The sequence below is a fragment of the Paenibacillus sp. FSL M8-0212 genome (genome assembly GCF_038004645.1).
GTDB lineage: Bacteria > Bacillota > Bacilli > Paenibacillales > Paenibacillaceae > Paenibacillus.
This window is the reverse complement of sequence record NZ_JBBORP010000001.1, coordinates 4,151,960-4,382,645: the sequence shown is the minus strand read 5'-3', so window position 1 is coordinate 4,382,645 and position 230,686 is coordinate 4,151,960. Positions and strand designations below refer to the sequence as shown.

Below are 230,686 nucleotides of genomic sequence, written 5' to 3'. Positions count from 1 at the left end.
TTTATTCGCTCATACTGCTGCCCGACCGTATCGCTACCCTCAACAGATACGCGTTGAATAATCTCTGTCAATAAGGTATAGAGAATGGCGGAGCAGGCGTAATTGCTTAATGTCTGCTCTTGTGGTGTTAAGGCAGCTTGCAGCAGCTCCCGCATTCGGGATAGAAGGTATTCAGGTTGTGCAAGCTTGTATACGCATGTGTCGACAATGCCCACGGTTTCAAACAAGTTTGCTGACCCGTTGCCATCGAAAATGATCCAGTCGACTTCCCAACTGTCGGATAGCGCATAGTATTCGTGCTTCTGTCCAGGGAATAACAGCATGCCCATACCTGGCTTGACGATATGTTCCGTTTCACTTAGCTCGAGCTTACCCACACCGCTGCGGCATTGTATCCACTGATAATCCTCAATGCCTTGGTCTCGGCGGATATGCTCCTGTTCATGATGCAGGCCGATGCCAAGTAAATAAAAAGGGAGCAGCTTGTCTCGGGCAGATAACACTGGAAAATTACGATTGGGATGAGGCATACGACTAACTCTCCTGATCTTAATATTGTTATATCATATTAATTATTTAAGATATTCACTCGAATGAATATAACATATAATCGCAATATATTGATAAATAAAGGAGATCACAGGATGACAATTAAGATCGGAATTGATTATTATCCAGAGCAATGGACCCCGGAGTTATGGGAGAAAGATGCCATACTTATGCAAGAGACGGGGGTTGCTGTTGTGCGAATGGCGGAGTTCGCCTGGAGCCGAATGGAACCGACTGAGGGTAATTATCAGTTTGAATGGCTGGATGCGGCTATAGAAGTATTCGCTTCGCGCGGCATGGAAATTGTGTTGTGCACCCCAACCAATACCCCGCCAAACTGGATGACAACACGTTATCCGGATGTGCTGCCCATAGATGAACAACGCCACATCATTCGGCCAGGTGTGCGTGGACATCGTTGCAACAACAGCCCTTCCTTGAGAATGCTGGGCTCCAAATTTGTGGAAGCGATATCACAGCGCTATGGTAAGCATCCCGCCGTCATTGGCTGGCAAATCGATAACGAGATGCACTACCAGGAGTGCCATTGTGATACATGTAATCGTGCATTTGTCGCTTGGCTGCAAAAGCGTTATTCCAATCTGGAGGAATTGAACCGGGAGTGGGGTACGGTCGTCTGGAGTGGTGAGTACAGCAGCTGGGCTGAGGTAACAACACCACTCGGACCCAGCAAACCAATGAATCCTTCCTATCTTCTGGAGTACAAACGATTTTGTTCTGACAGCGTAGGCTATCTGCTGGGATGGCAGCTTGAGATTTTACGCCGTAACTGTCCAGGCCAATTTGTGACGCATAACATGTGGCAGTATCCGAATAGTCTGGACTATTATGATATGCACAACGAATTGGACTTCGTCTCTGTTGATTATTATCCGAATGAGCTGTATCGCGATTATGGCGATCGGTTTCCGAGGAACGGAGCGCTTACGCTGGACTTGGTTCGCGGCATCAAACGCCGCAATTTCTGGGTAATGGAACAGCTCAGCGGAGCACAGGGTGCCTGGATGCCGATTCAGCGCACCCCGTATCCTGGACTGATCCGAGCTCGCTCTTGGCAGACAATCGCCCGCGGTGCGGATATGGTCGTCCATTTCCGCTGGCGGAGTGCTACCGTCGGAGCGGAACAGTTTTGGCATGGACTGATCGACCACAGCAATGTTCCTGGACGCAGGTTCAGGGAGTTTGCCGAGCTTACTCGCGAGGTGAACCAGTTAGGAGAACTGCTGGCCGACTCGACCATTGTTACCCAGGTTGCCATTCTGCATTCGCATGATCAGCACACAGCGCTTTCCCTTCAGCCGCAGGCGGAAGGGGGAATGCACTATATAGACAACCTGTCCTCTATGCATAATGCATTTCTGAAAATGGGCGTCGGTACAGACGTTATCAATTGGACCGAGGAGCTCAATGGGTACAAGCTGGTCGTTGTCCCTTCCCTCTTCCTGTTAAGTGAAGAAGTAGCACAAAGACTGGAGCGGTTCGCAGCTAAAGGGGGGACGGTTGTCCTCACCAATCGGACTGGTGTGAAGAACATGAGGAATGTATGTGAGATGCTGCCTCTGCCGGGGCTACTGGCCGAAGCGGCGGGTGTTGTCGTAAGTGAATATGATGCCATCGGCAACAGTGAGCATCGGATACGGAACGCGGAGGGCAAGACATTCGCTACAAAGCAATGGTGTGATCTACTGGAACTGCGAGGGACAGAGCCGATCGCATGGTATGACAACGACTTTTATGAGGGTGTACCGGCGGTTACTGTCAATAAGCTTGGTGAAGGTGAAGTGTATTATGTCGGCACTTGGCCCGAGCCATCGTATTTCTATCAGCTGTTTGAAGGCATATTGAAGGAAAAGGATTTGGCGCCCAAAATCCAGTTGCCGGAAGGTATCGAGCTGTCGATTCGAACGAAGGGGGAGCAAAATTTCCTCTTCCTGATCAATTTGATGAATGAGCAACGAGAGATTACGCTGGACGTTCCTTATCGCAGCTTGTTGAACAGCGCGAGGTTGGATCAGAAGTTGACCCTTCCAGCTCTGGGAGTAGATATTTTAACTGTATAAGATCAGCCGTTTTCATATTTAAAAAGGGATGTCTCACAAGGCTTACGACCTTCAGGGACATCCCTTCTCTGCTTTCACTAACATCCACCTAATCTGAATAAGAGTATTTCCAGTTAGTTCATCTTATTTGATTTTGATTTCCAGTTCATCATTCTTGGCTTCCTGCAAATCATCATAGACCTTATCTGGTTTACCACGAAGTTTTAATACCATGGACTCCGGATGGTCCAACAGATTGCTACTGAAAGAATACATCATTCCATCTTCCGATCCGCTCCCGCCTACCCCGGATAACTTGGTCTTCTTCCCGTTTTTAGTGGTAGTTACAATCTCGAGAGGCTGAACGACCTCACTGATCAACAACTTCATTTTGTAATCGATCTCTTGCTCCGGCTCAAAAACAAATCTAACCCGAGTAACAAGCGGTGATAATTCCACTTCTGACAACATAACTTCATAACCCCCAACGGTAAACGTACGATTAACGTTGAGGATTTCCGTTTTGGGGATAGAGAATTTAGGATCCAGCGCAAAAGAAAGATTCATTTTTTTGGAATATTGATACTTCCGTTCCTTTTCCCCGTTTTCTGAATATTCCACCACATCTGGAACAACGGAAGAAAGCTGGAACTGAAGATTCACTTGCTCAGGCAGCGGTTTATTTTGATTACGCTCAATTGTATTCCGGCCATAAATGGTATGCTTATCCTTCGAAAAATGTATACCTCCTATATTTCCGTTATCAAGGACATAACCTGTTCTTGCATCCGTCATCTTGGTATTGACTATCGAATAAATCTCTTGCGATGCATCCGTTCTGGCGGTATACAGTACGGTTATCCTGTTCTCATCCGCCATAACCGCGTTCACGGTAAACTGATATATCCCCGATGTAACCGTCTGGTCTACAAGTTGCACATAACCATTATTGAGCGTTGAAGTAATCGTGGCACTATCCATATCCGAAGTTAGCAGGCCACGAAAGGGCTCTAGTACTCCCCAATGGGTCACAGGCTCAGTATATGTTGCCTGCTCTTGACCATAACTCCCAAGCGGACCTAAGAGAAACCAACCCGCAGCCAGAGCCGTGACCAGCATTGCCGTGATCCATTTGACACGAAAGGTCCTACCTGATCGTTTTGTTCTGCCCTTTGCGAGACCACGTTGAATTGCAGCAGTCGTGTCCGCCGGATTCCAGTGCTGCTTCTCTCTTTTCACCTGATATGCATCTGCAAGAAGTGCTTTCTCCTCCGGGTTAGTGGTCATGCCAATCCCTCCTGTTCTTCATCAACTTGCGCAACTGCTGGAGTCCCTTGTGCTGCCAGGTCTTGATCGTCCCTTCTGGTTTGCCGAGGATCGAGGCAATATCCGTCAGTGTCATGTCGTTATAATATTTCAGCAATAATACATGGCGATATTTCGGTTTCACCTTTTGCAAAAGAGATTCCATAGCAATTCGGTTATCATCTACACTGATCATCCAAGACGCCGGAATGCTGTCCTCCAGATCTTCCTTCGCCAGAGGTGTCGCCCGCTTGCGCCGCCTCTGCTCATCGATACAGATATAGATCAGAATCCGAATGATCCACGACTTGAACGCCTTCTCATTGTTCAGCGTCCGACGCTTGATCCAAGCCCGGCACGTCATCTCCTGTACCGCTTCCAGCGCATCTTGCCGGTTACGCAGGTAGCTATAGGCAATAGAAATGAGCGTATCTTGATGTTCCATAATGGATTGCACAAATTCCGTCTCATCTTCGGTCTGTACATAGATCCTCTGGTTCATCTCTGCTTTTGTTTCCACCCCGCATCCCTCCTTCTCTCTCTTTCTGTAGTATAAGACGGGTGAGTGAAGCAAACGGTTTTTAATATTTGTTCATCAAAAAAAGCTCCGCCATCATCATGAGGGAGCTTGATTACATAGCACTTCGGCCGCCGGTATACAGAATTACGTACACGAATGAACAATCCAAGATTAACTAACTTACAAATTGCCGGTGACTTCGATCCCGTCGGCCAATTGCAGATGATTTCTCACCCAAGTGGTAAACTGATTCAAAAACATCTGTAATTCTGGCTCTGCAACCACCTGTTGATCCAACTCTGATAAAATCTCTATCCACACTTCCTTCATAATCGGATTCTCCCAACAGGGATCTAGAGCCTTCATCTCTTCTCCAGTTCGCGGGTTAATTAAGGGAAATGCGCGATCCAATGCAGGACGAATGTAGTCAAAGTCTTCATTATATATGAACAGCATGTCTTCCATCTCTACTTCAACCGATTCTTCTATGTATAAAGGGGATAAAACAAAACCCACGTTCCGCTGCGGACCTTGATACTGATACATGAGCGCAGGAATAGTCCTTTTTGATTTTTTAGCCATATATGCTCCTCCTGTTTCAGGCAAATCTCTTACCGATCAGAGTTCAAACCAGATTAAACTACCATCTAGCTGCCTGCTTTCTTGCTCCATTTGTTGCATCCAGCTCCGACCTTCTTCACCCCAGATATGGAACAAACAGTAGATATACAACTCCCCATCCACAATCTCTTCTAACCCGGAAGCCTCTTCTATCCACACTTCAAGGGCTCTAGGCCAGGAAGAATCTTCACGTTTCAGTACAAAACCGTTGGCTTGGTGTTCTAAGCTGTACATGTTGGTAAACGTTAATGCACTTGCCAAACGCTTCACAACTGCAGGTAAAATTGCAGGCTCCGTTGCTCTAATCCCATATTCCCAGCCCATATGTACAACCTCCTTCAGACTTCGTTCGCTCCAGATAGTTGTTTTTGTTCATGTATTTGATGGATTGAACGATCCAACCACAACTCATACCAGTCCAGAAAATGCAATCGATTCGTATTGCCCCAATACTGATCAGGATAGATTCCATTGCGGTTAGCCCGGTCATCAACCCAGATCTCTCCGTAGGAGGCTCCCTTAACAATCAGATTCATGGAGATGCCACAGCCAAAATCACTGATGCGCAGCATGCCTGCCGACCATTTCGGATCAAAATATTCGTGTTCCAGCGCTTCCCATTCCTCTTCTTCCTTGCTGTCATCGAACCAGTCATAGTTCCAGTTCCATGCTTCCGTGAATTGGAAAGGGTCCGAGATTGCATTCAGCTCATCATCATAGCCAAGCACAGCGTATACCCCGTCATCCGGGTTTTCCAGACCATAATAAGGTCCTACACCACCCGTTCCCATATGAAGAAGCCATACCTTATACTCCTCCGGCAACTTAATTCGCCATTTCTGTTCAAATTGCGTGATATCCTCCCGCGTCCACACAGGTTCCATTTCATATTCATGGTTTTCTGCACCGAACAGGTCCAGATCCGGGTCCATACTTCGGAGAGCGATCAACTTTTCATGCATACGTTTCAGTTGCATCTTGTACATGGCTTCCCCATCTCCCTTAGCTACTCTATTACGTTTGTTCCACGGCATACCCGCGTTGCTGCAACTCATCCAGTGCTGCTGCCACATCTCGCTCAGGACACAACTGCTTAATCAGGCTGGCGGTCACCGGTTTTTCTTCATATACTTCAGCTACGGCTTTCAACGACAGATCCAGCAAGTCGTAGTACCCTTTTGCCCAATCAACGTAATCTACCGGGTTCTTCTCCAAATATCCCAGTAAAAATTCTACACCACCTCTGGCGTCCGCTTTGTCTTCCTCGTTCATCGCCAGCTGAATCCAGTTACCAACCTTCCACTGCAAGTCGTTCCCTTCCTGCCACAGGCAAAAGGTCACATCCTCCATATCCAACGTTTCCTCATGACTTCGCAGTACAGCCATCAAGGCCTCTGGCACTTCATCGTACATGCCTGGGTAGATCTCACCATCCTCACGAGCATGCGGACTTAAAGATGACTCATGATCAAATCCCTTGATCAACGTGCCTGAGTTCGTAAACAAGACATGCAGATGATCACCTGCGCCGTTATTGATGCTTCCCAATGCCACACCTGGCTGAAGTTCAGCTTCATAATGATGAACGCGTAACCATTCTTCCTCCGAAAAGATGATATCCAAAGCAGCGAGTATTCTCATCCGTTTACGCAGGGCATCTGCATTCATCATCGTTATCTCGTTCCATTCCTGCATATGAATCCCTCCTGTTCGTATATGTACACTAAATCCGGATTAAATCATCCAGCGTGTTATTTCCCTGAATACTTGGTGTCATGACAATGGTGATCCGACTGGCTTCTCTGGAGACGATACACGCATAATTTCCGGGCTTTAACTGAAACAGAACCCCTTCACACGTCTCATCCGGCTCCAATTCACCGCCAGTGACATCATCCGCCGCTCCCAGATAGATGTGCCCAGACGGAACTTGCAGATGATACACCTTTTCCCGTTCCGCTGCGTGATCTGAACCTGAATCCTCCCCTACATCCTCCAGGCTCCATTCCACCTCATACACTCCATCCGCACCCAGATTCAGGAACAGACAATGACCTGCATTCACCTCAGCCAGCTCATCCACTGGAATGGACCACCAGTCCGAAGTATCCTCGGCACGATGTTTTAACGCTGCCAGATCATACAGGCACAATGTTGCCGTATCTGTAACCATTTGAAATGTTCCTCTCATATTCACACGTCCCTTCTATCTGATCCAGGTCTGACCTCAGAAATATATTCCATCATTATATCAAGCCTGATACACGTGTAAAAGGAACCCATGGACCATCTCTGCTTTCGCAACTCTTCATTTCTCGCTCCAAATGGTCGATATAAGCATAACTGACTTTTTTTGAACCTGATGGAGGAAGCCAAGCCATGTCAATTAACAATAGAAAAGAACCCTTTCGCTACACATTGAAGGAACCGATTCACTTTGAGATCTATATTCTCAGCATCAACGGGGTTAACGCACCAGCCAAACCCATTCAGGCCGAACTCTGCGATATCAGTCGATCCGGCTGTCAGCTGTCATTTCCGCTATCCCTTCCTGTAGAGAATAACGATATTCGGATTGGAATGAATATGCTGCTCTTTGAAGACCCTCTATATATGGAAGGCACTCTCCGCTGGGGTCATGAAAAAAATACCTCATGGCACTATGGAGTTCAACTGGAAATGCAGGATGGAAACCAGGACCGCCTCTCCAGAGAGATGCGAATGCTTGCAGGCCAAGGCAAAATTATCGTGAAATAGCCATATAGCCTGATAACAAAAACAAAAAAACAGCCCAATCAAATTGGACTGTCGCAAGATGAAACTCTTTATGCCGCTTTACTAACTGTCGCTGGTTGTTCCATTTTGGACCAGTTCACGGTTTTTTCAAGAACGAGTGAGACCAATACCCCAATGACGAGACCATTGCTTATGATCGGAACAAGATACATGGGCAAGGTTTGAAAGGCTTCAGCAGGAATATTCATTACAGCAACTCCCGTGAGGACCGGCAACGCTACACGATAGATCGTTTTAGAATTAAACGTTGTACCTTCAAGCGTTCTTAGTGCCGTGCCGAACATCTGAAGGTAAGCCACAAACAAAACAGCACAGCCAACGCTTGGTGGTATTTGTGCAAAGAATGCTGTCACAGAAGGTGTAAGACCCATCATACATAACAACCCCGCTCCAATCATAAAGGCAGCACGACGCAGAATACGAGTACTCTCCAGGAACCCGATCGATGATGCAAATAAACCAAAGGGCAGCACACCTACACAGGCTGACAACATCGTGAACAGACCCGTTAGCGCATAGGAATGCCTATACTGACGGCTTGTTGTTTCTGTCCGGTATAGTTTCTCAACTGTGCTTAATGTGGTGATCGAATTCGTCATATTCACCAACCCCACGAAAAATGCAGTAATGACAATACCGGGTTCCCATCTGGGTGCTCCCCACGGAAACAGTTCGAGACCAGCCGGGGCTTGATTAGGCTGTCCGCTATGTTGTCCAGGAAACAATAGACTATAAGCGATCCAGCCTGCCACAATCCCAATCAGGATCGCGTAGTTCCCCAGTTTCCCCCTACCCTTTAATTGAATCCATGCCACCAAAAATGCAATGACAACGGACAATGCGGCAACAGGCAGATTGAAGCGGCCAAACTCCGTATATCCTATCATACCTTTGAAAAAATTCATGGTTAATTGAATCGTCATTAGAAACAACATGGCACTCTTCACCATAGGTGTGAACAGCTTTTGCAGCACTTGCGCTGCTCCCAGCCAACCCAGAATCACCATCGTTAGTCCCGCTAACAGAAAACCTGCAGCCAGTCCACCGCCAATACGCTCCAGACTCATACCGGCCGATGAAGCAGATACCGTCAAACTTAGCGTCAATCCCCACCATAATCCTGACGGACCATCCATAATCGCATATCGATGACCGAATACAGCTTGCAGAATACACACTGCTCCGGTAAGGATAAATGCTTGCTGCATCGAGGCAGCTATCGCATCCGGAGACAGATGAAAATTATGTCCAATGGATAGCGGCACAACAACGGTATTGGTAAACAGGAAGAAAAACCACTGTATACCTGCCAAAATCAGTGAAGATACGTCCTTCATATTCTTTTGTGTAAAATGCTCTTGATGTCTGTTCATTCGTTCGGAATATCCTTTCACTGTTCTATATCATAAATGTGTAACTCTCTTCAGACTTGGGTTAATAGTCGTTCCATCTCGGCATACCGATGCCGGCTCGCATGTGCAAGCGGTGTAATCCCGTCCCGATCCGCGATCTTTGGATCTGCACCATATTGCAAAAGCAAGGCAACAATCTGCTGATGACGCGGCCCACCATCTCCCAAAATGACTGCTTCCAGCAAGGCTGTCCATCCCAGGTTGTTGATATGGTTCACATCCACATCACTGCGTGTCAGCAGAAGCTCCACAATGTCCACATGGCCCCGATCCGCTGCTGGAATAAGGGCTGTACCGCCAAAACGATTCGTTAACCTTGTATCTGCACCTGCTTCAACGGCCAGTTCGACCATGTCATACATACCCTCAGCACTCGCGTATAACAACAGGTTGTCCAATCGTGCATCCCGAAGATTAATGTCGGCTCCGGCGTCCACTAGCATCCTTGCCGTGTCTATCTTGTTACCGTGCACCGCTGCCATCAGAGGTGTTCGCCCCAATGCATCCCGTTCATTCAACCGGCTGCCCTGTTGTGTGATAAATCGAATGACCTCATCAGTATGGCCCGCTAGAGCGGCATCATGTATTGTTCTAACCACGTTGTTTCATCCTCCAATTCAAGGTCTTTCTCGTGCAGCAATATTTATATGGAAACCAAGTCCCGTTAGTCAGGTATGCAAATCTAATGTATGGTAACATAAGATCGTAGTATATTAAAAATACATGTTTTGTTGGCTTTCCATACGAATTACATATACATCGCAGGCGAAGGAGAACAACCACTTGGATATCAAACAATGTCGCTATTTCATTGCCATTGCTGAGGAGAAACAGATTACAGCAGCAGCCCGGAGACTTCACATGGCTCAGCCGCCCTTAAGCCAGCAGCTTAAGTTAATGGAAGAAGAGCTTGGTGTGATTCTATTTGAACGCAAAGGGCGCATGATGGAGCTAACGCAGGCGGGTCGCAGCTTCTATGATTATGCGGTCACCTTGACCAAATATATGGAGGAAGCTCTAATGGAGATGCAAAGTTTCCGTCACGGCATACGGGGCAAACTCTCCATTGGCATTAATACCATATCTGATCGTCTGATCCCCCAAGCACTTCAGCAGTTCCGCACCACACATCCACAGGTTACTTATAAAATTCAGCAAAATGAGTCCGCACAATTATGCCGCCTTCTGGATGATGGCAAAGTCGAGCTCGCTTGTGTACGCATGCCTGTCCAGACCGAACGTTATGAGGTGCTGCACCTGCCACAGGAGCCCCTCTTCTATATTTCTTCAACACCGCTGGATAGCCCACCGGAGATGACCCCTGGAGCGGAGATGCGGACCTATTTCAAGCAGCTTACAGGTATCCCTCTACTGCTTCCAAGTACAGAAGGACTTGGTATGTTCGAGTTGATTCTGGACAAATTCCGGGAGCATCAGGTTACCCCCTCCATCATGGGTGAGTGCTCAGACATTAATATGTTGCTGGAGCTGGTCCGACTCGGCTTCGCCAGTTCTATCGTGCCTCACACGGTACTACAGCTATATCACGAGCACCCATTTCACGTATATCGCATTCAGGATCAGCATTCCACGGTTGGTTCGGCACTGGTCTGGCTGCAGAACCGCTATCTGTCCAAGCCTGCACAACACTTTGTGCAATTGGTCCAGGGTATGCTTCCCGTGGTGTAAAAGGCTATAAGCAAAAAACAGCAGCTTTACCGGATTACATCCATTCCGGTAAAGCTGCTGTTTCATTTTTATGGTTAAGCTTTAGCTGTAAACAACAAGTCTTTTTCTTTGATCGTCGTGCGACCAGCAGATTCAATGGACTCATACTGGTGCATGTTTGTAATAATGACTGGTGTAATCGTTGTATAACCGGCTTTTTCGATCTGTTCCCGGTCAAACTCCATCAGTACATCACCTACGGCAACCTTCGCACCTGCTTGAACTTTAGGAGAGAAGAATTGACCTTTCAGTTTCACGGTATCAATCCCGATATGAATCAACATCTCTGCGCCTGTATCACTTACCAGACCAATGGCATGTCCACTCTTCGATAACGAGAACACGGTTCCGTTGATCGGAGAAACCACGCGGCCTTCAGATGGTTGAATCGCGAATCCTTTACCCATAATCTCTTCAGAGAACGCAGGGTCTGGCACTTCGCTCAGCGGTTTAACTTCACCTGTGATCGGGCTGAATACTTGCTCATCTTGCGCTTTTGCTTCTTCAGTTACAGCAGCAGAAGTTGTTGCTGCTGGTGCAGCTACTGGCTCCGATGCATTTTCTTCTTGGAAGCCCAAGATATACGTAATGATTGCTGCCGCTACGATGGCAATCAAACCACCAACCAAAGCATAAATCAATGTGCTAATTGCTGGACTGACAAATGCCGCAATACTCGGCAGACCCGCAAGTCCTGTAATAACATACGATTTAACATTGAAGATCCCCATAAATGCACCTGCGATAGCTCCACCGATAAGTGCTGCAATAAATGGTTTTTTGAACTTCATGTTGATACCATACATCGCTGGTTCCGTAATCCCCATAATAGCCGTAAGACCTGTGGAATAGGCCAGGGATTTGGTTTTGCTATTTCTCGATCTGAGACCTACACCAAATGCTGCACCACCTTGTGCCAAGTTAGCTGCAAACATCAGTGGAATAATAAAGTCGTAACCCAGTGTTGTCATTGAACCTACAACGATTGGCAGCAACGCATAGTGCATACCTGTAATGATCAGCAGTGACATCGTACCACCAATCAGAATACTTGCGAAGATGGACATATTGTCGAACAACCATGAAATACCACCAGACAAACCATTACCAAGAACCGTACCCAGTGGTCCAACAGTCATCAACGTCAGTGGAACCATAATTAACAGGGTAACTGTTGGAACAATGAGTAACTTAAGTGAAGCATGTACTACACGATCAACGGCTTTTTCTACATATGAAGCAATCCAAACTGCCAGAACAATCGGAATAACTGTAGAAGAATACGTTGCCGCTATGACTGTAATCCCCATAAAGGATGAGTTGTGACCATCGGCCAGCAATGCTGTAATGGTCGGGTGCATAATACCCGCAGCAAGCGCCGCAGCAATATACATATTACTACCCAGCTTACGTGCAGCACTAATCGCCAGAATGATTGGCAGGAAGTAGAATGCACCGTCACCGATTGCAGACAAAATGATGTAGGTCGAACTGGTATCGGACAACCATCCAACTGCGACAAGGATGGCCACGATCCCTTTGATCATACCTGCACCCGTAATCGCAGGCAGAATTGGTGTAAACATACCTGAGATGAAGTCGAACAGCGCACTTATTGGATTTCTCTTTTTCTTTTCTCCAGTTGAAGCACCGGATGAGGCATTATCTGCGGTTGGTGATTTGGACATGTTGCCAACGAGTGCGTTATACACGATAGGCACATCGTTACCAATGATAACCTGGAACTGTCCACCGTTCTCCATCACGCCCATGACGCCTGGTGTATTTTTTAGCGTCGCTTTGTCCGCTTTTTGGTTGTCATTCAGGTTAAATCTGAGTCTTGTCATACAGTGTGTGACTTGATCGATATTCTCTTCGCCACCAACAAGCTTCAAAATATCCTTGGACAATTGTTGTTTATCCATTGTGTTTTGCTCCTTTTATGTGTAATGAAGGTTAAAAAAAAACCTAAACACTGAATAATGACAAAGCAGAAAAGCTTATCATTATTCAACGTTTAGGTTTTGCCTTTTTAGCAGTAACAATCCCAACTTTATTCAATTGTTTGTTCATTTCTGACAACTCGTTCAATATGAATGGTCAGATACAGTATTTCTTCCTTGGACAACACCCGATTATAAATCTTACGCGTATAGTCACTGATCCTTACTGCACATGCATGTGCTTCCGGATACTGCTTGCTCACCAAGTCATGAAGCGGATTATCTTCTTCTTTATCTTCAATCGCCGTTCCTTGCAACACACGTTGGGCAAAGAACTTCAGATGAGTTAAAAATCGATAATAACTCAATGAATCTTCATCAAGTTCAATCACAAAGCTACGTCTTACGATGTTAAGTATGTCCTTAACAATGTTTGTAATACTGATCGTTTCCCTCATCTCACCGTTCATCTGGGCATTAACCAGATGCATTGCAATGAATGCGCATTCGTCTTCGGGTAGCAGGACCCCTAACGTTTCCTCAATAATCTGTAGCGCCTTGAGTCCAATGGCATATTCCTTCCGGTACATGCGCTTGATCTCCCAGAACAATGCGTTACGGATCTGCAATCCTTGACGATGTCGATCAATGGCAAAATGAATATGATCCGTCAGTGAAATGTAGATGCTCTCATGCAGCTTCTCACCTAACACCGTCTCGGCATAACGGATAATCTCATCCGAGCACTCGACATATTCAACCGGGATATCAGACAGAAGTGTTTTAAGTTTCTGTGATACTTCCTTACTTTCAAGCGAGAATATTTTTTCGACGAGACTCTCGTCAATCGATTCACCAGTATGCTTTTTGAAGGCAATTCCACGTCCCATAACGACCAGTTCGTTTCCTCCCGGATCAATTACGGTAACTACGTTGTTGTTCAGCACCTTCTCAATTTTCATTTCTTCACATCACCTTGCACCGTCAAAGTAGTAAAAGGCAAAACCAAAGCAGGTCACGAAATATGCCCCGCTTCTGGTTTTGCCTGATTGAACAGTAACAATCCAGTATTCATTAGCCTTAGGCCCATCTTACCATATAATTATCCATATGACAATGTTTTTGTGAAAGCGGTTAATGTGCGTTAATGTGACATAAGAAGGTACTTGTACAACTATGCTTGAAGAACTAGTATTTACTCGTTGTTGTTCTTAAGACTTGCGCCATTTGTACTAATAACTTCCTTGTACCAATGGAATGATTTTTTCTTATAACGATCCAATGTTCCTGAACCGTCATTGTTGCGGTCTACATAGATGAAACCATAACGTTTCTTCATCTCTGCTGTTGAAGCACTTACCAGGTCAATACAGCCCCATGACGTATAACCCATCACTTCTACGCCATCCTCAAGAGCTTCGCCCACCTGTACCAGATGGTCATTCAAGTATTGAATACGGTAATCATCGTTCACCGTTTTATTGCCATTTTCGTCGGTAATCAGCTCATCGACTGCACCCAGACCATTTTCGACAATAAACAATGGTTTTTGATAACGGTCCCAGTATTTGTTCAGGGTTACGCGCAGTCCTTGCGGATCGATCTGCCAGCCCCACTCACTCGCTTTGAGGTAAGGGTTTTGTACACCCGCGAACAAGTTTCCTTTTCCTTCGATACGTTTCTCGGGATCACCTGTCTCACAGATACTTACATAATAACTGAACGAGATAAAGTCTACGGTATGCTTCAGAATTTCAGCATCGCCGTCTTCAAACTTGATATTGATATTATTCGCTTTGAAATAACGATCAATGTATTTCGGATAATAACCACGTGCATGGATATCAGCAAAGATATCATTGCGCTGTTCCGCATGCATCGCTGCAACCACATCATCCGGGTTCGGAGTCAACGGATACGTAGGCATGCTCAGTACCATACAACCGATTTTGGCTTCAGGCATAATTTCATGACCCAGTTTCACAGCTAACGCACTGGCTACCAATTCATGATGGATCGCTTGGTACAGATCCTGTTTGGACAGTTCTGCTTTTGGCGTATAGATGCCGCCGCTCATGAATGGCTCCTCCAGGATGGAGTTGATCTCATTGAATGTCAGCCAGTATTTTACTTTGCCTTTGAAACGGTTAAACAGCACTGTTACATAACGCTCGTAGAAATCGATCATTTTGCGGTTAACCCAGCCATCATACGTTTTGGACAAATGCAGCGGTGTCTCATAGTGAGAGATCGTTACGAGTGGTTCAATGCCGTATTTGTGGCACTCATCGAACAGGTCATCATAGAATTGCAGACCTTTCTCGTTTGGCTCCAGTTCATCGCCTTTAGGGAAGATACGGGACCAAGCGATGGATGTACGGAATACTTTGAAGCCCATTTCAGCAAACAATTTAACATCCTCTTTGTAACGGTTGTAGAAATCGATACCGATCAGTTTCAGGTTATCTTCTGTAGGTGCTTCCGTTCTAGGCGTTGTAATCCCGTGTGGCATTACATCTTGAACAGACAGACCTTTGCCATCTGTATTATAAGCTCCTTCAAGTTGGTTGGCTGCTACAGCGCCGCCCCATAGGAAGTCTTTCGGAAATGGTGTAGTCATATCAATCATTCCTCTCTAATCAACGATATTTTCATTCTTTGTCTAAATGCACTACTCTATCCTTTGCCGACATGAAAAAGCGGACAATCTCCAACTAAAAGGGACATCAGGAATATTAGATTCCTTCCATGCCAACTTTCACGTTAGGTTTTGCCCGCTTTTTTATGCGGTAACAATCCTGGAAACGAGAATTCTACAGTTGCTCACCATTGCTGGAGATTACATTTTTGTACCAGTCGAATGAATCCTTTTTGGTACGTTTGAGAGTTCCGTTACCTTCGTCATCCAGATCCACGTAGATGAAACCATAACGTTTGGACATTTCGGAAGTGGACATGCTCACAAGGTCAATCGGGCCCCATGCTGTAAATCCAATCAGATCCACACCATCTTTGATGGCTTCTTTCATTTGTTCGATGTGTTTTTTCAGGTAATCCACTCGATAGGAGTCATGGATAGAACCGTCTTCTTCAACACGGTCATATGCACCCAGACCATTTTCTACGATGAACAATGGTTTCTGGTAACGATCCCAGAAGTTGTTCAGGGTTACACGCAGACCGATCGGATCGATCTCCCAGCCCCAGTCGGATGCTTCCAGATAAGGGTTTTTCACGCCGCCAGTCAGGTTACCCGATGTTTCTTCCTTGTCTGCGGATGCAGATTTGGTTACGGACATGTAGTAACTGAAGGAGATGAAATCAACGGTATTGTTCAGCAAGATCTCATCATCGCCTGCTTCTTTTTGGATCACGATGTCGTTTTCTTCAAAATAACGAGCCATGTAGTTCGGGTATTTACCACGAGCATGCATGTCCGTGAAGAAGAGGTTGATCTGATTCTCGTGTTGAGCCAGACGAACATCTACCGGATTACATGTTGCTGCGTAAGTTTCCATACGAGCAAGCATACAGCCGACTTGGGAACCAGGGATAATTTCGTGTGCAAGCTTCGTTACCAATGCACTTGCTACAAATTGATGATGCAGCGCTTGATATGTTGTTTGCAGCTTGTTGTCCACTTTATCGATCAGAATACCGCCGCCAGTGTACGGGCTGAACAGCATGACGTTAATTTCATTAAACGTCAGCCAGTATTTCACTTTATTTTTATAACGGTTGAATACCGTTTCTGCATATCGAACATAGTGCTGGATTACTTCACGGCCAGCCCAGCCGTTATATTTTTGCGTCAAACCAAGCGGTGTCTCATAGTGAGACAATGTAACGAGCGGCTCGATGCCATATTTCAACAATTCGTCGAATACTTCATCGTAGAATTTCAAGCCTGCTTCATTTGGCTCTTGATCATAACCGTTCGGGAAAATACGTGCCCAGTGAATGGACAAACGGAATACTTTGAAGCCCATTTCAGCGAATAATGCAATATCTTCTCTAAAGTGATGATAGAAATCGATACCAAAACGTTTAGGGAACCGTTCTTCGATTTTGCCGGAGAGGATCTCTTCAATTCGGGAAGAGGAAATTTCCATGGCATGTCCGCCTGTACGCTTCTCTTTAGGAACATGAGCGATCATGTCCGCTGTGGAGAGGCCTTTGCCGTCCTTATCGAATGCACCCTCCAATTGATTGGCAGCTGTAGCGCCGCCCCATAGGAAGTTTTCGGGGAATCCTTTTTTTGCCGTGGTCATGAACAACAACCTCTTTTCGAAATTTATTTTGGTTTTTCCAGGTAAAAAACTATATTCAGAGCAGAAAACAAGAAAAACCTAAACTCAAGGTAAAATAGCACCAAAAAAAGGGGCCTTCATTTCACCATCAGTTTAGGTTTTGCCTGTCTTCACAGTTACAATCCATCAAAAGATGTTATTGCATATTCTGTTGTGTTTGCTCTTGTAATGTAAGCGTAACATATCTATTTTGCAAAATCAACTTCACTAGATCATATGATCGTTCGCACATTCTCACCATCGAAAAATTAACGCGGCATACGCATAATGGCTGCCCTTAATGCCTGCGCTCCTTCCTCCGTCTTCAGGTAAGCAGCGGGACTTTTGTCCCCTAAAGCCGGGATATCTTTCGCCATCCATTCAAAAGCGTACTCCCCCATTTCACACAAAAGCACCCGACTTATATCCGCCGGAATTCCTTGTAATCGCGCACGTTCTACCCACGCGGGGTCCAACTTTTGTCCAAGTTCTTCAAACAGTTTGGAAAATGAGTCCCAGCTTGCCTGATCAAACTCGCTTGAATAAATACCTTTCATACTCATGTAATTTCACTCCCCATATCGCCATTTGTAACCCTGTGGTCCTATTTAACACAATTCATCCTTAAGCCGCTTGAAACCACTTCTGTAACAGGTAGACTTAATTTTAAATGTTTTTCGGGGGAAAGAACAGTCAAGGAGGATTCAATAATGACTCAGAAAGAAAACACATCCGGTTGGGATGCGATTGATCAATCCATGCGTGAATTGTATGGGGAACAAGAGCCAAAACACTACGGCACTGCCCTTCCGTATATGCTCGGAGGTCCCGATCCACTCGATGGCATTAGCGTTTATGAGGTGAACACACCTATGCCTCACTGGCATTTTGTTACCTACGGTTTCTCTGAATTATATGAAAAAGAGATGCAGGATGCATCCAAAAGCGGGTATGGATTCGAACTCACATTTCGTCTTACACGTACTGAAGCAGAGACTGAACCGCCAGCCTGGGCGCTGAATCTGTTACAGAATGTAGGACGTTACGTGTTCACTAGCGGAAATATCTTTCAGCCAGGAGATTACATGGACGCTAATGGTCCCATCTGCCTGGAGTCCGATACTTTGCTGACTGCGCTCTCCTTTATAGAAGACCCGGATCTACCCGCAATCTCTACGCCTAATGGTTCAGTGCAATTTATTCAGATGGTAGGCATTACAGGTCGGGAACTGGAAATGATTCAAAGCTGGAATGCTCGTGGATTCCTGTCTGCCTCCTCCATGTTCATGCCCAAATATGTGACGGATCTGATGAGAAATTCGTACGCAGATATTCCTTCGGTTATACAAGCGGTTGAGGATGGAATTGAACAGGACGGGTCCAGCACAGCGTTTTTATTCATACAACAACTGGGCTGGGAGTCTCCTCGCAAAAAATTGCTGCAAAAAGCGATTCCGGCCAAACTCCAGCTCGGAGCCAAACAAGCTGTATTAGTTGGCACCATCCTTCGTAGCCGAATTTCGAAAGGTGCCTCTCTATCCTTGATCGGACCTGATACTAATATTCTGTTTGAAGCAGGAGAACAACCAGCCGTATTGGAATCGGACAGACAAGTTACCCTGACGGTGAACAAACAAATTGTTGAGGAGCTGGCAAAGAACCTTCGCCCGGTTGAAGGAACATTCGAGATAACTTCATTGGATCATATTATCATTCAGATTGTTAGAACAGAAATCAAGGACCAAGAAGGACACGTCATTCAAACGATTGGATGAGAACTGTGCAGCAAGGAGGAAACAACATGCCTGCCATTACATTTGCCTCACGACACGAAGAGTCCCCGACTTGTTCGCATGCAGCAGGAGCGGCTCCGTTCGACTATTTACCAAAAGCCAGTCTGGACAGGCTACGCAAAATCAATCATTTCCTGATTCATGCATTCCAGAACAGCATCTCGGTTATCCAAGAGAATTTAACGGGCACTTATCTTTTTTTACTAACAGATACCAACGGTGTGCTCCTCTCTATGAATTACAGTTCAGATCTTAAAGATGCAGTAGAACATTCCCCCATTCGTCCGGGCATGTTCTTCACTGCACAGAGCTGTGGTGTAAACGCCATATCTGTAACGATGGAAAGCAACAAGCCTGTACTTCTGCTGCCCGAGCAGCATGAAAGTCCCTATTTTCAAAGCTGGCATTGTTACGCCGCACCTCTGTTCATGGGATCGCAACATGTAGGTTATCTGGATGTGTCCACCATTAATGCCGATATGCAGGGTGAACTGATCGCAATTGCCAAGCTAATTCCAGCGTACATGCAGAACTGTTATCAGAGTCAACAGACTGCTGAACTGTGCGACAAACCGGCGGTGGAGTTCACCGAGCGTCAGTTAACCATCCTGGAGATGATCGCCGGAGGCCTCACGGTAAAAGCCATTGCTTTGAAATTAAAGATCAAGGAATGCACCGTGAATCATCACAAAAAAGTGATTTTCAACAAATTAGGTGTGCAATCCAGCACAGAAGCTGTTTCAATTGCCAGCCGAATGTCTTATGTATAGAAGACCCCTATAGATTCCTATAGGTAGTATATGAGAACGTTTGTGCTACAATTTAGGAAGCAGGCAACATGTAGAGAGAGAAAAACAAACACACACACACATTTCAGGAGGGTAATATGACAATTCCAAAAAAAGCTTCTTTATTCGCCATGCTCATTATGATTATGCTGGTTGCCGCCGCTTGTGGTGACAAGGCAGATAACACAACTGCAACAGAAGAACCTGCCGCGACAGAAACAACGACTGGCACTGATTCCGAAACAGCAAATACGGAAGAGACAGATAACACAGAACCAGCAAGCGAAGAGTCCAAGGAAACGGGTAATTCCCAAGACGTTGAACTGGGCACTACGGAAAAAGGTTCTTACACCAATGACTATTTCGGCGTATCTCTGAAATTCCCGGAAGCTTGGGAGTTCCAGGATGCTGCAGGTATGAATGAGCTGACAAGTGCTTCATCCGAAGCGATTGCTGGTGATGATGAAACAAAGAAAAAACAAATTGAACTGTCTCAGACCAAAACATTGAATCTGCTTATGGCTTCAAAGTACCCATTGGACGGAGGTCAAGTTGGCCCTTCCGCTATGGCCATTGCTGAGAAAGTAAGCTTGTTGCAAGGCATCCGTACAGGTAAAGACTACCTGGAAGCAACCAAAAAATTCATGGTGGATAGCCAGTTCCCTTACGATTATAAGGAAATGACAACGGAAACCATCGGTGGTAAAGAGATGGATCTGATGCAAATCACGATGGATCCAGGTGACGGTTCAACCGTTACTCAAGATTACTATAGTACAATTATTGAAGGATATGCTTTCAACTTCATCTTCACTTACATGGATGATAAGACCAAAGCCGAGATTGATACCATCAAAAAATCGGTTCAATTCAAATAATCGCTTTTGATTACTGCCATTATACGAAGATATAACTCAACCCCGATAACGATCTGTGGAGATCATCGTCGGGGTTCTTTTGTATTTGAAAAAGACTATATCTTGCACTAACTAACTAGATATTGCGACCCAATGTCCATCCGTGACTTCTACCCACTTGGAATGTTCCAGATTATAACGGTCCTCTACTTCAACATTTTCTCTTGTTGTTTCTTTGACAACATGTCTCTTTTTCTTCGCTTCTACCGCTGGGTCAGGCACAGGAATAGCAGACAGCAATGCCTTGGTGTAAGCATGTTGCGGGTTGGAGTAGAGTTCTTCACTCTCAGCCAGCTCCACAATTTTCCCATTATACATGACAGCCACTCGATCACTGATATGTTTAACCATGGACAAGTCATGCGCGATGAAGAGATACGTCAATCCGAGTCGCTGCTGTAACTCTTCAAGCAATTGTACGATCTGAGCCTGTATCGACACATCCAGTGCAGACAACGGCTCATCACATACGATGAATTCAGGTTCCACAGCCAGAGCTCGTGCAATACCGATCCGCTGTCTCTGTCCACCCGAGAATTCATGTGGATAACGCTGCGCATGGGTAGGATCAAGACCCACCATCTCCAGTAGTTCCTCCACCCGCTTCTCCCGCTGAGATGCTGTACCTGCAAGTTGATGAATATCAAGCGCTTCTCCAATGATATCCATAATCCTCATTTTGGGATTCAGAGATGCATAGGGGTCTTGGAAAATAATCTGCATATGTCTGCGCATCGTTTTCATCTCTGAAGCTGACAGACGATTGAGCGGGACTCCTTTAAACAGTACATCTCCACCTGTTGGCTCATGCAACCGCAGAATCGCACGCCCCGTGGTTGATTTTCCGCTGCCGGATTCCCCTACAACGCCGAGTGTCTCTCCTTGACGAATATGGAAACTGATATCATTCACAGCCTTTAAGGTATTGCCTTTCCCCAGATTAAAATGTTGTCTGAGTGATTTCACCTCAAGCAACGGCTGATCATCCTCAAGATCTCTCGGAACCAATGATGCCGGTTTCGGCTTTTTCTTCTGATCCAGACGTGGTAATGCATTCAGAAGTCTAATCGTATACGGATGTTTGGGATTAGCAAAAATCTCTGTCGTAGTCCCGGTTTCCACAATCTGTCCTTCTTTCATAACAACAACCCGATCACACATGCCTGCCACTACGCCCAGATCATGCGTGATCAGAATAATCGATGTACCCAGTTGGTCCTGCATATCTTTCATCAAATTCAGAATCTGAGCTTGAATTGTAACATCCAGTGCGGTTGTCGGCTCATCGGCAATGAGCAATTCAGGACGACAAGCAAGTGCAATACCAATCATGACCCGCTGGCGCATGCCTCCGGAGAATTCGTGCGGATACTGGTTGTAGCGTATTTCGCTGCGAGTTATCCCCACCCGCTCCATCATGGCAATCGCCTGTTTCTTGGCTTCCTTTTTGGACACCTTCTGGTGTTTGATGAGACTCTCGGAGATCTGTTTCCCCACTTTAATGGTCGGATTAAGAGAACTCATCGGGTCTTGAAAGATCATGCCAATATCACGCCCACGGATGCTTTCCATCTCTTTCTGCGTTTTATTGGCCAAGTCGACCCCTTTAAAAAGAATCTCTCCATTTTTCATCTGCGAAGGCGGCGATGCAAGCAGCCTCATAATGGAACGTGCGGTTACACTTTTTCCGCTGCCCGATTCTCCTACAATGCCCAATGTCTCGCCTTTGCGCACTTCAAAACTTACTTCTCGCACTGCCTGAAACTCACTCTCTCCTGAGTGAAAAGAGACAGATAAATCATTAACTTTCAATAAAGGTTCCATGTTATCACCAGCTCTCATCCGTTTTTCACATTCACTCATCTCATATGTATACCATTTAATTCCTTGACAATTGTTTAGACCCTAAATAATATATACTATATCAATCGGAATAATGCAATTTAAACCTGAATGAAAGGAGGCACGCTTGGTTTGAATCTTGCAGAAGGCAGCAGACTCTCGCGGTTGGTGCACAATTTAAGTTTTATTTATGGCAAAATGCTGCTTCATCCTTCCTACCGATATGTTCTGTTCATTCTTGGATTACCGATCAATCTGGTCGTGTTTCTAATATGGCGTTCGAATCGAAAAAATGACGGCTGGGTAGCTGCCAGGCAGACGGCTGAGCAAGAACTGCTTGCTTCTTCCTACCGGAACAAGCTGAAGTTGGAAGTGGAAGAACAGCTGCGTCGCAAACACCGTTTTTTCCAGGAACAGGTCAGTGAGGAAGAATTCAGACGTCAGACCGAGGAATGGTTGGAAGAAACGGTTCAGAAAGAGTTGAAGGAGCGGACTTCTCGTATACTTCAGGAACAGGGAAGTCAACGTCTTACGATGGCCGATACATTCCACACCCTTATAGACAAACCATGGTTTTTCGCGATATCCATTATTCCTGGCTGTCTGATGTATGGCATCCTCTTTTTGTATGGAAATCCTTATCTAAAGTACATATTTGAAAGAATACTGATGACGGTATTTGTCATTCTGGGCGTAGCCACACTCGTATTTACGATTTTGTATATGTCTCCGTTCAACCCGGCAGCTAACATTCTCGGAGAGACAGCAACGCAGGAACAGATTGCAGCATTCAATCAGGTGTATGGCTTGGATCAGCCTTATCTTACACAGCTCTGGAACAATATCAAGGGCGTTGCCTTCTTCGATCTTGGCAAGTCTTTTGCAGGAAATGAAGACGTAACAGCAACGATTGCAAGAAAGTTTCCAATTACATTGACGCTGGCGGTCATCTCCCTGCTGTTAGCACTTATCATTGCATTACCCATCGGTATTATCTCAGCGATTAAGCCTAATTCATGGTTCGATTATACGTTTATGTTTATCGCTCTGATTGGATTATCAATCCCGAATTTCTGGCAAGGACTTATTTTCATTCTGAACTTTTCGATTAAATTACAGTGGCTTCCCGCCACCTTCAACCCGCAGAACTGGCTGTCGATCATTATGCCAACCATTGTGCTGGGCACAGGACTTACGGCTGCGGTGGCACGGATGACCCGGTCTTCTACACTGGAAGTCATTCATGAGGATTATGTGATGACCGCCCGCGCCAAGGGGTTAAGCGAACGTCAGGTCATGCTGAAACACGCTGTACGTAATGCATTGATTCCAATTGTAACTGTGGTTGGACTTCAATTCGGAGCCATGCTTGGCGGGGCAGCAGTGACGGAGAAAGTGTTTAATATCAGCGGTCTCGGCAGCTACATTGTGGATAAACAATTTATCCCCGATATTCCGAGTATCATGGGCGGAGTAATCTACACAGCCATTACAATCTCCATTATCAATGTAGCGGTTGATCTGCTGTACGCTTTTATTGATCCAAGAGTACGCTCCAAGATGAAACAATATTAAAGTGTGTGTTGAACTACCTCTTAAAGCAGGTGTATTATGACAAACTCGTCCTTAACACAAGAAATGCGTTTCCGACTTAAGTCTTCTCGAGAATACAGTCAGGCAAGCTTCGCCTGGATCACGTCCCTACTCTTGACTGCCTTGTTGCTGTTCAACAGTTATGACTGGAGCGGGCAGACGTTCAAACCATTTCTGCTAACGATACTTGGGATCTATGTATTCTTCACACTGGTCCAAAGTGTCATCACCCTTCGGATTCGAAAAGACTTGATCCGTACCGGTACGGTCTCTGTTCTAACTCGCAGGTTAGCTTGGGTTCAGCTACTTGCCATCATTTCAGGCAATATATTTATCGTAACGGCAGCCTTTCATCTGATTCGAAAAGCGAGGAATGTGGAGTATACCTTTGCGGTGTATATGCTGTTAACTCAGCTGTTCGTCATCGGTGTATCCGCGTTAAATGTTTTCAAACCCTATGTGGCTGACAACTTTCTGCCAGCCATGGCGGTGCTCATATTTATGCTGGTCATCGACCTGATCGTACTGATTATCGTATCCCGATATAACGCGACCTCTATCCTCCCTCGCTGGATGATCGGTGTCAGTGGAGTACTGATTCTGACCTCGATCACTGGTAATGTATTTGCACTATTGCTCGGCATTTCCATCATTGGACGCATTCGCAGACAGGGGAAACAAAAATCAAACTTTTGGAACGATCTGTGGGAGCGCCTTGCTCCGAATATGACTGCCATGTCCGGTTTGTTTTTTATCATTTTTCTGTTCTCGATATCGATCTGCAGCTTTTTTACCTTTGACTACAGCATGGCTGTGGAAAATAACTACTCGGCTCTGCTTCAACCCCCTTCCCTCGCGTATCCCTTGGGAACGGATGACTTCGGACGATGTCTATTTTCCCGGATTGTATTTGGTGCCCGGATCTCCTTAATCGTAGGTTGCATGTCGACCATCATTCCTGTATTGATCGGCGGAGTCCTCGGAGCATTCTCCGGTTTCTACGGAAGGCATACGGATAACATCATCATGCGGCTGCTGGATATTCTCTATGCCATTCCGGGAATTCTGCTCGCCATTGCCATTATTGCGGCGTTTGGAGCCAATACGGTCAATCTCATTCTGGCGCTGAGTCTGGGTTCAATTCCAACTTACGCCCGTACGATGAGAGCCAGTGTGCTCTATGTATCCACTTTTGAATTTGTGGAAGCTGCACGTGCACTGGGGTACAACAATCGTACGATTATTTTCAAACACATTATTCCCAACTCCCTTGCGCCCATGATTATCAAGTCCACACTCACGATTGGTGGAGCTGTTATCGCTACCAGCAGCTTGAGTTATCTGGGACTCGGCGTGGAGCCGCATATTCCGGAATGGGGTAACATTCTGAAGCTCGGCAGTACATACCTGGAGACCCACTCTTATCTGGCGATTTATCCAGGGTTGGCTATTATTCTGCTGGTTCTTTCGTTTAACTTCCTCGGTGATGGTCTGCGTGATGCGCTTGATCCCAAGCTGGAGAAGGCCTAAATGATTTGTTGAAATGAATGATATAGAAAAAAAGAATTCACACATCACACATTCAAGATATGGAGGGTAATCCCATGAAAAAACGTACACTGATCTCATTGCTATTAATTCTCGTCATTGTGATTTCCGGCTGCAGTGTAAAAACAAAAACCGAATCCCAGGCGGAGACCGCACCAGCGGATACAACAGAAACTGCACAAAAACCGGCTGACATTGAACTGCTCGCCATGAGTTCTTCCGAAAATGATGTAAACATTGTCCGCGACCAGCTGACCAAAAACGGCTTCAATGTGAAGCTGAACCTGCAGCCGGATTACGGCAGCTTCAAATCTCAGCAGGATGCAGGGAATTATGACATTGCCTTGTCCAGCTGGACAACGGTAACGGGAAATCCCGATTATGCGGTACGTTCCCTTTTCAAAACAGGTGGAGATTACAGTATCCTTGCAGATGCGGAACTCGATAAACTCATCGATCAGGCAGCTACTCAAACTCCAGATGAGTACAAAGACACGTACAAACAATTGGAAGATCGCTTGGTAACGGATCAGGCGTATATCGCACCTTTGTACATTTCCCTGAAAAGTCAGGCTGTGAACAAAGACATTCTGAATGTCGACACCGTTCGTCTCTCCAAATCCCGAGCCATGGCTTGGGAACCGATTGAGTTCAAGGACAGCTCCAAAAATGCCAAAGATCCGTTGATTCTGACGCAAAGTGCATCCGTACTGACTTCCCTTGATCCCATCAAAGGAAACGACGGTTCCATTAACCAGTTGAACACCAATATGTATGTACGTCTCGTTAACTTGACAGATGACGATCAGCTGACAGCAGAAGGATCACTGTCCCATAATTTCAGTATTGCTGAAGGTAATTCGGACTACTACTTCATTCTCAGAGACGATATCAACTTTGCGAAGATTGATAACAAAAAAGCTGTAGATACAGGAGAACGTGTCGGTGCAGATGATGTGATCTTCTCCCTGGATCGCGCTAAAAACAAAGATTCCGTTCCGGATCACCGGACATACAGTCTGCATGAACACATCAAAGAAGCTGAGGTTGTAACGGATCTGAGTGCATTGCAAAACGTTAAACAATCCAGTGGCAACGGCACAATCCTCGAAGCATTGGAACAAGGACTGGGCAGCAAAATTACCGAACTTGTGACTGACAAAACCAAAGCAGATAATAGTGCAGGTAAATATCAGGTCGTTAAACTGACAACAACTGAACCTTTCCCGCAAGTACTAAACTATCTGGCTCACCAATCTGCGGGTATCGTGTCCAAAAAACAGGTGGAGAGCATCAACACATATGATGTTGCTTCATTTGACGTCAACAAAGATATTCCTTACGGTGATCAGAACACGGTGACTGAAGGCGCAGCATACAATAACACCCTTTATACTAGCGGACCTTATATTTTGTCATATAAAAATGACTATGAAGGTGTATTCTTAAAAAATCCGGGATACCGCAAAGGCACTGAATATGCACCAAAAATTGCTCAGGTCAATGTCCGGTTCATCGCGGATGCAGACAGCGCCCTCTCTGCTCTTCGCAGCAGTGAAATTCACTTATACTACGGTGTACCTGAAACCAAGTATGACATCATCGAAAATGACAATAAGCTGAAACTGCAAAGCATTCCAAGTAACGCCGTTTCTTATCTCTTGTTTAACACAGCCAATCGTGATGTTGCCAAGAGCAGCGACTTGAGAAAAGCCGTACTGTACTCCATTAATCAGGATGAGATTTTGAGTTTCTACAAAAACAACAAACTCAAAGCATACTCTACAGTAAGCCCGCTCGTTCAGACCGGGAATGAATTAAAAGCTGATCCTGCAAAAGTAAAAGAATTCTTGAGTAACTACAACGCCTCCAAGTAAACGAATACCAAAAAGGCTGTCACTGGATCATCTACCGATCCTGGTGACAGCCTTTTGTTATTCTTCCAGCACACGGCAATCTGCCAGAACATCGGGATAATTTCGCATGCTGTCCGCATCAGTAATTTTGCGAATAACTTTGCACGGTACGCCTGCTGCAAATGAATGTGGTGGAATATCACGAGTCACGACACTCCCTGCTCCAATGACACATCCGTCTCCAATGGTTACGCCCCCGCACACTGTGACGTTTGCCGAGATCCATACATCGCTACCAATCGTGACAGGTTTGGCATAACATAGTGATTTCACATCACCGTTCTGGTCCACCATCTGTCTCCGCTCGCTGGCAATCATGGGGTGAACGGGGGTAACAATCGTAACGTTGGGTCCAAAACTGGTATAATCCCCGATTGTCACTTGTGCATCATCTTGTATCGTCAGATTGTAATTACCGAAGAAGTGATCGCCTATCCGGGTATGCACACCATAATGAAAGAAGATGGGGCCTTGCATAAATCCACCTTCACCGATCTGCCCCAGTAGCTCTTGCAATATCTGATTCCTTTCCTCAGTCTGTTCTTCAAAGGTCTGACTGTAACGCTGACTGAGATTATGGGCCTGTTTTTTGATGCTCTTTAATTCCGGATCACTTGGACTGAACAATACGCCCTTCATGATTCTCTCTTCTTCACGCATCATGAAACCTCCTCTACAAGAGTTAGCTTATCAAATAAAAGCCACAGACATGGCCTGTGGGTTATAAGGCTTCTGATAGAATGCCTGACTTCAACGCCTGAAGCACCATTCCTCGTAACCCAGCATCAAAATCATGTTGAAACGAGTCCTGATGTACGATCTCGGGCAACGATGGCATGGGATGATCCCCCCCGTACTTTTGCCACGCCAAATCCAGTTCTTCTCTCTCCACACGTTCCTGATAAATGACAATCTGGTGCGGGGCAACGACGGCATTAATCGTTTGCAGAATATGACATACCTGCACTACAAAATCATCTTTGCTCATGTCACGGTGCCAATCAGGTGAATAAGGAAGATACTTGATCTCACCAAACATCCCGTTTTTCCCACGGATCATCTGTCCATTCAACATCATGCCCATACCCGGCGGGTATCGGTTCGGAAAATAAATTCCTGCTACACTCTGTTCCTTCATATCCGCATGCTGTGTACAGTATCCGCTAATCGCTGCATTAACATCATTCTCCACGAGAACGTTCAGTTGGAACTCGCTCTCGATCTCCCGTATCAGATGTGAATGGATAAGCTCTTCATGACTGCTCACCGTGATATCCCCATCCACGGCTTGCCCCGGAATACCGATGCCGATCATATCAATGGAGGGATACTCCGTAATGAAACGCGCGATAAGTTGCAGCATATGCTGTTTATCAAAAGCAGGCAAGATGCTCTCTTCCTTCAGCACAACCTTATTCTCCAGATTCATGACCGTTGCCGAAATCAATTCCTGGCCTTTCATCTCTTTGATGTAAAGCACCAAAGCAAGCTTAAAGTTATAATTATATCGATATGCCTGAGCAGGACGACCGCCGTTAGAGGGAACCACTTTATCTTGGAACAACTCTCCGCCATCACATAATTCCTGAATCAGCGCATTAATGGTAACAACACTAAGATTGGTTAGTGAAGCTAATTGCGGTTTGGTCGCCGTCTCAATCTGCTGCATGACTTCACGCACATTATTCAAATTGATGTATTTCATCATTGTAGCGTTGGCTTTTTTCATAACCCTCTCGTTTCTACTCTGGTTCAATTGAGCCAAAGCAATGGTATGTATGTCATTTCACCCCATATCATAACATAATGCCTTACTCGAACACATGAGTTCCATCGTGCTGGCAATGGATCGAAATCGGCAGAGCTTCTTTGTTCACTCAAACAAATCATCCATTGACTTCACAGGTTTCACTTCAATTGGTTGCTTTGACAAGACCATACTGGCATAGGTACCTGCCCAAATTATAACTGCCATAATAACGTATACCATCCATATTTACCTCCCTGTTTCATACGGATTATGATTTTGCGATACTCATCACCTGTGATTAATTAATTAATTAATAAATACACTTTATAAAGTGTATTACGTAAGTATGCGAGGATAATAGTTCTTTGTCAATATGATTTAGATTTATCCGAGCCCTTTTCAGTCCAAGGAACATGTGGACAACATGACTACAACAACACGTATCATCTCGATGCCCATAAAAAATAGCTGCCAAAAGAATCATTTAACGAATCTTTCGGCAGCCGTTTGTTCAATATACAAGCAGTTTATTTTGAATAGACTCGCTGTACAGCAGGCAATAAGGTCACAACTTGAATACCCACTCCCCATGCAAAATAGACCAAGTGAATAATAGAGACATCCTGAATCCAGTACACTTGTGCCATAATCCAGATGATGAGTGCAAACCCCGTGTACAAGGAAAAAGTCCAAGCCCAGTAGCGGTCAGGATAGAGATTCAGTCTCTCACCCATCCCCCAATGAACGTAGCGGATGAGCGAAATAGCAATCATTGTAGGCATAACGCCAAGAACCAGCAATAGGATGATCCCCGGGAACAAAAAACTGGAAAACGGGGAATTCCCCAACAAAGATGCGGGCAAATTCACCATACTTCCGGATGGGTCTATGATTAAAATGACGCCTCCAACAATCGCCCCAATTCCCAGCATTCCATGCATCAAAATGAGTAACCACGATCTGCCTATACGCTGCTTCATCATGAATTGCTCCTTCCGTTCCCTCGTTTCTCAACTTCATATATGGAGGATTATGCTTAAACCCTCTAATACCATTCTCACACATGCCGCGCATTGTTCCTGTGCTTCTTTTCACTAAATTGATCTCGAAAATCATACGTAATGGAAAAACTTGATAAAAGAACGTACGTTCGGTATAATGAAATTATCCTGAATAAGCGAGAGGCAGATATGGACGACAAATTTATTAAGGAATTACGCGAGATTAGTCGGGATGACAGACGAAGATCGGAATTTATGATTCAAGGTTTGAAGGAAACACTGCAAGAACGCAAAGAAGAAGGCTTACTCAAACGCTGGATACGGCGTAAGAAAACAGAGAAAAAAATCTCTCAAAGATTTAATCAAGATCCTCACTCGGATCAAAAGTAACATCATAAAAAGGAGGCGGAATACGCCTCCCTTGCTATTTACATAAGTGAATTATTTAGACTTTGTTAGTTGTGACTCAACCCATAAGTTTGCCATAATACACATTTATCTTTCCAATAGGTCACATACTAGCAGGACTTGGTTCCTGATAAGCTAACTTACCTGACTTTCTTATAAAGGGGTGAAAATATGACAAATACTTCGGGCTCAATATCAAAAAAGAAGGCGATAATTCTGGTGACAGGAATGTCGGGTACAGGTAAATCAACGGTTCTGGGCGAACTTGCTCATAGAGGTCATAGAGTTATCGACACCGATTATGATGGTTGGAGCGAGAATGTGGATGGTTCTGGGTGGTTATGGAACGAGAATCGAATTGATGAGCTGCTCACTGAACATAGCGAAGGTACTTTATTCATTTCGGGTTGTGTATCAAATCAGGGGAAGTTTTACCCGATGTTCGATGCAGTAGTGTTGTTAAGTACCCCCCTCGAAGTAATCCTTGAACGTATAGCTTCCCGTAAGACGAACGATTATGGAAAAACTGTCGATCAACGTGAAGAAATTAAACAAAACGTCGCTAGTGTTGAGCCTCTCTTACGTGCTGGAGCTACTGTTGAGATCGACACCAGGAAGCCGCTGGATGAAGTTATAACCGAGCTTGAGCTCATTGCCAACTCCACTAGCTGATCACTTCTTCACACTGTACAAAACCGCCCAGTTCGACCAATTTAAGTACCTTGTTAAACTAAGCATCCAATCACAATGATCGGCTGCTTTCTTTGTTTTATTGAGCTAACGTTCCCCGTTAGCCCAATGAGTATCCTCCATTTAGTCGTTCAAAACTCATCGATCAACGAGATACCTTTAGTAATCCTCATTATACTATCTTGCAAGAAATCGCGGGTCCAGTCATCTGGTTTGATTAAATCCCAGCTCCGATGCATACCGACAACCACGATGAGTTTTTGATCTACCCCGATTTAAGGCAAAATGGCAAAAGACCGGACTGGAAAACCGGATGCTTTCTCCGCCTTCGGTACAATATTGAAAATAACAGCGCCTTTAGCCGGCACTTGATCCAGGTTTGTTAACAGCTCGACCTGGTATGTATCCTGGGCAAGTACATAATATTCTGCCAGAAGTGCTCCATTCTTCTGATAATCCACCGCTGAATCCGTGTCAAAAGTTTCATGACCGATCGCTTGTATTTTTCTTTCCTCGAATAAAAACATGAGCGCGCTAACCGACCAGCCGGGTGCATGACTGTTGCCCTCCGCATCCTTGTTATCAAATGTTTCATGGTTAGGCCAGCGTTTGCTCCAATCGGTACGTAAGGCTACAAAGCTTCCAGCTTCAATCACGCCATGCTCTCTTTCAAATGTAAGAATATGCTCCACATCCAGTGTAAAGTCCGGATTATTCTGCACTTCAGCGGACTGGTCAATGACCACAAGCGGGAGCACAAGCTCCTTCAAACCTAGTTCATCCAGATACCGGGTATCCCGAACGAAGTGGATCGGCGCATCAAGATGTGTCCCGTATTGACCCGGGAAATTGAAGCTCTGGGCAAAGAAACCTTGATCGTGATCAAACAGGGTATCGAATTGTGCTGCCTCAAAAGCTGAAAAATGCGGAGAGTCCGGTCCAAACGTATGGGTCAGATCTACCCATTTCTTTTCTTTTAACAATTGAATGGCTTGAATGAGTTCGTTGGACATCCTTATCACCTCATGCACAAAATGGAATAAATTTCTCCTATTATATCTTATTCCACTGCAATTGGGGAGCAGTCCCTATATTAGTTCTTAGGGCTATAAATTTCAAATTTTAAAACTTCACTGACCGTAGTTGTCAGTGAAGTTTATTTATAATACAAGAGTAATCCATTCAATCATGAAAACAAAAGGAGCATGTATGATGCAAACGAAGAACGTATATCTATATGTATTTGATACGATGTCAGACTGGGAGGTAGGATATCTAACTGCTGAATTGAACTCGGGAAGGTATTTCAGGAAAGAGATCAAGCCTTTACAGGTCGTAACCGTAGGCGTGGATAAACATCCGGTAACTACCATGGGAGGATTGAACATCCTTCCTCATATTTCTATTGATGAATGTACATTGAACGGTGACGATGTCATCATTCTTCCGGGAGGAAACACCTGGATGGACACCATCCATGATCCTTTATTAAAAAAAGTTACTGACGCTATAGAAAAAGGTACGGTTATTGCGGCAATTTGTGGTGCCACGGTTGGACTTGCAAAGACGGGATTACTGCACTCCATACAGCATACAAGCAATGATTTAGATTACTTGAAGATGATATGCCCAGATTATACGGGAGAAACATATTATCAAACGGAGCCAGCAGTAACCGATGGAAATGTAGTTACTGCAACTGGAATAGCTCCGTTAGAATTTACTATGCATGTACTGAAAAAGCTGGATGTCTTTGCACCAGAAACCTTACAGACCTGGTACAATCTATATCAGACTCATGAGTCCACATACTTCTACGAGTTAATGAATTCTATTGCACCTGAATAACCAGTTTCCCGCGGGTATGATGGGTTTCACTCTTCTCATGTGCTTCCCTTACTCCCTGTTGAGTTAGCGGGTACGTTCCATCAATAACCGATTTGAGCTTGCCTTCCGCAGCCAGTTCAGCCAACTGATCCAGTTGATCCCCTTTGGGCTCCATCATGAAGACATTGGCCGTTACTCCAGCTTCCTTGGCAAGTTTCTCATCCGGTTGTTCCACCAAGGATACCAGATGCCCGCCGGACTTCAACACCTTGAAGCTGTCGCGCTGAATATCACCGCCCATGGTGTCCAGTACAACATCATAACCGGAGAGAATCTCCGAGAAATCTTCTTTTTTATAGTTGATAAAATGATCCACTCCCAACGAGCGAAGTAACCCTTCGTTTGAATCACTCGCCGTAGAAGCCACTTCAGCGCCGAGGGACTTGGCAATCTGAATCGCATACGTTCCCACACCACCTGCACCAGCATGGATGAGTACCTTCTGCCCTTTGGCTAAACGTCCATGATCCACTAGGGCCTGCCAAGCCGTCATCGCAGCCAGCGGGATAGCTGCTGCTTCCTCAAAGCTTAATTTCTCCGGTATACGGGCAATAATGTCTGCATCGACGGCAACATATTCTGCATAGGTTCCGAATTGACGCGGACGTGCAAATACCCGATCTCCTTCTCTGAACCGCGTGACATTCGAGCCTGCTTCAGCCACAGTACCTGCAACATCGCCGCCCAGAATCAAGGGAAAATTCTCCGCTGCTTCTTTCATATAACCTTGTCTGATTTTGAAATCCACCGGATTAACCGACGTGGCATGTGTTCGGATCAGCACCTGATTGACTCCACACGCTGGCTTGGCTACTTCTTGTTCCTTCAATTGTTCCGCTCCACCAAATTCCTCAATCACAATTGCTTTCATTAGAGATCCCAGCCTTTCCATTGGATTAACGTTATGCTCTCTCTCCTTTCATTACCCTTTTCCCGCGGTCACTTGACCTATTCATTCCAAAAATCATAGCAATCTGGGATTCACGATCCAGTTCAACAATCGTGATATAATGTCGATTATCGATTATGTTAAATCTTAATCCAATACTGAATCCAATACTTGAACAAGCGAGGTAACGATATGGAAGTTGAAGTAAGTACATTACATGCATTTTCGGACAAGGCTCTTGGCGGAAACCCCGCAGGTGTTGTTTTACAAGCTACGCATTTGTCTGATTCCCAGATGCAGGAGGTTGCCCGACAAGTCGGGTTTTCAGAGACTGCATTTGTAATGCCATCGGATCAGGCTGATTTCAAAGTGCGTTTCTTCACTCCAAGTGATGAAGTCGATCTCTGTGGGCATGCCACGATTGCTTTATTTTATCTAATGAAGACACAGCAGCTCGTTGATGTTGGTACATACACATTGGAGACACTGGCGGGAATTCTTAAAGTCGTTATCGAAGTCAATGGAGAAGTCTATCTGTCACAGACATTGCCAGAGTTTGGGGAGATCGTGGACCGTCAGCAGATTGCTGACTCATTACGCATTACTATGGAGGATTTACATTCCGAACTACCTGTACAGATTGTGTCTACCGGGTTACCCGATATCATGATAGCTGTTAAAAATGTTGATGTTCTAACCAAAATCGATCCTGACTTCCAGCGTATCGCTGAAATAAGCAAGACTCATCATGCCATAGGTTATCACGTGTTTACACTCGAATCAGATGCTGAGGACGTCCTGGCAGAATGCCGTAATTTTGCACCGCTTTATGATATACCGGAAGAGAGCGCGACGGGCACATCCAATGGTGCCATGCTCTGTTATTTATCCCAGTACAACCAGCTTACAGATCCTCATCTTCACACGTACATGATCAGACAAGGGTATATCATGAACCGCCCCTCTGAGATCCGAGCCAGATTAACTTTGGACAGCTCTAATGAAATCACACAGATTCAGGTTGGTGGTAGCGCAATTCATATCAAAAACATTCAAATTCACCTCCCTTAATGGGAGGTGTTTTCCGTACTAAGGATATGTAAACTATCTTATGCGAAGCAGTGTAGTAGCCTGTGGTCATCATTGAATTTGTTGTAAAAATAATAGTACCGCTACCTCCAACTGGTTCAGTCCTGGCTGCTCTATAGGAAAATGGCCTGCCCCTTCCAAGATCACACATTCCTTGTCCACCACCAGACGATCAAAAAAAGATTGGCTGAACCTGATTGGTGTCATGGGGTCCAGTTCAGGGTGAACCAACAGGACCGGACACTGGTTGAACTGTTCCGGGCTTACCTCCGGCTCCTTATTAAGGAACGTTCTTAACAGTTCCAACGGAATACGTGTGGCTGCCGCTTGTGGATCATTCATAATAAGCCGGGTTAATTCCTTGTTATTGGTAATCAGTTGCATCCGGGATACCTGCTTGACCGAAATACGTACATGATCCAGCAGACCTGGGAACAGATCCATCATCCGTTTTCCCGCCCGGCTTACTAGACGATTCGGCGCAAGCTGGTCACGCATTTCCGGATTACTCGTGTCTACAAATGTAGTTACGATCAAACCCTTAACACGCTTGCTGCGTGCACTGGTATGATAGGCAAGCATACCTCCGATGCTACTTCCCAATACAACGATTGGCTTGCCATCTTTTTTGTGTTCCCGTTCGATGAGTGACACAAGTAGCTCTATCCAAAGTTCGTAGTTAATACGTGTACCAGACATTGCGTAACTTAACCCATACGGCGGAAGATCTGGCGATACCACCTCGTATCCATGTCGCTGCAACATGCGGGCATACGGAGCGAGCAACCTGCCATTGCCCCCCGCACCATGAATGAACAGAATTTTGATTGAAGACTCCGACGCAGGCAAGCGATCGATATGCAGATGAACCCCATTTGACTCCCACCATTCTTCCTCAGGAGCTGTATGCTCTCCTAACCTCACTTCTTCCGGGAAAAAGGCCTGATACTGTTTCCAATAGGGATGTGTTGTCTGATATGAAGGCAAACTTTTTTTCATACGGTACATTCTCCTCTTTTCGTATACAAAAAAAAGCCGTACAGTGTACGACTTTTCGTTAAGAATACGTCTATGACCATACTTCTTTTTATAACACCTTCCGTATATCTGTCAATCGGGAAACTGTACATTGCCCGGTACGATATATGCACCGCCTGACCCATCATTAGGCAGAGCCGGGATCGTGTCATTTAATACCTGACCGCGAATATCGGTAATACGAACGTTTAGTTTTTCTTTGCCCAGTCCGGTTCCGAGGAAATGATTATAGTCTTGCTTTTCAAGATTGAGCCACGTACCATCCTTCTGTTTCACTTCGAACTTCAGCACCGGGTATTTGTGATTACGAACCTGAATGGCTGCCCACCACTGACTGCTGCCTTCCTTGATCCGATAGGAGACGTTGCCTTGAATTGGAGCTTTGACCACTTTCCAACTGATATTGATTTTGCCTGCCTTTGGGTCACCAATCAGGTTAAAGGCATTCGGTGAGAGATCTAGTGCTCCGCTGGCTCCTTCTGGGTAAAGGTCTGTTACATAGACGGTTGTTTTGCCTTTAGGACCCTGCACCTCGAGATAGGCTCCTGCTAAAGCGGCTTTGACACCGTTATAATTGAGTTGGAACGGATTAAGTGCAGTAATTTTCATGTCCGCCGGGATGGGATCAAGCAACACCGCACCTCCCGAGTAGCCTGAGCCTGTATACGTCGCGTAACCCTGATATGTATCGTTCCATGCAGCAGATGCAGGTAGAGCAAATAATACGAGACTGAGCAACATCCCTGTACCGGCCCATTTTAACCGTTGAAATCTACTTTTCTTGTTCATGAGCTATTCCTCCTCGTCCGTTCTCGTGTAAAATATCCATTCAACTGCTAGATTTGAATATAACATTATTTTACATAATAACTGTTTATTTTCAATCCCTCTATACCAAATCACAACTATAGTCCTGCCCGTGGACTTGAACATTCACGACCACGCACAAGATATGGATACATACCATAATTTGGTGAAATTGATATAATAACAAGCCTGTATTGGATGGGTTCCCAGTAATAAAAAAACGCCACACCCCGGAGTAATTTCGCTCTCCGAATGGTGTGACGCCTATTAAACACTACGGTCAGAATACCCGGTCTGTCCAAGGACAGTCAGCATTTGACTCAACCCGTTTCCCTTCGTTTCATCCGCTTCCTTAGCCGCGCATACTGAGCATAGATCCGCGGAGATTCTTTTGTCAGGATAGGCCCCAGCACAGCCAGAATTAACACATACAACACGGCAAACGATTGGATGGATGCCATGAGCCCTCCCGCCTTGCCGATGTTCGCCATGATAATGGAGAATTCGCCCCGCGAGACCAGGGTAAAGCCCACATTCAACGAGGCCTTAGGGCTCATTCCAGCCAGTCTGCCAGCGATCATACCTGCACCATAGTTACTGGCGATCGTCAGAATAACAGCAATAATCGTCATGCCAACAGCTCCGCCAAGTGAAGACGGCTCGATGGTCAGGCCAAAACTGAAGAAGAAAATTGCACCAAAAAAATCTTTGAAAGGCATGATCTGATGTTCAATCCGACTGACATGTCTTGATTCGCCCAGCACAAGTCCCATCATCAACGCTCCAATAGCTTCCGCTACGTGCAGTGTCTCCGAGAAACCAGCCACCAGGAAGAGCAGTGTCATGACGGTAAGCAGAAACAACTCTGATGACTTGATATTCAGTGCTTTATCAATATATTTGATGCTTTTCCTGCCAATAATCAGGAACAGCACAATAAACAGCAGGGCAGACAGCGATACCAACAGAACACTTAAGAATGAAGTTGCCCCGCTGAGCACAAGCCCGGTCAGGATGGAGATATGAATCGCGATGAATAAGTCATCAAACATGATCATGCCCATAATAATCTCTGTTTCAGGGTTTGCCGTACGTTTCAGATCAACGAGCACTTTAGCTACAATGGCTGTAGAAGAGCTGGTCATGATCCCGCAGACAACAAGTGTCTCCTGAAGGGGCAGATCCATGAACCACCCCAACAGCAATCCAGAGACAAAATTCAGGCCTACATAGAACATTCCCCCGGTCAGAATGGCTTTACCAGACTTTAATAAACGGGAGACTGAGAACTCCAAACCCAGATAAAATAGCAAAAACAAAATGCCAAGCCTGCCCATAAATTCAATAAAGGTTGAACTTTCGATAAAACGTAAATCCACTATGCCGATCTGTGGTGCATGTGGTCCAACAGCCATACCAATCAGGATATAGAAAGGAATGACCGAAAATCGTAATCGTGAAGATATCAGCCCAGTAAGTGTAATCAGCGCAACGGCAATTCCCACTTCGAATATGAGCATATCCATAGGCTAAGTCCGTCCATCAGTCAACAATTGTTTGAGATGTTTGATCTGATTCCGTTCACCGGCAACTACAATTGTAGCTCCAGCGGTAAAAGCATAATCCGGGCCTGGATTAAAATGCTTCTCCTTATCCTTGGTCACAACAGCGAGAATTACGGCGCCCGTAGCCTGACGGATATCTAGTTCACCAATCGTCATGCCTACGCTTGCGGCGTGAGGCTCAATCCGCAGCCATTCGATTAACAGCCCTTCAAGCATCACTTCACGCTCATCCTGAAACTTCGGTTTATAGGTCATACCACCAACGATAGCGGCTACCGCCCGGGCTTCATCATCGTCCAGGGTGACAAGGGAGACCATATCACCCACCTCTTCAGGCGTATCCCCTGACTCCATATGGAACAGGTCACGTCGCTCGTCGTTATGGATCACAATGACCAAGTGCTCACCACTACGGGTATGCAGCCAGTATTTACGTCCAATCCCTGGTAAGTCCGTCTCTTTAAAGTGCATGATCTGCACCCCCTAGGGCCGGCTCGTTCAAGGTTTCGCTCCTCAGCTCGATCCCCGTAATGCGGATTCTCATGGAACCTGAAGGTGTATGAACAGATCTAACTTCCCCTACACTGCCAAGCAGTAATTGACTCCCTACTGGAGAGAGGAAGGAAATACGCCCCTCATCAGGATTGGTATCCTCTGGCATGACAATCATGAACGAATCTGATGTATGAAAATCGATATATTCAAAATCAATATGACTACCGATCAATACAGCTGAGTCCAGATCTTCATCAGGGCCCAGAAGCAGTTTTTCCACATACTCCGTATATGCCGACAATTGTTTTTCCAATTGTATCCGCTCTGGATCGCGCACGTCGAAATAGGCGTCGAGAAATGTTCTTTTCTCTTCACCGAATGTAAATAGCTGGCTCACCAGCTTCTCTCTGCAATTATGGCGGGAAGTCCTATGGTTCATAATAGATTTCACCCCCTATACAAGCCTTGTTCTCCATGTTGATTGGCATGTTTCTCTTCATCATCTTGTTTTCCTCCTTTTTATTATAAAAAGACCTCGGGATACGAGACCTTCTTACCATCTTACCAAAACTAATATTTTAATCCAGTATATTCGTCTAACTTGCTTTTTTATTATCATTTGTGGTCATATCTTCCATTTAATAACTTAATTCTTCACATCATGTGGTAGATCCATAGAACATTTTAATTACTGCATAAAAAACATTTTATGGTTTTTCATCTCGTATTTTTATTTGCTTTACTGTATATTTAACTACAAACTTTTATTCAATTTATGCAAATAAGCATCCGAAGACTTTAACACAATAAAGGAGTGCATTGAAAAAGTGTCCACGATAACAAAAGAAACTACAGAGTCCGTTCAAGTTACTGCCGCAGAATATGTTCATGCCGTTTATGAGTCGGTTGTCGCCAGAAATCCGCATGAAGACGAGTTCCATCAGGCTGTCAAAGAAATTCTGGATTCCCTTATTCCTGTAATTGAAGCACATCCCAAATACAGGGACCATAGTCTGCTGGAACAGCTTGTTGAGCCCGAACGTGTAATCACATTCCGTGTCCCATGGGTAGATGATCAGGGCAAAGTTCAGGTTAACCGTGGATTCCGGGTGCAATTCAACAGTGCCATTGGTCCTTACAAAGGCGGACTTCGCTTCCACCCTTCTGTATACTCTGGCATCATCAAGTTCCTTGGCTTTGAACAGATCTTCAAAAATGCGTTGACCGGTCTGCCCATTGGCGGTGGTAAAGGCGGTTCTGACTTCGATCCCAAAGGAAAATCGGATCTGGAAGTTATGCGTTTCACGCAAAGCTTCATGACAGAACTGTACAAATATATCGGTTCCGATACGGATGTACCGGCAGGTGACATTGGTGTAGGCGCAAGGGAAATCGGTTACATGTTCGGCCAATACAAACGTATCCATGGCGGGCATGAAGCAGGCGTTTTGACAGGTAAAGGACTGCTGTACGGAGGAAGCTTGGCACGTAAGGAAGCGACTGGCTTCGGCTGTGTGTACTTCGTGAAGGAGATGCTGCAATCCAAGGGGCTTAGCTTCCAAGACAGCACAGTCGTTGTCTCTGGCTCTGGTAATGTGTCCATCTATGCCATTCAGAAGGCACAGGAGCTTGGAGCTACAGTCGTGGCGTGTAGTGACTCAGGTGGCTACATACACGATCCACAAGGCATTAACCTGGATACCGTGAAACGTCTGAAAGAGGTTGACCGTCTTCGCATCAGCGAATACATCAAAGAACATCCGCATGCTACATATACCGAAGGCTGTGAAGGCATCTGGTCTATTCCTTGTGATATTGCTCTTCCATGTGCAACGCAAAACGAGATCGATGAAGAAGCTGCGGCCCTGCTGGTTAAAGGTGGCGTGAAGGCCATTGGCGAAGGCGCAAATATGCCTTCCACCCTGGCTGCCATTGACGTCTTCCACGGCGCGGGCATACTGTTTGGTCCAGCCAAAGCGGCTAATGCTGGTGGTGTAGCCGTGTCTGCTCTTGAAATGTCACAGAACAGCATGCGGTTGTCCTGGTCATTTGAAGAAGTAGACGCCAAGTTGCATGACATTATGAAGAACATCTACACCAGCTGTGTAGAAGCTGCTGAAGAGTATGACTGCGAAGGTAACCTCGTAGCCGGAGCGAATATCGCCGGTTTCCTCAAGGTAGCCGATTCGATGATTGCTCAAGGTGTAGTTTAATTTAAATACGTGATTTTCCATGATCAAAGGGCGTTCCCATCTATTTGGGTAACTGCCCTTTTTTCCTTAGCTTCAATTGCTCTAATCGTAAGGCAATGGTAAAGTGGTACTGACGTAATTCCATCTATTTGTACTATTATAAGGAAGTGTTTACATTGTCTAACCAACCATATGCCAGCACTGCGAGTCCTCATCTTAGCGCAGACTGTGAGCAATGTTTTGGCCTGTGCTGTGTTGCCTTGCCCTATGGCAAGTCATCTGACTTTGCTTTTGATAAAGCCAGCGGCACACCCTGTCCCAATCTGCGCACGGACAATCGCTGCGGTATCCATACCCAGCTTCGGCAGAAAGGGTTCAAAGGTTGCACGGTATACGACTGTTTCGGAGCTGGACAGAAGCTGTCCCAAGTGACCTACGCGGGCAAAGATTGGCGTGATCATCCAGAGTCTGCAAACGAGATGTTCGATTGTCTGCCTGCCTTGCGACAACTTCACGAGTTGCTCAGTTATATGAAGGAAATGATGATGAGACCGGAGACGTCATCCCTTCACTCGGCATTTGGTGAGTTATATGAGGAGATTGAGCGCTTGAGCAATCTGGAGCCTGCGGCCCTCCTCCGTCTGGACATCGCCGATTATCGGTCCAGTGTGAATCAACTCTTGGTTCAGGCAAGTGAGATGGTACGCGCGCATGTGCCATCTACCTCTCAAGGACAAGGGAAGTCGAAGAAGAGCAAAAAACGTACCGGAAGTGACTTTTTTGGTGCCAACTTAAAAGGGGCTGACCTGCGGGGCGCAAGCTTCCGAGGGGCTTTAATGATCGCAGCCGATCTCCGAAATGCAGATACACGAAATGCCGATTGGATTGGCGCGGACTTGCGGGATACGGATCTGGGCGATGCAGACCTGAGAGGTGGCATCTTCCTCACGCAATCCCAGATTAATGCGGCCAAAGGTAATGTGAATACCAAGTTGCCGGATCATCTTAACATTCCCTCACACTGGGTGTAGGGTGCCATTTCCACAAGAGCACGAGCAGGGATACAAGCAAGATAGCACCTGCCAATTCATATGAATGTATGAATCGTATACAGCAACAGCAAAAAAACAGCTCGTCCTATATATCCAAGGACGAGCTGTTTGTTATACAAATCACTGGAACAAATCAGAATTATAACAAGTCGCGGCGAAGATCTTCAGCCGATTTCGGAGACAAGTGACCGAGCGGAATATCAAATACCGTTTTCGCTCCCTTATGTCCTTCCACGCTCAAGCGTTGTGCGGCTCTTGCATATGCCACAAGTACGCTTGCTGTAAATTCAGGATTGCTGTCGAGTTTCAGACCAAATTCAATAATTTGCTTTTGACCTGCACCCGTAACCCCACTGCGAATAACAAATCCACCATGCGGCATACCTTCATGCTCGGATTTCAATTCTTCTTCGCTAATAAATGTTACAGTTGTATCGTAATCTGCAAAATAGTTAGGCATCGACACAATCGTTTCACGGATCTCATCCTGATTAGCACCATCTTCTGCTACCACATAACATTGACGCAGATGTTTCTCGCGTGTAGACAGCTCTGGTGTCTCCCCTGCACGAATACGGTTGATTACCTCTTCAACAGGTACAGTATACTGTACACCCGCCTTAACGCCTGGAACACGACGAATAGCATCCGAGTGGCCTTGGCTCACACCTTTGCCCCAGAACGTGTACTCTTTTCCTTCTGGCAGGATGGACTGTGCAAGCAGACGGTTCATGGAGAACAAGCCTGGGTCCCAACCTGTGGAAATGACACTTACGTGACCGCCTTGCTCTGCCGCAGCATTAACTTCTTTGTAGAATTCAGGAATCTTCGCATGTGTATCGAAGCTATCTACCGTATTGAACAACTTGGCGATGGCTGGTGTTTGCTCTGGAAGGTCGGTTGCAGAACCACCACAGAGGATCATAACATCAATCTTGCCTATGTATTGCTCCGCTGCAGAGATATGCTCAAAACGTACTTCTGTGCTTTCAGCAACCATCTGCTCCGGATTACGACGTGTAAACACAGCAATCAGTTCCAGATCCTCGTTCTGGGAAATGGCTTTCTCTACACCTTTACCCAAGTTACCGTAACCAACAATACCCACTCTAATCATGTTCAATCCTCTCCTGTCTTCTTCTATAGTTGTCTATTACTCTATTATAATGATATAACATACCATGTAACCTGTCAGGTTTCCAGTTCGAAATAAAAATACCTTGCAGCGGTGCAGCAATAATGCGGCTCCGTATGCAAGGTATTATGGCGTTCATTCGTTATTTCAGGAAGAAAGAAAGCAGAAAAGAACAATAGCCAATATCTTATGCTTCTGCTTCTGTCCAGGTCAACGTCAGTTCAATGACGCCTTCCTGCCCTGCCAATGTTCCTCCAATCAAGGACCAGACATCCTGCGTTTCCGGGTCAGTTCCCTGAATAATAATATTTTTGTCATCGATCGTCTGACCTGCATCCGTCAACTTTTTGGCTTTGAAGTAATCTTTATACAGCTGGGATACGGTTTTCATATCTTGTTCAGTGGAGAAAATCACCATGGCCGATTGCTTGCCTTCGTTCTCACCCGAATTGGCTAAACGAATCGTTGCATCTTCCGGCAATGGGAAATCACTTGGCAAGTTCTCTGGCAACTCATTGGTTCCAGCAGCGGCTTCCTCACTACTAACCGAGTCCGAGTCGGTTGGTGCAGTCGTACCCTCCGTTTCGGTCACTGCACTTGTTGTTGCTTCACTTGCACCTTCATCAGTCGCTTGTTCACCAGTTCCGGAGGAAACCTCAGTGTCCACCTTCTCAGTATCACTCGGTTCGTCTGCCGCGCTGCTGCAAGCACTCAAGGCCACCATCATCGCCAGTGCCGCACAGGCCAATACATATTTCCTTCTCTTCACCATCCGTTACCACTCCTTCTTCTTCATTTTATGTGCTAATCACGTTCAAACGACTGGATTACAGGCACCGCATGAACATTATTCTTAACCCATATCACAGATACAGATAATACACTTAAAGACAATAAACAACTGGCTACGAGAATGGATAGGAAGCGGGTGATCACTCTAAACTTTTTCATCCACCCCTCCTCCTCATCCTGTTCATCATGTGTTTGTGGAATCATGTTACTCATAGGTCACTGGACGGTGTCACTAATTTCATGATCTCAGCAGCGACAATATCCGGTTGACTGTTGTGGATACTGTGTGTCGCTTGTGGAACCGTCAGCTGTGTTCCGTGTGTTGACCATGAAGCAAAACCCGCTTGATCGGCCTGCCATGCCTGGCTGTCCTCATCCGACTCCTCCGAACCCGCTGTCAGGATCGTCAGGGGAAAATCAAACTTTGTTTTGTTCTCAAGCACACACGCAGCATTTGTTCTGGAATTCCGAACCTCTTCCATGACATTGTCATTGTACGCATGTCTCAGCGTGGATATCGTGACGGCTTTTTTCATCGGTTCCGTTACTAGATTTGGGTCAATGACCAGAGATGCCATCATGCGATCCGATTGCAGCAATGTTCGTGCGATGCCTGTTTTCACAAGAAAACGGGACCAATCCATCATCCATTCCGGTATATTCAGGTCCGTACGACTGTAATACTCTGGGCTTCCGCCATCAATCATGACCATGCCAGCCACCTCATCAGGATACCTTTGCGCAAACCGCAGTGTCTCCAGCGAACCTAGGGAGTGACCGACCATAATGTAAGGTGGACGTTGACCGGATGTTCGCAGCAATTGGTGGATCTCTTCCGAGATGGTATCAACATCACGAGGTTCATCCGTATAGTCGCTGTATCCGTACCCGAACCGATCATATACCGCAATTTTTACCTGTGATTTCAACTTGTCATATAGCGGACTGAAATCCACATACGGATTAGGTGTACCCCAGCCTGAGGCAAACACCACGGTTACCTCTCCTTTGCCAGCGGTGTAGAGGTGCATGTTGCGACCACTCACTTCATAATACTTGCCTGGCGGGGGATAGGACTTCATATCCTGCGTGGATTGATACGCTTCATACGCTGTACCTGCCAGCAGCAAAAGTCCTGTGGCAAGCATGATGCCTCCCAGCACTTTTAACCCTCTCCGTAACCCCTTCTTCATCTTCTCTACCCCTTATCCAAAGGTTCATCTATATATGTATGCTTCAATCGTACCCAAGAAATAGCGGGATTGAAACAATCCCGAGTCCAGTTCTTTCCCCAACCAAAGTCCAGTGTCCCTCCCCTACCTGTGACGCAAAAAAACTGCAAATCTCCCATTCAGGAAACTTGCAGTTCATCTATACTTGTATTCTAAAACTCTTACCTCAATCTATCTCACGATGATCCTTTTACCTATAGTTGCAAAGTAAGACCCACCGGGCAATGATCACTGCCCATCACATGGCAGTCGATATGCGCATCTGCCACCTTAGGTGCCAATTGATTGGATACCAGAAAATAATCAATGCGCCAGCCCACATTCCGTTCTCTGACTTTCGGCATATAAGACCACCAGCTGTACACATCCGTACGATCCGGGTAAAGATGGCGGAAGCTGTCCACATAACCAGAAGCAAGCAAATCGGTCATCTTGCCACGCTCTTCAAGGGTAAATCCCGAGTTACCCAGATTGGGCTTCGGATTCTTCAGATCAATCTCCTGATGAGCCACATTCAGGTCACCACAGACGATAACCGGCTTAGTCTGCTCCAATTGCAGAATGTACCCCCGGAATCGATCCTCCCATTCCAGACGATAAGGCAGCCGGGTCAGATCCCGCTTCGCGTTAGGGGTATAGACGTTCACCAGATAAAACTCATCATACTCCAGTGTAATCATCCGTCCTTCCGGCTCGCTGTCCTCCTCCATCCCGTAACGAACGGATATAGGCTTGATTCGGCTAAATACAGCCGTACCGGAATATCCTTTTTTGATCGCATAATTCCAATATTGATAAACATCTTCCCCCAGGTCCATCTCAATCTGTCCGGCTTGCAATTTGGTCTCCTGAAGGCAGAAAATGTCCGCCTGACTCTCTTGATAATAATCCATAAATCCTTTGGTCACACATGCCCTTAAGCCATTCACATTCCAGGACACCAGCTTCATATCCTCATCTCCTCACATCTCTCCAATATAGCATGGGCTCATTCAGAGGGACAAGCCTTACGGCTCGGAGTCATTGGAATCCTTATAGGGTTAGCATGCCTATATATCGCTTCGTAACTTGGAGAACACCGCAAGGTCAATATATCTGCCTTTCTCGAACTCATGCTGCCGCAGTACACCTTCCTGTTGAAAATCAAGCTTGTTTAATAGGCGAATTGACGCCTCGTTCTCCGGTTCAACCTTCGCTTCGATCTTGTTAAGCTGCATGCTTGTGAATCCAAAATGTAACACAGCATGTGCCACTTCCGTCATCACACCGCGGCCCCAGAAAGAGGAACGCAAATCGTATCCAATCTCTGCACGGTTATGTACATCTTCATAGTTCAGGAACCCGCAGGTTCCGATCACTTTACGAGTTTCACGGTCTTCAATCATCCAGCGTAAACCCGTGTGTTCCTTGAAAATCTTCGTATACCAGTTCATCTCACCCTGTGCATCCTCCACGGATTCAAAGGGAGTGAATGGCATATATTGAACCACAGCTTCGTCGGAATATAACTCCAACAGATCATGGCTGTCTCCAGCCTCTGCCGACCGGAGGATGAATCGTTCTGTCTGAATTAATGGAAATAGATCAAACCTAAATTGCTCACTCATGCTTGGTCTCCTTTGCCAACATTTATTGTAGAAGTCCATTTTACTACACTTGCCTTCATCAAGCTTTTACTATTAATATGTTCTATTAAGGCATTACTGTAGAAAAGGATTGATAAGGAGAGGACGTGCTATTATCACACAATCATATGACGTTATTATCGTTGGAGCCGGCTCCATGGGTATGAGTGCTGGGTATTATCTATCGCGCAGTGGATGCAAAACTTTATTAATTGATGCCTTTGATCCTCCGCATACGGAAGGAAGTCATCACGGGGATAGCAGACTGATGCGCCATGTGTACAGTGGTGGGCCTGACTATATTGCCATGGCATTACTTGCACAGAAGTTATGGCACGAGCTGGAGGAAACGACCGGAGACCAACTGTTTGTTCCTTCCGGTGTAATAAATGTGGTTGATCCAGAGATTCATTCCTTCCACAACCGATTGAGCCATGCAGATGATGCAGGTATTCGGTATGAAACGTTGCACGCAGCCGAGGTGATGAAACGCTGGCCAGGTATTACAATACCTGAACATTACGAGGGCATGTATGAGCCTGATGCGGGTTATCTGTATAGTGAACCCTGTATTCGTGCCTTCCGCAAAGCAGCCGAGACTCACGGTGCCACCTTGTTAACGCACACGCTTGTGGAGCATATCGAATACGGACCCCATTCCGTTGCAGTTCAGACTTCAGGTGGTGAGACATACCATGCAAATCAAATCATCCTGAGCGCTGGCGCCTGGTTTCAGACATTAAAACCTTTTGTGGATCTCCCAATTCAGGCAGTGCGTAAAACGGTTGGATGGTTTGATGCACCAGAAGCCTTGTATGGCGAGGCACACTTCCCCGGTTTTACACTGGCAGGAAAAGAAGGTACATATTATGGATTTCCAAGCATTGGCGGATCAGGTCTGAAGATGGGTCGTCATGATACGGGCCAAATGTGGACACCAGGAAGTACAATGGCTCCTTTTGGTACGGAAGAAACGGACGAGGGGGATCTGCGCAGGCTGCTCGAACTTCATATGCCTCAGGCAGCCGGGGAATTGAAACGTGGTAGTGTGTGCAAGTATGAATTCACTTCGGATGAAGATTTTATTATCGACCGACACCCTGCCCATGAACGTGTGTGGCTCGCAGGCGGTTTCTCCGGTCACGGCTTCAAGTTTGCAAGTGCCATTGGGCAGATTCTATCCGACTTGGTGCAAACAGGGCACACGGATCAGGATATTAGCAGGTTCACCCTATCCCGTTTTCGTTAAGTACCAGCTGGGTGGATGAATATATGTATGTCTAAAATAGCTACTTTCCTTGAGGGTGCAGTGTCGCTTAGAGCACTGCACCTCCAAGAAAGAAGGACACGTAACAACGTTTATTTCATGCGTACTCACATTAATTAACTTTGACTAGGCTCCATTGCTGATTGGCCCCGCCATTGTCGGCCCACTGAATCGTGGAGGCACCTGCGGTTAGAGACCCTTGATTGATGTCAACCGTAAGGCCACTGTTTCGATTCGCAAGTACCACATATCCTCCCACATCAATTGGCAGCCATTGCTGATTGTTGCCTCCGTTATCCTGCCATTGAATCAGAGCGGCTCCGCCTTGTGTGGAACTCGAATTCACGTCTAATAAAAGGCCACTGCCTACATTGCGGATGTTGTAATATCCGTTACCTGCCGACTCCAGCTTCCATTGCTGGTTGGCTGCTCCATTATCATTCCACTGAATGATCGTTGCCCCACCTGTAGAAGAAGCACCGTTAACATCAAGTGCAAGTCCACTATTGCGGTTGATTAATTTGTAGATTGCCCCGGATTCATATCCTGTACCCCCATTGTAAGTTGCACCGGAAATGACGTAAGTTGTGACCGAGTTAGCCTTGGCTGTAGCGGTAAAGGTTTTGTTTTGCACCGAAATATTGGTCAGTTGCTGCAACTTCTCTGTTGAAGAGGTCCGATATACTTGAGCAGACGTGCCTGTATTCGTAAAACGACTGAGATCATAGGTTACCGTTGTATCCGTCGATTCCGAATTGGTTGTAACCAGCACTACTTTGCCGGAAGCTGCATCATAGGCTGCAAGGGTATTGGCATCACTCATGCCGATAATCTTGTACCCCGGACGAATAAATTTGCTGTAGTTGCCCATGACATAATATTTTTGGTTCACGGTGTAACTGGTCGTTTGCGTATTGTTCAACACGTTCTTGAAGAATCCCCATCCTTCTGCACTATCCACGGCTTGCCAATACACCCATCCACTTGCGCCCATATTACGAATATCCTTGAGGATGGTCCGTGACATCGTAAGTCCACTTGCATCTCCATCTCCATATTCCGAGGTCCACAGATGTTTGCCCGCAGACGTTGCTGTGTTGCGCAAAGCCGTACGATTGCTTCCGCCATACGTATGGGTGTTGATCTGAGTGATCGCTGATTTAACTGCATTGCCGTAGCTGTTGAACGACACATTGGTATCATCGATACTGTATTCTTCCGGTGCGCTCAGCTTCGTGGACAGGCCCTTCGCATTCAACGAAGCTTGTAGCTGACTCAGAATGGTGTTCTGATCCGCCCGGTCAAAGTGCATGCCCTCCTGATCATTGCCCTGCTTCCACCACGTCGAGATCGGTTCATTCAGTGGAGTTACACTATCAAATGTGATCCCCCAGTTATCCCGAAAATGCTTCACAACCTCGGTTAAGTAATCAGCAAAATCATCGTAGTAATCCGGCTTGAGGTTGTTCCCACCATTGGCCGAACCGGACACATTACCACTGATCGTCATCCAGTATGGTGCGGAATTCGCAAAAGCTTCGATAACATTCACACCTTGCGCTTTGGCAGCTTGCAGCATATATCGTTGGTTTGCATCTGCATTCCAGTCATACACGCCTGGAGAAGGCTGGTAACCAGGAACGGCTTTGCGATATTCGAGGATATTGGATGATGGATTATCACCGCCTCCAATGTTGTACCGCAGGATGTTCAGTCCCAGTCCGGTATTTGCATTGAACATTTTCTCCACATACTCATCCCGATTGGAATATTCTCCGACCACTTTGCCCCACCACGCGAGGGATGTTCCCCATCCTTCCATCGTCTGATATTGCTTCGATGGATCGGCAACAGCCGTGTATGCTCCTGCAGCAGATACCTCTGTCCCCAGACCTAAACTGCTTGTTAGCAGACTTCCTGCCAGCAGCAGCGAGCTCATTCGTTTTAACCACTTCATCCGCTTCACTCCTTATGAATTTTACACTTGCACTCCGATGTCAGAACAACTTTCCGATCGCTGTTATCCCCAGATTTTTTTAATTATTCTCTAAAAGGGGAAAATCCGGGGATAGCGTATGCTTCCGATGCAGCTTTCTTTCAGAAAGCTTGTAGGCGCACGCTTCGCTTCTTCAAGTTATTTCTGACCTCTCCGTTATCGTGTAAATGTATAGTTTAACTTAGAAAATAAATACCTATTATTGTGCAACCTCTCTGAAGGTCGCGTCTGACTTATCTAGTGCGGTAACGACAGCTTCCAATTTCAGCACATTATTGTAATGTCTCAGATACAGGTTCGGGTTACTAAATGACGCGTACGATGTCCAACTAGCATTAGCAAGTCCATTTACACGTTTGAACGTGGCGTCATTTCGGAATGTAGCGCTGCCGTCATTTTTCACAAGTGTGATGCTGCCATTATTATTGCGCAGGAAATAACTCGGATAATTCATGGACTCAAACGAAATGCCTGTTGCATTTGACAGACCTGGAACGATACGGAATTGTGCATCCTCCGCCGGACTGACATTGGCATCAATCCGTGCCTGATAGTTGTAGTGACGAATGAAGCTGCCAGGTACATTGAAGGACTCCAGCTTGCGGATATCACCCGGTTGTCCGGACTCTTTCAATACGGTCATATGCCGGACCAGTCCGGTAAGACCTGCAATCTCTTGCTTGGCACCCCAAGTCTGGAAGTTGTCAGCAGAGTCGCTGTAGTAATATTTTTGTGTCGCATAGCCGTCAAAGTAGATTCGCCATGAACCATTATCCAGCTGAACAAGCGCCGGACCTTCCACCCAAGATCCCCAACCTGCCCAATCCCCTGTGCCTTTGAAGGTATAAGGACCCGTTAGCGAGGTGGATGTCGCATATTCAATGTATTTGGTGGTCTCGTTTTTGGTAAAAGCATGATAGGTTGAGCCTGTCTTCACGATAAACGTATCGATATAATTGGGAGCAATGCCCGCCAGTTCAGTAGGGGCAGACCATGAGGTAGATGTTAGATTGCTACCTGAAGCTGTGAGGACATATGGTTTGAAATTCTCATAGTTGCCTGGTGAAAGGGACACGATAATGTTCAGACTGCCGTTGCTGTCTTTGAACCATTCTGGTGCCCAGGTGTGTGCGATTGTGGTCGGTGTGGATAATGTAATGTTACGGACAAATGTCCAGTTTACCTTATCCGGGCTGGAGGCGATGCCGATGGTGTTACCCGACCAGTTCGTGGTGTAAACGACGTAATATAGACCATCTGTGTGCTTCATGATGCTGGGATCGCGAATCAGATTGGCCGGAGGTGTATAGGCTGGCCCTTTCAGCAAACCATAGTGGGTCGCATTATACGATTCATAGATATACATATTGGACTCACTTGTGTTCGTAAAGGCGGATATCGTATAAACACTTGTCGCTGCTCTGGCTGTATTGGGGAATAACATCGTTAATAGAAGCAATGTTCCGATCAGCAGGATCATTCCGGCCTTGAAACCGCTGGACTTTTCAACTCCTATTCCTATCCCCTCTTCCTTCTTCGTCAACATTGGGTCATCTCCTTATCCATGATTAAATGGAATAATTAATTAGACTTAACATACCCTATGGCAGAATACACGTTATCTTGGAGTCAACCTCTATAACACACCTTACGACTACCTGTTCAAATTCCAATTACATGAAGCATCACTCCCTTCACAGATCATGGATGAACACTCTTTATATATGTAAACGTTTACAAATAATCGTGCCACAAATGTTCCCTCTGCTTATTGCACAAACCTGATTACCACAGTTCCCCATCCCCTTAGCCGAACTCACTCCCAAGACCGAATCCCAAGATTCACAAACCCAGGTCAATCTGGCTAAGAAAATGAGGGGGTATGACTGCGGTAAAAATAAACTTTTGCGTCATGTGTTGCTATTTTCTAATCCTGGTCCATTACAATAAAAGGCTGCTTCAAACTCGAACGATCTCGTTCCAGTCATCGCTCCCTTACATCTCTAAATCAATCAATAAGACAGCCAACGATCAATACATGAGCTACTTCAAAACAACCCATGGATAACGGGATGGCCCATCTAAAAGAAAACGTACACGTTCTGGTGTTTTACCTTCTTCATCGAACAAAAGTAATTCATTCTCTTCCTGCAGCCAGGCTACCGGGATCTTGTAATCCTCTTGCGGACCAATCTGCCAGTAACGACCCAGATGATGTCCGTTCAAGTGGATGGTTCCTTTGCTCATCCCAGTCAGGCGAAGCATCAAGTTCACCTTATGGTGCTCGGAAAGGGTAGGCTTGGTGAAACGCCAGCGGTACCAAACGGGCTGACCGTACGAGTCTTGTGCTCGGAGGGTACCAGATGTAGAGTGAGACTTCTCGCTCACCATAACACTTGAGATCCCATCGTCCGAGGTAACGGTCACCAGATTGGCAGTACAATTGCCACCTGAGGCGATACCAGGCTGTCCTGCACGCTGGATTGATCCCTGTCCAGGATGGAACGCTTCCTGTTCTACCTCGTATCTCTCCCATTGTTGGGGAAGCAATGCATCCGTCCCTGCCATACGCCAATCCTTCAGTTCGCCCTGACTTGGATACGTGATCAGTTCCAGTCGATTCAGTAATGAACGGCTATACGGCATTTCCAGTGTATTCGTCTCTCCGGGCTTGATATACAGAGATATGTCTAACGTCTGGAAGGCAAACCAATCCTGATATCCCTCCATTGGAACTTCGATGCCATTGATACAAAGACCTTTGCTCAAGGCACCCACAAGAATCGCGCGATCCATGCCATCCAGCTTAAAGCTCCTGCTGATACGTGGCGCCCCATGTATAGCGTTAACCTCATCGAGATGCACAAGTCCACTCTCCATATGCCAATCCCGACGAATATCCTGAACTTGGCCATTCAGATACACAGCACCAGCCAAACCTTTGCTCTCACCCAGATACGGGGAGAAGTTCAATCTGCCCATATGCTGCACCAGAATCTGAAGTGTATTCTTTCCTTTGGCCATGTGCAACTCCACACCTGCTGCCCCTACCTGACGCACTAATGCCTGCTGAACACCATTAACGATGATTCTGGCGGTATCCTGGATATCCGGCAAAATGAGACTCGTAATTCCTTCGGTTGGACTTTCGAAATCGCATTCGTACAATAGATAACCAAAATCTTGTCCATACCGGGAGAAGTCTTCCGGTTGTCCACTCGCCGAGCGTTGCTTTGCAGTTAACGTAATAAGTGACAGCTCAGGAGAATCAGATAACGTCGGTGCAATTGGCGATGTCCATGGAAGCTGCTGCTGTATTCCAGGGATGGACTCCTGACTGACGAGAAACTCGTGACCTGTGAACGCCCGTTCTCCATCGGCCCAGTCACCAAGCTGCGTAATTGTCCGATCCGGGTCAGAGATCATGCCTTTGACCTGGCCGGATGGCAATACGTCTACATCATCGAAGCCGATCACATAACGAAGTCCCTTCTGTTCTGTTGCTTCCAATCGCCATGTTCGATTCATCGTTTCTTGATCTAGAATCATGAAACGGATCGGTGTGCCGTTTGCTTCCAGTTGGATTGTTCCCGGTTCTTGGAAATGAAACAGATCGAAGCGGTATACGTTCCTTGCTGAATCATGCTCGACCAGCACTTGCACCGTACTGCCCGTGACATTCAATGCCCCGGCTTCCAGTTCAACAACAGAACGCTGTCCCGCAGCGGCCACGATGAACAGGGTTAATTCTCCGTTTATCATTTCATTGCCCGTAATCATCGTACCCGCAGTCAGGTATACGTGTTCAGCAATCTGTACTCGATCCAGCAACGGAACAATCTGACCTGGATTCACCGATACGGGAAGAGTCCGGCCTTCCTCCAGCGTAATGTGCATTGTCTCGCGTTCATCCTTGTGACTCTCCAGAAACCAAATCTTCTGGTTGTCAGCCTGTCTGCCTCGTACAGATATGCCTTCAGGATGACGTACAACGATCTGTTCTTCTGGAATTTCTTCTGTTTCCATCAGAAGGGCCCCGAAAGCATGGACGAAATAGGATAAATTCTTGGTTACTGCATATTTCGGTGTCACCCGTCCATATTCGTTCAGCGGTGCATCATAGTCATAGGACGTAATCATGAAAATATCACTGCTACCCATCGTTCTGCCGCCATATCCACCAAAGTTCGTGCCACCATAGAACATGTAGTGACTGATTCCGGTATACCCGGCACGCAGGATTTCCATGATGCGTCTCTCCAGCAAAGGCGCTGTCTTCTGAATGGCTGAAGGTCCTCCCCAATTCTCAAACCATCCGGTCCAGAATTCCGTGACCATCTTCGGGGTGTCCGGCTGTTTGGCTCGGAGTTTCTCATAATGCCCGTCAGCACCTGACCAGAAATTAGCCCCTTCAATTGTGCCTTCCGCCCCGCCAACGCAAGTGATCAGCGTAGCGTCAATGCCACGTTGCAACAATCCATCTCTCAGCGTATTCATATGGTCACTTGCAGCAGCGTCATCCATCAAATACCCGTACTCATTCTCCACCTGCACGAGAATGACCGGACCCCCGGCAGACAGCTGGCGTTTCCGAATGATCGGCACAAGTCGGTCAAAATACAAATTCACATAGTGCAGATACGTCTCATTATTTTCCCGGAATTTCACGCCGTCCTTCGTACCAAGCCAGTATGGAAAACCGCCAAAATCCCATTCTGCACAGATAAACGGACCCGGACGCGCGATGACCCACATGCCCAGTTCCGCGCACAAATCCAGAAATGCTCCGCAATCGTTGTCCCCTTCAAAGGACCACTGTCCTTCTTCCGGTTCATGCACATTCCACGCAAAGTAGGTGTCGATGCAGTTCATACCTGCCAGCTTCGCCTTCAGCAGAACCTCACGCCATTCCTCCTTTGGCATACGGAAATAATGGATCGTTGCACTGTTCAGAAATACACGCTCTCCGTTTAGGAAAAAGCTGCGTGCATCGTATGTTAATTCAGATTGAACACCGTTCTCAGCCCTCGCGATGTTCTGCTCCTGTTCCTGCAGCAAAAGGGATGCTTTCTCTGTCAAAGTTATCCCCTCCTTCTCTTTATTTATATAAATTGAACTAAAGATTATTTACACTGCACACTTCGATGACAGAACAACCTTCCGATCGCTGTTATCCCCAGATTTTTTGATTTCCTTTTCTCAAAGGGGAAAATCCGGGGATAGCGTATGCTTCCGATGTAGCTTTCTTGCAGAAAGCTTGTAGGCGACCGCTCCGCTTCTTCAGCTTTTTTCTGTCCTCTCCGTTTGGTGTAAATGTTTAGTTCAATTTATATAGGTTCATATGTCCTGTTGTTCATTTAAGGGAACCATATCCGTTAAACTAAAAGCGATTTGCACGGGTACTACGATTACAGAACAACTTTCCGATCGCTGTTATCCCCAGATTTTATGAATTCCTTTTCAATGGGAAAATCCAGGGATAAAGGCGCACGCTCCGCTTCTTCAAGTTATTTCTGTCCTCTTCGTTTCTGTGTAAATGATTAGTTCAAAATGATATTGTTCATATTTACACCAGCACTCAGATGACCTAATAACCTTCCGAGTGTTATTATCAGTTCGCCTGCAACGTCACGCCTTCCAGTACAACCGTTGTGATGGAATTGTCGGCCGTAGGCACTTCAAGTCCGTTGGCATACACCGGAATGTCTTCAAGCTGTTCCATGTTCCGATCCGGTGAAGTCTGATACACCTGCGCAGTGGCTGATTTTCCATACGTGTACCCTTCCAGTTCAAACGCCGTTGTTCCCTCTGACAATTCATTACGAATCACCAGCACCAGTCTCTGACGTTCCGCGTCATAAGCCGCCAGTGTGCGTCCATCATCCGTTGGAATAATCGTCGCGCCGGGACGAATGAACTTTGTGAACTGGGCCATGCCATAATACTGTTTAGTCATTTCATACTGCTCTTCTCCGTTAAAGTTGGCATGAATGAAGCCCCAGTTATTATTGGCGCCTTCATCTTCAACGGCCTGCCAGTATACCCAGGCGGATGGCTGCATGATTTTCAGATCAAACATGATTCGCTCCGCCAACTCTTGCACCGAGGTCATATCCTCATGACTGTGCGGCTCGCTGCCGCCTGTTCCGTACTCGGACATCCACAGCTTCTTGCCGTGGCGTTCTGCCAATGTGCGTAGCTCTTCCATTTTGCTACCATTATAGGAGTGGGTATTGATCTGCTGGATTACGTCCAGCGTGTCCTGATCATAGAGGTTGAAATTAAACACCGTCTCATCAATGCTATTATCGTCTGCGGCACTAATGACGGTTCCGTCCAGTCCTTTGCTCTTCAACGATGCAGCAACTTTTTTGATAATCTCGGCCTGTTTCTCATTCGTAAAATGACTACCTTCCTGCATATTGCCCTTCTTCCACCAATCAGAGGAAGGTTCATTGAGCGGATTCAGTGTGCGGAAAGTGATCCCCCACTCGTCCCGATAATGCTTCACAACTTCGGTCAGATAGTCGGCAAATGCATCATACTGATCATCACGCAGATTATTGCTGCCATCCACGGCTCCGGTCACCGATCCACTGATCGTCATCCAGTAAGGTGGTGAATTGGAGAATGCTTCAGCAATATTCACACCTCGCTCCATCGAGCCTTGTAATACAGCCCGCTGACCTGCATCAGCCTCCCAATCCCACTCTCCAGGTTCAGGCTGGAAGCCAGGTACATCCCCGCCGGGACGAAGGGCTTTCATCTCCGGATTTTCCTCACCGCCAATATTGTAACGAACGATGTTCAGACCTAATCCTTTCTCCGGATCAAAGACCAGATCCATCACTTCACTCACCTTCGCCTGATCCTTCCATCCGCCCAGATCGTTGGCCCACCAGGCAAGTGACGTGCCCCAGCCTTCAAAATGATCATAGGACTGATCCAGCTTCAGACGTACCGGTTCCTCTTGAAATTCAAGCGTTTTGGATGATTCATTGGCAAAATGATTGATAACAATTCCTCCTCCTGCCAGCAGGGCAATCAGGGCTACACCCATGAGGATATAGTTCCGTTTGCTCCTGCTGCGTTGTTCTTTATGCGCCATGGGCTATACAATCCCTTCTCCATGTACGGTAATTACTTCGTTGACCTTCAACGTCAGGTTCAGTACATACACAAACTACAGATACCTTCTGTTACTTGATTCCGCTGCTTCCGCCGCTAATGTTGGCTTCATAGACATAACGTTGTCCGAACAGATATACCAACACCATTGGAATCGTGAGGAACAGGGAAGCGATCATCACAAGGTTCCATGGTGGCATCTGCCCACCACCTACCGTAGTCAACAGCTGCACTCCAAGTGCCAGCGGCATTTTCTCCGGATCATTGATATAGATGAGCGGCCCCATGAAGTTGCCCCAGTTATAGGAGAATGAGAAGATCGCAATGGCCGCAAGTATCGGATAAGTCAGTGGCATGATGATCTTCCAGTAGATTCCCGGGTGTCCCATACCATCGATCATGGCGGCTTCATCCAGTGATTTTGGAATACTCATGACAAACTGCCGAATCAGGAATACGTTGAACGCTCCAGCGAAGAAGCTTGGTACGATCAGCGGGTAAAATGTATTAATCCAGTCCAGATGACGGAAGATGATGAACTGCGGTACCATCGTAACCTCACCCGGAATCATCATCGTACTGAGCAACACAATAAACAGGAAACGGCTGCCTTTTGCCTTGATTCGGGCAAAGCCGTAGGATACGATCGAAGCTGATAATACCGATCCGACAATCGTAAAGACGGTAATGATGACCGAGTTTTTGAGATACGTGCCAAGATTGTTATTCGTGAAGATGGTATAAAAGTTCGACCATTGGAACTCCATTGGTACGAAGGTAAAAGCTGATTTGACGGTTGTTGCGTCACTTGCCAGTGCAATGGAGATCATGTACAGGAAAGGTGAAGCAAGCAGCACCCCGACCAGAATCAGAAAAATATAGGATATCGTCTTCTCCACAGTCGATGGATTACTCATTGGCTTTTCCCTCCTCGTAGTGCACCCATAGCGCCGATGAACGGAATACAACGAGTGTCAACGCCATGATGATGATGAATAGTACCCAGGCAATCGCCGATGCATATCCCATTTTGTAGAATTGGAACGCATTCTGGAACAAATAGGGAACAACCATCTGACTTGAATTGTCAGGTCCGCCGGCAGTGACGATGAATACCTGCGCGAAGGTCTGGAGCGCTCCAATCATACCAGTCACGAGATTGAAGAAAATGACGGGAGTCAACATCGGGAATGTAATATGGAAGAACGATTGCGTACTCTTCGCTCCATCAATGGCAGCGGCCTCGTACAGCTCCTGTGGAATCCCTTTCATCCCTGCAAGCAGCAATACCACGCCACCACCTACACCCCATAATGACATGAGAATCAATGCAGGCTTAACCCAGTTCGGATCAAGAAGCCAGGCGGGACCCTGAATACCGAAGATCGCAAGTGCCTGGTTGATCAATCCTTCCGTCGGCGCAAGCAAGTGGATGAAGAGCAATGAACTCGCAACCACCGGAACAACGGAAGGCAGATAGAACAGAATACGGAAGAAGGTAATCCCTTTGATTTTCTTGTTCAGGTAATATGCAATCCAGAGCGAGATCGACATGCCCAGCGGAATGGATATTAGTGCATAGAAGAATGTATTGCCGACGGATTTCCAGAAGATCGGATCATCGGTCAGTAACGTTTTGTAATTGTCGATACCAATGAATTCAGGGGACTGGAACAGATCCCAATTCGTGAAGCTCATATAGATGGAAAACAGGATCGGACCCAGGGTCAGCCCCAGAAACCCGATCAGCCAAGGCGAGATGAAGATGTAGAACCATTTCCCGTCCTTTTTTCTCACGTTAAGCCCTCCCATGACGCAGAGAGCAGATGGAACCCGCATTCACGCCGATTCCACCTGTCCTGCTGTCGCTGCTATTTGTGCATGTTCAGAAAAATCCTCTATTTGTAGAGTCTTTCCAGTCCACTCTGAATTTCGGTTACCGTATCATCAAGCGAGGCTTTGTTGTTGAAGTACACACCCAGCTTATCGTTAATGAGCTTCATCATTTCGTTCCATTGTGGATTGAACGGTTCTGCATAGATCGTCGATTCACTGAACGCAGCCATGTTGATTTTTTTGCCGCCGTATTCAGCATTGAGGAATTCATCACTGGACAAACCTGCTTTGGTTGCAGGAGCATCCTGACCGGCTTTGACCATCGGCATCTGTGCTTCCGGTGTGGTCAGTGCTTCGATGACTTTGAAAGCTTCTTCCTTGTGTTTGGAAGCGTTGGTAATGGTTAACCCGTTAAAGAATGCATTTGTTTCGCCCCATACCGGAGAGATATCCCAATTAATGCCTTCCACCTTGGCAAGTGAACCGATGTTCCAGAACCCTGTTGTTTCCATGGCGATCTTGCCCTGAGCGAACAACGGATCGGCTCCGATATTCCCCATGTCGGCAATCTCGGTTGGTGTTGGTCCCGCACCGTGTGTGAAGGTCAGGTCATTCATGAATTGTAATGCTTTCCGCACAGGCTCTGTATTGAAGGTTGGTTTACCACTCTCATCGAACAATGAGCCACCGTTCTGGTAGATCAGCTGCATCCATTGCGGCCACCAGCTACCTGGGTAGTAACCCCATTGAACCGTTTTGCCATTCTCCTTCACCGTCAGCTTCTGAGCTGCCGCCATCAGATCATCCTGCGTCCAATCTTTGGTTGGGTATTCCACCCCAGCCTTGTCGAACAGATCTTTGTTATAAAAGAGGACCATCGCACCTGCCCGATCCGGCAAACCAAATTGTTTGCCATCATACTTCATCAGGTTGGCAATATCATCGGAATAACGCTCGGACATGTTCACATTGTTCGCCTGAATCATGTCATCCAACGGTATAATCTGATTCTTGGAGGCGTAAGCCTGATAGTTCTCGGCAATCATCATGATGTCCGGCGCCGTTCCCCCGGCGATCATGGTCTGTACCTTCTGGTCATAATCCCCTGCAACCACGTTCAGCTTCACGTTAATATCGGGATACGTCTGTTTCACAATGTCGAGTCGTTCCTGATAAATCTTCTTCTCATCCTCCGAGCCCCAGATCGTCATGCTCAAATCAACCTTGCCACCGGACTCGCCGGAAGAACCGTTTTTACTCCCGCTGCTACAGGCTGTCAGACCCATTACCATGACCAGCATCAATAACGAAATGACCTTTAAACTTCTTCTCATACGTTACGCCCCCTTGATATAATGAATGGATGACTACACTGAAACCCGTTTCATGAAATGGGTTTCATTAAGCTGAAACATAAAACCCGTTCCACTTTATGAAAGGGGTTTCATTCACGCACTCATTATATTTCACCCTTCGAGGAAATGTCAACGCTTTCTTTTCCAATTACAGGCCCTTTATCTTGCAGCAGGTCCTGTACTTTGACGCACAATCAGCTCCGGTTGCAGAATGATCTGCTTCTTCGGTTTGCCTTGGTTAATCAGCTCATGCAGCACATCCACAGCCTGTTTGCCAAGCTGATACGTATTCTGGGATACGGTTGTCAGTTCCGGTATAACGGCACTGGCGAGCGGTGTATCATCATAACCCACAATGGATATATCCTTCGGAATCGAGAGCCCATGCTCAATCGTTGACTTGATCGCACCAATCGCTGTGTTGTCATTAACGCAGATGACTGCGGTTGGCGGATTGTCACGATCCAGTAGTTTGGACATCTCCCGTTTGCCGTCGTCGATGGAGAAGCTGCCGAGCAGTTGCCGTTCTTTTGGTATTTCGAGTCCATGCTCCCGAAGTTTCTTCTGCACAGCTCTGACCTTGACCATGGTTGTGGACAACTCTTTCAGACCGCCAACAAAGGCGATATCGCGATGCCCCAGTTCAAGCAAATGCTCAGCTGCAAGGGCTGCCCCTGCCCCCTCATCCGTGTATACCCGGTGAAACCCGCCTTTCGCAATATTGCCATTGACCAGTACAATTGGCATACGCTTGCCCATATCAATCAATTCCTGAGCCATGTCATCCGGACAGACCTGCATGTTAATTCGCCCGCCGAGGAAAATAATCCCGTCTACCCGCTTCTCTCGCAGGATGGACAAATATTCAGATTCCCTGTTGTAGTCGCCTGCGGTATTGCACAGAAAGAAGGTGTACCCCAATCCGCGAGCCTCATTCTCCGCACCCCAGAACACTTCCGGGAAAAAGGGATTCGTAATGTCCGGCAGGATGATGGCGATGGTACCCGTCTCTTTCTTGATCAGACTGCGCGCCTGCGCATTGGGCTGAAACTGGTGTTTTTCAATGATGGACATAATCTTCTCTCGGGTGCTTGCACGCACAGGTGCCGTATCATTCAATACCCGGGAGACCGTCGCTACAGATACATTTGCTTCTTTGGCGATGTCGTATATGGTGATCGGTGTCATAGCGGAACCTTCCTTTTTCTCTAATTTTCCCTATTTTCCCTGCTTATCATACCAGATAAGGATTGGCGATGAAATGGGTTTCAGTGACGGGCGAATGATTTCACACTGAACCCATAGAAGTTCCGGGTATGACATTCATACATGAATGGTTCGTTGCATTACGCATTAGCGTCAATATTTTTACAGTACATGTTTGCTTTTCTTTATTTCACCTTCTAATCTGCGTTTATGGTCCATATATTAAATTGTAAGCGAATTCATTGGAGATTAGAGGAGTGTGAACAACGTCATGATCATTCAAGTCAGTCCGCTGGCAGAAGCAAGACTTACTGAAAAGCTGGGAGATCGACCAGGCTATTTCAAATTGTTTTATGATACCGATGGATGCGGTTGTGACGGAATTGCGGTACTTCTGATCTTGAACGAACCAGATAGCGATGATGTTACCCTAGAAGCGGGGTCGCTTCCCTTTGTAATCAACAAACAGCAGCAGATTTACTTTGAACCCTCTCTGCGTCTGCAATCCGAGCACAGTTTCCCTTCGTTCCGACTGAGCAGTGATTCCATGATCTATGGCAGTAATGTCAAAGTCCATGATTTACGAGATACCGCAGACGTAGCCCCTCAGCCCACTGGATGGTTTGTACGATAAACGTTGAATTAGCACTATAATCAAAACCTCCCAAGCCCACATGTCATGCGGGACGGGAGGTTTTTTTATCAATTTCAATGAGTTTATTAGGCATTATTTTTGTAACATTTCATATTCGTGCAGTGCCTCTGTACCTCTGCCAATCTATAGCCCGCCAATTCAATATCACTCAGATTACTTCACAAGAATTTCAATTGGATTCATGGTTAATGAGATATCCGCGGTCATATCCACAATGAGATTTTGTTTCCCTTTTTTGGTTACTATGAACTCATCTTCAACCTCAACCACTTGACCTGATTTAAATTCAGTTACATATCCCACATCCGTATAATTACGCTCCTCGTCACTACCGGAAAAGAAAAAACGAATGATAGGTTTTCCATGGGTTACTTCAACAGGTTTATTACCTGTATATTTTAATGTTCCTTTTACTTTAATTGTTTCACCCGTACTTAAAACTGTTGGTGTTGTTACTTCGAGAATAAAATCAGATGCTCCTACACGTTCAGTAACATTATCCTCATTTTTATCGGTTGATGAACACCCAGCTATTGTCATGGATACCGCTAATACCAACATTAAGATGTTATTACTCATTTTAATAATTTCATCTCACCTCTCTCATACTCTAACGAATGATGTATAGAAAGGGTTGCTCAATTGGTTCATTAATTCCCCTGGACTATCTTTTAATGTTGGTTCAATCATGTATCACACGAATTCAATTAACTTTCTATCTATTTCTGCGATATCACCAATATCCGATGTACCATCCCAAAGGATAATTGAAGAAGCTTCATCGTTTTCAACAAAATCATCAAGTTGGCACAGTTCACCCATGAACAGAGCTCCATACTCTGTCCGTTCAGGTCCATGAAAACTTGGCTGGAGTCTAAACTTCATTAGCCCTTTGAATTCAGCCGAATCCATATTTTGATTGGTTTCCTCAAACAATTCTCTAATTACACATTGCTCTGCATTCTCTCCAGCTTCAATAATACCACCTGGAAGTTCCCAGTTGTTTCTCCACTTATTATGCATGAATAGATACTTTCCTTGGCACTTCACCACAATTAGAGCATGTGTTAGTGGAGCATCCAGTGTGCTTGTAATGACCTTATCGTACTCGATACGAATAAATTCCAAAAAAATGTTACCTCTTGAATCTGTCATGATTGCCATTTTTACTCCTCCATTTCTTTTGTAACCAAAATAAAAAAACGCGCTCGACCTAAGTCCTGCGCGTTCATATATCACAGGATGGGAAGCGCGAATAGCGTTAACCCATCCCAATTTTTTAAGGAATGGATTAACGCTTTTCATGATGATGAGATTGTTTTAACTCTAAAATTAACATCGACCATTCTCCTAATCATCAATATATGGAAATGATACCCACCTTAGTACTTTACAGTCAAGTATATAATTTTGCTGATTTACCAATAACGTAACCTTACCGTTAGCTGAACAAAAGCAGCCGGTCACATTGATCAGCTACTTTCTTTGTATTATTGAGCTATTGTTTCTACGTTAGTTTCTGAAATGTTCCTTGTGACATATTCGAGTTAAGAAAACGCTGTGACCGGGCATGTCACAACCGCGTAGTTCCATTCTATCCCTCGACCCGATACCATAGTTCACAATATTCGTAGCCATCTACACTTGTACCATACATCTCGAAGTTGCCGCCATCTAAAATCGTAAATGTTGATGTTTGCAGCCATTCCGAAAATATTCGATTCTTCAAAGACCGTAAATCATACTTGCCGTTGCCATTACCATCATTTAATGTCGAAAATACTGCCCACGTAGATGCTGGAACATCAACAACTGTATATCCTTTCACCTTGCTATCAAGCGCTTTGTAACACCCGATCAGATAAGGGAACGTCGTATTGTTTGTGAATGTATAGGATTCGAATGCAAAGACAGCTCCAAGTTCCTTGCTGAAACTACTTTCGTCTCTCCAATCCCCGCTCACCGACTGGGATAATCGGTTCAACTCACCATTATTGCTGATGGTTTGCCAAACCTCAGGGATCGATATCCCCTCCTCATTCGCAATAGTGTCGTAACGGTAGATATCTTCCAGCCCATAAACTTGAAAAGCATCCCTTTTTTCAATCCGATAATTCATTCCAACAACTCCCTTTAATATGATTTGAAAGGAGATCCGAGGAAAGGCTTTTAACTCACTTCCGGCATTTCGCGCTAATGTAGGCGTCATTCCATGCAGATTTTGAAATGCTCGTGAGAATGATTCAGGTGTTTCATATCTGTACTTCAAGGCAATATCCGTCACAGTGTTCTTCCTGTTCTTTAAATCAAATGCAGCAAGCGTCAGTCTTCTGCGCCTGATATATTCGGATAAGGGGACATCAAGTACAAATGAAAACATGCGCTGAAATTGGTAAACTGAACATAAGGCGATTTTTGCAATTTGGTCATAATCAATATCTTGTTCTAAGTTGTCTTCAATATAGCTGACAGCTCGATTCATTCTCTCTAGCCAATCCACGACAATCCCTCCTTTCGTAAGAAGCATATCATCCGGTAGTTTATGTCGCCTGACTTTCCGTGCAGGATAATGTCAGGTGGTAATCATCTGTATACAGAAGCCTTGTTTCCTAAATTAATCCAAGTCTTTATTAGTTTGAATCATCTATATTAGTAGTATTTTTATACTCGATTGGTATAAAACTAACCTGACCGTTAGTTCAATAAGTTAGATCAACAGTATCGTCCGGGTCTGAACCAGCTGATCCCCATAATTCCCCCTCAACCTGATAACCGCCACCACTCCATTGAAGCAAGTAGCCTCCAGTACTCATCCCCTGTGTGAAACCTTCTTTACTATTTATCCAATCCAAAGATTCCCCAGGAGCAATCGTTCTAGCGAAATACACTTCACTAGTATCTAAGTGCGTTAAACTAACATTAACTTCATGCCTACTATTGTTTTTCATAAGCAGTTTTATATGTACAGATTCCGGATTTACGGAAAAGGGTTGCTGTACCGTTGCGCCTCCAGAAGCAATAAAGTGGGAGGGTGTACTCTCTTGTTCACTTAAAGAATTAGAAAGGGTTGTACTTTCGGACTTGCTTGATAATACACCAGTTTTTGGATTAGACATATTCTCTTGAGTTTGACTTGTTGAATCACAGGCGGTTACAGTCGCTGTTGCTAAAGCTAATGATATAACAGTAAAAAAAAGTCTCTTTTTCTTCATTACTTCATTCCTCGTATTCTTTTATTAGTTATTCTTAAAACCTATAAGAAGTTCCTCATATTCAACAACGCTATCAATCAATAAAAGTTACACCTGTAATTCGTAAGATGGCGTTGAGTTAACCTGCCTTTAGCTGAACAAAAGCAGCCGATCGGGTTGATCGGCTACTCTCTGGGTTTTATTGAGCTATCGTATTCCTTTAATGTATCAAATGACGACGGATATAATTTGACACTTCAGTATCATCGAAAACCGAGATGCTTTTCAACTTCCAATAACATCTGCTCTTTATTGGACTGAGGTGTTCTCATGAACCATTTTAATTGATACTGCTCTGCTTGTTGCAGGTAATGATTCGATGCTCTAACCACCGTGTTTAATGTTTCGTCCCGTGCACGTTGTGGATCTGATAAACTAGGGAACAAACCCTCCATGCCTCTCAGATGATCTCGATCCAGATACTCCGCTCGAATTAGGTCATCTTCTGCAAACATATAAACAACTCGGTTCGGGTTAACAATCTCCCTTAGATAAGCAGGTTCCATAAAAGTATCTACTACAATTGGCTTCTCTTTCCCCATCTGTAACAGATCCAAAATAATAAACTCCACGCTTTCATCAAACACTGAATTTAACCAGTGACTTCTATCGTTCCCACGCCCTAAAAAGAACCATTCCCAATCAATGAAGTGTCGCAAAATTGCTGGATGATCCTGCGGATTAGCCTTTTTTTGATAATCAAAAGTGTGGTCATCTGAAGAATAATAATTCAGATCCCATTTTGAAGAAAGCAACTTTGTCATCGTGCTCTTTCCACCGCAAGGGCCTCCGCATATCCAATAAACGTGATCTAAATATTGTCTTAATAGTCGGTCTGAAATTTTCATGGTACAACCATCCCCTTGTCTAATATTATTTCTTAAAAGGGATAATGTTTCTTTTCCTATTTGCACTAAATGTCCAGGTCGCTGGCATTGCCACACCGCCTTTCCGAGCTATTTTTTGATAAATTTATTCCTCGGAATCGCTTTTCACAAAGTAATTACCGTGAGAAAGAATCTGTTTGGTATCAGCAGTTAAATGATCTAAGTTATCCACCGTTTCATTTTCGGAAATGAAGGCGTCTTTCTCGGGTACCCTATTAAATGTTCCAAAAGAAGTCGTTATACTACTGACATTTTCTAGAGCTCTATTAATTTCCTCTTCTGATAATTGTACTGCAGGACCAAAATCCGGATAGTTTGGGTTATCCGCTTTAGCATCATCATAATAATTACTCGCATAAAAGCTTAATGCAGTCACTGCCGAAACAGTCATTATTAATGCCGTACTGATAAAGAATTAAAACAACTAATGATCTGTATACTGTAAAGTGTGAATCGGTGTACCTTTAGTGACTTCACCTGTCAATGTATTGATTTCTAGAGGCTCTACTAAAACCTTCCATCCATTTTCGCTTTTGAAAATTTTATACGGGAGTGGTGGTGACTGTTCGTAGCCTTGTCCTGCATACTTTTGAACTACATAAAGTTGAACTTCATCCGTGTTGATTTGTTTGGTTTCCACAATTTCATACCCTGTAGTTGGATTGGTTTTAAAATCCTTCACATATCCTTCTTCACGACTTTTCTCATCCAAATAATTGATGTCTTTAGAATAAAACATCATTCCCTCTACATCTTTAGCAATGTAAGCCTGAAAATACTCCGTTGCTGCTTCCATCGGTGTTTGGGCTACGACTCTTTCCGCAGTTGTAGTCGATGCTACTAAAATAGAACCAGCAACAACACCAGCAAGTAAAAGCGATACTATTCTTTTTCCTTTCATGGATCGAGAACTCCTTTTTAGTGTTCGAGTTAGTAATAATGATCAAATTTTATATAGACCTACTTAGTATAACGCATTGAATTATTGGAAAGTTTTTATATTTATGAGAAATTTGTTTACATCTATCTTTTATCCTCTTTATCCAAACTCTTCTTTACGCCCACCCCACTTAATGTTAGATTTTATAACATATCATTATGAAAGCGAGTGGGTTGAAGATGGATCTGCAACAGTTATTGACTATCCCCATTCTCTCCAAAGCAAAGGTTATTGCCGGGCATCGTGGCCTTGATCGCTTGGTGCAATCGATTAATATTATGGATGCGCCAGATATTGTCCAATTCCTGAAGCCGGGAGATATGCTGCTGACAAACGGTTATATCCTCAAAGACCGCCCCGATGCTCATCTTGCATTCATTACAGACATGCATACTATTGGCTGTGCGGCGCTTGCTGTCAAGACACAGCGTTTCTCTCTTGAGTTATCTCCGCAACTGCTTGAGACGGCCGACAAGCTGGGCTTCCCAATCATCGAGCTGTCTGAGATAGACAATACACTCGGTGAAATATTTCAACATTCGATCAGTGCCATCCTTCAGAACAAAACCCATGAGCTACATTACGCCTTGTCTATTCACAAGCAATTTTCCACGATGGTGATGCAGGGAAAAGGCATACCATCCATCGTAGATACGTTGTCTCAACTGCTATCCTCACCTGTGCTGCTGCTTGGTTCGAAGAAGCAGATTACAGCAAGCTCCTATTATGCACAACAGATGGATGACCAGTCTCTCGCCGCGCCCATACTGACATTTATAGATGAGCATCCTTCCTTCCATACCGCAATCTCGATCTGCCTGCTTACTACCGAGAAATATCGACACACCGAGCTTCATCCCATCTTCACAGATCGGCACGAGGGTTATTTGATCGCACTATACGACAGTTCCGCAACCTCCAAGCTGTCCACTCTGGCACTGGAGCAAGCCGTCAATGTGATCGGCCTGGAGTTAACCAAGAAGCAAGCCGTCAAGGAACGCTCCCGCCGTTACAAAAATGAATATTTCTCCGATCTCATTCAAGGCTTCATTCGTTCGGAACAAGAAGCGCTGCACCGCGGCAAAAAATATGGGCTGCAAGCCAAAGGAAGTTCTGTTCTCATCGTTGCCAAAAAGGATGAATCCTTAGCGGGCATACCTAAGCAGAACTCTACTTCCTCCGGGGAAGAGCGGTTCATCTCGGAACGAGACGCTAATTACGAGTTGATTAAGCAGGAGTTTGCCAAATTGGATCTCTCCTTTGTCATGTTCACAAAGAACGACCAGTTCGGCATACTCGTTTTTTTGGCCGAATCGTCTTGGGACGAACATACCGTTGTTCAGCAGCTTGAGCGGATTGCGACTAATCTGTATTCGGAGTCGCAGCTCAGCCTATCCTTCGGAATAGGTAATCCCTACACCAATGTATTGGATATAGGACTCTCCTATAAAGAAGCAGTCAAGGCGCTCCAATCCGGCTATCAGATGCGAAAGACACGCTTCGCTCATTCCTATCAAACCATGGATATAAGCCGTCTGCTGCGCATGATTCCCCACGATGAGATGCTGCAGTTCCATCACGAAACCTTTAAGGCCTTCGCTGACCGAGATCCAAATGAGCGTAACGAGCTTATGAAAACCTTGTCCTCCTTCTATGAGAATCATTGCCAGATCGTTGATACGGCGAAAGAGCTGTTCGTACATCGCAATACAGTGATCTATAGGTTGGAAAAATGCGAGAAACTGACCGGCAGGAACATTAAGGACCCGATGGAGAGCCTGCGCTTCCGACTTGCCTTCGCGCTTGAGTCCCTTTTGAATGTTAATCCAGCTCCTAGTGAAGCTAATCATACGTCTTAAACCGAGAATGTGTCATGTATAATGACACGTTCTTTTGTTTTCTTTTCATATTCAATTCATGTTCAACCTTCATTTGTGCATTTTAACTGATTTAATTCTATTTTTATGTTCAGAGTAACTAATGACAATGATGCAAACAGTCTATATGATTAGGAATATATTCATTAATGTCATGTTAATTAACATCAATTTACATCAATAAACGAACTACCATCAGGCTGTAGGAAAGGGGCTACCTATCATGGCTATACAGATACAAGGCGTATCCAAATCATTTGTCAGTGCAACCGGAGAAGATATTCAGGTCCTGGCTGAGGTTTCGATGCAAATCAAGAAACAGGAGTTCTTCAGTATCGTGGGACCGAGCGGCTGCGGCAAAAGTACGATTTTTAATATTATCGCAGGTCTGCTTAAGCCAACAAATGGCAAGGTTATCGTCTGTGGCGAAGAGATCGATCAGACCACCGGGCATGTCGGTTATATGATGCAGAAGGACCTGTTACTTCCTTGGAGAAGCATCCTGGACAATGTCACGTTAGGCTTGGAAGTGAAGGGGATGTCCAAAAAGGTTCGCAGCGATATTGCCATGGATTATCTGGATCGATATGGCCTGGCTTCATTCGCAGGAGCCTATCCCTCCACACTATCAGGCGGTATGCGCCAACGTGTAGCCCTCATTCGTACCCTCGTTACCCAGCCCGATATTATATTACTGGACGAACCCTTCTCCGCACTTGATTATCAGACCAGACTCATTCTGGAAGATGAAATCTTGTCTATCCTAAAATCCGAGGGCAAGACAGGCGTCCTGATCACGCATGACATTGAGGAAGCCATCGCCATCTCCGACCGCATTGCCGTTATGAGTAAAAGACCAACGACCGTGAAGCAGGTGTATGACATTGGTCTCGCCTCACAATATGGCTCAGCACTGAAAGCCCGCTCCGACCAGAAGTTCAAGCAGTATTTTGAATCGATCTGGTCAGAGCTTGATATCCAAATGGGGAGGATCAGCTAATGAAGAGCACATCACCTGAAATTACCCTTGCCGTAAAGTCTGCTGGAGTTGCGAAGAGCAAACGCAGACAGTCCACCTTCTCCAAAGAATGGCTGATGACGATGCTGTGGCGGTTCATTATTGTAGCGGTCATCCTGGTGATCTGGGAATCCGCCGTTCGCTTAGAAATGGTTAACGGATTCCTCATGGGGTCACCAAGCGCCATTCTTGATGCCGCCATCACGATGGCCAGCTCAGGGCAACTGCTTACAGACGCGTTTGCAACGGTGAATGCCACCGTTATCGGCTTCGTAGCCGGAAGCTTAATCGGCTCATTGGCAGGACTGCTCATGTGGTATTCCAAGTCCGTTGCCCGTGTGCTCGATCCATTCATTGTAGCGATGAACGGTATTCCGAAGATCGCACTCGCTCCCATGATTATCATCTGGTTTGGTTCAGGCATCTTCTCCAAGATTGCTTTGGCCTCCGTAGCAACATTTATCGTAGCGCTATTATCCGCCTACCAAGCAACTCATCAAATCGACGAATCCCAGATTAATCTGATGAAATCCTTCGGTGCAAAAAAATCACAAATTTTCCGCAAAATTATCGTTCCTTCCTCTCTGCCATGGATCATCTCAGCTTTCCGTATCAATATCGGTTTGGCATTGGTGTCTGTCGTAGGTGGAGAATTCATCTCTTCTGACAAAGGACTTGGACATATGGTATTTGTCGAAGGCAACCTGTTCAACCTTCCGGCCGTGTGGGTTGGCGTGTTCATGCTTATGCTGGTCGCCATGCTCCTCTACACCTGTGTCGGTTATATCGAATCCCGTCTCCTTCCATGGAATGACAACAAGACCAGCAGCAAATCCACATCTGTATAGCTGACCTACAACGATTAAAGGGGACTGATGACTAATGCGTACATTCAAAAAGATAGCTATTCTAGCAGCGATGACACTTCTATTGACTACACTGCTCAGCGGGTGTGGCAGCAATGCCACAACACCTGCGAGTGGTGCAGGTGCATCTAATAGCGGGGGGCAAGCAAATACACAGGTGGACAAAATTATGGTGTCCGAGGTGTATCACAACCTGCTCTACCTTCCCTTGTATGTAGCGAACAACCAAGGTTTTCTAAAGGAGAATCGCATTGAGCTATCTTCCATCCGTGCTGCCGGAAGTGGTCCAACAGCATTGTCTTCGGTGATCTCAGGCGAGTCTGCGTTCTCCTTCCACGGTCCTGAGCATGTCGCATTTGCTAATGCAAAGGGCGGAGATGCTCGCTCACTGGTCCTTCTATCGGGCAGTGCTCCAGTATGGGCAGTTGCACGAGAAGGAGTAACCGTGAATTCAACAGCGGATTTCAAAGGTAAAACCATCGTTGTGGGCTTGGCACCTACAAGCTCGAACAGCTTACTGCGGAAACTATTCGCTGACAATAACATAGATATTGACAAGGATGTGACGATCACTGAGGTTCAGAATGGCTCCGAGCTTGGTGCTGTATTAGCCGGCAAAGCCGATATTGCTATCGTTTACGAGCCTCAGCTGGATCAAGGCATTGCAGAAGGGCTGCATATCGTCCATGATTTCACGAAGGATTATCCTGACTTTGCCTTTGCAACGATGAATACAACCGCAAGCTTCATTGAGAAGAATCCTGATCTCACCCAGCGCTTCGTCACCTCTATTGAGCAAGCTCTGGAATATATTCAATCGAATCCTGAAGGCGCAAAAGCAGTTGCCGTGAAGGAATTTCCGAATCTGGACAAAAACGTCGTGGAGCAAGCGGTACAACGCATGATCGACAGTAAGGTATATCCTGTGGAGGGACTTATCAATGAATCAGCATTCGAGACCGCAATCGATATGCAACGCTTCATCGGCAATCTGAAGGAAGACCTCGCTTACGAGGAGATTATCGATTCAAGCTTCACCACCAAATAGAGAGAAAGGGTGATTACTCTGAACCAGGACGACTATCTCACACACCGCCGTACAGAAAGCGCCAAATATGCGGACGGAGTTATTACAAGCGAGGAACTTGCCCTATTTACAGCGGACTTGGAGCTGATTCGAAGCTTCAAGTTGCCAGAAGAAGTAGGTCCCAATCCCCCGCATAGGAGAGTGCCTCTGCGATGATTACGAAACCACTTAACGAGCTGACGATTGCTGAATCCGCAAAATTGATTAAAAACAAGTTGATATCTCCTGTAGAGCTTACAAAATCCTATTTGAATCGCATTGAGAAAGTAGAACCTGCTGTGCAAGCCTTCGTTACAGTCACCGCTGAACAAGCCTTGCAGGCAGCAAAAGAGTCTGAGCGTAAGCTAATGAATGGCGAATATCTCAGTCCTCTGCATGGCATTCCATATGGAGCCAAGGACATTATCCATACGGCTGGCATACGCACCTCGGCTGGGTCAAGTACCTTTCCTGACTTCATACCCGGATCGAATGCTACTGTAATTAATAAGTTGCAAGCTGCAGGCGCTATTCTGCTCGGCAAGACAACAACGACGGAATATGCCTTCCAGGGAGGAGAACCACCAACCCGCAACCCGTGGAATCTAGAACATACCCCAGGCGGTTCCAGTTCAGGCTCCGCCGCTGCTGTAGCGGCCGGCATGGCCTCCTTCACACTCGGGACACAGACCTTTGGATCTCTGCTCAGACCCGCAGCTTACAACGGATTAACTTGTATGAAACCCACTTACGGCAGGGTTAGCCGTAACGGTGTCATCACAGCCAGTTGGAGCCTGGATCATATTGGCGCCTTTACTCGATCCGCCCAAGATAACGCAATCGTTCTGGAAGCGATGGCCGGGCAAGATGAGCTGGACTCCTTCACTCTTCCTTATGGCAAGCCAGATTTAACAAACGCTCTTGAGCATCCTATTTCAGGAATGGTGATCGGTCTGCCGAGCAACTTCTTCCAGACTGATGAACCCGCGATCTTGTTAGCGGTGGAGTCGGCAATCGCTTTACTTGAGAAGCTGGGCATGCAATGGAAGAAAGTTGACCTGCCTTCTTATATGGAAGAAACCATTGCTGCTCATCGTACGGTAATGCGGGCAGAAGCTGCCGCCTTCCATCAGGAACGCTTCGCGGAAGCCTCTGATCGTTACGGCCACACAATGCGGGAACAGCTTGAGCTCGGCTACCAGACGAGTGCCGTTGATTATTTGCAGGCACAACGCATCCGAACGATATTCCGGAGCGAGATGATGATGATGTTCGATGAAGTGGATGTGTTATTGACTCCATCAACACCACATGTAGCTCCACATGGATACAAGACAGGCAGCCCGATTTTCAACGGACCGTTTACCAATACAGGTCTACCGTCCATCACCGTACCCATCGGGTTTGATACCACCTCAGGGAAGCCATTGCCTATCGGCATGCAGCTTGCCGGTCCACACATGAGAGAAGACCGCTTGTTGTCCATCGCTCATCATTATCAGCAGGCTACAAACTGGAATCAGATAACACCGAATATACACACTCATTAGGAAAGGAATGACAGCTACGATGTCTACCATCATACATGCAAGTGCAGCACCCAAATTCCCGCTTCCTTTCTCCCATGCTGTCCGCGCAGGAGATTTGGTCTACGTTGCAGGTCAGGTAGGCGTTGATCCACAGACGCTTGAGCCTATCGGCGGCATTAAGGAGCAGACTGAGCAGTGCATTCGTAATATTGAGGTGATCCTTCAAGAAGCCGGACTTACACTCGATCATATTGTGAAGGTAACCACTCATCTGGCCCGAGTCGAGGATCAGCCCGAATACAACGAAGTGTATGCGCGAATGATTAAGCAGCCCTATCCCGCCCGTATTACCGTATTTAGCGGGTTAGGCCCTTATTTAATTGAAATGGAAGTGCTGGCGTATGCGCCTTCCGTCCGAGGAGAGTAACACATCACCAAAGAGCACCTGTAGCCATAGATGGGTACAGGTGCTCTCTTTGTCTAGAAACCCGGTTCTCTTTTGAGAAATCGGTTTCTTTTCGTATTCCTATTTTGTTTTGAAGCGAGATGCTTCTTCGGCAAGTTGTTTGGTCAGTTCATCGATTCTCTGCACCATATCTGTCAAATGTTCCGTCATGCCGGACTGTTCCTGCATTGTTGCTGTGACTTCCTCAACAGAAGCCGACACCTCTTCACCGGAAGCGGACAAGTTCTGTGCAGCTCCAATGACGTCATCCTTATCACGTTCAATGGATTCGATCTCAGTGGCAATAGCCTGAACCTGGCTCATCATCTCATTCATATTCTCGGTGACAAAATTGAATGTCTCCTTGGTCTGGCTAACGCTGCTCTTATGCTGTTCCGCAATCGCTTCAATAGCCTGAACACTTCGGTTATTCTGCTCCACGTGATCAATGGTCTGCATCACAATTCGGTTGATATCCTCCGATTGAGCTGTTGTCTGCTCTGCCAGCTTGCGAATCTCGGAAGCAACCACGGCAAAGCCGCGCCCTTGCTCACCTGCTCTTGCGGCCTCAATCGAAGCATTCAACGCAAGTAATTTCGTCTGATTTGCAATTTCGGCAATCGTACCGGTAATCTGGTGAATGCCCGAGGAGCTTTCAGCGAGTTGGACTGTAATTTTGGAGATGTTGCCAACTTCAATCTCGTTCTGCCCGTTCACCGCAATGAGTGCATCAATAACTTCATGATTATTTTTGAATGCATCCGTAATTTCATCTGCCTTGAACTTCACTGCCTGCGACATCCCATTCACGTTGGCAATCTTGTTACCAACATTCATGAATTTATCCACAATGGCTCCCGTATCGTTCGCCTGGGACTCCATGGCTCGTGAAATCTCAAATGCTGTTGTCGTTGTTTCGGCAATCGTGGTCGAAGTTTGCTGAGTGGACTGTTCCAGCTCGGATGTACTTGTTTTCAGGATGCCGATGGAATGGTTCATGCTGGAGATCAGCTGTTTATTTCCTGCTGCCATGGTATTGAAGCTGTCCACCAATTGTTTGAATTCTCCGCTATATTTACCTTGAGCCTGCACCGTCAGGTCGCCGCCCGCAAGCTGTCTGAACAACACGGTTAGTCTTGTAATTGGTCTGGTTACCAGCAAAGAGATCAGGATACCCGCAACGACGGAAACCGCAATAGCACTAAACAGAACAATATACATCTGTTTTGCCATCGCACGCAAAGGCTTCTGCACATCGCTCAGTTTATCTTCAACAACGACGGTCCAGTCGGATCTTGGGATTTTGGAGTAATACGCCACTTTCTCATCTGTGCTAATATCCCCTTGCTGTAGATCAGCGCCAGGAGCAAGATCTATCAATGATTGGTATTCGCCGGACTCCATCTTCTGGCCTGCCAACTTCTCATCCGCTGAATCGTAGATGACCGTACCTACACGGTCCAGAATGATCACTTTTCCCTCATCATTAATATTGATATTTTGTAGCTGATTAACGAAGAACGAGGTGGATGCCGCAGATACGAGCACTCCCTGTACTTCTTGATTCTCATTGTAGATTGGCATGGCAAAAGCCGTACCAAGTTGTCCTGAGGACTTGGCTACAATCCCTTCACTAATCACGTTTTTACCCAGAATCGCTTCTTGGAAATATGCCCGATCTCCGCGTTCTGCCTTGATAACTGCCGGATCATTCGCTGCAACAATAATGCCATTCCGATCCAACAAAATCAGACTGTTGTTACCTTCCATACCTGCAAGACTGTCCGCGAGAATACCACTTGCCTTATCCAGCAGTTCATTGTTTTCCGAGAAAAAGTTCTCACCTTCCTGCCCATCCGTATTCCGAATCTCTAGCAGATCCCGGAAGGTACGATGTGTTGTAATCAGAAAGGTGGACTGTTCTTCCAAACTTAGTGAAGCATACAAACCTGCCCCCACCCGGTCCGAGGTTGCCTTAATTTCATCTTTGCTTTTGTCGAGTGTAATAACTGCCGCTACGCTGTAACACACTACCGCAGTTACCGCCAGTACGATACACACCAGCAGACTGATCATAAGTGGCAGTTTGACTCTGAACGACATGTTGCGCATGCGTTCTCTTGCCTTGCTAAATACCATGATTACATTCACCATCCATTTTCATTTTCGTCATTATGAAGTCCAAATTCTATGTATCTACTTTATATCGGTCGATATCAAATAATCTGTAAGCTGTTTCCCCAGTTATACTAGGTCAAAGGCCACTGCAAACGATTGGAAAATGAAGACTTTGGGATAATACAAAATATGACATCAACATCGTATAATATATGAAATACATATCGCGCAGGAAGAGGGAAAACGCATTGAATCCGAAAATGCCTACTTTATTAAATGTTATCCGTGCCCTGTTAGGGGTACAATCCATTTTCATTGGGATTTCCATGACATTCCTTATTGCAGATCTATTCCGTAATAGTGCGGATTACTCCGCGTTTCCGCTATCTGATCAGATCGCCTATTTTACAAGTATCGGGCTCCGTGTACTCTTGGTTCTGGTTCCCCCAATTCTGACTATCGTATTTATCTCCAAACGAAGTTATAAGCTAACAATTACATTTATGAGCCTGGCCTTATTTTTTGGCGTTGTTTTCTTTCAGAATTTTCTCGTCTTGCTGCACATCTTTATGTTGCTTACGCTGCTGCTCCACAAGCCCAGCAAGGTGTATCTGAAGCAGGAAAGCTCTCGGGAAGAATACAACCAGAAGAATCTGCGGTTATAGGTTCGAAGAGAATAGGAGAAGTGATATGGTAAAAACAGCATTACCTACGCTATTAAATGTCGTGCGCATTTTATTAAGTGTAAAACTAATCTACGTGATTGTGTCCTTCATTGTGTTCCTCATTGACTTCAACCAGAATATGGAGGCCTATCTGGGTTTCTTACGCAAAGGAGATGATCTGGCTTACGCCTCTGGCGTAATCTCAGCCAGAATGTTGTTTATCATCGGTCCCAGCCTGCTCGCTGTTATATTCATCACCAAAAGAAAGTTCAAGCTCACCGTGACGTTTCTGAGTCTGGCGTTATTCGTTGCCATTCCGAATGAGAGTAACCTGTTTACCCTGATTCATCTCTTCGCCCTGCTTATCGTGCTCTTGCATCGTCCAAGCAAGTTGTATCTGAAACGAAAGGATACCCCTGTCAATGAAGCCGTAGTTGAACCGAAGAATTAATTCGAAAAGAGAATCACATGACATTGAAGTCCAAAAAAAACGGTGGAGAGTACACGATATGATGTCATAATAAAAAACAAGGACGTTCCTAAGTAATACAGGAAGGTCCTTGTTTAATGTGAATTAATATACAAAGTGATTGTGAGATTTACAATTACAGTGCAGCTTGATAAATTTGTACTACATCTTCACGCTGCAAGTTTTTGAAGAATCCGAACGGACCAAATCGCATCGCTTTATCAGCCATCACATCAATCTGGCTGTCGTCGATGTCATAGTCCGCCAGACGGCTAGGGGCACCAATTGAAGTCCAGAATGTACGCAGCGCTTGAATGCCTTCTTCAGCAACTTGTTTGTCCGACTTTCCAGCAGGGTTGATATCAAATACATTAACAGCCATACGTTTGAATCGATCTACATCCACATCCAGATTATGTTTCATCCAGTGTGGGAAAAGGATCGCAAGGCCTCCCCCATGGGGAATGTCATACACAGCCGACACGGCATGTTCAATATTGTGAGAAGCCCAATCTCCGGCAAGACCCATATTCAGGACATCGTTAAGCGCCATTGTTCCACAGTAGAGAATGGTTTCGCGCAGTTCATAGTTTTCTGGATCTTTAATCAGACGAGGGGCCGTATCAATAACGGTACGAAGAATCGTCTCACAGAATCCAAGCTGAACCGGTGTATTGGTATCCAGATGGAAATAATGTTCAAACACATGAGACATCATGTCCACCATGCCGTATACCGTCTGATCCAGTGGTACGGTGTATGTGTACTCCGGATCAAGAATGGAGAACGCTGGGAAAGAATACTCGCTGAACCATGCCCATTTCTCCTGCGTGTCCTGATTGGTTATTACTGAACCGTTGTTCATCTCGGATCCTGTCGCTGCCATCGTTAGAATTGTACCCAGTGGAAGTCCGCCTTCCGGGGTTGCTTCACGTACAACAACATCCCACATGTCTCCATCGTATTTGGCTCCTACTGCGATGGCTTTAGCGCAGTCAAGTACACTGCCGCCGCCAACCGCAAGAACCAGATCAATGTTATGTGTTCTACATAGCTCTACACCCTTATGAACCGTTGATAGACGAGGGTTCGGTTCGACACCGGCCAGTTCCGTAACCTCTGCTCCGATCTCATTCAACTGGCTGATTACCTGATCGTACAGCCCGCTACGTTTGATGCTTCCACCACCATATACAAGCAAAATACGTTTTCCGTATTTTGGAACTTCGGTTTGTAGTGCTTGAAGTTGCCCTTTGCCAAAAATCAGCCGGGTCGGATTGTAAAACTGAAAAGATCTCATAACGTATGTTCCTCCAAAGAAGTCTGAAATTTTGTGCATCCACCATTATAGTTCTCTTTATTCGTAAAAACAAATACAGGCAAGAAGGAGATAACCGATGAGTATGGAGTCTGTCACATTACAACATTTAATAAAACAAACCATTAATCAATTTGTATCCTCGGATATTCACATTCAAAGTATCAAAAGTAACCCTATTGGTGCGGGATCTCAAGCCGTTGAATTGCTTCGCCATCATATTGAATTCCTTATAAATGGAGTAAAAAGGGATATTTCTTTCGTAACAAAGAAGGCCACGTTCATTGAACAAACTGCCTTGTCCAGATTATTTTTACAGGGCGCCAATGTACCCTATAGTCTATCAAATGAAGTTCATACTCAAGATCGCAGTCTGATCTGCATTCAAGATGTGGATTACCAAACCGATTATAGTCATCTGGATATAGACCTGCTTCAGAATAAAGAATTACAAGCACTGGCTTACATACATGGAACGAATATGGGGTCGAAAAAAGAACTGCCCTGGATATCTAATGTGGATCGATCTCATATCATCGAAATGATGGAAAGTCGCTGGAGACCTTTGTGGAACACTGCCATAAAAAGTCCATCATTCATTGAGGAATTCGGATCACCGCTCATTTCGGAAATTGAAACTGTAGCAAGTAGTATTGTAGATGATCTTGGAACTCTCATTGAGGATGAACACACACATACGATGATTCATAATGATCTGAATCCTGGCAATGTATTGGTGCACAACAATGAGGATGTTTATTTTATCGATTGGGAGGAAGCAAGGTATGGCTCCCTGTTCTTTGATATTCCTCTGCGCTGTACACATCTGAAACAAGTTGAGATCTATCGGGAGGCCCTAAGTTCTCACGGATACGATATTCCACAAGATCAATTCGAAAAGTACTTCTCCTTAGCATCCCGATATCTCGGGATCCGTTATATGAGTTGGAACCTTGGGGTTTGGCAACACTCCCCCCAAGCCAAAAACGACTTAAAAAAGTATATGAAAATGGTGACTGAACCTTTGTTCTCCTGATCACTTCATTTCAGATTAGACGTAAGATGAATTCACTGTCATCCTGAACCCAAAAAGCTCCTGCCAGCAAAGTGGCAGGAGCTTATACGGCAGGAATTCAGCGTGAACATCGCATGCTTTCTTGAATGACCTACACGGATGATATTCCCTCAAATATTAAAGTTTCATTATTTACGTTCTAACCCAGATCGGCAATCCGCTGTCCAATTCGCGGAAACAGCCCAAAGGCATTCTCGTAGAACACCTTATCATGATGCTGCTCCGGTACAAGTCGACGGACAAATTCGGCATACAGATCGATGGGTGCAAGCGGCCAGTCGGTGCCAAACAGCATCTTCTCGTAATGATCCGAATAGACCAAGGCCCGGCGGAAATGATCCATGAACAAAGGTTCGTTCATGAACCGTTCAAAATGAGGCCGATCCCCCACCACAAGACCAGATAAATCCGCGTACACGTTAGGATTCTTCGCCACCACTTCAGCTGCATCCATTACCCAGGGATCACCCAGATGACAGATCATGAAGTTCACACCGCGCTGCTGCAAGGCTAATTCATCCACCGTCAGTGGATGCGAATACTTGAGCAATCCATTCATGGAGTACGTGTCACCCGTATGAATGACAACAGGCAAGTTGTACTTGGCTGCGAGTTCATAGACCGGGGTATAGATTTTGTCATACACGTAGTGATGATAGTATCCGGCATAGAGTTTGATTCCGGCTACCTCAGGGGATTGCAGTCTAGCTTCAATCCGGTCAAGCTCGTCCTGAGCATTTTTTCCATCCAACGCATTAGGATTAATACCCACGCATTCCATGAGAAATGACGGAACCTTTTCCTCCAAATCAAGCCCCATCGGGTTAGGAGAACTGGAATCCGGGAACGCTCCCTTCGTCTGCTCCGTAACCCCCATTCCGATACCCATAATAACGTCGTTCTTATCAAACTCCGCTTTAAGACCAGCGGCAGAGTAATCCACTTTGGACAGATCAATCGCTGTTTGGTGAAAGCTGTCGATGTCCGACAGGTGAATATGAATATCAATAATCGGCATGTGAAGCCTCCTTTTCATTGGTAGAAGTTGCAAAATTCAGTTTTAGAAGGTCATGCACATCCGCTGAACTCAGCGGGATTGGTCCCAGAACCAGATATGTCGGCTCCGTCCAGACCGTCTCCCCCTGCTGGAGTGTCAGATGATGATGTACATTCAGACCCGTCACCTGATTATTGGCAAACCCCCACGCACTCTGATTCGGGTAACGATGGACCGCATGCAGCATGTTATCACGCGAAACCGATCCGACTCGCAAAACGTCTTCAAGTGGCAGGCCCACATCCACCTTGCCTAATGGGAATCGATCTTTACCCGGTTGTTCAATCCAACCTTCCGCAAATACAGAGGATGGCTGGAGGAAACGTTCCTCCGCAAGCGAGTAATTCGTCAGTGTCAGGCCACTTTCGTTTGTCACGGCAAGCAGCGTGCAGAGCACAGGAACACCGGGCAGCATCAGATAATGCTGATGGATCGTGATTCCCCGATTCGCTTCATGCTTCTCAATTCGGGTGGTCAGCTTTATGCCTTTCCAGACGTTGCCGTATTGGTCCTTGTGCTCTGTCCAGGAAGCGGCTCTCTGTTCCAACTGGCGGCTGAAACCATTCATGCCTGGAATCCCCACACCCAGCCCGCCGTACCACGGATTCCACCACGAGCGTGGAGCCGGTTCAGGGTACGAGCTGTCCAGCCATTCTTCTCCTGCAACTTTCAGAGAGTGTACTACACTCCCGAAGTCAGGGGCAACGGAGATCGACAATACTCCATTGTCTACGGTGTACACTGGTCCAGGTGAACCTTCTTCAATTATCTGCTTCACCTCTGTTTTGCTCTGCGGGAACCAAAGGGCAGTTCGCTCCTGAATCCGATCTTCGCCCCGATATAGCCCACGAACTTTCCAACCACTCACGTGCTGGTCTCGGTCCCCTTCGTCTGGTGAAAATGTCAGCTTGGCGGAGTTTAGATTGTGCTCCGGATTGAACTCCTTCGCATTTGCCATAACCTCCGATTCGCCACCCTGCTGTACATACAGCTCCAGCTTGCCCGCAAGCGGAACCAGTTTATGTTCAGTCAACGTTGCTTGCAGCACGTCTGGGGCAAACGGATTCCCCTCACTCAGTGTCAGATCCAGATGACTGTCCAGCAACGGAATGACCGGGTTACGCTGTTTTCGGGCAAACGCACGGAAATCCGACCATTTGGCAAACGTGTTCAGGGCAAAAACCGTTTCCTTGGTTTGTGCCACAGCCCCAGCCTCCAAACGTCCAAGCTCATGCTGCAACCCCAGCGTGTATTCCGGACGAAGCAGCTTCAGAGAAGGGTCCCAATAGATGCCGCACGCGCCATACTCTTCCTTGCAAAACAGCCAGTTTTCCGTAATCTTCGAACTGTCCCAATGACTCGGATCTCCAGCGTAAGAATCCCCCATATCCACAAAACGGCCTTGGTACGGTAGAATTAGCTGGTTTCCGTAGAAACCGAAGTTATTCATCAGAAACAGGTCTTCTTCCCAGGCGGTGTCTCGTGTATTTTCAACCTCGTGGTGGAATTCGGCGACTCCATTTGCAGACAGCTTGACCACGGACTTGATCTGCAAGCCAGGGAAATCCTCCGAGTCATACAGTGCTTCAAGAACCTGACGTTCACCTTCGGGATAAATATTCACTTCTTTTGCTTGTTTCTTGGATAACTCTTCGGCAAACGGCTTACCCAGCTTCGGATAAGTCCACCAGAACGAATGACGGGAACCCGGATATTCAATCCACATGTTATTATCTTGTTTGCTCATATGAAGAGAGAATGCGCCATTAACAGCCACCCATTGATCCTCAATCTGCCCGCCATATTTCCCTTCGATTCCCTTCATCAGTACAGAAATTTTGCTTGTAAAAGAGATTGCATGGTTCCCCACTGGGACAGCCGTCACTTCTACTTCTTGGGAATAGAGACCATATGAACGCAAGGTGAAAGGCACCGGCACAGACATTTTACCTTTGGCTGGCACCGTAAAGCGCACCGCACGCTCCGCCCATTCAAGGAATTCATCCTCTGGCAGGTCCAAGCTGAACTCCGTTTCTGCATCCACATTATTTTCCACGTTCAGAACCAACTCAGCCGGGACGCCTGGATAGAGTTCCTTCACAGGCAGGATAGTCTTGATCTTGGCCGGGAATTTCGGGGCAATACCTAACCTGAACTCCGCTTTCTTACCGCCGATCAACCAGGTGCTGGCAACCACGGGATGAGTCTTATTGTTATTCTGTTCCTCTGTAATTGGATCAACGTGAAACTCACCTTCCACGATGATGGTTTCTCCCGGAGCCACTGCTCGTGCAACGTCCAGCGCAAATCGAATGTTTTTGTTATCCTCACCCTTGATCTCGACTGCCAGTTCGGACGCAGAAGTGTTTTTAATGCGATAGCGAACCTTATAGCTTGAACCGAAAACCAGATCATGATCGTCGACCTCTGTTGAGATCTCGTAATCCGGTGTTTCGAGGGCAGTCAGCCCGCGACCCGACTTTTCAAATTCAGCCCGCAGGGAGACATCTCCCTTTTTCCACGTGTAGTCAAAGAAATCAAAACCGCGCTCCCGTCGGCCATCCGGCTCGATCACGAGTTCACGCGTGCTGTCTGCATACCAATCCAACTCCTCGAAATAAGGAGCGAGTGCTTCGGTCTGCAAGATGGTAGGGATGAAATTCATCAGATGCACATTATCATCTTTTTTCTCCCAGAAGAATCCGCATTTCTTGTACATCGGTACAGCCTTTGTATTGCCTGCCCAAGTGAACAGATCCAGGCGAGGCCATCCGGCCTCCACGGTCTTGCGCACAGCATTCAGGATCAGATTACGTCCAACTTTATACCCGTGATAGTCGGGGCGTACGTTAAGTAGCGGTACATATAGCGCTCTCTCGTCATAGCGGTAATGAGCAAAACTGCAGAAGCCAACAACCTCTTTCTCATGAACGGCTAGAAATGCATAAAGATTGGACGAACTCTCCATCTCACGGCGAACTGTTTCCTCTGTTCTAAGGTTGGTGCCACCTCCCCAGCTTTCGTTACTACGGTTCCACATATCCGCGAGTGCGGCAGCGTAAGAGGGATTGTATTCAATGATATGGATTTGGTCGGTAATCGAAGTTACGGTCATGTTCTGATCTCCTTCTCTTTATGTACAGGATGGTGAAGAAGCTAGTGATAGTCTTATCATACTATAAATGGAAGCATTTTCAGAGAATTAAAAATCTTTCTTTCCAACTTATATGTGCCTTTCGGAAGCTCTTGTTAGAAGCGTCAAGGATGGACGAATCTATTTAGGCATGAAAGAAAAAATCCACGTCTTTTAGTTAGACGTGGATTTAGGAATATGATCAGCTACTAATTTTCAATTATGCCAATATAGAACGGACATTGCGTAGAACTGATTTCATAAATTCAGAGGTTGGTTCGGCATGCCCCGCAATTTGGATACGTCGTTGCCGCACATCAAGACTCTTCAACTGATCCGTCAAAACAACACCTGAAAATGGCAGCTCTTCTGGTAGTGTAACTTCAAAAGGATAATCCTTGGCTTGGCTCGTTATGTGACATACAACGGCAAAACCCGTTATTTCGTTGAATTCAAGTTCCGATAGAACAATAGCCGGTCGTCTCCCGGCTTGCTCATGACCCGCTTGAGGATCAAAGTCAAGCCATATCAGATCGCCTCGCTTGGGAATAATCAAAGTAACTCGTTCCCTTCAGTGCCAAAGTCTATTTCTTCATGTCTTGTATCCTGTTTCACTTTAGAGAGCAAAGTCTTTAGATGGTTACGTAGTTCCTCATTGGACTCTACAGGCTTGGTTTTTGGACGCAACAACAATTCATTATCTTCTGTCACCAAAATCTCGATTTCCGATCCTTCTTCCAGATTAAGACGCTTAAGCAATTGGTTAGGAATGCGAATTGCACTGCTATTTCCCCATTTGCTAAGTGTGGCTGTAGTCATGGCAATCCCACGCCTTTCGTTTGATTGATGCTCCAATTATACCTCACCCCCCTACAGTTGTATATCTATATGATATACATGAAACAATAAAAGGATACATTGTATTCAACCATAATATGGATCTGGTCGATAATCGAAGTTTCGGTCATGTTCTGATCTCCTTCTCTTTATGTACAGGATGGTGAAGAAGCTAGTGATAGTTTTATCACACTATAATTGGAAGCGTTTTTAGATGATTATATCATTGCCTGGTATCCGCTTCTGTATTAAGTGTCAATGAATCCATGCCTTATGTACGGGTAAACATATTGCCGCAGTGTGTCCTGAAATGGCCTTTCATGTGAACTTTGACAAGCTCTATTCGCTATTGTTACTCTTTGTACAGGAGTGTTTCTTTTATATATAAAAAAGATAGATTCATGGAGGGAAAGCATGACAGAATGGATCACGCAATTTATACTCTTTTTTAAAGATTTGTCATACGCAGGTCTGGTCATTGCCTTGTCGTTTGAATTCGTACCTGCTGAACTTGTACTGCCCATGGCGGGATATTGGGTGTATCTGGGGGATATGAAGCTTTGGCTGGCTATACTCGCCGGTACCGTAGGTGGAACGTTTGGACCTCTGACGTTGTATGCCCTGGGACGATATGGCGGCAGACCGATGGTCGAGAAATACGGCAAGTATTTCTTGATTCGCCCCCACCACCTGGACGCTTCCGATAAGTTCTTCGAAAAATATGGTAGCGGGGTAGCTTTCATTGGACGTTTTGTACCCGGCATTCGGACGGTGATCTCCATCCCTTGCGGTATGGCGAAGATGAATGTGTTTAAATTTAGTATCTTTACATTCTTGGCCATGCTTCCGATCACCTCATTGTACATCTACTTAGGCTTCAAATTAGGCTCTCAATGGGAGCATGTGGATGAGATTGTTAAGCCTTATATCATTCCGGCAGCGGTGGTTTTCTTAGGTGCTTTTGGTTTGTATGTGCTTTTGAAACGTTGGAAAAGAAGAACGGCTTTGAACAAGTCATAGGCTTGCTGAGGAAATGCGGACTGTATAGTAGAGTAGCTGGTATATGATGAAAAAAAAGCTTACTCTACATGGCCTGTGGTTATGATTTGTTAAGATACTAGTGATAGATGATATACCGTACTAATCTACTCGTATATTCATATGCAAAGCCCCACCGATCATAGCGATCAGTGGGGCTTTATCAGTTTAATTGATTTTTGATTTCTAAATCAGTTCCTGCCTTCTTTTCAAATACACATACAACACTACTCCCGATGCCGCACAGATCACAGCACATAAACCGATGAATCCATATCCCGCCTGAAGTCCGCGCAGCAGTCCCAACTGAGTCGTTGAACCGTACAAATTCTTCACGCCCTCAATCACCCAGCCAATCACATAGTTACCAATGACACTACCAACCCCCATCAAGGTAACCGTGAACGTAATCGCGGTGTCACTGCCGTTCGGATATCTGCGTGCGATAAACGCCATAACTGTTGGATAGATCATCGCTATACCAGCGCCAGATATCGCAAAGAAAATCGCAAGTCGTTCTCCCCCTGCAAGCGCCACGAACGTACATACTCCCGAGAAAGCCGAGAACAGAATCAATGACAATACAAATCCGATTCGGTCCGTCAATGGACCAAGCAGCAGACGTCCCAGCGAGAAGCTGAGGAAGAACGCAGACAGCAGCCCAGATGCTTTGACTGTGTCCCAGGTGTAGGCTTTCTCCAGAAAGTTAACGAGCCAACCCCCAACCGCCAGTTCCGATACCACGCCAAAAGAAAGAATGAGCACCATCAGCCAGATGGCTGGATCACGTGTTAGCGTCTTGAGTGAAGTCCGATCTTCATGAGGAAGATCATCCCCCGGAAATTTACTGCGCAGCGCCGCAATGATCGGCAGCATACAGAGTGACAACATCACGAGATACATTCCTCGCCAGTCCAGTACGTGTCCGAACACGCTCAACGACATCACCCCAGTCGCCAGCAAAGGCGCTACCGTTGAACTTAACCCATAGAAGAAATGGGACAGGTTCATCATCGTACCTGTGTTTTTCACAAAGATCCGAGCACCCAGAATCGCCAAGGCAATCTCCAGCATGCCGTTACCGATGTACATGAAGAAGTACGATGAAGCAAAGAGTGGATAGTTATGAGACATGTAAATGAACACACCCGAGAGGATCATTGATGCAAACGATATGATGCTAACCGCCTTGATGCCCCATTTGCGAACCAGAATAGCCGTGAAGGAGCAGGCGATCAGGTAACCCAGTGCGTTCAGGGATAATAAAGTCCCGAGCTGTTTCTCATCCAGATTAAAATCAAATTGAATGCGCGGAATGGCTGGCCCCTTAATATTTTCCGATATGCCGAATACGATAAATCCCAGAAAAATTGTTGCCAGTTGCATGGCGTACAGCTTATTGAACTTTCGTTTGTTGCCTTGTGTACCTGCTTGCTGATTCAAAATAAGTTCCTCCATTGTGTTCAGGAAAATGATTGCACGTTATAACTACGATTGCAGTACCATCTTCCGACCGCTGTTATCCCTGTATTTTTTGAATCGTTCCTAAAGGTGAAAATACAGGGATAAAGGCGTTCTTCAGATTGGTTCTGCCCTCTCCGTTATCATGTCAATGATTTGTACATATGAAATAGGAAACATAGTTAAGCATTATTCCTAAAAATAGAATACTTGTAAAAGTTCCTTTGTCCTTTACCACTGCTTCTCAATCACCTGAATGCGGTAGGTCAGGCTCTCCAGTGTAACAGCGACTAGTCCAGTCACATACTCGCGCCGAGTGTCTCTTTGGATGATCAACTCCGGCATATGCTCCTGTGGGATCAGGTGATCCAGACAGCCTTGTAACAGGTCATCCCGCATAGCCGGGTCCATTGTATCACCAGTAACGACAATTGCTGCCGGGTTAATAATCGCAATGATGGAGATCAGCGTCTTTGTGACGAGTTCCTGCAACCCTTCCGTCGTTTTTAACATGCGCAACTGCTCTTCCCGTGACACGCCAAAAGGTAAAAAGGACACCTCGCCCCCAAATTGCGTATTCCCGGTCAGCGGACGGCCATCAATGATAAAACCTGCACCCGGAAAATGGTTCTCCGGAAACGTAACTACCGCAAAGTTCTTCTCTTCCTCAAATTGCTGCTGGTTGTAAAGTCCGTAAACGGTCAAGTTCATGTCGTTGCCAATGACCACTTCCACGTCTTCATATTGCTCCTTAAGCCTTGGGCCGAGTGGCTGATACATTAGCTCCGGTACGTCACAGATCCCAATAACGCCGTTGTGCGCCACCCCAGGTATACCAATACCAATCGCCTGCACATTGTGGTGTTGTTCGATCAGATTTGAAATTAGATCCTCTACCACCGGGACATTAATCTCATCCAAAATGAGCGTCTGTTCGTCCGCCATCTCTCCGTTCAGATTGGCATATGTATGTGTGATCGAGTGAATGCCGCCCTCTGTTCGAATAATCAGGCACAGTACGCTGGCGTAGCCTGCATTAAATTGATACCGACTCGCCGGTCTCCCCCCGCTTGATTCGTCTGGACCCAGATCGATAATCTCACCGGTCTGAAGCAACTCGTTCAGGATCGTGCCGCATGTCGCTACGCTGAGTTTGGTCAGGTTCGCAATGGAAGCTTTTGTGCCTACGCCCATGGATCGGAGCGTATTCTTCACCAGTTCAACGTTAATGCGCTTCACCTGTTGGGTGTTGTGTGATGTGGGTAACATGCTTAGTTATATGCCTCCTTTCGTTCATTTCGAACCATTCAATGAATGTTTTTAAAAGTGTTTTAATAATTGAAGTGTAGGGGGATTTGGGAGGAAAGTCAATGCTAAATTGGGAGCAAAAACCGTTTGGATTGGAAGACAAAAAGACAGTGCAAGATCATCTTGTGTGATCCTACACTGTCCTTTAGTTGAGGTGGTTTTATGTAGACTGGCTCATTTGATTCGCTAAGATGCTCTTCTCCAGTCGAACTTCAAATAACTTTCGGTTTAGATCCTGTTCCATGGCATGTAGGTGATATGCAGCCTGTTTCACGGTATCCATCTCTAGCACACCTGCCTGCTTTGCGATGATGTCCATGGCGTCTAGGATGAGTTTGTTGCATGTGACCAGTTGGTCGACGTAATCATTTTCTTGTTGGGCTAGTTGTGTGTACTGCAAAGTTAAGTCGTCGCTGTTGGTACTTGTCATGTCATCTCTCCTTTGTTTAAAGAGGTTAACACAACGAAGAAAAAAGTGTGGTACGCAACAACGTAACAATATTAAACAAGTTTGATATTCACTTCACATTAAATATTTTATTCTTTTTAATAATTGAATTTATTATAGAAATTTCTCCTGGGTTATAATTCTGCATACTCAAATGTTCTGTGTCTTTAATTAGAGTTTCTCTTCCTAAACTTGAGTAATAATTGTTAGAACTTATATATTCAATATTATCTTTAGGTACTAAAAGCTTACCTACGTCAAATATATTTGTTGAATTTGAAATTAAATAGCTCTTCTCTAAATCTATATGTAATATTTGCTTATTGGAAAAAATCATTCCACTTTTCAGTTTAATGTCAAAAGATATCTTTGAGTGACCAAGATACTTAAATAAATTTTTTATCCTTAGAAGCAATAGAAAGTATACCACTGTGAGAACTAATAAGAAGAAAATTGTAGAGAGATCAAACTTTTTAATTGACAAAATTATTTCAGTAGATTCAACATAATCTAAACCAAGTTCAGTACCTTGGGTAATTAAAGTCCTATTAATTAACCAACCATAAAATATGGAATAGTGAACCATATAAATAATGATTAAAGACATAAATGCTGGTATTACTATTTTCCTTCTGGATGCCGTATTTTTTCTGTGAGTCCAGTTACTTATAATACTTTGAACTCTTTGAAAAGAGAACAGTTGTACAATAGAAAACAATAAGAACAAATAACTGAGTGTTGAAGGGACTTTTCTAAATATATACATGATCTCGTTGTTTATCCAATTAAGAAAGACAGAAGTAAGAAGAACAGAGTAGCCTCCACAAATTATAACTAATAAAAATGATAGATATAAGAATCTTAGTAACTTCATCCCACTACTCATATACTGTAGTTCCTCAAGCGAAACAAAAAAACGCAATGGATTTTTTTTGAGCTTAGAATATGTAGCAACTAAAGAGAGAATAACTGTGCCCACAAATCCCGATAAAGCAATAGCAGGATTATATAATGCCTCCATATATGATTTAGCACCTCGTTCTTTTTTTAGAATTAATATGATACCATTTCCGTTCTGTTTTGAAGTGAATAGGAATTTGTGACTATTCACTTCACTTTCAAATGCTCCGATTTGATAATCTGACTTTTATAATTGGTCTAGTAATTTAAAGAGATCTTGAATATGTGCAGTAAAAGTTGTTTCATATGAACCCATCGAAAACGTGTCTTTCCAAGGCATATCTCTCTTTTTAATATTATCTTTATTAGCTATCCAGTAATTTTTAAGCTCTTCTTTATTCAAGACTTTTGTAAATTGATCTATTGAAGGAATTTCACTAGACACGTAACTGGACTTAGGATCATAGTTTATAAAAAGGAAAAATAAAAAGTAATCATACCCTTTGGAATCTAAACTAGAATTAAAACAAATATCAAATAGATACTTATTAACTGCAGTGTGAATCGAGCCTTGATCTTCATACCCTGATTCATCATAGAAACCACAGCCAAGTCCATCTGATTGGTCCTTACAACCTAATTGATAAAGAATATAATGAAGAAGTCTCGGTTTCATTCCCATAACTTTTTTATTAAGTTCTTCTTCTTTAATTTTTGATTTAATATATTCGTACTCTTCTCCACATAAATCGCTACCTGAGAGATTAATTACATCTTCGAAGATATTCCTCGATTCATTGATATATTGCTTCTTAAACATATTAAACACTACTTGCGAAATTTCTCTCATTTCTCCAATAGTTACATCCTTTACATCACCTTCAACAGGATTATTGTTCTTCCCATGTGTAGATAACGACCTTAAGAGAGTGTAAAAATCACCTCTTCTTCCAAAATTACAATTAGAACGAAATTGTAATAAATCGTGCAGCCCCAAAACTCCTTTTTCTGACTTAAACAGTGTATCCAATATACCTATTTCAGAAAAATCTTTCTCACCAAAAATCCACTCAGCAATTCTCTTTACATCACTCTTAGTTTCTCTGTTTAGATTCGCTTTCTCTTCTAGCCAACCAACATCATTTAATAGTTTTGCTATAAAAAAAGGATACATAAAATTTCTGAGTCCATCGCTCGTAGAATCAATTTCTAAAATAGAATGTTTTGGTAGTATCTCTAATAAATATAATATAATCTCCTTAACTTTTTCAGGAGAAAAAGTGACATACGGCTCATTAACAATGATACTCCATAATTGTTTATTATTGAATTCAGGATTAACAAATAGTTGTTTTTCTAATACCTCTGATATTTTTACTTTCTCTTTGAATATTTGATTTTTCAAAGTTACATAAAATTTATAATGATCATTTTCAGACGTAATAGTTGATTTTACAATAAGATCTAGATATCTATTTAGATTCCTACGATGCTTATTAAAACAAGCATACGAAGAATGAGCTTCATTTGAGAGACTAGGAAATTTATTTTTTTGCAGTCTCTCTTTAGTATCAAACACTTTATTAAGTATAAATTTTTGATTTGAATTTAGAGTCTGTACATAATCTGTGTATCTTGTTGAATTTTTGTAATCAGAGCTTGGCGATTTCCCTTCGTCCATAGGGTAGTAATCATCGTATTTTGTGACGACTGAGAAATACCCAAAATTCCTACCATTTTCCGAGTCATATATCTTCCTAAAAATATTTGGATAATTAACATATATTATTATCAAGTGAATTAAATCATACTTATTAAAGTCCATTACAGTATAATCAACTTTATCTAATTCTAGTAACAATATGGTGTTAACTAATCTTTTAATTTTTCTTGCATTCCCCACGAAAGAAACATATTGATCGTACTCTTTGGAATTAAATATATCTTTCAGCCCTTCAGATGCCACCGACACTAAATCGGCGTTTCCTAATTTAATTCTTGAAGCAGCTTTGTTCTTATAATCAGTGAAGTAATTTAAAAGCAATGAAGGATCTAGAAATAAACTATACTTTATGTTTATAAATTTTTCTAAAAACTCTATAGTTTTCTCCGCATCTAATTTTTGATTTTCATTAATAGAAATATTCTCAGTATCGTAGCATAGTATGTAGGTCATATTGGGAAGGACGAATGATTTTTTTATTACATATAAAACTTCCTTAACACTAGAAAAATTAAGTCTGTCCAGATCATCTACTATAATGATAATTTTACGATCCATTCCTTTCAAAAAATCCTCTAACTTTTCTAAGGTCTTATCTATTGATAAGTTGTCAGAAGGAATACCGAATCTTACTCCAAAAATTGAAAAGGTCGTTTTCGAATCGTTCAGAATTTTTAGATATCTAGCAAATAATGTTTCGAGTTCTGGAGCAAAGAAGTTTCCTCTTATCACCTTTATAAGCCCATCTACAAACTTATTTAGAATATTATCATTACTCTCAAATTTCATAACATCAAATTTATATATTATGATTTTTTCTTTATGATCCTTCTCCCAATTTTCCACACACAGATTAATGAAAGTTGACTTCCCAGTCCCCCATGGTGCATCTACTCCAAAGACGAGACTTTCATATGATCCGTAATTAAAAACCCTATCAGAAAATTTCCTTGCTAAATCTGCAAATTCAAATGCATCTTCTTTTTGTGTTATAACTTCCAAATCACTCATAAAACCAGATTTATTCTCAGCTTTCTTTATACGTTTAGTTTGAATTTTTTTCACATTGTTTGCTACAAAAAAAACTATGGGCAGAATTAGTAATAAAAACATATGAAACCATTCTAGTTTTACAAGCTTATTATTTAAAAATAAAATCCCAATTCCATTTATTGATATTAATACAAATATTCCTGTAAAAAGAATGATTAATAAATCTAAACGTTTACTATCAATTACAAACTTAAGTTTTCTAAGAATATTTTTATTTTTTATAACAAAAAAAACTACAACCAAATAACATAAAAGAATTACAAAAAAGTAGGTCAATTTACCATTTTGCAATGAAATGTTATAAAAAGATTTGAATAATACGCTTACAATCAAACTTGTTTCTGACATGAGAACCCCTAAAATGAAGACTTTAATTAATGTGTAATAATTAGATTTCAATACAATCACTCACTTCATCACGGATTCTATTTCCTCTTTTAATATATAATAAATCATACCCCTTGATTACACTAATTCACTCAAAAATTGTTAATTAAACAACAAGCTTAGTATATCATAGTAAACATGTCTACTGTAGGTGAAATAAGCCATATAAATCACTTTTGTTTTACTCATTTGACATTCCTCTCAAAAAGGTCTACCCTAATAACGAATCATTCATTCACTATTAAGGAGACGTTTCCGATGGTGCAAGCCAAGAAAGAAGAAGTCAGGAAAGAGATTGAATACGCGGCGCTCAAAGTCTTTTTTGAAAAAGGCTATGTGGATGCCAAGATGAGCGATATCGCGAATGAAATCAATATTTCCGTGGGCAATATCTATACTTATTTTAAGAACAAGAAAGAACTATTTTACGCCGTCGTGCCGCCGGATCTCGTGGATTATCTAAAAAATGTGCTGGTGGAGACGATTCACTTTGATAATCAGACCTTGTTCGAGGAAACGGATAGCGAGCGAAAGTCGGCGCTGTTGCAGGAACAGGTAGATGTGCTACGTAAATACCGGAATCAGATTGTCATCATCTTCGAAAAGAATAAAGGCACCATCTACACCAACGCCAAGAATGAGCTTGTCGAGTTGATGATCGAAACCAAGAAGGCCTATCTCAAGAATCAATATAAACGATATGAGATTGGCACCGAGGAGAACTTGATCTTGTTGAACATTCTCGCGCACAATGTGATCGACATGAACCTGGATCTATTGAAGCGGGATATGAGTGAGGACAGCCGGAAGCAAATATTCGAAGCGTTGTATGTATACAGACTGTATGGTATGAAGAGTCTCAACGAATAACGCTCCATCTCATCACTCATGCCAGGTAGACAAAGCGTGCAGATCAGATCAACTTCACTTGGTTTGCACGCAAAAAAACTTCATCATAGATCTGGCTATTTTTTTAACCTAAAAATGAATTAATTATTCATTATTAAAACAGTTATCTTCTTTACCTTAACTACTCGCTTCACCTATATCCAAAGGAGGAACACAACATGAACACCGCTTACGCATTGAAAAACGTCCATCTGATCCACGGCGACTCAAGCCGCAATCTGCAAAATAACATGACCATTCTCGTCAATGAACAAGGACTTATTCAGGATATCGGACGAGATCATGATCTGAATATCCCAAGTCACTACACAACAATCGACCTCTCAGGTAAATACGTAATGCCTGGACTGATCAATGCCCACGTGCACCTCTTTGCAGATGGAAAACCGTTCGGTCTCTCGGTCAGTGAAGGCCTGTTGCAGTTTGCCTATGATCGGATATTGAACACCAAGTTTGGCAGAAACGTTTTGAAAAAAGAAATGAAACGCAATGCACTGACCGCACTCCATGCGGGTGTAACAACGATGCGCAGTGTGGGGGAGTTCTTTTACACGGACGTCCAGCTGCGGGATGAGATTAATAACGGCGACTTTGTCGGACCTAATCTGCTCGTCTCTGGGTTTTTCCTAAGTGTGACGGGCGGACATGGTGCTCCATTCCTGGCTCTTGTGGGCGACTCTCCGTGGGAAGCCAGAAAGAATGTGCGTATCAATGTGAAACACGGTGTCGATCTGATCAAAATCTGTGTGACGGGTGGCGTGACAGATGCGAAGATGGTGGGCGAAGCTGGCCGTTTGCAGATGACGGTGGAGGAAGTTGCGGCGATCTGCGATGAAGCCCACAAGATCGGTTTGCGGGTGGCAGCTCATGTGGAAAGCACGGAAGGCGTAAGGGTTGCGTTACAAGGTGGCGTCGATACCATTGAGCACGGTTCGGAGATGGATGACGAAATCATTCGTTTGTACAAAAATAATCCCAATGCCCTGAATGGCTATACCGCACTCATCCCCACCCTGCAAGCCGCTTATCCATCCGCCTCACTGGATACCAGCGTAACGAAGGTAAGTACAACGGTAAAAGAGAACTCCAGACTCGTCTACGATTCCATGCTTAAGGGCGTCAAGCAAGCGATCGAAAACGACATCACCATAGGAATAGGCACGGATGCCGCCATGCCTTACGTGACTCACTATGATATGTGGAGAGAGATGGACCATTACATGAGACAGACCAACCTGAACAACAAACAGGTCATCGACATGGTGACCCGAACCAATGCGAAAATCCTGGGAGTTGACGATGTTACAGGGACGGTGGATATCGGGAAACATGCCGATCTGATTATCATGGAGCAAAATCCGCTGGAACATATCGAGGCCTTGTCAGACATCTCTATGGTCATGGTCAAAGGAAATCTAATTCAAACACCATCTGTCACAAGAATCAAAGAAGTCGACGATGTTCTAAACTCAGTTTGGTGAATTCAGATATGTAAACATAGAGTTCATCAATAATATGTAATACTTGCTTCAATTAAATACGCTTTATCTTTAGGATTCAATAATTGAGGCATTATTCTTTGAGAAGGCGGAATATCTTCAACAGGTTCTCCATCCAAAAATAATTCTAGTGCTTCTTTCGCCATCACTAATGCTTCATTAATTGATTCGCCACAGGTGATACATCCGGGCAGATCAGGAAATGTAACATTAATTCCATCTTCAGCAAAATTAAAAATTGCGTAGTATTGGTAAGTTCGAATCATATGGGACACTCTCCTGTTATCTATACTTTTAGCAAAAACAGCAAAAAGCCTTTCGGATTATATCTGAAAGGCTCTCAACTCGCTTTTACTCTTAATTTCCCTCAAATATATTGTTATAAGATTAATCATTCAATCCTTTGCCCTCCAGGATCGGCTGCATGTACTTCTCGATTCGTGACACTTTTGTTTTGGATTGCTTCGGTTGTGAGAAATAATAGAGATATGCCCGCTGCCGTCCGGGTGTCAGTGCTTCAAATGCATCTCGGAAAGCAGGATTCTCATCGAATTGCTGTTGAAGTTCCTCAGGAACGCTATATTCGGCAGTTTTTTTCATTTCCACTTGCAGTCCGGCTTGTTCCACTTCAATCGCTTGCTGGATATAGGCTTTGATCATAGCCTCCTGCTCCACAATCTGCTCCAGACTGGTGAAGCGAAGCTGGCGTTCTGCCTGTACATTCTCCGTTTGCTGGACCAAAATGCCGTGTGTATCCTTCAGTAGAGCACCTTTGAAGAACAGAATGGCCACGTATTCTTTGAATCCATGGATTAAAACGATGTTTTTCCCATCCAGCATGTAACAAGGATGCATCCACTTCATATCCTCTGTCAGTTCAAAATCCCGAATAATCTCTCTCAGCTTTGCGGACTCTTCCTTCCACGTTTTGAGTTTCTTCAAATAGCCGTCAACTTTACGATTCCCACTTGTATCCGTCATGGAGAAATTCCTCTCTTTATCTCATGTTCTTATAGGTTCAATTGTACTGGTTTTCAGTGGATTGTACAGCGTTGCTTACAGAGCTTTTATTGACTTTTCCACTTAAATTTAAACCTTAATAGCAACAAAGACCATCCTGTTAGATGGCCTATCATTTAATTTAATATCATCTAATAAGTTTCAATCGACAGTTCACCATACCCATAGTAAAATAATGGAATGTCTATTGCCATAATTCCAACATACGAAAGGATGATTTAAATGAGAGAGTACACAGTCGTTCCAGGTCCGAAAAATGTTCAAGTAAACCGAGGTGATACTCAGGCTGCTGTTAATTTATTTGCGGATATCATCAATCACAAAGCACAATCCGGATGGATCTATCAATCCATGGAGTCGCTAGCCGTCACCGAGAAGCCCGGTTGTCTCCAGCAACCTGTTACAACGCATCATTATATGCTGATTTTCTACAGAGAGATTTAATAATAGTACAACAATCATGAGAAACTCAGAATCTGAGGAACTGATATATAATAACATGCCATCCGAAGAAGAACTTATTAGACTCTTACATACACATCATGAAGAAAACGATCCTCGAAGCAGTTTCTATATAAGAACTCATGTTATTCCAGAAATTGATTGGTTGAAGTCTTTGCTTAACGTTACACTTGCATTATTCGCAGGTCTAATCATCTCTATGATCTGTTTCTATCTCTTGAATCCATTCATTCCAGTATATGCTTTGCTAAGTGCCCAGATTGTTTTCATAGCAAGTATGTTCTTCATCGTTCTACGACGTGTTAGAGCAATCCTGATATGGAGTATTAGAATTTATCAACGTTTTGCCCCCATTGAAGTGAGGAATAAATGTCGTTTTGAACCAAGCTGTTCTGTGTATATGATTCAAGCTATTGAGAAATACGGGGCAATTAAAGGTCTTTCCTTGGGCATCCAGCGTCTTCGCAAATGTAATATCAACGGTGGAGGATATGATTATCCATAAAGCAAAAAGGTCCATAGACAATCTATGGACCTTTTGGTTTGGTTAACATTTCTGGCTTAAGCTAATATTTAGTAGTGACTGTGTCTCATCTTCCAACATGGAGGAAGCTATCATCATAAAGTCTTCAGCCCCAATTTCAAAGTGACCTTTACGAAATGGAAACCCCCAATTGCGATTCCCGCGTGTAAAACTAAGTTGGTCTAACAACGTTGCGATCTTTACTTCTCGACACGGAAGATAACGGAGATCTCGGCGAAAGGGTATAAAGGATTCCGACATCTGATATTGGTATATCCTGTCGTCCGTAATTTGACCAATAGCGGTAAAAGCCTGAAGTGGCTGCCCTGTTGATATGTCTGTGCGTGGAGAATAGTATATCAGCCAATCACCCGCGGACATCTGTCGCAACAGTGCGGACTTGCCATGGCACAACTGCGCAAACCCTCCCTCTACGGCTACATTCACATGAGAAGCAGATACAACACCAATCCAATATCTGCTGTCTGCCGTTTCCAATGATTTCAATACTTCCGTTGTACTTCTCATCCTTCAACCCACTCCTCTTGATCTGTGATATATCAAAGTATAAAAAAACACTACTGACAGGTGTATGTCAGTAGTGTTTTAAGATGTTTTTGGCTAATTCCTGCATTCGGAAGCGTAAAGACTCCGGTTCCAAGACCTCGATATCTCCACCCCAGCCAAGTAAATAATGCAATATTTCCTCCGGGTAGCGGACACGAAAATGAAAAATCACATCTTCCTCTTGCTCCTCAAATGCATCCATATAAAAATGAAGTGCCTCCATAACTTTGTCAGCAATTTCGGGTTTTGCCCTGATTAATATGTGTTCGTTACGGTCGTCAGGAGGTCGATAACTGTTTAGATCAAAATCCGGTGGCAAAAGGAATTGATCCTCCAGCACGGAAAGTTCAGTCATGCGTGACAAACGAAAATGACGAATGTCTTGCCTTAGATCACAACGTGCAATTAACACCCAATTTTCCTGAACCAGTGAGAGTCCATAGGGTGAAACCTCACGCATGTTATACCGATTGCCATCCGTTCCTGGAATTTTTTTCAGGTACATAAAGCTGATTTTACGTTGATCCAGAATGGCATTACGTATCTGGTTAAGGTATGTTTTCACCCGCGCTCGGGTTAAAGGTTCAACCGTATGAAGCAGTCGCATCGTTTCCCGAACACGCGTGGATTCGTTTCGAACGGATTCTGGTAAAATCGCTTCAATTTTCCGTTGAGCCGACTTAGCCTCCATCGCGTATTCTGTATCCAATCTCTGTTCGATAAAATCAGCTCCCATAAGCAGGGATACCGCTTCTTCTGCGGTGAAGCTTACCGGGGGCAGAAAATATCCTTCCATCAGGGAATACCCATGACCCGGAGCTCCCATAATCGGAACACCAGCCTCACTTAATGCCTGAATATCTCGATATATCGTACGTACACTTGTCTCCAATTGAGCAGCTAAATCTTCTGCTCGTAGCATCTTTCTTCGCTGCAATTCAAGCGTAATCGCAAGCTGCCGCTCCGTTTTGTTCATGTTCTAGCCCCCACCGTTTCATCATCCAAACCTAACTCATTCTATCACAGTAACTTGCCCTTTCGTCTCGTGAATTACAGCAATGGACCTTCTTACATGCCACCCCCGAAGAGATGAGCAACTCTTAATCTCAAAAAAACTGATACCCCAAAAGGATATCAGTTTTTTATCTACATTATATCTGCTGTAAATACGGTTAATTCTCTTTGTTACTTCTTACACGTACATGGCGAGCAACAACTTATAGATCATCGTCGCAGCTTCCGCTCGGGTCGTTTCACTTCCTGCACGAACCGTATGGTCCATATATCCGCTCACAATCTTGGCTTGCACCGCTGCATCCAGTGCTTCTTGTGCCCAAGATGGCGTCTGCGATGCATCGGTGAAACTTGGTTTAACGGATGTATTACCAGACATTCCGGCTTGTGCATCTGAACTTGCTTTCAGCGCATTCGCCATCATGACTGCCATCTCGGCACGCGTAATCGTCCGATCGGGCTTAAATGTATTATCACCGTAGCCGTTCACGATTCCGGCTTGCACGGCTGCGGCAATATCACCTTTCGCCCAGTCTGGCAGACTACCTTGATCTGCAAATGTCAGATCCGACTCCACGGACTTCAATGCCAGCGCCTTACTGAGCAACGTAACAAACTCTGCCCGTGTGATCTTCTTCGATGGTTGGAACGTACCATCTGTGTAACCTTGAATCACGTCCATGCCCAACAAACGATCTGCGTAGTTAGAAGCCCAGTGTCCATTCAGGTCAGACAGATTCACCGGTGTGTAACTGGACACAACAAATGTACCCAGATGATTAACATTAGCCGTTATGCTTCCTGCTGCATTCGTCTTGCCACCGATAAATACCCAGCTCTGACGAGCTTCATTATAATAGTAGATTGCAGGTTGGGTGCCATTCGGCAGATCTGCCGAATCCACATTCAGGCTCAATGCCGCCTGATCATTCAACGTTCTTCCGCCACTGCGGCTGATCTGTACAGCTTGTCCAAGTACATTCAGGGAAGCTATATTCTGCAACTTGTCCTTGGCAACCACAGATACTTGCAGCGTATCCTTGGAACCAATGGCTCCCGATGGAACATTGAATTGCACGATGTCTTTCAAACCCGTTTGGACCGGCTGATTCGCATCCACCTCTACCTTCACTTCAGTGGATGAATCTGCCCCCGTTTCCGGGTTGGTTGGTGTGGTTGGAACAGTAGGCGTTGTTGGCACACTTGGTGTACTTCCTCCAGAATTCCCACCGGAGTTGCCTCCATTACCTCCACCTGAACCCCCGCTACCATTGCCTGTGCGGGCTTGTACAGTGACGGTACGGATAACTTCCTGTGCTTCGTTACCAGCGATATCCTTCACGTTATACCGAAGGGTGTAGATCCCTGCTGCTTGTGTGTTCACCGTGCCATCCACCTGCACGGAACCACGGATGCCGATATTATCAAAAGCCTGTGCGCCAGGCTCGTTGTACGTATCTCCCACATTCAGCGTCATCTGGCTGCTACCTTGCAGGGTGATGACTGGAATCTCACGGTCTATTTTAATGACCAGAGGTAAAGTATACGTTTGTTCCAGATCATCGGTTGCTCGGAATAAAAGGTTGTGCTCTCCCGGCTCCGTTACCTCCAAAGGTGTATTCTCTGTGTATGGTTCGTACGTCTGCCCTCCATCACGGGACAACTCGATGATCGCGGAAGTAGCAGGCGCGTATACTGCGCTGGTTACACTAACGGTTACGGACTGGTTCGTCCATGTATCCGTGTGATACGGCTGGCCGTCAGCGGTAGTCATGTTGCTTTTTAACACCAGCGCCTGATTATTCTTGCCTTCCACAATGACAGTGAACGTTTTGGGTTGTGACTCCGTGCCACGTTGCACAGTTGCCATCAGTTCAAGTCGCTCATTATTGTCCGGTTGCGTTAGCAGCTTGCCCTCGTTATTCATTAGTTCCGGCTTGGAGCTGTACCAGCTAATCGTTGCCCCATGTTTCCCTTCGACAGGAAGGGTGAGATCGGAATGGACCGCGTTCAGATCGCCCAGATCAATTGCTTGAAGCGTATCGGTTACAGCCTGTGCGTCACTGTAAGGTGTGGCACTCATGAAGATTGGGTTGGAGTAGAACCACAGATCGCGATAGTTGCTATCGTTAATTTGATTAAAACGGGTCGTTGCATCCGCTGTCGTATTTTTCGGATCAAGCTGTGGTTCACCATTTACAGTCTCACCTGTCACGTTCATGCCCAGATTCGTACCGCGCAGGCGGAAATACTTGTCCTGATCTGTAGCTTTGATTTTGTACGTGATGACATTATAGCCTTCGGCATCTGTCGTCCAATCGTTGGATGTAAAGGTAGCCAGTACTTTGGTAGAGTCGTTGGTATCTTTGGTATATGCGGCTGTGCCCTTCTGTGCCTTGGCTGTCACATCCCCAGCGATGAGATCGACGTGATCCACCACGGGTACTTGTCCAGCAGACGTGCCGCTGTTGATTGGATTTTCATAGTTGTTGCTCGTCGTTGGACTCTTGAAGCGGATCTTCAGCTCAACTTCATCGCCTTGAGTCACATTAAGGTCTCCGCCCATCTCAACCTGAGCACCCGCTCCGGAAGCCGTGAAATCCAGTGCGTTGATCAGGTCACCAAATACGGAAAATGATTTCCCCGAACGCAGTCCATCCAGAACAGCCTGCACCCCTTTACCCTCAACCCAGGAATAGGTCTTGGCATATTCGCCCGGAAAATAACCACTGGAATTCGTGCCAATTGTCTTAAAGTGGTAATCCGAATTGCCATAGTTCCAGAAGTGACGTCCTTCTCCAAGCAATGCATCCCATAGTCCGCCAACCTTGGCAACCATATAGTCTACACCGCCGTATGTACGGTATTTGTATCCATCATCAGCGGTCGGATTAGCTACATTGTAGCTTGTGTTGTACCCTCCACGATCCGGTTCCATCTGGTTACCCAGCATGCCCTCGATACCAAATACCACTTGTGGAGCCAGATCGTTGAAATCACGGAAGTCCGCGATGGTATATTTGTTTTTGCCGCGTGAAGGATGGTTGATCATCGCATAACTTGTCATTGGATAGTTCGTAGCGAGCCAATTGATGGCGGTTAAGGCATCCTGATGGGTCGTGTAGGCACGCCCTCCGTTCTGATCCCATTTGGCTACGTCAGCCGCATTAAACAGGTTCGCTGCACGATTCGTGAAACGGTATTCGAATTCCTTGGCAGCGTTCAGCGCTTCGGTTGAGTTCGGCTCATCTGTAAGAATCCCCACCCCAACGTGTTCATGTGTTGGCATGTCCCATTCGAAACCGGAGAAGATCGTTTTACCTGCATATTTGCCTGCATCCTGAAGTGCCTTGATCTGTGGTACCTGATATTCATTCATCCCTTGGGACATGGGTATTGGTCCACCCGAAATGTCGTTCCCGTTGTGATCTCGCTTGGATAACCGCAAATGATCCGTAAGCGCGATCCAATCCAGCCCATATTTGGTTAAACCCGCGTCGAGCACGTTCTCCAGTGAAACCTGTGCATCATCGGACTCAAACGTATGTACATGCAAATCTCCCGTTTGCCAAGAACCTGTTACCGAGCTGTTGGTTGGTGTGTTATCTCCCGCATCTGCATACGTTATCGCAGCAGGGAAAGCTCCCATGACCATCCCTGTAGCCAAAGGTATAAGTGTAAGCATAGCGAGCATTTTCTTGCCTTTATTATTGAACAAAATCATCCCACCACCCGTTCTGAGTTGTTGTGTCGGAAGTAAATATAAGAGGCTTTTGGGGGCAGGGTCAACGGCCTGGAAGCATGTGTTTAAAATTTTACATATACCTGCATTCTTTCATATTCCGTTAAAGGTTTTTCTAACTTATCTTAACGAAGTTATACTCTATACTGCTCCATATTGAGGGAGTGAATCTAGGGATAACGCTGCAAATAGGAGGTGATGCAAAATTCAGAGATTGTTCACGATTCAGGAAAGTTCCACCACTGCTGTGGATCATTAGGAGGAGAACTGGCGTAGGCGGAATGATGAAGTGTAGAAGATAGTGGGTTTTGTAAAAAAATCAGGATTGCGTATACGCTGAGTATAGAAACAGTAGCCACGAATCATAGGCATAATATGCCCTGAAGCCGCAGGTACTTTGGGTTGAGCGGGATTTTGTATCAGCTTTTACATCTTTACTTTTGTGAAATGGGGGCGAGTTGTTTGTGAAGTCCGACCTATCTCCACTTTATATTTAAACTGGAAAAATACGATACATAAACCGATAATGTTGAAGATGGCAAAATAACGCAAAGATCATTATTCATTGAAGGAGTTGCACACTTTTGAAAAGATTCTATCTAGGTTTTGGATTAACGATCATCGTTATCATTGTACTATTATCAAGCTCTACTCCAACAGAAGCAGCATCGAAGAAAGTAAACTTAAAATTGTCAGATGGAGGGACGTACTATGGTGAAGTATTAAACGGGAAACCTCATGGTAAAGGAACCGCGAGATGGGGAGAAACCGAAGTTTACTCTGGGGATTGGGTGAGTGGTAAGCGGCAAGGAAAAGGCAAGTATACATATACATTAGTTGAAGGTGGAGGTGTCCCCTTTGAGGATTACAATGAATCTAATATGGGCCATGGAACAGGTGAATTCACTACAAAAACCTACACCGGATCATGGATTAATGATACATATCATGGTAAAGGAAAAGAAATTACGCAATGGTTAGAAGTACAGTATCTTACTTCTGATGGCAAGGTTTACCCTGTACATGACCGTTACAACAACACCATTAACGATGGAACATTCAATCAGGGCAAGATGTCTCAGGGATATTACGCAATCCACTCTTCAGATACTGTCTCACTAGGATATACCGATCATACGACTACGATTGCTCTCAAAAATGATTATTTCAACGAAAAGTTAACTGGGGATAAGGACTTTTTTGACACGATTATCAATTATAAAAAGAAACACGGTTCTTCTGAAAAATATATTGGGATTAAACCATCCGAATTCTCCAAAGGTACATTAACTAGTGGCAAATTCACGGGGGTTACACATCTAATCGATTATAGTAATTCAGTTAGTTATTCTAAACAAGTCATAATGAACGATAACGTATTAAAAGAGAATCACATAACATCTGCCGTCTTTGATGAGATTCGCAAGAAAACCATTAATGAATTCCTGCAAGCTATTAAGCCCTATTCAGTCAAAATCAATACCATCTCTGACGAGATTATGTCATTAAAAGACATTAACTATGAGGGAATGATCCCTAGGTAGTGGAGGTCACAAAATGAGAAAAAAGCGTTGGATTGTGAGCATAGTCATTTTGATTATCATACTTTTCGTGAGCGAGTTCGTGATGTTGTACTCAGGGAAGGTTGGAATTCTCAACACAACGCAGAGAGTTATTTCAGGTGCACCTCATGTTATCATTCAAGGGCAGACACTGTCTTACCAAGGTAAGATTCATTGGGATGATATCCAAAGTAGTATCGAAGCATATTCCGTAAGCGATGAAGGAACGGTCTTGTATAAAGCACTAGGCACACCTGTCCCACCACCTTGGATATATGTGAGAAAAGGAGAGAATAAGGGTTTCCGATATAAAATCCCGCAGCTTCCCTGGAAACTATAAATGATCTGGGAACTTCACGAGCGGACATCACCAGATGTCCGCTTTTGCTATAAATTTGTAGTCTACCTCACTCAATGGTGACATCTCCTATGGTTCAGGTATTATTGTTCCTCTCACTTTTCTTCCAATCCGTTAAACTGCCTGAGCATGGCGGTGAAACGCTCCAGTTCCTTATCATCCCATCTGGATATACGGTCATAAAAAGCTGATTCCTTCTCCTTGAGCGCACCAACCGTCGATTGTTGACCAAGTTCCGTAAGAGACAGTAACACCCCGCGCCGATCCTTGGGGTCTTGCTCTTTGCTAACATATCCCGACTTTTCGAGTTGTTTGATTAATCGGCTGACCGAGCTGCGGTCCATTGCATTCGCTTCTGCCAAAGCCGCGGCGCTTGTTGGGCCATAGGAGTAGAGCCAACGTACCAGTTGAAAAGCGGCAGGTTGCAGATTCGCATCAAAACGCTCGGCAGATCGAACGTTAAGCGCATGCGAAGCACTGATCAGTGCATGAATCTGCTCACCCAGCGCTAGCTCCAGGGTTGCTCTATCTTTGGTTTTGACTGGATTTTCACTCATTATTGTTAACTCCCTCTCCCAGATACATGAAAGTAGACTTCTCGAAATATAGTTGACAAATATCAATTAATATTTATAGTTGATTTATGTCCATTATATAATTCCGAATCTATTCGTGTCAAAAATTCGTGTCAAAAGGAGATCTTCTCATGAAAACTAAACATCCCATTATTGTAATTACCGGAGCAACAAGCGGTTTAGGGCAGCTTGCAGCCATGGAACTCGCCAAACGCGGGGCACATCTTATACTCACAGCCCGAAGCAAGGAACGTGCCGAGGCTACCAGGTACAAAATCAAGGAAATCATGCCTTCTGCCAAAATTGAATTTTTCTATGGAGACTTGTCCTTACTGAGTGATGTAAAACGTGTTGGGCTTGAGATTGCAGCCGCTTATCCACGTATAGACGTACTTCTGAACAATGCCGGACTTCATGCTTTTGAACAGAGAGTCACGTCCGAAGGATTTGCCGAGATGATTGCCGTGAATTATTTGGCACCTTGGCTGTTAACGCACACATTGCAATCTTCCCTATTTCAGGCGGGCCATGCCCTTGTCGTCAATGTTGCATCTGAAGCTTCGCGGAATCATGGCACACTGGTATTGCCAGATGACTTAACGGATATCACTCCTTTTACTGCACGCGGTTCCTCTCCAATCTATGGCAAAACCAAACTGCTCAATATTATGTTTACTGGTGAACTAGCCAGACAATGGCGTGGAACCGGAATTCGCGTAAATGCCTTGAATCCTGGCTTTAATGTTACGGGTCTTGGACGAGAGCTATGGTTTGCGAGTGTGCTTGAACGCATTTTAAACTTTTTGCACATTGGCGACCCGCGCCGGGGTGCGGATATCATAACTCGGTTAGCTGTGGAACCGAAGTATGGCGAGGTTTCGGGAGGATATTTCAATGTGGGAAATGGAGCATCTATAACTCCTATACATCCTGGCGAAGATGCGGCGATGCAAAACAGACTGTGGGTGGTTACGACACAATTGATGGAACAACGGGGGCTGCTAAAGTAATTAAAAACAGCAAAAAGTCTTTCAGATCAGATCTGAAAGACTTTCACATTCCACAACATTCAACCAAATCGACCACTAATATAATCCTGCGTACGCACATCGACTGGCTCGGCGAACATGCTCTGGGTAGCGGAATACTCCACGACTTCGCCGTTCAGGAAGAACACCGTCTGATGGGATACGCGAGCGGCTTGCTGCATGTTATGCGTGACCATCACGATGGTATAACGCTCCTTCAATTCATGCGTCAGCTCCTCAATCTTGAAGGTAGACACAGGATCAAGCGAAGCGGTTGCCTCATCCATCAGCAGAATATCCGGCTCCACTGCCAGCGCACGTGCGATGCAGAGACGTTGTTGTTGTCCACCGGACAGACTTAGTGCGGAGCGCTTTAGGTTGTCTTTTACCTCATCCCACAGGACAGCAGATCGCAGACTCTGCTCTACAATCTCATCCAGCTTTTTCTTGCCATGAATACCATGCTGTTTGGGGCCGAAAGCCACATTGTCATAGATGGATTTAGGAAAAGGATTCGGTTGCTGAAAGACCATGCCGATCTTCTTGCGAAGGGTCTCCACATGAACTTCCCCATTGTAGATGTCGGTCCCCCCTACAGCCACTGTACCTTCAATCCGTGTGCCGGGTATCCGGTCATTCATACGGTTGAGCGTACGCAGCAGGGTTGATTTGCCACACCCAGATGGTCCGATAAAAGCAGTAATTGCCCGCTCGGGAATTTCAATGGAAACATCCTTCAGCGCTTGAAACTGACCATAATACAAATTCAATTTGTTGATCTCAATAATAGGTTGCACAAGGCGCCCTCCCGGGTTGATATGGAATGATATACAGATTCAACTTACACAGTTAGCGTTGTTCCAGGCGATACCGATTGGCGGTATCCTCTTTCATCAGGCTTGATTTTTGCGTGCTTTCAACCACAGGGGTACACGGAACAGCACATTAATGAGCAACGCCACAAAGATCAGCACCGCTGTGGTTTTCTGCGCAATTTCCTCGGCATCCGGCACAATGGCTTCCGATTGAATGTACCAGAGATGTACGGCAAGGGTCCCTCCCGGCGATAACAAATTAAAGTCCCACATCTCCCCGGAGGTAGACACTCCAGCGGTTAGAATAATGACGGCACTCTCACCAAATGCCCGACCTGCCGTCAGGCAAATACCCGTCATGATCCCGTTGATAGCCACCGGCAACAACACTTGACGGATCGTCTGAAGATGCGTTGAGCCCAGCGCAAAAGATCCATTGCGAAGCTCCACCGGAACTGCCCTGACGGATTCCTCCGTTACCCTGGTAAGCACAGGCAGGTTCAAGAAAGCAAGACTCACGGCTGCGCCCAGAATGGTAAGACCAATTTCGAAAAATTCTACAAACAGGGCAATACCGAACAATCCGAAGATGATGGATGGCACAGAGGACAATCCCTCCACGCAAATACGAACGGTCTCGATTAACTTATTGTTTGGTGCAAACTCTGCCAGATATATGCCTGCCGCCATACCAATCGGGATGGAGATGAGCAGGGACAGAATCAACACATAGAACGAGTTGAACAGCGCCGGGCCGATCCCTCCCCCTTCTTCAATCTCACTAGGAACACCGTAGAGGAAATCCCAGCTTAGCAGAGGCAATCCTTTGTTCAGCAGCAAAAATAACAGTCCAACAATAAACAAAATGACGACAATACCAACGCCCCATACCATGCCGGTAAAGAGCCGATCCATCACCATCGATGAACTTCTCCGTTTGCCAAAAGAATAAGATGGGACGGCAGCGTTCGCCTGCTTCTTCACACTCATACGTTTCGGTCCCCTCTCTTCTGAAGCAATCTTACGATAACGATCATCAGGATCGAGATCGCGAGCAGGATAAAGCCCATCATGTACAGACCATGATTCCAGGTAGAGTCGAATTCAACGCTAGAGATTTGCATGACGATATTACTGGTCAGTACAGCTGTTGGCGTGAACAGACTGTTGGCAAGCTGCGCTGTATTACCAATAACCATCACCACCGCCATCGTCTCACCAATCGTACGAGTCATCCCGAGAATGACCGCGTACATGATTCCACCTTTTGCAGCAGGTAAGACAACACGAGTTACGGTCTGGAATCGGTTCGTACCGAGTGCATAGGCTGCATCACGGTATTTGTTGGGTACGGCAGATATGGCATCGTCACTAATCCGGCTAATCGTGGGAAGTACCATAATGGTCAGCACAATAGATGCAGCGAGTAATCCGTCAGCCAGATCACGTCCACTAATATCCCTTAGCCATGGAATGAGGATCGTTAGTCCCAGGAAACCGTACACCACAGAAGGAATACCCACCAGCAGATCCAATACAGGTCGTAGAATATGGCGAAGCCATTTGGGTGTCATTTCGGCCAGAAATACAGCAATGATGACAGAGAGTGGAATGGCAAACAACATGGTAAGACCTGTAAGAGCAAATGTTCCGAGGATAAAGGTCAGTGCACCATAATGTTCATTTTCCGGGTCCCAGTTGGTGGAGAAAAAGAATTCACGCAGCGACACATCTGCAAAAGTAAGAACGCCCGTACGAAGCATGAGAATTAAGATACATAAGAGAACCAAACATACAAAGATCGTACTGCCGATGCAAACCATGCGAAACAGGTTATTGGACCACCTTAGACGCGCTTTACGGTTAAACCGCGTACCCGATTCAGCAGCCTTACCAAGGCTCGTGCCAAGCTCACTCGGAGCGGGGCTGTTCGGGGATGGATTCAAATCGATCATGAAGTGCTCTTCCTTTCACATAGAGAAGCCAGCTTGCGACCGTGCGCAGAAGCTGGCTATCCCTTTTCTTATGAAATGTGAGAATGACGAACGTTTGAAGCTCCGTTATTTTACAGCCGCAAGCGGAATGAATTTCAGCTTTTTCAGGGAACCGTTCTGGAACTTGCTGCTTTGGATGTACTCAATGAACGCTTTGGTGGCACCGGTAGGTTGACCTTTGGTCATGTAATATCCGATACCCCATACTTTGTAGGTTTTGTTCAGAACGTTTTTCTCAGTTGGTGCCACACCATTGATGGATACAGCCTTCATTTTGCTAGTTACATAAGGAAGGTCAATATAACCGATCGCATTGGGTGTGGTTTCAATGGTTGTTTTCATATCACCGCTGGAACCAACTTCTTTATAATTGTCACCTTTGCTCATGAAATCTTTACCGTCGAGCGCTTTTTGCTGGAAGTTGACCCGTGTGCCGGAACCGAACTTACGGTTAACAACAACGATGTTGGCGTTCGCACCACCAACGTCTTTCCAGTTGGTCACTTTGCCGGAGAAGATGTCCTGCAATTGTTTCGTGGTCAGACTGCTTACCCCCACATTGGTGTTAACAACAGCCGTGAATACTGTTACCGCTACCGGATTGGCTACCATGCCATCAAATTTCTTGAAGCCAGGTACATCCTTGGATGCGTCCCAGTCCACAGCACCAATGTCAGCAATCCCTTTACGTACGGATTGAGGACCTGTAATGGAACCTGCGGCAGAAGCCGAGATTTTGACTTTTGGATTATCTTTCTTGAATTCACTTGCAGCTTGAAGAGTCAGTGGGAGCAATGCCGAGGAACCGTTGATGACAATTTTACCTTTCTCTGTGCTCTTGGCAGCGGATGCCGTCGTTGCGCCTCCAAGTCCACCAATTAGGGATACTGCCATAAGCATTGCCGTGAAGGGTTTGATCCATTTTTTCATTTTTATAAACTCCTCTCGAATTATAAAATAGTTAATTGCGATTATGTGCTTATCACTCTTGGATCAAAAAAATCACTTCGTAACGGCTCTCCAGCTGCCACCCGCTTGTACCAGAACTCGGCCGTTCTCAATTACAGCCAATTGTGATCCGGCAACGGTAATGGAGGATACATCGGAAGATACGGTATACAGTTTGGTTTGTTTTCCTGTTACCGTGTCGATGGAAATTATGACGCTGTTGCTGTCATCCTGCGCAGCCAGTACGTACAACACGCCACCCGACAGAATCACTTGCTCTACATCCAGATCGCCGTACACCGTTGTCGCCTTCTGGGATGAATCCACAGATTGCAGCGAAGCATTACCGTCTTCAGACGGTACACTTACGTAGTAGGCTTTCTGGCCGTCAACGGACCATACAAACACTTTGTCATCCGTTGAAGTTGTTAACTGCGTCGCTTCCGTTTTTGTTATACCGTTGTTATACAAAAATATTTGCTGTTGATTGGCTGAAAAGTCGATAGACACGTTGTCTTCATCTACATTGGTTGCATCAGAGGTAACCTTACCCAGTGTCGTTACCGTGTAGATGAATCTTTTGCCGTCCGCAGACACATTCAGGTTTTCTTTGTAATCCACTTTGTCTTCAACCAGTTTCTTAATTGCGCCATCAGCCAGATTAAGACTTGCAATCACCGACCCTTTATCTCCTTGCAGGAAATAAATGGCGCTTCCATCCGCAGACCATACCAATTCCGGTTTAATACTTGTGTCACTTGTGATTAATCTTGAAGCCTTTGTCTTCAGATCAATAACGTAGACGGAACCTTCCGCATTGGTATACGCCGCTTGATCACCACTCGGGGAAACAACCAGATCCGATCCGCCATCTGTCGTTAACAACAGCTCGTATTTACCACTCGTTGTATTCACGAGATAATCGGTTCGGCCATTATCATCACTCTTGGAAACGATCAGCTTATCCGCTCCGGCAAAACGGGGATTATCCGCACCTTCGAGCAATGCTACCGTGCTAACTTCCAGCGCTCCGCTTCTCTTGACGATTGTACCGCCAACGCTGGATACCAATGGTCGGAGCGCAACGTAGCTTGTACCTCCAATGATCGTAACTGGTTGATTCAAATTCACTTTGTTGCCATCCACCAGAAGTTGTTTCGCATTGTTCTGGAGTGTCACCGTGTGACCATTTAGCTTGATTACGGTCGTTCCACGTTGTACTTCCGCTTGTGCGCCAATAGCCTTGATCACATCACGGAGCGACACAAGGGTCTCGCCATTCTTCACGATGGAACGAACGATAACGCTGTTTCCGTTTATTGTAAGCGTGGAGTTTTGCACCTGAGCTGTACTAGCCGCAGGTTTCACTGCAGGAGCAGCTGATACTGCACTAACCACAGAAGTTGTTAACGCTGTGGCTACCATGGACACTACTAACACCTTTTTCATTGACATTGGCTTTGGTCACCCTTCTTTTCTCCATATAATTTGCCTTGTATGCCGTGCCCTGTTGTCTGGTATGCTGCATGTATCATCAATATGAGAGCTTGTCCGCCTCATCCCCCTTAGCTTCCACGTTCATAGTAAAAATGACCTATCACGTTTGTAATTATAGGAGCGAATTGTAAACGGAAAATCTTGGAATTGTTAACGAATTGTCAATGTTTTTATATAAAAAAACGTGTCGCTGGAAGGCATTCTCCAGGACACGTTTTATTGGAATTTCAGATACGCACATATGCATTGAATCATTCAGTTACTTCTTCAGCGTTCAGACTAATCTGTTCATACAAACGTGTGGTCACAACAGAAGGTCGAATATGAAGTTCACTTAATCGTGCCTCTAGATCGCGATAGATGCGCAAGACATGATCATGGTTTCCCATGGACAAATAGGCTTGCATGGCACAACGATATGCTTCTTCTTCATAAGGGGAATGCCACATTGCACGTTCCGCTGCCTCTGCTGCCTTCTTGCCGTTATGCAGCTCCAGATACTTCTCGGAAAGCTTCAACATCAGCTCCAGCGCACCTCGCTCCATCTTCTGGCTCAGTTCAGACATCCAGAAATAATCCTCCTGCGGAAGCAGTTCATCCTGATACATATGCAAAGTCTGCTCCATTTGAGCCAGTGGAACATCCTCCCCGCGCTGCATTCGAAGCACAAGTTCCAGCACATCATATACGTCAGCCCGGATTCGCTTTTTGTCCAGCATGTAATGTTCATTCTTGTAGCTGACCATCTGCTCCATACCCATTTTATTCAGGTTTTTTCTTAGCAGACTGACACATGTATGCATATAGATTTTGGCTTTTTCGTAACGCTCATCAGGCCACAGATGGTCAATAATGCGATCCCGGTGAACAACACCGGTGGCCGGGTCATGCAACAGCAAATATGCAAACAGTTCCTTCTCCTTCGCTGTACGCCACATGACGATTTCACCGTTCGTAGGCGTGACACGAAACTTTCCAAGCATTTGTACAAATAATTGATTCGGCTCATCACTGTTCATCAGAGATTGCCGGTCCGGATGGTCGGCAGATGACTTGACCGCGTTCCCCTTATCCTTCAGTAATCTGTCAATGGTTCTGGACAATCGGCCCATCTCAATTGGTTTGAGCAGATAATCCAGAGCCTCATGTTCAAAAGCAGAGACAGCATAATGATCATAAGCCGTTGTAAATACAATCACCGCATCCGGTTCGACCTCATGGATGTTCGCTGCAAGCTCCAATCCGCTCATGCCCGGCATCTCAATATCGAGGAACCAGATATCCGGTCGTGTATGCTGAAGTGCCTCCAGTGCCTCGAATCCATTCACCGAACGACCTGCAATGTGGACCTCTCCCGTTCGAGTCAGAAACATCTCCAGCATATTCAGAGCATGAGGCTCATCGTCCACCAAATAGGCCTGCAACACGGTCTCTCCCCCTCTATTTATTATTGATACGGAAACTCAATGGTCACCTTGGTACCTTGACCTTGTTCGCTCTTGATCACAGGTGCTTGTCCGTTCATAAGTTTCAATCGTCTCTGTACATTTTGGAGGCCAATGCCTTGTTCTGTATGACTTTTGCTCAGAAGAAAGGCAACCTGCTCTCCAGACATGCCCACACCATCGTCCTCAACCACCACTTGAACGCTATCTTCACATCTTCGAATGAACAAACGAACGGTTCCCCCATCAATCTTTTTGGATACGCCATGCCGTATGGCATTCTCTACCAGTGGCTCAATCAGGAGTGGCATGACTTTACAAGAATATAATGAGCTATCCACGTCCAATTGAACCTGAAGTCGTGAACCAAATCGCTCCTGCTCAATCTCCACATAAGCCTGAATTAACTCCATCTCCTTACTGAGTGGAATCAGTTCCTCGGAGTTATCCAGATGAAAGAGAATACGCAGATAACGACTAAAACTGCCCAGCAGTTCCCCAGCTCTCGGCCCATCCGTAAAACATAATGACATGATGGTTCCCAAGGCGTTATATAAAAAATGCGGCTTGATCTGTGAACGCAGAAAGGCCATTTCATTATTGGCTGCTTCTTTTACGAGTTGTTTCATGCCAAGTAATGTATGTATTCGGACAAGAATTTCGCCAGCATCCAGTGGACGGGTAATAAAATCATTGCCGCCGGCCTGAATACACGCCTCAATATCCGCAGGTGTACTGCGCATGTTGATAAACAGGATCGGGAGATCCACCTGGCTGAACTCCATCCGAATCTGCTTGCACAGCTCATAGCCGGTCACCTCAGGCAGCATGGCGTCGACAATCACAAGATCGGGCAACCTTCCGCCAGCCAATGCAGTCCGAACCTTGACATCAGAGTCTGCGAAGCTCAGATGAAAGCCTTCCGTAGCAAGCAATGTGTTCAGTTGTTCCATGTCTACGAGATCAGACGTCGCAATTAAAACGTGGGCTGAAACCACGCTTCCCACCTTTTTCTCCTCCCTCACATCGGTCTCCTGCGTTGCGGCTATCTCCGTCAAATCTTCCATGTCAACACTAGCAGCACACGGAAGCTCAATCATGATGGACGCAGCTTCATCGTTCACCACGAGTTTTCCTCTCATTGCGCTAACCATTTCCGCTGCAACAGACACCCCCGCTGCAATTCGATCCGCTTGCTGTGAACCGGAGTCCACTTCCTGACGTTGCCGAGTACTCCGATCTGGATCAGCTTCCAGACAAAGGGTAATCTGCACATTATCCTGATGCCTCTCGCACGCCATAACCAGCTTCCCATTATGATGCTGCCCCATCATGTGATAGACCAGGTTATACAATACTTGCAGCAGCCGACTCTCATCCGCCATGACGTAGCGAGCTTCAGGCTCCAACCTGCGAATCATAACAATGCTTTTGCCAGAAGCCAGAAAGCCCAGCACCTCCGTGACCAGCGAAAGGCAGGATACCAGATCAACGGTCCCCAGGGATAGCTTTATGCTGCCATCCCTGAACCTTGACATGTCAATCAGATCATTGACCAGATTGGACATCCGGTACGCCGTATTGCGGATAAGCTGAAGCTTGCCCCGGATCTCCTGTTCATTAGCGCGCCTCAGTGACGTTGTCAGCACAGAACGGGACAGATGAATAATGCTGTGAAGCGGAGAGTTTAACTCATGCGAAGTTAATAACAAAAACTCATCCTTGGCCTTGTCCGACAATTGAAGCTGATGGGTAAGTTGCTGCATCGAAGCATACGCCTGTGTATATTGATAGATCAGCAACATGGCAAAGGCACACAAAATCACAAGAGTTGTACAGTTCAGCAGCACCTGACTGACTGGATACCACGTAACAATGATTCCAAGCACATAGTTCACTAACATAAGCCAGATGCAGATGATCAACAATTGAGCTTGGGATCGACTCTTGTTTCCGTACCTTGCCTGAATATACTGATGAATAATTACAATGAAAGCCAGGGCGTAGGCACATAGATTGATGGCATACATGCTCTCTTGAATGAACGAATAGATACGAAATGGAGAAATCACGATCAATACCACGTATAAAGCCAGCACTATGCTTGGTACCCGAAGCCATTTTTTTAGCAGGGGTCCCAGCTCAGGAGTAAGTCTCCAGGTAATCATACTTGTAATAATAGATACACCATATACCGATATATATTTCAATTTGTACGCCAGTTCAAAGGAAATATCCGGCATCAACTGTAACAGCAGACGCTCCCCATTGGTCACCACCGTCAATGCAAAACCAATAAAGAACAGCGCATACAGCAGCTGGATTCCATCACGGTGCAAGCGCACATACAGATAGAAGAACAACAATCCAAAGATCACCACAATGCCGATAATCAACAGCTCAAGTCCCGATTGAATGATCGCTCTCGCTTCCATATGACTGCCCTGTCCCAGATCAATCGAGTTATAGATGCCACCACTGCGAAAGTCAAAATTGGCTACCTGTAGCACAACTTCAATCTCTGTACGTTCAGGGTGAAAATAAATTGTATAGGGCTCGTTACGGGGGACGTACGATGCGGCAGATGTACCCGGCTGCCCGGAACGGCTCATCAATTTCCCATCAACATACATCACATCCGAGAAGCGTACATAACGTTTGGCAATCGCCAGCAGTTCACCTTGCGGCACATTGCGTACAATCAGGCGATAGGTTCCGTAACTTTTACCATGCATGGGATATCCCTGACTAATGCTTTTGTCGTCCCAATTACCCGGCACTTGTATCATGAAAGGTTGGCTATGGTTGAGCTTAATCTGCTGTGGCGAGAGCAACTGCTCCGGATAGAACTCCCATTCTCCATCCAACGGTATGAGAGATTGGTTCGTCCACTCCACACCCGCCATGTCCAGAATCCCCTGCCTGGCCACAGGTTTCTCGTGTCCGTCTGTGATCTGCCACGCGACCACCAGTGCAAGCAGCAGGGTCATGCATCCGATCCCTAACAAAAATCGATCCGTTCTGATGACCGTCATCTCTCTTTCTCAAGTAAACGTCTATCTTGCAATATAGCGTTATTCTCCCACTCACACCAGATGCTGTCCATCCTTTTTGAAAACCACAATATAACGATGAAAAAAAGGCATCCGCAGATGCCTCCTGGATTTCATCTGATGCTGCTCGTCCCCAGCTGAAAGATAGGAACAAGCAGCATCAGCACTCTACATTTTAATTCTGGGATGCAGCCTGGATTGCGCCATAAGCCCAGTGACTAGCAGATACATCCTTCCATCTGGAAGTACCGGACAGTTCAGGTTCAATATGAACCAGACGATTCAGCAAAGTAACCGCCTCCGCTCGTGTCACGGCTTCGTTTGGACGAAATGCTCCGTCTGGAGACACACTCATGACTCCCGTTGCCAATACACGCTGAACCGCCTCGAGGGCCCAGTGCAATGTAATGTCCGTAGCTTCCTTCGTCAGCTCTGTTGTCGTTACTGCCCCCGTGATATCCTTGCGATTCAGAAGCCGTTCAATGATAACCGCCATCTCAGCTCGTGTGATGGAACTTTCCGGCATGAAATCTCCGGCAGCATTGCCTCGCATATAACCTGCCGCAGTCGCCATTGTAATCGCTTCGCGTGCCCATTCTGCAGCAGGCATATCCCGATATGATGTATCAAGCGTAGCTTCATCGCTGTCAGACGGAAGTATTCGAGATAATAAAGCAGCCATTTCAACACGCTGAACCTCCTGATTCGGTCTGAACGTGCCATCCGCATAACCTTGAATGTAGGCGGAGGAATGAGTGTCGTTCATGAGAATCATGGAAAATGTGCTGAACTTGGTAACTTCAAACTCAATTCCCGGTTGATCAGTTCCATTAAATTTAACGATTTTACCCTTAACGAGTTCCTTCGTTCCATCGCTATGTTCGATAAATACTTGCAGCTTGTCCAGTTCCTTCTGCGTCAGGTTTGTCTCTCGGATTGGCAGTACTACTGTCACCGGACGACTGCTCATATTAGTCTCAATGGTCATTGGACGACCTACCAAACGGAGGTCCGCAGTATTTGATGATGATTTGACGATTAATGGATCATTCTGGATACGCTGCTCCACCACTTCACGCCCTGCGGTATCCTTGATCGGCACAAGATGGAAGAATATATCCGAGCCCAGTCCCTGTAAAGAATTCGCCGGCAGTTGCAGGGAAGCATTATCCGTTTCAATATACAGATTCATCTTTTCAGCAGCCATCAGTGAAGTAGACTTGGCTGGCAGCTTCACGTTCAGTTCGGATACCTCGTCTTTCTCATCCGGAATCATGATCCGGGCAATATTCGAACCGGCCTTCTTCAGGCTTTCAATTGCACGAGAAGTCTGCTCAGCCGTCAGATTCACCTCGTCTTTTTTACGTCCATCTGCCCCTGTTGTTCTCTCTATAATCGTTGCCGAAACAACGGCATTGGTGTTCCGTTCATTGGTCACATTTACGGTAATCTTCTCGGAAGTGCTTGCAGAAGGTGATGTTGTCGTCGAACCACCGGATGAACTTCCTGAACCAGACGAACCCGGATTGGATGGTGTTGTTGGCGTAACTGGTGAACCCACGACTGAAATTTTGCCTGGTACAATCTGCTTGTTCATCTCCATTGCATCAGTATCTGTCACCGTAAAGTGTTCAGGCAGGGTTGTGTCGACAACCTGAACCAGATAATCTCCTGTAATAGCACCGGAAGCAATCGTGAATTCGATTTTGAACAGCGCCTGTGGGCTCTCCGATGCCGGAATTGGACTCTGTCCTCCGTCCTCATCACTCCAGCCCACGATGACTGATCCCGTCTCATTATTCGCGTTATACTGAATTCCCGGAACGTCACCTGTAACATTAATCACCTGAAGGGCTGCGGGATTGTACTTCAAGCGTACCCCGAAAGACCCAATCGGTTGATCAAGTGACATGGTATACACCGGGAACGTGACCTTGTCACCTGCTTTTCCTTGCGCTGATCCGATCGAAACAAGTACATTTCCAACTGGCTTCTCATCTGCCAATATGTTCACTTGCCCGGCTTCTCCAGTCACCGGAATAGGAGATTCATCCTCAAACCATATGCTGTCACCAAGACGAACTGCACTCGCGCTAGGAGCAGCATTCTCCTTTATTTTAAAATGAAGGGAATAGAGTACTATTGATTCATTGATCAGTTCTTGCGTGGTCATCACAACCCGAATAATATCCGAAGCAGATGTATCCTTCGTTTGATTATATCCACTGAATTTCTCATAGGCCTGTTGGTTTACAACCTCGTCCCCTTCCACAAGTTCAAGCACAGCCGAATCATAGGCAAAGGACAGTTCAGAGTGATAAAAAGAAAAGTCTGTATCTTTGGAATCATAGGTTACAGGTACTTCCACGATATCCCCCGGTTTGCCGGATACTTCTCCAATATGAATTACGGGATCTGTACTGGCCTGCGCCTGAGGCAGCCATGAGAAGATCATGGAAATCGTGAGTAGCAGAGCCAGAAGCGATTTCGTGAGTTTAGATTTTGCTGAAAATAAATAGGAGTTCTCGCTCGACAAGGTATTCACCTCTTTCTAAGTTAGTGAGTTGATGCCCAAGTAAACGCCCATAATCAGCGCTGAATCTTTTGCATCGAGTACACCGTCATCATTCATATCCAGTGCTTCAATCTGTTCTGGTGTAAATGTGATCAACCCTTTGATATATTTATTGACCAATAACGCATCAGCTGGTGTAAGCACACCATCCCCGGTGGCATCACCTTTGATTCGCAGCATAATGGTTACACTGGTGCTATCCGAGAATACAACTCCGTTTTTGGCCTCCCACAGGAACGTTGTCTTGATCCCCGTAAATGACGAAGCACGAAGGAAGGTCAATGTATTCAACTCTGCGACAGGAATCACCTGATTCTTCACAACGTCAACACCATTCAGTTGCAATGTGCCACTGTCAGGCAGAGATGAAATGCGAATGTCCGTCATGGACCGGTTCTCCGGGTCGGCATAGTTACTGTCAAAATCCGTAGATGTAAAGGCTATTGGTAACCCTTTGATAACTGTTTTGGAAAATGTACCTGCTGTAGGCTTAGGGGTGTCATCTTTGCTGAGACCCAGAGTACGTGCAGTAGTTCCGTCTGAACTGAAAATGACGATCCGGTCCCTCGCCGTATCAGCCATGTACACTTCGCCTTCCGGTCCAACAGTAATCTGATTGCCTATGTCGATAGGATAGGTCTCGTTTCCACTCACCCATGTACTCAAGACAGGAGCGTTAGGATATTCGAAGCCTTCATAGCCTGTGCGCATAATCTGATTCTCGCTCACAACGTATAAACGTTTGTCTACTACATCCAGTGTCAGATCTGCAAGCTTGTCTGTTGAATTCTGTATACTAGGCAAAGGATAGAGGGAAACTCCATCCCTATAGGTATACCAAGTATTATGTCCAGTCTCATTAAGACCGGAGATTACACTGGAATACTCTTTCAAAGCACCCATGCTCCCCCCACCTGAATTGTCCAGGTAACCATAGGAAAATTTAGTATTTTTCTGTATAGCATTATTCACCAAGCTGTTCTCGCTATAGGTTACACCTATAGTTTCTCTGTTGTACTGTTTATATCTGATGACATTTCGGATATACCATTGATCCACGCCTTGACCTAAGTTCATCCAATATTTATTGTTCAATTCGATGGGTGGTTCGTTTACTGTGCCGTCCGGGTTAAAAATATGTACCTGTAATGATGTACCCGATTCGCCTGCATAGATGAGTCCATCGTTCCCCATCGTAACTGCCGTCACATTATTGACCTCCATGGTCGCCAGCACTTCGCCTTCCGCTGTAGCCCGAATAACCCGATTGTTGCCGCTGTCTGCGATCAGCATCTCTTTTTCCCCATCAGCCGTCTTATAGAACTCGATATCTGTAGGTTGGCTTAACGAAATGGGTGTTGTTGCGGCCAATGCCGATGAAGATGGAAAACCCACGCTTGTGAGTAATGTAATGACAAGCGCGAGTACAGTCCATCGTTTTCTGTTGACTCTTGCACCCTTTTTAGTGTGTAGACTCAAATCTTCTCCTCCTCAAAACTTCTAATTATGTTCTGTTTCACTATACATAGCCGCTCTTAACAATCACTGAACATGGACATGCCTCGCTATAGAAAACAGGCATAACAAAAGAACGACTGGATTAAACGGATGCCCGTTTAATCCAGTCGTTCTTTTTCAATTATTTTCTCTTGTCATGATTTAGATATCTGCAAACACCTGCTCAAAGCCTGCTTTCGACTTGGCAAACAGAGCCTCTACATCCAATTCCGATGCCGGTGCCAGTACTTCCTGAGCCACCACACCGTTGTAGCCAATGGCGTTCAGATTTTTCAAAAAACCATTCAGATCAATTACACCTTCCCCAGGATACAAGCGTTCGCCATCCTTCAATTCCTCGATCGGCAGATCATAGGCATCGTTGATATGCACATGAACAATCTGCTCTTTCTTCAGCTTCAACAGATCTTCCATCGGTAGACCATTCGTATGCCAGTGATAGGAATCTACGAGCAGGCCAACATTTGGCGCATGGATCGTCTCGATCCAGTCCAGCGTATCCTCCAAACGCCAGATAAACGGATTCTTCCATTGCGTCCGCAAGTGATGGCAGCCAACAAACTCCAGCCCTAACTTAATCCCGTAAGCATCCAAGATATCTGCGCAGAGTCTCAAGCGTTTCGTAGCCGCTGCCATAAATTGCGCTGCCGGTTGATCCGTTGAGGGTAAAATATACGTGCAACAGCTGTAACAGTCCAGCGAAGCAGAAGCTTCTGCCATAGCGACCAACGATTGCAATCCCTCACGGAATTGCTCATCTGTCGTCCGCCACTCCACCGTCAGCCCCGATGAACCGATAATCACCTGATTGCTTTCCAGCAGATGTTGTGCCTGTTCTTTGCCATACGTTTCAATCAATGAGAGCGGATTCAAATCTACAGATCCGAATCCGTGCTTGGCCGCATCTATGATATATTGTTCATCAGACTCGATGTTGCCCAGTCCCGCATTCGTTAACCCTCTAATCATCCCAATCGCCTCCTGTGACTCGTCTGGAATTGCAGCTTGTATATCATTTTCTTTATCATTTTATAATAGCAGTACTCTCCGAAAAAGAAACCATCAAAAAAGAGCCGCAACAACGTTATATTAACGTCATTACCGCTCTAACATCTCTATCTCACGCTCTCTAACGTATACCGGTTACGCGGAATCTCAAGACCCAGATTCTCCCGAAGCGTCTCATGTTCATACTCCATACGGAACAGCCCTCGTTCTTGCAGAACCGGGACAACTAACTCTACAAAATCTTCCAATCCATTGGGTACCACAGTACGAACATTGAATCCGTCTGCCGCTTTGCCTTCAAACCATTCCTGAATCTGATCTGCGATCTGATCCGGTGTACCAATGAACGATGTACGTGGAGTGGATGCCAGCAATGCCACTTGACGCAAGGTCAACCCTTGTTCTCGTGCCTGCTGCTTGATCTTGTCCGTTGTACTGCGGAAGCTGTTGCTGCCAATCTCCCCAATCTCGGGAAAAGGTTCGTCCAGTGCGTACTGGGAGAAGTCATAATGATCGAAATAACGCCCCAGATAGTTCAACGCCTGATCTATACTCACCAGTTCGGCAATTTCCTGATACTTCTGCTCCGCTTCTTCCGCTGTTCTACCCACAATCGGGCCGATGCCCGGGAAGATCAGGATATCCTCTGCCTGACGCCCATATGCCACCGCTCTTGCCTTCACATCCTGGTAGAACTCCCTTGCTTCCTCCAGCGTCTCATGTCCTGTATAGACGGCATCCGCCGATCGGGCGGCCAGATCTTTACCCGATTCGGATGAGCCCGCCTGGAAAATGACCGGATGACCCTGCTTCGAACGCCCCACATTAAGTGGACCCTGTACCGAGAAGTGCTTTCCCTTGTGATTCAGCGTATGCAACCTGGCAGGATCGAAGAATACGCCCTGTTCCTTGTTTCCGACAAAGGCATCGTCCTCCCAGGAATCCCAGAGACCTTTGACCACATTCAGATGTTCTTCTGCAATTTCGTAGCGCAGCGCATGGTTTGGATGTTCGCCTTTGCCAAAGTTAAGTGCCGATCCTTCCAGAGGTGAAGTAACCACATTCCATCCGGCTCTCCCACCGCTTAATTGATCCAACGAAGCAAATTGCCGCGCAACCGTGAACGGTTCACTATAGGAAGTAGACAATGTAGCAACCAGCCCGATATGGGAAGTTGCCCCAGCGAGTGCAGACAGAAGCGTTAGAGGTTCAAAGCGATTGAGAAAATGAGGATTGGACTTCTCGTTGATGAAGAGGCCATCTGCAATGAAGAGCAGATCGAACTTCCCTTTTTCCGCGATACGCACCTGCTTCTTGTAGAACTCCAGACTAACGCTCGCGTTGATGGGAATGTCCGGGTGACGCCAAAATGAAATGCTGTTCCCCACTCCGTTCAGATTGGCTCCCAATTTCAATTGTCGTTGCGACATATATATTCCTCCCTATGTTGTGGTGATGACACCGCCCAAGCCGCTCCCAGTAATACAATCCCTGTGAAGAGAAAAATAAACGGAATGCCGATCCATCCACCGAGCAAACCACCGATTAACGGTCCAAGTACAATACCGAACTGACTCGCCGTCTGACTCAGACTGACAGCTCTCCCACGAAAGTCGTGATCAGCATATTTGATGATTAGCGCATTAAGCGCCGGATAAACCGCGGCAAAGAACAGACCATAAACAAAACGCAGGCTGCCAAAATAAATCAGATTCGTTGCTGTCATTTGCAGCAGGCTTCCAATTCCACCGCCAATCAGACCGATAAACAGTGTTTTTTCGTACCCGATCCTTCCACCAATCTTCCCCCAACGCGGCCCCATAATGACGGTTGCCACACCAATCGCCGAGAAGACAATCCCTGCACTAAGTGTTGCACTGCCAACATCTCCGCCAATCTGGACCACATAGAGCGTCAGCACCGGTTCGATGATGAGAACGGAGGTCGAGACTATGAGAATCAAACCGTAGATTCGCATCAAACCCGGCGTGGAAGCCGCTCTTTTCAAATCCCCTATGATCTTCGTTGGAACGATCGTTCGAGCTTGTCGTGACTCCTTAACACCGAGGACCATCAGAGCCGCAAATAATGTAATCACAGCCGATGCAATGAAACATCCCCGCAGTCCGATCCAGTGACTCAACACACCACCGGCAAGAGGACCAAGAATCCCGCCCGCAGCACTGGCCGTGGAGATCACACCAAGTGCGTAACCCACATGTTTCTCCGGAGTATTGGTGCCGATCAGTGTAATTGAGGCGGGATGAAAACCAGCCATGAGTCCCTGAAAGATCCTCACTGCGATAAACGTATATGGATCGTAAACAAAGAAATTAGCCAGATGTGCAATGCCTAGCCCAACTCCTGAACGGACGAGCATCAGTTTACTGCCATATTTATCAGCCAGTGATCCCCAGAAGGGTGCGCATAATCCACTGATCAGAAAGCTGATCGAAATGGAGATACCCGACCAAGCTTCCAGGCCGCTCTGGATACCGAGATCATTTTGCAGGAAGATAGGAAAGAACGGAACGGATAATGAATACGCCATATGATTAAAAAACAGGCCGAACCACAGAATATACAGATTTCGCTTCCATTGTGGCATCTTGGCATTCTCCATACTATATAATTCCTATATAAAAAGTAGGTTATTATCCATATTAGGGTAACGTCATCGGAAAGTATAATAGAAAAGTTAAATAGACCCATTCAAGAATTAAATGAATGGGTCTGTTACGTAACCGTTACACTGACCACTACGCAGTCAGAACGTAAATATGAAGTTAACTTTCAATACGTATGGTAATCATACTATTCCGGCAATTGAACCGACATAAACACATCGACCTCATCTTCACTATCCAATATAAATCCAAATCGTTCATACAATCGCCGAGCAGGACTTCCCTGCAAAACATTTAAAATAAGCCGTTTCCCCTGAACTTCATCCTGTTCCAGCAGCATGTTCAATACCTGAGTTCCTATTCTCTGGCCCTGATAATCGGGATGTATGTAGAAATGTTCCAATAGATATTCCTCAGCCTTGGGCTTCAAGGCTACACAACCTACCATTGAACCCTCCACTTCAATAATCCGCGTATGAACAGGGTCGAATGTATTGCGGAAACGTTCACGCACTTTCACATCATCGTACCTTCCCAGCCTGGTTAGATCATCGTAGAGTACCAACGCTCGCAAATCAGCGAGTTTCTCTTGGTCTGCCTGTACAGCTTGACGCATTGTTATATGGTTCATTGGTTGGATTCCTTTCCATTCGAGACACGCTAAATTTTGAATGTCTTATCGCACTATAGGGATAGACACTAAAAATCATACCTTTGGCAGCTCACATGAGCAACATCGGATTTTAGAACGCAATATTTTTTTCAAACTATTTATCTCCGCAAAAAATAAAAAAGCCCAAAAAGGACGGTGCAGTCTTGCTTATACAAATAAGCGAATCCGCAACCGTCCCTTCTGGGATGAAGATTATTTAAGAAAACTACGAAGCATGTGACGCTTGTGCTGCATGCTGCAATGCTTCCAGACCCAATGCGAGCGCACCACACAGACCTGCATGCTGGCCCAATCCGGGCTGGACAATATATTGGTCGATATGTTGCGTGATTGGGGCAGCATTTACATAACCATTCAGATTCCGCACTACCTGCTCCCGGATCATAGAAAACAGATGATCTTGCTGCATCACACCACCGCCCAAGATGATTTTCTGCGGCGAATGAAGCAGGATGGCCGTTGTAATCGACTCCGCAATGTAAAAGGATTCGATCTCCCACGCCGGATGATCTGCCGGCAGTTCACTGCCAGGAATCTGCCAGCGAGCTTCAATGGCTGGTCCTGCTGCCATCCCCTCCAGGCAATCGCCATGATACGGGCATAATCCGGCAAAGTGATCGTCTGGATGGCGTCTTGTGCGAATATGTCCACCCTCGGGATGTAACAATCCGTGTACTCGTTTGCCCCCTGCCACAAGTCCGACACCAACTCCTGTGCCAATCGTGTAATATACACAGTTATCCAGCCCTTGCGCCGCTCCCCACGTCACTTCACCGAGCGCGGCAGCATTCACATCCGTATCCCATCCAAAAGGAACCGGAAATTCATGCTTCAAGGTTCCAATCACATTACAGTTTCCCCACCCAGGCTTAGGTGTGGTCGTAATATAACCATAGGTCGAACTATCCGGTTGCAGATCAATCGGACCAAAGGAGCCGATCCCTATGGCTTCCACATCTTTATCCCTGAAATAGTCGATCACCTTGGCAAGAGTGGTCTCCGGATGTTCTGTTGGAAAGCTGATCCGATCTTCAATCTGTCCATGCTCATTACCTACACCACATACAAACTTTGTTCCGCCCGCTTCTATGGCTCCAATACGCATCGTTCTGGACTCCTTTCCTTCATTACAATTAACCTTTAGCCTTGGTTGGTGATATCTCATAGATATGAAGTGAAGAGAAGACCAGATCAGTATTTTCGGCATGAGCAGAGATGCCCTTGGAATCCACATCCGGATAGATCAGATCCGTAATAACCGCCTGACCATCATTTGCAAATACCTCCACAGATGAATGATCTACATATATACGCAGACTTTGATTCCCATTTACATCTTTTAACTCAGCTGCATGGCGGCTCAGGAAATGTTCATGAAAATCGCCGATTCCCGATCCACTACGATCGATATATACTTCCCCTCGGTTGGCGTCTACACCAACGAGCGTTTCGTTGTTGGCTCCGCTTCTTAAGGCAAAATGGAACGACTGATTCGGAGTCCACTCTGCATGGATCTCATAGTTCACTTGTTGCAAAGTGTTCAACTGCTCACTCACTTGCTGAATCGAAGCATCCTGTAGGGACAATACTGGCGTACGGGCTTGCTCAAGTTCACGTGCAGGACGTTGAATCAGGATGACTCCTCCGGCTCTTGTCTCCAGTGTCAGCTCCCGTGCAATGGTCATTGCTCCACGGTAATCATTGGTTGGCGTCTGATTGGCATACATCCAGTTGCTCATCCACCCCATAAACAGGCGTCTGCCGTCTTCAGCCGGAATGTCAGACCAACTAACTCCCGCGTAGTTATCCCGGCCATGATCAATCCAGCGAATCGTATGGGATGCCTCATCTGGAACAAATGTTCTTCCATCAAAATCTCCGGTAAAATATTGTGTTCTGGATCCTTCTTTAAAAGCAGGATCTGCACCGATGCTAACGAGCATCACCCATTTCACCTGCTCAGAATCTCCATCCACTGCAAGCGGGAACAGATCCGGGCATTCCCACACGCCATCGTGTGAACCGATCCCTTCGCCAAATTCACTTCCTAGCGTCCAATCCTTCAGATTGCGAGATCGGTACAGACATACCGTTTGACCACAAGCGATAATCATAATCCATTCCTTGGTCTGCTCATGCCAGAACACTTTGGGATCACGGAAATCAACAAAGGACTCATGCTTTAATACCGGATTACCCTCGTATTTAGTCCAGGTTCTGCCGTTGTCTTTGCTATACGCCAGACTCTGACGCTGAACAGGATGATCATTTGGTACTTCCAGATGATGTGTAAAAATGGCCACCAACCCCGGCTCATCTTCGAAAAATCCGGAAGTATTGTTCCAGTCCACCACCGCACTGCCGGAGAAAATCATGCCATGTTCATCCGGTGCCAGAGCTACAGGAAGTTCCTCCCAAGTGACGAGATCTCGGGTTACCGCGTGACCCCAATGCATCGGTCCCCATGTAGTACCAAACGGATGATACTGGTAGAATAAGTGATACTCCCCATTGAAAAACACCATGCCGTTTGGGTCGTTCATCCACTTCTCTTTCGGTGAAAAGTGGTATTCATTTCTGTAATCTTGTTTAAGAATTGTCGACATTATGGTTTCTCTCCTCCGTACTTTTCTTTATTTGTTATTACGGTCATATCCCGCTTGTTTAATCTGTAGCCATTCTTGCAATCCAAGGCGATCCAGCTCTTTCAAGTAAGCATCCCATTCCTGATCTATTTTCCCGTTCTGATACCATTCTGTACGCAGACGTAACACGTAGGCGAAGAGATCGGTCTCAATCGTGGACAATCGATCCAGTTCATCAATGGAGAAGAACACACTTGGATATACGTTCTCCGCTTTCATATGCGGAACCATAACCTTGTCGAGAAGTTCCATCCGCCAAGCCGCATCTTCCGGTTTGGTTGTGTATTTGTCATAATAACTGTCGAGAATGGCCAATGGTCCTGCGATACTGGTTTTTTGTCTAAGTTCAACTGGTGCAGAGCCTTCCAGCGGAAGATGCTTCAGCATCCCTTTGGCTTCATCAAATTCAAAAATATTTTGCTGACTCTCATCTCCATAGGTACCCCAGTTGTTCTGTACGGATTGGAGCGGATCGTACAATTGGTCTACCCACTTCGCTGTGGACTCCAGGTTTTTATTGCTGCTGGTGATGACCATGCGACCACGATCAAGCCCAATCCCGTTTGTTCTTGTGACATTAACTTCGCCGTTAGGTCCAGCAACCGGAGGCAGAACATCATACGTATCATTCATGCCTGTAATGTTAGCCTTATCCCAAGTGAAGTACATGCCGTACTTATTATCCTTGCCTTTCGCAAGATACGTGTTCCAATCCTGCTGGTACGATTCGACATCCACGAGACCTTCCTGAACCAGTTCATGAATGTATTTAACCGCTTCCTTGTAGCCTTCATCAGCTGCCGTGAAGACCACTTTCCCATCATTGGTTACCACGGTATGATCCCAGTTCTCTCCGAGTCCAAATGCCGCAAAGAGGAATGTTAGATCTTCTCCGCCCGGTTTGTTAATGAAAGATAACGGAATTTCGTCTGCCTTACCGTTGCCGTTAGGATCTTGGGTTTTGAACGCGATCAATACTTCTTTCAGTTCTTCGGTTGTCGTTGGCATCTTCAGTCCAAGCTTGTTCAGCCATTCCACATTAATCCAAGGCAAGTTATCCACTGCCTGAATCCGTTGTTTGCCACTTCCGAGTTCTTCAATCCATGGGAATGAATAGATATGTCCGTCTGGAGCCGTAATCATGCTCTTGTATTCGGGAGCTTCCTCCAGCACCTTTCTCAGATTGGGCATGTGTTGTTCAATCATGTCCTCAAGTGGAATGATCGCCCCGTCCTTCGCCAGTTTCAGGAGATCATAATCCCCGTAACCTGCATCAAAAATAGCATCCGGCAAATCACCGCTGGCGACCGCCAGATTTCTTTTTTCTGCAAACACATCACTCGTATAGTTCTTCCAGTTGATATGCACATTGGTTTTCTCTTCGAGTCGCTTGTTAATCAGCTTGTCGTTTGGATCAGCGGGAGCCAGCGGAGAGCTCTGTGTTATAAAATTCAATGTCACCTTGCCATCAGGGGATTGCGCCTCACTTGCCGCGCCGCCTCCACCCCCGCCACAGGCGGTTAGAAAGAGCATTGCAGATAACATGGAAATGGATGCCGTTGTAACGGCTTTTCTGGATTTGTTCACTTTTTTCATAATAATGACCTCCATGAGTTGGATTGGATCAACTTACTGTATCGCAGGCTGTTCACTATTTGAGGGAACCGACCATGACACCTTTTTCGAAATACTTCTGGAAGAACGGGTACATGATGATGAGTGGCAGACTTGAAATGACAATCGCTGAGTATTTAATCATCTCGGAGAGCCGTTTCAGTTCTGCCATCGCAAGCTGATCACTGATCATGCCAGGTGCAGCCTGATTCTGAATCAGAATGGAACGCAGAACGAGCTGTAACGGATGCAGTTTCGGATTATCCAGATAGATCATTGCATCAAAATAGGAATTCCATTGCCCAACGAACGCATAGAGGGCAAGTACAAAAATGATCGGTTTCGACAACGGAATGACGATCTGGAAGAAAATCTTCATCTCAGAGGCGCCATCCACGTTTGCAGCTTCTTTCAGTTCTCGAGGGACTCCTTTGAAAAAGGTTCTGGAGAGAATGATGTTCCAGACGTTAACGGCTCCAGGGATTATGATTGCCCACACCGTATCGAGCATGCCGAGATTACGTATAAGTAGATACGTAGGGATTAATCCCCCGCCGAAGAACATGGTAATGATAAAGATAATCATGAAAAATCCACGTCCCGCGAGCCTGTCATCCGACAATGCATAACCTGCAAATATGGATACGGTCACGGTGATCAGTGCAAAGGAAACCGAATACAATACCGCATTTGCAAACCCCCGAATCATGGCTGGATTGGACAAAATCATCTGATATCCGTCCAAACTCCAGTCCGATAAATTAAAGGACAGTCCACGATTCAGTAGCACAGTGGGGTCCATGAATGAGGCGATAACAATATAAATCAGGGGAACAACCACAACCAGTACAGCACAGGTGAGAAAGATGGCATTGAGTGTGAGGATCAATCGATCCATTCCCGTGTGTTTAACAACCATGGATAATACTCCTTTCCTAATAGAGGCCTTCGCCTTCATTCAATTTCTTCACAATCAGATTCACCGTCACCAGCAAAATCACATTGATAACCGAGTTGAACAATCCAACTGCCGCTGAATAAGCGTAATCTCCAGACTGCAGCCCCACCTTGTAGACATACGTGGCAATAATCTCGGAGGAAGGCAGGTTCATGGACGTCTGCATCAGATAGGCCTTTTCAAATCCAATGGACATAATCCCGCCAGCTGCAAGGATAAAAACGATGGCCATAATCGGACGAATCGTTGGAAGGTCAATGTGGCGAATACGCTGAAGGAGATTGGCTCCATCCAGATTAGCCGCATTGTGAAGCTCCGGATCAACATTGGCCAAAGCCGCAACGTATATGATGGAAGCCCAGCCGGCTCCGGTCCAGATATCGGACAAAATGTAGATCCAGCGGAAATATTCCGGTTCAGACATGAACATAATCGGCTGACCTGTAATCCATGTGGCTAATTGATTAATCGGCCCTGTCGGTGAGAGGAAGATGAACAGCATACCCACAACAACAACAACCGAGATGAAATTGGGTGCGTACAGAAACAATTGAATATTTTTCTTGATGCCTGCTTTGCGTACCTGGTTCAGCATGAGTGCCAGTAAAATGGGCACCGGGAAACTGAATATCAATCCCAAAAAGCTGAGTTTAAGCGTATTCATTAAAATGATATCGAAATTGGGTGAAGCTATAAATTTCTCGAAATGCTTCAGTCCTACCCAATCACTGCCCATGATACCTTTGATCGGACTGAAATCCTTAAACGCAATGATGGCTCCGTACATCGGAATGTACTTGAAGATAAGAGTCAAAATTAAGGCTGGTGCAAGCAACATATATAAAAAGTAATTTTTTTTGAGCTGCTGCAACCTATGACCGCTTGTCGTCCTCACTTTCAGTACCCTTCCTTCGCCCTTTTTGCTGTCGGCTATGTTATCCAACACAATACCCCCGTTCCATTCTAGAAGTTGACAATTGTTTTCAGTAAGGGCTTTCAATATTTACAATTGCCTATTTAATAATTTACAATTTATCAGGTTTAAACGGATTTAGTCAATACGTTTTGTAAAAAAATATTTGTGCATTTGATCATTTTATCTTTGCATTAATGTAACTAAAGAGGATTAAATTTGCATATATATAGCACTGAATCGTCAATAATAGCAAAGATATTTCTATATCAATACTGTAATAGATCATCATTGTTACATAGTTAAAGAAACTTCTGGAACAATTATGAAAATAGAATTCGCCTATCTAAATGTAAATACAATTGTGCATTTGTAAAACAGAGATTGCTATTTGTCCCGTTCTATTATACATTTGACTTAGAGAAGAATATGGATGACTATTGATGATTAGAGGTGGAGCATTAGATGGCAAAAGAAAAAGTCACGATACAAGACATTGCTGATGCTTTGGGGATTTCCAGGAATACGGCTTCCAAAGCATTAAATGATAGCGGAAACATCCCGGATGAGACCCGAAATCGTGTAATTAAAAAAGCAATTGAACTCAAATATAAACAGTTTGCCTATATGGACAATGAACATGTTCTAACCAAGGCTCCGGGCAATATCGCCCTGTTAACTGAAAACCTGCCTAATACATCTCACTTTGGTTCGTTGTTAATCAGTGGTTTGGAGAAAAGAATCAGTGCGGAGGGATACAATCTCTCGATTCATATCGTGCGTGAAGACGATCAAGATACACTTACACTTCCTAACAATTTTGATATAGCCAAAGTAGACGGCATCATTTGCATCGAATTATTTGATCTGGAATATACACAGCTCATTACCGATCTGGGCATCCCCACCATCTTTATCGATTGCGCTTCCAACATATGTTATCCCGAATTCCATGCAGATTTGCTACTCATGGAGAATGAACATAGCATCTACCAGTTAACCAAAAAATTAATTGAGAGCGGCTACACAAGTATCGGATTCGTCGGGGATTACAATCACTGCAAGAGCTTTAATGAACGATGGGTTGGATATCAGCGTGCTATGCTGGAGGCGGGGTTGCCGGTCGACCTCTCCCATTGCATCGTAGATAATGATCGCCTGTGTTTCTCCAAGCCAGGATGGTTGAACCAGCGAGTGGCAGAGCTGACCTCCCTACCTTCCGCTTACGTATGCGCTAATGACTTTATAGCAGTTGATCTGATCAGGGCGTTAAAAGACAGAAATGTCGCTGTACCACAGGATATTGTGATATGCGGATTCGATAATGCACCCCAATCTCGAATTATTGAGCCAGCATTAACAACGGTTCATATTTACAGCAATGAGATGGGCATTAAGGCTGCGGAGATGCTGTTATCCCGGATTAATAGCCCCTCACAACCTTATCAGGTCTCGCACATTGTGACCAAACCCATCATCAGGGAGTCCACGCCAGCAATCATGGCCGATCATTCTCAGATGGTTCATAGTTCTGCAAAATAAAAAAACGTATGTCTCACGAGTAACAGCTCGTGAAGCATACGTTTTTTTGTGTTTTCGATTTGGTTGGATGAAAACTCTATCCTATCCATCGTGGCCTAGATAGAAATCATCTCGCGATTAGATCTCTTTCAAGATGCCTTTTACCAAACCAATAAAGGTTGTTTTCACTTGCGCAGCCACTTCAATAACTTCATCATGACTTAACGGCTGATCCAGAATACCACAGGCCATGTTGGTCAAGCAGGAAATGCCTAGTACCTTCATACCGCCATGGATGGCAACAATGGCTTCAGGTACTGTAGACATGCCCACTGCATCCGCACCCATCGTACGAATCATGCGGATCTCCGCTGGTGTCTCATATGCCGGGCCACTCCACCATGCATAGACACCTTGCTGCAGGCCAACATTTTGTTCTTCTGCAACCTTAAGGGCAATACTGCGCAGTTCGCGATTGTATACCTGTGATACGTCTGGGAAGCGCACACCCAGTTCAGCATTATTTGGTCCCATCAATGGGTTATTGCCTACCAGGTTAATATGATCTGTAATGAGCATCAGTTGACCTGGCTCAAAGCTTGTATTGATTGCTCCGCAGGCATTGGTGATAAGCAATTGCTCGACACCCAGCGCCTTCATGATGCGAACCGGGAATGTCACTTCGTCCAATGTAAAACCTTCATAATAATGTAGACGGCCTTTCATCGCTACAACCGTTTTGCCCATCAGTTCACCAATAACCAATTCATTGGCATGACCGATAGCCTCCGATTGGGCGAAATACGGAATCTCTGTATACGGAATAACGGTCGCATTTTCAATCTCGTCCGCGAGCGCTCCCAGTCCCGAACCCAGAATCATGCCTACGGCAGGTTTGGTATGAATTCGGTTTAATATGTAATCTCTTGCTTCCTGAATATGTGCGGATTGATGCATAATGATATCCTCCTGATGATCTAAATTGAGTTAACAAAAACTGAGTTAATGAGGTACTACTCATCAAGTGTAATGAACAATGGTCTTGATGTAAATGGAAGCCGTTCTATATACAATAAAAAAACGACCCTATGCTCCAGAATCGTTTAAAAACATGGACATGTCCTAATCCAATGTATATTTGTTTCTACTTTTCAAGTAATCGATTGTCATGATCAGCAACAACATGAATGTAGCAAACATCAGCGGTTTGGCAAAAGTACCTTCTTCAAAGATATAATAACTAAATGCAAAATTTCCGGCAAAAGTAATTAAATAGTTTCGGATGTAATCCATCTTCTCATCTCTTTTCAGGAAAGAATTTGGTTCGCCATTTCTTCAAGCCTATCACAAAATTCCATTTAATACCATATTTTTATCATCCACACCAATCAACGCCTCAATCATGCACGAGATAGACGTACTGTATAATCTATATTGACTACAGCAAAAAATCGGCCACATTGTGACCGATTCTCTCCACTTCCCTGATGTTCAGGACATAGGGTTAATGATACGCCAAAATGATTCCTTAGGCTGCAACTGCTGATCAAAAACAAAGGGCCAATTTTTGCGCCCACGAACCGGGAAATGGTCCAACCAGGTGTAATTGTCCGCTACTCCCCAGAACGTCACAGAGGTAATGGATGATTTATACTCACGGAACAAATTAAAGATCTCCTCATATCGACGCTCCTGTAGCTCAGCCATCTCCGAAGTTGGCGCGGTGAGGTCCGTTCGACGATCCTCATGACGAAACACGGACATATCCAGCTCGGTAACATGCAACTGTACATCCAGTGAAGCATAACGCTCAATAGCCATTCGGATTTCTTCAATGGAAGGACCATGGATATTCCAGTGTCCCTGCATGCCGATTCCATGTACAGGTGCTCCCTTATCCAACAAAGAGCGCACCAGATTGTATATTTTCTCCCGTTTGACCGGATCCGTCTCATTGTAGTCATTATAGAAAAGAAGGGCATTGGGATCAGCTTCATGAGCCATGCTGAATGCTTGCTGCAAGTAGTCTTCTCCCACTAGCTCTAACCACTTCGTGTCCCGCATGAACAGGTCTGTCTTGTCTTCAACAGCTTCATTAACAACATCCCACGCGTATATTTGCCCCTTATACCGACCTACTACCGTATCGATATGTTGCTTCAAACGGGATAATAACAGCTCTCTGGAAGCAGGAGCACCTGATGTATCCTCGAAAACCCATTTCGATGTTTGATTATGCCAGACCAAAGTATGTCCGCGAACCGCAATTCCTTGGGCAACGGCAAAATCAACAATTTGATCCGCCGCCTCAAATGTATAACGATCCTCTTCCGGGTGAATTTCTTCGAATTTCATCTGATTTTCAGCCGTGATGCTATTGAAGTGTTTGGCAATAAATTCCCCTTCGGACTGCAACATTCTGGTATGTACAGCAGCACCTATTTTAAACGTATTAGCGTACGCAGCATGTAGTGATGGAATTTCTATTGGCATTTACAATTCCTCCCTGCCCATTTTTATTCATCATATCGTTTGTTGAATACGCTTACAATGAACAAATTATACTTCTTCCCCCTCATATTTAACTATTTATGATCCGGGCCCTGTGCGCGCAAAACAAAAACACCTCCATGTTTGTTCCAATGCTCATCGCAACAGAACATTTCTTCGAAGGTGCTTTGTCATCGTGATGTTCAGTTAAATTCAACTCATGTACAAACAGGGTATGAAGCGTTATAGCTTGTCTACCTGTAACAAGGTCACCTGTTTCACGGTGCATGCCGGGTTAATTTGCTCCTCGGACAGAATGTTCAGCTTGATCAGGCTTTTCAGCTTATGGCTGTCTACCTTGGACAACAATCGCCAGATGTCCGGGTCTGGAAGAGAAGCATACAGCTTCTGATCATCGTATTCCTTCCGGTTCTGCAGCACTGTTTTCACGGTGTAACCACCAACCTGCGTCTCATAGACCCCTTGTTCTGCACAATACGCGACAATCTCATCTCGTAGTACAGACAACTGCTGCTCAATATCTTTTTGCTGCTGCTTCAGTTCAAAGTACGTTTGCACTTTCTGCTCCATATCGATCACGCTCCTCTACTATCATAGGTATGCGAGGATCGCTAGTTTAGGACTGGCTGTTTATTTTATTTAAAAAGTGGTCTTTCTATTACTTAATCGTATACTGACGTCATTGTGTATCCCCGTATTATGATTACAGCAGGTGTTCATTCAAATATGGATTATGGAATACCATGCTGTGAACCCTTTCCATTACATCTGGCCCCATGGGTACATCCCCAACGCGCCTTAACAGAATCCAGCGCAGGCAAGCTATTGCTCCAAAAACCTGCTCCTCTTCCAGCGTGTACGTATAACTTGCAGAACGTGCAAATTGAGCGTGATACATCTCGCCGTAACTCTCACCATTATAGATCGTGATGAGAAACACCGACCATGCAATATCATACCTTGGATCACCGTATTGGCCGTTAGTCCAATCGATAATGGTGTAATCGCCTTCCATTTCAAGAATGTTTCCCAGATTATAATCACCATGAATCAAACAGTCCTGTCTGATCTGGACCTGCTGGATCAAGTTTTCCAGAAGATCATATATATCGTCATGTAACTCAATTTGAGGAAAAAAGTATTGAACAAAATCGTACCTGAATATGTATTCTTCATCTTCTCCAGTACCCACTTCATTCACCGGATAACGATGGACCTCCATTAATCGCTCAGCCAAATGTGTCAGTTTGGTTTGTGTTAATTGGGTAACCGGCTTTCCATCATAGCTCGTTAACAGCACTTGATTCCCTTGCTCGTTTAACCCCCAACCGTAGGATTTAGAAACACGAATCCCACTTTGATAAAGCTTGGACATTAATCGATATTGTTTGGCGATATCCGGTTTGGAATCCTTGTCCCAGACTTTCAATGCGTACCGCTGATCACCCATTTCGATTCTCATCACACTCGCTTCCAGTCCAGGTGGCAAGGGAATGATCTGATACTCCTGTTCCATCACCTCCTGGATACGCGCATCCAGTTCTATCCAATTAATCTGGCTAAGTTGAATCGTCATCGTTCTCCTCCTCCCATGTTATGACCGCCTCTCCCTGTTAGTCAGGTATAATCAGGCCTTTGCCAATGACATTAGCAGATACTGGCTGTTTGCCCAATTCTCTGGCCCATACCGACATCTGTCCCATATGGTGAATTTCATGGGCGATCACATGTCGCATAACTTCTCCCCATGAATCTGTACTGGCCTTGCCAGCTGAGCGATGATCGATATAAGCTCTTTTTTCCATACGCAAATCCCATGCTGTAACAAATGCCTCCACATCAGGACGTAACTTGCGATCCAATCGTCTTACCGCCTCAAGATTCTGGTAGTTTGCAAAATCTTCCGCATCATCCGGTTTGCCCTGAAGCAATTGAAGCCAGCTCCACTCTACATCAATGATATGAAACAATGTTTGTAATATGTTGCCTACTCCGCCTGTACGAGGCCGAAGCAACTCTTCAAGCGGCACATCTTCACACCACACATACCATTGCTCACGCACCATCCAGTTATAACGAAAGAATGTTTCCATTAGTATATTCCCCTTTATCGATGTTTTTCAGAGAGATTTGATCAATTCTGTATTGGCAAAGGTATCCTCCGAATGTTCAAAATCACCATAAATTCTACTAATCTGATTAAATCCGGATTTAATCCAGAAGCGTAATGCAGGCCAATTTTTGAGTGCCACGTTGATTCGAATTTCCTTGTAACCAAGTTCGGAAAAGTGTAGAGTTAGCGCCTGAATTAATTCTTGTCCATATCCCTGCTTCTGGATCTCGCTCTGGATATATAGAAATTCGAGATAGATCGAATCCTCGGAGGGATACCCCTGGTACACACTTAACAAACCAATATAGCGGTCATCCTCATTCGTGCGAATGGATTGAATTCGATAATTCTCCAGCCTGCCTCCCGGCGGAAGGTGGCCTTCTTCAAAACATTCTTTCACATAATTCCGATCATGCTCTTGTCCATCCCATTGATGCAAGTACCGACTGGTCTCATATATGGACTCAAGTTCAGGAATATCGGATTCTTTCACATTCGAGACAATAAGCCGGTCTGACTTCCATTCTTCTGGAAGTTGTTTCATCGTCATCACTCCATCTTTACGTTCTAGTTAATTTCTTTTTTATATACAAGATTACATGAATCCCTGCATAAATAAACAGCACATTGAACAAATATAGAAGTACATTTAAATAGATGCCAGATATAAACCAGATTGTTCCGTCAGAGTTAGCATAATGATAATCCGTAAAGAATCGGATCGGGAAACCATACTCTGTTCGGAGTGGTCCATCTTCAGTATGTAAAGTTCCAGGAATACATATGATGGCTAATACAGCAAGCCAGGCTGATAGATTCATTATTCTTTTGTTAATCGTCAATACCTCTCCTCCTCATTCATCCTTAACGGGATCTTTACCAAAATAGGTCTCTTTCAACTTTTGATCCATAAAGTCTCTTAAGTCCTTTTGATCAAGTATATATTTCGAATCTCTATTAAATCTGCTTTTTGTGGATACAATAATTTGTTTCCGATTGTATTGAATTGTAATTTCAGCGTTATGCTTTAATCTCAAAGCAATTCCTGCACTAATGCTTCCTGTGACATCATCTACTGGTATTTTGGCCGATTCCGGGGCTGCATTCAGCCAGCCGACTATACGGCTAATGTCTTCTTTACTTAACGTAACATTGTCAATACTAGTGTGTGCTCCACCGTCGCCTGTCCTGGTGTACACGACTATGCTCATCTCTGTGCTTATCACTTGATTTCTCGAAATCGGCTTATTTGGATCAGGGTTACTCGTGATTAGAAAATACAGAAACATGATTGCCGCACCTATGAAAAACCAGAATCGCCTACGTTTTCCTAGCATTACAGCGCATTCTCCGTATCCACCACGTTGGCAAACAGTCTCAGTACCGTATTGTGATGTTCAATAATCTGCTCCGCTTGAAGTGTCTTTGAATTCCATGTGCTGTGCGCATCTTGAACCAGATTGACTGTGTAACCCAAACTGTACGCTCTGCGGCAAGTCGTATCTACACATACCTCGGTCTGCATACCGGCGAGAATCAACTCCGTCACGCCATTTTCTTGCAATTTCAGATGCAGATCGGTTTTGTGAAATGAATCCGGTGTCTCTTTTTCGATAACGAGGTCACCAGCTATAGGTGCAATGGACGGATGAATGGCCCATCCCGGAGTTCCTCGTTCCAGTGGACTGCCTACCCCTTCACTGTGCTGGATATATATGATGGCATGGCCTGCTTCACGGGCCCTGGCAATTAACACCTGAATCTTCTGAAGCAATCGTTCCCCTTGATATACGGGATCTGCTTCATCAAACATCGCTACCTGTACATCAATGATTAGAAGTGCACAATGCGTTGTCACTTTGCTTTCCTCCTGACGAATCAATTTAATTCAACTCTTTCTTCTTTGCCTTTTTAACAAAACTTCCAATCCCATATCAATCAGTACAAATAGAATAGCAGCAAGAACGCCAAATAAGGTCAGAACTAACGTCTCTTTGAAATCCAAGATTGCTTCTCCTGCGCCCATGACCAGATAATAAATATACATACCTAAAACTCCAGCACAGGCATAACTCAATATCCTCGTACTTAGATACAACACATGATTGACGAATTGTATTTGGCTGAGCAGGTAGTCCAGCAATATCGATAAAGGTAGCCCAATCAAAAGGATCAAGGGAGTCGCGTATACCAGATAAATAACAATGTAAAAATCAAAACTGTAGGATTCATTCATCGATATGATACTTGCAGCCAAAGTAAAACAAATGATGGTTAGAACGGTTGTTATCAGCTTTCTTCCCATGTTCATCTCATCACTCCAAGTAAGTTATCTCTATTCATTGGATGTGCTCATGCGTCAGATTTTGCCGGTTGCCATCCGATTTCTTGAGACCAACGATGTGCTCTCTGTAATATGCTCCACACCACTGGCCCTTTTCCTTCAACATATTTGGGACGCTGATCTTTATACAATGACATGAGTCTGTGCTTTTCTTCTGCATATTTCAAACAATCTTCTGGATGCTCCCTTAAATAGTCTCTGAACAACAAGGTCATCTGCTCGGAGAAACTGCCTACCTGTCTAACGTGTATATGTATCCTTCTGTTTCCGGGTTCTTCACGAAAGTAACGTTTAGTCTTATCTGGATTTTCTGGTCTGAATACAAAACCAACTGTTTCGATCTCACGTTTGTAGTCCAACAAATTTTCATACTGGGAAACAGATATTTGTATATCTATGATGGGTTTGGCATCTATACCAACAATTGAAGTGGACCCAACATGATCGATCCGCACAGCCTTTTCTACTAACGCTTCTCTTAATTTCGAACCCGTTTCGAGAAACAAATCACCCCATTTCGGATCATACTTTGCAAGTCTCCATTGATCCTCCATACAACTCCTCCTTGGTTATTCAATCAAGCTATATAATTAAATAACACGTTCTCTTAACCTTTTGTTACATGTGGATTATTTGACACAAATCAAAAAAGAGAAGGACCCTTAGGCCCTCCCCTTAACTTCTTAATGATAATCACTCTTGAAATTTGTAAACTCAGCTGAAGCATCTTGCCCGCTCGTGTATAACCCAATAAGTACGCCTGTAAAACCTCCTGCCACCTCCGAAGAAAGGTATCTCGTCTGTGCCGTGCCTAGCAGAATCTCTTCACCATCTGCTTGAAACAGGAAGCTGTAGCGTTCCTGGCTTGAACGGATTACCAGCGTTGCATGCTGTTTATTTCCCAGATTCACTTCATGTTCTATCGATTTGATATCACCGATATTCAGACGCTCGATCACCTTATAGCCGTCCTGCTGCCCACGAATAGCCACTTCATAATGATGATTCTCATCCATGTAGATCGTGATCCCAGCTTCTCCACTCGTCACACTGACATCGACTGAAATTGTGGCATTAAAGTCTTTTTGACGTAACCCAATGAACGTTGGGGATGCTGGAACGTCCAGCGTTACATCAGTACCTGTGAGCGTAAGTTTATCTGATTCAAGCTGATAATGCTCTGTATTTGGATGACGAAGGTAACACCACTCGAGGTTCCAGTCTGTATTTTCAAACGTATAATACTTCTTGTCCTGCTGGATCACCGTGTCGGGAATACGATTAGTCTCAAAACTCGTCAGCGTTGTGCCTTCATGCCCGGCTGTAAACCATCCGTCTTCATCAAACGTGATCGGAGTCAGAAATACTTCTCGGCCCAGATGATGGTACGTAGCCCATCTGCCGATCTGTCGGAATCCCAGGTGAAAGAGCCACCAGTTTCCCCGATCATCCTGAACCAGATCACCATGCCCCACACCCTGGAGCTCATAACCGCCCAGATTACGATTGGTCAGAACTGGATTGTGTGCATAAGCTTCGAACGGACCTGAAGAAGAAGTGCCCCGGGCATACGTAACCATATGACCATATTCGGTGCCGCCTTCAGCTGCAAGCAGGTAATAGAAACCGTTCATTTTATAGAGATGTGGACTTTCCAGATATCGTCCACCTGTCCCATTCCATATTGACCGACTTGGGGTCAGTTTTCGCCCAGTTGTAATCTCAATTTCACACTGGACAATTCCGCCAACGCCTTCATCATCCACCCCGTTACTCATAAACAAGGTCTTGCCATCTTCAAAATACAAATCCGGATCAATCCCGCCTTGATCCACCTCGATAGGCTCAGACCATTCTCCGTAGATATCGTCCGTCCAGACATAGAAATTCTGATGTGTTGTATCGTTGGTTGTGACCATATAAAAACGCCCGTCATTATGCCTAATCGTTGGGGCAAATACGCCCCCGGAACTGCTCACGGTCTCCAGCTGAATCTGACTTTTACGAGTGAGGCAGTGACCAATCTGCTTCCAATTCAGCAAATCCTTGCTCTCAAAGAGCGGTACGCCCGGAAAGTACTGAAAAGAACTACACACCATATAGTACGTATCGTTGACTTTGATTACACTAGGATCTGGATAGAAACCTTTAACAACAGGATTATTGTATTTCACTATACTCCACCTCTTATGCTAAAATTCTTAAATATAAGAATCCAACTTTGTAGCAACTAAAAAAAATTAAACACCATTGGCTATAAACTTGCAATGAATCTGGATTGTATCTTGGAACTAATTTTATTGAATTAATACATATGTGATTTTAGAAGATTGAGGTTAGGGAGTTGTACAGATGATCAAAGCAAACGGGGAGCCACAGTTCCTTCCTTTATATGAGGCGCTGGCAAGCGAAGTCAGATGGAGAATCATGAATATGATTGCAGATCGCGAAATGAATGTGAAGGATATTGCGGCAGCTTTAGAGCTTAGCTCCTCCATTGTCACGATGCATATTCGCAAACTGGAGGATGCGGGTCTAATTGGGAGCAGACGAGTTCGGATCAACGGAGGGACGCACAAATTATGTTACCTCAAGCAAAATCAGATTGAGATCGAGCTGCCATCGGCAAACCAAACTTCACGAACCAGAGAACAGACGATAGCCGTTGGACACTACACTGCTTTTGATATTCACCCTACTTGTGGGCTAGGCACACTTGAGAAAGAAATTGGCGTATGGGACGATCCACGTTACTTCCTTGATCCTGAGCGTGTACACGCTGCTATCTTGTGGTTTGGGAAGGGCTATGTTGAATATAAAACACCAAATTTTGTCCTTCCTGACCAGATAACCGATGCTATTGAAATTTCGATGGAACTGGCGTCTGAAGCTCCGGGATTGCGGGATCATTGGCCTTCGGATATTCGCTTCACCTTCAATGGTGTTTCTCTTGGAACGTGGACAAGCCCTGCCGACTTTGGCAGAGCAGCACGTGGCAAATATACGCCAGAATGGTGGCATCGCAATGTGAATCAATACGGTTTATTGAAGACCATACGCATTGATGCCTCCGGTACGTATATGGATGGTGAGCGGATGTCAGACATTACTCTCGCGGATATTAAGCTTAGCGAACCGTTCTGGACGCTTCGTTTTACGGTTGACGAGGAAAGTCCCAACGTAGGTGGATTAACAATCTATGGTGCAGGTTTTGGTAATCATGATCAGGATATTGTTATTCGTGTACTTCAGATCTGAAGTACACGCAAAGGGGAGGTAGTGATATCATTCAGATCTGGCACTAGAAGATTGACCTGTCCATGTTTTAGCATTCATTTTGTGTCTGAAACCACTCTCTTAACTGATTAATATGAGCTTGATGATATCGGTTATGGTCAGCCATATGCCATAATCCCCAACGTACCGTAGCTTGCTTTTCGTTCTGATGTCCAAAAGTAACTACTCGATCTAGGTCAGCATCTGCTACTTGTGTGCATGTTTCTTTCAGAAGGGTTAGTACACCCTCATATTGAGAGATAAGTGTGTCACGTGACACACCTTGAACCAGTGGAAGTCTATTACTTTCATCAATCATGGGACCATATTGCTCTATTAATGGCTGCGGAAGGACAACTCCCTTTATTCTATAAACCCAATTCATATCAACGAACGTAATATGTCGTATTAATTGAGCCGTACTATTAAACTGGTTCTTTTCCCCTTTATAATCTACCTCTTCTTGCGACATACCTTCTGTAATTGATTTAAGTCTTTGGCTATTTTCTGTTACAGCAGAAAATAACATCCCTACAACTGGTGACATGTTGGCTTCACCTTGTAGATCGTAAATCATAGCATCCCTCCACATGTCTATTTCGATGACTCTCTGATCAGTCTTTGATTCAATTCCCAGATTGCTACTCTATTACTATCCCATTTAAGTATTTTACGAGCTTCTTCATAAGCCACCCATTTATATTCTGAGTGCTCATTGGATATAGACAGATCCATTTCATCCAGTTCTACTCCAAAGCAATACTCAGGAATAACAAATGTATCAGGTCCCCACATAAAATAACCAACCACATCTACCACGGAGTGAGTCGAGCTTGAATTAAGGCTCCTGTATTGACTATTTAAGGGGATACCCGCCTCTTCAAATGCTTCTCTCATGGCTGCTTCTAATGGTTTTTCTTCATCTTCCCCTCCCCCAGCTATGCCCTGCCAGTAACCTTCTCTTGATCTTCGAAAGATAGCGTATGCATAGTCATTTGAATCTTTCAACCTGGTATAAGGAAAAACTAATATTTGAAATGGTGCTCGAGACACAGGTACATCCCTCCTCTTTACCTTCGTTCTTTCAACAGGTCCTTAATTTCCCTTAACTCTGATAATATCTCTTTGGTTTGCTGGCTACTTTTTGAGTTATCTATTCCAACTTTTACAACATAAATACCGAGAAACAGATATACCACCAACATAATGATCATTCCCATGTACATCTCTCCTTTACCAAGAAACGTTGCTACGAACGTTTACTCCCCCCGTACTCTCTCTCCAACTGATTCCCATGGAATGCCTTCAAAAGAAAAGCCCGATCCGGAACGTTCAACCGTTCATATGATTTCAGATACTCCCTATTGTCGTATGGAACGCCCATGAATTTCACATCCAGTTTGCTCTCTTGGAGATCCACAATACCATATCTGGCAATGGCAAGATCGTTACAGCCTAAAGCTCCCGGATTCAGATATACTCTTTGATCTGTCTTATAATAATGAAGAATATGATGATGATGACCAAAACAAACCAAATCAGGGGCCGTCCCCTGATACTTCGCGTCTAATTTGGTTCCAGATGGTTCTTTATCGATGACATCCAACTTGTCGTTGCTCATATGATAGTGAGTCAAAAGGAACCGATGTCCTTCCACCTCTTTTTCAACGAATTTCGGTAGAGCTTGTATTCTCTTGATCGATTCTGCACTTAGATGTTGACCAATCCATTCGTGATGTTCGGCTATGCCTTTATGCCCTTCTAATGGCCCCTTATTTTGGAGCAAACTCAATACGGCCTCTTCGTGATTCCCTGAAATCGCTATCATATTTTTACGGCTGTACAACATCTCGATCACTTCATTGGAGTAAGGGCCAATACCGATCATATCCCCCAAACAAAATGTATGCTCAACTCCCCCTCTGGAATCGATATCAGCCAATACCGCTTGCAGCGCAGGAAAATTCCCATGAATATCGGTTAAGATGGCAACCTTCATTGTGACTCCTCCTCAGGAATATACATCGTCTGAATCTCCTGTACACCCGGAATAAACCCCAGATTCAGATATACGGACTCAGCATCATTTCCTTGCATCACATACAATCGTAGCACAGGATACTGACCCTTAAGCGCATTCAAAGCTCTCTGTAACATCAGTGTAGCAAGCCCTCTTCCTCTATATGCCGGCCGAACCCCTATGCTATATACAGCAGCCTGATTATCCTGCAGACAAAGACGACAGTTGGCAATAAGCTGTCCCGTTTCCTTATCATATACAAGCGTGGAGGCTTGAGTCAGAATTTCATTGGTATAATTAGGATCATCACTTGGAATAAAATCTGCAAGCGTGGTATGTTTTCTTCGTGTAGCTTCAAGACTTCCTGCAAAACTTTCCAGGTCACACTGAGCAATTTCATCTTCATTCACATATTTTCTGGTGCCGGTTTCACTTTCAATAATCTCTGGACTCTTCACGGTTACCCTGCTGTCCCATTCGACTTCAAAATGATCTGTAGGCCGCTGCATCCAGCGACATCTGAACTCCACTGGCCAGAATCCAGCTCTTGCGTATAGATCAACTTGGTCTGGAAGAATCTCAAAGGTCAGAATGCGTTTGGTGCGATCGGACCACTGCATTAATTTATCCTTCAGAAGTTTCAATACCTCAAAACACTGCTGGAATGGCGGGATAAAAAACAAATGATACATCCGGTTAGGCTCCATTCTCACGCCACCTATTTTGTTTTCCCCCTTGTAAATCCAGTACGCACTGATCTTGGAAGAACTGAACTCTTCTTCCCTGAAAAATCCGACATAACGCATATCATAATAAACCGTGCAATATAATCCCCATTCGGCAAAATCAGCTTTGCGAATCGAATATTCATCCGACAGATCATATTGAAGAATATCTGTAGACCACTCAGTTAAACCCATACGTAATTCCTCCTCAGTTTTAATTACATGTACAGCAATTAATGAACCTTTCTATACGCCACCCCGTGAACATGAATTAACACATGCTCTGTCTCCATACGTTCGAAGAAATCCAACATGTCCTTAAACGGATTCTCGAAATACGAAGTCAGGTATGCAAGCTCTGGCGTTGTTTTTATAAAATTGTAAAAAAAGTAGGGGTCCATGTTACCCACATCTTCTGGACTACCAAGGAAAACCTCTAATGTCTGCCCTGTTTTTGTATTCTTGAACATACAGTGCTCACCGTGAACATCAAAATACCAGTTTCCCGTTAATTCTTCTTCTCCATGGATTACATCCGCATTGGACAGCAAATGGTACGCACCTTCGAGAATTGCTGTCCGATCAGGCTGATCGGTTTCCAATATCAATTGGTCGATTAATTGCCCCGCGATTCTCTGGTACATATCCATCACAGCCAATAATTCTTCCGTAATTTCCTGTGTTATTGATTTCATACCTTCATATCCTTATCCGGGTATCCAATTTCTGCAATTTCACCTTCGATATCACTTAATTTCAGTTCATCATTTAATTGCTGTAGTAAGACCTCATCGATCGGCTTCATATCAAATACCTGTTCAACCAGTTTGATATCCAACGTTATCTCGTAGTAATCCTGTGCCCAAGCATGATAATATTTCGCGCCGCCTACCAAAATCTCTAACAGTTCGTATTCATGATCCCCAAGCTCCGTGCCCGCAGACCACCCTTCCTGATCCGCCACACTCCAGATACAGAACGTCGTCTGATCCATTACAAATGCCGGCTCTACCACAAAAGTATTAAATGCTTCTGGAACGCTTTTTACCACCTCACTCCTATCAACCTTATGCTGAAGTGTATACACTTTATCAAAGCCTTTAATAATCAGCCCATTCGGACTGAATATTGCAAAATAATGATCTCCTTGCCCATCTCTCATGGATGCCATTTGCTCATTCGTGTCCCACTGGGAATTATACGAGTAATACCTGTACTCCCATTCCGGCATCAAAATGGCATCCAACATAGCTGCTGCCTTTAGAATCTGTTTGCATTCACTAATGTGAGGAAGTTTATCGATAAAATTAAGATTACCCATCGTGTGATATTGCCTCCTTGATGTCATTTTTATAAATCAATACGCAATAGCTGTTCCTTTACCCGTTCGAATGGAATAATTAACTGCTAGACCTTGCGGTTAGGAAAGATACGATAACGTATCCAAAAAGTTGAACCGTAAATACAATAGCGACAAACTCAACCATCATGCTGTTCGCTGCATTGAAATCATTAACAAGATCCACAAAGATCTTCCCAGGCCTCGACAACACATCCCACGAATTCCACCGATTAAATCTACCAATGTAGACCCCTATACTGCTCAATAGCAAAATAACACCGACAACCATCATACTAATGTACTTATTTATTAATTTGTTTAACATGCCATGGATTTGAATGATCGAACAAGTCGAGAGCAGCAATCCGATGATCGCTACGGCAAACGTCAGGGTGAGACTATACCAAAATTCAATATTAACCCAAAATCTAACCTCCCCCTGAGCATCAAAATATCTGAATGAATGCAGGATCTCCGTAAAAAGGTAGGCCGCATTGGGCAGAAAAAAGAGCCATACTCCACACATCAGCCCCATACATATCATGCTCGTTGTGGTTAATTTTTTATTGAATATGTACCTAATACAGGATGAGATGATGAATGGTACCCATGCCAGAAACATATCCCAGCTTAAAAATCGATACATATTCGTATCTGATTGGGCACGTAAATACATCACAACACCTAGACAACAAAGAGTAGCCACGAGCAAAGTAACGATGAATCGGAGATCTTGAACCGGATGTTTGTTATCTTTCATTTCTTTGCTTCTACTTCCTTTTCCTTGATGAATGTTATACGTTATAAATACTTTTTAAATGCCTTGCTGGATTCTCCGTTGTACCCCAATTTCGTATAAAAGTGATGTGCTTCGTTTCTGGATGATCCGCTGGTTAGAAACACCTTCACACAATTTTTCTGCACACATACATGCTCTATATGTTTCATCAATTCAGATCCATATCCCTTGCTCTGCACATGTTCCGTAATGATAACCCGCTCAACTACGCCGAATGGTCTATTTTCCACCAAAGCATCCAGACATATATGTAAATGAGCCGTGCCGATCACCTGATCACCCAGTTCATACACCAACAAGAAACTGTTTGGGTTATTCCGAACTTCTTCAATCCGTTCTCCCAGTACTTTTGTGTTTAAGTTGTTCGGCAATAATTCTGTATACAGCCTTTCGATAACCGCTGCATCCCTGGCTTCTGCCTCTCTTATCATCAAGCTTCCCCTCCCTGTTACCTCACTTGATAACTTAAAATGATATCACCGTTGTCTTCCAACTCACCCGTTTCTTGAAACCCGATACGCTTATACAGCGCATTTGCCGCAATGTTATGCGGAACATGGGATACCCTGATTTGCCGGCAGTCACTTCTCTCTTGCAACATACGAACTACTTCTTGAATGGCAAGTTTACCGTAGCCCTTCCCCTGGTACTTCTCATCCATCATGAAGCGCAGAATCCAGTAATACCCGTCATTGTAGATCTCATTATCAAACAAAATAAAACCGACCATCTGACCCTCTGCAAAAATGCCATATGGTTTGGACGTAATCTCCTTCGTCGCATGGATCAATGAATCCGCATTGCTTGCGACCAATTCCAGCTGATCTTCCCGCGGTTTAAGGTTAATGCACTCGAGTTCATTTTCTTTTGTTACAGGTTGTAGCGTCATTTGCTCCATATCCACAATCCTCACTCCTTGAAGCTTATTACTAGATTTTCTTGATCAATATAATCTCCAAAGGTTGTGTATCCAGCAACAGAGCCCCTGCGTCAACATACCCCAGCTTTCGATAAAAGTGTTGGGCATGTTCATCTGATTGCGTTGAAGTCATCACGGTATCAAAGCCTTGTTGCTTCATTAGACTTTCCCAGTGATGCACCACTTTTTTGCCAAATCCACCGTTTCGATAGGATTCATCAATCCAGATCATATTCATGAAGGGAAGGTTGTCCCAAAAGTAACCGTACCTCATCCATCCAATTCTCGATCCCTTGTCCTCGTCCCATAAGATGAATATTTCTTTCTCAGAAATCTTCGTTTTCACAAGTGGATGATGGATATGTCGATCTCTATTAATGATATAGTCGTAGTCAGCCTCCGTTGCATATTCAATCTTCATTCGTAGTGCTCCCTTCATTAACTACGTACATCATAACCCAAAATGTGGTATATGCGAACAGTTCTTTCCTCTTTTTCTCCCATGCCAAAAAACCACGGTTTCCCGTGGCTGCACCCGCTCTATTTTCCTCAATCCGCTGTTGATCCGCTTACCAATTGCCCCTTGCACCATACGGCCTGCCGCGCAGATCGCCGCGCAACGGCTTCCGCCGAACAACTCGCATGGACCAACACAAAACTCGCTGTGTCTCCCACCTTCGGCCAGACTTGTTCCCCTTGTGAATCCAGCGGTGTGATCCCCCCTGTTACGAATGCCAAAGATTGAGACAAAGACAATTCGTCACTATATCCGTACAGTTCTGCAAAGCGTCCCGCTTTCTCAAGCAGGTCCCCATTGCCAAAAGGAGACCAATGATCTGTCAGGCTGTCTGTGGCCAACTTCACGTTCACGCCCATACGGTGGAGCATGGGAAGAGGCATCATCGTTCTGCCAATGGGCACCGTGGAAGCAATGCTCATCCCGAGCGAGGCCATACGCTGCGCCAGTTCTTCCGCTTCCTGCTGCTCTGCGCGGGCAAACCAGAACGCATGACTCACCGTAACTTTGCCTTGAAGCCCTGCCGCTTCGGTCAGATTTGCGAGTTCAAGCAGCGTTTGTTTGCCTGCCTGCCCTCCATCATGCAGATGTATATCAATGCCCGCCTGGTGCTGAACAGCCAGTTCAACCATGGTGTTCAGTGATCTCTCGATCTGTTCGTCCACCGTATGAGGATCAAGTCCGCCCACATGTGTTGCACCTTCCTTCATCGCTTGAACCATAAGCTCCACTGAATGGGAGCGAAGCAGTCCATGCTGCGGGAAAGCCACGATCTCCGAAGAGATTTTGCCCGAAAATGATTCCAAAGCCTGCCGCGTCGCCTCCAGTCTTTTCAACCCACTGACGGGTTCAATGTTGCAATGACTACGTACATGAGTGGAGCCGTACCCCTGGATCAAGGTCAGAATACTCTCCGCTTGACGTTTCGCATCTGGTAACAGCTTGGGCAACAGAACCTTCTCTTCTTCAATGCGATCGAAAATACTAGAGATACGTTTAACCGCTGTCCACGGTCCATCGTAGTACGTTTTATCCAGATGAATATGTGCCTCCTCGAACGAAGGCAGCAGCAACAGTCCCTTGGCATCTACTTGTGGCAGATCGTTGGACAGCGGTTCGTTTCCTTCCACAATCGCCGCAATCACTCCATCTTCAATTCGCAGATGAGCAAGGGTTGTCCGTGTCCCTGTCACCTGTTCCCCCTCCCGAACATAACCCCGCTCCAAAGTCACGTTTGTTAACCAATATGCCTGCTTCATCATGTCATCCCTCTTTTCTCACCCGGCATTACGTCTTCCGGATTCCGATTGATCTATGATCCATGGTACCACACGGTTTCACAGGGCAAAAATACGTAAAACGTTGGTGTTCCATATGCGGAACGTTTGTATTACGCTACATTAATACATACAAAAAAACAGACACAATACGTGCCTGCCCTGTGCAATCATCTTAATCTTCTATGTTCCCTCTTCCATTAAAAATGAAACCGCGCATGCCCTCCATCGGTCACGCCTTCAATCTGTTCGATATCCAGCAATCTGCGCTTCATCTCTAGGCCTCCACGGAACCCGGTCAGCTTGCGATTAGCCCCGATAATGCGGTGGCAGGGTAGCAGAACCGGAATTGGATTGGCCCCATTTGCAGCCCCAACTGCTCGCACAGCCGAAGGTCTTCCAATCGCAGCAGCTATATCACCATAGGTCCGAATTTCACCGTAAGGCACACGCCCTAGCTCTCTCCATACCTCCTGTTGGAAGTTCGTTCCGATCAAGTCTAGTGGGATCGCATCTGTATAAGCCATCGGTTCCCCTGCAAAATAGGACTGTAACCAGTCCATCATGCCTGTTTGTTTCAGCGCATGCTCGTTCTCTTCCAGTTCCACGCCAGGTGCAACTTTCTGTAACCAGCCGTTCCAGTCCTCCAGTGTTTCGTTGGGCATGACCACTCGGCACAATCCCTGTTCCGTTGCGAGCAGCACCCATGGACGACCGTCCAACTGCATCGTAGTGTACATCAACTTTTTTCTCATTCGTTTATCGCCTTCTCCCCGGTGGAATGCTTCATGCTAGGACTAGGAGGTAACCTGCTTCTTCACCTTACGTTTCATACTGCGGATCATCTGCTTGCTCTCCGGATCAACGCGATAAGATTCCGTGATTTTCTGAAGTGCCTTATTATACGTAAAATCGTCCAGGGTATTATGGTTCAGATAACGCATAGTCACCTCAGGTTGTTTCACATAGGCCATTGAGATGGCCCAAGCAACTGCCATTTTCACATAATACGCCTCGTGACTAATCTGATCCAATGCGGTCAGAACCTGATCAATATATCTCTCATTCAGATAAAAATTCAACAGCATTACCACGCCAAACCGAATCTCATATTCCTGATCTGATTTCAGATAGGGCTGCAAAAAAGCCCACATCGGCTCTGAATGCACCTTCGTATATTTCAGCCCCGCACAGAAGCTGTCACACACCGACCAGTTGTCAATCTTCGGTACAAATGTTTCAATAGCCTTTAACAGTTCGTCCAGATCAGCCTGTACATGTCCAATGACCATCGCTTGCAACATCACTTCTTCAAAATATTCATCCTCTGCCGTTTCCAGATACGTGCGCCAGTCCCCGGCGGCAAGCTGCTTGGCAATTTTTCGTAAGGCCGGCAACCTTACACCAAGTACATTCGTGATGTTGGGAATAAGTGCAGCCGAGAATTTCTGATACTCCGGCTCAACCATGCTGAGTAATTGTGTTCTGATATCTGCTTCCACTAGCGCATGTCCTCCTCGTCTGTTGCTGTACAACAAGTATATCCTTGCAGCGGCTGTTTGTAAGCCCATATCGAATGTTTGAGCAAGATTACAATATCATTTTGGGTGCGCTCTTTTCCCTTCATTTGTTTAACCGCCAACCCATTTCGTTTAAAAATATGAAGCTAACCGTTTAGAAAGGAGTGTCGATATGAACGGACCTCATACCAAGAAAGATTTCTCCGTGGAGGAGATCACCGAACAACTCGTGCAACATGTACAATCCCGGAACCTTCCCGATTTCTATAAATTGGTGAAAGAGCTGCATCCCTACGACCTCTCACTTGTATATAAAAAGTTCCCTGAAGAAGAAACCAATCGATTTCTTCTCCTGTTCAAACCCGATGCTCTGGCGGATCTTGCCGAGACCTTGAAGCTGCACGAACAGATTCAACTGTTTGAACGACTTGGGCCGGAACGAACACTTGAAGTCATGCAGCAGATGGACAAAAGTGATCTGATCCGGTTCATGCACGATTTGCCTGCCAAACGCAGAGAAGAATTGCTGTCCAACATGAACCTGGACCACTCTGCCATTATCCGGTCCGTGCTTAATTATCCACCGGAGACGGCAGGACGTATCATGACAGATCGGTACCGGACCCTGCTCGCCCATGAGACAGCCAAGGAAGCCTTACGACAATCGCAAGGTACCATGCATATCTCCGCCTCCAGTTACCTCTATGTGACCGATAATGAAGGCAAACTGGTCGGTGTCGTGAGTTATCGCTCACTCGCCTTGGCTGACGACAAGACCCAGGTTGAAGAACTGATGAACCGGCGGGTGATCCATGCAACGGTAGATATGGACCAGGAGGAAGCAGCACAGCTTCTGCAGCGTTATGAGTTTATGGCACTTCCGGTAGTGGATGAGAATCACAGATTATGCGGTATCATCCAGATGGATGATGTCATTGATATTATTATGGATGAAGCGAGTGAAGATTTAGCCAAGATGGGGGGCGGCAGCAAGGATATCGACTTTGATACCAAACCACTTGTTGCCGTCAGACGCAGACTTCCCTGGCTCATTCTGTTGCTGCTGATTGGCTTAATCTCGGGAAGCATCGTGGATTTCTTTGAGGATACACTGAATCAGGTAGTCGCATTGGCATTCTTCATGCCGATGATCGCAGGTATGACGGGGAACACAGGAACGCAGTCTCTGGCTGTTGTGGTACGCGGATTGATCGGACGCAAACTCGACAAATCCACCGTACTCGCACTGATTGGTCGGGAGATCAAGGTAGGCACCATGATTGGCTTGGTATGTGGATTACTGATCACCGTCATCGCTTATTTCTGGCAAGGGGACTGGCTGCTAGGCGCCATTATTGGGGTGTCTCTGTTCCTCACTCTTGTCATTGGTACACTGACCGGTACCTGCATCCCGCTTCTGCTTAGTCGTTTCAAAGTCGACCCGGCTGTTGCCTCAGGCCCGTTAATCACCACATTGAATGATATCTTGTCCCTGTTTATCTATTTTGGCATCGCCACACGTTTCCTCGATGCCTTGATGTAAATAAGTTGGGCATACAGCAAAACAGACCTGATCTTGAGATCAAGGTCTGTTTTTTTCATTTTACCAAGTGTTACGCTGATCTTTTATTTTTATTATAGATATCAAACGCTACCGCGAGCAGTAGTACCAATCCCTTAATCCCCTGCTGCCAGTCAATACCGAGACCAATCAGGGACATCCCGTTATTCAGCACACCCATAACCAAACCACCGATGATGGCACCAAATACCGTACCTATGCCCCCTGAAGCGGAAGCACCACCGATGAAGCAGGCCGCAATGGCATCCAGCTCGAAGTTGGTACCTGCTCTTGGCGTAGCCGCATTCAGACGTGCGGCGAAGATTAACCCGGATACCGCGGCAAGTGTACCCATGTTCACGAAAACCCAGAAGGTTACCTTTTTTGTTTTGACTCCAGACAGACCTGCGGCCTTCTCATTACCTCCAAGCGCATACACATGTCGTCCCATGACAGTACGATTCATAACGAAGGAGTACACAACGATCAGGACAAAGAGCAGGACCAGGATATTCGGAATACCTGCATAACTTGCGAGTACAAACGTAAACAGATTTGTTACGACAGCCACCACAATCAACTTGAGCAAGAACAGTCCCTGTGACACAACCTCGAATCCGTATTTTCGCTGGGAACGGCGTTCCCGCAGTTCATTGACAATGTACCAGACGGTGAGCACAAGACCCACAATGATGGATACCAGACCAAAGCCTGAGAATTGAATGTCTGCCAGGAAGCCCGAACTTATTTTCTGGAAACCACCCGGGAAAGGAGAGATCGATTGCCCCTCCAGCACGATCATCGTCAAGCCGCGGAACAGCAACATACCTGCCAGCGTCACGATAAATGCCGGAATCCGTACATATGCGATCCAGAAGCCTTGCCATGCACCGATCAAAGCCCCAACCAGCAAGGAAGCGATAACTGCAAGCCAAGCCGGAAGCTGCCAATCAACCATCATAATCGCGGCAACGGCACCCACAAAGGCTGCAATGGAACCAACAGACAGGTCAATATGCCCGGTAATGATGACCAGCACCATTCCGATCGCCAGCACCAAAATGTAGCTGTTCTGCAAAATCAAATTTGTAATATTAATCGGCTTGAGCAACAGCCCGCCTGTAAGTACCTCGAACAAGAGCATAATCACTACCAAGGCAATAATCATGCCGTATTGGCGGATATTATTTTTGAACAGCTTTGTTATCATTTCCATGCTTGCCGCCTCCAGACTTGGTCATATATCTCATCAATGTTTCCTGCGATGCTTGTTCCCGGCTGACTTCACCGGTGATTCGCCCGGCATTCATCACATAGATCCGGTCACACAGGCCAAGAACCTCCGGAAGCTCAGATGAGATTACCAGCACGCCCTTGCCTTCAGCAGCAAGCCGATGAATGATCGTATAGATTTCGAATTTCGCTCCCACATCAATACCGCGGGTAGGTTCATCCAGGATAAGAATATCTGGTCCGGCAAAAATCCATTTGCTGAGCACCACTTTTTGCTGGTTGCCTCCACTCAGATTACCGGTCTTCTGCAAAATACTTGGTGCTTTGATGTTCATGCTTTTTTTCATCTTTTCCGCCACCAGCACTTCTTCACGCTCGTTCACTACCGATTTTCGCGACAGCTTGCTCAGACCCGTTAAGGAAATATTACGCTTGATGTCATCCATCAGAATGAGTCCGTATTCCTTGCGGTCTTCTGTCACATAAGCAAAGCCATTCTGAATGGCCTCCGTGACGGTATTGTTGTGGATCGGTTTACCATTCTTAATGAGTTGCCCCGAAATATTCCGGCCATAGGATTTGCCAAAGATACTCATGGCAAGCTCGGTACGCCCAGCGCCCATCAGCCCGGCAATCCCTACAATCTCACCACGTCTGATATTCATATGGATTTGATCCAGTACTTTTCGCTCGGCATGATGTTCGTGATATACCGTCCAGTCCTTTACCTCAAGGATAACTTCACCAATGGTGGCATGACGCTCCGGATAACGGCTGGTGAGATCACGTCCTACCATGCCGCTAATAATCCGGTCCTCCGTCACTTTTTCCTTCTTCATATCCAACGTCTCAATTGTCTTGCCATCCCGTAAAATGGTCACGGAATCGGATACCTTGGATACCTCATTCAGCTTGTGCGAGATCAGGATACAGGCGATGCCCTGTTTCTTGAATTCCAGCATCAATTGCAGCAGATTTTCACTGTCGTCCTCGTTCAACGCAGCGGTTGGCTCATCCAGAATAAGCAGCCGCACCTTTTTGGAGAGCGCTTTCGCAATTTCGACCAGTTGCTGCTTGCCTACCCCGATGCTGGATACCAGCGTGTTTGGATTTTCGCTCAGTCCCACCTTCGAGAGCAATTCTCGTGTACCTACAAAAGTTTCCTTCCAGTTGACAATTCCTCTGCTGGCACGCTCATTGCCCAGATATATATTTTCCGCGATTGAAAGATAGGGAATCAGGGCCAACTCCTGATGTATAATAACGATTCCCAGATCCTCGCTCTGTTTGATATCCTTGAACTCACATTTCTTGCCCTGAAATAAAATGTCGCCTTCATACGTGCCATGTGGATATACACCACTCAGCACCTTCATCAACGTAGATTTACCAGCGCCATTTTCACCACATATGGAATGAATCTCGCCTTCACGGACTTTCAGATTGACATTTTCCAGCGCTTTGACGCCAGGAAAGGTTTTGGTGATGTTCTTCATTTCCAGAATGATTCCAGCCATGGGATGTGCTCCTTTCACTTATTATTTCAGTCCGATTTCTTCCTTCGTGTAATACTGGGTACCCACGATATCCTGCTCCACATTTGTACGATCCACGGAGATGGGATCCAAGAGATACGCCGGAACAACCTCTATTCCGTTGTTATATGATGTTTCATCATTAACTTCCGCCTGTTTTCCTTGCAAAATGCTATTGGCCATCTCTACCGTCTTCTCAGCTAACTTCCGCGTATCCTTGAACACGGTCTGTGTCTGTTCCCCGGACACAATCGACTTGATCGAAGCAAGTTCGGCATCCTGTCCTGTAATAACGGGCAGCGGCTTGTTCGAAGTACCGTAACCGATTCCTTTCAAGGATGAGATGATACCAATACTGATTCCATCATAAGGAGATAACACTGCATCCAGATGATCACCTGAGTAATAGGCACTCAGAAGGTTATCCATCCGTGACTGGGCCAATGCACCGTCCCAGCGCAAGGTCGCTATCTGGGCCATCGTCATCTGCTTGCTGCGCACGACCAGCTTGCCGGAATCGATGTACGGCTTCAGGACAGACATCGCACCGTCGAAGAAGAAATAGGCGTTATTATCATCAGGAGAGCCGCCAAACAGCTCAATGTTATACGGTCCTTTTCCATCCTTGAGTCCAAGTTTTTGTTCGATGTAGGAGGCTTGAAGCACACCCACCTTAAAATTGTCGAACGTGGCGTAATAGGTTAAGTATGGCGTATTGCGAATGAGCCGATCGTACGAGATCACTTGTATCCCTTCGTCATGCGCTTTCTTGATCACATCCGTTAATGTGTTGCCATCCACGGACGCGATGACCATCACATCCACACCTTTGGTGATCATGTTTTCAATCTGTGAAATCTGATTTTCAACCACGTCCTCAGCATACTGAAGATCGGTTTTGTACCCCTGCTCCTGAAACAGACGGACCATGTTCTCCCCGTCTCCCACCCATCGCTCTGATGATTTGGTTGGCATCGATATACCGACATATCCCTTTTCTTTGCTGCCTGGCCCACTCTCTGCCAGATTGCAAGCCGAGAGCATCAAGGTCATCACCAGAAGCCAGATGAGCATTGCTCCTTTTTTCATATGAAGTTCCCCTTTCCTCACATCATACGGTTCTGAATGAGTTATAAGATAACGCTTACAATGCATGTGGTACATTCTGTTGCTTGGTGTTCCTATCTGAGACCAATGGTAGCATTGGAGATACTGCAAGGTCTTTGCACGTTTTGAACCTTTTTTATAAAAATTTAACTTTTGATGGAAACGCTTAAAGTACAAGTGTGATCCATGAGATACCATTCCAGAGTCAAAAAAAAGGACATGCTCCACTTCGCTTCACACGAAGTAGAACACATCCATCTCATTCCTCATACGTCTTAATGATCAAGTATTGCGGTTATATCTGTTGAGGTAAGTCTTTTGATTGTCCTCATATGCTACATATTATATTCGATTCGCTGAAGGACGATAAGCCGTCCCTCCGTCTTTTCGATACTGTGCAGGCGAAATGCCCATTGTTTTCTTAAATGCAGTGCTGAAATAATGCTGGGTATCATAACCTACACGCTCAGCGATGGTGTGGATCGGCAGTGTTGTTGAGTCCAACAGCTGTATAGCCTTACGAATGCGAGCATGGGTGACAAGCGTGACAAAGGAATCATTCAGCTCTTTCTTCAACACACGACTAAGATATACGGCAGATACTTGTAGACGGGAAGCGAGCGATTCCAGGGTCAGTTCCCGCTCGGCATACTCTTCGTGAATAAGTTGTCTTGCCCGGCGGACCAGAGGGGACAACTGCACTTCTTCGTATACCCGTTCACGGCAATGACGGTACGTATCCGGCGTATCCTCCAGTGTCCCTGCATGAGTCTCCACATGAGCATGAATGGCAATATTCAGGCAAGAACTGATCTGCTGTTCCAGAAGGGACTCTATTTCTTCGGGGGCTTCCTGCCACAGACACATGCCGATCAACCCGCTTACGTCCCGAAACAGAACATGCGGCAGGTCTGCCAGCAGTTCACTCATTATATTTTCCACTGCAAACAGAAACAGCTGACGATCATTCTCTCTCAGTATCGTCTGACGCGCTTCAGCGGCAGGCCAGCGCACAATCCCGACCTGCACAGGTGAAACAGGGGGCAGACGCAAAAACACAAGCTGCTCCGTCAGATTCCTCCCTTCAGCCTGCCCCTCCAGCCACTCCAGCATAAATCGCTGGCGAAGCAACGGGATATTACGTTCAATCTGATGAGCTGCCTGTTGTACATATGCCGTCCTCTGGTGCTCTTCAGTAAGTCGCTGATGTAATCGCTCAAGTGCAGCATATAATTGTTCTGCTTGCACAGGTTTTAAGATGTAATCCTCTACGCCAAGACGAACCGCCTCCTGCGCATATGCAAATTCATCATGTCCCGAGATGATCAGATAACGACAACCCGGGCACTTCTGTTGAAGGGCACGGATTAGTTCGATTCCGTTCAGGAATGGCATATTCATATCAACGAGAACAATATCCACACCCAAATCAGCCGCCCGTTCCAGCGCTTCCTCGCCATCTTCCGCTTCACCAACAACCTCCATCCCGAGAGTTGTCCAGTCAATGGCATCCCGAATCCCCTCACGAATGATCGGTTCATCATCAGCGATGAGCACGCGGTATTTCTTCGCCACATGGCTATCCGGCGTAATCTCCATTACTGTGGTCGATGCGGATGTCTCGTCTGTTTCAGTGGAATTTGTCACGGTCGACTTCATGAATTTTCCCATTCACTCTCCTGCCTCTCTTCGTAATTGATTTGCTTGTTTGCCGGGAGCTCTCGCATCAACGGATGAATAATGGTCACACGAGTTCCTTCCCCTTCCTGGCTCTCCAGCATAATACCGTATTCATCACCAAAGGACAGCCGGAGACGGGCCTGCACATTCAACATTCCATAACTTTTGCCTGTCATCCCAGGCGAAGACGCTTCCAAACTGGCCAAAGGAGCTTCGAGCAGCTGCTGCATCTCTGCCAGTCGTTCGTTGGACATGCCTGCTCCATTATCCTGAACGGTAAGCAGCAGTCTGTTATGTTCCAATCTGGCCTCCACCCGAATGTGTCCCGGCCCACGCCTGCCCTTGATTCCATGATAGATTGCATTCTCTATCAGGGGCTGAAGCAGTAGCTTTAACACAAAAAGGTCCCGCAGTTCCTCTGGAATATTCAATGTATACTGAAGACGATCGCGGTATCGTGTCTGCTGAATTTGCAGATAGCTGGTCATATGCTCAATCTCGGAGTGCAGCGGAATGTAATCCTGTCCTTTACTAAGCCCTATGCGAAATAATCGAGATAACGCACCAACCATGTCGGATACATCTTCTGCACCCTCTTTGCGTGCCATCCAATGAATCGTATCCAAGGTATTGTACAAAAAGTGTGGTTTGATATGCTCCTGCAAACTTCGCATTTCAGCGTCGCGCTTCTGCCGCTCCCGCAATTCATTTAGTGATATCAGTTGTCTAATCTGTGCCAGCATTCGGTTATAACTGTTGCCAAGCATGCCAATCTCGTCAGCGCGATCGCTCCAGCGGCCTGGTCTGAGATTGCCGGTCTCCGCCCTGCGCATATAGGACATGAGCCGGAAAATGGGCTGAGCAATAGAACGGGAGAACCATAAAGAGGCGCTCAGGCCAAACAAACACACCACAAATACAAAGCTAACCACGTAAAACTGGATCTGGCGCACTTCCGAGATCGAGTCTCTTGTGGGAAATACCCCTACCGTTCTCCAACCCGTAAAGGTGGACGACTGGTACATGAATAATAACGTTCCACCTTCTGTATCGGCGGTAAACGTTCCACTCTCACCGGAGGGGAACCAGTCTGTGGGAATGTGTTCTATTAGCGGATGCTCCGGCTTGTATACACTTTGACCCTCTGCATCCGTCACCATCACATAACCGGATTTCCCCAAGGTTACATTACGGGCAGCCTGAGAGACGGACCTTAGTTTAAGATCAATCATAATAACGCCCCGCACACGTCCTGACGCCTCATCCGTTATGGAACGTGCAACCGAAACAATCTCATCATCCTTGTACCGTACATGTGTCGTGAGATTACGCTCTTTTGGCTGACCCAATACCATGAAAATGCCCGGATTGGCCGAAGCTTTTTGATACCATTTTTCCTGGATCAGGCTCTGTTCCGCCCGGGGATACATCTCGTTGCTAATATAGTCACCACGTTCATTAACAAGAACAATCCCGGCGATTTCAGGATACAACGTTGTGAACCCCTGCAAGGTTTGTTTGATGCCATATAACCGATTTTGCTCCGTTGCGGCATTGTTGTCCATGTTCATCGGTTCGATGCCTGCATCATCATTCAGTGGCATTTTGTCGTCCATAAAAGCATCAATATCCGGGTCAAATGCAATCAGATAGGTCATGTTTTGCAAATTTTCCATTTTGCTGTTCAGAGCTTCATTCACTTTGCCAATCAGCTGCATGGTATGACCTTCAACCTGTCGCTCAACTACCCGCTCCACCGTCCAGTTCACAAGCAACCCAAGTCCTACGGAAGGTACAATGGCGAATAACAGAAAAAGCAGCATCAGCTGGTAGCGGAGGGGCATATTACGCAAGCGTAAACGCCGAATCCCGTTCCTGAAAGTGGAGAGAATTGCTCTCCTGCTCCAAGGCCTTGGACTCTTGAAATCTCCCTTGTTATTTGGCATAGTAATCATCCACATCCGAGCGTGTCACCACAGAGATCCCTGTGTCCACCATCACGGGAAGCGGTGCATTTTCACCGGATGAGGATGGGGCAGGGACCGTTAACTGGTGATGCAGATGGAACAAATATTGGAGTGACCAATATCCCATATTCCAGGTTCCCTGTGCAATGGTAGCTGAGATCGTACCGTTCTTGATCATGTCCAATGTATCCTTATTTGTATCAAACGAAATAATCTGCAATGGATGTCTGTCCCCGGCAGTCTGAACGGCTTCACCCGCTCCTGCTCCTCCGGTGGCTTCAGTCACAAAAATACCCGTCAGCTCCGGGTGTTCCTTCATCATTCTCAGTGTTTCGGCTCTGGATACCATCGCATCACCGTGTCCGTCTGCAACTTCAACGATCTGCATGGAAGGGTATCTTTCCTTGATCGTATCGCGGAAACCCTTCGTCCTCTCTTCATGATTTTGTTGCCCAGGTAAGGTTAATACCGCGACCTCTCCCTCACGACCCAGTAGTTCAGCCATTTTATCTGCAGCCATTACACCCGACTTGTAATTATCTGTCCCAAGAAAAGAATAGGCCTGGCTATCAGGTGCATCAGCGTCAAATAATACAACAGGAATATCTGCGTCGATTGCCTTGTTAATCGCTGGAACTAACGATTGAGGATCGATCGCAGATATGGCAATGCCCGCGGGTTTGCGAGCGATAGCCTGCTCGATCACCATGGTCTGCTCCTTCGCATCATACCGGGTAGCACCGCGATATTCTACGGTCACGCCAAGCGCATCCGCGGCATCTTCGAAACCTTTGAGCGGGCTTTTCCAATACTCCAGCCCGGACTGGAATGTAATCATGATATACGTTTCTCCGATATCGCCGCGCAACCCCCGGTCCTCCCAAGAACTGTTTACCTGACTGGTGTATTCGAATCTCAACACATACAATGCAAAGGCTGAGATTAGTAAAATGTATACCAGCAGCATTTTTTTCATTCCGTTCACTTCCTCAAGTGGTCTTATCACCTTGTACATCGTCTAAATTGTAAACGCAATCATTCAAAAAGAAAACTACTCCTTATCTTTTATAAGCAAGCTCCTGTTGCCAACCGTGTATCTGCTGCAATAATGTACTATATGGTTTCTCCCTCTGGACGTATGATCATGGAACTAGACTACAACCAGAGGAGAGCATCATCATTATGAATCTTGCATCTTTTTTAATCTACTGCATCGTTGTTACATTCACACCCGGCCCCAGCAATATCGTAATTCTTTCTTCTACACAGATCGTTGGCGCACGAAAAACAATGCGTTATGTCTGGGGAGCTACACTGGCATTTGGTCTGCTGCTTACCGCATCAGCTTTTCTTAATCAACTTCTTGCCGGCGTGTTGCCCGGAATTCTGAAGGTGATGCAGATCGTCGGCGGTCTGTATATGGTGTATCTGGCGTACCAGATCTACAAGATGGGTACCACCGAAGATGCACCGAAACAAGTTACCGGATTCTGGAACGGTTTCATCATGCAATTTGTGAATCCAAAGGTGGTCTTGTTTACTTTCACGGTCATTCCAAGCTATGTATTTCCCTTTTATCAAAGTTCCTTCTCATCGTTTCTGTTTGTGTTGCTCATAACGTTCATTGGTTTTCTGGCCTATTCCAGTTGGGTTGTTTTTGGCACGGTTTTCAAAACGTTGTTGAATCGCCACCAAAAATTACTGAGTATTCTCATGGCTCTTTTTTTGTTATACTCAGCCATTATAGTATCCGGATTGATCTAAAGCTTGGGAGGTGTGCTGCATGGAACGGTTTAACTATAAAAAGTCGCAAGACGTGCTGGCACTATCCGCCAGCTTTACTGATTTTGCATACAAAAAACATTGCCACGAAGAGTATGCGGTTGGCGTAACCCTGCGCGGCATTCAACAATACAACCTGGACGGACAATATCAGGCTTCTCACCAAAATGGTGTCATGTTATTCAACCGTGAACAGTCCCATGATGGAAGCTCCTATGATAAGGCTGGCATTGATTATGTGATGCTGTATTTGAAGCCTGAATTGGTAGAGGAAATTATAGGCAAAAAGGAATTGCGTTTTGGAAGTCCCATCGTCTATGATCCCGAGCTTGCACGCAGCATTCTGATGCTGAACGACTCCGTTCAACTCAGACAGGACGAAGCCGAGTGCAGCGAACGGGTCTTCGATCTGGTTCACCTTCTGGCTCAGAAGGAGATGGATACCAAGCTCTGGTTGCCTCAGGACAACCTGGTCCGCAAAGCCAAGGAAATCATGTTTTGCAGCACCGAAGATGTACTCAAGCTGGACAACCTGAGCTCCGAATTTGGCATGTCCAAGTTTCAATTTATCCGTGAATTCAAGGCACACGCAGGCATATCCCCCTACCAGTTTTTCTTAAACTGCAAGGTGGAGCGTGCCCGTCAATCCATCGAAAAGCAGAAGGACGTCTATGCTGCTGTTGCCGATTGTGGATTCGTTGATCTGACCCATCTGAATAGGCATTTCAAACGGGTATTTGGTGTCACAGCTTATGAATACATGTTGCAGCTAAACTATACAAATTGAACTAAAGGATATTTACACTGGCCACTCCGATGACAGAATAACCTTCTGATCGCTGTTATCCCCAGATTTTTTTGATCCCTTTTATAAAGGGAAAATCCGGTGATAGCGTATGCTTCCGATGCAGCTTTCTTTCAGAAAGCTTTTAGGCGATCGCTCCGCTTCTTCAAGTTCTTTCTGTCCTCTCCGTTTTGTGTAAATCACTCCTGAAAATCCCCGTATAGAACGTTAATGTACCTTAACACTCTGTACGGGGATTAGTTTCTTTTTTCGTTGGGCAATCAGATTCTTTTCTTGCGTCTCCAGACCCACACAACAGCCAATGCTGCCAATAAAATGACTGCACTGTATAAGATAAGATAGAAAGACCCACTTCGCCCACCACCATCGGTGACTTCTCCAAAATCTTCTTTACTTACAACCTTGCCCGCACCCAGCAATTTCAAATCGTCTCCGGCTTGTTCAATTGGAACATTGCGACTGCATAGATTCGTATGCAGCTTATGATCCACTTCATATTGATAAGCATAGATCAGGTAGGACTGCTTCTTTTCAAATTGAATGCCACAGGATTCAGACCCACCGTCACTCGCGAGGATTTTCAACTTTTTGGCATTAACCCCCTTCCATGCCGTATCTACATCAAAGGTATACTCTCTTAATAAGCCATCATGCTTCGACTGTTGAGAACGTCCCTTCTTCACCACTTCTCCTGTAAATACAGTTGTGTTTGTCTTCAACCTCTCTTGAACATCACTCTCGACACAACTGCAAGCATACACTTTCTCTCCGGGAAATAGAGCTAACCCAGACGTAACCAACAGTAAGACCAACATGCACATCACCAACCATCGTTTCATTCCGACCGCTCCCTTCCTACATTCTCTGCTTGAACAACCGTTGTTAAGGTTACATATTTTTATTGCTGCTATATTTATTGTAAAATTATAGCACAATACAAATATCGTTATGTCTCACATACGCAAGCACACAACATACGAAATCAACGATCACGGAGGAACTCAACATTTGATGCACAACTGGAAAAAGAATATCTCATTCCCGCTGCTCGTTGCAGCGTTATGCATGATCGCCTTTGTAAGCATCGCCCTGTCCATCAGCGACAACCAGATTCATCGATTTGATGATACGCTGATCGGCTGGATTCAGGGGTTGGAGTCCCCCGGCATGACGCAATTCATGCACCTTTTCACCTGGATCGGCAGTGAATTGCCTGTGGTCTTCATTACCATCATCGCCATGATTGTGTTATACGTCTATCTGCGACACAAACGCGAACTCCTCTTCCTGGCTTGTGTGCTCGCCGGTTCAACCCTGTTAAATGCATTGCTCAAAATGGTATTCCAGCGTGCCAGACCTACCATTAACCGGATCATCGAAGTGAGCGGCTACAGCTTCCCCAGTGGGCATTCCATGGCCGCATTTAGCCTGTATGGTGGATTGGCCTTTCTGATCTGGAAACATGTACCCACTGTTACGGGCCGTGTGCTGATGATTATTGCCAGCGCCGTATTTATACTGACCATTGGTATAAGTCGTATCTACTTGGGTGTGCATTATCCAAGTGATATCGTCGGAGGATACTTCTTGAGTGGTTGCTGGCTCTCCACATGCATATGGTTTTACCGCCGGCATTTGGAGCGCATGTCCCAACTGCAAAGCAGAAGGCTGGCCTAAGCGGCACGCTATTGTACTACACAAAGAAATACCCGGCCTTCCTTAACTGAAGGATAGCCGGGTATTTTTATATTCATATATAGTAGTCCTGAACTCGTTCAGGATACATGGATCCGCTTGTCCCATTTAAGCGAACAGACGGATCAGTTTTTTTACACCAATTTATAACTCTTCACCATTGGATTCGATCACTTTTTTGTACCAGTGGAAGCTCTTCTTCGGTGTTCTGCTTAAGTCACCATTACCATCGTTGTCCTTGTTGACATGAATGAAGCCATAACGCTTCTTCATCTCTCCAGTGGATGCACTAACCAGGTCGATACATCCCCACATGGTGTAGGCAATCAGATCTACGCCGTCAGCTACCGCTTCTTTCATTTGTTCAATGTGACCTTTCAGATAATCAATGCGATAGTCATCTTGAATGGAGCCATCTTCCTCTACCACATCGACAGCACCCAAACCGTTCTCAACCACCATCAGTGGAATCTGATAACGATCATACAGATGATTCAGTGTGTAACGCAGTCCTTTTGGATCGATCTGCCAACCCCAGTCGGAAGCTTCGAGATATGGATTTTTGATACCGCCCAGCAGATTACCTTCTGCTCTCTCGAGGGACTCGTCCGCACTCTCAACCAGAGACATGTAATAACTGAAGGAATAGAAGTCTACGCAGCCTTCACGCAAAGTCTGCTCGTCTCCCGGTTGCATCTCGATCTGGATACCTTCTTCGGCGAAGAAACGTTTGGCGAATCCAGGATACGCTCCACGAACCTGTACATCACCGCAGATCATATTGGAGATTTGGTCTTTCTTCTGTGCAAGCAACATGTCGTCCGGGTTACAAGTATTTGGATAGGTTGTCATGAAAGCGACCATACAGCCGATCTGGAAATCAGGGTTAATTTCATGTCCCAGCTTCACCGCTTTGGCACTCGCAACGAATTGATGATGTAATGCCTGGAAACGAGTCTGTGGATCATCCACTCCGTCAACCAGCGTCTCTTTGCCTTCAAACAGAATACCTGCAGCCATATAAGCACCCATCGGCATCGTCAGACAGTTGATCTCGTTAAATGTCAGCCAGTATTTCACTTGATCTTTGTAGCGGTTGAAGAGAGTTGTACAATAACGGATATAACAGTCAATGACTTCACGGGAAGCCCAGCCGTTATACTTCTGTGTCAGACCAAATGGCGTTTCGTAATGGGAGATCGTTACGAGCGGCTCAATATTGTACTTTTTCAACTCGGCAAAAACATTATCGTAGAACTGTAATCCCTCTTCGTTTGGCTCCAGATCGTAACCGTTCGGATAGATTCGGGACCAGTTGATGGACATGCGGAACATTTTGAAGCCCATCTCTGCCATCATGGCAATATCTTCTTTGTAATGTCCGTAAAAATCAACCGCTTCATGGCTCGGATAATACGTGCCCTCTTCCAACACAGGCGTAATCCGGCGCGGAATCGTGTGGGTTCCTCCTGTCATCATGTCAGACGTGCTTGGCCCCTTGCCACCCTGGTTCCATCCACCCTCGAATTGATTGGCAGCCGTTGCGCCACCCCAGTAGAATCCTTCTTTCATTGTCATGACCAGTTCCTCCTTCATAATTAACTCATTTCGATATAAAGTGCTTGATAGTATGCAAGTAGCCGTTCCGGTCACGAATCGTTCTTCTGATCGCTGTTATCCTCGGATTTCTTTAATTCCTATTTCTAAATGGAAAAATCCGATGATAAAGGCGAACACTTCGTTTCGTCAGAATCGATATCGTCCCCTTCACTACTTCGCAATAAATAAAGAACAAATTATAAGACAGAGTCAAAATGTCTTGGTAATACTTTTACACCAGTGTACCATCCATACCCTGACACCTATTGTCATGGTATAATTAGAGCATGGAAAATAACCGACTATTTCGAATGTTGCTTTTGTTATTGGAGAAAAAGAAAGCCACTGCACCAGAACTCGCCCGTATGTTCGAGATTTCGGTACGTACGGTGTACCGCGATATCGACCGGCTGAGCGCTGCGGGCATCCCCGTCTATACGACGACCGGCAAGCATGGCGGTATCCATCTGATGGACAACTATGTCATGGACAAGTCCCTGTTGTCGGAAGAAGACCAGAACGAAATTTTGATGGGACTATACAGCATCAGTGCGATCCCACACCTGAATAGTGCTCATATGCTGCAACGGCTGACCGCTCTGTTTGATCACAAGCTGGATTGGATCGAATTCAATTTTTCACCATGGGGCAGCATCCCCCTGCAAGAGAGGGAACTGTTCAATCAGGTGAAACAAGCCATATTAACGAATCAACTGATTACGTTTCATTATGTTAATTCGGATGGTGAGAAAAGCATTCCGACTGTGGAACCACAGAAGCTGATTTTCAAAAATAGTACATGGTACTTCAAAGGGTATATTCATGATGATCCTGATCGGAAAGAATTCGAGACATTTAAGATGAAACGGATTACCCAATTGACTTTTCTAACGAGAAAACACGATCACCTTGTTCATGCTGGGTCAACCTACCCTGATTCAGAAGCAGCTCCTGTCCTGACTCCTCTTACGCTCTCGTTCTCCAGCAACATTGCATACCGAGTGTATGATTTTTTTGAACCGTCCCTCATTAAAAAAGAGCCTGATGGCAGGCTCCGTGTGTCTCTCGAACTGAATGTAGGGGAATGGCTCTACTCCTTCCTGCTGTCGTTTGGTTCCGAGCTGACCGTAATCGAGCCTGTTCATGTAGGACAGGAATTGCTCAGACGTCATATCAAAGCCGTTGAACATTTACAGAACGTCATGAACAAACTACCCAACAATGAATGATATAATATAGGCCTATACAACTTTTGATCACAGCTGACTCTCCGTCATCCATCTGACCGAAGGAGGTTTATTCATGCAAGACATTAGACGAAATAATGTGGAACGTTTCAAAGGTTTCGGTACATTGTACGATCAGAACCGACCATCCGCTCCCACTGAAGTGGTGGATATTCTAACGACATATCTTGGCAGCACACCGCGTATGGTCGCAGATGTTGGCTGTGGCACCGGCTTATCCTCGTGGATCTGGCTTAATGAGGCAGAACGCATCATCGGCTTTGAACCCAGCGATGACATGAGGTCTGTAGCAGAATCCAAGTGGGAATCTGCCGGGAAGCCGGATAACCTGCGGTTTGTGTCCGGCTTGTCTCACGACCTCGGACTACCAGATGGCAGTGTCGATGTGCTGACCTGTTCCCAATCATTCCACTGGATGGAGCCGCAACCTACACTACGCGAATTCGCACGTGTACTTCGCACAGGGGGCATATTTGCTGCCTACGATTGCGACTGGCCGCCAATGGTAGACTGGCAGTTAGAACAAGCCTATCTGAAGCTGAATCAGGAAGCAGATCAACGTGCAGCCAGTCTGGCTCCCCAGGATAGCCAAGCACACAAATGGAGCAAAGATGGTCATTTACAGCAGATTCAGCAGTCCCATCTGTTCCGATATGTGCGGGAAATCCTGTTTCATCACCACGAGACATTCACTGCCGATCGATACGTCAATCTCGCCCTAAGCCAAGGCGGGCTGCAAACGGCTTTGAAGCTTGGGGCGGATGATCTATTAACAGCTGCTGACGAGTTCAGAACGCTGGCTAATCGTGTATTTGACGGAGAATCCAGAAAAGTACTCTTTTCTTATCGCATGCGCCTTGGTATTGTCTGAAAGTAGTCCGTTGCTTGCATCTCTCGTACATACCAAATGCAATAGGGAGGACCTACACGTCATAAACATGATCTGTAGGTCCTCCTTTTGTCCACATCCTCAGGAGGAGAACAAGTCACTTAATTGTCCTTCCTGTATATTCAATGCCAACACCAATTTTGTTGGGTCTTGTCTTGAATAAATGACGTTAATGATATGACCTTGCTGCACCTGAGGCAGCGCGGACGACAAAATCTCTTTTTGCGTTGTCACATTGAAGGTTTCACCGTTCGTCTTTGTTATGCTGAGTTTGAGCTGAAGCTTGATCTTATTACTGCCTCCACTTCCAAGTGGGGTGACATCGAGAATCTTGGCCATCGCTTTTTCACCTGTTCTCGCAATATCCATCATTTCAGGCGATACCCCCTGCTGTACCATCTTCTCATCCAGTAATTGCTGCATATCTTCTTGCGACAACCGCCCTTTCAGATCAAGTCCTACCTTGCGCTCATCCTTTACAGAAACGACTAACGGAATGAAACTGCCCGGTTGGAACTGTGCCAGGGAGGTCAATGGAATGACTGCTTTCATCTCCGTATCGTATTTCTCACGCCCCTTACGCGACACCGTCAGACCCAATCGAACCTCAGGCTGTTCATTAATATACGTACCTGTCTGTTGTATAGTTTTAATGACCCCAACTGCTGGTAAACCTGTCTTCACTCGACCTACGCCAAAAATATTGCTCAAAATCGCAGGAACAAAGATCAGTGCAAACCCGGCAAAGATTGCCGGAGTATACCACCATGCCTGCATAATCATAAATGGATCGTTCCACAGCTGCTGTGCCAGAAATGGGGAGAACCCCACTCCGAACACCGTTAATACGCCAATCAATCTCAGGAAACCTACCATATGACCCACCCTCTCTTAATCCTTCTCTTAATATCTCTATCAACACCTTTAATAATGTATCTATTAATCGTTGTTATACGCATTATTTAAATAGAGTATCTCTGTCTATAACCAAATACCTTCTAGATGGACACTAGACCCATGTAGATCAGTTCGGACGGATTCGCTGGATTCTGACCCAGTCCCACCCGATCGCCTACTCGTGGAATCTGCATTTTGGACACCAATGTCTCCAATGTTCGCTGATACTGGTTGCCGTTTGTCTCTGTCACATCCAATACAAGCACAACAATCGGATCAAAGTTGATCAGTTTGCCTGTATCGGTGATTGTCACCACCGTAGCCGTAGCTGTTAAAGGCAGAGAACCACTCGCTGCCAACTGTGCCTGCTTCGCCGAATCCAGACTTTGGTTGATGGCCTCCCGATGTTCTTTTGATACAAAACCTTTCATCATCATGCCAGTAAGTCCTTTATTCATCATTTTATCCGCTTTGGCAATCGCATCTTCCTGTTTGTTCTTTTTACCGAACCATCCCATATCAAGCACCTCATTTGTTTTATTTGTTTTTATATTATAGTTAAATTATAAACACCGCGGCTTGTCCTTGAATACCCTTCTGGCGGCATACAAAAAAAACGAAAAATCCGGCAATAGAATTACCGGATAATCGTTTCTTTGGTAAGGAAGTATGCTAATTCCGCAAAAAAAGATCTGCTAATCCGATCTTCATTTCACCATTGACGGCCATATTTTGTGCCATGTGCGTTGGCAACGCACAAAATCATGCCAAAAACAGTAGAATTTTAAGGCATAAGTTTTCCAAAATACACACTTTTCAACCTTTTCACTGAGTGAACTGTTCTTCTAGAATCAGCCCCTACCGCTGAAACGTTTGATCGCTTCCTCGGTCACTGGCTGGAAGAGGTTAATGAGATTGCCATCAGGATCACGGAACAGCACAGCACGATTCCCCCACGGCATCGTGGTCGGTTCCTTTACCCACTCGTCCACAAACGGCTGCAAACGCTCGTATTCGGCATCGACATCGTGGACGCGGAACTCGAGGATGACAGTGTGATTGTCGGCCGCCACTGCAGAACCAACGCCAAATAGTGGTACCGTCTGGGAGTGGCCAATCGCCAGGGTGCACGATGGCACAACAAGTTCGGCAAAGACAGGCGCGGGGCGTACCGCCGAAACACCCATGACTTTCTCATAAAACTCGACAAGACGATCCACGTCGTCGGTAATAATGCGTACAGAAGCAAAAAACATAAAATAACATCCTTCCTGTTAATGATAAAGTACCCTATCATTTTTTGGGCCAGAATCGGCCTTCCATCCCTTTATGTTTACTTCATTGATGATAAAATAACGCTACTGACAACGGTATGTCAGTAGCGTTATTCAACATTTTTTGGGGGGGTTATTCCTTAATGCTTCAAAGAAGCAACCAACTCATGATTGACGCTTATCAGAAGGGCATTCTCTATTCTATTTTTTCTTTTATCCTTCTGATTAACACCCTTTATTACTAGCATTACTTTTAATCCAGTCTATTTTTTGCGTAACAGATATACCAGCTTCCGATAATACATGGCTGCTTCCTTGTATTTCCGCTGATCCTCCGATACTACGGCCAGCCCTTCATATAACGGTTCAAGCCGCATGACGTGCTGCGCGGATTCAAAATAAGGCAAACAGGCAAGCGCCCGCTCCATGAAAACTTCGCGATCTCCATGCGCAAGAGCGAGATGGCTCTGGTAGAAGGTTGCGCTCATCTGCTGGTCCTGTGTGGTTGCACATTTCAAGAGTTGATCTACACTTTGCGCCAGCACGCCCCAGTTCTTCCGCGCCAGAGCCACTTCGCACCGATATACACTGACGAGCGGTCGCATCGCGAGCTGTGTTTCTTCCGTTTCCTGCTGCAATAGCGATTCAAATCGTTCAATCTCAGCCTGTGCCTGATCCAGTTCACCTGTCATTGTCAGCATGACAATCCGATTGTTCGCAATCGCCGTCACCAGATCTCCCTGGTTGCCGGCATACACAAGGTTTGCCTCCGCCATGGTTAATGCCGAGAGTGCCTCCTGAACCAGCCCCATTGCGAAACAATAACCACTATATGCCACATATAACCCGGACAACCGGTGGAACATCCGCTGATCATAGACATGACGCATCGTAAGCTCAAATACCTGTTTTGCCTCTTCATACTGTTTGACCTGAATGTAGGCTTCCATCTTGATATTTTGCACAGACAGCCAGAATTCACTGCCAGGAAGCGCCAGCTCACTGAGCCTGGTTGCATGAGTTAATACATCCACAAAGGCCATTTTGGAGCGATAATATTGTATTTTGTAGAACAAAAGTGCTTTGGCTAACGGACGCGGCAGATCAATATCATCCGGACGACCGTACTTCTCCAGGTAAAAATTAAGGTAGGACGTATGTATATACTCATGAGCCGTTGCATCGTTTAATTGCTGATAATAGACCACCTTCATCAAGGCCGTTGTCAGCTCGACGGTCAGCGTGTCATCCCGATCTGCCAGTGCATGCACCGTATCTTCGGATATGGCCGACGCTGGAACAGACATTTGTTCGAAGATGGCCTCGGCCCGTTCGAGTGTTTCCTCGTCCTGAGCCGCAGCTTTTAGAATATAGGAAGGGGATACCCCAAGACGCCCCGCGATGGCTTCTGCCAAGTCCTCAGGTAGAGGATAACGATCAGCCAGGATATTGGCAAAGTGGGCCTGCGTAACCAGACCTTCCACAAGGTCTTTACGTGAGATTTGTTTTCTTTTGCTTAACAGTTCAATGCGTTCCTTCAGCATGGTATCCCTGTCCTTTCTATCCTAACAAACGAGTACATTCTATTCACATCATCGCAAAATTGGAGATATAACGCCACCCTTCCGGCGAAATCAAACGAAACGGTTTCCGTTTCCGAGGTAATTGTTTTACAATAAGAAAGTATGTGTAAGAGCATTTTATCGAAATGCTGAAACATGAGCTGAATATGAAAGGATGCAAATAAATGATTATTAAACCAAGAACACGTGGTTTTATTTGTACCACTTCCCATCCTGTAGGTTGCGCTGCGCAAGTGCAGGAACAGATTGATTATGTGAAATCCCAGCCTGAGCTGAAAGGACCCCGTAATGTGCTCGTCATCGGTGCTTCCACTGGATACGGACTCGCGTCACGTGTTGTCTCTGCTTTTGGGGCGGGAGCGAATACGGTCGGCATTTATCGTCCAAGCAGTTCCACAGAGAAACGTACAGCGTCAGCAGGTTGGTACAACTCCGCTGCATTCGAAAAAGCCGCTGAAGAAGCAGGCCTCAAATCGTACAGCATCACAGGTGATGCATTCGCAAACGAAACAAGAGACAAAACCGTTGAACTGATTCGCAGTGAACTCGGTCAAGTAGATCTGGTCGTATACAGCGTAGCCTCGGCACGCCGTACCGATCCGAACACGGGTGAGGTATTCAACTCTGTGCTGAAGCCTATCGGACAATCCTACACAAACAAAACGGTAAACTTCCACACAGGCGAAATCAGCTCCGTTACCCTTGAGCCGGCAAACGAAGAAGAAATTCGTCAGACGGTAACCGTAATGGGTGGAGACGATTGGGAACTATGGATGGATGCCCTGCAACAAGGCGGCGTTCTTGCGGATGACGCAACAACGATTGCTTTCTCCTACATCGGCCCTGAACTTACCCATGCCATTTATCGTGATGGTTCCATCGGTCAGGCCAAGAATCATCTGGAAGCGACAGCACATAAGCTGAATGATCGTCTGAGTGCCAAAGGTGGACGTGCATACGTAACTGTAGCCAAAGCGTTGGTGACTCAATCCAGCTCTGCAATTCCAGTGGTGCCGTTGTATATCTCAGCATTGTACAAAGTCATGAAAGAAAAAGGCTTGCATGAAGGCTGCATCGAGCAATTGCAACGTTTGTTCGCTGATCGCCTGTATGCGGGGGGAGAAGTTCCAACCGACGCTGAAGGTCGCATTCGTATTGACGATTGGGAGATGAGAGCTGATGTTCAGGAAGAAGTGGCGAAGCTCTGGAACGAGTTGACCACAGAAAACATCTACGATCTGTCCGATCTGGAAGGTTACCGTCGCGAATTCTTCCAGCTGTTTGGTTTTGAAACCGATGGTGTGGATTATGAAGCAGATGTTGATCCCAACGTTGAAATGCCTCATCTGGTGAACTAAAGAAGTTTTTGCGTGGACGTGAGCTTAGGTTTTTGTTAGAGCTAACTGCGGATATCATGTTAAAACTAATTTTAAAATCAAATGAAGAAGGAGGGGCCTTCTGGCTCCTCCATTTTTTTGTTCTTTTTAGTTCCTCCCCCCCTTAACAACTCCAATTTCCCGTATCCATACATTCTTTCGTATATCCCCTAATCAAATCGATTTAAGCTGCTTTTTCAGCTCTTTTGGTACCGTCTTCTCGATAGTGATCGAACGCGCTCCATGCATGGACGCAAAGAATTGAAGCCCCTCCCGAAAATCCGTAATCCATTCCTCCACAGGTGGAGCAGCCTCTTCCATCGATAACAAACGAACGGTAAGTACTCCCGTTTTGCGATCAAGTCGTGGGTCCATACGTCCAATCAACCGATCACCGTGAAGAATAGGCATGGCATAATAACCGTAGGTTCTTTTCACCTCTGGCGTATAAATCTCCCACTTATAATGAAAATCGAATAAATCGACAATACGTTCTCTTCTCCATAACAGGTTGTCCAGTGGCGGCAGGAAACGGACCGGGCCTGATGGATCATAGTGTGGCTCTTCCCTCTCCATGTGCAGCAGCAAATCCTCATCTTCAGCACGTATATAATAAGGCGTCGCCACGTCCTCCACCTTCAGCGGGATCATTCGCCCATCTGACACACGGTCAGCAATATCGGCGCGTCGTTCAGCCGCTGTAGATTTTAGCCAACCCAGACGGGGATCACGGGCATCTACGACACGATACGCATGAATGTATTTATCCAGCAGAGCCTGTCTCTGGGCCAACACATCCATGTCTTCTTTTATCGTAAGTCCCTGTTGTTGCAATCCGGATTCGGTAATATGAAAATAACGTTCATTCCCCTGCCTCGCCACCACACGAATCACAGCCGAGTCTAACAGTAAATTCAGAGCAAGTGTGGTATCCTTCGTCTTTGGCATATCTGCACTGTCCCAATAACCACTTACCCGTTCAACAGCACGGAAGGCTCTGGAAGGTAAAGGTCCTTCTTCCTTCAAACGTTGTAACACATGCTGAATTGTTTTCTCCAGACCTTGCAGGGACGGAGCCAGACGCTCCCTTAATCGGGCACGCACAGGTTCCAAGAGAGCATAGTCCTCGATTGGAATGACACAGGCAGCATTTGCAAAATATTCAAACACCTTGTGATCACTCAGCAGCGTATTTAAGCTGTCAGCAGTGTAACCAGGATCACGAGCACCCAGCACCAAATGCTGGTTTCCGGTTACAGCAGCCACAGGATCGATCTGCACGCAACCAAGGGAGCGAATCAAACTCAAAACTTGATCGGGTCCCGAAGGTAAGGAAACTGCGGGCCAACGTCCCAGTAAAGCTTGCGTTTGCAGCAAAAAACGCCGAACGATTTTTTTATTCATGTGCAGCGCTGTTGTCATATGTATAGGTTCTTCCCTTCATTAGATATACAAGGATTCATAGTTCAGTTCATTAGGATTGATTTTAACAGTCCACATCATTACTTTCCAACCAAAGAAAGAATTCAATGTCTTACTTATCCAGCAATCCGGTCCTTATGGACAAAATAAAAAGAAGCACCACCATCCTGGATGATCTGCTTCTTGTGTTTGACCTTTTGCAATTTTTCCTGCTTCGTAGGCATGAGCCGCACATGCTGGGATAACGCACCATAATCTCCGTTAACTCTTCGGCTCTGTTCCGAGCACCATTGACCTGACCGCTCTGCTTTGCGTAATGCTTTTTGTGTTTGTGTACGTGCCATAATGGATCACACACTCCTTTGGTTGATATACACTCAATATATCATGTGCAGCTATGCAAGTGAAGGTGAAGCTTTTTTTGTTGAAGCGGATAAATTAGTACAACTGTTCTTGAAATCAAAAAAGGCAGCTATTATTAGCGGCCTTTTTTGATCTTTCATCTTCTTTATTGTTCAACTTTAAACCATGGACCTGCATTTTGTATGACACCCCATAGTTTCGCTGGCAACACAAGATCTCTAACGTTAGATGATTTAATCACGTTTTGAATTTCCAATTCTCTTCCTTGTTGAACTTTTTCAACCCACTCTGGATCGGAGATTAATACACGTCCAATTACCGCCAAAGAGAGTCCTTTCTCCATGCTTTCAGAGACATCCTCTGGGCTTTCCAAGGCACCCGCTGCAATTACAAAAATCCGATTGTTGGCATGTTCAACAATCAGCTCAAGATACGTTTTTTTGTTATCTTGGTTATATTTTGGTTTTGACGTAAGGGCTTGTACCAAGGAACCATGAACATAATCAACATTTTCTTCAATCAGTTTATCAATCAGTGCGTAAGTATCTTTCATTCTAAGGGCATCTTGTTGATGTTCCTCTGGGGAAATGCGGTAACCTAAAATAAATGGTTTTGTCGAATATCTCTCAATAGCTTTTTTCACCTCTCGAATAACAGCTATTGGAAAACTCAGACGTTTTTCCAGTGATCCCCCCCATTGGTCTTGACGTTTGTTGAAGAATGGAGATAAGAAGCTTTGAAGTAAAAAACCGTGGGCTCCATGTAGTTCAACACCGTCAAAACCAGCTTCAATTGCACGTCTTGTAGTTTCACCGAACGCATGTATAATTTCCAGAATTTCTTCAAGTGTAAGTTCTCTAGGGGATACTGCTTCAGTCAGAGCAACACCGCTCGGACTCACCACGTCACCATTAGGAACTAATTCAGCAATCGCTTTATCTCCAGCATGGAACAATTGAAGAATTGCTGGAGCTCCTCCACTCTTAGCAGCATCTGCCAATTTTTTTAGACTAGGGATAAATGAATCATTATATGCGGCGAATTCATGTGTAAATCCTATACCATTGGGTAGGACATGAGTACAGCCCGTGATAACTAAACCTACACCATTCACTCTTTTTTTATAATATGCAACTTCCTCATCGGAAATCGTGTAATCATCATTACTTGACCATGTCGTCATCGGAGACATAACCACTCTATTCTTTAAGGTAATCCCTTTATTGAATGTAAAGGGTTCAAACAAGTTATTAAATTTACTCATTCTACGTTCTCCTTTATATTTTGATTTCTAAGTGCTTATTCATGGAACAGATGAAGATAACCTTATCTCATCCATCCCAATCACAAGTTCTACACAAGAATATCAGGTTAACCTAAGGGGAAGTAAAGTAGGAATTGATACGTAATTTTAAACGATTTTATTTTAACTACTATTCTATGTGATAAAATAACAGTTACAGTAACTGTAACTATGGAGGCGATCAGATGTTTTTTTCAATGAAGTATGTAGTGGAGAATTATAATATAACTGCAAAGACACTTCGATTTTATGAAGAGCAAGGGATATTACCGAATATTTCACGCGACGAAAAAGGGAATAGAGTTTATACCGAACAACAAATCGATTGGATTTCTTTTATTCTTTGTCTCAAAGAAACAGGAATGCCGCTTTCTAAAATAAAAGACTACAAGGAATCCTATGAGATGGGGAACTCCACCTATTTAGAAAGAGAGGAAATGTTAAAGAAACATAAAATTGAATTACAAAAGAAAATTGAAGAAAGTTTGAAACATATGGAAGAAATAATTATAAATTAGCTATGTATGAACTTCAAAAAGATGAGGTTAGGAAAAATCCTAACCACAATTTTAAATGTCACGGCCTTGAGGTAAACATTGTCGATACCAGAGAGGGGTGAATCAAATATTCGAAATGTTACAACTAACAGATGAACAAACGGAGCTGGAAATATCCATCCAGAAAAATAACCAGTCGCCTGTATCTACCTAGCGATTGGTTATAATCGTTTTAAAATCTGCATCTGTCGTATTCATCCATTTTTAAGGGAGCCCCAACGGTTTAAATGTTAATCCTTACAACATTACTACTTTTTGATTATATTTAAAAAAATCTACGTTGTGGCACATTAATACAATGAAACTAGCGAGATTGCCGCTTTCGCCGGGACTGCCACGTCTCGATTGGTTCATGATCATCTTCTTCGATCAGTTCCAATGCTTCTTCCACTCTTCTCGCTTTGAATAACAGGATTAATTCCATCAGGTCTTCTCGGTCCAGCAACTTCACTCCATTGACTGCTGCAAGCGTCCGACAGGCTTCGGTGTAACGAGCGGACGTTAATACAATTGACCGGTCGGCTTCATAATAACGCATGGATGTATATATCTCCTGCACTGCACTCAATCCTACAGGATGATTCGCACCATATCGCTTCGCTTGTATCACACTTCGTCTGCCGAGTCTATCAACAAACACCAGATCTGCCCCAAAATCCCGGCTGCTCGTTGTCTTATGCACCTCCTCGTACCCGAGCTCTTCGAATAAATGATAGAGATATAATTCAAATTCCGAACCATCCTCCATCTTGTCGATGTCCTTTATTGTGATCTTACGAGGATTGGCTTCACTTCGGATCCGCTGCCCGCGCCCGATAACCCGCCGAATAATCCAGGCCAGCAACAACAATATGATGATACATCCAATGACCCATAGGGTCACATTTTCACTCCAGTTCATAGCTGTTCTCCTTGTTCATTTCCTATGTTCTATCCAACGTCTTACGCAGATATGGCTTGTCACCGCACTAAATATATCAGACTTCCACCTTCATCGAAAGAAGATGAATTCCCTGTAACCGCTAGACTTCCCCAAACATGGTTATTTCGATAAACCAATGATAAAAGGTTACAGTGTGTTCGGTTGAATTCAGCTTGAAGTTAATGGTAAAATTCAACAATCGGTTCTATTTTGAACTGAAGAAGAAAGGTGGTTTATCACTTGCATACATTGACCAAACACAAGTCCAAAACATGGGCTGCCCTCATTCTCAGCGGCATGCTCCTCTTCACCATGAATACAACAGGTTACGCCGCTGCTTCAACCGAATCCATGCCCAAACCGGCGTGGACGTCATCTTCCCTGATGTTATCTGAAGCTAATACAGAGAAAGATGTTCTGATTAAGGGAATCCATGCCGTGCCATCCAAAAATCTTGTATATGTACATGCCTCCCAGCCAGTGACCAAAACAAGCAGCAAAACAACACTCGACTGGCAACTGGACTCTCTCCAAGCATTTGATGCTACAACTGGACAATTGAAGTGGAATACGATATTCCATGAGAAAAGTGGTCCTTATACCACCTACTCCGATTCGGTATATGCCAGCAACGGTACAGCTTATGTGTATATGGAATATTCGGACAAAACCAAGAAAGTGTACTCATTTAATACATCCGGTAAAACCAACTGGCTCAAAACGGTGAATTCACCTGCAAGCATATCCCTATTGGATAACGATACGCTGATGGTTGCTTCAAGTCAGGGCGTGCAATTGAATGGTTCGGTTCGCTCCACCATCTCGTTATATGACAAAAAGGGCAAGCTGATTACCGAAAAGAGCATCAACGGCAACGTGCTCAAGGCTGACCATGGTCGAATTGTAGTAGATGCCAGTAAACAAACCAAGGTAGGCAACTTCTGGCAGCAAGCTGCGAATCCCAAAGTAGAGATCTATGATCGTACGTTGAATCGTCTGTCCTTCTACCAATTCCCTGCCAATGCAAATACACTCGGAGATGGCGGCGGAGAATCGCTGGCCATTCTCGACGATGGTTCCATTATTATGCGTGCGAATTTCGAGAACACCGGTAACCGACTGATGGGCTTTGGCATCGATGGCAAGCTTGCTTGGGGACGTGCCATTGCTGGTGATGCCTACATTCAGACGGCTGGCAACGGTTATACAGTCTTTACAGGGCAGAAGCTGGAATTGTACACGATGAAAGGCAAAGTGACTGAGCGTACATTCAAGGATGCACAGCCTGCGTTGATGCATGTCGACCAGACACAGGATGGTCAGTATCAGCTTGATTTTGCCAAAACAGGATACATTCTTGATCCACAGACGCTGGAAGACGTGCATATCTACACGACCAGTGCCTCGGTTCCTTCATTAGAAGGTGTCTCTACTTATGTGGATGATGTCATCTATTCCATGAACAATGAGACATTGTCCAAATATGCATTAAAGGTTGCTGCAAAATAATGAACAGAGCGCTTCTGTATGACCGCCTAAACGGTTGACAGGGCGCTCTTTTATTTCAAATCCGCCTGGCTCCCCTTACTTGTCATTTCTTCTCATCCTGTTATACTGGTAACGTTCTCTTGCTTCACCCTAATCTTGATAGGCCAAAGGAGCTTAGCCTTCCTATGATTATTCAGTTCATTCGATACAGATAACTTGGGGCATAGCCATAAACCTCTTTTTTTAAATTTTGTGCAGAGGTTTATTTGTTATGCCCTTTTCTTCAGTTATCCAAATCTGAATGAATGGGGTGTTTTTCCATGTCAGTCCATCGCAGAGAACGTAGCGCTGCGCTTATTAATCCATACATCCATATGTTGAACTGTCCCATTTGTCATAGCCCTATGGCAACCATTAACTCAGGGAGCATTCAATGTGTTTCCAGGCATAGCTTTGATCTTGCAAGACAAGGCTATATCAATTTCATGACACGTTTTTTCAAGGGCAACTATGACAAACGTTTATTTACAGCCAAAAGGAATATCTTATCGGAAACCGGTATTTATGCTCCTTTGACCGAAGTACTACGCAGGTGGATTGCACGTTATTCCGTTGACATCAGCTGTCCCGTGCATATTCTGGATGCAGGCACAGGAGAGGGAACATTTCTGCAGCAGATTACGCAGAATACTCCAGCCGTTGGCTCGGGCATCGACATTGCCAAAGAAGGCATTGCCATGGCTTCCTCTGCCTACAACCAGCAAATTTGGTTTGTCGGCGATCTGGCATGCAGTCCGTTTGCAGAAGGTCAGCTGGACATCATCCTGAATATACTTTCTCCTTCCAACTATGAAGAGTTTGGACGAATTCTGAAAGATGGGGGATGGATCATCAAAGTCATCCCCCGTGAACGATATTTAATTGAACTGAGAGAAATGCTGTTCCTGAATCGACCTGATCGAGCAGACGGCCGGGAACTTACGCTGGACAGATTCTGCAAACATCATCATCTCATCGCCAGCATTCCGCTGACCTACACGCTGCCCGTCACCGCAAACATGCTGGATTCACTCGTTCATATGACACCACTTTCCTGGCATCTGTCGGGAATATCCCGGATGGGCATTCAAGCTTCCTTGTCGAAGATTACCATTGACGTAGAAATACTGGTGGGAACGAACAATTAGATAACCGTTATGGCTGATTTCAGCCGCCATACAGCCAAAAAGCCGGGCGAGTTCCAACTGGAACTTTCCCGGCTTTTCATGTGATCTGATGCATTATTTCCAATTCTCGTCTATAAATTCGTCCCGTCCGGATAACGCACGGTCTTCCTTATAATGTTTCTCGTTTTTCTTGTGGTAATCCTGATGATAATCTTCAGCCGGATAGAATATAGCTGCATCGCGAATTTCCGTAACAATCGGTTGACTGAATCGTCCGCTAGCTGCCAGTTCCTGCTTGGACTGTTCAGCAAGCTCACGTTGACGTTCATTATGCACAAAGATCGCCGTACGGTACTGTGTCCCCCGATCCTGGAACTGTCCGCCGTCATCGGTCGGATCAATCTGAGGCCAGTACAGCTCCAACAGTCGTTCATAAGGGAATACATCCGGATCAAATGTAATTTCAACCACTTCGACATGACCGGTCTCCCCGGTTTTGACCTGCTCATATGTTGGATTGTCGACGTGGCCGCCAGCATAACCTGATATAATGCCATGAATGCCCGGTTGTTCTTCAAACGGTGTAACCATACACCAGAAACATCCGCCGGCGAATGTAGCTTTTTCCATTCCGTTCATCCCCTCTATCTAAACTACCTATACAATACTGATGCTAAGTTACGCATGTATCCTTATATTCTAAAACAACAAGAGGTTGATTGAAAGCCATGGTTATGGCTCTCAATCAACCTCTTCATTGGTAATGCATTTAGCTGACAACTAATTCAAGAAATTATCTTGATGAAGTTACCCGCGACTACGTCCCATCGAACGGAAGATCAAGCTTACGATGGCTACAAGAACGATCGCACCAATCAATGCAGGTACAATGTGGAATCCGCCCATCTCAGGACCCATATCGCCCAAGATTACTCCACCTAACCATCCACCGATGAAACCAGCAATGATGTTACCAATAACACCACCTGGAATGTCACGACCAACGATCAAACCTGCCAACCATCCAATGATACCACCGATAATTAATGACCATAACCAACCCATATCATTCACCTCTAATTAAAGTTTTTGTTGTTGTCTGTCTACTATTAACCGCTACAGAAGCATTTAAACAATTGGCATAAAAATTTTTGCATATTACCTTTTGTCCCCATGCATCTCTCTCTGCAAAACAAGCCTTAGTCAGGTATGGAACAGATCGCGTTACTTTCCGGCATCTCACCAGCTCAGGGCTGCGTTATGTACCTCCCGAAAGTCATTGTATGTTAGAGCAGACAAGGTTAGTATCACCAATTGAGGTAGGATTATTTATAAAATTGCGTCATATTATAGGATGGATGGGTTAGATCTGATCAATAAAAGCCTGCACGGCCCTTACCTGGCTGCGCCAGCCAAGTATGTTTGTGGCTCTTGTCCAGCTCGCCACGCATCGACTGAATGACTTTTACAATGTCTGTCTGTCCATTCTGATGCCATTCGAGCGCAGCGCTCACATACAACTCACCTAGCTGTGCAAGAGAAAACGTGTCGGTCAGACGAGCTGCTTCTACTGTGCCTTCTTCACCCGCAAATATGGTGAAGCCTCGTTGGCGCAAGTATTGCAAGCGCAGCGCTTCATCTGGCAACGGAATTTCATAAGCCCGGTCAAACCGTCCAGCACGGTTCATGAGGCCAGGATCTATTTTCTCCGGATAATTCGTTGTCCCGATCAAGAAAATGCCTTCCTTCGACGTAGCTCCATCCAATGTATTCAGGAAAAAGGAACGGACTTCATCCGGCATCGAATCGATGTCCTCAATAATCAGTACCATTGGTGCCAACCGCTTGGCAGCCTCGAACACTTCACGCACCGATTCACTGTTGGTATACTCCGTAATCTGCCAATACGCAGCCGGGCCCGGGATACTTCCCGCAATGGATTTCACCAACGTGGTCTTACCATTCCCCGGATGCCCATACAATAGAATGCCCCGTTTGTACGGGATATCATAATCTCTGTAAAAAGAACGATCTGCTTCGAAGAACTGATCCAGCGAGCGGAAAATATCCTGCTTGATCTGTGCCGAGAGAACAACATCCTCTCGTCCCACGGAGCGAGTGATGGATTCCACATGGCGATCGCTGCCATTCCGGGCATCGGTGTAGACCGTTACTTTTTTCATATTTTGCTGACGTTCCCGTTCCCGGACACTTCCCAGAAATTGCTTCATCTCCTCATCACCGACGGCAAAGACAAAGTCTTCACTGTAGATCCCGTTCTCTCGGAAAAACGGAACCCGGACAAGTGCAACGCCCCATTTCGGATAGGCAAATACGTTATTGCGAATGGAGTAATGCACACCATAAGTGGGTACATCTCCATCATCGTCGTAATGTAACGTCTGAAGCTCCAGATCCTCGAATATGCGGGCTACCAATTCTACTTCGTCACTGCCATTTTGCAGGTCTTCCCGGAGTAACTCCCAATATTCATTGTTCGGGTCAGAACTGGCATAAAGCTTGTACTCAACTCCATAGCGCTGATGGAGCGCCTCACTGATTCCACGAATCAGCCTTGAATAGATAGCGTACCCTTCCACTCGAATTCGAGTATCATGTTGTTCGTCATAGGTATAGATCGCTTGAGTTGGATCTGTTTGTTGTTCGTTTATTGTCATTATTTCGCTCCCTTTACCGCTACAAGCGGTTTGCATTTGGCTACAACTTGAGCCAGGCCTGCGCCGGTAACACTGTCTATAATTTCATCTACATTTTTATAAGCCTGAGGTGATTCATCAATAATGGATTCAAGTGAGCGTTGATTTACCACGATCTCATCTTCTGTACCCACACCTAGTGCCGTGGCAAAATCTTCCACGCTAATCAATCGTTTCGTTGCCGTCCGTGAACGGATGCGACCCGCACCGTGACATATTGAATAATAATTATCAGCACCCTGCGGCTGACCTACCATGATATATGAAGCAGTTCCCATGGAACCGGGAATAAGCGCCGGATGTCCAGTTGCCAGATAAGGCTTCGGATTGTCCGGGTGACCTGCCGGCAACGCACGTGTCGCCCCTTTGCGATGCACAAAAACAGAACCTTTGTCTACGTGAGATTCCTCCCAGGCATAGTTGTGCATCAGATCGTATAACGTACGGAATTCACATTTGGAGCCAAACACATCCCGGAATGCTTCGCGAATAGCATACGCAATCAGGTGCCGATTGACAACAGCGTAATTCAATGCAGAATACATCATGTTCACATAATGACGACCTTCCGCATGCTCCAGTGGAGCAAAGACCAGTCTGGGATCGGATGTACCCAGGTTAAGCCGCTGCATGACTTTGGCAATCGCTGACGAACTCGTCTGACTTACATAACCACCCCATGCACGAGAGCCGGAATGAATCATGACCACGACTTGTCCATCATACAATCCCCAAGCTTCGGCGATTTCACGATTCTCTTCAGCGATCTCAATCGCCTGGATCTCGGCAAAATGATTCCCCCCACCCAGTGTTCCGAGCTGACGATGCGAACGATGCCACGTCATATCAGGAACATGGTTTAACACATCCTCATCATAACTGAACTTGCTGCTTTCCACATGTGTCATGGAGGTTGATTTTTTCGGTGTATAGCTGTCGGGAATATACTTTTTGGGTAAACCATGCAGTCCTTTACGAACAATATGCTCCAGTCTGATGTCTGAGTAATGACCTCGCTGGTTCGCCTCCATCGGCAATACTTTCTCAATGGCCTTGACGAGTTTACGGCGAAGCTTGATGTCTTTCAATTCGTCCTTGTGCAAATTCGTCATATGCACTCGCATGCCACAGCCGATGTCACTACCCACGATGGAGGGAGAAACGTATCCGCTGTGGGCATCCCACACGGCTGTCGTTCCAATGCACGTACCTACACCGACGTGTACGTCTGGCGTGTAACTCATATAAGAGATTCCAGGAATCTGCAGATTATTGTTTGCCATCTCGAACACCTTGTAATCGAGCGAGGAGAAGAGCTGTTGCGCCGCATATACGGTTAGGTCGCCTGCAGGCAATTTCACTTCATGCCGGTAACCACCTGCGATTTCATTTGGATTGGTAAATAAATTAAATTCTGTATTCATAAAAGTGTATTATTCCTTTCTGTACGTTCAGCAAATTCGGTTTGCTGATTCATCTGTAAAATAAAACTAAAAAAAGCCATAGGCTAATCGCCCATGACTTCTACTGAATGACAATAACGGAGAACAGAACAGCATACATGCTGTGTGTCTGTCATCCATCGCTATAATATAAGCGAAGAACGCATATCGATTATAAAAACCGCTAAACGATATGCCTATCCCCTATGTCGACCGTATGAGGCCAATGAAACGATGAGCCGGATATGCTATTGTGTCTACGTTGCGCTCTGTTTGAATCAAATCATAACCAAGCATCATGTCTCTCGGCCTCCCTTCGTTAATGTTAGTCTTATATTAAGGGGACTAGAATTCATGTGTCAACCCTTTTCTTGGAAATTGGTCCATGGTGTAGATTGCATATGTAAACAAAAACAGGAGATTGTCCTAGGACAATCTCCTGTTTTCCAAATAATAATGATGTTGTTAGCGTAACATGATTATTACAGTCCTGCTTGTTTTTCCAACTCTTCAACCGGATTTTCGTCTTCTTTTTCAGGAACTTTGGAAGACAGGAACCAACCACATACCGCAATGGTGATCAGTACAATATAGAATCCGAATTTCCAAATTTTATTTTCCGGGAAATGCTCATCCAGAACACCCAATGAAGGGTGTGCGAGTGTAATAACTGCCAGCTTAACCCCTACCCAACCTACGATTACAAATGCCGCAACTTCCAGTCCTGGACGGGAATGAAGCAATTTCACAAAGTATGAGGCTGCAAAACGCATGATCACAAGCCCGATGAATCCACCGAGGAAGATAACGATAAACTGTCCACCGTCGAGTCCGCCAATTGGAGGCAATCCACTTGGTGGCAACGCCACGGCCAAAGCAACAGCAGCCAGAATGGAATCAACTGCAAATGCGATATCCGCTACTTCGACCTTGAAAACGGTCATCCAGAAACCGGATTGTTTTTTCGGTTTCTTAGGCGTTGAATCAGCTGCTTCATCTGTCTTATTGCGACTACCCAGTATCTTTTTAACGATATGGTTAATCGAAATATACAGGAGGTACAGGGCACCGATCGCTTGTACTTGCCATACATCGACGAGGAAAGAGATCAGGAACAACGAACCTAAACGGAAAACAAATGCACCCATCAAACCATAGAACAACGCTTTTTTGCGCTTATCTTCAGGCAAGTGTTTAACCATGATTGCGAGTACCAATGCATTATCTGCTGCGAGTAATCCTTCAAGGACCACTAAGACAGCAAGCACCCACCCATATTCTAATAATAATGAAACATCCAAAATTGACTCCTCCTTAATATTCTTATGATGTACAAAAAAAAGGACCTTTACCATCACTGGTAAGGTCCTTTTATATCCACAAAAAGAGACCTTTACCGAGCATGAAAACTTGGTAAAGGTCTCGCTAACAACAAAATTGCTGCCAATAAAGCCGGGGATATGATCCCGAATTGACGACTTTACTGTAAAAGCTACTCCCCTTTAACAGGAATATGTAGTTTTAGTTGGAACGGGTTGTTTAACCTGTACTCATCATATTTCATAACGTTAAATAAAGTCAAGCTTTATTTAGTTGACGATACAGCTTACGGAATACGACAACATCGTAGATCATATTCCCCAGTGGGATGAAAGAAACAAAGAACAGAGCAATTGGACGGCGCAGACGCCACTTCTGTGAGGTGTACATACTCACCATGAATAACAAATACATTAAAAACAAAAAACCGTACAGATTTCCAAACCATGTGACAGCCTGCGGCATAATCCCTGCATCTCTCAACGGAAAAGCAACAAACAGTAGCAACACGTACGAAATACCCTGCAACCACAACATCAGCCGGAAGCGCCCCAGCGTAGAATGTAACATTATTTTCCTCCTGCTTTTATACATGTAACGAATTCAATTGTTCCCGTACAGTATATCACAAAAGTTGTCTATCTCCGCTTCATTCCATGCAACAGATTATTCCTGCATGCTTATATGGGTGGTTCATCTACCATTTCGCAGGAGCCAAATGCTTTAGCTTCTCATAAGATATATGACGAAGATTGTTACAGATGTCGGACAAGGAGGAGCCTGATCATGAAAATAGCTATGGTTGCACCCGAGAAATTGCCTTTGCCTGGTAATGGTTCTGTGGAAATCTGTATCCTGGGCATCGCTCGTGAACTAGCCCATCGCCATCAGGTGACCATTATAAGTCGTCAAATGGAAGGCCTCGCCGCCACGGAACAGATCGACGGGATCACCATTCAACGTGTCCCTGCGTCGAGTCCTGTCATGTACACCAAAGCAGTCATACGTTTGTTATCCAAACAACCCTTTGATGTAATTCAAGTGGATAACAGGCCACGCAGTATGGCGACCATCAAACGAGCTTTTCCACGCACACCTGTTGTACTCTATCTTCACTCGTTAACGTTTGCCCAGCCCGGACCTTCCAAACTCACATTAATGAAAAAAGCCGATTGGATTGCCGTCAATAGTCAATCCCTGAGACAAAGGTTAGGCCGCAGATTTCCGTTGGTAAAACACCGGATGAGTGTTGTCCCCTTGGGTGCAGATTTAAGCCGCTTCAGGCCTGTTGAATCCAGCGAAGAACAGATTCATCTGCGTACAAAATTTGGAGTAACTAAACCATTCTCCATTCTGTATGTCGGCAGGCTTATCCCTGGAAAAGGTGTAGATGTATTAATTCGTGCAACTGCCCTCCTTCAGCAACAGATGCCTGTTCAACTGGTTGTTGCAGGCAAAGGACCTCCGTATTACATGCGTAAACTTCGCGAACTTGCCCAAAAACAAAAAGTCCATGTTTCCTTCCGTGGTCAGATAAACCATGAACATATCGATCAGTTGTACCGGGCAGTCGATTGTCTGGTCTGTCCGTCTCAAGAACATGAAGCTTTTGGCTTGGTAAATGTTGAGGCGATGGCTTCAGGATTACCCGTCATTGCTTCGGATAACGGAGGTATTCGTGAGATTATTGAATCAGGTATCAATGGATACCTTGTCACCGCTTATAAGCGTCCCCAACGTTTCACCTCTTACCTGTACAAACTTGCAAGCAATCCCACTTTTGCCGAGATGTTAGGGAAGTCTGGCCGAGACAGCGCAAGGGCACATTTCAGTTGGGCAAGAACAGCCATGCATCTGGAAGCGACCTATACCAGGCTCATCCGTAAATGAGCCTTTCTTCTGTTACGATGATCAAGCTTTTTCACGAAATTGCCATCCCTTAATCAAAGAATCCATCTGCGGAACAGGAATGTGACTCATCTCAATTAACTCCATAATAACCATATCTCTCATCATGAATCGTACTTTGGCACACGTTAGTTGATGAAATACATCGTAGAATGCCGTCCCGGTCCAACATCCATGAGGTACGACAAGTGGATCATTAACGATATAACCTACAGCTCCAATCGGGGGAATAACAACCTTAATCGCTTGATGATCCAAACGATTATCTGGATCTTTGACGAGATACACGGTATCCCCCACATGTAAAGCCTGTACTCCATGGTAGTGGTCCATCCCATACATAGCTGCGAATAATTTGGTACTCATATGACCTGCTCCTTTTTCTGTATTTCTCCATAATTAAAATTTATTTTAGCAATGGTACATCGGTTTCATAATGTTCCAACCACTCCACAAGTTGCCTGCGTATCTCTCTACGAAACTCACGAGGTTCAAGTACCTCTGCCTCGGGCCCAAATTGATACAACCATTTCAAAAATTCTCTGCTGCTATTCAGTGTCACTTCAAATAACAATCCCCCATCCGACATATTCGTCATTCGCGGGCGAACAAACATTTCTTCTTCTTTTATGTAGGGGGCCACTTTCTCAGAGAATCTTACCTTGAAATGGATATGTTCGTCGCCACGGTCAATAGACCAGGTGTTCTTCATGTACTGTGTTATGTTGAAATCACCCATGTCGAAACCGGCATTTGTTCGTGTCACATCCAAAAAACGGCTAATTCGAAACAATCGAACTTTTTGCAGCAAATGACAGTATCCAATCAAATAAAAACGTTGATCACGTGGAATGAGATAATAGGGATCGATATCGCGAACTGTGATCTCATTTCTTGTCAGCGTATGATATTGAGTACGAATGGTTTGCTGGCTTAGAATAGCTTCGATGATGGGAATCAGCAAATTAGGGTCTTTTCCTTCCTCACGATAAGCTGGCGTGCCCATCCGAATAATTCCCGCAATATTCTCTACAATGTCACTGTTTCTTGATTTTAATTTGGTATGAGCCGACATAACCTTGTCAAAAGCTGAATCAAACTCAGCAGGTAACTTGGAGGTATCAACTACGGACGGGAGCAAGGAGAAAACCATTGCTTCCTGTTCAGTAAAATCTAATGGATACATCGCAAACTCACCAATAAATCGGTAACCTTTGCCGTATCCTTCATTCATAATCGGGGCGACCCTATCCAAAATCCGGAGATCACGATAAATCGTGCGTACAGTCGTACCGCATTTCAGCGCCAATTCCTTGGCCGAAATTCCAGGATTTGCTTGTATAGCCTGAAGTATACGCAGCAGACGAATTAATTTCTCTGTCATGTAGTTTCTCCCCTTCGATATTTTATCGGCAAGGAAAACTAGTTCCTTTAGTACAGAACTAAATCTTTAGTCCCAATATTATTTTCGCAATTTCACCATTTTTGTATAGTCCAATTGCACTCTTACCCCCCTTTAATATACATTCTCTTACTTGCTTGCGTAAAACATTAACCTAAAAGGCCTTAAACCTAAGCCTGAAAGCCTATACAATTTTCTGAAAATAATACAAAAAAAGCCCTGATCTCTACAAAGAGACAAGACTTTTCTCGGAATTACTAGTGCAACTGTAATAATTGATTCATCACATTCGCCATATGCTCACAGAGTTCAGCAATGTCCCCCATCTGGTCTTCATTCACACTGCGGTCAAAATAAACATGAGCCGTGACGTTATACATGATTGGCTGTTCATCAAAGATATATCGGATGTTCTGGCACATCCTCTGCTCAGGCCAGCTCTTCTGTAAGATCGGACGAATAACCGGGCACTGCTTCTCAGGGTCCTTCACAACCGTACTAAACCGTAGTTCCAAGCGGCAACCCGGATTTGCACCAGGCGTCTCCAGGATCTCCGCTGCAAGCTCCTCAAGGGAGCTGCTTAATACGACTTCCCCTGTTACTTCCGGGCGATCCCTAAGACAGAATTTTATTGTGAACTCTCTGGACATCACTGCCATCTCCAGCCGATCTTTACGCCCTGTAATCTGAATACGTTCGTCCAGGTTATCCATATCATAGAGATAATTCTCAAACCCGACTTTCAGATTGTCATACACCGTTGGGTCAAACATTGAAATAAACCCACTTTCTTTTCCTTTGACTTCATCTGCACTGGTTCTCATCACTTGATCAAGCCTATGTTCAGGTTTATTGTAGTATATTCTCACTTTCCATGCACTTTTTCCGCAGCGTCCAGTAGCTCCGACCGTTGTTACCCCTCTGGTGGATTATTCGCTCTCTCCAGAGTTGCGTCGGATGGCAGTACGTTTAGCTTCGGTGTAACCAGCGGCTGGCCAGCCGCTGACTTGCTCCTGCGGTGCCCGAAGCTTTATTTTGCTTCGATGGTCTTTCTCTGCCATTGTCATTCTCTATATTCATTTGGATGGGAATTACACATTCATCGTTGTTTGTTCAGTTGCTGCTCCGCCAAAACTTTGAGAAAATGAAAGATTCGGAGGCATCACCTCATCGGGGAACGGACTAACGTATGACTCTCCGTCCAGCCTTTCCGTCAGTTCAGCCTTTGCCATCTCGATGAGCACAGGATCGAGCAGCGCTGCAATGGCAGTACACGCCATCGCTTTCCCCGCGAGCAGCATGCCTTTGTGGGCATAGCCGCTTTTGCCCTGCGCAACGGTCTGCCAGGCATGGATTGGCGTCGCGTAAGCCCAGGTCGCCGTGCCGCATTGCGCAGTTGGAACATTCCAACTGACGTCTCCAACGTCCGTCGACGCCGGCATAACGCGCATTGTCTCCATAAGTGGAGCAACGAAGCTCGCAAGAGGGCGAGCCGAAAGCATGTCATGAACCCCCTTGCCATTTTGCCGCGATGCACTCGTCTTATCCTCATCCGGGATCACAGCAAAGATCTCTTGGGCAAAGGCCAATTCATCCTCCGTATAAATGGGAAGCTCCAGCCCACTAAGGAACTCGTGCATTTTGCCTTCCAGGGTCGCATTCGGAATGAGATTGGACGCTCCACCTTCATAGTGATATGACATCTTGGTTCCCGTCATCAGAGCCGCTCCACGAGCAACATCGAGAACCCGTTCGAACAGGTCAGCCACCTGGGAGGACTTCGGCGCTCTAACCAAATAATTCACTTCTGCTTCCGCCTGAACAACATTGGGTGCGAAGCCGCCTGTATTCGTCACGGCATAGTGGATTCGGGCATCCGAAATCATATGCTCACGCAAGTAGTTCACTCCCACGTTCATCAGCTCGACCGCGTCCAGCGCGCTTCGTCCGAGATGGGGCGCGGCTGCAGCGTGGGCACTGCGGCCTGCGAATTTGAAGTGCACATGTAGATTGGCAAGAGAGGACATATGCATGACAACATTCATCGTGGCAGGATGCCAGCAAAAAGCGACGTCGACATCCTGAAACAAGCCTGATCTGGCCATGTAGGCTTTACCGGATCCACTCTCTTCAGCCGGACAGCCATAGTAGCGAACCGTGCCGGAGATTTGATGCTCCTGCAAATAATTCTTGACCGCAAAGGCAGCCGCAAGAGATCCTGCTCCGAGCAAATTATGCCCGCATCCATGTCCATTTGTCCCTGGCACAACAGGATTGAATACCGCTGCCCCCGCTTGCTGGCTAAGACTGGCCAAGGCGTCAAACTCACCAAGAATTGCAATGATCGGGTAACCGTTCCCGAAGCTGCCTATAAAGCCAGTGGCGAGTCCGGCAACGCCTCTCTCAACGGAAAACCCTTCACGTTCCAGTTCCTTGCAGAGCAAATCTGCTGACTCAAACTCTTCGAATCGCGTCTCAGCGAAGCCCCAGATCGAGTCACTTACATCAATAAATACATCTCTCTTCCCTTCGATATACGCAGTAACCTCTTCAATGATCTTCTCATTCATGCTAAACACCTCTCTCCTTCATTTTGGCTAATCTTCATTATTCATAAGCAAAGGATGCAACAGATGCAGCAAATACTTTGAGTACCGGCTATCGGTCAATCAAATGCGAAGCAGGCAACGGCATGATCGTGACCTTTGAGCTCCGGCTCAAATTCGCGACAGATTGCTTTGGCGATCGGACAGCGCGTATGGAAACGACAGCCACCTGGCGGGCGAACCGGATTTGGCACATCCCCTTGGATGATAATCCGCTTCTGCGAACGAAGCCTGGGATCTGTTACCGGATTTGCACTAAGCAAGGCGTTCGTATAGGGATGCTTCGGCACCCTGAACAGCTTCTCCCGGCTCGCAATCTCCACGATCTTTCCCAGATACATGACCGCTATTCGATCACTGATATAGCGGACGGCGCCTAGACCGTGTCCGATGAATAGATAAGCGAGCCCCTCCTCCTTCTGGAGCTTTTTCAGGAGATTCAGAATCTGTGCCTGGGTAGAGACGTCAAGAGCGGAAACAGGCTCGTCACACACGATCAGCCTGGGGTTTAGGGACAAAGCTCTCGCAATGCCAATACGCTGTCGCTGTCCTCCTGAAAATTCATAAGGATAACGACTTTTGTCTTCTTTCGAAATTCCGACTGTTTCAAGCAGCATATCCACCCGATCCCGAACAGACGAACGGCTCTCGAGTCGGTGCGCTAGCAGAGGCTCTGCCAGAATATCACTGATCCTCATCCGGGGGTTAAGCGAGGAGTATGGGTCTTGGAAAATCACCCCTATGCTCGCCCGGGTTCGGCGAAGTTCCCTCTTGCCGAGTTCTGCCAATTCCCGGCCCGCATAGAGAACCTTTCCTTCATAAGGAGTCTCTAGTTGAAGCAACGTGCGACCGACACTCGACTTACCACAGCCCGATTCTCCGACGAGACCGAGCGTTTCTCCTTCGCGAATCGAGAAGCTGACACCATCGACCGCCTTGACGTATTCTGTGACCTGAGAGAAAATGCCCTGCCGGATCGGATAATACGTCTTGAGACTTTCAACGCTCAGCAAAGGTGGTCTCTCCTTTTTCAAACCTGGCATCTACAGCTCCTCCCTGAACCGAAGCTAGTCGTTATTCGATCATGGGTTGAACGTCCACTTGGCGACATTGTTCGTCAGGCCGACTGTACTGGTCTCAAGGCCTTTGCCAAGGTCTAGATTTTTGGCCGCAGCATACATTTGCTTGTCAGCGAACAGAGCGATAATCGGAACATCGTCGTGCAGGATTTGCTGAACCTGCTTATAAATCTCGAAACGCTTGGATGGCTCCAGCTCCTCCGCTCCTTGGACCAGCAGCTCGTCGACTTCGGTGCTCGAATAGTCTGCGATATTGAAGCTGACTCCTGTCTTGAACAGCCCTAGCACGGAGTTCGGATCGAGAATGAATCCGAGATTAATTATCGTCAAGTCGTAATCGTGCTTAAGTGCTCTTTGATAGGTTGTCGGAAAATCAAGCTTTGTCACTTGTACCTTCAGACCGACTGCTTTCAGATTCTCCGCAATGATGTCAGAAGCTTGTTCACGGATCTTGTTACCTGTCGGAACGACGAATTCAATCGTCTGATTGAAGTCCCAGCCCGCTTCCTCCAACAGTACTTTCGCTTTCTCCGGATCGTAGCCATACAGTGGTATTTCCTTATTGTAGTAAGGGTGGTTTTGGCCGAGCATGCCATCCACGAGTTCGCCTTGTCCTTTGAGCAATTGATCTACAATAAGCTGGCGGTTCATGGCATAAGCAATTGCTTGCCGTACTTTTGAATCCGGGAACTTCTTCGAATTGATGAACATAATGTTCGGATTGTTCGCATCGCCGTAGCCCGTAGTCACATTCGCCATATTGGCTACCTTGTCAAAATCCTGCACTGGAATAAGACCTACACCCGGAGCAGTCAACTGTATGTCCCCTGTCTGGAGCTGCGCTGCCAGATTTGTCGCCGGCATCATCTTGATGTAAATATTCTTGATATTTGGCGCACCTTCGTAATATTGCTCGTTCGCGGTCAGCTGAACGTACTGGTCCTTGGCGAATTTGACGAACTTGTATGCCCCGTTGGTGACCGTAGGATTCATCATAAATTCATTCTTGTTCAGGTCCACCGGTGCTACATCTTTCAACATATGCTCTGGCAAAAAGCGGAAGTACGTGCCGAATTGACTCTTGAATTGATTCGTCTCCATCGGGTTTTTCGTTTTGATAACAAAAGTGTAATCATCAACCTTCTCATAAAATCCCAACTCCGTTTGCCCCTCCTCTCTCTTACCGGCTTCGTTCAGTCCAGTGACAAACGTCATGTTGAGGAGTGTCTTCACGTTAACGTCCGTGAACATCCGGAATGTGAACTCAACGTCGTCCGCCGTGAACGATTCCCCGTCACTCCACTTAGCATTCTTGTTCAGCTTGATGGTGAAGTTCCGGTTGTCCGTCGTTTCGATTGATTCAGCAAGTTTCGGATCGAATCCATATTCGCTGTTCATCGCAACAAGCGTATCGCTCATCAACGAGTTAACGAAAACACCTGCATTGTCCAGATTGAAGACATCGAATGTTGTCACCGGATTCACAAGACCGATATAAAGAGGCTGACCGGAGCCTCCGGAAGCAGAAGCGCTCTCGCCATCCGATCCCGGAGACGTTGTTTTATTGCTGCCAGAATTCGAACCGCAGGCCGAGACCAATACCATTAATAATGTCAGTACTCCGCAAATCCAAACTTTACGCACCCTTTTCATCTGATCTCCTCCACCTGATTATCTTTTTGAATGCCATATTTGAGAGATGCATTATGATTTATTGTTTAGGGTCGAGTGCGTCGCGCAGCCCGTCACCTACGAAGTTGATGGCCAGCACCGTCACCAGAATCATGATTCCGGGAGGCAGCCAAAGCCAGGGCTGGTCGGTCATGACGCTAATGGATTGAGCGTCCGTCAGCATATTGCCCCAACTGGCGGTCGGCGGCTGTACGCCCATGCCTAGGAAACTCAGCCCTGACTCCGCCATGATTGCCGCCGCAACACCAAAGGTCGCATTTACGATGATCGGTGCCAGCGCGTTCGGCAGGATGTGACGGAAGACAATGCGCGGCGTGCTGAGCCCCAGAGCGACTCCGGCTTTAATGTAATCCATTTGCTTGAGCGTCAATACACTCCCCCGGACAAGTCGGGCGATGGACGGCCAGGAAAACAGAGCAAGAACAAGTACGAGCGTCCAAAGCGTTGGTCCAAGCACACTGACGACAACGAGAATAACCATCATGTAGGGGAATGCCATAAACATATCGGTAATTCTCATGACCATCATATCGACCCAGCCACCAACATAAGCAGACCAAAGACCGATGATCGTTCCGAACGCCACATACAGAGCGACCGTTCCGAACCCAACCGTGACAGCGACTCTCGTCGCGTATAGCAGACGAGACAGCACGTCCCTTCCCACCTGGTCAGTTCCAAGCCAATGGGAAGATGAAGGCGCGGCAGAAAATTCGGCGGTTACCGCATAAGGGCTATGCGGGGAGAGCCACGGGGCAAAGATGGCGATGAGGATAAGCAGCAAGGTAACGACAAGACCGGCGACGGCCAGCCGATGTTTTAGGAAACGCCGGGCCATTTGCCGGAAGACACCCTCGGGCTCTTCTTGTTGAATGGGAAGAATGACTCCTCCGGCGACTGGGGTTTGTACAGCAGACATCGAGTCCGCCTCCTCTCATTCGTGTTCGTTTCACAGTAATAAGCCTTAATTTAATGATATTGGATGCGAGGATCGGCTACCGAGTAGAAAATATCCGTGAGCAGATTGGCGGCCAGCACAATGATGGCAGCGACCAGATTAAGGCCCATGATGGTGGAATAGTCGCGGGACATGATCGATTGGATGGTCAACTGACCGATGCCCGGCCATTGAAACAACTGCTCAACAATGACGGCTCCCCCGAAGAGCATCGGGATTTCCATTCCGACGACGGTAATGATCGGAATCAGAGCGTTGCGTAACGCATGCTTGTTGGTAACATAAAACTCTTTGAGCCCCTTGGCTCGCGCTGTTCGCAGGTAATCCTGCTTCAGTACATCCAGCATGCTGGCCCGAATATAACGCACTTTGCGTCCCGCAATACCGACGGCCAGTGCTATGGAAGGAAGCACTAAATGACTGATTCGGTCGCCTAACCCTCCTCCTCCACCAAGATCCTCCGTTCCGCCGACGGGAAGCCAGCCCAGTTGAACAGCGAAAATATAAATGCACACGAGACCAAGGAAAAACTGGGGAATCGAGGTTCCGACAAACGATAGTCCAGTCATGAGGTAGTCAAATTTCGAGTTTTGCCGGACAGCGCTCATAATACCGATCGGCAGCGCGATCAAAAGGCCAATAAGCAGAGCACAGATGCCGAGCAGCACCGTCTGCCCCAGACGCTCACCGATGAGCGAAATAACGGATTCGCTTGTGCTGAAAGAGTATCCGAGATTGCCGGACAGCAGTTGCCCTAGCCATTTGAAATATTGAATGATGATCGGATCGTTCAATCCAAGCTGCTCCTTACGCAACTCAAGCAGCTCCGGAGGTGTGTCCGGTGTCATGTACATGTCGATCGGGTTACCCGGCGCAAGGTTGATGATGACAAAGTTGATAATCGTAATGCCAAACAAGACGGGAATCGCAATCAGAATGCGGCGAATGACGTAAGTAAACATGCTCTCTCTCCTCTCTTGCGATTTATCCTGTAGTCAATGGATAATGACAAGCCGCTGCGTGTTCTCCTCCTTGCAGAAGAGGCTCCTCCTCCTTGCACTTTGCTTGAACGAACGGACAACGGGTATGAAACCGGCAGCCTGACGGCGGACTAGAGGGACTTGGCACATCTCCCTGAAGAACGATTCGCTCCTGTCCACGCTTGCGGGGATCCGGTACCGGATAAGCATTGAGCAAAGCTTGGGTATACGGATGGCGTGGACTCGCAAAGATCCGTTCCTTCGTTCCGATCTCAACCACCTTGCCAAGGTACATAACAGCGATGCGGGTACTGATGTACTTAACCGCCCCTAGACCATGAGCGATGAACAAATAGGTGAGTCCGAGCTCCTGCTGCAGCTCCTTCAACAGGTTCAAGATCTGTGCCTGAATGGAGACGTCGAGCGCGGATACTGGCTCATCGCACACAATGAGTTTCGGGTTCATGGAGAGTGCGCGGGCGATGCCGATGCGTTGCCGCTGGCCGCCTGAGAATTCATGAGGGAATCTCTGCTTGTAGCTGCGGGGAATTCCAACCGTATCCAGAAGGGTATCTATTCTTGCCTCTAGCTCTGCTCCACTGGCCAAGCCATGCACCCGCATTGGCTCGGCCAGCAGCTCCTGCACCCGCATCCGGGGATTAAGAGAGGAGTAGGGGTCCTGAAAAATCATCTGCATTTTCGTTCGTTCCTCGCGGAGGTCCGACATTTTGCTTGTCGTAATTTCTTGCCCTTCGAACCAGATTCGGCCGGCCGTTGGATTCTCGAGTCGAATGATGCTCCGGCCGATGGTTGACTTGCCACAGCCCGACTCACCAACAAGTCCTAGCGTCTCTCCTTGGTACAGCTCCAGCGAAATGTCGTCCACTGCTTTGACATTCCCGACTGTACGGGATAACAATCCTCGTTTGATGGGGTAGTACGTCTTTAAGCCTTCGATTTTAAGCAGAGGTTCTTGGGCCACTCTGCGTTCCGCAAGCGTCATATGACCCCCTCCTCTCGCGTCTTCCAGGCACCGGGATCCTGTGACATCCAGCAGCGCACTTGATGTCCCTCCTGAACCGGAAGCAGCTTCGGCGCTTCGGAAAGACATTTCCCTGCGGCAAACTCGCAGCGAGTATGGAATCGGCAGCCCTTCGGCATGTTGGTAAGTGGAGGCACCGCACCCGGGATGGAGGCCAGCATCTCATCGGCATCAGTTTCAATGTGGGGAATGGATCTCATCAATCCTTGCGTGTAAGGATGAAGCGGCTTCTCAAACAGGGTAAACACGTCCGTTTCCTCGACCACCTGACCGGCGTACATGACCACAACCTTGTCCGCCATCTCCGCAACAACGCCGAGATCATGGGTGATGAGCATGATCGAGGCACCCATCTCTTCGCGGAGCTCCTTCATCAGATTCAGAATCTGTGCCTGAATCGTCACGTCCAGTGCGGTCGTAGGCTCATCGGCAATGAGTAGCTTCGGCTTACAGGAAAGTGCCATTGCGATCATCACCCGCTGTCTCATTCCCCCGGATAGAGAGTGTGGGTAGCTCTTCATAATCGCTTCAGGACGGGGGATGCCGACCTTTTCAAGCATTTCGACTGCGTATCTTTCAGCAGCCTTGCCTCTCAATTCGGTATGTAGCCGGATGGCTTCCGTCAATTGATTCCCAATAGTGAACACCGGATTGAGTGAGGTCATCGGTTCCTGAAAGATCATCGCAATATCTCCGCCGCGAATCAGGCGCAACTCGGCCTCAGGCAGCTTCGCGAGATCCTTGTCCATGAACCGTATTTCCCCCTCCCTGATGCTGCCGTTCTTGCCGAGCAGCCTCATGATCGAGAGAGAAGTGACACTCTTACCGCAGCCCGATTCGCCGACGATACCGATGGTTTCCCCCTTCTCCAGCTTAAGGCTGACCCGGTCCACCGAAGTGACTTCCCCTTTTTCCGTTTTGAAAACGGTCCTTACGTCCTTAAGCTCTAGTAGCATGCGCAGCCCCTCCTTTGCCTCAATATTTGGTATGCCGATAAGCAGTTTTATGTTATGTTTGTTAACATTTAAAAGAACATCCTAAAACCCTATTATGAAGGCACCTGTGAAATCCCACACTTTTTTCTCTTTTTTCTTGGGGAAAACTACATATTTTTCATAGGACACTTATGCTATATTTCAAATATAAGATTCATTTTCTTGCGAACGCCCCCTAACATTTCAATCATGTCTCTCTTCTTGTAACTTTATTTAACGTCAATATGACGATTAATTAAAGACACTTTACATCAGCTTTTGGAATCATTTCTTGGCATCCATGCCTCCGTAAGACCAGAAAGGTATCAAATTTTAAGAATTAATAAAAAAGAAGGGAGTGTGGGCCGTGTACAATCTTCTAATCACCGATGACGAGAGCGAAATTCGCAACGGTCTAAGTAACTATTTCCCATGGCATGAATTCGGTTATCAAGTTGTCGGGCAAGCGTGCGACGGTGAGGCTGCACTCGCCTTTATCCAGGAGCAGCCTGTGGATGTGCTTCTCTGTGACATCCGCATGCCCTCCTTGTCGGGCATTGATGTAGCAGAACGGCTATACCGACAAGGCTCGGAGGTCAAGGTTGTTCTTCTAAGTGGCTTCAAGGAATTCGAATACGCGCAGTTGGCCGTACAGTATGGAGTCAAGAGATATTTGACAAAACCTACTAAATACACGGAAATCGCCGAAGTGTTCGGACATCTCCGAAGCGAAATGGACAATGCAAAAATGCCTGCCCCTCCCCTCTCTGCATCAACCGCAGAGAGCGGCTTGGCGGACCAGACCATCGAGAAGGTTAAGATTTACTTGCAGGATAACTTGTCCGCCGCCACCCTGGAGAACGCCGCAAAGCATGTTTTTCTTAACCCCTTCTATTTAAGCAAATACTTCAAGACCAAGACCGGTGAGAACTTCTCGGATTATGTGACGAAGCTTCGCATGCAACATGCGGCCGTACTTCTGAAGACTACCTACTGCAAGACGTACGAGATCAGCGAAATCGTCGGGTACAGTAACGCAAAGAATTTCACGCGAATGTTCCGGAGCTTTTTCGGCATGACTCCCAGAGAATATCGGAACGAGGAATAACTTATGATCACGACCACCGTCCGCTTTTTCATCAAGAACCTGTTGACCTTCCTTTTGCCCATGCTGATCCCTCTCCTCGTTCTCGGTGCTCTGTCCGCCTTCCTGATTCAGCAGTACGTCGTTCACGGAATTAACAACAACAACATGAACATGCTTAAGCAGACCAAGGAGAACATTGAACTTCTGTTCAATGAACAGAACTCCCTGAACCTGCATATCATCGCCAGCACGACCCAGTTCATGAACCTCAAGGGTATGCTGAACAAGCCCCTGCCATCGGCAGAGGATTACCAACAACTGGCGGTCTTAAAAAATTTTATCGATTCACCCTCCATTGCCAGCCCCTATATTGATTCCATCTATATTTTTCTAAATAACGACAACCAGCGCTACATTTCATCCGTTACCGGAGGCTTCATCGAGCTTGGAGAGGATCCAGACCACTTATGGTACGACAGCTATCTAAAGCATGAGCATCACGAAGCAATCTGGACGGAAAGCCGGGCGGTTCCGCGCTATAATCTGAACGAAGAGATTGAATATGCAGATGTCATTACCATGTACCGCAATTTCAAGGTGTCAGATGACACTCGCGGTGTTATCGTCCTTAATATCAAACGGGAGTATATTGAACGCAGATTGAACGATCTCTCAACAGCAAAAGGGCAGCTGCTCGCCGTTGTAGATCAACAGGGCTCTGTTATATTCCGCAATAACGCCCGGTACGAGCTAAGTCCCGAGGAATTGGAACAGGTCATTTCAAGTAAAAGCAACTTTATTACGACACAAACTCCGAATGACGAGGCCTTGATCAATATGATTTACTCCAAGACCTATGACTGGGTATTCATCTCCGTCACTCCAAAGCAAACCCTGTACACCGCGCTTAATCGCCTGCTTCGCATCGGGGCTGTGCTGATGATCATGGCGTTGCTCGCAGCGCTTCTGCTAGCCTTTCATTTGACAAAGAAGAATTATTTGGACCTTAAGATCATCATGTCCATTCTCGGCGCAGCAGAACAAGGCAAGCCGCTCCCTCTACACCGCACAAAGGGTAACAGCGTTCACAGCCAAATCATCCGCAGCTTGCTTCAAAATTTTATCGAGCACAACTATATGCGCGTTCAACTTTCAGAGAGCCAGTATAAAACGCAAGCCGCCCAGTTCGCCGCCCTACAATCGCAGCTCAACCCTCATTTTCTCTATAATACGCTGGAGACAATACATTGGAAGGCAGCAGGTTATACCGAAGGGCCGAATGAGCTAACGAGCATCGTGGAGCATTTGTCCGATATTCTGCGGTACTCCCTGGACGGGCAAAATGGACTTGTGCCGCTTAACGTGGAGATCGCCAATACGAAGAGCTACACAGCGATACAGAAAACAAGATATGGGGAGCGATTTTACATTTGGTGGGAGTATGACGCGGAGCTAGAGAAGTACCATGTGCCCAAGCTGATCTTCCAGCCACTGATCGAGAATAGCCTACAGCATGGCTTGAGTCGTTCGGATCAGAAGCTGGCAGTCAAGATCAAGATTCAGCGTTGTGGCAATTCCCTCCGCTTGGCCATCATTGACAACGGCAACGGTATATCGGAGGAGCGAATGGTCGAGCTTCGCACGAGGTTGTTTAGTGATTCGACGGATGCAAACCACATCGGCCTTATTAATACACAGAGAAGAATTCAGCTTGCTTACGGTCATAAAAGTGAGCTTCGCATCAAGAGCAAGCCCGGCTGGGGAACGCTAATTGACATTACGCTTCCAATCAGTTAGTTCGTGGATTGGTGGCTGGGGTGTTACAATATTTTTCATATGTTTTTCACTTCCAGATGTTTGTCCTGGAATTATAAAAAGCCCAGTCACTAGGACTGGGCTTCGGCTAAGCATGGGATCTGATGAGATCCCTGAGCTTCGCTTATTCTTCTGTAGCTTTTTCTTCAGCTGCCGGTTCAGCTTCCTCAGCAGAAGCTGTTGGCTCTTCCTCAGCCGCTTGTGGCGGCATGACGGACGCAATGATGGACTCAGGTGATGTTATGAGTGTCAAACCTTTATCCAGTTTAATATCCGCAGCAGTCAAGCGATCACCAATATCCAATCCGCTCACATCCACCTCAATGGACGTTGGCAGATCCGCAGGCAATCCTTCTACTTCCAATTGTGTTTCTTGTGTCTGGAATACACCGCCAGCTTTTGAGCCAGCCGCTGTACCCTGGAAGTCGATCGATACACTTACGCTGATCGGCTTGTTCTTGGAAATTTGCAGGAAGTCTACATGCAGCAAACGTCCGTTACGCTCTTGCTGATCCTTGATCAGCACCGGAACCGTTTTACCGCCCTCAACATTCAGGTTGAACATTTCGGAGCGGCCTGTGCGTGCCACTTTCAGCATTTCTTTTTCATCTACATGTATTGAAGCACCTTCAAGTCCCGGGCCGTAAACGACTGCGGGAACTCGTCCGCCTTGTCTTAACAGGCGCAGTGCTGCACCTTTCTTTTCCGTTCTTGGCGTTGCTGTAAGTTGAGCCATTTTTCCGTTGGATTTCATGATTGAACATCCTCCTTCAAGGGATCACTACATTATATTTGTTGGAAAGCGCTAAAGCGTCGCTTATAGACCATAATGGTCTTTTTTCCTTTGGCCGAATCGTGGGCCATATCTATATTTACCCCAATGTTAGAGGATCTCAAACACGAAACAGGACAATTCTTTATTTTTTGGCAAGTTATGCGGCTTAGAATCAGACCAAAAAAGCAGTCGAAATCTCTTCCAACTGCTGATTTAACAAGGTTTTGACGAACTACGTTCGACGTTATAAATTAAGAAACTATGCGCTATCACGATCCTCTGTTTTTTCGCTTTCACGAATGATCTGCATCTCGTCTGATCCGCTACGGACAATAATGTGCACATCCCCATCTTCAGGTACAATGTCCACGTAACGGTCTCCGCACGTATCTTTAGCTTCCCATTCGTTCAATCGAATGATCAATCCCAGGTGATGCAGACCCGGAGCAACGCGGAAGCGGGCTTCGGCGGCATTTCCGACTTGTTCCAGCCGTACTGCTCCGTCCTCCATACCTGTGCCCCATACCCAGACATCCCAACCTTCATAATGTTGGTCTTCCCGTTCGTATCGAAGCGTGACGGTTCGCGAAATCTGTTTATGAATCGTAACGGCAAGCGTTGCTCGGATTCCTCCAGCTTCAGCAATAATATGGGTTACTCCAGGTGTCATCGCACGTACGATCCCTGCTGCACTCACCGCTGCAAGTTCTGGATGAGAAGAGCTCCAGCGTATATTCGAATCCTGAAGCGGCTGACCAAATTGATCCAGAACCAAAGCACGGAAGCGACTGATTCGAGTCATGTACATGACTGGTTCGCCCACAATTTCGATTCGTTCAGCATGACGATAATCCACTTGTAACATACAGCTTGCCGTTATGTCCCCACAGTGGACTGTAATCGAAGCTTCCCCTCGTTCCAGTGCATGGATTGTTCCATCAGGCTGGATCTGAATAATAGCCGGATCAGAAGAAGTCCAGGTAACTGGAGCTTTTTCTACCACATTACCAATGTTGTCCCGTACGATCGCTCGCAGTTGAGTGGTCTCCTGTGGACTATATACCTGACGAGGAAAACTAATCTCCACTGTTGATGGTTCAGCGCCTCCAGCATGCTCTGTGTCATACAGTACCATTAAGGACCATCGTTCTACCTGAACAGTACCACGAACAGTCTCGATCAAGTCTGTGCCTGCCTGATGATCATTGACTACGACATGCCAGTCCCCTTCACCCAGGTCGACATGCTGTTGGTGCTCCGTTCCGTTATAGATGACCATAATCTGATTCCAAGTGTCCTGATTCGCACCATCATGAAGTATAAAGGCAACTACATTGCCATCCGCACGAATAACACGAAGGTGATTTCGAACCTGTTCAGCATCAATCATACGAAAAGCGGGGTGTGTGCGCCGCAAATGAATAAGACCACGATAGTAGTCGAACACTGGTCTGAACCGTGATTTGTTGGCCCATGTGATAGCGTTCACCGCATCCCCGCTCCGATAACTGTTATGATCACCGGCTTTAGATCTGAGCATCTCATCCCCTGAATGCAGAAACGGAATTCCCTGAGAAGTAAGCAGAATGCCGGAGGACAGTAACGAGCGACGAACCATCTCATGATTCAAAACATCATCTGCATCCACATACCGATATGGATCGGCTGCTTTTACCGCCGACTCAGCACTTCCGCCACCCACGGGCTGTCCGTCCTTCCATACGGGAAATCCTAATTCATGTCTAAGGTTCATTGTTGTCGCAATTTTATCCCACAGATTGAGATTGTCATGGGCGGTTACATAATTGACAACTTCCACAGGTGAAGATGTGAAATCATCCAGTGCTCCGGCTAATCCTCTGAGAACCTCATATTCCTGTCCTCCAGCACCCGTGACAAACCCTCTGCCACTGCCATCACTATCGCCCTTGATTGCACTGCGAAAATGATCATTAAATACTGCAAACCCCTGACCTCGCTGGGTTCCTTTTAAGGTTTTACGGTCCAAAGGTGAATCTCCACCCATCCAGGGTTCCCCATAGATCAGAAACGCCGGATCGATCTGCTCCCTCAATTCGCGTGTCAATTCATTCATCGTTTCCGTATCAATCAGGGCCATGAGGTCAAATCGAAATCCGTCCACATGATATTCTTCTGCCCAATATCGGAGAGAATCCAAAATATATTTTCGCACCATTGGACGTTCTGTCGCCAATTCATTGCCTACACCAGAACCATTACTGAGGGTGCCATCCTCCCGATAACGGTAATAATAGCCTGGTACAATCCGTTCAAAAGGTCCCTCTTCCACGCTATACGTGTGATTATAGACTACATCAAGAACAACGCGAATGCCTTGTCTGTGCAGCGATTGAACCAGGGATTTGAACTCCCGGATGCGAACTGCCGGATCACGTGGATCTGTCGCATACGAACCTTCGGGAACGTTATAATGCTGGGGATCATACCCCCAGTTGTATGGTGCTCTGACATTTGAACCCACATCTGCTGTAGCGAGTTCATTCACCGTCTGATAATCTGCCACAGGCAGAAGATGTACATGAGTGACTCCCAGTTCGGCAAGATGGTCTACCCCAATACTATTGCCTGCTCTATCCGTCAGACCAGATGCCGTGAATGCCAGATATTTTCCCTTATACGGAATATCTGCATTTGGATCCGAGGAGAAATCACGGACATGCAACTCATATAACACGGCATCGACAGGACGCAGAAAAGCAGGTTTGACATCTTGGTCCCAATCAACCGGATTGGTGGTCTCGGGATCTATAATAGCCGTTCGTTGCCCATTAGCCGTTACCGCTCTGGCGTAAGGATCAACAACCACTTCAATCCGCTGCTCATCATGGATAATGCGGTACATATAATAATGTCCTGCCCAATCGCCGCTGAGCTTCAGACTCCATATTCCGTCCGCATCACTTGTCAAGAAATGTTCCTGCCCATTTTCATGATCTTGTACTTTACCACTATCGTTGTAATGCCCTTCATCGTCAAAAATCAATATATAAACCTGTTGTGCCGTAGGCGCCCACAATTTAAAAGTACTTGCAGCACGAGTATATGTTAAGCCAAGATCGTTGCCTTCGTAACGAAAAGAAGTCCATTCCGGCATCGTTCCCACCGCCTTTATATCCATTGTTTTCGTGTTGTCCCGATGTTACGGAGCGGGACGTGATTTGTCAACCCGGGGTTGTCTGTACTCATCATATCGGTCCAATTTGCGTATTCAATTAGCAATCGCTTTCAAAATATAGATATGAAAACAAGCGCCATAGATTGACAGCATTTGTACCTGTCCTGACAAAAAAAGTTTGAAATATACAAGAATAAATTGCAGGATGTCAATTGGTTGAGATTAAAGTGCACCAACAGGTGCACAGCATAAAGAAGGTCAGACATGACAATGTATAGTCCTGCGACCCAGGCAATGGTTTCTGAAGCATCGACAAATCCCCCTTTCATACGGGAAAGGGGGATTTGTTTTATCTCAATTTATTTGATTAGATTTGATTGGATATCTTGAACGTGGCCTTGTTAGCGATTTTACTAATGTTTACTAATTGTTTGTTGGCAGCCTTCAATTCAATTCTTGGCAAGCATGGTTTTCATCAGGCATTGGAATACATCACTGTTATAGATAGTGCATTCACATTTACCTCTCCGTCCTGTACGCTACGTATCGTATCAACGCCTGCTTGCCCTTTCTCTACAATCACATTCCATGTCCCTATAGGAATAGCGATGTCACGGTTTTCTTTTGCCGCGTTATAGATGACAACAATGCGTTCCCATGAATCGCTAGCTGCTGTACCGTTCAGTTCATAGGCTAGCAGCCCATTGCCCTTTTCTATTAGACGAACATGCTTCTCGATCTCTTCCCGGGTACGAAGCCGAAAGGCTGGATGTTCTCGCCGAAGACGGATCAGCCCACGATAATAATCAAATACCGGCTTGAACAGCTTCTTCTGTTCCCAATGTATCGCATTGACCACGTCTCCACTCTGGTGGCTGTTGGCGTCCCCATATTTGCTGCGAAGCAGCTCATCTCCAGCCGCGATCAGGGGAACACCCTGGGAGGTTAGAACGATACCATTGGCAAGCAGACAACGCCTAACCGTCTCATTCTCCAAAATGTGTTCCGGATCAATTTGCAGGTAAGGCTTTGCCTTCTCTACAGCCTCTTCCACACTTTCGCAACCGCGAATACTTCCATCCTCGTCATAGGTGAGGAAATTCAAGGTATCATGGAGTCCTTGTGTACGTGCGACTTTGTCCCACAGATTGAGATTATCATGCACCGTTACATAGTTAATCGTCTCGGATGGACCATCCGTAAAATCCTGAATGGCTCCCCGGACGCCAGTCCACAATTCGTCTTCTTTCCCGTCAGCACCCGTCGCAAATCCCGTACCCATGCCATCACTGTCTCCCTTGATCACTCCGCGGAAATTATCGTTAAACACAGCAAAACCCGCACCGCGCTGCGTTCCTTTTAGGGTCATATCATCCCCAAGCGGCGAATCCAGTGCGCCCCATGGTTCACCATATAACAATATGGAAGGTGACACTCCGGTGTGCAACTCCGCTGCAAGTTGTTTCATCGTAGTTGTGTCGATCAAGCCCATCAGATCAAAGCGAAAACCGTCCACATGGTACTCCTCTGCCCAGTAACGGACCGAGTCGATAATAAACTTGCGAACCATGGCGCGTTCAGTAGCCACCTCATTGCCTGTACCTGAACCATTGCTATAGGTCCCATCGGCGTTTTGACGATAGTAGTACCCTGGTACAAGTTTTTCAAAAGAGCTGCCTGCTGTATTAAAGGTATGATTATATACCACATCCATAATGACACCTATCCCCTTGTTATGAAGGGCAAGCACCATTGATTTGAACTCACGAATTCTTGTCTCCGGATCATCTGCACGTGATGCATAGGAACCTTCCGGGACATTGTAATGAAGCGGATCATATCCCCAGTTATAGTTGGAGCCGTCAGACGTATCACCATCTACTCTGGATTCATCCACCGTCGCAAAATCAAAGACAGGCAGCAGATGCACATGTGTAATCCCGAGTTCAACCAAATGATCGATCCCCAGTGTGTTGCCCTCCGAATCACGCAGACCCGTCTCGGTAAAAGCCATGTATTTGCCTTTATTCGTTATACCCGATGATGGGTGAATGGAAAAATCACGTACATGCAGTTCGTACAGGACTGCATCTACAGAACTGGTCAATTCCGGGCGAATATCCTCACTCCATCCCTTCGGATGTGTCTGCTCCAGTCTCACAATTACACCCATTTCTCCATTCATGGTCACTGCTCGTGCGTAGGGATCTACAGCATGGGTTGAATGTCCATCTTCGAAAGTAGGCTTGTACATGTAACGGTAGCTGTTTAAATCACCCTCCAGTTCCAGAACCCAGATGCCTTGTTCTTTCTTTTGCATAGGTAACGCCTGCTGTTTCCGTTGATTGGGCTCTTCCTCCGGGCTCCCCCCTGTCAAAGGTGGGTACAGAAGTAGTTCCATCTGAACAGCTAACGGTGACCAGACTTTGAAGTGACAGGTTTGTGCTTCTAATGTGACACCTAAATCTCTTCCTTTGTATGTATCTTCTGAAATCAATAGTTCCTGCTTATCCTCTTCAATCATGTGTGTTGTTCCCCTCTCGTTGAGAAAATTGATGAATATGGATGGTACGAGTGCTCCTTACCCTTTATACCCGTTCTGCTGCCCAACCATAATCCGAATCACACAAAAAAGAAGACAAACGTCATGTAGATTCACATTACGCCTGCCTTCTTTATGGGTAAAACGATATCTCCCTAATGCGGTACCTGGGATTGGAAATCATTCCGGCTGGATTGATCCGCGTGGTACAAAACCACGTCCCCATCTTGCATCAGCCAGCTTCTCCCCTGACCATCTACCGGGCTGTTATCAAAACCTTCCATTTGCCATTGATTCATCAACGGTGCATGAATATATTGCAGATGCGGTGCACTCGTATTGCCACTGCGCAATGTTTCGATATTGAAGTTAACCACAATGTAACCGTCCCTCAGAAATACCGTTGCCTTCTCATCCAACCGGTTTTGTCTGGCAAGTGACTCGAGATCGGTTCCTTTGGGTACTGAATATACATCTGCTGGCAAGCTATATTCCCCATACCAGCGCTGAATCGCTGCATTCGCCCGATCCACATTAACACTGGAGGGAATATCCGTTTTTGGGCCAATGAGTGTACGGATCTGTGAAGGAAGAATCATCCAGTCATAACGACCTACCCACGTTTTATGATGAGAGGTCTGATCCACGAAACGAACCATATGTTCCCCCATTGTACCCTGATTTCGTTCCTCCGCCGACAGTTCATAGGTATACTGATAACGCGCTGTATCACCTAACTCCGTACCGGGGACATTCCGCAACCGTGAGTTCAGGACAACAAAACGTTTTTCTAAATCTTGTGCCGATCCGATACGAATGAGTCGTTCCTGTCCCCGATGGTAGTATAAATCCACTTCTTGTCGGGTGGTGCCATCTTTACTCACAAAAGAGAACGTCGGCGTGATTCGGATACCATCCTGTTTCCCAAACATATTACCCTTGGTTTTCAGATCAAACTTGAAATGGTAACCCGTCTTCACTGCAGCATTTCGGAACCCTTGTACCGGATGACTGCCGGGACGAATGGGAAGTACAAAGGGAGCCAAATTACCTCGGGGATCTCCGTCTATACTGTTTCCTCCGGCCCAGTAGCTCACACCCGTTGGTTCGGAGCTGCCTATCCGCTTGCGGAACACATTCTCCCAGTTGTAGTCTGAAATATCGGTGATGTGAAAATCATACAACCTTCCGATAACCTCTACAGCAACGGTATCTGCTGCGACATGATGGGTCAGATTCGTATTGGCATCCTGTTGTTCTGTGAAGTTTGCCGGTGCATTTTCGGCGATATTACGAAACTCGATCTGGTAATTTCCTTCATCTACCCATACAGGAAGATAAAAAGGGGTGTCCAACTGATTTACCGGAATATCCACCCATGTCATGGACGGAATAAACTGACTTCTGGCACCGTTATAGACATCGAATGGGAAACGAACCTGTTTGATCCGGAAATATTTCGCATAATCATGGTTTCCATAACCAGGGTAACTCGCTACATCCAGATGCTGCCCTGAAGTTGGGATCCGTACAATAAACGGACGCTCTAAAATAAGTGCAGCTCTGGTCGGATCAGGCGTAGTCTTCTGATTATGCGGCTGATCATCTGACACCCAGGCGTAGTTCACAACTGGAGTATGTACTGTCACCGAGTTAATGCCCAGAATGGGGAATTTCTGATCCTGCCCTCCGTTAACATTGCCAGGGAGAAGTCCATACGTAATCTCACCCGTGGTTGGCTGGTTAGCTTTGTTCATCAATGTGTTTTTGATCGTCAGACGGTTCTGGTACAGAATATCGTCTCCGATCATGCCAGGCTGCGGGATCGTCCCAGGTCTTGGAGCTGTTTTCTCCACAGGAGCAGGATCAACAATCGTTGCTCCATTAAAGGTTACCTTGTCGTTATTAACGGTGCTCTCTCTAACCTCCGCTTCAGCTTCAGATTGAAACAATGACGTTTCATCTGGCGTAGAGGGTTCAGTAGAACCACCCGGAACCCCTTTGATGCCAAGATCAATTTCTCGACATGGTGCAGGTTTCACATGACTGGTAACCGTAGTATCCATAGCCGATTGCAAAGTCGGTGGTGTATATGCATTGGGCGTCAGGGTCACGGTGTCACCATAACCGCCTAGCGCATAGTTAGATACCTTGGCCTCATTTAACTTGTATACCTCCAGGTTATCGATCTGCCAATAGCTATATGTCCTTGTTACTTGCATGGTTTTATCCCCAGGCACATCACGTTCTCTCGGCTGAGGAGGTGTTCCTGGATCCCCCTCACCACTAGATGCTCTTCCCGGGATCGTCCAGGTTTTATGATAAACCCTTTTCACTTTAACGGTGTAAGTCACCGTTCCTGTCATATTAACCCAACGGTGCTGAAACAGATATTCCTTGGCCAAGACATTGGCATAAAGATCTTCCGAAGTCGGAATACCATGGGTAACATCGAACTTCTCAGATTCCCGCTCGTCTGCCTTCAACACTCCCCGAACAGACGGGTCCATAACCGATGCTTCAATAACCGTGCCTCTACTCGGTGGGCTGATGGTTACAGGGCAAGCGTTTGCAGGGTCACCCCCCGGATCGCCATCATTACCACCTTCTCCATTACCCGTGCAGTCCTTCACCTCAAGCACCTGAGTTCCTTGTTCATCCAGTTGCTGGGCTGAATCAAGAAAATGGGCTTTGATGGTAGTACTACCCACGATACCTTTTGTCGTGATTTTGCCATCAGCACCAATCGTGGCTATAGTCGGATTCGAGCTCTGCCACGTCAATTTGGGATGAGCCGTCAGTTTATGAACAGAGCGATCCGGTTTGGTTAAAACTGCTTCTGCCTGTAGAGGTGTCGTATTGGCCTTACAAGCATTCGGCAGATTCACAACAAGTCCTGGCTCAGACGTGACTGATATGGTGGCGGTATCCGAGATCAGATATGTACCATTGTTCCAGATCGCACGCACAGTGACCGTGCCTGGACTTTCGGCTGTTAACATCCCTGTTTTGAGCTCTATACTTGCAATCGTCTCGTCAGAAGAAAACCATTTGATCTCTGCCTCTCTTCGCGATACGTCGATGCCCCCACCAAAGGCTGTCGCACCATAGCCCTTCGTTTTCACCAAGGCTTCCATCTGCTGGGTTTGACCTAGGGTAAGGGTTTTATTTGGAGTTACATCGATTTCTTTTTCTTCCTCCAAATCACCTTCCCAAATGATGTCCATGGGCGTAAAATAAGAAACATTATGCTTAGGACATCCTGCCGTTGTTCTTCCCCCATTTTCAAATGGATCATTCTGAGTCCATTCGTGATTTCCACCAGTTAAGGTCTTAATAGCAACAACTGTACTTGGAGGTGTGATCACTGTCCTTCCCACACCTGTATATGTTGCCTGTTCAAATTGAGTTTTATATTCCACACTTTTGATGTTTACTTCCTTAAAACTAGAGGATGTTAGCGTATTTCCGTTATATTGAGGCCAAGAAACCGCAGGCCATCGTGAAAAGTCAACACTATCCGGTACCTCTTTCAAAGCAGGATAAGGGGTTGTACAACTTCCTGCATTGTTTGAATACGTTGGACCACCACTGTGATCTGCTCTAAATCTCCCATCATCAGTTTGATACCAGTAAACTCCAGGTGTACCAACTGTCTTTTCAGCTTGAATAGATTTTAGAATAGGACTTTTCATAGATTTTGGACCGTACTGATCGTTAGCAGCAGCGTTAACAAAATCATTTATAGATAGCCCAATCACGTAAGAACTTATAATGAATAATACAAGCAATGTTCTGGACCAAATGAATACGGACAGCCGCATTCGTTTTCTCATAGACTTGCTATCACCTCACTACTGGTACATATTTTGTATTTTCATTTCTCCTACATCTTCAGCTTTAACATGATACGATCCATTTTTGAAATCTAGAGTTGACCTTGTCCAAAATCTAACCTTTTTCCCTTTTATGATGAGTTCTTTAGGGCTATTAGGAATAGTTTTGAATCCGTTCTTATCAGCAAATTCTAAATCTAGACGTCTAAAACTTAGTAATCCGTTATTTAAACCACCACTGTAGGTAATCAAATCTGACTTATCTGTATTTGATATAAAAGATAAATCAGCAAATGTTAGATAATAATCGCCACTCGAAATATTGGGTTCTACAAAAAGTTTGCTATATACTCCTTGAGGTTTACCATTCTGAACCTTCACCACAATAAACCTATGAAGTGTAAGCACTCCTGATTTGTTAGAAAGTTTTATATCTCCTTTCGATATATCACTTACTTTGACTGAATTCTTAGTATAAAAATAATTACTAATCGTCGTTAAATTCGTCCCCGTCGTGCCGACCTCTCTCATCTCATTCAGATCACTGTACTTCCCGGCATCCGTGCCCTCCACGTCCATATAACGCAGTAAAATGGCCGATACTTCTGCACGAGTGGTGGAATCCGCAGGTTTTAATGTGCCATCCTGGAATCCACCGATAATGCCTGTCCCACGAACAAGGGCAAGATACGGAATCTGCTCGGCACGAATGGTGCCGCGGTTCACTTCCGGTGTGGGGAGCAGCGTATTTTTTGTATCGTTAAAAGCATCCTGGAAGCTGGTTCCGGACTTAATCAGTCCATTGGCAATCCATTTCATCATCTCGTAACGCGTTAGCTCCGCATTTGGATTGAACCCTTTCGCGTAATCGCCTGCATTAATGAATCCTTGTCCAACAAGTTGGCTAACCGCCGCTTCAGACCAATGTCCCTTGAGATCAGCAAAGGGATTCTGCCCCTCCACCTTCTCCAGTCCAGTCGCGCGGGCGAGTATTGTCGCATATTCCCCACGCGTGATTTTGCCATTGGGGCGAAACGTTCCGTCTTGATAACCAGAGATCAGATTTTTTTCATAAGCTTTGGCAATTGTCGCTTGAGCCCAGTGGCCCTTGATATCTTTGAACTTGCTAAGGGCCGTGTCACTTGTTCCCGATGCTGCATTAGCTGTCGACGTCAGATGTACTGGTCCAACGGGCAATAGTGTTCCTGCCAATACAGCTATCGTTAACAACCCGACGATCCAACCGTTCCGTTTTTTCTTCTTCTCGTGACCTTCAATTCGTTTCTTCAATCTACTCACGCTCCTATGTACCTTAGTATGGGGATGCTTTACTTGGTCAACCTAGTCACTTCTCTTCATAACCAAAACCTAAATTTGCCATAATAATCAATATTCTACCATGTTGTACTAGGCTATTGGTATTATTTTTCGTCCATCCCCATCACGTCAAGGCGTGCGTCCCTCCTTCCATAGACCCACTTCATTCGCCTAAAACACAAAAAAAAGGCCATGAATCCGCAGATTCATAGCCTTATGCTTTAAGGGTGTGGTCTTTCTTATGATATTGAAAAATGAACTCACTCATAGAATAAACCATATCATTCCATTTGATCAACCTTTTTTATTTCAGCCAGCTTTATTTTCCGTTTAATTCCTTGTAGGATGCTTCCAATTCCGTGATCAATTGATCACCACCGGCTTTTCTCCAGCTTGCGATTTCCTGCTCCCAACCTGCGTCATCGATTTTACCCATAATGTACTTGGTCTGTGCATCCCAGATCATCTGATCCAACTCCTGACCACGCTCGGTATAGATCGCCGAAGATAATGTAAGTGCCGGATTAGCAATGGCGTACTGCTCATTCTCACGCGCCATCTTTGTACCTTTCATACCAATGGGGACATCAACCAGTTCAGGCACGTTATAACCCTCAATGCTTAACAAATTATCCCGATATGGCTTCACTTCACGCTGATAAGCGTCAAAATCTTTGAGTTCGGTTTTCCCATCCGCAGTTTTGGTGTAGTGCACATCGAGCAATCCACGGAGCTGCAACGTGCTTAATTCCTCATCCATCAACTGGTCCAGGAACGTGAGAACTTGTTTCAATTGCTCCTCATCCGTAACGGATGCCTTCGGGATGACCAGCATTCCATAGTTTCCTGGCTCTCCGGCGATACGAATACCATCGGTTCCTTGGAACGGAGCCACATCAATCTCTCCGTCCGGAGCATTAGGCGTAAGCCGTTGCTGAGAGGACTTTCCGTTCTGGGCCACACCATTCAGCTTCATGCCAACCAGGCCCGAATCCATTTTTTTGTCCGCATCAGAAGGATCCAGCGCAGGGAAGTCACTATTAATTAATCCCTCGCTAAACAGTCGCTTGAAGAGCTTCATCGTATCCACATATTCGGTGGTCAGGAACTCCGGAGTCAATTTCCCAGCATCGTCCACACCCCATTTGTTAACGCCGCCAATACTTACAGCGATCCGGGTCAGCGGGGAAGAGACACCCTCATTATACTTTTTGAAGAGCAGTGCACCATACGTATCTTCCTTACCATTCCCGTCAGGGTCATCTTTACGAATAGAGCGCATCACTTCATACCAGTCATCCAGCGTTTTGGGTATGTCCAGCTTCAATGTATCGAACCAGTCTTTGCGATACACGATCGCAGTCCGTCCAATATCCCGGAAGTTTGGAATACCGTAAACCTTGCCTTCAATTTTGATATTGTTAAAATAAGCTTCGGATTGGGCAGACAGGTTTTTATAATCCTTCAAGTATGGCCCCAGTTCCCAGAACAATCCCGTTTTGGCGGCATTAAAAGTTGTCGGTACATAATTCACACGCATAATGGTAGGCATCTCGCCTGAAGCAACCATAACGTTCACTTTATCATCAAAAGCAGACTGCGGTATCCACTGTACATTGACATCCGTATTCGTATATTCCTCAATCTTCTGCTCAATCCCGTTCTCCTTGGCCGGTATATCACCTACCTGCATTAAAGAGATGGAAATGGGAAGTTTACCTTCCCCTGCAGCAGGCGCTTTTTCTCCTCCGCAACCTGCAAGCAATCCAGCGGACATTGCACCAATTACAACGATTCCGCCTAAACGGGACATTGGACCTTTTGGACTCATGAACCATCTCTCCTTTTGGATAAGGTTATGTACACAGACCACTCCGATGACAGAACAACCTTCAGATCGCTGTTATCCCCAGATTTTTTGATTCCCTTCTAAACAAAGGGGAAAATCCGGGGATAAAGGCGAACGCTTCGCTTCCTCAGATTATTTCTGTCCTCTCCGTTCTCATGTACATGTTAGTTGGACTTGTAGAGTTCAATCTCCACTCCCGCCAAAATGAACGGAGCGACCGACTTCGGATCATTGATCCGAATGGACTCGGTCACATAATACTCGTAGGACCCGTCACGATACGGGCTTCCTCCGAGACCGGCTCCGCCATTACACTGCGTCAAGGACAGCACGCCTTCACGATCCGTTTGCAGTAGATGCTGTAGCAGACCCTGGTACCCTTTTTCCGCAACCGCTTTGAACTTGCCACTCAGATATCCTTTACGTACACCTTTGGCCAATGCATAGACAAACATCGAGGTCCCGGAAGCCTCCAGATAATTCCGCTCACGTCCCGGTTGATCCAGCAAATGTGGCCATAATCCGGTCTGTTGATCCTGCACATGCACAAGTGCATTTGCTACACGTTCGAAGATACCCACAATCTGCCCGCGCTGCGGATGATCTACGGGGAGGTGATCCAATGTATCCACAACCGCCATCACATACCAGCCCATCGCCCGACTCCAGACATGTGGAGAACATCCGGTCTCTCCCGAACTCCAGCGCTGCTCTTTGCTCTCATCCCAGGCATGATACAAGAGACCGCTACGCGGATCACGTGTACGTTGCTCCACCAGCAGGAGTTGCAGAGCCGCCTTGTCAAACCACTTCTCTTCACCCATCACTGCGCCATATTGGGTCAGATACGGAGTAGCCATGTACAATCCATCCAGCCACATCTGGAAAGGGTAAATCTTTTTGTGCCAGAATCCGCCTTCACTTGTGTGTGGCTGTCCCTTGAGCTGAGTCATCAGCAAATCCGCAGCTTTGCGATACTTCTCTTCACCCGTTTTCTCATGCAGCAGGAACAGTGATTTTCCCTGATTGATCTGATCCAGATTATATTCCTCGATCGTATAGGATCGAATGGAGCCATCTTCCTGAACGAAATGATCCATCAGCTCACGGATGTAATCAAAATACTTTTGCTCCCCCGTGTGTGTGTACAGCTCCTCCAGTGCTTTCAAAAAGCAGCCGTTCTCATAATGCCAAGTGGCGTACAGCTCATGGTTGCGATAACTTTCCATGAACTGCTGTGCCATGCGCACCGATGTGAATTGAAGTGTTTCCTTCATGATCAAGCCTCCGCTTCCGGCTCTTTATTGAGCCTGTTTTTTGTAATCTTCGGCATATTCCTCACGAATCTTGTTTCCACCAGCATTGCCCCAATTCTCGATTTCCTTTTCCCAGCCACTTTGATCGATCTTGCCCATAATGTATTTGGTTTGTGCATCGGCAATCACCTGATCCAGGTCCGCCCCGCGGTCACCATACGTTGGAGAATATAACGTCAGCGCAGGGTTTGGCACAGCATGCTCCGCCAGTTCCTTGGCAAGTGCCGTACCTTTTTCACCCAGTTCGGTGTCCTTCAATTTTGGTACGTTATATCCTTCGACATACGGCAGGTTGTCACGGTAAGGCTTCACTTCACGCTGGAATGCATCAAAGTCACTCATCTCCACCTGATCTTCGCCCACTTTGGTGTAATGTTTGTCTTCCATACCACGCATTAACAGGGTCGCCATCTCAGGGTCCATCAATTTATCCAGGAAGGAGAGCAGGTTCTTGAGTTCTTCTTCCGATTTCACCGTCGATTTAGGGAATGCCAGGATTCCGGAGTTACCCGTCTGTCCTGCAACACGATCTCCGTTCGCTCCAAGCAAACCAGCGATGTCTACCACACCATCCGGATTGTTTTTGGACAAACGCTCTTGCTGACTTTTTCCGTTCTGAGCAACACCAACACGGATACCGACAACACCGGAATCATACTTTTTCTCCGCTTCCGTAGAGTCGAATACGGCAAAGTCTTGATTTAGCAATTTCTCATCGTACAGACGTTTCAGTAGATCCAGCACCTGCATATATTCCGGTGTCATGAATTCCGGCGTGAAGCTGCCATCATCCTCGACCTTCCACTTGTTAGGTGCACCAAAACTTACGCCAAGGCGCGTTGTGAAGGAGTATTGGTCCTCATTATATTTTTTGAAAAGCATTAGCCCAAACGTATTATCCTGACCGTCGCCATCCGGATCGGAGGTTGCCAGTGTTTTGATCGTTTCATACCATTCATCCGGTGTGGTTGGCACCTTAAGATTCAACTTCTCGAACCAGTCCTTGCGATAGATCACTGTAGCCCGCGCAATATCGGAGAATACAGGAACTCCGTAGATTTTGCCCTCTACCTTGATGTTGTCAAAAAAACGCTCGTTCTGTGCCGACAGATTTTTGTAGTCTTTCAGCAAAGGCCCCACTTCCCAGAACACGTCATTACGCATCGCGCTGGTCACGGTCGGGTTATACTGCACTTTCACAATTTTCGGCATATCGCTTGAAGCGATCATTACGTTAATTTTGTCATTATAGGCCGAAGCCGGAATCCACTGGATATCCAGTTTGGTATTGGTATACGCTTCAATCTTTTGCTGAACTTCATTGCCTTTGCTTGGCACATCACCCACCTGAGCAATGGCTATCGACACATTTTGTACGCCGCCCTCGGCAGCCTGACCCTCGTCTGATCCGCATCCTGCCAGCAAACCTGTCACCAATGCCAGTGTGCTCAAGACAGCTACGGCTTTCTTTTTTGTTGCTTTCATAACATGAAAACCTCCCTTTTTTATGCAGTCATAGTGAACTGACTTCGAACCATGTGCCGACTCAACCTTTCACCGAACCCAGCATCACTCCTTTTGCAAAGTGCTTTTGCAGGAATGGATACACCAGCATAATCGGGATTGTGGAGAATACGATAACCGCCATGCGAATGGTAAGCGGCTGGATCTCGGTCTCTTCAATACTTGTGTCTCCGATTCGGCTCTGTGCCAGAATGACAATCTCACGCAGCCAGACTTGGACAGGCCACTTCTCACTATCGTTGATATAGATAACAGCGCTGAAGAAACTGTTCCAGTGGGCCACCGCGTAAAAGAGTGAAAATGTCGCCATGGCTGGCATGGACAACGGCAGTACAATCCGGAACAATACGCTGACATCGTTACATCCATCAATTTTGGCTGCATCCTCCAGTTCGTCGGGAATAGCCTGGAAGAAGTTTTTCAGTACAATCAAGTTAAATGCACTAATAGCGGTAGGCAGCATCAGCGACCACAACGTATCCGTCAGATGCAAAGATTTCACGACAAAGTATGTTGGAATCATCCCGCCACTGAAGAGCATCGTGAACAATACACCGAGCAAAATGGGCTGGCGTCCACGCAGATATCTTCTGGAGAGCGGATATGCCATAAGTGACGTAAACAGCAGGTTAATAAAGGTACCAATCACCGTAATATAGACCGATACACCCAGACTGCGAATCAAGGTATCTGTAGAGAAAATGTAACGGTATGCGGCCAGAGAGAACTCTTTTGGAAAAAGAATGAATCCTCCCTTAGCCACTTCATGCGGACTGGTAAATGAGACAGCCAAAATATAAATGAACGGGATGACCGTTACGATACCAATCAACAGCAGCAAGCCATGATTGAGAATATCAAAGATCCGGTTGCCCCACGTTTTATCCTGTTGCATCTTAATGTTCACTCCTGTCTGGTGAAGAACGTCTGCTACCGAGGGTTAGTAGACGCCTTCCTCCCCGAATTTTTTGGCCAGCGTATTGGCACCAAGGACAAGCGCCAGTCCGACAACCGATTTGAACAACCCGACAGCAGCACTATAACTGTACTGTGCCTGTGTAAGACCCTTCGTGTACACGTAGGTATCAAATACCTCGCCCACATCCCGGTTTGTCGGAGTCAGCATCAGGAAGATCTGTTCAAAGCCTGTATCCAGGAAGTTGCCCAGACGCAGAATGAGCAAAATGACGATCGTACTACGAATGGCCGGCAGCGTAATGTGCCAGGTTTGACGCCAACGATTGGCACCATCAATCCGTGCAGCTTCATAGAGCTGTGTATCCACACCGGAAAGTGCTGCAAGGAAGATAATTGTGCCCCAACCAACTTCTTTCCAGATGGATTGTCCAACAATCATCGTACGGAACCATCCCGGTTCAAGCAGGAACGCCACTTTTTGTCCAGTCAGGTTATAGAGCAGTTCATTAATGGCACCGCCCTCGGTTGTGAACAGCATGTAGAATACACCGACAACAACAACCCAGGAAACAAAGTGTGGAACATAGACGAGCGTTTGTACAAATCGTTTGAAGCGTTCACGGCGAACTTCATTCATCATGAGTGCCAGTACAATCGGCAGTGGGAAAAAGAACACAATGTTATAAATGGCAAGTAAAAACGTATTCCGAAATAATGTCCAGAACTGCGGTTCTCCGAAGAAACGCTGGAAATGTTTGAAGCCTACCCAGTCACTTCCCAAGATGCCCTTGTAAGGCGTGTAATCCTGAAAAGCCATCGTGATGCCATACATGGGTATGTATTTGAAAATAACAAAGTAAAGCACACCCGGTATTAACATGATATACAGCCACCGGTTTTTGATAATGTCCCTCCACAGCAGGTTTTTGTCACTGCGGGTAGCGGGCCGTGTTCGAGCCGCCGTTTCGGCTTTCATATTGTCTTCCTCCCCACATTGGAAACGATTACATAATATCACTTCCTGAATTCATGTCTTCATTGTGGAGGATAAACGAATGACTGGCTATCGTCTCGTTTTAGCCTTTTGTTTTTCCTTATGTAGCAAGGGTTTAGCTCATCTCCCTCACAGAATCTAATTGCATAATGAACTGCTTTCAACCTCCATATTCCTGTCTTAACTTCATGGAGAAAAGAGGTCTTCTCCCTACAACTGGACATGAAAAAGCCTGCCTGCCATGGCAGGCAGAGCAGGTTTGTTTTATCGCTGCTGCTCCCGGTACTTGCCGGGGGTTGTTCCTGTGATTTTGCGAAACGTACGGATAAATGCGGTTGGATTGGTATAGTTTAATTTCTCGGCAATCTCCGATATTTTCAGATTTGTTGTTTGCAGCCAGGTCTTTGCTTTTTCCATACGGTACTCTGCGAGATATTCCGTAAAATTGACTCCGGCTTCCTTCTTGAATACCCGACTTAGGTAGACAGGGTGAAAATTAAGCTCAGCAGCACAGGCTTCCAGCGATAATTCACGATCATACCGTTCCTCGATCAAACGAATCATACGTCTCGCAATATTCATGTATTGGGATTCTTCCTGTTCTCGCCAGAAACGGATGACTGGCAGGAACAGCCGCTTGCGGAACCAATTGGTCATTTCGTCCAATGTGGACAACTTCAGCAAATGTGACATGGATGCTTTTTCACCCAGTACTTCGGCTACATCCCCGCCCTGCTCCTGCACAAGCTGATATACACGAGACAATAACTGAACCATAATGACGGGGTATTCACTGAAATGAAGTTTTTTGTCTGCAAGCAGTCCCAAATATTGCTTAAAGTAGGCGTCCGTTTTCTCTTCATCTCCTTGCTTGAGCGCAGAAGCGAGCTGATCCTCGATCATACGTAACTGGGTATACAACGCGGCCTCCATCTGACCACGTGGCTGTATATCCTCGTAATGCAAAATAATACGGCTGCCCAGACTTACCCGGCCCTGCAGAGCCTCTCGGCTCTCTTGAACCGCTCTTGGCGTATCTCCGATACAAGCATAGGAACGGCTGATGCCGATACTTACGGGCAGATTCAGATAAGTCACGACACGTTCCCGAATCCAGTCTGCCTGGGTATGCATCCATTCCTTCAGCTTCACCTCATCCGTCAGTTCGGAGGCAAGAACGGTGACCTGAGCATCATCCAGCATGACCGGAGTGAACCGAACTGCTGAAGGAAGGAGCTCACCTACCATATTGTTGACAGCAAACAGCAGCAGATCGCGATCCTGTTCCTCATATCGGGTCCCTTCCAAGGTATCGATTTGGAGCATGAGTACGCCAAGACTCGCCCACCCTGTCGGGAAATCGTACAATTCTCCCTGATATCTGAAATCTTCTTCCGAGATTTTACCTGTTAGCAGTTTGGTCATAAAAAACTCCTGGAGGTGCACATGCTGCCCCTTCATCTGCTCACGCATCGTTTTCTCCGAACTGAACAAGGTTGACAATTGCTCCTCAATATAGATAAATTCATCCTGACGGCGTCCTGACGGAGCAACTGGGGAATCCAAACCCTTCGTAAATTGCAGCAGTCTGGAGATCGGTGAGTACATCCGCCGACTGCCGTATATGGCGAACAATCCCGTTACACATAACATGACCAGTGTAGCGATACCGGTAACCAATGCAATTTTCTGTGACTGGGCCGTAATCTGTCCAAGAGATACAACGGACACGTATAACCAGCCATTGAGCGGAGATTGCCTATAACTAACCGCCACTTGATTACCTTCCACCTCCGCACTGAAGAAACCCTCTGACTGGGCCGTCGTTTGTACCATTTCCTGAATTTCCTTATTCAGCGCGTCATATTTCCCGCCTTGCTGCATATCGTTCAGAAAATACTTCTGCTCCCGATCCAGAACGTACATATCTCCAGAATTCGTATTTCGGCTCAAGTAGGTACTCAGTTCCGTATCGGCGATATCAATTACAAGAAATCCCTTTGGTTTCACATTGGTTGGTATCATCGGGATTTTGAATACCATACTGACCACATTATCCGATGATATAAGGGTAGGTGCCTGTTCGGGTGTTAGTTCACCCATACCTGCTGACACAGGTACACTTTCTTTGGCTGAACTGGCATTCTGAGTGACCCAGAACAGGCTGTTGGTATAACTTAGGTAGGAGCCAATTCGGTCTCGAATGCTGAAATCATCCAATTTGCCAAAAGAACGCATCGAAACAACCCAATCTTCATCCAGATTAACCAGATAGGCTTGGTCAATGTTCGTAACCGCTTGCAAGTTGTTAAAACCGGAGGTCAGATCACGAATTTCCTGGAATTCGCTGCTGTCCAACGGTTTCTTCATCGCTTGGAGTACCAGAGGCGAGTTGACATACTGGATGGATGATAATTGCAGGCTGCGCAGAACTTGTTCTACCCGCATTTGGGTCTGATGCAATATCTGAAGATTGCTTTCACGTACTTTCTGTTCAATGTCACGTGATGCAATTGTATACGAGACCGAACCAATAACAATGACCGGAAGGGCTCCGAGGATCAGGGTAAAGCAGAGCAAACGCAGTAAATACTTCGGCAAGAAGAGCATCCTCCTTTATACGTATGTTTATTAAATTAAATCGCTTTCATTGGATTATTTTACTATTGTTATTTTAAAACCCATTCTTATTCAAGTCCACTCATTTATTCTAAAGGTTGACTTCAAACCAATTTCCAGTTTATATTGGTTGCATATTCCTCAATCAAAGGAGAGATTTTTAATGTCGGTGAATGTTCTTAACTAACCAAGTTTCATATTCAGGAGTTTGGCCTTTCATTGCGCTTGTGCCCATATGGCATACGTGTATTTCATGATGCGCCAGATCCCTGTACTTAGTTAAGAACAGCGGATATCATAAATCGCCTCCGGGATTGTCATTGTCCGGGTCTATTTCCGCGCTGAGTTCAGCGCGGATTTTTTAATATAGACCTGTAATGGACTTTGCTTTCCCATATGTTTAGGGCGGAGAATGACGTTTGTTCATTCTCCGCCCTTTTTGCGTTTTCCAGGAATATGTTTCAGCGCATCAACTGAAATCCCAATTCAAATTCAAGGAGAGATTACGCATGAATGAAAACACATTAAACAGTCTGGGTTATCCACAAATTCAAAAAAACGTTGCAAACTGCGCCCTGTCTTACCTGGGCAAACGTTATGCGAGAGAACTAAAACCGATGGTAGATGCTCACCTTATTCAGATTCGCCTGGAAGAAACTGCAGAAGCGGCTGCGTTGATTCGCTTCGGGGCCAGTATTCCCCTCCCTTCACTCGATGGAATGGAAACCATTATGGATCTGCTTGGCACCGGTTATCTATTCAGTGAACGCGACTTCAGTCATCTCGCTCAGTTCCTGCGGAGCTGTGCACAACTCATGAAGTACATGGAGGGCAAATCTGGGGCCGCTCCCACCGTCAGTCGTTATGCAGCATCCATGATTCTGATCGAACCTTTGCTGAGTGAGATTGAGCGCTGCATCCATAGTGGACGCATTCAGGATCAGTCGAGCAAGGAACTCATTCGTATTCGTAAAAAAATAACGGTCAATGCGGAACGCATGAAACGAAAACTTGATTCTCTGGTGAGTAAACATCGCTCCATTATGCAGGAACATGTCATCAGCCAACGGGGAGGAAGAACGGTTCTGCCCATTAAGAAAGAGTTCCGTAAACAGGTGAAAGGCAGTGTACTGGATGAATCCGGGAGCGGGCAAACCGTATATATCGAACCTGTTGAATTAGTAAGTTTACAGATGGAATTGGCCGCTCTACAAGCGGAGGAGTCCCGAGAGGAGATGAGAATTCTCGGTGATTTAACCTCTTTGGCCGAATCGTATAACCGTGAAATCGCACTGAACACCGAAACGGTAGGTGTATTGGACTTCCTGTTTGCCAAAGCCAAATATGCGGCCACCATGGACGGACGTACCGTTCGAGTCAATACTCAGGGCCACATTAGCCTTCAACGTGCACGTCATCCGTTCATGGGTTCTTCCATGGTTCCCCTTGATTTTGCAATCGGCAAAACGTACTCGTCGCTCATTATAACGGGCCCGAATACAGGGGGTAAAACGGTCGCACTCAAAACACTTGGTTTGTTAACCCTGATGATGCAATCGGGTTTGCTTATTCCGGTGGAGGAAGGTGGCGAGATGGCTGTTTATAACGAGGTAGCAGTTGATATTGGTGACGGGCAGAGTTTGGAACAAGCACTCAGTACATTCTCTGCACACATTCGCAATATGATTGGCATACTGGAACAGGCCAATGCGTCAACTCTGGTGCTCATTGATGAGATGGCTTCCGGCACAGATCCCGGTGAAGGTGTTGGACTATCCATCGCCATGCTGGAGGAACTTCACAGCCGCGGAGCAACCGTTGTGGCAACAACACATTTTGGTGAAATCAAACATTTTGCAGCTGCCACGCCAGGATTCGAAAATGCCCGTATGGAATTTGACACCGTTTCTCTCCAGCCGCTGTATCGATTGCGTATCGGAGAAGCTGGTGAGAGCTATGCTTATTCCATCGCATTAAAGCTGGGCATGCCACAGCGAATTATCGAGCGATCCAAGTCCCTGTCCGATCAAAGTATTTCAAGAGATCGTACATTCGTGTTCACATCACCTCCTTTGGAAAATCCGGCCCTGACGCCTGATCGTTCCGTTGCAGAAGCAGACGGCCCAGCAGAGTTATCCAAGCGGAACCAGTCGAAACAGTCAAAGGATTCAATCGGTCCCCACAAAAAGACAACAACTAGAGAGTCGGATTCTCCTGCTCCTGCCAAAACTTTTCGCAAAGGGGATCGGGTGTATGCGGCCTATCTTAATCAGTCGGGCATCGTCTGTGATGTGGAGGATAGCCGTGGAAATATCGGGGTCATGCTGCGAGGACGCAAAGTCAAAATCCATAAGAAACGCCTGACCCTGTATATATCAGCCGATGAGCTTTATCCGGGTGACGATTATGACTTGGACATTGTGCTAGAAACAAAGGAAAATCGAAAGAAGCGTAAGTTGATGGGACGCAAACATGTGGAAGGCCTACAGATCGAATTACCGCCTGAAGAATAGCCGATGGGAGAAACAGATGTGGTGAACTGGAAGTCATATATACAGAGCGAAATCCATAATCACCGGCACATTTCTGTTATACTGGGGACCAGTATGTTTAACTTCAGCTCGTAGCTATTGCACAGGGAGGGAAGAACTGAATGTCTGCAGAACAAGACGATCAAGAGCACATCCATATCGATGTTCTTGTCTGCCCATTATGCGGGGAAGCTAATCGCTGTTCCTATGCCGCAGGACATCCTCATTCGGAATGCTGGTGTAACCGGGCTACTTTCCCCGAAGGTGTATTTGACCGCATTCCGGCAGAACAGCGCCGAAAATCGTGCATATGTCAACGTTGTTTGGACGACTATGCCGATAAAAGACAAAAAGAAGAGCCACACAGTTAACAACTGTATGGCTCTTCTTCATTATGCCTCATCTATACTGTTAGCTGGCTGCCACTGTTCTTACATTTGGTTATACTGGGCAACAGCCTGTTCAAGCACCGGATGATGCTCATCCATGGACGTATAATGATGCAGTGCAGCTGTAATCCCCTTCTGGCGGATCATGTTCTGCAGTTCAACTGCTTCCGGATCATCGGAGACATCGAACTTGCAGGCTGCTGCCATACCCATAGCCAGATAAGTCGTATCAGTTCCATCCGCATATGCCTGAAGGGCCGGGCGAACCAGACGATCATTCGGAGACAACTTGCGCAGCGGGGAACGACCAACTCGAGTAACCTCATCGGTAAGATACGGGTTGACAAACCGTCCCAATATTTTGACAATATACTGCTCATGTTCTTCCGGGTTGAATGCAAACCGTTTCACCAGAACTTTTCCGGTTTCCTGCAAAGCACCGTATACAATCGATTTCACCTTCTCGTCGGCAATAGCCTTCTGAATCGTGTCATACCCGTGAACATTACCTATATAAGCTGCAACGCAGTGTCCTGTATTAACAGTGAACAACTTCCGTTCGATATACGGCTCCAGATCATCGACATATAGAATGCCCTCAACCGGTTTGAATGCAGGAGCCATCTGGGAACGATCCACCACCCACTCGTAAAAAGGCTCCACCTGTACATGCAACGGGTCTTCATGATGCTGAATAGGCACAATCCGGTCTACGGCCGAGTCGGGAAAATAAATGTACTGATCTGCGAGGGAACGTACCTCTTCATTGAGCAAAGCATATACATGTTCTTTCAATTGTGTACTGGCTCCAATGGCGTTCTCACAAGCAATAATGTGAAGAGGGTTTTGAGCAGGACCGGAATTCAGTCTTTTCTCAAGTCCTTTCGCAATGCCTGGTGCAATATGCTTTAGCACACCTACGCCCACTGCGGTTGTAATCAGATCAGCTTCCACAACGGTTTGGGCAACCGTCTCCAGTTGGGTTCCATCGATTGCATTTACACCTGTGACGGTCTCCTGATCCTTGCTCTCGTTAGCCAGTTCCACCGTATATTGCCCCCGTTGCTGGAGAGCTGTTACCAAGGTCTGATTGACGTCGGAGAAAACCACCTCATAACCCGCACGGGAGAGGATCAACCCGATAAACCCGCGACCAATGTTACCTGCGCCAAAGTGTAGGGCCTTCATAGCTCCATTTCACTTTCCAGAATAGCGATAACTTCTTCGGCTGTTTTCGCCAGACGCAAGGCATCCATATTCTCATCCTCAGCACAGATCACCGCGATGCTAGTCAAGATCTCCATATGTTCCCCGCCTTGAGCCGCGATACCAATGACCATATAAGCCTTTTCTTCGCCAAAATCAACACCCTGTGGATACTGAATGACAGAGATACCTGTGGATAAAATGAAAGCTTTGGATTCCTTCGTACCATGCGGAATAGCCAGGCCGTTCCCTACATAGGTCGAGACAATCTCTTCACGTTCGATCATCTTCTCAATGTAATCAGCGGTAATATGTCCCGCATCCTTCAGAATCTGTCCAGCCATGCGAATCGCTTCGTATTTGTCCTGAGCCGTCGCATTCATGATGACTTTATCTGTTGTTAACATACTCATAATGGTTGACCTCCAATTTCGGTTTTACTACGATAAAATCCAACAAGTTCCTGGGACAGGTAATGAATGAGTTCATCCCTGATTCCCTTTTCCAGCAATGTAATCATTTCTTCCTGCAATAACAGGGCGCTGATCTCACTGAGAACCTCCAGGCTTTCCTTGGATAATTCTCTGGGACCGAGCATCAAGAGGACATGGGTAACTCCTGCCGGATCATCCGGCTTACGAAGAAGTGGCTCAGTGAGTTGAAACAAGCTAATGGACGGCCTATAAATTCCCTCACTGCGTGTATGAAACAGCGCAAGTCTTGTGCCGGGAATCTTCTGACTCCCCACTGCCTCACGTGCCTCCAACCGTTTCGCGATCTCCCCCGGTTCCTTCAACACACCAGTTCCATGGAGTACGTTGCACATCGCATACACCGTTTTATAGAATCCAATGTCCAGATTATCCAGCGGGTACACCTGAAACTTGCCAATAATTCGGACGATTTCAACTAAAATAGCTTCCATTCCATCCGGGTCAGAGTAACGACTTGTCGTCTGAACCTCTGCTTCACGGGGCTTATTATGCTGTCGTTGTAATGTTGTTGTTCGGATAAAATGACGCAGACGTTCGCTCTCTTCCGCCGTAAGCAGTGGACTCACCTTGTAATACTGATGCTCATCCATCGGCAGATCGACAGTGGATAAGACCAGATCATATTGATCTGTAGGTATCCGGGCAGCCTCGTACCAGGACACGCTATCCATGATCCGAATCTCGGGAATCTCCTTGGATAATCGGCTAGACAGCATGCGTGATGATCCAATTCCGCTTGTACACACGATGATCGCCCGGATCTCCCGTTTCAATGCACGTAACCTCTCGATGGAAGCTCCAAAGTGCATAACCAAGAAACCAATCTCCTCATCCGGAACGTCTGTGCCTGGCCAAGCTTGCCCCACAGATTTTTTGACATCTTCAAAAAGTGAATCATAATCCTTGCGAATCTGCTGCAAAAGCGGATTACGAATCATCTGTTGTCCTTCAATTCGCTCCATGACAGGTTGCATGTGACCAAGCAAACCTTCACGAAGCAAACGATCCTCATGAAAGGCGTAATGCGTTCTCGCCTGCATCTGATCAATCAGTGAATGTACCCTGTCCAGTAAAATCAAGTCGTCTATTGGCAACAGCCGCGAAGAGTGAATCCGCTGCTCTGTCTCAATTAATAGTCTATGAAAATAAGCTTGCTCATCTTGGGAGAATGTCAGCCCCAGCTGGGTGGATAACACACCACACAAGCGGGAAGCCATATAAGGTGGAACCTTCATTTCATCCTGCTCTGCGACTTCATCTCCCTTGTTCACCAGGGGAGGTATACGGCCAATGCCAAAGCCTTTACGAATCCGTACAACCGCTACGGATAATTGAATCAGCAACTTCATGTATTGGCGTTCCGGGATGTTCTCCAGCCATTCGATATCTGGTTGCCATAACGCATTCTCGACCGTAAGCACATCACCGTGCCCAATCATATCCAACAGTTTTTGGTTTGCGATGGAGCCTCCCTGTTCTGGCTGTCTTCCGAATAGGTCGGACTCATCCAGAAATTCGAGAGCAAGTGCAGCTATGGCTGTGCGATGAATCGTCTCACTTCCGTTAATCTTGACGCCATATCCACGTCTGCGAACCAGCTTCAGTCCCGCCTGACGAATTCGTGACTCCAGATCGTCCAGATCAGTGGTTACGGTGGATACGGTCACTTTCAGATCCGAAGCCAAGGCGAGTAACTTTACAGGCTCCGGTTCATCCAGCAGGATGCAAAGCATGAAGAGCTTACGCTCTTCCGGCGTAAACTCTACATATTCTTTACCCTCTAGTTGCTGGCGCAATATAGCCAGATCATCGGAACCAGCATCAATTCGGATACCGGTTCCTGATTTTTTTTCCAGCCTCATGCCCAAAGGTTCAAGCCATTGTTCAATCATTTGCAGCTCCCGGTGAACCGTTCGGGTACTGACCTTTACTTCAACGGCGATTTCGCCAGCAGTTACTTCATGTGGATGCTCCAGCAGGAACTCCACGATTTCACGTTGTCTTTTGGTAATACTCATATCTCAGCCTCCGGCTCAGGGAAAACGAATGCGTGCAATTACTTTAGACGTTCAACGAGCGCATCGTATTCCGGGCTTTTTAGGAAGTTGTCGATGGATATATGTTCTGCGTTCGGCGCAACGGAGCGGGCACGATCGGTTAATATTTGTTGTGTGATGACCACATCTGCATCCGGCGGGATATCACTGATAGCCGTATTGGTCACCGTAACGTCAATCCCCTCTGCCTTCATCTTCTTGCGTAGAATGGAAGCACCCATGGCGCTCGACCCCATGCCTGCATCACAGGAGAAGACAATTTTCTTCACGTCTGTTTTGACTGTAGAAGAAGCCGTATCTGCGGCTCTGTCTGCTTCACGATGGTTAGCCGTAATGCCAGCGTTTGGAACGGTTCCTTGACTCTTCATATCTTTCATCCGACTGGATGCGGACTCCAGATCTTCGTCCTTTTGTTTACCCGTTTTCAGCAACACTGCTGCTACCAGGAAGGAAACGACGGCTGCTACAAGCACCCCTGCGAGCATTGGCAGATATCCACCTTTCGGTGTTAAGAGGAAATACGCGATAATACTACCCGGTGATGGTGCTGAAACAAGTCCTGCTCCGGTGAGCATAAATGTTAATGTACCTGCGACGCCACCCGCAATTGCGGCAAGAATCAGAATCGGTCTCATCAAAATGTAAGGGAAGTAGATCTCATGAATTCCCCCGAAGAAATGAATG

207 protein-coding genes and 1 pseudogene (2 of these 208 cut by a window edge) are annotated in these 230,686 nt (G+C 45.8%); 51 read left to right on the top strand and 157 right to left on the bottom strand.

Annotated features, from left to right (window positions below):
* Nucleotides 1-530, bottom strand: partial view of an AraC family transcriptional regulator gene (locus MKX68_RS19370; protein WP_340913767.1) — the 5' portion only. It extends 313 nt beyond the left edge of the window; 530 of the gene's 843 nt are visible here — the first part of the coding sequence; it begins with the start codon at nucleotides 528-530; its stop codon lies beyond the left edge, outside the window.
* 114 nt (nucleotides 531-644) lie between these two features.
* Here MKX68_RS19370 and MKX68_RS19365 point away from each other — a divergent pair, with 114 nt between their 5' ends.
* Nucleotides 645-2,630: a beta-galactosidase gene (locus tag MKX68_RS19365; RefSeq protein ID WP_340913765.1), complete on the top strand. Its 1,986-nt coding sequence runs from the start codon at nucleotides 645-647 to the stop codon at nucleotides 2,628-2,630.
* 123 nt (nucleotides 2,631-2,753) lie between these two features.
* On the opposite strand, the gene MKX68_RS19360 is transcribed toward MKX68_RS19365, so the two are convergent.
* From MKX68_RS19360 to MKX68_RS19330, 7 genes are all read right to left on the bottom strand, one after another.
* A complete protein-coding gene (locus MKX68_RS19360) occupies nucleotides 2,754-3,896 on the bottom strand; it encodes a DUF4179 domain-containing protein (protein WP_340913764.1) in 1,143 nt (380 codons plus the stop codon).
* Nucleotides 3,886-4,416 (bottom strand): sigma-70 family RNA polymerase sigma factor, encoded by a 531-nt coding sequence (locus MKX68_RS19355; protein WP_445671124.1) that lies wholly within the window; start codon nucleotides 4,414-4,416, stop codon nucleotides 3,886-3,888. Before MKX68_RS19355 ends, MKX68_RS19360 begins: the two co-directional genes overlap by 11 nt.
* Nucleotides 4,417-4,614: 198 nt before the next feature.
* The gene (locus MKX68_RS19350; RefSeq protein ID WP_340913761.1) at nucleotides 4,615-5,016 is read right to left on the bottom strand and encodes a hypothetical protein; all 402 of its coding nucleotides are present in this window, start codon (nucleotides 5,014-5,016) and stop codon (nucleotides 4,615-4,617) included.
* Nucleotides 5,017-5,052: 36 nt separating this feature from the next.
* Nucleotides 5,053-5,379, bottom strand: a complete 327-nt coding sequence (locus tag MKX68_RS19345; RefSeq protein WP_340913759.1) for a hypothetical protein — start codon at nucleotides 5,377-5,379, stop codon at nucleotides 5,053-5,055.
* Nucleotides 5,380-5,393: 14 nt separating this feature from the next.
* Nucleotides 5,394-6,110, bottom strand: a complete 717-nt coding sequence (locus tag MKX68_RS19340) for an SMI1/KNR4 family protein (RefSeq protein ID WP_340913758.1) — start codon at nucleotides 6,108-6,110, stop codon at nucleotides 5,394-5,396.
* A complete protein-coding gene (locus MKX68_RS19335) occupies nucleotides 6,070-6,750 on the bottom strand; it encodes a hypothetical protein (RefSeq protein ID WP_340913757.1) in 681 nt (226 codons plus the stop codon). The genes MKX68_RS19340 and MKX68_RS19335 overlap by 41 nt, the downstream gene beginning before the upstream one ends.
* Nucleotides 6,751-6,778: 28 nt before the next feature.
* Nucleotides 6,779-7,246, bottom strand: a complete 468-nt coding sequence (locus tag MKX68_RS19330; RefSeq protein WP_340913756.1) for a DUF6386 family protein — start codon at nucleotides 7,244-7,246, stop codon at nucleotides 6,779-6,781.
* A 188-nt stretch (nucleotides 7,247-7,434) separates the two neighbouring features.
* Here MKX68_RS19330 and MKX68_RS19325 point away from each other — a divergent pair, with 188 nt between their 5' ends.
* Nucleotides 7,435-7,812 (top strand): PilZ domain-containing protein, encoded by a 378-nt coding sequence (locus tag MKX68_RS19325; protein ID WP_133385742.1) that lies wholly within the window; start codon nucleotides 7,435-7,437, stop codon nucleotides 7,810-7,812.
* A gap of 68 nt (nucleotides 7,813-7,880) precedes the next feature.
* Here the strand turns inward: MKX68_RS19325 and MKX68_RS19320 are convergent, their stop codons facing one another.
* Together MKX68_RS19320 and MKX68_RS19315 are read right to left on the bottom strand one after the other, a co-directional pair.
* Entirely contained in the window at nucleotides 7,881-9,224 is a 1,344-nt protein-coding gene (locus MKX68_RS19320; protein WP_340913754.1) for a uracil/xanthine transporter, read from the bottom strand.
* A gap of 50 nt (nucleotides 9,225-9,274) precedes the next feature.
* On the bottom strand, nucleotides 9,275-9,862 hold the full coding sequence (locus tag MKX68_RS19315) for an ankyrin repeat domain-containing protein (RefSeq protein ID WP_339310280.1): 588 nt from the start codon (nucleotides 9,860-9,862) through the stop codon (nucleotides 9,275-9,277).
* 184 nt (nucleotides 9,863-10,046) lie between these two features.
* On the opposite strand from MKX68_RS19315, the gene MKX68_RS19310 reads away from it, so the two are divergent.
* Nucleotides 10,047-10,952, top strand: a complete 906-nt coding sequence (locus MKX68_RS19310; protein WP_340913753.1) for a LysR family transcriptional regulator — start codon at nucleotides 10,047-10,049, stop codon at nucleotides 10,950-10,952.
* A 74-nt stretch (nucleotides 10,953-11,026) separates the two neighbouring features.
* Here MKX68_RS19310 and MKX68_RS19305 read toward each other — a convergent pair whose 3' ends face one another.
* The 5 genes from MKX68_RS19305 to MKX68_RS19285 form a co-directional block, all read right to left on the bottom strand.
* Nucleotides 11,027-12,916 (bottom strand): beta-glucoside-specific PTS transporter subunit IIABC, encoded by a 1,890-nt coding sequence (locus MKX68_RS19305; protein ID WP_340913751.1) that lies wholly within the window; start codon nucleotides 12,914-12,916, stop codon nucleotides 11,027-11,029.
* 128 nt (nucleotides 12,917-13,044) lie between these two features.
* Entirely contained in the window at nucleotides 13,045-13,896 is an 852-nt protein-coding gene (licT, locus tag MKX68_RS19300) for a BglG family transcription antiterminator LicT (protein WP_036668684.1), read from the bottom strand.
* A gap of 233 nt (nucleotides 13,897-14,129) precedes the next feature.
* Nucleotides 14,130-15,554, bottom strand: coding sequence for a glycoside hydrolase family 1 protein (locus MKX68_RS19295; protein ID WP_445671083.1), 1,425 nt, complete (start codon nucleotides 15,552-15,554; stop codon nucleotides 14,130-14,132).
* A gap of 193 nt (nucleotides 15,555-15,747) precedes the next feature.
* Complete coding sequence (locus MKX68_RS19290) at nucleotides 15,748-17,205, bottom strand: glycoside hydrolase family 1 protein (protein ID WP_340913749.1); 1,458 nt, start codon at nucleotides 17,203-17,205, stop codon at nucleotides 15,748-15,750.
* Nucleotides 17,206-17,492: 287 nt separating this feature from the next.
* Complete coding sequence (locus MKX68_RS19285) at nucleotides 17,493-17,786, bottom strand: MbcA/ParS/Xre antitoxin family protein (RefSeq protein WP_340913747.1); 294 nt, start codon at nucleotides 17,784-17,786, stop codon at nucleotides 17,493-17,495.
* A gap of 147 nt (nucleotides 17,787-17,933) precedes the next feature.
* Here MKX68_RS19285 and MKX68_RS19280 point away from each other — a divergent pair, with 147 nt between their 5' ends.
* The 3 genes from MKX68_RS19280 to MKX68_RS19270 all read left to right on the top strand — a co-directional run bounded on the left by MKX68_RS19280 (nucleotide 17,934) and on the right by MKX68_RS19270 (nucleotide 20,682).
* On the top strand, nucleotides 17,934-18,998 hold the full coding sequence (locus tag MKX68_RS19280; protein WP_340913746.1) for a suppressor of fused domain protein: 1,065 nt from the start codon (nucleotides 17,934-17,936) through the stop codon (nucleotides 18,996-18,998).
* Nucleotides 18,999-19,024: 26 nt separating this feature from the next.
* Nucleotides 19,025-19,786: a LuxR C-terminal-related transcriptional regulator gene (locus MKX68_RS19275; RefSeq protein ID WP_340913745.1), complete on the top strand. Its 762-nt coding sequence runs from the start codon at nucleotides 19,025-19,027 to the stop codon at nucleotides 19,784-19,786.
* A gap of 116 nt (nucleotides 19,787-19,902) precedes the next feature.
* On the top strand, nucleotides 19,903-20,682 hold the full coding sequence (locus MKX68_RS19270; RefSeq protein ID WP_340913744.1) for a hypothetical protein: 780 nt from the start codon (nucleotides 19,903-19,905) through the stop codon (nucleotides 20,680-20,682).
* 111 nt (nucleotides 20,683-20,793) lie between these two features.
* Here the strand turns inward: MKX68_RS19270 and MKX68_RS19265 are convergent, their stop codons facing one another.
* Nucleotides 20,794-22,545 (bottom strand): ABC transporter ATP-binding protein, encoded by a 1,752-nt coding sequence (locus tag MKX68_RS19265; RefSeq protein WP_340913743.1) that lies wholly within the window; start codon nucleotides 22,543-22,545, stop codon nucleotides 20,794-20,796.
* A gap of 150 nt (nucleotides 22,546-22,695) precedes the next feature.
* Between MKX68_RS19265 and MKX68_RS19260 the strand changes: the two genes are divergently transcribed.
* The 3 genes from MKX68_RS19260 to MKX68_RS19250 all read left to right on the top strand — a co-directional run bounded on the left by MKX68_RS19260 (nucleotide 22,696) and on the right by MKX68_RS19250 (nucleotide 27,581).
* A complete protein-coding gene (locus MKX68_RS19260) occupies nucleotides 22,696-24,138 on the top strand; it encodes an ABC transporter permease subunit (RefSeq protein ID WP_340913742.1) in 1,443 nt (480 codons plus the stop codon).
* A 36-nt stretch (nucleotides 24,139-24,174) separates the two neighbouring features.
* A complete protein-coding gene (locus MKX68_RS19255) occupies nucleotides 24,175-25,686 on the top strand; it encodes an ABC transporter permease (protein ID WP_340913741.1) in 1,512 nt (503 codons plus the stop codon).
* Between the two features lie 74 nt (nucleotides 25,687-25,760).
* On the top strand, nucleotides 25,761-27,581 hold the full coding sequence (locus MKX68_RS19250) for an ABC transporter substrate-binding protein (RefSeq protein ID WP_340913740.1): 1,821 nt from the start codon (nucleotides 25,761-25,763) through the stop codon (nucleotides 27,579-27,581).
* Nucleotides 27,582-27,638: 57 nt separating this feature from the next.
* On the opposite strand, the gene MKX68_RS19245 is transcribed toward MKX68_RS19250, so the two are convergent.
* From MKX68_RS19245 to MKX68_RS19235, 3 genes are all read right to left on the bottom strand, one after another.
* Nucleotides 27,639-28,280 (bottom strand): sugar O-acetyltransferase, encoded by a 642-nt coding sequence (locus MKX68_RS19245; protein ID WP_340913739.1) that lies wholly within the window; start codon nucleotides 28,278-28,280, stop codon nucleotides 27,639-27,641.
* A 61-nt stretch (nucleotides 28,281-28,341) separates the two neighbouring features.
* Nucleotides 28,342-29,325 carry an ROK family protein gene (locus MKX68_RS19240; protein ID WP_340913738.1) on the bottom strand — a complete coding sequence of 328 codons (984 nt, stop codon included), beginning with the start codon at nucleotides 29,323-29,325 and terminating at the stop codon, nucleotides 28,342-28,344.
* A 572-nt stretch (nucleotides 29,326-29,897) separates the two neighbouring features.
* Nucleotides 29,898-30,350, bottom strand: coding sequence for a hypothetical protein (locus MKX68_RS19235; RefSeq protein WP_340913737.1), 453 nt, complete (start codon nucleotides 30,348-30,350; stop codon nucleotides 29,898-29,900).
* A gap of 210 nt (nucleotides 30,351-30,560) precedes the next feature.
* On the opposite strand from MKX68_RS19235, the gene MKX68_RS19230 reads away from it, so the two are divergent.
* Both MKX68_RS19230 and MKX68_RS19225 read left to right on the top strand, forming a co-directional pair.
* Nucleotides 30,561-30,761, top strand: a complete 201-nt coding sequence (locus MKX68_RS19230) for a hypothetical protein (RefSeq protein ID WP_091034774.1) — start codon at nucleotides 30,561-30,563, stop codon at nucleotides 30,759-30,761.
* Between the two features lie 189 nt (nucleotides 30,762-30,950).
* Nucleotides 30,951-31,451 carry an AAA family ATPase gene (locus tag MKX68_RS19225; RefSeq protein ID WP_340913736.1) on the top strand — a complete coding sequence of 167 codons (501 nt, stop codon included), beginning with the start codon at nucleotides 30,951-30,953 and terminating at the stop codon, nucleotides 31,449-31,451.
* Between the two features lie 293 nt (nucleotides 31,452-31,744).
* Here MKX68_RS19225 and MKX68_RS19220 read toward each other — a convergent pair whose 3' ends face one another.
* Nucleotides 31,745-32,482: a cyclase family protein gene (locus tag MKX68_RS19220; protein WP_340913735.1), complete on the bottom strand. Its 738-nt coding sequence runs from the start codon at nucleotides 32,480-32,482 to the stop codon at nucleotides 31,745-31,747.
* Between the two features lie 199 nt (nucleotides 32,483-32,681).
* Between MKX68_RS19220 and MKX68_RS19215 the strand changes: the two genes are divergently transcribed.
* On the top strand, nucleotides 32,682-33,317 hold the full coding sequence (locus tag MKX68_RS19215; protein ID WP_340913734.1) for a type 1 glutamine amidotransferase family protein: 636 nt from the start codon (nucleotides 32,682-32,684) through the stop codon (nucleotides 33,315-33,317).
* Here MKX68_RS19215 and MKX68_RS19210 read toward each other — a convergent pair.
* Nucleotides 33,301-34,227, bottom strand: coding sequence for an NADP-dependent oxidoreductase (locus MKX68_RS19210; protein WP_340915450.1), 927 nt, complete (start codon nucleotides 34,225-34,227; stop codon nucleotides 33,301-33,303). The genes MKX68_RS19215 and MKX68_RS19210 overlap by 17 nt on opposite strands.
* 210 nt (nucleotides 34,228-34,437) lie before the next feature.
* Here MKX68_RS19210 and MKX68_RS19205 point away from each other — a divergent pair, with 210 nt between their 5' ends.
* Nucleotides 34,438-35,316, top strand: coding sequence for a PhzF family phenazine biosynthesis protein (locus MKX68_RS19205; protein WP_340913733.1), 879 nt, complete (start codon nucleotides 34,438-34,440; stop codon nucleotides 35,314-35,316).
* Nucleotides 35,317-35,385: 69 nt separating this feature from the next.
* On the opposite strand, the gene MKX68_RS19200 is transcribed toward MKX68_RS19205, so the two are convergent.
* The 5 genes from MKX68_RS19200 to MKX68_RS19180 all read right to left on the bottom strand — a co-directional run bounded on the left by MKX68_RS19200 (nucleotide 35,386) and on the right by MKX68_RS19180 (nucleotide 39,678).
* Entirely contained in the window at nucleotides 35,386-36,333 is a 948-nt protein-coding gene (locus MKX68_RS19200) for an alpha/beta hydrolase (protein WP_340913732.1), read from the bottom strand.
* Between the two features lie 111 nt (nucleotides 36,334-36,444).
* Entirely contained in the window at nucleotides 36,445-37,161 is a 717-nt protein-coding gene (locus MKX68_RS19195) for an expansin EXLX1 family cellulose-binding protein (RefSeq protein ID WP_017687038.1), read from the bottom strand.
* 338 nt (nucleotides 37,162-37,499) lie between these two features.
* Complete coding sequence (locus MKX68_RS19190) at nucleotides 37,500-38,705, bottom strand: cation:proton antiporter (RefSeq protein WP_127550026.1); 1,206 nt, start codon at nucleotides 38,703-38,705, stop codon at nucleotides 37,500-37,502.
* Between the two features lie 3 nt (nucleotides 38,706-38,708).
* Nucleotides 38,709-39,215 carry a cation:proton antiporter regulatory subunit gene (locus MKX68_RS19185; RefSeq protein ID WP_036617317.1) on the bottom strand — a complete coding sequence of 169 codons (507 nt, stop codon included), beginning with the start codon at nucleotides 39,213-39,215 and terminating at the stop codon, nucleotides 38,709-38,711.
* A complete protein-coding gene (locus tag MKX68_RS19180) occupies nucleotides 39,205-39,678 on the bottom strand; it encodes a GreA/GreB family elongation factor (protein ID WP_338588175.1) in 474 nt (157 codons plus the stop codon). Before MKX68_RS19180 ends, MKX68_RS19185 begins: the two co-directional genes overlap by 11 nt.
* A 397-nt stretch (nucleotides 39,679-40,075) precedes the next feature.
* Here MKX68_RS19180 and gdhA point away from each other — a divergent pair, with 397 nt between their 5' ends.
* Together gdhA and MKX68_RS19170 are read left to right on the top strand one after the other, a co-directional pair.
* Nucleotides 40,076-41,452, top strand: coding sequence for an NADP-specific glutamate dehydrogenase (gene gdhA / locus MKX68_RS19175; RefSeq protein ID WP_445671123.1), 1,377 nt, complete (start codon nucleotides 40,076-40,078; stop codon nucleotides 41,450-41,452).
* A 155-nt stretch (nucleotides 41,453-41,607) separates the two neighbouring features.
* Complete coding sequence (locus MKX68_RS19170; protein WP_340913727.1) at nucleotides 41,608-42,462, top strand: pentapeptide repeat-containing protein; 855 nt, start codon at nucleotides 41,608-41,610, stop codon at nucleotides 42,460-42,462.
* 160 nt (nucleotides 42,463-42,622) lie between these two features.
* Here MKX68_RS19170 and MKX68_RS19165 read toward each other — a convergent pair whose 3' ends face one another.
* The 6 genes from MKX68_RS19165 to MKX68_RS19140 form a co-directional block, all read right to left on the bottom strand.
* Nucleotides 42,623-43,600, bottom strand: a complete 978-nt coding sequence (locus tag MKX68_RS19165) for a diaminopimelate dehydrogenase (RefSeq protein ID WP_372238418.1) — start codon at nucleotides 43,598-43,600, stop codon at nucleotides 42,623-42,625.
* Nucleotides 43,601-43,805: 205 nt separating this feature from the next.
* Nucleotides 43,806-44,390 carry a hypothetical protein gene (locus tag MKX68_RS19160; protein WP_340913724.1) on the bottom strand — a complete coding sequence of 195 codons (585 nt, stop codon included), beginning with the start codon at nucleotides 44,388-44,390 and terminating at the stop codon, nucleotides 43,806-43,808.
* Between the two features lie 32 nt (nucleotides 44,391-44,422).
* On the bottom strand, nucleotides 44,423-44,569 hold the full coding sequence (locus tag MKX68_RS19155; protein WP_165980244.1) for a hypothetical protein: 147 nt from the start codon (nucleotides 44,567-44,569) through the stop codon (nucleotides 44,423-44,425).
* Nucleotides 44,570-44,619: 50 nt separating this feature from the next.
* Nucleotides 44,620-45,603 carry an alpha/beta hydrolase gene (locus MKX68_RS19150; RefSeq protein ID WP_340913723.1) on the bottom strand — a complete coding sequence of 328 codons (984 nt, stop codon included), beginning with the start codon at nucleotides 45,601-45,603 and terminating at the stop codon, nucleotides 44,620-44,622.
* 233 nt (nucleotides 45,604-45,836) lie between these two features.
* Complete coding sequence (locus tag MKX68_RS19145) at nucleotides 45,837-46,592, bottom strand: exodeoxyribonuclease III (protein WP_315370838.1); 756 nt, start codon at nucleotides 46,590-46,592, stop codon at nucleotides 45,837-45,839.
* 99 nt (nucleotides 46,593-46,691) lie between these two features.
* Entirely contained in the window at nucleotides 46,692-47,249 is a 558-nt protein-coding gene (locus MKX68_RS19140) for a GNAT family N-acetyltransferase (RefSeq protein ID WP_340913720.1), read from the bottom strand.
* 133 nt (nucleotides 47,250-47,382) lie between these two features.
* Between MKX68_RS19140 and solA the strand changes: the two genes are divergently transcribed.
* Nucleotides 47,383-48,516: an N-methyl-L-tryptophan oxidase gene (solA, locus tag MKX68_RS19135; protein WP_340915449.1), complete on the top strand. Its 1,134-nt coding sequence runs from the start codon at nucleotides 47,383-47,385 to the stop codon at nucleotides 48,514-48,516.
* 130 nt (nucleotides 48,517-48,646) lie between these two features.
* Here solA and MKX68_RS19130 read toward each other — a convergent pair whose 3' ends face one another.
* The 8 genes from MKX68_RS19130 to MKX68_RS19095 all read right to left on the bottom strand — a co-directional run bounded on the left by MKX68_RS19130 (nucleotide 48,647) and on the right by MKX68_RS19095 (nucleotide 62,037).
* Complete coding sequence (locus tag MKX68_RS19130; protein ID WP_340913718.1) at nucleotides 48,647-50,491, bottom strand: RICIN domain-containing protein; 1,845 nt, start codon at nucleotides 50,489-50,491, stop codon at nucleotides 48,647-48,649.
* 238 nt (nucleotides 50,492-50,729) lie between these two features.
* Nucleotides 50,730-52,076: a glycoside hydrolase family 43 protein gene (locus MKX68_RS19125; protein WP_340913716.1), complete on the bottom strand. Its 1,347-nt coding sequence runs from the start codon at nucleotides 52,074-52,076 to the stop codon at nucleotides 50,730-50,732.
* Between the two features lie 497 nt (nucleotides 52,077-52,573).
* Nucleotides 52,574-55,609 (bottom strand): beta-galactosidase, encoded by a 3,036-nt coding sequence (locus MKX68_RS19120; protein ID WP_340913713.1) that lies wholly within the window; start codon nucleotides 55,607-55,609, stop codon nucleotides 52,574-52,576.
* A 532-nt stretch (nucleotides 55,610-56,141) separates the two neighbouring features.
* Nucleotides 56,142-57,638, bottom strand: a complete 1,497-nt coding sequence (locus tag MKX68_RS19115) for a glycoside hydrolase family 30 protein (RefSeq protein ID WP_340913711.1) — start codon at nucleotides 57,636-57,638, stop codon at nucleotides 56,142-56,144.
* A 91-nt stretch (nucleotides 57,639-57,729) separates the two neighbouring features.
* Entirely contained in the window at nucleotides 57,730-58,575 is an 846-nt protein-coding gene (locus tag MKX68_RS19110) for a carbohydrate ABC transporter permease (RefSeq protein ID WP_017687022.1), read from the bottom strand.
* Nucleotides 58,568-59,455, bottom strand: a complete 888-nt coding sequence (locus MKX68_RS19105) for a carbohydrate ABC transporter permease (RefSeq protein ID WP_036668619.1) — start codon at nucleotides 59,453-59,455, stop codon at nucleotides 58,568-58,570. Before MKX68_RS19105 ends, MKX68_RS19110 begins: the two co-directional genes overlap by 8 nt.
* A 101-nt stretch (nucleotides 59,456-59,556) precedes the next feature.
* Nucleotides 59,557-60,828 (bottom strand): ABC transporter substrate-binding protein, encoded by a 1,272-nt coding sequence (locus tag MKX68_RS19100; RefSeq protein WP_091027983.1) that lies wholly within the window; start codon nucleotides 60,826-60,828, stop codon nucleotides 59,557-59,559.
* Nucleotides 60,829-61,008: 180 nt separating this feature from the next.
* A complete protein-coding gene (locus MKX68_RS19095) occupies nucleotides 61,009-62,037 on the bottom strand; it encodes a LacI family DNA-binding transcriptional regulator (protein WP_091027982.1) in 1,029 nt (342 codons plus the stop codon).
* 289 nt (nucleotides 62,038-62,326) lie between these two features.
* Here MKX68_RS19095 and MKX68_RS19090 point away from each other — a divergent pair, with 289 nt between their 5' ends.
* Nucleotides 62,327-62,689: an iron-sulfur cluster biosynthesis family protein gene (locus MKX68_RS19090; protein ID WP_340913707.1), complete on the top strand. Its 363-nt coding sequence runs from the start codon at nucleotides 62,327-62,329 to the stop codon at nucleotides 62,687-62,689.
* A gap of 174 nt (nucleotides 62,690-62,863) precedes the next feature.
* On the opposite strand, the gene MKX68_RS19085 is transcribed toward MKX68_RS19090, so the two are convergent.
* The 7 genes from MKX68_RS19085 to MKX68_RS19055 all read right to left on the bottom strand — a co-directional run bounded on the left by MKX68_RS19085 (nucleotide 62,864) and on the right by MKX68_RS19055 (nucleotide 67,749).
* Nucleotides 62,864-63,271, bottom strand: a complete 408-nt coding sequence (locus tag MKX68_RS19085) for a hypothetical protein (protein ID WP_340913706.1) — start codon at nucleotides 63,269-63,271, stop codon at nucleotides 62,864-62,866.
* Nucleotides 63,272-63,403: 132 nt separating this feature from the next.
* On the bottom strand, nucleotides 63,404-63,874 hold the full coding sequence (locus MKX68_RS19080) for an NUDIX domain-containing protein (protein WP_340913705.1): 471 nt from the start codon (nucleotides 63,872-63,874) through the stop codon (nucleotides 63,404-63,406).
* A gap of 430 nt (nucleotides 63,875-64,304) precedes the next feature.
* Nucleotides 64,305-65,210 (bottom strand): AraC family transcriptional regulator, encoded by a 906-nt coding sequence (locus MKX68_RS19075; protein ID WP_340913703.1) that lies wholly within the window; start codon nucleotides 65,208-65,210, stop codon nucleotides 64,305-64,307.
* 199 nt (nucleotides 65,211-65,409) lie between these two features.
* Nucleotides 65,410-65,922: a hypothetical protein gene (locus tag MKX68_RS19070; protein ID WP_340913700.1), complete on the bottom strand. Its 513-nt coding sequence runs from the start codon at nucleotides 65,920-65,922 to the stop codon at nucleotides 65,410-65,412.
* Nucleotides 65,923-66,164: 242 nt separating this feature from the next.
* Entirely contained in the window at nucleotides 66,165-66,875 is a 711-nt protein-coding gene (locus MKX68_RS19065) for a hypothetical protein (RefSeq protein ID WP_340913699.1), read from the bottom strand.
* 58 nt (nucleotides 66,876-66,933) lie between these two features.
* The gene (locus tag MKX68_RS19060) at nucleotides 66,934-67,239 is read right to left on the bottom strand and encodes a hypothetical protein (RefSeq protein WP_340913698.1); all 306 of its coding nucleotides are present in this window, start codon (nucleotides 67,237-67,239) and stop codon (nucleotides 66,934-66,936) included.
* A gap of 33 nt (nucleotides 67,240-67,272) precedes the next feature.
* Nucleotides 67,273-67,749 (bottom strand): hypothetical protein, encoded by a 477-nt coding sequence (locus MKX68_RS19055; protein WP_340913695.1) that lies wholly within the window; start codon nucleotides 67,747-67,749, stop codon nucleotides 67,273-67,275.
* Between the two features lie 236 nt (nucleotides 67,750-67,985).
* Between MKX68_RS19055 and MKX68_RS19050 the strand changes: the two genes are divergently transcribed.
* The 6 genes from MKX68_RS19050 (at nucleotide 67,986) to MKX68_RS19025 (ending at nucleotide 74,571) form a co-directional block, all read left to right on the top strand.
* Nucleotides 67,986-69,647, top strand: coding sequence for a PucR family transcriptional regulator (locus tag MKX68_RS19050; protein ID WP_340913693.1), 1,662 nt, complete (start codon nucleotides 67,986-67,988; stop codon nucleotides 69,645-69,647).
* A gap of 241 nt (nucleotides 69,648-69,888) precedes the next feature.
* Nucleotides 69,889-70,665, top strand: a complete 777-nt coding sequence (locus MKX68_RS19045) for an ABC transporter ATP-binding protein (protein WP_340913691.1) — start codon at nucleotides 69,889-69,891, stop codon at nucleotides 70,663-70,665.
* On the top strand, nucleotides 70,665-71,531 hold the full coding sequence (locus MKX68_RS19040; RefSeq protein WP_340913689.1) for an ABC transporter permease: 867 nt from the start codon (nucleotides 70,665-70,667) through the stop codon (nucleotides 71,529-71,531). Before MKX68_RS19045 ends, MKX68_RS19040 begins: the two co-directional genes overlap by 1 nt.
* Before the next feature lie 34 nt (nucleotides 71,532-71,565).
* Nucleotides 71,566-72,597, top strand: coding sequence for an ABC transporter substrate-binding protein (locus MKX68_RS19035; RefSeq protein ID WP_340913686.1), 1,032 nt, complete (start codon nucleotides 71,566-71,568; stop codon nucleotides 72,595-72,597).
* Between the two features lie 191 nt (nucleotides 72,598-72,788).
* Entirely contained in the window at nucleotides 72,789-74,165 is a 1,377-nt protein-coding gene (locus MKX68_RS19030; RefSeq protein ID WP_340913684.1) for an amidase, read from the top strand.
* Nucleotides 74,166-74,184: 19 nt separating this feature from the next.
* A complete protein-coding gene (locus MKX68_RS19025) occupies nucleotides 74,185-74,571 on the top strand; it encodes a RidA family protein (RefSeq protein ID WP_091027950.1) in 387 nt (128 codons plus the stop codon).
* Between the two features lie 99 nt (nucleotides 74,572-74,670).
* Here the strand turns inward: MKX68_RS19025 and MKX68_RS19020 are convergent, their stop codons facing one another.
* Nucleotides 74,671-76,728, bottom strand: coding sequence for a methyl-accepting chemotaxis protein (locus MKX68_RS19020; RefSeq protein ID WP_340913681.1), 2,058 nt, complete (start codon nucleotides 76,726-76,728; stop codon nucleotides 74,671-74,673).
* Between the two features lie 239 nt (nucleotides 76,729-76,967).
* On the opposite strand from MKX68_RS19020, the gene MKX68_RS19015 reads away from it, so the two are divergent.
* Both MKX68_RS19015 and MKX68_RS19010 read left to right on the top strand, forming a co-directional pair.
* On the top strand, nucleotides 76,968-77,372 hold the full coding sequence (locus MKX68_RS19015) for a hypothetical protein (protein ID WP_340913679.1): 405 nt from the start codon (nucleotides 76,968-76,970) through the stop codon (nucleotides 77,370-77,372).
* Nucleotides 77,373-77,397: 25 nt separating this feature from the next.
* The gene (locus MKX68_RS19010; RefSeq protein WP_340913676.1) at nucleotides 77,398-77,823 is read left to right on the top strand and encodes a hypothetical protein; all 426 of its coding nucleotides are present in this window, start codon (nucleotides 77,398-77,400) and stop codon (nucleotides 77,821-77,823) included.
* A 154-nt stretch (nucleotides 77,824-77,977) separates the two neighbouring features.
* Here the strand turns inward: MKX68_RS19010 and MKX68_RS19005 are convergent, their stop codons facing one another.
* On the bottom strand, nucleotides 77,978-79,141 hold the full coding sequence (locus MKX68_RS19005; RefSeq protein WP_338588210.1) for an iron-containing alcohol dehydrogenase: 1,164 nt from the start codon (nucleotides 79,139-79,141) through the stop codon (nucleotides 77,978-77,980).
* A gap of 97 nt (nucleotides 79,142-79,238) precedes the next feature.
* Here MKX68_RS19005 and MKX68_RS19000 point away from each other — a divergent pair, with 97 nt between their 5' ends.
* Nucleotides 79,239-80,195 carry a phosphotransferase family protein gene (locus MKX68_RS19000; protein WP_340913672.1) on the top strand — a complete coding sequence of 319 codons (957 nt, stop codon included), beginning with the start codon at nucleotides 79,239-79,241 and terminating at the stop codon, nucleotides 80,193-80,195.
* Nucleotides 80,196-80,373: 178 nt separating this feature from the next.
* On the opposite strand, the gene MKX68_RS18995 is transcribed toward MKX68_RS19000, so the two are convergent.
* The 4 genes from MKX68_RS18995 to MKX68_RS18980 all read right to left on the bottom strand — a co-directional run bounded on the left by MKX68_RS18995 (nucleotide 80,374) and on the right by MKX68_RS18980 (nucleotide 85,279).
* On the bottom strand, nucleotides 80,374-81,252 hold the full coding sequence (locus MKX68_RS18995) for an amidohydrolase family protein (protein WP_340913668.1): 879 nt from the start codon (nucleotides 81,250-81,252) through the stop codon (nucleotides 80,374-80,376).
* A complete protein-coding gene (locus MKX68_RS18990) occupies nucleotides 81,239-84,406 on the bottom strand; it encodes a GNAT family N-acetyltransferase (protein ID WP_340913665.1) in 3,168 nt (1,055 codons plus the stop codon). Before MKX68_RS18990 ends, MKX68_RS18995 begins: the two co-directional genes overlap by 14 nt.
* A gap of 238 nt (nucleotides 84,407-84,644) precedes the next feature.
* Nucleotides 84,645-84,980 (bottom strand): type II toxin-antitoxin system PemK/MazF family toxin, encoded by a 336-nt coding sequence (locus MKX68_RS18985; protein WP_340913662.1) that lies wholly within the window; start codon nucleotides 84,978-84,980, stop codon nucleotides 84,645-84,647.
* Nucleotides 84,977-85,279, bottom strand: a complete 303-nt coding sequence (locus tag MKX68_RS18980) for an AbrB/MazE/SpoVT family DNA-binding domain-containing protein (RefSeq protein WP_017687001.1) — start codon at nucleotides 85,277-85,279, stop codon at nucleotides 84,977-84,979. Before MKX68_RS18980 ends, MKX68_RS18985 begins: the two co-directional genes overlap by 4 nt.
* A gap of 396 nt (nucleotides 85,280-85,675) precedes the next feature.
* Between MKX68_RS18980 and MKX68_RS18975 the strand changes: the two genes are divergently transcribed.
* A complete protein-coding gene (locus MKX68_RS18975) occupies nucleotides 85,676-86,281 on the top strand; it encodes a DedA family protein (protein ID WP_340913660.1) in 606 nt (201 codons plus the stop codon).
* A 204-nt stretch (nucleotides 86,282-86,485) separates the two neighbouring features.
* Here the strand turns inward: MKX68_RS18975 and MKX68_RS18970 are convergent, their stop codons facing one another.
* The 5 genes from MKX68_RS18970 to MKX68_RS18950 all read right to left on the bottom strand — a co-directional run bounded on the left by MKX68_RS18970 (nucleotide 86,486) and on the right by MKX68_RS18950 (nucleotide 93,540).
* A complete protein-coding gene (locus MKX68_RS18970; RefSeq protein WP_340915447.1) occupies nucleotides 86,486-87,685 on the bottom strand; it encodes an MFS transporter in 1,200 nt (399 codons plus the stop codon).
* Nucleotides 87,686-87,991: 306 nt separating this feature from the next.
* Entirely contained in the window at nucleotides 87,992-89,029 is a 1,038-nt protein-coding gene (locus tag MKX68_RS18965) for an ROK family protein (protein WP_340913658.1), read from the bottom strand.
* Nucleotides 89,030-89,228: 199 nt separating this feature from the next.
* A complete protein-coding gene (locus MKX68_RS18960) occupies nucleotides 89,229-89,498 on the bottom strand; it encodes a hypothetical protein (protein ID WP_340913654.1) in 270 nt (89 codons plus the stop codon).
* 88 nt (nucleotides 89,499-89,586) lie between these two features.
* A complete protein-coding gene (locus MKX68_RS18955) occupies nucleotides 89,587-90,537 on the bottom strand; it encodes a hypothetical protein (protein WP_340913652.1) in 951 nt (316 codons plus the stop codon).
* Nucleotides 90,538-90,663: 126 nt separating this feature from the next.
* A complete protein-coding gene (locus MKX68_RS18950; RefSeq protein ID WP_340913649.1) occupies nucleotides 90,664-93,540 on the bottom strand; it encodes a P-loop NTPase fold protein in 2,877 nt (958 codons plus the stop codon).
* A 297-nt stretch (nucleotides 93,541-93,837) separates the two neighbouring features.
* Between MKX68_RS18950 and MKX68_RS18945 the strand changes: the two genes are divergently transcribed.
* Together MKX68_RS18945 and MKX68_RS18940 are read left to right on the top strand one after the other, a co-directional pair.
* Nucleotides 93,838-94,449 (top strand): TetR/AcrR family transcriptional regulator, encoded by a 612-nt coding sequence (locus MKX68_RS18945; RefSeq protein WP_340913647.1) that lies wholly within the window; start codon nucleotides 93,838-93,840, stop codon nucleotides 94,447-94,449.
* A gap of 197 nt (nucleotides 94,450-94,646) precedes the next feature.
* Entirely contained in the window at nucleotides 94,647-95,969 is a 1,323-nt protein-coding gene (locus MKX68_RS18940; protein ID WP_340913645.1) for an amidohydrolase family protein, read from the top strand.
* A 26-nt stretch (nucleotides 95,970-95,995) separates the two neighbouring features.
* On the opposite strand, the gene MKX68_RS18935 is transcribed toward MKX68_RS18940, so the two are convergent.
* Together MKX68_RS18935 and MKX68_RS18930 are read right to left on the bottom strand one after the other, a co-directional pair.
* Entirely contained in the window at nucleotides 95,996-96,253 is a 258-nt protein-coding gene (locus MKX68_RS18935; RefSeq protein ID WP_076319932.1) for a type II toxin-antitoxin system HicB family antitoxin, read from the bottom strand.
* 121 nt (nucleotides 96,254-96,374) lie between these two features.
* Nucleotides 96,375-96,968 carry a YdeI/OmpD-associated family protein gene (locus MKX68_RS18930; protein WP_338588229.1) on the bottom strand — a complete coding sequence of 198 codons (594 nt, stop codon included), beginning with the start codon at nucleotides 96,966-96,968 and terminating at the stop codon, nucleotides 96,375-96,377.
* Between the two features lie 261 nt (nucleotides 96,969-97,229).
* Here MKX68_RS18930 and MKX68_RS18925 point away from each other — a divergent pair, with 261 nt between their 5' ends.
* Together MKX68_RS18925 and yidD are read left to right on the top strand one after the other, a co-directional pair.
* Nucleotides 97,230-97,451, top strand: coding sequence for a hypothetical protein (locus tag MKX68_RS18925; RefSeq protein ID WP_100529170.1), 222 nt, complete (start codon nucleotides 97,230-97,232; stop codon nucleotides 97,449-97,451).
* Between the two features lie 16 nt (nucleotides 97,452-97,467).
* Entirely contained in the window at nucleotides 97,468-97,974 is a 507-nt protein-coding gene (gene yidD / locus MKX68_RS18920) for a membrane protein insertion efficiency factor YidD (RefSeq protein ID WP_340913642.1), read from the top strand.
* A gap of 42 nt (nucleotides 97,975-98,016) precedes the next feature.
* On the opposite strand, the gene MKX68_RS18915 is transcribed toward yidD, so the two are convergent.
* From MKX68_RS18915 to MKX68_RS18905, 3 genes are all read right to left on the bottom strand, one after another.
* The gene (locus MKX68_RS18915) at nucleotides 98,017-98,520 is read right to left on the bottom strand and encodes an EVE domain-containing protein (protein ID WP_340913640.1); all 504 of its coding nucleotides are present in this window, start codon (nucleotides 98,518-98,520) and stop codon (nucleotides 98,017-98,019) included.
* 67 nt (nucleotides 98,521-98,587) lie between these two features.
* Nucleotides 98,588-99,535, bottom strand: a complete 948-nt coding sequence (locus MKX68_RS18910) for a helix-turn-helix transcriptional regulator (RefSeq protein ID WP_340913638.1) — start codon at nucleotides 99,533-99,535, stop codon at nucleotides 98,588-98,590.
* Nucleotides 99,536-99,751: 216 nt separating this feature from the next.
* Nucleotides 99,752-103,291: an S-layer homology domain-containing protein gene (locus MKX68_RS18905; protein ID WP_340913636.1), complete on the bottom strand. Its 3,540-nt coding sequence runs from the start codon at nucleotides 103,289-103,291 to the stop codon at nucleotides 99,752-99,754.
* Nucleotides 103,292-103,899: 608 nt separating this feature from the next.
* On the opposite strand from MKX68_RS18905, the gene MKX68_RS18900 reads away from it, so the two are divergent.
* Nucleotides 103,900-104,859, top strand: a complete 960-nt coding sequence (locus MKX68_RS18900; RefSeq protein WP_340913634.1) for a hypothetical protein — start codon at nucleotides 103,900-103,902, stop codon at nucleotides 104,857-104,859.
* A 471-nt stretch (nucleotides 104,860-105,330) separates the two neighbouring features.
* On the opposite strand, the gene MKX68_RS18895 is transcribed toward MKX68_RS18900, so the two are convergent.
* Nucleotides 105,331-105,792 carry a MarR family winged helix-turn-helix transcriptional regulator gene (locus MKX68_RS18895; RefSeq protein ID WP_076252854.1) on the bottom strand — a complete coding sequence of 154 codons (462 nt, stop codon included), beginning with the start codon at nucleotides 105,790-105,792 and terminating at the stop codon, nucleotides 105,331-105,333.
* Between the two features lie 149 nt (nucleotides 105,793-105,941).
* Between MKX68_RS18895 and MKX68_RS18890 the strand changes: the two genes are divergently transcribed.
* A complete protein-coding gene (locus MKX68_RS18890; RefSeq protein ID WP_340913630.1) occupies nucleotides 105,942-106,820 on the top strand; it encodes an SDR family NAD(P)-dependent oxidoreductase in 879 nt (292 codons plus the stop codon).
* 59 nt (nucleotides 106,821-106,879) lie between these two features.
* On the opposite strand, the gene pstB is transcribed toward MKX68_RS18890, so the two are convergent.
* The 18 genes from pstB to MKX68_RS18800 all read right to left on the bottom strand — a co-directional run bounded on the left by pstB (nucleotide 106,880) and on the right by MKX68_RS18800 (nucleotide 131,046).
* Nucleotides 106,880-107,635: a phosphate ABC transporter ATP-binding protein PstB gene (pstB, locus tag MKX68_RS18885; RefSeq protein ID WP_340913628.1), complete on the bottom strand. Its 756-nt coding sequence runs from the start codon at nucleotides 107,633-107,635 to the stop codon at nucleotides 106,880-106,882.
* 96 nt (nucleotides 107,636-107,731) lie between these two features.
* Nucleotides 107,732-108,643 (bottom strand): phosphate ABC transporter permease PstA, encoded by a 912-nt coding sequence (gene pstA, locus MKX68_RS18880; protein WP_340913626.1) that lies wholly within the window; start codon nucleotides 108,641-108,643, stop codon nucleotides 107,732-107,734.
* Nucleotides 108,640-109,608 (bottom strand): phosphate ABC transporter permease subunit PstC, encoded by a 969-nt coding sequence (pstC, locus tag MKX68_RS18875; protein WP_340913623.1) that lies wholly within the window; start codon nucleotides 109,606-109,608, stop codon nucleotides 108,640-108,642. Before pstC ends, pstA begins: the two co-directional genes overlap by 4 nt.
* 105 nt (nucleotides 109,609-109,713) lie before the next feature.
* Nucleotides 109,714-110,577: a phosphate ABC transporter substrate-binding protein gene (locus MKX68_RS18870; protein ID WP_017686974.1), complete on the bottom strand. Its 864-nt coding sequence runs from the start codon at nucleotides 110,575-110,577 to the stop codon at nucleotides 109,714-109,716.
* Between the two features lie 72 nt (nucleotides 110,578-110,649).
* Entirely contained in the window at nucleotides 110,650-112,044 is a 1,395-nt protein-coding gene (locus MKX68_RS18865) for a stalk domain-containing protein (RefSeq protein WP_340913621.1), read from the bottom strand.
* Nucleotides 112,045-112,343: 299 nt separating this feature from the next.
* Complete coding sequence (locus MKX68_RS18860; RefSeq protein ID WP_340913619.1) at nucleotides 112,344-113,519, bottom strand: response regulator; 1,176 nt, start codon at nucleotides 113,517-113,519, stop codon at nucleotides 112,344-112,346.
* A gap of 20 nt (nucleotides 113,520-113,539) precedes the next feature.
* Nucleotides 113,540-116,572 carry a histidine kinase gene (locus MKX68_RS18855; protein ID WP_340913617.1) on the bottom strand — a complete coding sequence of 1,011 codons (3,033 nt, stop codon included), beginning with the start codon at nucleotides 116,570-116,572 and terminating at the stop codon, nucleotides 113,540-113,542.
* A gap of 193 nt (nucleotides 116,573-116,765) precedes the next feature.
* On the bottom strand, nucleotides 116,766-119,126 hold the full coding sequence (locus MKX68_RS18850; protein ID WP_340913615.1) for an S-layer homology domain-containing protein: 2,361 nt from the start codon (nucleotides 119,124-119,126) through the stop codon (nucleotides 116,766-116,768).
* A 15-nt stretch (nucleotides 119,127-119,141) separates the two neighbouring features.
* Complete coding sequence (locus MKX68_RS18845; protein WP_340913613.1) at nucleotides 119,142-120,644, bottom strand: dockerin type I domain-containing protein; 1,503 nt, start codon at nucleotides 120,642-120,644, stop codon at nucleotides 119,142-119,144.
* A 180-nt stretch (nucleotides 120,645-120,824) separates the two neighbouring features.
* Nucleotides 120,825-121,652, bottom strand: a complete 828-nt coding sequence (locus MKX68_RS18840) for a sugar phosphate isomerase/epimerase family protein (RefSeq protein WP_340913611.1) — start codon at nucleotides 121,650-121,652, stop codon at nucleotides 120,825-120,827.
* Nucleotides 121,653-121,798: 146 nt separating this feature from the next.
* Nucleotides 121,799-123,121 (bottom strand): LLM class flavin-dependent oxidoreductase, encoded by a 1,323-nt coding sequence (locus MKX68_RS18835; RefSeq protein ID WP_340913609.1) that lies wholly within the window; start codon nucleotides 123,119-123,121, stop codon nucleotides 121,799-121,801.
* Nucleotides 123,103-124,299, bottom strand: coding sequence for an MFS transporter (locus MKX68_RS18830; protein ID WP_340913606.1), 1,197 nt, complete (start codon nucleotides 124,297-124,299; stop codon nucleotides 123,103-123,105). The genes MKX68_RS18835 and MKX68_RS18830 overlap by 19 nt, the downstream gene beginning before the upstream one ends.
* Before the next feature lie 206 nt (nucleotides 124,300-124,505).
* Nucleotides 124,506-124,949 carry a GNAT family N-acetyltransferase gene (locus MKX68_RS18825; protein ID WP_340913605.1) on the bottom strand — a complete coding sequence of 148 codons (444 nt, stop codon included), beginning with the start codon at nucleotides 124,947-124,949 and terminating at the stop codon, nucleotides 124,506-124,508.
* A 247-nt stretch (nucleotides 124,950-125,196) separates the two neighbouring features.
* Nucleotides 125,197-126,096, bottom strand: coding sequence for an ROK family protein (locus MKX68_RS18820; protein ID WP_340913602.1), 900 nt, complete (start codon nucleotides 126,094-126,096; stop codon nucleotides 125,197-125,199).
* Nucleotides 126,097-126,124: 28 nt separating this feature from the next.
* On the bottom strand, nucleotides 126,125-127,597 hold the full coding sequence (locus tag MKX68_RS18815) for a glycoside hydrolase family 32 protein (RefSeq protein ID WP_340913600.1): 1,473 nt from the start codon (nucleotides 127,595-127,597) through the stop codon (nucleotides 126,125-126,127).
* Between the two features lie 27 nt (nucleotides 127,598-127,624).
* Nucleotides 127,625-129,232, bottom strand: coding sequence for an ABC transporter substrate-binding protein (locus MKX68_RS18810; RefSeq protein ID WP_340913598.1), 1,608 nt, complete (start codon nucleotides 129,230-129,232; stop codon nucleotides 127,625-127,627).
* A 55-nt stretch (nucleotides 129,233-129,287) separates the two neighbouring features.
* Nucleotides 129,288-130,169 (bottom strand): carbohydrate ABC transporter permease, encoded by an 882-nt coding sequence (locus MKX68_RS18805; RefSeq protein ID WP_340913596.1) that lies wholly within the window; start codon nucleotides 130,167-130,169, stop codon nucleotides 129,288-129,290.
* A gap of 16 nt (nucleotides 130,170-130,185) precedes the next feature.
* The gene (locus tag MKX68_RS18800; RefSeq protein ID WP_223200008.1) at nucleotides 130,186-131,046 is read right to left on the bottom strand and encodes an ABC transporter permease; all 861 of its coding nucleotides are present in this window, start codon (nucleotides 131,044-131,046) and stop codon (nucleotides 130,186-130,188) included.
* Between the two features lie 540 nt (nucleotides 131,047-131,586).
* Here MKX68_RS18800 and MKX68_RS18795 point away from each other — a divergent pair.
* A complete protein-coding gene (locus MKX68_RS18795) occupies nucleotides 131,587-132,663 on the top strand; it encodes a LacI family DNA-binding transcriptional regulator (RefSeq protein ID WP_340913593.1) in 1,077 nt (358 codons plus the stop codon).
* Nucleotides 132,664-132,780: 117 nt separating this feature from the next.
* Here the strand turns inward: MKX68_RS18795 and MKX68_RS18790 are convergent, their stop codons facing one another.
* The 13 genes from MKX68_RS18790 to MKX68_RS18730 form a co-directional block, all read right to left on the bottom strand.
* Nucleotides 132,781-133,599, bottom strand: coding sequence for a purine-nucleoside phosphorylase (locus tag MKX68_RS18790; protein WP_062835781.1), 819 nt, complete (start codon nucleotides 133,597-133,599; stop codon nucleotides 132,781-132,783).
* Nucleotides 133,600-133,764: 165 nt separating this feature from the next.
* Entirely contained in the window at nucleotides 133,765-133,935 is a 171-nt protein-coding gene (locus tag MKX68_RS18785; protein WP_340913590.1) for a hypothetical protein, read from the bottom strand.
* Between the two features lie 198 nt (nucleotides 133,936-134,133).
* A complete protein-coding gene (locus tag MKX68_RS18780; protein ID WP_091027863.1) occupies nucleotides 134,134-135,135 on the bottom strand; it encodes an endo-1,4-beta-xylanase in 1,002 nt (333 codons plus the stop codon).
* A gap of 240 nt (nucleotides 135,136-135,375) precedes the next feature.
* Nucleotides 135,376-135,723: a hypothetical protein gene (locus tag MKX68_RS18775; protein ID WP_081746078.1), complete on the bottom strand. Its 348-nt coding sequence runs from the start codon at nucleotides 135,721-135,723 to the stop codon at nucleotides 135,376-135,378.
* Between the two features lie 133 nt (nucleotides 135,724-135,856).
* Complete coding sequence (locus tag MKX68_RS18770) at nucleotides 135,857-136,729, bottom strand: aminoglycoside phosphotransferase family protein (protein WP_340913587.1); 873 nt, start codon at nucleotides 136,727-136,729, stop codon at nucleotides 135,857-135,859.
* Between the two features lie 37 nt (nucleotides 136,730-136,766).
* A complete protein-coding gene (locus MKX68_RS18765; protein WP_340913584.1) occupies nucleotides 136,767-137,246 on the bottom strand; it encodes a DinB family protein in 480 nt (159 codons plus the stop codon).
* 27 nt (nucleotides 137,247-137,273) lie between these two features.
* Nucleotides 137,274-137,810, bottom strand: coding sequence for a GNAT family N-acetyltransferase (locus MKX68_RS18760; RefSeq protein ID WP_340913581.1), 537 nt, complete (start codon nucleotides 137,808-137,810; stop codon nucleotides 137,274-137,276).
* Between the two features lie 16 nt (nucleotides 137,811-137,826).
* Nucleotides 137,827-138,108, bottom strand: coding sequence for a hypothetical protein (locus MKX68_RS18755; RefSeq protein WP_340913579.1), 282 nt, complete (start codon nucleotides 138,106-138,108; stop codon nucleotides 137,827-137,829).
* 12 nt (nucleotides 138,109-138,120) lie between these two features.
* The gene (locus tag MKX68_RS18750) at nucleotides 138,121-138,603 is read right to left on the bottom strand and encodes a hypothetical protein (protein WP_340913576.1); all 483 of its coding nucleotides are present in this window, start codon (nucleotides 138,601-138,603) and stop codon (nucleotides 138,121-138,123) included.
* Nucleotides 138,603-139,124 (bottom strand): cysteine hydrolase family protein, encoded by a 522-nt coding sequence (locus MKX68_RS18745; RefSeq protein WP_340913574.1) that lies wholly within the window; start codon nucleotides 139,122-139,124, stop codon nucleotides 138,603-138,605. Before MKX68_RS18745 ends, MKX68_RS18750 begins: the two co-directional genes overlap by 1 nt.
* A 30-nt stretch (nucleotides 139,125-139,154) precedes the next feature.
* Nucleotides 139,155-139,571 carry a hypothetical protein gene (locus MKX68_RS18740; RefSeq protein ID WP_340913572.1) on the bottom strand — a complete coding sequence of 139 codons (417 nt, stop codon included), beginning with the start codon at nucleotides 139,569-139,571 and terminating at the stop codon, nucleotides 139,155-139,157.
* A gap of 47 nt (nucleotides 139,572-139,618) precedes the next feature.
* Nucleotides 139,619-140,164: a GrpB family protein gene (locus tag MKX68_RS18735; protein WP_340913569.1), complete on the bottom strand. Its 546-nt coding sequence runs from the start codon at nucleotides 140,162-140,164 to the stop codon at nucleotides 139,619-139,621.
* 129 nt (nucleotides 140,165-140,293) lie between these two features.
* Nucleotides 140,294-141,784, bottom strand: a complete 1,491-nt coding sequence (locus MKX68_RS18730; RefSeq protein WP_340913567.1) for a glycoside hydrolase family 43 protein — start codon at nucleotides 141,782-141,784, stop codon at nucleotides 140,294-140,296.
* Nucleotides 141,785-141,962: 178 nt separating this feature from the next.
* On the opposite strand from MKX68_RS18730, the gene MKX68_RS18725 reads away from it, so the two are divergent.
* A complete protein-coding gene (locus MKX68_RS18725; RefSeq protein ID WP_340913565.1) occupies nucleotides 141,963-142,868 on the top strand; it encodes an ArsR/SmtB family transcription factor in 906 nt (301 codons plus the stop codon).
* Nucleotides 142,869-142,935: 67 nt separating this feature from the next.
* On the opposite strand, the gene MKX68_RS18720 is transcribed toward MKX68_RS18725, so the two are convergent.
* The 14 genes from MKX68_RS18720 to MKX68_RS18655 form a co-directional block, all read right to left on the bottom strand.
* Complete coding sequence (locus MKX68_RS18720) at nucleotides 142,936-143,463, bottom strand: DinB family protein (protein WP_340913562.1); 528 nt, start codon at nucleotides 143,461-143,463, stop codon at nucleotides 142,936-142,938.
* Between the two features lie 17 nt (nucleotides 143,464-143,480).
* Complete coding sequence (locus tag MKX68_RS18715) at nucleotides 143,481-143,939, bottom strand: NUDIX hydrolase (protein WP_340913560.1); 459 nt, start codon at nucleotides 143,937-143,939, stop codon at nucleotides 143,481-143,483.
* Nucleotides 143,940-143,956: 17 nt separating this feature from the next.
* Complete coding sequence (locus tag MKX68_RS18710) at nucleotides 143,957-144,106, bottom strand: hypothetical protein (RefSeq protein ID WP_340913558.1); 150 nt, start codon at nucleotides 144,104-144,106, stop codon at nucleotides 143,957-143,959.
* Nucleotides 144,107-144,135: 29 nt separating this feature from the next.
* A complete protein-coding gene (locus MKX68_RS18705; protein WP_340913557.1) occupies nucleotides 144,136-144,885 on the bottom strand; it encodes a metallophosphoesterase family protein in 750 nt (249 codons plus the stop codon).
* Complete coding sequence (locus MKX68_RS18700; protein WP_340913555.1) at nucleotides 144,882-145,826, bottom strand: GNAT family N-acetyltransferase; 945 nt, start codon at nucleotides 145,824-145,826, stop codon at nucleotides 144,882-144,884. The genes MKX68_RS18705 and MKX68_RS18700 overlap by 4 nt, the downstream gene beginning before the upstream one ends.
* A gap of 38 nt (nucleotides 145,827-145,864) precedes the next feature.
* Nucleotides 145,865-146,326: a DUF6896 domain-containing protein gene (locus MKX68_RS18695; RefSeq protein ID WP_340913553.1), complete on the bottom strand. Its 462-nt coding sequence runs from the start codon at nucleotides 146,324-146,326 to the stop codon at nucleotides 145,865-145,867.
* Complete coding sequence (locus MKX68_RS18690) at nucleotides 146,323-146,952, bottom strand: hypothetical protein (protein ID WP_340913551.1); 630 nt, start codon at nucleotides 146,950-146,952, stop codon at nucleotides 146,323-146,325. Before MKX68_RS18690 ends, MKX68_RS18695 begins: the two co-directional genes overlap by 4 nt.
* A 79-nt stretch (nucleotides 146,953-147,031) precedes the next feature.
* Nucleotides 147,032-147,733 (bottom strand): DUF1361 domain-containing protein, encoded by a 702-nt coding sequence (locus MKX68_RS18685; protein WP_340913549.1) that lies wholly within the window; start codon nucleotides 147,731-147,733, stop codon nucleotides 147,032-147,034.
* Between the two features lie 41 nt (nucleotides 147,734-147,774).
* Nucleotides 147,775-148,203, bottom strand: coding sequence for a GNAT family N-acetyltransferase (locus tag MKX68_RS18680; protein WP_340913547.1), 429 nt, complete (start codon nucleotides 148,201-148,203; stop codon nucleotides 147,775-147,777).
* Between the two features lie 17 nt (nucleotides 148,204-148,220).
* The gene (locus MKX68_RS18675; protein ID WP_340915445.1) at nucleotides 148,221-148,670 is read right to left on the bottom strand and encodes a GNAT family N-acetyltransferase; all 450 of its coding nucleotides are present in this window, start codon (nucleotides 148,668-148,670) and stop codon (nucleotides 148,221-148,223) included.
* Between the two features lie 31 nt (nucleotides 148,671-148,701).
* Nucleotides 148,702-149,112: a GNAT family N-acetyltransferase gene (locus MKX68_RS18670; protein WP_340913545.1), complete on the bottom strand. Its 411-nt coding sequence runs from the start codon at nucleotides 149,110-149,112 to the stop codon at nucleotides 148,702-148,704.
* 128 nt (nucleotides 149,113-149,240) lie between these two features.
* Nucleotides 149,241-150,467 (bottom strand): amidohydrolase, encoded by a 1,227-nt coding sequence (locus tag MKX68_RS18665; protein ID WP_340915442.1) that lies wholly within the window; start codon nucleotides 150,465-150,467, stop codon nucleotides 149,241-149,243.
* A gap of 218 nt (nucleotides 150,468-150,685) precedes the next feature.
* On the bottom strand, nucleotides 150,686-151,240 hold the full coding sequence (locus MKX68_RS18660; protein ID WP_133385829.1) for a methylated-DNA--[protein]-cysteine S-methyltransferase: 555 nt from the start codon (nucleotides 151,238-151,240) through the stop codon (nucleotides 150,686-150,688).
* A 42-nt stretch (nucleotides 151,241-151,282) separates the two neighbouring features.
* The gene (locus MKX68_RS18655; RefSeq protein WP_340913541.1) at nucleotides 151,283-151,987 is read right to left on the bottom strand and encodes a DNA alkylation repair protein; all 705 of its coding nucleotides are present in this window, start codon (nucleotides 151,985-151,987) and stop codon (nucleotides 151,283-151,285) included.
* 190 nt (nucleotides 151,988-152,177) lie between these two features.
* Between MKX68_RS18655 and mgtE the strand changes: the two genes are divergently transcribed.
* Nucleotides 152,178-153,548 (top strand): magnesium transporter, encoded by a 1,371-nt coding sequence (gene mgtE, locus MKX68_RS18650; protein ID WP_340913539.1) that lies wholly within the window; start codon nucleotides 152,178-152,180, stop codon nucleotides 153,546-153,548.
* A 70-nt stretch (nucleotides 153,549-153,618) separates the two neighbouring features.
* On the opposite strand, the gene mmsB is transcribed toward mgtE, so the two are convergent.
* The 6 genes from mmsB to MKX68_RS18620 form a co-directional block, all read right to left on the bottom strand.
* Complete coding sequence (gene mmsB, locus MKX68_RS18645; protein ID WP_036674453.1) at nucleotides 153,619-154,782, bottom strand: multiple monosaccharide ABC transporter permease; 1,164 nt, start codon at nucleotides 154,780-154,782, stop codon at nucleotides 153,619-153,621.
* The gene (gene mmsA, locus MKX68_RS18640) at nucleotides 154,751-156,316 is read right to left on the bottom strand and encodes a multiple monosaccharide ABC transporter ATP-binding protein (RefSeq protein WP_340913536.1); all 1,566 of its coding nucleotides are present in this window, start codon (nucleotides 156,314-156,316) and stop codon (nucleotides 154,751-154,753) included. The genes mmsB and mmsA overlap by 32 nt, the downstream gene beginning before the upstream one ends.
* A 21-nt stretch (nucleotides 156,317-156,337) precedes the next feature.
* A complete protein-coding gene (gene chvE / locus MKX68_RS18635) occupies nucleotides 156,338-157,423 on the bottom strand; it encodes a multiple monosaccharide ABC transporter substrate-binding protein (protein WP_340913534.1) in 1,086 nt (361 codons plus the stop codon).
* 360 nt (nucleotides 157,424-157,783) lie between these two features.
* Nucleotides 157,784-159,088: a response regulator gene (locus MKX68_RS18630; RefSeq protein ID WP_445671082.1), complete on the bottom strand. Its 1,305-nt coding sequence runs from the start codon at nucleotides 159,086-159,088 to the stop codon at nucleotides 157,784-157,786.
* 8 nt (nucleotides 159,089-159,096) lie between these two features.
* On the bottom strand, nucleotides 159,097-160,965 hold the full coding sequence (locus MKX68_RS18625; RefSeq protein WP_340913531.1) for a cache domain-containing sensor histidine kinase: 1,869 nt from the start codon (nucleotides 160,963-160,965) through the stop codon (nucleotides 159,097-159,099).
* 91 nt (nucleotides 160,966-161,056) lie between these two features.
* Nucleotides 161,057-162,064 carry a substrate-binding domain-containing protein gene (locus tag MKX68_RS18620; RefSeq protein WP_340913530.1) on the bottom strand — a complete coding sequence of 336 codons (1,008 nt, stop codon included), beginning with the start codon at nucleotides 162,062-162,064 and terminating at the stop codon, nucleotides 161,057-161,059.
* A gap of 206 nt (nucleotides 162,065-162,270) precedes the next feature.
* Between MKX68_RS18620 and MKX68_RS18615 the strand changes: the two genes are divergently transcribed.
* Nucleotides 162,271-162,852, top strand: coding sequence for a LysE family translocator (locus MKX68_RS18615; RefSeq protein ID WP_338588267.1), 582 nt, complete (start codon nucleotides 162,271-162,273; stop codon nucleotides 162,850-162,852).
* 19 nt (nucleotides 162,853-162,871) lie between these two features.
* Nucleotides 162,872-163,657, top strand: a complete 786-nt coding sequence (locus MKX68_RS18610) for an AraC family transcriptional regulator (RefSeq protein WP_340913527.1) — start codon at nucleotides 162,872-162,874, stop codon at nucleotides 163,655-163,657.
* 278 nt (nucleotides 163,658-163,935) lie between these two features.
* On the opposite strand, the gene MKX68_RS18605 is transcribed toward MKX68_RS18610, so the two are convergent.
* Nucleotides 163,936-164,514 (bottom strand): hypothetical protein, encoded by a 579-nt coding sequence (locus MKX68_RS18605; RefSeq protein ID WP_340913525.1) that lies wholly within the window; start codon nucleotides 164,512-164,514, stop codon nucleotides 163,936-163,938.
* 172 nt (nucleotides 164,515-164,686) lie between these two features.
* Here MKX68_RS18605 and MKX68_RS18600 point away from each other — a divergent pair, with 172 nt between their 5' ends.
* Nucleotides 164,687-165,352, top strand: a complete 666-nt coding sequence (locus tag MKX68_RS18600) for a phosphatase PAP2 family protein (RefSeq protein WP_340915438.1) — start codon at nucleotides 164,687-164,689, stop codon at nucleotides 165,350-165,352.
* A gap of 162 nt (nucleotides 165,353-165,514) precedes the next feature.
* Here the strand turns inward: MKX68_RS18600 and MKX68_RS18595 are convergent, their stop codons facing one another.
* The gene (locus MKX68_RS18595; RefSeq protein ID WP_036617092.1) at nucleotides 165,515-166,948 is read right to left on the bottom strand and encodes a glycoside hydrolase family 1 protein; all 1,434 of its coding nucleotides are present in this window, start codon (nucleotides 166,946-166,948) and stop codon (nucleotides 165,515-165,517) included.
* A gap of 332 nt (nucleotides 166,949-167,280) precedes the next feature.
* On the opposite strand from MKX68_RS18595, the gene MKX68_RS18590 reads away from it, so the two are divergent.
* Complete coding sequence (locus MKX68_RS18590) at nucleotides 167,281-168,198, top strand: helix-turn-helix transcriptional regulator (RefSeq protein WP_340913523.1); 918 nt, start codon at nucleotides 167,281-167,283, stop codon at nucleotides 168,196-168,198.
* Between the two features lie 73 nt (nucleotides 168,199-168,271).
* A complete protein-coding gene (locus MKX68_RS18585) occupies nucleotides 168,272-169,087 on the top strand; it encodes a class I SAM-dependent methyltransferase (protein ID WP_340913521.1) in 816 nt (271 codons plus the stop codon).
* Between the two features lie 99 nt (nucleotides 169,088-169,186).
* Here MKX68_RS18585 and MKX68_RS18580 read toward each other — a convergent pair whose 3' ends face one another.
* The 4 genes from MKX68_RS18580 to MKX68_RS18565 form a co-directional block, all read right to left on the bottom strand.
* Entirely contained in the window at nucleotides 169,187-169,981 is a 795-nt protein-coding gene (locus tag MKX68_RS18580) for a hypothetical protein (protein WP_340915436.1), read from the bottom strand.
* Between the two features lie 122 nt (nucleotides 169,982-170,103).
* The gene (locus MKX68_RS18575) at nucleotides 170,104-170,520 is read right to left on the bottom strand and encodes a hypothetical protein (RefSeq protein ID WP_074096159.1); all 417 of its coding nucleotides are present in this window, start codon (nucleotides 170,518-170,520) and stop codon (nucleotides 170,104-170,106) included.
* A gap of 333 nt (nucleotides 170,521-170,853) precedes the next feature.
* Complete coding sequence (locus tag MKX68_RS18570; RefSeq protein ID WP_340913519.1) at nucleotides 170,854-171,258, bottom strand: VOC family protein; 405 nt, start codon at nucleotides 171,256-171,258, stop codon at nucleotides 170,854-170,856.
* A gap of 281 nt (nucleotides 171,259-171,539) precedes the next feature.
* Nucleotides 171,540-172,820, bottom strand: a complete 1,281-nt coding sequence (locus MKX68_RS18565) for an XRE family transcriptional regulator (protein WP_340913516.1) — start codon at nucleotides 172,818-172,820, stop codon at nucleotides 171,540-171,542.
* Nucleotides 172,821-173,023: 203 nt separating this feature from the next.
* Here MKX68_RS18565 and fabV point away from each other — a divergent pair, with 203 nt between their 5' ends.
* Nucleotides 173,024-174,217 (top strand): enoyl-ACP reductase FabV, encoded by a 1,194-nt coding sequence (gene fabV, locus MKX68_RS18560; RefSeq protein ID WP_091027779.1) that lies wholly within the window; start codon nucleotides 173,024-173,026, stop codon nucleotides 174,215-174,217.
* Between the two features lie 192 nt (nucleotides 174,218-174,409).
* Here the strand turns inward: fabV and MKX68_RS18555 are convergent, their stop codons facing one another.
* The 3 genes from MKX68_RS18555 to MKX68_RS18545 form a co-directional block, all read right to left on the bottom strand.
* The gene (locus tag MKX68_RS18555; protein ID WP_340913511.1) at nucleotides 174,410-175,639 is read right to left on the bottom strand and encodes a DNA glycosylase AlkZ-like family protein; all 1,230 of its coding nucleotides are present in this window, start codon (nucleotides 175,637-175,639) and stop codon (nucleotides 174,410-174,412) included.
* A gap of 134 nt (nucleotides 175,640-175,773) precedes the next feature.
* Entirely contained in the window at nucleotides 175,774-176,001 is a 228-nt protein-coding gene (locus MKX68_RS18550; RefSeq protein WP_315938477.1) for a hypothetical protein, read from the bottom strand.
* Nucleotides 176,002-176,165: 164 nt separating this feature from the next.
* The gene (locus MKX68_RS18545) at nucleotides 176,166-177,284 is read right to left on the bottom strand and encodes an NADH-dependent flavin oxidoreductase (RefSeq protein ID WP_340913509.1); all 1,119 of its coding nucleotides are present in this window, start codon (nucleotides 177,282-177,284) and stop codon (nucleotides 176,166-176,168) included.
* Nucleotides 177,285-177,508: 224 nt separating this feature from the next.
* On the opposite strand from MKX68_RS18545, the gene MKX68_RS18540 reads away from it, so the two are divergent.
* Nucleotides 177,509-177,841, top strand: a complete 333-nt coding sequence (locus tag MKX68_RS18540) for a MerR family transcriptional regulator (RefSeq protein ID WP_340913507.1) — start codon at nucleotides 177,509-177,511, stop codon at nucleotides 177,839-177,841.
* A gap of 343 nt (nucleotides 177,842-178,184) precedes the next feature.
* Here MKX68_RS18540 and MKX68_RS18535 read toward each other — a convergent pair whose 3' ends face one another.
* Nucleotides 178,185-178,781 carry a restriction endonuclease gene (locus MKX68_RS18535; protein ID WP_338588281.1) on the bottom strand — a complete coding sequence of 199 codons (597 nt, stop codon included), beginning with the start codon at nucleotides 178,779-178,781 and terminating at the stop codon, nucleotides 178,185-178,187.
* 270 nt (nucleotides 178,782-179,051) lie between these two features.
* Here MKX68_RS18535 and MKX68_RS18530 point away from each other — a divergent pair, with 270 nt between their 5' ends.
* The 3 genes and pseudogenes from MKX68_RS18530 (at nucleotide 179,052) to MKX68_RS18525 (ending at nucleotide 181,477) form a co-directional block, all read left to right on the top strand.
* Complete coding sequence (locus MKX68_RS18530) at nucleotides 179,052-180,311, top strand: hypothetical protein (RefSeq protein ID WP_340913505.1); 1,260 nt, start codon at nucleotides 179,052-179,054, stop codon at nucleotides 180,309-180,311.
* A 284-nt stretch (nucleotides 180,312-180,595) separates the two neighbouring features.
* Nucleotides 180,596-180,766 (top strand): annotated as a pseudogene (locus MKX68_RS28715) (putative RNA methyltransferase); the annotation flags it as partial.
* Between the two features lie 9 nt (nucleotides 180,767-180,775).
* The gene (locus MKX68_RS18525) at nucleotides 180,776-181,477 is read left to right on the top strand and encodes a methyltransferase domain-containing protein (protein ID WP_340913503.1); all 702 of its coding nucleotides are present in this window, start codon (nucleotides 180,776-180,778) and stop codon (nucleotides 181,475-181,477) included.
* Nucleotides 181,478-181,570: 93 nt separating this feature from the next.
* Here the strand turns inward: MKX68_RS18525 and msrA are convergent, their stop codons facing one another.
* The 6 genes from msrA to MKX68_RS18495 form a co-directional block, all read right to left on the bottom strand.
* Nucleotides 181,571-182,086, bottom strand: coding sequence for a peptide-methionine (S)-S-oxide reductase MsrA (gene msrA / locus MKX68_RS18520; RefSeq protein WP_338588283.1), 516 nt, complete (start codon nucleotides 182,084-182,086; stop codon nucleotides 181,571-181,573).
* A 177-nt stretch (nucleotides 182,087-182,263) separates the two neighbouring features.
* On the bottom strand, nucleotides 182,264-182,521 hold the full coding sequence (locus MKX68_RS18515; protein ID WP_062835823.1) for a GlsB/YeaQ/YmgE family stress response membrane protein: 258 nt from the start codon (nucleotides 182,519-182,521) through the stop codon (nucleotides 182,264-182,266).
* Nucleotides 182,522-182,829: 308 nt separating this feature from the next.
* Nucleotides 182,830-184,134, bottom strand: a complete 1,305-nt coding sequence (locus tag MKX68_RS18510) for an ATP-binding protein (protein WP_339789547.1) — start codon at nucleotides 184,132-184,134, stop codon at nucleotides 182,830-182,832.
* Complete coding sequence (locus tag MKX68_RS18505) at nucleotides 184,134-185,597, bottom strand: RtcB family protein (RefSeq protein ID WP_340913500.1); 1,464 nt, start codon at nucleotides 185,595-185,597, stop codon at nucleotides 184,134-184,136. Before MKX68_RS18505 ends, MKX68_RS18510 begins: the two co-directional genes overlap by 1 nt.
* A 500-nt stretch (nucleotides 185,598-186,097) precedes the next feature.
* On the bottom strand, nucleotides 186,098-186,916 hold the full coding sequence (locus MKX68_RS18500; protein WP_036617064.1) for a TerC family protein: 819 nt from the start codon (nucleotides 186,914-186,916) through the stop codon (nucleotides 186,098-186,100).
* 277 nt (nucleotides 186,917-187,193) lie between these two features.
* Nucleotides 187,194-187,505, bottom strand: coding sequence for a DUF3817 domain-containing protein (locus MKX68_RS18495; RefSeq protein ID WP_237176989.1), 312 nt, complete (start codon nucleotides 187,503-187,505; stop codon nucleotides 187,194-187,196).
* A 216-nt stretch (nucleotides 187,506-187,721) separates the two neighbouring features.
* On the opposite strand from MKX68_RS18495, the gene MKX68_RS18490 reads away from it, so the two are divergent.
* Nucleotides 187,722-188,825 (top strand): glycosyltransferase family 4 protein, encoded by a 1,104-nt coding sequence (locus MKX68_RS18490; protein WP_339789541.1) that lies wholly within the window; start codon nucleotides 187,722-187,724, stop codon nucleotides 188,823-188,825.
* A gap of 21 nt (nucleotides 188,826-188,846) precedes the next feature.
* Here MKX68_RS18490 and MKX68_RS18485 read toward each other — a convergent pair whose 3' ends face one another.
* The 11 genes from MKX68_RS18485 to MKX68_RS18435 form a co-directional block, all read right to left on the bottom strand.
* Nucleotides 188,847-189,209, bottom strand: a complete 363-nt coding sequence (locus MKX68_RS18485) for an HIRAN domain-containing protein (RefSeq protein WP_237176987.1) — start codon at nucleotides 189,207-189,209, stop codon at nucleotides 188,847-188,849.
* A gap of 40 nt (nucleotides 189,210-189,249) precedes the next feature.
* Nucleotides 189,250-190,227, bottom strand: coding sequence for a helix-turn-helix transcriptional regulator (locus tag MKX68_RS18480; protein WP_338588287.1), 978 nt, complete (start codon nucleotides 190,225-190,227; stop codon nucleotides 189,250-189,252).
* Between the two features lie 275 nt (nucleotides 190,228-190,502).
* Nucleotides 190,503-191,069, bottom strand: coding sequence for a hypothetical protein (locus MKX68_RS18475; RefSeq protein ID WP_340915434.1), 567 nt, complete (start codon nucleotides 191,067-191,069; stop codon nucleotides 190,503-190,505).
* Nucleotides 191,070-191,174: 105 nt separating this feature from the next.
* Entirely contained in the window at nucleotides 191,175-191,312 is a 138-nt protein-coding gene (locus MKX68_RS18470) for a hypothetical protein (protein ID WP_340913495.1), read from the bottom strand.
* A 24-nt stretch (nucleotides 191,313-191,336) separates the two neighbouring features.
* On the bottom strand, nucleotides 191,337-192,815 hold the full coding sequence (locus MKX68_RS18465) for a M20 family metallopeptidase (protein WP_340913493.1): 1,479 nt from the start codon (nucleotides 192,813-192,815) through the stop codon (nucleotides 191,337-191,339).
* Between the two features lie 95 nt (nucleotides 192,816-192,910).
* Nucleotides 192,911-193,894, bottom strand: coding sequence for an ABC transporter ATP-binding protein (locus MKX68_RS18460; RefSeq protein WP_340913492.1), 984 nt, complete (start codon nucleotides 193,892-193,894; stop codon nucleotides 192,911-192,913).
* A 39-nt stretch (nucleotides 193,895-193,933) separates the two neighbouring features.
* A complete protein-coding gene (locus tag MKX68_RS18455; RefSeq protein WP_340913489.1) occupies nucleotides 193,934-195,583 on the bottom strand; it encodes an ABC transporter substrate-binding protein in 1,650 nt (549 codons plus the stop codon).
* Between the two features lie 58 nt (nucleotides 195,584-195,641).
* Nucleotides 195,642-196,541 carry an oligopeptide ABC transporter permease gene (opp4C, locus tag MKX68_RS18450; RefSeq protein ID WP_253440053.1) on the bottom strand — a complete coding sequence of 300 codons (900 nt, stop codon included), beginning with the start codon at nucleotides 196,539-196,541 and terminating at the stop codon, nucleotides 195,642-195,644.
* Between the two features lie 50 nt (nucleotides 196,542-196,591).
* Complete coding sequence (locus tag MKX68_RS18445) at nucleotides 196,592-197,542, bottom strand: ABC transporter permease (RefSeq protein WP_253440055.1); 951 nt, start codon at nucleotides 197,540-197,542, stop codon at nucleotides 196,592-196,594.
* A 22-nt stretch (nucleotides 197,543-197,564) separates the two neighbouring features.
* Nucleotides 197,565-198,563, bottom strand: coding sequence for an ABC transporter ATP-binding protein (locus MKX68_RS18440; protein ID WP_340913483.1), 999 nt, complete (start codon nucleotides 198,561-198,563; stop codon nucleotides 197,565-197,567).
* Nucleotides 198,560-199,564 (bottom strand): ABC transporter ATP-binding protein, encoded by a 1,005-nt coding sequence (locus MKX68_RS18435; protein WP_340915432.1) that lies wholly within the window; start codon nucleotides 199,562-199,564, stop codon nucleotides 198,560-198,562. Before MKX68_RS18435 ends, MKX68_RS18440 begins: the two co-directional genes overlap by 4 nt.
* Before the next feature lie 379 nt (nucleotides 199,565-199,943).
* Between MKX68_RS18435 and MKX68_RS18430 the strand changes: the two genes are divergently transcribed.
* Both MKX68_RS18430 and MKX68_RS18425 read left to right on the top strand, forming a co-directional pair.
* Entirely contained in the window at nucleotides 199,944-200,684 is a 741-nt protein-coding gene (locus tag MKX68_RS18430) for a response regulator transcription factor (RefSeq protein ID WP_339789517.1), read from the top strand.
* 3 nt (nucleotides 200,685-200,687) lie between these two features.
* A complete protein-coding gene (locus tag MKX68_RS18425; protein ID WP_340913480.1) occupies nucleotides 200,688-202,460 on the top strand; it encodes a sensor histidine kinase in 1,773 nt (590 codons plus the stop codon).
* A gap of 142 nt (nucleotides 202,461-202,602) precedes the next feature.
* Here the strand turns inward: MKX68_RS18425 and MKX68_RS18420 are convergent, their stop codons facing one another.
* The 11 genes from MKX68_RS18420 to MKX68_RS18370 all read right to left on the bottom strand — a co-directional run bounded on the left by MKX68_RS18420 (nucleotide 202,603) and on the right by MKX68_RS18370 (nucleotide 223,307).
* Complete coding sequence (locus MKX68_RS18420; protein WP_076212356.1) at nucleotides 202,603-203,232, bottom strand: 50S ribosomal protein L25; 630 nt, start codon at nucleotides 203,230-203,232, stop codon at nucleotides 202,603-202,605.
* Between the two features lie 280 nt (nucleotides 203,233-203,512).
* Nucleotides 203,513-206,389 (bottom strand): type I pullulanase, encoded by a 2,877-nt coding sequence (pulA, locus tag MKX68_RS18415; RefSeq protein WP_340913476.1) that lies wholly within the window; start codon nucleotides 206,387-206,389, stop codon nucleotides 203,513-203,515.
* Between the two features lie 496 nt (nucleotides 206,390-206,885).
* On the bottom strand, nucleotides 206,886-208,934 hold the full coding sequence (pulA, locus tag MKX68_RS18410) for a type I pullulanase (protein ID WP_340913473.1): 2,049 nt from the start codon (nucleotides 208,932-208,934) through the stop codon (nucleotides 206,886-206,888).
* 173 nt (nucleotides 208,935-209,107) lie between these two features.
* Nucleotides 209,108-212,788 carry a DUF5704 domain-containing protein gene (locus MKX68_RS18405; protein WP_445671081.1) on the bottom strand — a complete coding sequence of 1,227 codons (3,681 nt, stop codon included), beginning with the start codon at nucleotides 212,786-212,788 and terminating at the stop codon, nucleotides 209,108-209,110.
* 18 nt (nucleotides 212,789-212,806) lie between these two features.
* Nucleotides 212,807-214,087 (bottom strand): S-layer homology domain-containing protein, encoded by a 1,281-nt coding sequence (locus MKX68_RS18400; protein WP_340913470.1) that lies wholly within the window; start codon nucleotides 214,085-214,087, stop codon nucleotides 212,807-212,809.
* A gap of 337 nt (nucleotides 214,088-214,424) precedes the next feature.
* A complete protein-coding gene (locus MKX68_RS18395; protein ID WP_249911915.1) occupies nucleotides 214,425-215,936 on the bottom strand; it encodes an extracellular solute-binding protein in 1,512 nt (503 codons plus the stop codon).
* A 182-nt stretch (nucleotides 215,937-216,118) separates the two neighbouring features.
* Nucleotides 216,119-217,231, bottom strand: coding sequence for a glycoside hydrolase family 88/105 protein (locus MKX68_RS18390; RefSeq protein WP_340913467.1), 1,113 nt, complete (start codon nucleotides 217,229-217,231; stop codon nucleotides 216,119-216,121).
* 24 nt (nucleotides 217,232-217,255) lie between these two features.
* Nucleotides 217,256-218,755 carry an extracellular solute-binding protein gene (locus MKX68_RS18385; protein ID WP_062835837.1) on the bottom strand — a complete coding sequence of 500 codons (1,500 nt, stop codon included), beginning with the start codon at nucleotides 218,753-218,755 and terminating at the stop codon, nucleotides 217,256-217,258.
* A 61-nt stretch (nucleotides 218,756-218,816) separates the two neighbouring features.
* On the bottom strand, nucleotides 218,817-219,689 hold the full coding sequence (locus tag MKX68_RS18380) for a carbohydrate ABC transporter permease (RefSeq protein ID WP_074096177.1): 873 nt from the start codon (nucleotides 219,687-219,689) through the stop codon (nucleotides 218,817-218,819).
* A gap of 45 nt (nucleotides 219,690-219,734) precedes the next feature.
* The gene (locus MKX68_RS18375) at nucleotides 219,735-220,688 is read right to left on the bottom strand and encodes an ABC transporter permease (RefSeq protein ID WP_017686861.1); all 954 of its coding nucleotides are present in this window, start codon (nucleotides 220,686-220,688) and stop codon (nucleotides 219,735-219,737) included.
* Nucleotides 220,689-220,970: 282 nt separating this feature from the next.
* On the bottom strand, nucleotides 220,971-223,307 hold the full coding sequence (locus MKX68_RS18370; protein ID WP_340913464.1) for an AraC family transcriptional regulator: 2,337 nt from the start codon (nucleotides 223,305-223,307) through the stop codon (nucleotides 220,971-220,973).
* A 527-nt stretch (nucleotides 223,308-223,834) separates the two neighbouring features.
* On the opposite strand from MKX68_RS18370, the gene MKX68_RS18365 reads away from it, so the two are divergent.
* Together MKX68_RS18365 and MKX68_RS18360 are read left to right on the top strand one after the other, a co-directional pair.
* Nucleotides 223,835-225,838 (top strand): endonuclease MutS2, encoded by a 2,004-nt coding sequence (locus MKX68_RS18365; RefSeq protein ID WP_340913462.1) that lies wholly within the window; start codon nucleotides 223,835-223,837, stop codon nucleotides 225,836-225,838.
* A 140-nt stretch (nucleotides 225,839-225,978) separates the two neighbouring features.
* The gene (locus MKX68_RS18360; RefSeq protein ID WP_340913459.1) at nucleotides 225,979-226,227 is read left to right on the top strand and encodes a cysteine-rich CWC family protein; all 249 of its coding nucleotides are present in this window, start codon (nucleotides 225,979-225,981) and stop codon (nucleotides 226,225-226,227) included.
* A 60-nt stretch (nucleotides 226,228-226,287) separates the two neighbouring features.
* Here MKX68_RS18360 and MKX68_RS18355 read toward each other — a convergent pair whose 3' ends face one another.
* The 4 genes in view from MKX68_RS18355 to MKX68_RS18340 are tightly spaced (at most 38 nt apart) and all read right to left on the bottom strand, a layout consistent with a single transcriptional unit that may run on beyond the window.
* Entirely contained in the window at nucleotides 226,288-227,433 is a 1,146-nt protein-coding gene (locus MKX68_RS18355; RefSeq protein WP_340913457.1) for a mannitol-1-phosphate 5-dehydrogenase, read from the bottom strand.
* Nucleotides 227,430-227,864, bottom strand: coding sequence for a PTS sugar transporter subunit IIA (locus MKX68_RS18350; RefSeq protein WP_340913454.1), 435 nt, complete (start codon nucleotides 227,862-227,864; stop codon nucleotides 227,430-227,432). Before MKX68_RS18350 ends, MKX68_RS18355 begins: the two co-directional genes overlap by 4 nt.
* Nucleotides 227,861-229,963, bottom strand: coding sequence for a BglG family transcription antiterminator (locus MKX68_RS18345; protein WP_340913452.1), 2,103 nt, complete (start codon nucleotides 229,961-229,963; stop codon nucleotides 227,861-227,863). The genes MKX68_RS18350 and MKX68_RS18345 overlap by 4 nt, the downstream gene beginning before the upstream one ends.
* Nucleotides 229,964-230,001: 38 nt before the next feature.
* Nucleotides 230,002-230,686: the 3' end of a PTS mannitol transporter subunit IICB gene (locus MKX68_RS18340; protein WP_315938449.1), read on the bottom strand. It continues 770 nt past the right edge of the window; only the last 685 of its 1,455 coding nucleotides appear in the window; its start codon lies beyond the right edge, outside the window; it ends in the stop codon at nucleotides 230,002-230,004.

Excerpts from the sequence above, each read along its gene's own strand:
- MKX68_RS19365 (WP_340913765.1), top strand. The coding sequence starts at position 645 with ATGACAATTAAGATCGGAATTGATTATTATCCAGAGCAATGGACCCCG.
- MKX68_RS19360 (WP_340913764.1), bottom strand. The coding sequence starts at position 3,896 with ATGACCACTAACCCGGAGGAGAAAGCACTTCTTGCAGATGCATATCAG.
- MKX68_RS19355 (WP_445671124.1), bottom strand. The coding sequence starts at position 4,416 with ATGAACCAGAGGATCTATGTACAGACCGAAGATGAGACGGAATTTGTG.
- MKX68_RS19350 (WP_340913761.1), bottom strand. The coding sequence starts at position 5,016 with ATGGCTAAAAAATCAAAAAGGACTATTCCTGCGCTCATGTATCAGTAT.
- MKX68_RS19345 (WP_340913759.1), bottom strand. The coding sequence starts at position 5,379 with ATGGGCTGGGAATATGGGATTAGAGCAACGGAGCCTGCAATTTTACCT.
- MKX68_RS19340 (WP_340913758.1), bottom strand. The coding sequence starts at position 6,110 with ATGAGTTGCAGCAACGCGGGTATGCCGTGGAACAAACGTAATAGAGTA.
- MKX68_RS19335 (WP_340913757.1), bottom strand. The coding sequence starts at position 6,750 with ATGCAGGAATGGAACGAGATAACGATGATGAATGCAGATGCCCTGCGT.
- MKX68_RS19330 (WP_340913756.1), bottom strand. The coding sequence starts at position 7,246 with ATGAGAGGAACATTTCAAATGGTTACAGATACGGCAACATTGTGCCTG.
- MKX68_RS19325 (WP_133385742.1), top strand. The coding sequence starts at position 7,435 with ATGTCAATTAACAATAGAAAAGAACCCTTTCGCTACACATTGAAGGAA.
- MKX68_RS19320 (WP_340913754.1), bottom strand. The coding sequence starts at position 9,224 with ATGAACAGACATCAAGAGCATTTTACACAAAAGAATATGAAGGACGTA.
- MKX68_RS19305 (WP_340913751.1), bottom strand. The coding sequence starts at position 12,916 with ATGGATAAACAACAATTGTCCAAGGATATTTTGAAGCTTGTTGGTGGC.
- licT (WP_036668684.1), bottom strand. The coding sequence starts at position 13,896 with ATGAAAATTGAGAAGGTGCTGAACAACAACGTAGTTACCGTAATTGAT.
- MKX68_RS19295 (WP_445671083.1), bottom strand. The coding sequence starts at position 15,554 with ATGACTACACCATTTCCGAAAGACTTCCTATGGGGCGGCGCTGTAGCA.
- MKX68_RS19290 (WP_340913749.1), bottom strand. The coding sequence starts at position 17,205 with ATGACCACGGCAAAAAAAGGATTCCCCGAAAACTTCCTATGGGGCGGC.
- MKX68_RS19285 (WP_340913747.1), bottom strand. The coding sequence starts at position 17,786 with ATGAGTATGAAAGGTATTTATTCAAGCGAGTTTGATCAGGCAAGCTGG.
- MKX68_RS19280 (WP_340913746.1), top strand. The coding sequence starts at position 17,934 with ATGACTCAGAAAGAAAACACATCCGGTTGGGATGCGATTGATCAATCC.
- MKX68_RS19275 (WP_340913745.1), top strand. The coding sequence starts at position 19,025 with ATGCCTGCCATTACATTTGCCTCACGACACGAAGAGTCCCCGACTTGT.
- MKX68_RS19270 (WP_340913744.1), top strand. The coding sequence starts at position 19,903 with ATGACAATTCCAAAAAAAGCTTCTTTATTCGCCATGCTCATTATGATT.
- MKX68_RS19265 (WP_340913743.1), bottom strand. The coding sequence starts at position 22,545 with ATGGAACCTTTATTGAAAGTTAATGATTTATCTGTCTCTTTTCACTCA.
- MKX68_RS19255 (WP_340913741.1), top strand. The coding sequence starts at position 24,175 with ATGACAAACTCGTCCTTAACACAAGAAATGCGTTTCCGACTTAAGTCT.
- MKX68_RS19250 (WP_340913740.1), top strand. The coding sequence starts at position 25,761 with ATGAAAAAACGTACACTGATCTCATTGCTATTAATTCTCGTCATTGTG.
- MKX68_RS19245 (WP_340913739.1), bottom strand. The coding sequence starts at position 28,280 with ATGCGTGAAGAAGAGAGAATCATGAAGGGCGTATTGTTCAGTCCAAGT.
- MKX68_RS19240 (WP_340913738.1), bottom strand. The coding sequence starts at position 29,325 with ATGAAATACATCAATTTGAATAATGTGCGTGAAGTCATGCAGCAGATT.
- MKX68_RS19235 (WP_340913737.1), bottom strand. The coding sequence starts at position 30,350 with ATGAAGCAGCGTATAGGCAGATCGTGGTTACTCATTTTGATGCATGGA.
- MKX68_RS19230 (WP_091034774.1), top strand. The coding sequence starts at position 30,561 with ATGGACGACAAATTTATTAAGGAATTACGCGAGATTAGTCGGGATGAC.
- MKX68_RS19225 (WP_340913736.1), top strand. The coding sequence starts at position 30,951 with ATGACAAATACTTCGGGCTCAATATCAAAAAAGAAGGCGATAATTCTG.
- MKX68_RS19220 (WP_340913735.1), bottom strand. The coding sequence starts at position 32,482 with ATGTCCAACGAACTCATTCAAGCCATTCAATTGTTAAAAGAAAAGAAA.
- MKX68_RS19215 (WP_340913734.1), top strand. The coding sequence starts at position 32,682 with ATGCAAACGAAGAACGTATATCTATATGTATTTGATACGATGTCAGAC.
- MKX68_RS19210 (WP_340915450.1), bottom strand. The coding sequence starts at position 34,227 with ATGAAAGCAATTGTGATTGAGGAATTTGGTGGAGCGGAACAATTGAAG.
- MKX68_RS19205 (WP_340913733.1), top strand. The coding sequence starts at position 34,438 with ATGGAAGTTGAAGTAAGTACATTACATGCATTTTCGGACAAGGCTCTT.
- MKX68_RS19200 (WP_340913732.1), bottom strand. The coding sequence starts at position 36,333 with ATGAAAAAAAGTTTGCCTTCATATCAGACAACACATCCCTATTGGAAA.
- MKX68_RS19195 (WP_017687038.1), bottom strand. The coding sequence starts at position 37,161 with ATGAACAAGAAAAGTAGATTTCAACGGTTAAAATGGGCCGGTACAGGG.
- MKX68_RS19190 (WP_127550026.1), bottom strand. The coding sequence starts at position 38,705 with ATGGATATGCTCATATTCGAAGTGGGAATTGCCGTTGCGCTGATTACA.
- MKX68_RS19185 (WP_036617317.1), bottom strand. The coding sequence starts at position 39,215 with ATGCACTTTAAAGAGACGGACTTACCAGGGATTGGACGTAAATACTGG.
- MKX68_RS19180 (WP_338588175.1), bottom strand. The coding sequence starts at position 39,678 with ATGAACCATAGGACTTCCCGCCATAATTGCAGAGAGAAGCTGGTGAGC.
- MKX68_RS19165 (WP_372238418.1), bottom strand. The coding sequence starts at position 43,600 with ATGATTAGAGTGGGTATTGTTGGTTACGGTAACTTGGGTAAAGGTGTA.
- MKX68_RS19160 (WP_340913724.1), bottom strand. The coding sequence starts at position 44,390 with ATGGTGAAGAGAAGGAAATATGTATTGGCCTGTGCGGCACTGGCGATG.
- MKX68_RS19155 (WP_165980244.1), bottom strand. The coding sequence starts at position 44,569 with ATGAAAAAGTTTAGAGTGATCACCCGCTTCCTATCCATTCTCGTAGCC.
- MKX68_RS19150 (WP_340913723.1), bottom strand. The coding sequence starts at position 45,603 with ATGAAGAAGGGGTTACGGAGAGGGTTAAAAGTGCTGGGAGGCATCATG.
- MKX68_RS19145 (WP_315370838.1), bottom strand. The coding sequence starts at position 46,592 with ATGAAGCTGGTGTCCTGGAATGTGAATGGCTTAAGGGCATGTGTGACC.
- MKX68_RS19140 (WP_340913720.1), bottom strand. The coding sequence starts at position 47,249 with ATGAGTGAGCAATTTAGGTTTGATCTATTTCCATTAATTCAGACAGAA.
- MKX68_RS19130 (WP_340913718.1), bottom strand. The coding sequence starts at position 50,491 with ATGAAGTGGTTAAAACGAATGAGCTCGCTGCTGCTGGCAGGAAGTCTG.
- MKX68_RS19125 (WP_340913716.1), bottom strand. The coding sequence starts at position 52,076 with ATGTTGACGAAGAAGGAAGAGGGGATAGGAATAGGAGTTGAAAAGTCC.
- MKX68_RS19115 (WP_340913711.1), bottom strand. The coding sequence starts at position 57,638 with ATGGCGCATAAAGAACAACGCAGCAGGAGCAAACGGAACTATATCCTC.
- MKX68_RS19110 (WP_017687022.1), bottom strand. The coding sequence starts at position 58,575 with ATGAGTAATCCATCGACTGTGGAGAAGACGATATCCTATATTTTTCTG.
- MKX68_RS19100 (WP_091027983.1), bottom strand. The coding sequence starts at position 60,828 with ATGAGAAGAAGTTTAAAGGTCATTTCGTTATTGATGCTGGTCATGGTA.
- MKX68_RS19095 (WP_091027982.1), bottom strand. The coding sequence starts at position 62,037 with ATGACACCGATCACCATATACGACATCGCCAAAGAAGCAAATGTATCT.
- MKX68_RS19090 (WP_340913707.1), top strand. The coding sequence starts at position 62,327 with ATGATCATTCAAGTCAGTCCGCTGGCAGAAGCAAGACTTACTGAAAAG.
- MKX68_RS19085 (WP_340913706.1), bottom strand. The coding sequence starts at position 63,271 with ATGTTGGTATTAGCGGTATCCATGACAATAGCTGGGTGTTCATCAACC.
- MKX68_RS19080 (WP_340913705.1), bottom strand. The coding sequence starts at position 63,874 with ATGGCAATCATGACAGATTCAAGAGGTAACATTTTTTTGGAATTTATT.
- MKX68_RS19070 (WP_340913700.1), bottom strand. The coding sequence starts at position 65,922 with ATGAAGAAAAAGAGACTTTTTTTTACTGTTATATCATTAGCTTTAGCA.
- MKX68_RS19060 (WP_340913698.1), bottom strand. The coding sequence starts at position 67,239 with ATGACTGTTTCGGCAGTGACTGCATTAAGCTTTTATGCGAGTAATTAT.
- MKX68_RS19055 (WP_340913695.1), bottom strand. The coding sequence starts at position 67,749 with ATGAAAGGAAAAAGAATAGTATCGCTTTTACTTGCTGGTGTTGTTGCT.
- MKX68_RS19045 (WP_340913691.1), top strand. The coding sequence starts at position 69,889 with ATGGCTATACAGATACAAGGCGTATCCAAATCATTTGTCAGTGCAACC.
- MKX68_RS19040 (WP_340913689.1), top strand. The coding sequence starts at position 70,665 with ATGAAGAGCACATCACCTGAAATTACCCTTGCCGTAAAGTCTGCTGGA.
- MKX68_RS19035 (WP_340913686.1), top strand. The coding sequence starts at position 71,566 with ATGCGTACATTCAAAAAGATAGCTATTCTAGCAGCGATGACACTTCTA.
- MKX68_RS19030 (WP_340913684.1), top strand. The coding sequence starts at position 72,789 with ATGATTACGAAACCACTTAACGAGCTGACGATTGCTGAATCCGCAAAA.
- MKX68_RS19025 (WP_091027950.1), top strand. The coding sequence starts at position 74,185 with ATGTCTACCATCATACATGCAAGTGCAGCACCCAAATTCCCGCTTCCT.
- MKX68_RS19020 (WP_340913681.1), bottom strand. The coding sequence starts at position 76,728 with ATGGTATTTAGCAAGGCAAGAGAACGCATGCGCAACATGTCGTTCAGA.
- MKX68_RS19015 (WP_340913679.1), top strand. The coding sequence starts at position 76,968 with ATGCCTACTTTATTAAATGTTATCCGTGCCCTGTTAGGGGTACAATCC.
- MKX68_RS19010 (WP_340913676.1), top strand. The coding sequence starts at position 77,398 with ATGGTAAAAACAGCATTACCTACGCTATTAAATGTCGTGCGCATTTTA.
- MKX68_RS19005 (WP_338588210.1), bottom strand. The coding sequence starts at position 79,141 with ATGAGATCTTTTCAGTTTTACAATCCGACCCGGCTGATTTTTGGCAAA.
- MKX68_RS19000 (WP_340913672.1), top strand. The coding sequence starts at position 79,239 with ATGAGTATGGAGTCTGTCACATTACAACATTTAATAAAACAAACCATT.
- MKX68_RS18995 (WP_340913668.1), bottom strand. The coding sequence starts at position 81,252 with ATGCCGATTATTGATATTCATATTCACCTGTCGGACATCGACAGCTTT.
- MKX68_RS18990 (WP_340913665.1), bottom strand. The coding sequence starts at position 84,406 with ATGACCGTAACTTCGATTACCGACCAAATCCATATCATTGAATACAAT.
- MKX68_RS18975 (WP_340913660.1), top strand. The coding sequence starts at position 85,676 with ATGACAGAATGGATCACGCAATTTATACTCTTTTTTAAAGATTTGTCA.
- MKX68_RS18970 (WP_340915447.1), bottom strand. The coding sequence starts at position 87,685 with ATGCAACTGGCAACAATTTTTCTGGGATTTATCGTATTCGGCATATCG.
- MKX68_RS18965 (WP_340913658.1), bottom strand. The coding sequence starts at position 89,029 with ATGTTACCCACATCACACAACACCCAACAGGTGAAGCGCATTAACGTT.
- MKX68_RS18960 (WP_340913654.1), bottom strand. The coding sequence starts at position 89,498 with ATGACAAGTACCAACAGCGACGACTTAACTTTGCAGTACACACAACTA.
- MKX68_RS18955 (WP_340913652.1), bottom strand. The coding sequence starts at position 90,537 with ATGGAGGCATTATATAATCCTGCTATTGCTTTATCGGGATTTGTGGGC.
- MKX68_RS18950 (WP_340913649.1), bottom strand. The coding sequence starts at position 93,540 with ATGTCAGAAACAAGTTTGATTGTAAGCGTATTATTCAAATCTTTTTAT.
- MKX68_RS18945 (WP_340913647.1), top strand. The coding sequence starts at position 93,838 with ATGGTGCAAGCCAAGAAAGAAGAAGTCAGGAAAGAGATTGAATACGCG.
- MKX68_RS18940 (WP_340913645.1), top strand. The coding sequence starts at position 94,647 with ATGAACACCGCTTACGCATTGAAAAACGTCCATCTGATCCACGGCGAC.
- MKX68_RS18935 (WP_076319932.1), bottom strand. The coding sequence starts at position 96,253 with ATGATTCGAACTTACCAATACTACGCAATTTTTAATTTTGCTGAAGAT.
- MKX68_RS18930 (WP_338588229.1), bottom strand. The coding sequence starts at position 96,968 with ATGACGGATACAAGTGGGAATCGTAAAGTTGACGGCTATTTGAAGAAA.
- MKX68_RS18925 (WP_100529170.1), top strand. The coding sequence starts at position 97,230 with ATGAGAGAGTACACAGTCGTTCCAGGTCCGAAAAATGTTCAAGTAAAC.
- yidD (WP_340913642.1), top strand. The coding sequence starts at position 97,468 with ATGAGAAACTCAGAATCTGAGGAACTGATATATAATAACATGCCATCC.
- MKX68_RS18915 (WP_340913640.1), bottom strand. The coding sequence starts at position 98,520 with ATGAGAAGTACAACGGAAGTATTGAAATCATTGGAAACGGCAGACAGC.
- MKX68_RS18910 (WP_340913638.1), bottom strand. The coding sequence starts at position 99,535 with ATGAACAAAACGGAGCGGCAGCTTGCGATTACGCTTGAATTGCAGCGA.
- MKX68_RS18895 (WP_076252854.1), bottom strand. The coding sequence starts at position 105,792 with ATGAGTGAAAATCCAGTCAAAACCAAAGATAGAGCAACCCTGGAGCTA.
- MKX68_RS18890 (WP_340913630.1), top strand. The coding sequence starts at position 105,942 with ATGAAAACTAAACATCCCATTATTGTAATTACCGGAGCAACAAGCGGT.
- pstA (WP_340913626.1), bottom strand. The coding sequence starts at position 108,643 with ATGAGTGTGAAGAAGCAGGCGAACGCTGCCGTCCCATCTTATTCTTTT.
- pstC (WP_340913623.1), bottom strand. The coding sequence starts at position 109,608 with ATGATCGATTTGAATCCATCCCCGAACAGCCCCGCTCCGAGTGAGCTT.
- MKX68_RS18870 (WP_017686974.1), bottom strand. The coding sequence starts at position 110,577 with ATGAAAAAATGGATCAAACCCTTCACGGCAATGCTTATGGCAGTATCC.
- MKX68_RS18865 (WP_340913621.1), bottom strand. The coding sequence starts at position 112,044 with ATGAAAAAGGTGTTAGTAGTGTCCATGGTAGCCACAGCGTTAACAACT.
- MKX68_RS18855 (WP_340913617.1), bottom strand. The coding sequence starts at position 116,572 with ATGACGGTCATCAGAACGGATCGATTTTTGTTAGGGATCGGATGCATG.
- MKX68_RS18840 (WP_340913611.1), bottom strand. The coding sequence starts at position 121,652 with ATGATTAGAGGGTTAACGAATGCGGGACTGGGCAACATCGAGTCTGAT.
- MKX68_RS18835 (WP_340913609.1), bottom strand. The coding sequence starts at position 123,121 with ATGTCGCAACGACAATTGAAATTGGGAGCCAATCTGAACGGAGTGGGG.
- MKX68_RS18830 (WP_340913606.1), bottom strand. The coding sequence starts at position 124,299 with ATGCCACAATGGAAGCGAAATCTGTATATTCTGTGGTTCGGCCTGTTT.
- MKX68_RS18825 (WP_340913605.1), bottom strand. The coding sequence starts at position 124,949 with ATGAACCATATAACAATGCGTCAAGCTGTACAGGCAGACCAAGAGAAA.
- MKX68_RS18820 (WP_340913602.1), bottom strand. The coding sequence starts at position 126,096 with ATGCGTATTGGAGCCATAGAAGCGGGCGGAACAAAGTTTGTATGTGGT.
- MKX68_RS18815 (WP_340913600.1), bottom strand. The coding sequence starts at position 127,597 with ATGTCGACAATTCTTAAACAAGATTACAGAAATGAATACCACTTTTCA.
- MKX68_RS18810 (WP_340913598.1), bottom strand. The coding sequence starts at position 129,232 with ATGAAAAAAGTGAACAAATCCAGAAAAGCCGTTACAACGGCATCCATT.
- MKX68_RS18805 (WP_340913596.1), bottom strand. The coding sequence starts at position 130,169 with ATGGTTGTTAAACACACGGGAATGGATCGATTGATCCTCACACTCAAT.
- MKX68_RS18800 (WP_223200008.1), bottom strand. The coding sequence starts at position 131,046 with ATGTTGCTTGCACCAGCCTTAATTTTGACTCTTATCTTCAAGTACATT.
- MKX68_RS18795 (WP_340913593.1), top strand. The coding sequence starts at position 131,587 with ATGGCAAAAGAAAAAGTCACGATACAAGACATTGCTGATGCTTTGGGG.
- MKX68_RS18790 (WP_062835781.1), bottom strand. The coding sequence starts at position 133,599 with ATGCATCAATCCGCACATATTCAGGAAGCAAGAGATTACATATTAAAC.
- MKX68_RS18785 (WP_340913590.1), bottom strand. The coding sequence starts at position 133,935 with ATGGATTACATCCGAAACTATTTAATTACTTTTGCCGGAAATTTTGCA.
- MKX68_RS18780 (WP_091027863.1), bottom strand. The coding sequence starts at position 135,135 with ATGCCAATAGAAATTCCATCACTACATGCTGCGTACGCTAATACGTTT.
- MKX68_RS18775 (WP_081746078.1), bottom strand. The coding sequence starts at position 135,723 with ATGGAGCAGAAAGTGCAAACGTACTTTGAACTGAAGCAGCAGCAAAAA.
- MKX68_RS18770 (WP_340913587.1), bottom strand. The coding sequence starts at position 136,729 with ATGACGATTCAACTTAGCCAGATTAATTGGATAGAACTGGATGCGCGT.
- MKX68_RS18765 (WP_340913584.1), bottom strand. The coding sequence starts at position 137,246 with ATGGAAACATTCTTTCGTTATAACTGGATGGTGCGTGAGCAATGGTAT.
- MKX68_RS18760 (WP_340913581.1), bottom strand. The coding sequence starts at position 137,810 with ATGAAACAACTTCCAGAAGAATGGAAGTCAGACCGGCTTATTGTCTCG.
- MKX68_RS18750 (WP_340913576.1), bottom strand. The coding sequence starts at position 138,603 with ATGCTAGGAAAACGTAGGCGATTCTGGTTTTTCATAGGTGCGGCAATC.
- MKX68_RS18740 (WP_340913572.1), bottom strand. The coding sequence starts at position 139,571 with ATGGGAAGAAAGCTGATAACAACCGTTCTAACCATCATTTGTTTTACT.
- MKX68_RS18735 (WP_340913569.1), bottom strand. The coding sequence starts at position 140,164 with ATGGAGGATCAATGGAGACTTGCAAAGTATGATCCGAAATGGGGTGAT.
- MKX68_RS18725 (WP_340913565.1), top strand. The coding sequence starts at position 141,963 with ATGATCAAAGCAAACGGGGAGCCACAGTTCCTTCCTTTATATGAGGCG.
- MKX68_RS18720 (WP_340913562.1), bottom strand. The coding sequence starts at position 143,463 with ATGATTTACGATCTACAAGGTGAAGCCAACATGTCACCAGTTGTAGGG.
- MKX68_RS18710 (WP_340913558.1), bottom strand. The coding sequence starts at position 144,106 with ATGGGAATGATCATTATGTTGGTGGTATATCTGTTTCTCGGTATTTAT.
- MKX68_RS18705 (WP_340913557.1), bottom strand. The coding sequence starts at position 144,885 with ATGAAGGTTGCCATCTTAACCGATATTCATGGGAATTTTCCTGCGCTG.
- MKX68_RS18700 (WP_340913555.1), bottom strand. The coding sequence starts at position 145,826 with ATGGGTTTAACTGAGTGGTCTACAGATATTCTTCAATATGATCTGTCG.
- MKX68_RS18695 (WP_340913553.1), bottom strand. The coding sequence starts at position 146,326 with ATGAAATCAATAACACAGGAAATTACGGAAGAATTATTGGCTGTGATG.
- MKX68_RS18690 (WP_340913551.1), bottom strand. The coding sequence starts at position 146,952 with ATGGGTAATCTTAATTTTATCGATAAACTTCCTCACATTAGTGAATGC.
- MKX68_RS18685 (WP_340913549.1), bottom strand. The coding sequence starts at position 147,733 with ATGAAAGATAACAAACATCCGGTTCAAGATCTCCGATTCATCGTTACT.
- MKX68_RS18680 (WP_340913547.1), bottom strand. The coding sequence starts at position 148,203 with ATGATAAGAGAGGCAGAAGCCAGGGATGCAGCGGTTATCGAAAGGCTG.
- MKX68_RS18675 (WP_340915445.1), bottom strand. The coding sequence starts at position 148,670 with ATGGAGCAAATGACGCTACAACCTGTAACAAAAGAAAATGAACTCGAG.
- MKX68_RS18670 (WP_340913545.1), bottom strand. The coding sequence starts at position 149,112 with ATGAAGATTGAATATGCAACGGAGGCTGACTACGACTATATCATTAAT.
- MKX68_RS18665 (WP_340915442.1), bottom strand. The coding sequence starts at position 150,467 with ATGAAGCAGGCATATTGGTTAACAAACGTGACTTTGGAGCGGGGTTAT.
- MKX68_RS18660 (WP_133385829.1), bottom strand. The coding sequence starts at position 151,240 with ATGAGAAAAAAGTTGATGTACACTACGATGCAGTTGGACGGTCGTCCA.
- mgtE (WP_340913539.1), top strand. The coding sequence starts at position 152,178 with ATGAACGGACCTCATACCAAGAAAGATTTCTCCGTGGAGGAGATCACC.
- mmsB (WP_036674453.1), bottom strand. The coding sequence starts at position 154,782 with ATGGAAATGATAACAAAGCTGTTCAAAAATAATATCCGCCAATACGGC.
- mmsA (WP_340913536.1), bottom strand. The coding sequence starts at position 156,316 with ATGGCTGGAATCATTCTGGAAATGAAGAACATCACCAAAACCTTTCCT.
- chvE (WP_340913534.1), bottom strand. The coding sequence starts at position 157,423 with ATGAAAAAAGGAGCAATGCTCATCTGGCTTCTGGTGATGACCTTGATG.
- MKX68_RS18625 (WP_340913531.1), bottom strand. The coding sequence starts at position 160,965 with ATGCCCCTCCGCTACCAGCTGATGCTGCTTTTTCTGTTATTCGCCATT.
- MKX68_RS18620 (WP_340913530.1), bottom strand. The coding sequence starts at position 162,064 with ATGAAAAAAATGCTGCTGGTATACATTTTACTAATCTCAGCCTTTGCA.
- MKX68_RS18615 (WP_338588267.1), top strand. The coding sequence starts at position 162,271 with ATGAATCTTGCATCTTTTTTAATCTACTGCATCGTTGTTACATTCACA.
- MKX68_RS18610 (WP_340913527.1), top strand. The coding sequence starts at position 162,872 with ATGGAACGGTTTAACTATAAAAAGTCGCAAGACGTGCTGGCACTATCC.
- MKX68_RS18605 (WP_340913525.1), bottom strand. The coding sequence starts at position 164,514 with ATGAAACGATGGTTGGTGATGTGCATGTTGGTCTTACTGTTGGTTACG.
- MKX68_RS18600 (WP_340915438.1), top strand. The coding sequence starts at position 164,687 with ATGCACAACTGGAAAAAGAATATCTCATTCCCGCTGCTCGTTGCAGCG.
- MKX68_RS18595 (WP_036617092.1), bottom strand. The coding sequence starts at position 166,948 with ATGACAATGAAAGAAGGATTCTACTGGGGTGGCGCAACGGCTGCCAAT.
- MKX68_RS18590 (WP_340913523.1), top strand. The coding sequence starts at position 167,281 with ATGTTGCTTTTGTTATTGGAGAAAAAGAAAGCCACTGCACCAGAACTC.
- MKX68_RS18585 (WP_340913521.1), top strand. The coding sequence starts at position 168,272 with ATGCAAGACATTAGACGAAATAATGTGGAACGTTTCAAAGGTTTCGGT.
- MKX68_RS18580 (WP_340915436.1), bottom strand. The coding sequence starts at position 169,981 with ATGGTAGGTTTCCTGAGATTGATTGGCGTATTAACGGTGTTCGGAGTG.
- MKX68_RS18575 (WP_074096159.1), bottom strand. The coding sequence starts at position 170,520 with ATGGGATGGTTCGGTAAAAAGAACAAACAGGAAGATGCGATTGCCAAA.
- MKX68_RS18570 (WP_340913519.1), bottom strand. The coding sequence starts at position 171,258 with ATGTTTTTTGCTTCTGTACGCATTATTACCGACGACGTGGATCGTCTT.
- MKX68_RS18565 (WP_340913516.1), bottom strand. The coding sequence starts at position 172,820 with ATGCTGAAGGAACGCATTGAACTGTTAAGCAAAAGAAAACAAATCTCA.
- fabV (WP_091027779.1), top strand. The coding sequence starts at position 173,024 with ATGATTATTAAACCAAGAACACGTGGTTTTATTTGTACCACTTCCCAT.
- MKX68_RS18555 (WP_340913511.1), bottom strand. The coding sequence starts at position 175,639 with ATGAATAAAAAAATCGTTCGGCGTTTTTTGCTGCAAACGCAAGCTTTA.
- MKX68_RS18550 (WP_315938477.1), bottom strand. The coding sequence starts at position 176,001 with ATGGCACGTACACAAACACAAAAAGCATTACGCAAAGCAGAGCGGTCA.
- MKX68_RS18545 (WP_340913509.1), bottom strand. The coding sequence starts at position 177,284 with ATGAGTAAATTTAATAACTTGTTTGAACCCTTTACATTCAATAAAGGG.
- MKX68_RS18540 (WP_340913507.1), top strand. The coding sequence starts at position 177,509 with ATGTTTTTTTCAATGAAGTATGTAGTGGAGAATTATAATATAACTGCA.
- MKX68_RS18535 (WP_338588281.1), bottom strand. The coding sequence starts at position 178,781 with ATGAACTGGAGTGAAAATGTGACCCTATGGGTCATTGGATGTATCATC.
- MKX68_RS18525 (WP_340913503.1), top strand. The coding sequence starts at position 180,776 with ATGACACGTTTTTTCAAGGGCAACTATGACAAACGTTTATTTACAGCC.
- msrA (WP_338588283.1), bottom strand. The coding sequence starts at position 182,086 with ATGGAAAAAGCTACATTCGCCGGCGGATGTTTCTGGTGTATGGTTACA.
- MKX68_RS18515 (WP_062835823.1), bottom strand. The coding sequence starts at position 182,521 with ATGGGTTGGTTATGGTCATTAATTATCGGTGGTATCATTGGATGGTTG.
- MKX68_RS18510 (WP_339789547.1), bottom strand. The coding sequence starts at position 184,134 with ATGACAATAAACGAACAACAAACAGATCCAACTCAAGCGATCTATACC.
- MKX68_RS18505 (WP_340913500.1), bottom strand. The coding sequence starts at position 185,597 with ATGAATACAGAATTTAATTTATTTACCAATCCAAATGAAATCGCAGGT.
- MKX68_RS18495 (WP_237176989.1), bottom strand. The coding sequence starts at position 187,505 with ATGTTACATTCTACGCTGGGGCGCTTCCGGCTGATGTTGTGGTTGCAG.
- MKX68_RS18490 (WP_339789541.1), top strand. The coding sequence starts at position 187,722 with ATGAAAATAGCTATGGTTGCACCCGAGAAATTGCCTTTGCCTGGTAAT.
- MKX68_RS18485 (WP_237176987.1), bottom strand. The coding sequence starts at position 189,209 with ATGAGTACCAAATTATTCGCAGCTATGTATGGGATGGACCACTACCAT.
- MKX68_RS18480 (WP_338588287.1), bottom strand. The coding sequence starts at position 190,227 with ATGACAGAGAAATTAATTCGTCTGCTGCGTATACTTCAGGCTATACAA.
- MKX68_RS18475 (WP_340915434.1), bottom strand. The coding sequence starts at position 191,069 with ATGAGAACCAGTGCAGATGAAGTCAAAGGAAAAGAAAGTGGGTTTATT.
- MKX68_RS18470 (WP_340913495.1), bottom strand. The coding sequence starts at position 191,312 with ATGACAATGGCAGAGAAAGACCATCGAAGCAAAATAAAGCTTCGGGCA.
- MKX68_RS18465 (WP_340913493.1), bottom strand. The coding sequence starts at position 192,815 with ATGAATGAGAAGATCATTGAAGAGGTTACTGCGTATATCGAAGGGAAG.
- MKX68_RS18460 (WP_340913492.1), bottom strand. The coding sequence starts at position 193,894 with ATGCCAGGTTTGAAAAAGGAGAGACCACCTTTGCTGAGCGTTGAAAGT.
- MKX68_RS18455 (WP_340913489.1), bottom strand. The coding sequence starts at position 195,583 with ATGAAAAGGGTGCGTAAAGTTTGGATTTGCGGAGTACTGACATTATTA.
- opp4C (WP_253440053.1), bottom strand. The coding sequence starts at position 196,541 with ATGTCTGCTGTACAAACCCCAGTCGCCGGAGGAGTCATTCTTCCCATT.
- MKX68_RS18445 (WP_253440055.1), bottom strand. The coding sequence starts at position 197,542 with ATGTTTACTTACGTCATTCGCCGCATTCTGATTGCGATTCCCGTCTTG.
- MKX68_RS18440 (WP_340913483.1), bottom strand. The coding sequence starts at position 198,563 with ATGACGCTTGCGGAACGCAGAGTGGCCCAAGAACCTCTGCTTAAAATC.
- MKX68_RS18425 (WP_340913480.1), top strand. The coding sequence starts at position 200,688 with ATGATCACGACCACCGTCCGCTTTTTCATCAAGAACCTGTTGACCTTC.
- MKX68_RS18420 (WP_076212356.1), bottom strand. The coding sequence starts at position 203,232 with ATGAAATCCAACGGAAAAATGGCTCAACTTACAGCAACGCCAAGAACG.
- pulA (WP_340913476.1), bottom strand. The coding sequence starts at position 206,389 with ATGCCGGAATGGACTTCTTTTCGTTACGAAGGCAACGATCTTGGCTTA.
- pulA (WP_340913473.1), bottom strand. The coding sequence starts at position 208,934 with ATGATTGAAGAGGATAAGCAGGAACTATTGATTTCAGAAGATACATAC.
- MKX68_RS18405 (WP_445671081.1), bottom strand. The coding sequence starts at position 212,788 with ATGAGAAAACGAATGCGGCTGTCCGTATTCATTTGGTCCAGAACATTG.
- MKX68_RS18395 (WP_249911915.1), bottom strand. The coding sequence starts at position 215,936 with ATGAGTCCAAAAGGTCCAATGTCCCGTTTAGGCGGAATCGTTGTAATT.
- MKX68_RS18390 (WP_340913467.1), bottom strand. The coding sequence starts at position 217,231 with ATGAAGGAAACACTTCAATTCACATCGGTGCGCATGGCACAGCAGTTC.
- MKX68_RS18385 (WP_062835837.1), bottom strand. The coding sequence starts at position 218,755 with ATGAAAGCAACAAAAAAGAAAGCCGTAGCTGTCTTGAGCACACTGGCA.
- MKX68_RS18380 (WP_074096177.1), bottom strand. The coding sequence starts at position 219,689 with ATGCAACAGGATAAAACGTGGGGCAACCGGATCTTTGATATTCTCAAT.
- MKX68_RS18375 (WP_017686861.1), bottom strand. The coding sequence starts at position 220,688 with ATGAAAGCCGAAACGGCGGCTCGAACACGGCCCGCTACCCGCAGTGAC.
- MKX68_RS18365 (WP_340913462.1), top strand. The coding sequence starts at position 223,835 with ATGAATGAAAACACATTAAACAGTCTGGGTTATCCACAAATTCAAAAA.
- MKX68_RS18360 (WP_340913459.1), top strand. The coding sequence starts at position 225,979 with ATGTCTGCAGAACAAGACGATCAAGAGCACATCCATATCGATGTTCTT.
- MKX68_RS18355 (WP_340913457.1), bottom strand. The coding sequence starts at position 227,433 with ATGAAGGCCCTACACTTTGGCGCAGGTAACATTGGTCGCGGGTTTATC.
- MKX68_RS18350 (WP_340913454.1), bottom strand. The coding sequence starts at position 227,864 with ATGAGTATGTTAACAACAGATAAAGTCATCATGAATGCGACGGCTCAG.
- MKX68_RS18345 (WP_340913452.1), bottom strand. The coding sequence starts at position 229,963 with ATGAGTATTACCAAAAGACAACGTGAAATCGTGGAGTTCCTGCTGGAG.